Raw genomic sequence first — 230,686 nt, forward strand, 5'->3', positions numbered from 1 at the left:
TATCGAGTGTTTGCTGAAGATGGGCGTAGTCCTCCATATCCAAGTTGATGAAAATATCATAGCGGGCAGCAGCTGCCACGATTTCCTGAATATTTTTCAAGCAAAAAGCGAAATCGACGTCGAGGCCGATTTGTGTTAATTTAACAGACAGATGAGCGTTCACGCCGTAGACTTGAATGGCTTCCAGCGTCTCCAGGATGGCCTCTTTAGCTTGAATCGCTTCTTCTTTGGTCCTTACGAATTCACCCAGATTATCGATAGTGGCACCGATTCCATTGGCATTCAGTTCTTTTACCGACTGCATCATGCTGCTGATGTCAGTTCCAGCCACAACTTTGCCGGCGCCCAATTTTAATCCCCACTTTTTAGCACCGCTGTTTAACGCCTGATTTTTGGATAACGCAATGAAAAAGCTTCTTGTTACTCCCACTCCTAATTCCTCCAATACTGTTATAACACTATGTCGATAGGCCAAACTCTTAGAACAGGGAAACGCTTTGCTCAATGAAATACAATCGGTTTTCCGAAGGGAATTGCTGTATAATTCATTGTTATCTCAGAGCATATCACATATTTACTGAAAACAAAAAATATTGGGAAGGTGCAGAGTGCACCAGACTACCCTTGCCACCGTAAAGTAAAAAAAGCCGGAAGGAGGAGCTGAATTGAATCGGTTTGCCGCTAAAGGATTTATATTTACCGTTTCTATCTATGCTTTATTGCATTTTATTACGTACTTTTATGAAAATGCGGTTTTAAGTCTGCTGCTTTCTGTCTTTGGAATGCTGATATTACTGTCGGCATTGCTCTTATTGCCTTTTAAGAAAATTCAATTGCAATTATTTCTGGTCCTGATGGCTTTACTGGTGTTGTACACGACGAGCAATTCTTTTGGAACTGACATGATTCAGGCACTGCAGCAGATGCGGAGCCTGATCGGATTGCTGCTGATTGTGCCGATGATCAGTTGGGTTCTGAAAGAAGAACCTTATATAGAAGAAATTATGAGTTTCGCACATAATTTCCTGAACAAAAGCCAGAAATTCTATTTTGGGCTCATGATGATGACACAAGTCATCTCCCATTTTCTTCTGTTTGGTTCAGTCCCGATGATGTATCGTTTTATCGATACCTTTTTGAAGGGACATAAAGACGAGGCTTGGGAAAATTTCAAAGGAACCGCAATTCTTCGAGGCTTCGGGCTTTCGACCTTATGGGTCATCAGTATTCCCAGCTTTATTTTTGCAGTGGAGGCGCTGGAAGCGACTCTGTGGAAGTCGATGGCACTCGGATTCGTATTCGCCTTGGCGGGCACCACCTTGTCGGTAATCTTTTCATATTATCAGGAAAAGAAATACGGAGTGGACTATTCGTTAGTTCTGAAGCAGGAAATCGATAAGGCCATGAAGAATTCACGGAATACCGGAAAGTGGAACAAGGACGTTGCGGAATTCGTTTTCCTTTTCGTTTCTTTGTTTGGCACCATTTTCCTTGTCCATGAACTAACCGGGTTGGAATTTTTGTTGACCATTCCGTTGGTGATTTTGGGATGGACCTTGTTTTATTTTCTGTTTAAGAAAAAATCCTCTAATCTTGTAGCGGAAACCCGCTACTATTTTTCGGCGGGCATTGCTAAACAAGCTCAGCAATTCAGTATTTTAATCGCGGCCGGTTTACTGATTTATGCCTTAAATCAATCAAATGTCGGTGATTACGTCATCAGCGGCATGAACTTATTGACAGACGTTGTTCCGGTACTGAATATTCTTTTTCTGGTACCATTCATTGTTATTGTACTGGGCTTTATCGGGTTGGGCCCCTTGCCGGTCATTGTATTGGTGACAGGGGTTTTGGAAGCAATCCCATTTCCGTATCCGCCTGAACTGGTGGTGTTGGCCGTAACTTCCGGAAGCGTCATCTCCATCATCTTGTCGCCCTTCGTTATGCCGGTCATTATTTTGAGCAGCATTAATGGATTGAGCGGAATTCGGAACGGCCTTCGATTCAATTTGAAGTTCGCAATTGCTTTTTATATCATGGTCCAATTGTTCATCCAGACAGTTATTCATCTATGAAGGATTTTTGACAAACGAGTCAGAGTGAAATTGAAAGCTCATAATCGATGGCGTATAATCAAAATAACTGAAAATTGAAATGAATGAGGTGATAATGAAATTAGTGTCTATTAAAAAAACGCCATACAAAGATGACGGTTTTGATTTTCACTGTGGTTGAGGTGCATGGATTTCCCAGGACAACTTCAAAGCATCTGCTAAATAATCGGCAGCTTCTTCAGCTTTGAGATTGTCTACTTGGAATTTAGAGTGGTTTAACGAATAAATAGTTTGCCGCTCAAGAAACAGCGCTTCAATTTCTTCAAGAGAACGTTCCTTTAACAAAGGCCGGTTGTCAATGAGAATGTGGACACGGTCTTTCCACGACTCCCAAGAAATATCGAGAAATAGGACGATGCAGTTAGCCATGCAAATATCCTGAATTTCTTTTTGCAGAAAGGCACCGCCGCCGACAGAAATGATATTCAAAGGCTGTTGGCTGTACTTCACAATCAACTCTTTTTCTTTGGCGCGAAATGCCTGTTCCCCGTAAACTTCGAATATTTGTGGAATCGGCATAGCGAATTCCTTTTCGATTTCTGCATCGATGTCTACAAAACTGCGATAAAGCTTTTGAGCAAGTAATTTTCCGACAGTTGTTTTTCCAACTCCCATAAAACCGATGCACACAATGCTTTTTTCACGGATGGATAAACCGAAATTTCTCATTGGCAACCCTCTTTCTCATATTATGGACTGATCAGGTTTCATAGCTTACTTTACCTCATCTGCAACGGAAATTCACGGGAATTTGAAATTATGCAGCTTTGGTTGGGAAGTTTATTTTTAAAAGGTGCTTTTTCTTCAGGGTGTTCAGCAGTTGTATAATTTACTTTAGAAAGTCGAGGAGGAATTTGATGGCAACCAGCTACCTGCTGACAGGATCGTATTCATCAGAACAAGAACCAGGCATTAAACTATGGGAATTCGAGGACGGCACCGGTGAATTGCGGGAGTTGATAGGCGTAACGGGTATTGAACGGCCTTCCTTTATCGCTGTCCATCCCAATGGCACGAGCTTTGTTGCAACAAGTGAAGTAGGGAATGGGGAATTGGTGAGCTACTGGATCCATCCAGTTTCAAGAAAAATAGTGGAAATCAACCGGCAATCTTCCAATGGAGACCATCCGGCGCATGTCACCATCGATGAAACCGGAAGATGGCTATTGTCCGTTACATACTCAGGAGCTACTGTAAATATTCATCCGCTCCATTCTGATGGAGCAATCGGAGAGCTGGCGCATTCGGTAAAGCATGAAGGCTCTGGCCCGAATAAGGAACGGCAGGATGCAGCCCATCCGCATTCCGTCATACAGATGCCCGGGAAAAATTTATTTTTGGTATCCGATTTAGGGACGGATACCATCTCTACTTATAAAATGGATTCCAATAATGGGAAGTTAACATTTCAATACAAGACTCAGACAGAAGCGGGCGCCGGTCCCCGCCATTTATGCTTCCATCCCACTAAACCGCTGGTCTATTCATTGAATGAACTAAATTCCACCCTGATGGCCTATCGAATCAGCCAGGAAGGGCAATTGGAGTTTTTGCAACTGCTGCCATTATTGCCCGACAGCTACAAAGAGGCAAACACCAGCGCGGAAGTCGCTGTTTCCCATGATGGCCGTTTTGTCTATGCATCGAATCGAGGCCACGACAGCATTGCTTCATTTGCCATTCAAGACAACGGAACCCTGGAGAACTTGGGGTTAACCGGATCGGGAGGAGAAGGGCCGAGGCACTTTGCTGTCATTCCCGGCAACAACTGGATGGTGGTGGCCAATGAAAACTCCCATACCCTTGCAGCCCTGAAAATGGGACATTCAGGTGCTCCGTGTACAGTTGAACAGATTGTCCAAACCACTGCTCCGGTGTGTGTCAAAGTGATCAAGTAAAAGAAAACAGACAGAGAAAAATTCTCTGTCTGTTTTTTCTTACCAATCTTTCGATTCTTTTTCCATGATGCCCAATTCTTTCATCAAACGGATAAATCCACTGTCCCGATTGCCTTCGAAAGCTTCTTCTGTGCAGGAAGAATGCGGTGGATACTCCAGCTCCTGAGCTTCTGCGAGCGTCGATTCTTCCAGGAAGTTGGTGGCATCCGCCTCTTCAAAGCAGGAAGGCGCAATGTAGGTGCGGAACGAATGCTCCAGTATGACGCGGCTTTCAGGTGCCGGAACGTTTTCTCTTGGCATGAAAAAGAGCAACAGCAAAACAGCAGCGGCAAGGAGCAGCACAACCATCCAGATTTTTCTTCGCTTCATTTTTTATTCCTCCGTCAACAGGATTTCCGCATCCGCCAAAATTTCTTCAACTGGCGGATTCAATCCATCATACAATTTCATGATGACACCTTCCTGGTTCACCAAATAGAAGTACGTACCATGAATAACTTGGTCATCATTTTCAGGTTTCCGGGCTAAAGTCTGGAAATTATCCATAGCGAATTCGTCGATTTCCTGCGGGCTGTAGCCCGTCAGCAAGTTCCAACTGGATAAATCGGCCCCGTAATTTTCGGCATAGGACTTCAGTGTCTCGGGTTGATCGAAAGCTGGATCCACACTGAATGAAACAATCTGTACATCCAATCCTTCAGCTTCCAATTTTCCTTGCAAGTCAGTCATATTTGCCATCATCGGCAGGCAGACGGTGGTGCAGTTGGTGAAAACAAAATCAGCAAGCCAGACTTCGCCTTTCAGGTCGGCCGATCCAAATTCTTCGTTATTGTGATTAGTGAACGTAAAATCTTCTATTTCCCATTCAAGGGGGTCTTCAATCCCCTGGTTGCATGCAGCTAAAAACAGGGTAAGCAGCAAAGCGAGTAAAAGTCCTCTATATTTTGGCACGAATCTTAGCCTCTCTTTCAACAAACAGATATCCTCCTAAGCCTAGTGGATATTCTTCCTTCAAACAAGGGTATATGGGAAAAGAAATGTGTAAACATTTCGAACAGAAGGATCGAAAGCTATTTCAATTTAACGAAATATTTGAATAATTATCATTCTTAACAAGGGATTTACATGGCTTATGTAGAATTAAAAGAGACGCGGAACTGTAAAAATTTTGGAGGTGTGAAGATGAATGAGCTGCAAAGTCTGCTTACGCAGGAAAAGCTGGAAGCTTTCCATGCTGGCCTCATGCAAGATGCCTACCTGTACTTTGGGGCACATGCCAATGGAGAGGGGACACGGTTCGTTCTTTGGGTCCCGGATGTTTCCCATGTGGCGGTAGCCTGTACAAATCCTGAAAATATGGAGGAAGCAGTTTATCAAATGGAACAGCATCCCCAGGATGCGACAGTCTGGCAAGTACACATTTCCCATAAAATGATCGGTTATTCATATGAATATATTATTGAAATGTCGAATGGGGTGTTGTTTCGGAAATCTGATCCTTATGCTCAGGCCAGCGAACTGAGACCCAATACTAAGTCAGTAATCGCTCCGGTATCCAAACACAGCTGGTCAAAAACGGTTTTACAACGAAAAAAAATCCAAAATAAAGATCATCGTGAAAAACCAATGGCCATTTATGAATTACATATCGGAACCTGGAAGCGGACTTCACAAGGCGGGTTTCTGAATTACCGGGAATTGGCTTCGGAACTGATTCCGTATATTTTAGAAATGGGCTTTACCCATATAGAAATTCTGCCGATAACAGAGCATCCCTTGGATGAATCCTGGGGGTATCAGACAACCGGTTATTTTGCGCCAACCAGCCGATATGGAACTGCAGATGATTTGAAATACTTTATCGCCAAATGCGCTGAAAATAAAATCGGACTCATCTTGGATTGGATACCCGGCCATTTTTGTGTCGATGAGCATGCACTTGCTCTTTTCAACGGAGGTCCTTTATACGAAGAAGAACGGTTGGAACGGCGCGCCAATCCGGACTGGGGGACATTGAATTTCGATGTCCAAAAAGGAGAAGTCGTCAGTTTTCTGCTATCAAGCGCCCATTACTGGATGAATGAATTTAAATTTGATGGATTCCGAATGGATGCACTGGTGTGTCTGCTGTTTATCCCCAACAGAGAAGAACGGCCCCATAATCCCGAAGGAACTGATTTTCTCCGGAAACTGACGAATAGTTTAAAGGAATTCTATCCGGAAGCGCTGTTGATTGCAGAAGATGCCTGGCATTACCCAAAAGTGACGCATGATGTCTCAGAAGGCGGCGTCGGCTTTCATTATAAATGGAATTTCGGCTGGATGCGCGACACATTGGATTACATGGAAACGCAGCCTTCCAAACGTTCCGAAGTCCATCAAAAGATGAATTTTTCCTTGGTATATCAATACGAAGAACGTTATCTTTTGGCACTTTCCCATGATGAAGTGGTGAATGGCCAAGGCTCTTTATTGAACAAACTTCCCGGGACGCTGGATGAACGTTTTCTGCAGTTGCGGCTGTTGCTCGGTTTTTGGATTGCCCATCCGGGAAAGAAATTGCTGTTCATGGGCCAGGAGTTCGGCCACTTCGAGGAATGGGAATTTAAACCCGAATTGGATTGGCCATCACTGGAAACCGAAGAGCATAGAAAAATGGCGGAGTTTACAAAAAATCTTCTGGCTTTCTATAAAACCGAAAAAGCATTTTTTGAATTGGATGACCATCCGGATGGCTTCACCTGGATAGATGCAGATAATCATGAACAAAGCGTGGCTGCTTTTATTCGCAGAGGATATCTGCCACAGGATGAGTGCATCGTTGTCTGTAACTTCTCTGACCGCCATTATGAAAAGTTTAAATTGGGGGTTCCGGAAAGCGCAGAATATGAAGGGATTTTTTCAAGCGGATATGAGTATCAAAAAGCAGCAATTAAAGCGGCGGATATCCCATATGATGATTTGCCGTATTCAGTGGAGATGGATTTGCCTGCATTCACCATGACTGTATGGAAACAAAAAAAGATGGGAGTGGAGCAAGATGAACGATAAAGTAATCGCAATGCTGTTGGCCGGTGGACAAGGAAGCCGGTTAAAGTCCTTAACTTATACGATAGCCAAGCCCGCGCTTCCATTTGGCGGGAAATATCGGATCATCGATTTTCCGTTATCCAATTGCACGAATTCGGGAATTGAGACGGTTGGCGTGTTAACGCAATACCAACCCCACGTACTGCATCAATATATCGGCTTGGGAACACCCTGGGACTTGGACCGTCGGAGCGGCGGAGTAACCATGCTTCCGCCTTATGCAGAAATCGATGGCATTAAATGGTACGCAGGAACAGCGAGTGCCATTTACCAGAACATCAGTTTTTTAAAGTCCTGTGACCCGGCATATGTACTGATTTTATCAGGGGACCATATTTACAAAATGGACTACGAGGCTTTAATTGACTACCACAAAGAGCATCAGGCGGATGTCACGATTTCCGTGTTGGAAGTGCCGTGGGAAGAAGCCAGCCGTTTTGGAGTCGTCAACGTTGATGATGGAATGAATATTGAGGAATTTGATGAAAAACCGGAAAATCCGAAAAGCAATTTGGCTTCGATGGGGGTCTACGTCTTTAATTGGAACGTCCTGGAGGAATATTTGAAAATGGATAATGCAGATGAAGAATCGAGCCATGACTTCGGCAAAGATATCTTGCCAGCTATGCTCGATAAAAAGCAAAAGATGGTGGCTTATCCTTTTAAAGGTTATTGGAAAGATGTGGGGACGGTTGAAAGCCTTTGGGAAGCGAACATGGACTTGCTCGATTTGAATGCAGGATTGAATCTTCATGACCCGGGCTGGCGTATTTATTCTTCGAATCCGCAGCTGCCTCCACAAGTCATCAATGAAACAGGCAATGTCCAAGAATCCATGGTAAATGAAGGGTGCGTCATTTCCGGGGAAGTGTTCAAGTCCGTCATCTTTCAGAATGTGACAATTGAAGAAGGAGCCTCCGTATCGGAAAGTGTGGTCATGAGCGGGGCTACAATCTGTAAAGATGCAAAACTTAGCCGGGTCATTGTACCGCCGAAGTTAGATGTGCCTGAAGGGTTCGAACTTCTCCAGCAAAAAGAAGGAGAAGTGGTCTTGTTGACACAAGAACAGATGGATGAATGGAAGGAGCGTGTCGGAAAATGAAGTTATTGGCTGTAATTGATACGTCTGTAAAAAAAGAAGGGCTGCAGGATTTAACAATACACCGGGCCGTTTCATCCATTCCTTTTGCCGGACGTTACCGGTTAATTGACTTTCCATTATCAAATCTTGTCAATTCAGGGGTCACTACAGTTGGCGTCTTTCCATCCTATCCGTTTGCTTCTTTGCTGGACCATATTGGTGTGGGTAAGAGCTGGGATTTAGATAGAAGAAAAAACGGACTGTTTTTCCTGCCGATTACTCAGCGGGATGGAGGGTTATCCACTGTTGGAGCTTTTGCGGGTCTGGAAGAGCATATGCAGTTTTTTACAAAAAGTATTCAGCCCCATGTAATCGTCAGTAATGGTTTTGTCATCAATCAACTGGACGTTAAAGATATGCTGGACAACCACATCCAATCGGGTGCAGATATTACGGAAGCTGTGATTGATGGGGTTTCGTTAAAAAAATATATTTTATCCAAAGATCTGTTGGTTGAATTAATCCAGACCCACCGCGAAAAAAACGTTGTGAGTGTGGAAGATGTTGTGAATTTGAAGAAGAGCCCCTATACATTCAATCAATATGAATACGAAGGGTATTATGCCATCATTGATTCCGTCCAAAGTTATTTCCAGGCATCATTGGCATTGCTGGATGAAGAAAACAGAAAGCAGCTGTTTCTTCCAGACCGTCCGATCTATACCAAGGTGAAGGATGAGCCTCCAACACGGTATATTGCGGGATCCAAAGTTAGGCGGGCACTGATTGCGAACGGAAGCACGATCATGGGTGAAGTGGCGGACAGCATCATCAGCCGTGGCGTGTACATCAAGAAAAACGCACGTTTAGAAAAATGCATCATCATGCAGAAATGCGTGATTGAAGAAAATTGTAATCTGTCTTATGTTATTGCGGATAAAGATGTCTATATCGGTGAAGGGGTTGAGCTGCATGGAACCGCTGAGCAGCCAATTGTTTTGCGTAAAGGGGAGACGGTCACCAAGGAGGATTTACGATGAAAATCATTATGGCAGCAGCAGAATGCGCACCTTTCGCAAAAGCTGGTGGACTGGCGGATGTGATGGGAGCATTGCCGAAAGAACTCAGCAGATTAGGCCATGAAATCATGGTCGTCATCCCCAAATACAGTTTGATTGCCGAAGAATACACCGCAGAATTCGTTTTGAAGGAATCGGTTGAATTCAGTTTCAAGGGGCATCAAAAGACTTTTGGCGTTTTTCAATATGATCAGGCCGGAGTGGAATTTCTGTTCGTGGAAAATGATAGCTACTTCAAAAGAGATCAGATTTATGGACAGCCAGACGATGCCGAGCGCTATGCTTTTTTCAACCGGGCCGTACTGGAAATCGTTCAGCGCGAACAGCAGCCACCGGATTTAATTCATGTTCATGACTGGCATACCGCCACCATTCCATTTTTATTGAAGGAAGATCCGCGGTACGCGTCCGTCCAAGCAGCAAAGACTGTGTTGACGATCCACAATCTGCAATTTCAGGGGAAGCTCTCCAAACAGACATTCCTGGAGAATTTTGAGATGGATGAGCGCTATTTTGATGAAGGAGCAGTGTCGTGGGAAGGTGACTTCAATGCCTTAAAAACGGGGATTTCCTATGTAGACAAAGTGACGACGGTCAGCCCAACGTACCGGAATGAAATCTTGACGGAGTTTTATGGCGAGAAGCTCCATACTTTCCTACAGGAAAAAGAGCAGGACTTAATCGGTATTTTGAATGGCATCGATACCGAGGTCTACAACCCTGCAACGGACCTTGCCATTGAACGGGAGTTTGATGTCATGAACCTTGAAGAAAAGCAGGTCAACAAACGGGCAGTCCAGTTGAAGGCAGGTCTTCCGGAACGCGGAGACATACCTTTATTGACGATGATTTCCAGGCTTGCAGGACAAAAAGGAATTGATGTTCTGCAAGAGGTGCTTCCTTCTTTATTGGCGGAACAGGAAGTTCAATTTGTATTGCTAGGTTCAGGCGAAGAAAAGTACGAACAGTTTTTCAAGAAACTGGCGGCTGATTTTCCCACTAAAGTTTATGTCCATGTCGGTTTTGATGAAGCGTTCGCCCATTTGTTGTATGCCGGGGCCGACATCTTTTTGATGCCTTCTCATTTTGAACCTTGTGGCTTGAGCCAGTTGATATCGATGCGTTATGGAACTGTTCCTGTGGCCAACAAAACCGGGGGGTTGAAAGATACGGTTATTGAATACGATGAAAGCTTGAAGAGCGGAAATGGGTTCTTAAGCGACTTTCAACAGGATGAGCCCTATGATGTAGCCTTGAACCGCTGCCTATCTTTTTATCAGCAGCCAGAGCATTGGGAAGCCATCAAAAAAAATGGGATGGAAGGCGATTATTCCTGGTCGCGATCTGCGGCGGAATACGCTAAACTTTACGAAAGGCTAATCTAAAGGGGCGTGCCAATTATGTTTTCTTCCAAAGAAGAGTTTAAACAAAGCTTTGTCACTCGCATGGAACACAAGGGACTGGAAAAGACTTCGGAACTGGCCTACGAAACACTTTGGGAAATGATGCAGGAATGGATACAGGAACGGTGGAACCGGACTAGCCAATTGTACAAAGAGAATGGCGAAAAGCAGCTGTATTATTTCTCTATTGAATTTCTGATCGGACGAGTCTTAGGGCAAAACCTCATTAATGCCGATCATTACAATCTGGTCAAAGAAGGGTTGGAGGAACTCGGTTTTCAACTGTCCGAATTGGAAGAACTTGAGACGGAACCCGGACTTGGAAATGGCGGGTTGGGAAGGTTGGCTGCCTGCTTCATGGATTCCTTGGCTTCACTTGAACTGCCGGGACATGGGTATGGACTGCGCTATAAAGGCGGTTTATTTACCCAGCACTTTGTTGATGGCTACCAAACTGAGCAGCCCACTCAGTGGATACAGGAAGAAAACAATGTCGACATTCGGCGCGAGGAATTGGCAGTGGACATCCCTTATTATGGAGATCCCCAATTAGTCATGGGACTGGATGGCTTAAAAGTGAAAGTGGAGGATGCGGAATGGGTCAAGGCCGTGCCTTATGACCTTCCTGTAGTTGGGGCAAATGGAGGCACCGTCAATACACTTCGTCTATGGCAGGCGGAAGTGTCGGATCGGCCATTTCCTGGGAATAAAGATTACGCAGTCTATCAAAGCGAAACGGCTAAAATCACTGACCGGCTGTATCCCGAGGATTCTTTGGATGCTGGAAAGATTCTTCGCCTCAAACAGCAGTATTTTCTTTGCAGTGCATCGCTCCAAAACATTTTGAACTATCGCAATTTTGCTGTAGAGACACTTCCGGACAATGTCGCCATCCAAATCAATGATACCCATCCGGCACTGGCCATTCCGGAATTGATGCGTCTTCTGGTTGACGAGCATGCCTTGAGTTGGGAAGAGGCCTGGGGTATTACGACACGCACTATTTCCTATACCAATCATACAATTCTGGAAGAAGCCATGGAGAAATGGGACAGCCGATTGATTCAATCTTTGCTGCCCCGAATTTACTCCATCATCGAAGAAATTGACCGGCGCTTCAAAGAAAGCTTAGAACAGCAGACAATGGATGAAGAATCCTTCCATAAACTTTCCATCATCGAAAACGGAGTCATTAAAATGGCAGTGCTGGCGGTAGTGGGAAGCTATAAAGTGAATGGCGTGGCAAAATTGCATACGGAAATTTTGAAGAAGCGTGAAATGAAAGAGCTGAATGAGCAATTCCCCGACAAGTTCCATAACAAAACCAATGGCATTACACATCGCCGGTGGTTGCTCAAAGCGAACCGGGAGTTGTCCGGATTGATTTCGGAAACGATTGGGACGCAATGGATCAAAGAGCCTGAGCGATTGAAAGAATTACATTATTTTGCTCAAAATCATTCTTTTCTTCAAGAATTTCAAGCAATCAAAAGCTTGAAAAAAGACCATTTGATCCATCATCTCCAACGCGATCAGAATGTCATTGTGGATCCGGATTCTATTTTTGATATTCACATCAAACGATTCCATGGCTATAAACGCCAATTGATGAATATACTTCATATCCAGATGCTGTATGACCGGATCAAACGGGATTCAACTTATCGTCCCTATCCGCGCACCTTCTTTTTTGGAGGAAAAGCGGCGCCAAGTTATCATTTTGCAAAGCAAGTCATCAAGATGATCAATACAGTTGCTGCGAAAGTAAACAGTGATCCTTTGGTGAGGAAACACCTCCATATCGTTTTTGTTGAGAACTACAACGTCACGCAAGCGGAATACCTGATACCGGCAGCGGATGTCAGCGAACAAATATCGACAGCGTCTAAAGAAGCTTCGGGTACAGGGAATATGAAGCTCATGATGAACGGTGCCTTGACCATTGGTACCTTTGATGGCGCGAATGTCGAAATATTCGATCAGGTCGGCAAAGAAAATGCTTTTGTCTTCGGAATGCGTGCAGAACAGGTGATGGAATATGAAAAAGAACAATCCTACAATCCGAAAGACATCATCGAAGCCGATCCGGAAATAGCCCAATTGATGGAAGAGTTGGTTAAAGGGGAATGGACAGAAGGAAAAACGAATGTTGACTTTATTGTAGAGCAGCTGTTGGAAGACGGGGATCCGTATTTCGTATTAAAGGACATCCGCAGCTATTCCAAAGCGCATGAGCAATTATTGGAGGTTTATGCCCAACCGGAAAAATGGGCGGAAATGTGCGTCAAGAACATTGCGGCATCGGGTATTTTCTCGAGCGACCGCACCATCCAGCAGTATTCAGATGATGTTTGGCATTTAACGAAGATCCCCAGTGTGCATTAGAACATGAAAGGGTGGAACTATGGCTGATAAAGGGTTTGATAATACCGATTTAAAAGATTATAAAGCCAGTGGAGCGCTGGCTGGAAAAGTGGCGATTGTCACGGGGGCAAGCAGCGGCATCGGTCAGGCTGTGGCAATTGCTTATGCCAAAGAAGGCGCAAAAGTGGTCATCGGTTACCTTGGTGACGACGAAGGCGCTCAAAAAACAATCGAGTTGATTGAGGGCTATGGAGGAAAAGCCAAAGCGCTAAGTGGCGATTTAGGGAAGTCGGAGAATTGTGACCGGTTGGTCCAATTCACATTAGCGGAATTTGGCCAAGTGGATATTCTGGTCAATAATGCCGGGTATCAGTATCCTCAGACATCTCCGCTTGATATCACAGATGAACAAATGCTGAAGACTTTTGAAATCAAGGCGTTCGCGATGTTTTATCTGACACGGGCGGCTCTTCCTCATTTGAAGAAAGGTTCACGCATCATCAACACGGCTTCGATCAATGCTTATCGGGGACATTCGGATTTGATTGATTATGCAGGGGCCAATGGTGCGATGGTGGCGATGACACGCTCACTGGCTCGCCGGCTGGTACGCGAGGAAATTGCAGTGAATGGCATTGCCCCGGGACCGATTTGGACGCCATTGATCACCAAAACTTTTGGTGACTTAAACCCCGATGTCGGTGATGATTTTGGTGAGGACGTGCCGGCTGGACGGCCGGGACAGCCCTATGAGCTTGTGAAAGCCTATGTATTTCTGGCTGATCCCCAAAATTCCTATATGACAGGCCAATTTCTTCATATGAATGGCGGAGACTATATGTCTACTTAATTCAACGCATGCAGGGCAAGGGGAATACCTTGCCCTGCTTTTTCATTTCTGTTTGCATATGGTAAAATTCACTGGAGAAAGAGGAGTGAGTTTTTGAAAAAGATTATATGGTCTTTATTGGCAGTCGTTGTTTTGGTATTGCTGGCAGCTTGTACTGGAGTTTCTGAGAAACCAAAAGAAGAACGCAACCATTCAGAAGCAAATCAGGAAAATGAACTGGAAAAGATGGAAGAACCTACAGGCGTTGAAGACTCGTCCGAAAACAAAAAATCTGCTGAAGAAGTGGCATTGGAAGGATTGACGGTGCATTATATTGACGTGGGACAAGGCGATTCCACGCTGTTGGAATTCGATGGATTTTCGATGTTGATTGACGCAGGCAACTGGAATTCCAAAGAAGCCGTTGATTACTTAAAGCAGCAGGAAATCCAGGACATTGATATCGTCGTTGGGACACATCCTGACGCAGACCATATTGGTCAATTGGCTCAGGTAATCGGAGAATTTGAAGTCGGGGAAGTATGGATGTCCGGCAACACAAGCAGTTCCAATACGTTCCTTAATGTGCTGCAGGCCATTGAAGCGAGCGGGTCGGAATACGTGGAGCCGAGAAGCGGTGATGTTTTTGATGTAGGCCCCATGCAAATTGAAGTGCTGTATCCTGATGAAATCACCGGCGCAGCAAATGAAGAATCAGTTTCCTTGAAAATGACTTATGGGGAGATCCGGCTTGTTTTCACAGGAGATGCAGGAATTAAGCAAGAGCAGGAAATGATCGACAGCGGCATGGATCTCGATGCGGAAATCCTGCACCTGGGACATCATGGATCCAATACGTCGACAAGCTCTGCCTTTTTGGAAGCGGTGACGCCTGAAGTGGCGATTTACAGTGCAGGTGCTGATAATTCCTACGGACATCCGCATGCAGAGGTGATTGCTGCTGTGGAAAATGCAGGCGCTAGAGTTTATGGAACCGATGTCAACGGGACCATTATTGTTGAAACAGATGGCGAGTCCTATAATGTGGAAATCCAGGAGGAAGGCGTGCCGACTGAAGGAGAAAACCGCTGCATTGATTTGAATGTCGCATCTTCCGCGGAACTACAAGAAATTTCCGGAATCGGGCAAGCTTATGCCCAGGATATTATCGATCAGCGGCCTTTTGAAAGCGTCGAAGAATTGCTGGACATTAAAGGAATCGGTCAAGGAACGCTGAGTGCTATTCAGGAGCAGGGCCTGGCATGTGTAGGAGGATGATGAAATGAAAGGGATTTTGGATAGAATCGAAGGCGGCAGACATGCAGTCATATTGGTTGAAGAAGAAGGGGTCGAACTGGTCTTGCCTGCCAATCTCCTGCCTGAAGGAAGCCAAGTCAATTCCTGGTTTACCATCGATGCGGAAAATGGCCAATTGGCTGTCACGTTGGACGAGGAAACATCCAACGCCAAGAGTGTACAAGCTGAAGAGCTGATGACAAGGCTCCGGACGAAGAAAAAAGGAAGCCGTTTCAAGCGGAATTGAAAAGAAGCCCGTGGCCTGTATAGGGTTACGGGCTTCTTCGTATGTTTAGACCTGTTCAATCAATTCCAAATAATAATCGGCTACTTGCCCGGGTTTGTATAAATCAGTGATGGACGTTGAATAATTGGCGATGGATGCATCAAACTCCAATTTTTGCTCAGGAACACGAATTCGGAAATTCATTTCATAGAGCAGTACAGCGATGTCATGATATTCTTCGCTGGTCACTTTGAAATCAAAGCTGATTTTTCTTTTTTGCTGTTGGGAACTGGTATCTTCGACTGTTTCTTCTTTAAAGTTGTATGCGTTGATTTGTGTATCATTGATCCAAACGGTGGTTTCCATACTTTATTTCACCTCTGATTTTGATGGTTGAGTAAAACTTTTGATTGCTTGTACAGCCAATTGGCCCTTGACCATATCCTCCATTGGCGGATTGTAAAGCCCTGCACGGACGTTTAGGTAATGGCGGTGCATTGGATTGTCTTCTGAAAGGGCGCGGGACCCGACGATTTTCATCGCTTTGTCCACGATGCCCATGGCTGCCTGGGTAACAGCAATTTTCGTGATATTCAAAGCTTCATCCATCTCCCCCTTATTGCGGGCAAGGCCATAGCGTTCTGCTGTGCCGTATAACAGATGGCGGGCAGTTGATAGTTCAAGCTCCATTTCACCGATAGTCTGCTGAATGGCAGGCGTTTCTGCAATGGGTTTGCCGAGAGACGCAGGTGTGTAATTGGCTGCAAATTCAACCGCGTAGGCTCTTGCTGCAGCGGCAATTCCAATATAGCAGGCTGGAATATGGAGCAGCTAACCTTTGGCAGCAGCCATGCCAGCGGATTTCAGGATATAGGATTTGGGAATCCGGACATCGTTAAGGACCAATGTATGGCTTGCTGTACCCCGCATCGCCAGCATGTCCCAAGTTTCATCGATCGATACTCCTTCAGCATGGCGAGGAATGATAACAGTGATGACTTCATCATTTTCCGCAGCAGCCGTCACAAAAATATAATCGAGTGCAGGTGCCATGGAAGTATAGGTTTTTTCTCCGTTAATAATATAATGGTCTCCGTCGGACACGGCGGAAGTGCGCGGCAAAGCGCCACGGGCAGGGCTGCCGGCATTCGCTTCTGTAGCGGCAGTGTTGATGAGAGCACCTTTTGCGATTTCAGCCATCAGCCATTCTGCTGATTTTGTGTGCCAATGACGGTTTTCTGCATACTCGAGAACGATTCCAACATGCCAGCCGATGGAAAGAGCGGTCGCTCCTGAACCTTCCGCTATGGTTTCCTGTGCCAGTACATATTCGTATAATCCAAAACCCTGGCCGCCAAATTCCTTCGGCAAGGTCAAGTTATGATAATTCATTTTTTTCAGGTCTTTGATGTTTTCAAAAGGGAAGGAGCCGCGTGCATCCAGCTCCGGCTCACGCGCCTGAAAAACGGGCTGAAGGGCACGGAGTTGATCGACTAATGCTTGCTGTTCAGGTGTTTTGATAAATTGATTCATAAATAAGACTCCTTCTTCTTTTGTTATCGGGTTGCGGCGCCCAGTTGCATCGGGTGCCTCCGCATTTCTTTGTCCAGACTCCAGCGGCCAGATTCTCGGGATCATAAGTCAACCCAGCTGTGCGGCAAAGAACGCCACCCTGCTGATCTGCCTTATGCCTGTCGAATCTAGACGGCCGCTTCCGCATTTCTTTGTCCAGTTGCGGCGCCCAGCTCCTCGGGGTCTTAAGTCAGCCCAGCCCAGCGGCACAGATACGCCGCAAGACTGATCTGCCTTAAGCCTGTCGGAGCTCCATGAACGCCTCCACATTTCCTTTATTCACCGTACCATAAAAAAGCCGCCAAAGCTGTGTTGCATGCTTTGGCGGCTTGGGTGTTACGGGCGGTTCAATTTTTTATGCGGTTTTCGGATGTCGGCCACGATTAAGGCTATAACGAGGACCAGTCCAAGGTAACCGACAATCGGATAAAACAGTCTGACAAGTTCGGTGAAACCGACAAAACTTAAGATATAAGCGACAATCCCAACGATGATAACGAAAATACGGAATTTTGCTGTACCCATCACGACAAAACGCGCTGAGAATGAAAACAGCATACTGACTGCCGTATTGTAAATCATCCCGAAGAGAATAAATGACATAAAGACACCGAGAACCGGTGAAATGTCATCGGCGATTTGCAGCAATGGCATTTCTGCGCTGCCGACTACGTCCACTTTGGAGAAAATCGCCAAATGGCTCAGGATAATCAACGCTCCGAGAATAAGGCCGCCGATCAACCCGCCGCGTGCTGCGATTTTTTCGTCCTTTTCTGTTCCACCCATGACGATGGCCATTGAAGCGCCAACGGCAATATTAAATGACACATAATTGATGGCGGATCGGAACCAGTTCGGCAATGCTGAAACTTGCTCTTTCGCAATTTCATCCAGTGACGCAAAGCTGGCATCCATCGTCATCAGGCTGTAAACAGACAAGCCGATAACGGCGATAATCAGAAATGGCGTGATGCTGCCAATGATGGCAATGACTTTTTTGACGTTCAGCATAATGGTCAAAACGACCAGAACGGCCATGACTGTACTGCCCAATGGGGCCGGCAATCCAAATTGCTGGGAGAAAATAGAGCCTGCTCCTGCAATCATGACAACACCTACTCCGAACAATGTCAGAATGATGATGTAATCGATGATGGTACCGACGATTCTTCCGCTGATGCCAAAAATGGCTTCTTTATGCGATGTAGTTTTCATTCGGCTGCCGAGTCTTGTTAAACTCATCCCCAAATATGCAAACAATGCTGTGGAAAGGATGGCGGCAACAGTCCCCATATAGCCGAAGCTTGTAAAATACTGAAGAATTTCCTGTCCGGAAGCAAATCCGGCCCCCACAATGATGCCGACAAAGGCACTCCCCATTTTTAAACTTTTCATGGTGCTCCCCCTTGGTGCAAACTGTCGCGCTAGTAAGTTTTTTAAAAATTAAAAATCCCTATCTAAATATAGCAAAAATAGCATTGACACTCAATGGAAAGTAAGAACGAACTCTATAGTTCACTCTATATACCTATAAGTAGACTTGGGTAAAAATAACATAAGGGGATAACAAAAATTTAAATTGCTCTATTCGATATAATAATTCGCATAAAAAAAGCATCACCGATTGCTTCGGTGATGCTTAGGAGATGGCTTATTCTACGCTTTTGTTTGCGACAATAACCAATTTTCCTTTATCAAGTTCTTCTTCATATTGCTCTGCTTCTTGATCGGATAAACCGGCAGCTGCCAATTTAGCGCGAAGTTCATCGCCGCGTGAACTGGTCATGTTTTTCATGCTGTCCAGGAAGCCTTGTTCTTTCACGCCGACTTCTTCTGTATCCAATGCTTTAGTGATGTCTTTCGAGCGGTTTTTATCATGTGCAAAAATGTAGATGTCATCATGTGTATAACCTTGCGCTTCTAATTTCTCGATTTCCTTTTTGGCTTGTACTGCGTTTTCGACTGTCATTTTTAAAGTCAAAGTAATCCCTCCAAGTAATTTCTATCTTACTACTATGCATACCACGGTGACGGGGGGATTAAACAAGAGGATTTGTTGGCAATCAAGTATACTGTAAGAAATTAGAGATGAGGAGTGGTTTTTTTGAACATCATACCGATTGGCATTTGGGGAGGCTACCCCAATAAAAATGAGGCAACTTCGGCTTTCTTAATCGAACAGGATGGGTTCCGTTGTTTGGTCGACTGCGGCAGTGGAGTCTTGGCGGCTGTTCAAAATTACACGAAATTGAGCGACTTGGATGCAGTGATCATCAGCCATTACCATCCGGACCACGTAGCGGATATCGGCGTGCTGCAACACGCTGCGATGGTGGGCATGCAGTTGAAGGAATGGGAAACGCCTTTGCTGATTTATGCGCATGACAGAGATCAGGAGGAATTCAAGAAACTGTCATATAAAGGCGTCACAGAAGGACGGGCCATACAAGCAACGGAAGCAGTAGAGCTGGGTCCGTGGCAGGTGTCATTCTGTGAAACAATCCATCCGGTGTATTGCTTGGCCATGAAGTTCACTTCCAATGGCAAGAGTGTCGTATTTACGGCAGATACCAGCTGGAAAGAAGAATTGATCGGGTTTTCAGAAGGGGCAGATCTTCTGGTTGCCGAATCAAACCTCTATGAAAAATACCTGGGCATCATTCAAGGGCATCTCAGCGGCAGCCAGGCTGGAGAATTGGCTGAACGTGCCGGTGCCAAGAGGTTGCTGTTGACCCATTTGCCTCAATATGGAGAACTCAATGAAATCTTGGATGCGGCAAAGTCCAGTTATTCAGGTAAAGCGGAGTTCGCAGCTATAGGCGAACGCTATGAAATTTAAACAGCTGGACCTCTCTGCATGATTCAGTTGAAAGCAGGCAGATAGTTTGTATACCAGATATTTTCCTTTTATCCTTAGAGCATACGAAGGATGAAAGGAAGTTAAAAAATGTCACAACCCATAGATTTATTCCCAATTTCCGTTCTGGATTTGGTTCCAGTTCGTGAAGGCGGAACGACGAAAGATGCATTAGATGAAATGGTCGCAATCGCTCAGCATGTAGAGAAGTTAGGTTACAACCGTTTCTGGTTGTCTGAGCATCATAATACAGCTACACTTGCCAGCTCCGCTACGGCAATTTTGATTTCCAAAGTTCTTGAACATACGGAATCCATTCAAGTGGGATCCGGCGGCATCATGTTGCCAAACCATACACCACTAGTGGTCGCGGAACAATTCGGTACTTTGGAAACCATGCATCCAGGCCGTTTGAACTTGGGCCTTGGGCGCGCGCCGGGTACGGACATGCAGACAGCGCATGCGCTCCGCAGAACGACGCAGGAAACGGCATTTGCTTTTCCGCAGGACGTCGTTGAATTGCAGAATTACTTGAAGCCACTTGGAGGACAGGGGCCAGTCCAGGCGCATCCTGGAGTGGAAACGGCAGTGCCGGTTTACATCCTCGGTTCAAGCACCTCAAGTGCCCAGTTGGCTGCAAGTCTTGGTCTGCCTTATGTGTTTGCTGCACATTTTGCGCCGCAGCAGCTGGAACAGGCTCTGCAAATTTACCGCAACGGGTTCAAGCCATCTGAATACCTGGCAGAACCATACGTGATGGTCTGTGTAAACGTCGTTGCTGCCGACTCCAAGGAAGAGGCGGAGAAATTGGCGACGTCCAGTGATCAGTTCTATTTGAACGTTGTGAGAGGCAGCAAGAACTTGCTTCAGCCGCCTTTGGATACGATGGACGGCCAATGGAGTTACCGTGAAGAAATGATGGTGCGTGGCATGTCACAATACACCTTCAAAGGCGATGAACAGACAATCAGCGAACAGCTGGGGAAATTTGTAGCTCAATTGCAGGTTGACGAAGTGATTGCAGTGTCCTATATCTACGATCAGGAAAAAAGAAAACGTTCATTTGAAGTGCTAAAGCAAGCAGCAAATCGTTTCAATGTGACGACTGCCTAATATTTACTTGAACTGTTCCACGGCAGTTGCTCTTCATGATTCACTGGTTTCAGACCAGAACGAAGCTGTTCGTTTGTATGTAGACCATAGAGACTGGAGGAGAAGTAAATGAAAATAGGGATAATTGGCGCCACAGGAAAAGCGGGTAATTTAATTTTAAAAGAAGCGTTGAAAAGAGGGCATGAAGTAACGGCTATCGTCCGAAATTCACAAAAAGTCGAGAATCCGGATGTTCCGGTATTGGAGAAGGACGTTTTCAGTTTAACTACTGAAGATTTGGCGCCTTTTGATGTGGTCGTCAATGCATTTGGTGTTCCGCCTGAAAAAGCAGAACAGCATATCGAAGCTGGACGAATTTTGATCGACGCACTCAAAGAAGCCCCCGATACTCGCCTGATTGTAGTGGGAGGCGCCGGCAGTTTGTTCGTTGATGAAGCACGGACCACTCGATTGGCTGAAACCCCTGAGTTTCCTGAAGCGTTTAAATCGATTGCCAATGGGCAAGCGCAGAATTTGGCTGATTTAGAAGCATCGGAAGGAATTCAATGGACATTCTTGAGCCCTGCGGCATTCTTTGATCCGGAAGGCCGCCGCACAGGCCGTTACCAAAAAGGCGATGATGGTTTTATTGTGAACAACAAAGGAAAAAGCTATATCAGCTATGCAGATTATGCACTGGCGCTAGTAGATGAAATCGAAAGTGGCGAACATAAAAATAGCCGCTTTACGGTCGTTTCTGAAAATCCATGATTGTTTTGAAGAAAAGCCGATTTCCCTGGAAGTCGGCTTTTCTGTTAAACTTGCATCAGCTTAACTTGCCATGAAATGTTCACGTTCCTTAAGAAAACACAACCCTCAATCATGTATAATGAAATGAAACTTGAGGTTTAAAGGTGGGAATCAACACAATGGATTTTTTATATTTTCCTGAAGACAAATCAGAATACATCCCTGGAATTATTTCAGTTGTGATCATATTCATTTTATCCGTGCTGATTGTACGGTTATTGGTTAAAGCTTCGCGCAAGCAAGTGAAGCAATTAGAAGAACAAGGTTATCCGGTTGTCTACAAAGACGGTTTTGATGCAGAGAAGCCAAACGAAGACCGCATGGATCCGCAAGAAAAAGTATACAAAGTGAATAAAGAAAAAGCAGCTCGCGAGAAACCGAAGTCCTGACAACTGTCAGGGCTTTTTTTGAGCTTTTCAATAGGTGTATACTGTAAGCAAACGAGGCACTGAAGAAGTGGGGACAACGATTATGAAAAATATTTTTGGCGGTCTGCAATGGGCGGTCTTCCTGATTGCATCTTCCATTGCAGCACCGATCGCAATTGCCAGCATCTTTGGCATGGATACGGCAGATACGGCGTTATTTGTGCAACGGACCATGTTCGTGCTTGGCATCGCCTGTTTGGTGCAGGCATCCATCGGCCACCGGATGCCGATCAATGAAGGACCTGCTGGCTTATGGTGGGGAATCTTCATTGTTTATGCCGGCTTGGTCGGCATCATGTACGCCACCGTGGAAGAATCCCTGCAGGCATTGCAAAGCGGATTATTGTATAGCGGCGTCTTGTTCATTGTGTTCGCTTATACCGGTTTGGTCGATAAATTGAAGATCCTGTTTACGCCAACCATCACATTTGTTTACTTGCTGCTGTTGGTTCTCCAAATCAGCGAATCGATTTTAACGGGTTTATTGGGCATCGTCTCAGAAGGCGATCCGGTGGATGGTGTAATCCTGGTGGGGGGAATTGCGGTTATTTTGCTGACATTCTTTTTCATGGGCCACAAACGGGCTTGGGTCAGCCGCTATTCCATTCTGTTCGCGATTGCTGCAGGCTGGTTGATTTTCTGGATTCTTGGCAAAGCGCCGGAAGCGGAAGGTGCGGCGAGTGCTTTGGTTTCGTTGCCGGAAATGCTGGTCTTTGGACCTTTGCTTTGGGACAGCGGGATGTTCGTTACGGCTTTGTTCTTGACCCTTCTGCTGATCGCCAATATGATGGCGTCTGTCCGTGTGATGGAAAGCGTTTTGAAGAATTCCTTTTCGATTGAAGCGCCAGACCGCATTAAGCAAGCTTCAACAGCTTCTGGCATCAATCACATCATTGCAGGCTTGTTTTCCTCCATCGGCCCTGTGCCGATTTCGGGAGCGGCAGGATTTGTCAGCGCCACCCGGACACCAGGTCTGAAACCGTTCGTCTTCGGCGGAATCATTGTTGTGCTGATCAGCTTTTTTCCGGCGCTCATGGCCATTTTGGCTTCTTTGCCGGCACCGGTTGCTTATGCAGTCATTTTTGCAGTATTCACCAAAATGGTGGAAATGGCGTTCACTGAATTGGAAAACGAAAAGAATCGCCAGCATTCTTATAAAGTCGCGGCATTTGGGTTGATGAGCGGCGTCGGCATCATGTTCGTTCCGCCTGAAAGCATGGCGAACCTGCCTTCAGTTTTGGCTGCTACTTTATCGAACGGATTGATTACCGGTACCATCATCGCCATCTTTGTGGAACAGCTTTTGTTGTGGCGCAATAGGAAATCGTGAGATGTTTTGTACTCCAATGAAAAGCGGCGCTTAACAGAAGTATCCCAACAATTTAAAAAGCCGTACGCATTAGGCGCACGGCTTTTTAAATTTATTCTTTTTCGATCTCTTCAGTCAAACGCTCCAATTCATCCACCAGTTCGCCGATATAGGCAATGGTGTCACGCAATGGCTGTTCGGTTGTGATATCGACTCCCGCCATTTGTGCGAGCTCTACAGGTGTTTTAGTGCCCCCGGCTTTCAGGACCTCAAGCCATTCTTCGACAGCTGGTTGGCCTTCATTCAAAATCCGTTTGGACACTTGAGTCGAAATGGTCAATCCGGCACTGTATGTGTATGGATACAAGCCCATGTAATAATGCGGCTGGCGCATCCACGTCAATTCAGCGCCATCTGTGATATCGACGGCATCTCCCCAGAATTCCTCCAGCACGCCGCGCTTGATGTCATTCAAAATTCCGGCATTGACGCTTTGTCCGGCATCAATCCGCTCGTATACTTTGCGTTGATACGCTGCTTCAAGCAGATGGGTAACGAAGTTGTGGTAATAAGTTCTGGCCACAATCGAAGAAATCACCCAGCGTTTGAATTTCGGATCTCCCGAGCTTTTCAGCAGGTGGTTGGCTACCAGCATTTCATTCATCGTCGAAGGAGCCTCGATAAAGTAAAGGGATGGACGTGCATTAAGGACGTTCTGTTCGCGGTTTGCATTATAGAAATGTCCGGCATGCCCAAGTTCATGAGCCAGTACAAAAACTTCGTTCATGCGGCCGGTCCAGGAAATCAAAATATACGGATGATTGCCATACGGGCTGGAACAGAAAGCACCGGTTGATTTGCCTTTATTTTGGGCAAAGTCGATCCATCTTTCCGAATACGACCGATCGACCATTTCAATATAATCAGTCCCCATAATGGAAAGGGCATCATCGATATATTGTTTGGACTCTTCCACTGTTATTTCCGGTTCGTAGCTTGGATCCAGGGAAATCTTTAAATCGGCGAATGTCATGCGATCCAGTCCATGAGCTTTCTGCAGGAGCTTGGCGTACTTTTGCATATGCGGCGCCAGTTCCTTGGTAATCAAGTCAATTTGCCGGTTGTAGAGAGAACGGTCCACTTCCTGGTTAAAGAGAAGATAATCGAAAATGCTGTCATAGCCGCGCAGGTCTGCGGTTGTTTTTTCCATCTGCAATTGCATATCGTAAGTTTTGGCAGTCGTGTGCTGGTAATCCTTCAGTTTGTTCGAGAACGCTTCAAATGCGGCACGGCGAAGCTCTGTATTAGGCTCCGCTTCCCAGTCTCCTTCAAAGGATACATAGCTGAGCGGGTAGGTTTGGCCATTTACTTCAAAATCCTCGAAGTTCATGTCGACCATTTTAGTGGTGTTGTAAAGGCCATAAGGCGCGCTGAAAGTAGAGGAATAGGCGGCAAGGCTTTTTTCCACTTCCGGATGCAGCTGGTGGGGTTTTCGGCGCAGCAATTTCTCCAAAAACACGTGGAATTCTTCAGATTCCTGCATCGCCTGTTCCAACGTTTCTTTCGGCAGCTCGAGAAGTTCGCTGTTGATGAAAGACAGCTTGCTGCTGATTTTGGCAGCGGCTGCGCCGAATTTGCTGGACTGTAGTTGAACCTCGTTATTGGTTTGGTCTGTGCTGATCGTTAAACTGGCATAAGTGCTCAGCGGCACTAACTTTTCCAAGAAGGCCACGTAATCCGTTAAAGCCTGAATGGCAGAAGAAGCATCTACAATAGTGCCTTGTGCTTTTTTACTGAGAGCATCTGCATCTTGCTCTAAGCTTTCCAAAGCCTGATCAAATTCTTCAGAACTTGAAAATAAACTCGACAAATCCCAAGTCTCTTCAACCGGGACAGCTGAACGTGCAGGTAAACTTTTAACCATATGATCTCTCCTCTATGTATTACGGAATTCGAACTAATTATCAGTATAGAGGCTGGATAAGAAAAAGTAAAAATATTCTTCAGAATTTAATAAAAATTTTAGAAAAAAAGGTTTATATTTATGGAGAAGGTGGGTACTATAACAATACAAGGCGGAATCACCGTCGGAAGAATACGACTGGATTCGATCCAGAATCGCCTTCAGACGAGAAACTGCACAGCCTTGGCGGGAAATTTGCTTTACTGACGATATTCACTCTTGTCAGGGACCATTGTTATTCGGGTTTCTATCCGGAAAGTGTTTCAAACAGTAAGCCGTAAGTTTTTTGTGGAAGTGCAATTGAAAGCCTGACTGCAGAACCAAAAAATTCACTGAGATGTATATGTGAACCTTATTGCCCTATCGGCAAGTGACAGTCAGCGCAACTAAACTGCAATGACGAGAGTTTCGTATTCGTCAGAGATGTACAGTTTGTAGGAAGAATTTAATAAAATTTTCCGCGTGCAAAAAATCCCTCAGGATTTTCGAGGGATGGAAAAAGGAAAAGCATGATCTGATGAAAAGGATCATGCTTTTTCCTTTGTCTGATGAAAAGCGTTAATGTCTCTGGATTACATACTTCAATGAAATGAGGAAAAAAACATGGAAAAACAGTTAGTAAATGCGATACAGGATGAATATGCAGAAGAATTTGCCTGGTGTTACGGCTGCGGCCGCCTCAATAAAGAAGGGCACCAGTTCCGCACCGCATGGGACGGCGAAGAAACAGTCACTTTGTATGAACCAAAGCAAGCGCATACAGCGATTCCCGGTTTCGTATACGGTGGATTGATCGCTTCGCTGGTGGATTGCCACGGGACAGGTTCGGCTTCATTGGCACTTCACCGGAAAAATGGTTTTGAGCCGGGGAGCGGGGAAGAACCCCCGCGTTTTGTTACAGCTAGTTTGCATGTGGATTACTTGAAGCCGACGCCTCATGGAGTTGTCTTGAAGGCAGTGGGCACTGTGGAAGAGATTCATCCCAAAAAGTTTAAAGTGGCAGTGAAAGTATATGCAGATGAAGCGCTATGTGCGACAGGAGAAGTCGCAGCAGTTGTCATGCCTGCTTCTTTCGCTAAATGATGGAAGGGTCCTTTCCAGGGAAGAAGATAAAGTCTAGTTTACTGGTAAGAATATCTTGGATTATTGTATACTGATTTTATTCTAGAAGATTGAATTTTGTGAGCAGCACCATAAGGAAAAGCGTTTAAAGCGCTTCACATCTGGGAGGATACGGCATGTCTGAGAAAATTTACGTTATACATGAAAACGAAGAATGGACTAACCATCTTTTTAAACGGCTCGATGAATTGGGGCTCCCTTATGAAGATTGGTTTATTAACGAAACCTTGGTTGATTTGAATGAAACACCGCCGGAAGGCGTATTTTACAGTCGTATGAGCGCTTCTTCGCACACTAGAGGGCATCGTTTTGCGCCTGAAATGACTGAATCTGTGCTGGCTTGGCTGGAACATCATGGCCGTACGGTTTTTAACGGCAGCCGTGCCCTGCGACTTGAAGTCAGCAAAGTCAACCAATACATGGCATTGAATGCAGCGGGAATCCGGACGCCGAAAACGATTGCGGCAAACGGCAAAGAGCAGATTTTGAAAGCTGCTGAAAAAATGGCTGTCCCGTCATTCATCACCAAACATAATCGGGCGGGCAAAGGATTGGGTGTGCGTTTGTTCCATTCACTTGAAGCGTTGAAGGAATATGTTGATGGCCCTGAATTTGAACCGTCCATTGATGGAATTACCTTGATCCAGGAGTATATTCAGGCACCACAACCTTTTATCACGCGCTGTGAATTTGTCGGCGGAAAATTTGTCTACGCAGTTCAAGTGGATACTTCAGAAGGATTTGAACTATGCCCAGCAGATGCCTGCCGCATCGACGACTTGTTCTGTCCGGTAGGAGAAGAAGCTGAAGAAAAACCGAAGTTCCAAGTGATTAATGGGTTTGATGATCCGATCTTGAAAAAATACGAAGCGTTCCTGAGCAGCAACGGAATTGATGTGGCCGGTATTGAATTTATCCGCAACGCTGAAGGGGAAATCTTTACGTATGATGTCAACACCAATACGAATTACAATGCCGATGCAGAAGCAGTGGCTGGAAAATTTGGCATGCTCGAGCTTGCTGAATTTCTTGGGCGAGCATTAAAAGACATGAAACTGCCTGTCTAACAAAGAATGGCGGCTGTCGATTCATTAGAGAAAGCCGCCTCTTTTGTTTACAAAGGGCTGAGCAAGGGGAAAATTCAGTTAAGGAAAATCACAAAGGGGTGTTTGATGGTGGTGGAAGAGAGAAAAGAAGAAGAATTGGCAGAACGTCCAGAGCCTGTAGAAGCCGAAGAAGCGGAAGGCGCTGAACCGGTCGAAGATGATTCGAAGTTCGATAAAATCTACAGCAATGTAGCATCCAACCGGTATGAGAACTTGCGCACGAGCTATATTGAAAACAAAGCCAAAGAACTGCGGAAACGCAAAAAATAAAAGATCGAAGTGCGCAAGCACTCGATCTTTTATTTTTTAGGGAACTTGTCAATTTCTTCAGAAACGACAAAAGCCAGATCATCATTTCCAAACATCTGCAGGACATCGAGCAACGTTTCGTGGTCGATTTCCAGTTCTTCTGTACCTGCTTGCTCGATGGCAGCAGACAGAACGGGGCTTTGCAATTGTCCGGGATAGGCACGCTGGTATAGTTCAGCGGCGTCCAATTGATGGTTCATGCACCATTGAACAAAAAGTTGGACCATCACTTCTTCATCCTGCTGGTATTTTTTTATGATGTATTCGTCTCTATTTTCGTTGTCCATGTATAGGAACCTCCATCACTAATCGTTTTGTGATAGTAGCATACCAAACAATTCAAGTGCTTGCATGGACTTCTACCCATTTTTCCTCTAGAATGAAGCCATGGCAATGACAGTATCGGAGGGCAAATTATGAAATTACTTCAAGTAAGAAAAGGACAATTCGTCTATTACCAAAATGAATTGCACAAAGTGTATTCTGTAAAACCGTTGGCTAAAAAGTCGGTGCTGATGTTCCGCATCAAGGATATGGAGCAAGTCGCCAGCAAGGCTGAAGAAGTCACGTTCTACAAACCGAAACATATGGATTCTTTCCTATTTTTTGGTGCTAGGTACACGTTGCATGAAGACCGTCCGGCAGAAGAAGGCGGCTATATCTTAATCACTAAACCGGATCCTGATTATATGGATCATTATTCATTGAATGAATTCGAAAAAGTGGAATCTGTTGAAGGCAAGAATGTCATCACCACTCGCCAAAACACAGTGAAATCGAGAGAATTTCTCGTTATGGTGTCTGGAGAAGAACAGGGCAGCAACGATATCGTCTACTTGGATAAGTCAAAAGTTTCAGCTGAACAGCTGGAGCAGGACTCTCAGCTAGAAGAAGTGTTGCGTGAAAAGAATGCGGTCCGTCCGTCTATCGGGGATGTTTATTTGAACCTCGATAACACTGGGACAGCAATGGTAGTAGCAATTGCCGGAGAAGAAGTGACACTTGGAACCGGGGAACGCATTACGTTCCATGAATTGTATAAAGCAGATAACTGGAGTTATCTATACAATATCAACGATGGCGAATTCAGATAAAAATCAACAAAAGGCGATCCTCCAAGGATCGCCTTTTTTTTGGATTAATCTTTAAAAATAGAACCGATTTCCAAAATTTCTTCTGTGCTCAATTGGACGTCGAGTGCACTTAAGTTCGACAATACCTGATCGGCACGTTTAGCACCGGGAATCACGCCATCAATTTCGGGGCGTGCCAAATACCAGGCCAAGACGATGTGTGCTGTTTCCGTACCTTTGGCTTCTGCAATGTTCTTTAGTTTTCGTACCTTCTCCAAGTTGCGCTCAAATTCTTCTCCTTGAAGATGGGGCATGTTTGTCCGCAAATCATCAAAAGTTTTATTTTTATCGTATTTCCCCGCCAACAAGCCGGCCGCAAAAGGGAAGTAAGGAACGTAGGAAATTCCATGTTCTTTTACATAAGGGAAATAATCTTCTTCAGCCTGACGCTTCAAGAGATTGTACTCGCCTTGAAAAACATCTACGTAACCGTCTTTATTGGCATCCTTTAATTGATCCATGGAGAAATTGGAAACGCCGATCGAACGGATTTTTCCTTCTTCCTTCAAGCGCTGCAATGCACCGACTGCTTCAGCTTTCGGTGTTTGCTTATCGGGAAAATGGATATAGAACAAGTCAATATAATCAGTCTGAAGGCGCTTCAGGCTGTCTTCTACCGTCTGCTTCAAAAAAGCGGGTGAGTTATCGGTGACATGCTTATCGCCTTGGCGTCGCTGCGCTCCTTTGGTGGCAACCACCAGTTCCTGGCGAGCTCCGGATTCCTGCAGTACTTCACCTAACAATTCCTCTGAGCGGCCATAGCCGTAGGAATAAGCAGTATCAATAAAGTTCAACCCATTATCGATGCCGGCGTGAACCAGCTCTTTGCCGGTGTCTTCGTTTAAATCCGGATAAAGATTATGTCCGCCCACAGCATTGATGCCGAGGCCGATCGGATTGATGTATAAGCCTGTTTTTCCAAGTTGTGTCTTTTCAGTCATGAATAGTCCAGCTCCTTTGAATAAGTCTGTTTTTATCATAACATTCTAAAATTTGCGGGCGAAAGATAACGCTCAGAAAAGACGATCCAGTTAAAGAGGGCGGAGTGCCTGGGTGGAATCAATAAAGACGAAGGCGTCATAGCGCTGCGACATTTTTGAAGGGACGTAATTGCCGTAGGCTTCATGTTCCGGGTTATAGACGACGCCGATTGCACGGTGGCCGACCCAACGATCAAAAAGAGCGAAATTCTCCGAATGGAACAATAGGAATTTATTGAAAGCGCCGGTTCGGTGCAGAACATCTTCCCACGTATTGGGGGTGGCAGGCGGGATTGTCATTTTTTCGGCCGGATCTCCCCAGGAAGGAGCGGCAATGACCGTTCCGGAATGAGTCCCGAAGCCTACTGCATAAACATCTTCTAAGCGGTTTTGTTCACGCAGAATCTGCCCGACATTGGTCATCCCTTCCTTTCTCATATCCGTGGCACTGGCATCGCCGATGTGGGTGTTATGCTCCCAAATGATGATTTTTGCCTCTCTGCCATGATAATCCCGAATTTCGTTGATCGCTTCCACCATATGTTCATCGCGAATATTCCAGGACATTTCACCGCTTTGCATCATGGCCCGGTAATAGTCTTCCGCGTTTTTCAGGACTAAGGCATTGATCTTCAAATTCAAATCACTTTCATATTCATTCTTGTACAGGTCTTCGTTCGATCGTATAGAGGCCAGCAATTTTGTCACTTCCTCCACACATGTCTTGGAAAAGTCTGCGGCAGCCACCGCATAATTTTCGGGTTCCCGGTTAAAGGGCTCAAAGCAGGCGAATGCTTCTTTTGCCAATTCACTATCCCCGCCGGACGGATTGGTTTTTGAAAGATAATGGACCACTTCTTCCATGGATTCCCACAGGCTATATACGTCAATGCCGTAAAAACCGACTTTTTGGGAAGCTGCTTGATTGTGCTTTTTCAGCCAGCTGACAAAGTCAGCGATTTCTTCATTGGCCCACATCCAAGTCGGCCATCTGGTAAAAGCCTCAAGCGTTTCAGCCGACTTTTTTTCATTCCGCTCAAATCCTTTGATATAGCGGTTCACCTGCTGGCAGGAAGGCCAATCGCCCTCAACGGCAATCAGCGAAAAGCCTTTTTCCAAAATTAATCTTTTGGTCAAAGCTGCCCGCCATGTATAAAATTCGGATGTTCCATGTGTCGCTTCTCCCAGAAGAACAAACTTCGCGTCGCCGATCGCTTCTAAAAGAGGCGTCAACTCTTCAACTGAATGGAAGGGCTGTGCATGCATTTTGACGGCTTCCTCAAGCGATATCTTCACCTGTTCCAACCCCTTTTTACTGTTCATGTTCCCCGTGGTGAAACTCTCAAACAAAGACAAAAGAAAAAGCATCCGCTTTATGCGGATGCTCTCTTATTTAGCCAGGACGTCTTGGAATTCAGGTGTTTTTTCAATAACGCCGTTTGCAAATGGGCATTGAGGATCGATTGTTTTGTTTTCGCTGCGTGCGAACTCAACGACCTGTGAGACTAATTTTTTGCCGATTCCTTGGCCCTCCAATTTAGGGGATACCTCGGTATGGTCGACGGTCAATACGTCCCCATTTTCTACATAACTCAGGTAAGCCAGTTCTTCGGAATTCTCCACAGCCGAGAATTTATTGTTTTCATGTTTGAAATCCACTGATGTTGCCTCCTTTAGTTTGTATGATGCGTTCTTTTTTTGTATTCCCTTTCTAATATAGAATATTCAATCCCAATGAAGAAATTATATTGCGGGAAAAATAGATATACAGATTTACTCCTTGTGTAAACAGGGTATGGATTCTCATGAAGAGGTGATAAGGAATGAAAAAGTCGCAGTTAGCAGAAACAGCCATTGACCGAATTGAAAAGGTATTTGGCACACATCAAGGGCACCGAAGAGCCCATGCCAGAGGGAAAAGTTACCGAGCCCGTTTTACAGCGACAGGTTCCGCCAGTGAGTTGACAACAGCATCGCATCTGCAAAAAGGGGAAAGCAGAGCTTTTGTTCGTTTTTCGCATTTCTCTCCAGACCCGACATGGGCAGATGCAATGTCTCCAGTCAAAGGAATGGCCGTCCAATTCGAATTGGCGAACGGAGAGGCGACCAATATCGTGGGTGTCACGTCTCCCATTTTCTTTGCAAAAACACCCGAAATTTTCACAGAAATGCTGGGTGTCGCAAAATCGTTCAAGAAAGGCAAGCCCAGCATAACGGAACTGGCAGGCTTGCTGAAAGATTATCCGGAAAGTGGAGCGATGCTCAACAACATCCGCAAAATGCAGGCACCGGCCAGTTTTGCGACCGGCCAGTATAACTCGGTCCATGCTTTTTATTTTATTGATCTAAAAGGCCAGCGCCGACCTGTTAAATACTTGTGGGAACCAGAAGAAGCAGTGGAAACCCTGTCGCCGCTCGATGCCGTTAAATTGCCAGTCGGTTCTTTTGAAGCGGATATTGAGGACCGGATTGCAAAAGGCCCAGTGAATTTCCGTCTGGATGTCATTTTGGGGCAACCGGAAGATCCTACAGACGATCCGACAAAAGAATGGCCGGACGACCGGGAAAAGCTGACGATCGGTTATTTGGCGATCGTGGAAGAGGCGCCGGAAGCGGACGAGATTGTTTTTGATCCGACGCTTGTTACGGAAGGCATTGCATGTTCAGAAGACCGTATTCTAAACTTCCGCCACGACGCGTACAGAATTTCCCACCAACGAAGAATGTCCGAGCAGTAAAAAACGCACAGCCCAATTTTAAGGGCTGTGCGTTTTAAGTCATTTTCTACTTTTAGGTGCTTGCGCTTTTCTTATTGTCCAGACTCCAGCAGCCAGCCTCTCGAGTCGCTTCAGCCTTACCAGCAATGGCAAAGACCGCCATTACCGATAAGGCTTCCAGCGCTTGTCGAGGCTAAACGGCTGCTTGCGCTTTTCTTAATAAAGCTTTCCTTGCCGGTAAATCACAGTGGATAGCCTCATAACAGCATGGATGAAACAATTTTGGCGGAGGTTAAATGGATCGCCATAGTATTGCGGCAGTATCATGTCCATTGTTTCCTGCATTTTTTCGATCAATAACCGGTAAACTTCTTTTTCTGTATAGAACTGCGTTTCACGGCCTTGCAGCCATTCGAAATAAGAAACGATAACCCCGCCGGCATTTGCCAGAATGTCAGGGATGACAACAACGCCTTGCTCATTCAGGTATTCGTCGGCTTCAGCTGTCGTAGGTGCGTTTGCACCTTCTATGATAATCCGTGCCTGTACGTCTCTTACATTGTCTTCGCGGATTTGGTTTTCGAGTGCCGCCAATAGCAAGACATCTACTGGCAAGGTGACCAGGATCTCGCGTTCTTTTATTTCCGCTTTGATGCTGGCACTTTGCAACTGCTCTTCTGTTGCTGGCAAATCTCCACGGTTGGTTTTGGTAAATTCGATCAAAGCGGGAATATCCAGTCCGTCTTCGTTATACAAGGTTACGTTGCGGTCACTGACAGCAACGATTTTGTGGTCGATCAACTCACATTTATAAGCCTCTAGAGCAGCTACGGAACCAACATTCCCAAAGCCTTGGACAGCCATCTTCAATGGGCGGTCGTAGAGCTCCAAAGTCGTCTTGGCAAAAGGGTTATCACTGGTGGACAGCAGCTGTTCGTTGGCTTTCACGTAATCGTGAAGAAGGTAGCGGAATGTGAAATAAACGCCTTTTCCGGTTGCTTCCCGTCTTCCAAGCGACCCGCCGTTTACAACGCTTTTACCGGTGAAACTTCCAAGGTACGGGGTACCGTGATGGACTTTTTTGTATTCTGCCATCATCCAGTCCATTTCCCTCTCGCCAGAACCCATGTCAGGCGCGGGGATGTCTTTATCCGGACCAATAACATCTGAGAAATAGCGGACGTATTTTCTGGAAATGAGATTCAGTTCTTTTTCCGAGTATTCGCGGGGGTTAAGGACAATGCCGCCCTTGCCGCCGCCGAACGGCACTTTGTGGAGTGCGTTTTTCAAAGTCATCAGAAATGCCAGGTTGATGACTTCTTCTTCATTGACGCTTTCGTGAAAACGGATGCCGCCTTTATAAGGGCCCATTGCATCGTTGTGCTGTGCACGGAAAGCGGGAATCCGAACGACACTCCCGTCATCCAAAGGGACCCTCAGGAAGGCTTTATGTATTTTGTCAGGTGTAGAAAGAATGGCGCTCAGTGAAGCGAAAGCCTGCTTGCGGTCCGCCAAATCAGGCAGGAATGAATCGTTTTCAAGCAAAGCATCCAATGATTCCTGAATAATTTTTTTGGTTTCTGTCTGCATATCCGGAACACCTCCAAGTGTAATGTCTACTTAATCTATACCCAGTCCTTCTCTATTTAATCAATAAGAAAAGCCGTCTTCGGAAATATCCCGAAGACGGCAGTTGTTTACTTTTTGTTTTTAATCAATTGCAATTCCAGATTCAGTGCTTTAAACAGCGCAAAGACCATGAGGATCATCACGAATGAGAAAGGCAATGCCGCGATAATAATGGTGTTCTGCACAGCCGTCAAGCCTCCCACGGACAGCAGGATGGCTGCCACCATTGACTGGGCAATTCCCCAGAGGATCTTGATTTGGTTGCTTGGCACCAAAGAGCCGTGTGTTGACTGCATCCCCAATACGAAAGTAGCGGAGTCAGCAGATGTAATGAAGAATGTTGTAACGAGCAGAATGGCAATGAGCGACATGATAAAGCCGAGCGGCATCTCGTTAAACATCGCAAACAATGTCTGTTCTGTAGGGAAAGCTGTTAAATCGATCCCGCTTTTTTGAAAATTGATTGCTGTCGATCCGAAAGTAGCGTACCAGATTCCCGCAAAGGCGCTTGGTGCAAGTACTACGCCAACCAGGAATTCACGGATGGTGCGGCCTTTGGAAATGCGGGCGATAAACATACTGACAAATGGTGCCCATGAAATCCACCATGCCCAGTAGAAGATGGTCCATCCATCCAGCCAGCTGCGATTTTCTGCATCAAGTGGAGCGGATTGGAAACTCAGGCTGATTAAATTTTGGAGATACTCTCCGAAAGTTTCAGTGAACATATTCAAAATTAGTAGAGTAGGGCCTAATATTAGGACCAGTATCAACAAAATAACTGCTAAAACCATATTGGTATTAGACAGGTATTTGATTCCTTTGTTCAGTCCCGACCATGCAGAAGCGATGAACAAAATAGTCACGGCACCAATAATCAGCATTTGTACCCAATATTCTTGAGGTGCGCCGAACAGATAAGCAATGCCGCCATTAATTTGAGCAGCGCCAAAGCCGAGTGAAGTTGCTACGCCAAAGACTGTAGCAAAAACAGCGAGTACGTCAACGAGTGTTCCCAAGGGACCATTCATCTTATCGCCAAAAATCGGCTTCAATGTTGATGAAATTAATGCAGGTTCGCCTTTTCTGAATTGGAAAAAGGCTAAAGAAAGAGCGACCATTCCATACATCGTCCAGATATGGATGCCCCAGTGGTAATAAGATCGCTGCAAAGCTTCCTTAAATGCAGCGTCAGATCCGATTTCTGCCGTTGCAGGTTGAATGGCAAAATGGGATAGCGGCTCTGAAGCGCCATAGAAGACGAGGCCGATGCCCATCCCCGCAGAGAATAACATGGAGATCCAACTGAAAGTCGAAAACTCAGGGCGATCAGAATCTTTGCCAAGCCGGATTTTTCCATAGGGGCTGACGATAATGATGGCAACGAGGATTAGCAGAATGGCCATAATCATTAAATAATACCAGCCAAATGCTGTATTGATATAGTTACGGATGTTTCCCGTGGCAGTTTCAAAGATTTCAGGCGCAATAACGCCGAAAGCGACAGTTAAGATAACCAACGCAAATGTGATGTAAAAGACTTTCGAAGCTTTCTTCATAGTTCCTCCTGAAGTAATTTTTTTAACATAGTTGTTAAGGTTACATAAAAGCTTACTTATAGTCAACCTAATAAAAGAAAGGAGGGATATTAATTGTCCCATTCCTTCATTTGTTCTTCTTCTGCCACAACTCGCAGGTCATCACCGGAAATCGTCAAAACTTGATAATCAGTTGTTTCCGCATAACGCTCCGCTTCTTTCTTGATGAATTTGGGGGAACCATCAGTTTCTTCATCATAGACTATGAGGATGCCATCGGAATTGCGCAGGAAGAACTTGTTCTTTTCGATGAATTGCCAAGGTGCTTCATAAGGTTTACTGGTCAGGCTGCGGTGAAAATCAGCCTGTTCGATAATCATGCGATAATTTTCCTGCTTGGTTTCATTCCATCTTCCTTCCTGGTCGAGAAAAGGTGTAAGCACAGCGTATTTCAATTCCGGAAATTCTTCCTTCATCTCTAGCACAACTTCAGCGGCCCAGGTTTCAACACCCAGCTGTCCGCTCAAAATTATCCATTCCAATCCTTCATCTAGCAAAGCCCGAAAACGATTTTCCAATGCTTTTTTAATGAAAAAGACACCTGGATTTTTTTCGTCAAATATGCCCAGTTCATGTTGCTTATAGCCGGTGACCACCAATCGTTTCAACAATTTGTCCACTCCTCTTGAGGTTTTGCCATCTTACTCTATAGTATAGGCGGCAGAGCGTCCACTCGCATTAATTTCTCCGCATGACGGATGGATTTTTAAATCTGATTATTCAATTTAAAAAGAACGTTTATGATAAGATACAGGAAAAATAGAACGGATTTATTAGTGAACCAAAGGAGTGGATTAAATGGTAAGCCTTGCAGATGTGAAGAAAGCACAGAAAGAAATCCAAGAGACAATCCATCAAACACCGATCTTGACGTCTTCGCTTCTGGATGAACGCTGCGGAATGGAAGTCTTTTTAAAAGCGGAACATCTGCAGAAGACGGGCTCCTTTAAAATAAGGGGAGCCACGAATGCGGTAAAACAAGCAGCAGCAGCTGGAGCACGTTTCATCACAGCAGCGTCTTCCGGCAATCATGGCCAGGCTATTGCTTATATCGCCGGTCGAATGGGCATCCCTGCGATCATTATTGTGCCTGAAGATGCCAATCGCGCCAAAGTGGAAGCGATTAAAGCATACGGGGCCAAGGTTGAGTATTGCGGATTGACTTCCGCTGAACGAATACCGAGAGCCGAGCAATTGGCAGAAAGAAATAATGGGGTCTATATCCCACCTTATGATCATCCCGCGGTCATTGCCGGCCAGGGAACCGTTGCCTTGGAGATTCTTGAACAGGTGCCGGAAGCGGACACCATCGTTGTGCCGGTTGGAGGGGGCGGCTTGATCAGCGGAATTTTATCGGCAGTAAAAAATAGTAAGCCCAGCATCCGTATTATCGGAGTCGAACCTGAGACAGCCAATGATACGTTTCTCTCTCTTCAAAAAGGGGAAATCACAGCCATTTCCGGAACTTCAACCATCGCGGACGGATTGCGCACTTCACAGCCTGGTGATTTGACCTTTCCTGTTTTGAAAGAGCATCTCGACGACTTGGTCTTGGTTTCTGAAACTGAAATTAAAGAGGCATTCCGTTTCTTGTTGGAACGCACCAAACAACTAGTAGAACCTTCAGGCGCGACGGCTTTGGCTGCAGTCATGGCAGGTAAGAATGAAATGGAAATTAAAAAGGCCGTTGTCGTTTTAACAGGAGGGAACATCGACCTTCTTAAGATTTCTCATATACTAGAAAACTGAGGTTTAGATGAACGTCACGCGGGAAAAGTGCCAACAACAGGATGAAAACCAATTGATGAAAGGAGTGGGAGTCATGAGCAAAGAAAAAGAGCCACATGAAAAATTGGCGGATAAAGAACTGGATTTGAAGGCCGCTCAGGAAGTGCATTACAATGACGATTTTAAGAAAGCAGACAATGCTGCCAAGGCGGAAAATCAACAAAACGAAAGCAAGTCCGAAAAATCTGATGACAAGTGATTGAAAAGCTGATTATTACTTAAAGTAATAATCGGCTTTTTTGTATTGAATCGTTTCTTGCAAAAAGAAGTTGAAAGCGGTAACATTAATTTAAGAATTCTGAACATACTAACTAGTTAGTATGTATGTTTTATCAATAGACAGGGGGATGGAAGATGAACGTAATGGATTTATTCAAATTGGAAGGCAAAACGGCAATTGTAACAGGAGGTGGCCGTGGCCTTGGTGCCATGATGGCTGAAGCGTTTGCAGAAGCGGGAGCGAATGTCGTCGTGTGTTCACGAAAAGTGGAGGCCTGCCAGGAAACGGCGGAAAAATTGGATAAAATGGGCGCCGGAACGCTTGCGCTGGCATGTGATGTCACGAATGAAGACGATGTGAAGAATGTTGTTCAGCAAACGCTTGAAAAGTTCGGCTCTATTGATATTCTGGTCAATAATTCCGGAGCTACGTGGGGAGCGCCGGTTGTCGATATGCCGCTGGATGCCTGGCAAAAAGTGATGGATGTCAATGTAACAGGAACATTCCTCATGAGCCGTGAAGCAGGAAAGGCGATGATTGAACAAAAGAGCGGAAAGATCATCAATATTTCATCAGTTGCCGGATTAGGGGGAATCAATCCGACGCTGATGGATACGATAGGCTATAACACCAGCAAAGGTGCGGTCATCACTTTTACGAAAGATTTGGCTGCCAAATGGGGGCAGCATAACATTAACGTCAATGCGATCGCTCCTGGTTTCTTTCCGACCAAAATGTCGAAAGTGGTGATGGAAAAAGGACAGGAGGGCTTGCTTGCCCAAACGCCATTGAATCGTTTCGGCACGGAAGAGGATTTGAAAGGAGCCGCTTTATTCCTGGCATCCAAAGCTTCTGATTATATAACTGGTGATGTCGTTATCGTCGATGGCGGCATGCACGCACTGTAAATTATGGGAAAACGAATGGCGGGGTATGATCATGAAAGCGGAAATCAAACAGAAAAGCATTCTCCTGTTTGAGGAAAAGGGTTTCAGTGAAACTTCCATACAGGATATCGTCGAGGCGTTAGGTGTCACGAAAGGGACTTTCTATTATTACTTCTCAAGCAAAGAACAACTGTTGATGGATATTCATTTAGGCTATATCGACGATCTGCTGAACCGCCAGGAGAAAATCCAGCAAAAGCAAATCAGCAATCGTGAAAAACTGACGCAGCTCATCGCTTTATTGATTACCGACATCGCGAAACATGGACCAAGCGGGAAAGTGTTTTTTAGGGAAATGCGCCATCTGGGCGAAGAGAATGCCTTCCAAGTGAAGGGCAAACGTGAAAAATTTCGTAAAAACCTGGAAAAAATCATAATGGACGGTATCGTTCAAAAAGAATTCCGGCAGGGACTTGATCCTGATATCATCGCATTTGCCATTTTAGGTGTCGCTAATTGGAGCTACCAATGGTTCAATCCCTCAGGTGGGATTACAGCGGATCGGTTGGCGGACATATACAGTGATCTGATTCTTAACGGCATCGTTTGAAGATAAAGGAGGAAATGCAATGGCACATGAAATTCCGGTAAAAGTGCGGTTTAGTGAAACTGACGCCTTAGGGCATATCAGCAATATCAGCTATTTTATCTACCTGGAAGAAGCGCGGACTGAATTTTTCGCTGAACTGGGTTTTGGGCGCGACATCAAGAATTGGAAGATCATTCTTGCTTCAGCTTCCTGTGACTTTGTCAGTCAGGGCTATTACAACCAAAAGTTGGTCGTCCGGACAGAAGTCAGCAAAATCGGCAACTCAAGTTTTCAGGTGGTACACGAAATCAATGATGCAGAAAGTGGGGAACTGATTGCAAGAGGACAGGCAAGCGGTGTCCATTTCAATTTCGAAACACAAAAAAGCGAGCCTTTACCCGAAGCAAACCGCCAACAACTGGAAAAGCATTTAATCAAGGAGGCAAGCCATCATGGAAACTAAGACCACAGGATATAAAGGGGCAGCCTTCCTTTACAAACCGTCGCAAGATTTTTTCACACCGGAAGATTTCACGGATGAGCATCAATTGATTGCCAAAACAGCAAGGCTTTTTCTTGAAAAGGAAGTACGGCCAAACAATGAAGCCATCGAAAACCAGGATTTCGATTTGGTTAAGGAGCTGTTTGCTAAAGCGGGAGAGCTTGGGCTGCTTGGCCATAGCATTCCGGAAGCATACGGTGGCCTTGGACTGGATAAAATCAGCAAAGGGCTGGTCGGCGAGTCGCTGGGCTCAGCTGGAGGATACGGCGTAGCGCATTCCAATCATACATGCATTGCGACGTTGCCAATCACTTATTTTGGCACGCGAGAGCAAAAAGAGAAATATTTGCCGAAGCTGGCTTCGGGGGAATTTATCGGTGCTTATTGCCTGACGGAGCCGGGAGCAGGGTCCGACGCGCTTTCTGCCAAAACTACTGCCAAGCTCAATGAAGCCGGAACCCATTACCTATTGAACGGAACAAAGATGTTCATCACCAATGCCGCTTTTTCCGATACATTCATTGTTTACGCAAAAGTTGATGGGACAGCCTTTACGGCGTTCATCGTTGAAAAAGACCACCCAGGCCTATCGCTTGGGCAGGAAGAACAGAAGATGGGCATTAAAGGTTCTTCCACGCGATCCGTCATTTTTGAAGATTGCGAAGTGCCGGTGGAGAATTTGCTTGGGGAAATAGGCAAAGGCCATATCATTGCCTTAAATGTCTTGAATTTGGGACGCTACAACCTGGGATCTGCCTGCATGGGTGCAGCAAAATATGGATTGGAGCTAGCATTGAAATATACCAGCGAACGCCGTCAATTCGGCAAAGCGATTGCGGAATTTACGGCTACTCAAGAAAAATTGGCCAATATGGCTCTTCGCATCTACGCCTCTGAATCTCTTCAATACCGGACTGCGGGGTATTTGGAAGATGCGCTGGGTGGGCTTTATGAATCGGACGATTACGACTTTATTGCTAAACAGCTGATGGAGTATGCAGTTGAATGTGCGGTCTGCAAAGTGCATGGCTCGGAAACGCTCGACTTTGTAGCTGATGAGGCACTGCAGCTACATGGCGGTTACGGTTTTATTAAAGAATATAAAGTGGAGCAAATGTACCGTGATTCACGGATCAACCGGATCTTTGAAGGCACAAATGAAGTCAATCGGTTGCTGATTCCAGGGAATTTGTTGAAGCAGGCGGCTAAAGGTAAGCTGCCATTGCCGCAATTGACAGCATCTGCTATTGAAGAAATGAAATCTCCACAAGCCGTAACAAACTCGCCTATTTCCCGGGAAATAGAAGCCGTCCAGGCAATCCGCCGCATCTTTCTGTTTTGTACTGGCATGGCCTATGAAACATACGGAAACAGTCTCGGTGAAGAGCAGGAAGTGCTGATGGCATTGGCGGATATCGCTATTGCTTTATACGCTCTCGAATCTGCGGTGATGAGAACGGAGAAAGCAATGGCAACAGAAAGCGAACAGCAGCATGCGCTGAAAATGTTGATGATCCAGGCTTTGGCGAGCGATACACTTATGGAAGTGGAAATGGCGGCCCGTAAAATGATCCAGGCAGTTTCTGATGAAAATCAATTGGCGCGCAATACAGCCGCAGTGATAAACGAACTGAACCGTCTGCAGCACGGGGGCATGGATAAAGTGAAGCGGCAGATTGCTAAGGATTTATTAGAAGCGGAACACTATATTTGCTAGGGGGAATTATTGATGAAGGTTATTAAATTTGAAGAATACGGTGGACCTGATGTCTTGCAGTTCGTGGAAGCTGAAAAGCCGGATCCATCTGCTACAGAAGTCATTATTGAAGTGAAAGCAATCGGCGTCAATTATGCAGATACAGCGAGGCGTGAAGGGAAATATGTCGTCCCGACGGAACTGCCGTATATTCCAGGGTCGGAAGTGGCTGGCGTAATCGTCGAAGTGGGGGGAAACGTCGAAAAGTTTAAAACGGGCGATCGTGTTGTTGCGCTCATCGGTTCTGCAGGCTACGCCGAATATGCAGCTGTCGACCAAAGTGTGCTGACAGAAGTGCCGGAAGGCGTCGACTTTGATCAGGCTGTGGCGCTGCCGCTGCAGGGATTAAGTGCTTATCATATTTTAAAAACCATGGGCCGTCTGGAACCAGGGGAGACAGTATTGATTCACGCTGCTGCAGGTGGTGTCGGCGCCATCGCCGTCCAATTAGCCAAGATTTTTGGGGCTGGAAAAATTATCGCAACAGCGAGTACGGAAGAAAAACTATTTCATGCGCAGAAAATGGGTGCTACCCACCTGGTCAACTACACGGAAGAAGGATGGGTAGAAAAAGTGAAGAGCCTTACTGACGGTAAAGGCGTAGACTTGGCGCTGGAAATGGTCGGCGGTGAAGTCTTCAATAAAACGGTGAAATGCTTAGCTCCATTCGGCAGGCTTGTCATATTCGGTGCAGCCAGCGGAGAACAGGCGTCATTCAACCCTGGTCAATTGATGCGCAAAAACCAGTCAGTCATCGGCTTTTTTCTGCCACAGATTATGCGTTACCCGGAATTATTCCAGCGAAGCTTCAGTGAATTATTGACTTATATGAAGAGTGGAGAGTTGATTTTGACGATCGGCGGTACGTATCCATTGGAAGAAGCAGCGAAGGCTCATCATTCGTTGCAGGGGCGAAAAACCATCGGGAAGCTGGTTTTGAAGCCGTGACGCAGCATGTATCAAATAATGGCTTTGAAACTGCGGCGATGCTGGAAAAATTGGGAGTTGAAGCGATCCGGATTGATTTGCCTTTTCGTTTAAATCACGTCAACTGCTTCTTGGCCGAAACTGGGCAGGGGTGGACAGTCATTGATGCTGGATTAAACAATGACTATACGAGAGCTTTATGGGAACGCAAGCTGCAAGGCAAACAGGTCACTGATATATTGGTGACCCATTATCATCCGGACCATTTCGGCTATGCAGGTGGATTGCAGGAAAAGACGGGAGCAAAAGTTCGAATGACCCAGACGGATGCGGCAGCAGGAATGGCGTCGTGGGCAGATCCTTTTTTGGAAACCATTCCTGAAAACTACAGAGCGTCGGGAATTCCTGAAAGCCAGGCAGTGCAGATGGCAAAGAATACGGAAGAATTCAAGCCTTTGGTATCGCCTTTGCCGAAAATCGAACAGTATTTAGCAGAAGGGGACCTTGTGCAGATCGGCCACTATGAATACCGGGTGATCTCTACGCCAGGCCATTCCGACGGCATGATTTGCTTCTATAATGAAGAGCACCGGACATTGTTTTCAGCAGACCACATTCTGCCTAAAATAACACCCAATATTTCGTATTGGTTTCATGGAGAAAAGGATCCTCTAGCGTCATACTTAGCGTCTTTGAAAAAAGTTAGGAAATTGGATGCGGGATTCGTCATTCCGTCTCATGGAAGCCCATTTTATGATGCCAATCAGCGAATCGATGAACTGTTGAGGCACCATGACGAGCGGCTTGAAGAAACGCTGGAGGCAATCACTGCGCCGCAAACCATCTTCAAAGCATGTGAAACATTGTTCCGGCGGCCTTTGAACGTTCATGAAATGCGTTTTGCTGTGGGAGAAACACTGGCACATCTGGAACACTTGAGGCACAAAAAAGAATGTAGACGCGAAATGACAAATGGCATTTGGCTATATGAAAAAGTATAGAAGAGGGGTGCAGTCATGAAAATTCTGATTGTAGGTGCAGGAGCGATTGGTGGATACTTTGGCGGACGATTGCTCGAAAAAGGGGAAGACGTCACTTTTCTGGTGAGGGAAGGAAGAAAAGAGAAGCTGCAGCAAACTGGCTTGAATATCCAAAGCAAACACGGGGATCTGCAGCTTTCTCCTAAACTGATCACAAAAAAAGAACAAAGTGCGCCTTTTGATGTGGTGTTGCTGTCCACCAAATCCTATCAGCTGAAAAACGCGATAGAAGATGTAAAGGCGTTTGTCGACAGCAATACCATGATTCTGCCTTTGTTGAATGGGATCGCTCATTTGACTCCGTTGGTCGAAGCTTTTGGAGAAGAACGCGTCATCGGAGGCTTATGCTTTGTCGAAACGACATTAGCGGAAGATGGCACCATTGTCCAGACAAGTCCCACTCATCAATTGATCTACGGTGAACGGACAGGCGACGATACGCAACGTATACAAAGATTGGAACAGGCTTTTAGTGGAACCAAGGCGGATTTCATCAGGAGCGATAACATCGAACAGGAAATGTGGCATAAGTATTTGTTTATCACAGCCATGTCGGGCATCACTTCCATGATGGAATCGCCTATTGGGCCGATACGGGAACTTGAATCGGGACAGCGTACAATCCAGACATTGCTGGAAGAGCTTGCAGCTATTATGGAAAAGATGGAAGCTCCTATCCAACGGGAAATTGCGGATATGCAATTAAAGCGGATCAACAGCATGTCGGCAGAAATGAAATCTTCCATGCAGCGGGATATCGAAAAAATGCAGGCTACGGAAGCTGAACATCTGCAGGGCTACTTGCTCGCGCGGGCTAAAGAATTAGAAATGCAGGTTCCTGTTCTTGAAATCATCTATACGAAATTAAAGTTATATGAGCAAAAATTGACTAAAGATGCTTAAGCTCCTTGTCTATTAAAGGCAAGAAGCGTTGTATAAAATGACTTTGCCACTCAAGTTGGTTTAAGCGAAATAATTATTGTCAGAACATTTACAATATTATCGCACTCCTCTATGATTGGTGTACAAGCAATTTGGAAAGCTTGCAAAAAAATAGGAAAAGGGGTTGGAAATGTGAATGCCATTGCGTTGGCCGCTATTGGAATTTTCATATTTATTCTGGGGTACCGCTTTTATTCTAAATTTGTAGCAGAAAAGATTTTCAGGCTTGATCCGAATTATGTAACACCGGCCCATCGCTTTAAAGATGGAGTCGATTTCGTACCTACCAATAAATTTGTATTATGGGGACATCATTTTACTTCCGTTGCGGGAGCTGCTCCAATTTTAGGGCCAGCTATAGCTGTCTATTGGGGCTGGTTGCCGGCAGTATTATGGGTAGTTCTCGGAACGGTTTTTGCTGCCGGTGTCCATGATTTCGGCACACTGGTTTTGTCGGTCCGGAACAAAGGGCAATCAGTCGGGACGCTCGCGCATCGTTTGATCGGCCAGCGCGGAAAGGTTTTGTTTCTGTTCATCATTCTGATTCTGGTTTTGATGGTCAATGCTGTATTTGCCTGGGTAATCGCTAACTTGTTTATTTCTTACCCCGCCAGTGTTATACCGGTTTTCATCCAGATTCCATTAGCAATTTGGATCGGTCATGCTGTTTATAAAAAGAACAAGAAAATGCTAGTCCCATCACTTATCGCTTTGGCAGTCATGTACATAACTGCTGTAGTTGCCAGCCAAGTGAGCTTTTTGCAAATCGACCTGGTGCAATATATGGGTGGAGAAGATGGAGCAGGATTATTTGGGTTAGGTTCAATTTCAACAGCCTTCTTTATCTGGATCATCATCTTGATGGTCTACGTCTACATCGCTTCCACTTTGCCCGTCTGGAAATTGCTGCAGCCGCGTGACTTTATCAACTCGCATCAATTGATTGTCGGACTAGGCATCCTGTATTTGGGGTTACTGTTCACCAACCCGGACATAACTGCACCAATTACCAATCCGGATGCTGATATTTCCTGGTTCCCATTGTTGTTCATTACGATTGCCTGTGGTGCGATATCCGGTTTCCATGGACTTGTGTCTTCCGGTACTTCATCTAAACAGCTCGATAAAGAAACCGATGCCCGTTTTGTCGGTTATTTAGGCGCTGTGGGTGAAGGGGTCTTAGCGCTGATTTCCATCATTGCCGTTATTACCTTGTTCCCGGACAAAGAGACGTTCTTTGCGACTTACAGCAGCTTCCAGGCTTCTAACGGAGCCGGGTTAGGTGCTTTTATCGAAGGGGCCACCAATTTAGCTCAAGGCCTGCTGATTCCTGCGGAAGTGGCGTCAACCATTGTTTCCATCATCGTGGTGTCATTTGCAGCTACAACGTTGGACACGTCAGTCCGCTTAATGCGCTACATCATTTCAGAGCTGGGTGTCGAATACAAAATTCCATCTCTTGAGAAAAAGCATGTCGCGACTACTATCGCAGTTGGAGCAAGTGCTGCACTGGTCCTGCTTCCGGAAGGCCCGAATGGTTTCGGTTCAGGCGGCTACTTGTTATGGCCGTTATTCGGTACCGCCAACCAGCTGCTTGCCGGCATCAGTTTGCTGCTGATTTCCATCTGGCTCCGAAAACTTGGTCGAAATTACATGGTGACGATCATTCCGATGATCTTCCTGATGTTTATGACGCTATGGGCCATGTTCCAGCAGGTCTTCCTGCAATGGGCGTGGTATGCGGACCAGCCAAGTACGCTGCTGTTCGTATTTGGTGCGATCATCTTCGTCTTTACACTTTGGATTATCTTGACGGCAATTCAAGCGTTGCTTAAGAAAGCAGACCCTGACTTTTCAGGTGACGAATAAAGAGCGGTTTCAGTTAATGGAGAGTCTGCCTCAATGACTGGACAAAATAGGACGATGGCCAAGGGATCATGCAATTTGTGGTCCCTTCCATTTATATTAAGGAAGAGGTGCTGTTATGTTGGTGTTCGATAAACTGAAGCAGTTGATTGCTTATTATGAAGCCGTCCTTGAATTGCCGCATCGTACTGAAATTGCACGTGAACTTCGGGATGAGGACGACTTGTTTCTGTTGATGCTCTACTCGGAGATGCTTGGAATTCCCAACCCTGTTTATTACTACACATTGGAGTTGTATCCTTACATGATTGAAGAGTTTCATGACTGGCATCTGCGGATGGGGATGGATAAATCACCGTTAACCGGTATTCGTTGCTGTTAGTTTCATTAGGAATGAGGGAATGGAATGGATGTACTGTCAAAAAGCATCATTTTTGTAGGAGGAAAAGGCGGCGTTGGAAAATCGACATCAGCTGCGGCCATAGCCTGGAAGTCAGCGGAAGATGGCAATAAAACCTTATTGATTTCGACAGACCCAGCACATAATGTGGGAGATATTTTCAACCAGAAAATCGGCGGCAAAACGAAAGCGATCGCCGATAACCTGTATGCTCTTGAAATCGATCCGGAAATTGAAACGGATAATTATATCAAAACGGTGAAAGCCAATATCAAAGGTACGGTCCATTCCAGTATGATGGAAGAAGTGAACCGCCAATTGGATACCGCCAAAGCGTCCCCGGGTGCAGACGAAGCAGCCCTGTTCGATAAGTTGATCCACATCATCTTGGAAGAACGCCAAAACTTCGATAAACTGGTATTTGATACAGCTCCGACTGGCCATACGATCCGGCTGTTGACGCTGCCTGAACTGATGGGGGTCTGGATTGAAGGGCTATTGGAAAAACGGCGAAAAACCAATGAAAATTACACACAGCTATTGAATGACGGCGAACCGAGAGAAGATCCCATCTACGATGTGCTGAGAGAACGGCAGGAACGGTTTTCAAAAGCACGGGATCTTCTGCTGGATGAACAAGTAACAGGGTTTATCTTTGTATTGAATCCGGAACGGCTCCCGATATTGGAAACTAAAAAAGCGCTGGATCTTCTGCATAACTATCACCTGCATGTCAAAACACTCATCATCAATAAAATATTGCCGGAAGAAGCAGATGGTGAATTTTTATTGGAACGGAAAAAGCACGAGAAGAAATACTTGCAGTTGATCGCAGAGACATTTCCGAAACAAAAGCTGGTCCGTGTCCCGTTATTTTCGCAGGACATTGTCAACAAGACGCAGCTGGAGCTATTCAGTGAATATTTTAAGGAAGGGTGACTGGAGTGAGAGCATTCGTAATCGAATCCGGTGAACTGAAAGTGAAAGATATGGAAGAACCTAAAGCGAAACCCGGTGAAGTCGTGGTGTCTTTAAGAGCTGCCGGCATTAACCGTAGAGATTTGGGCTTGCCCAAGCGATACGGGGATAAGCCTGATGCCCTCATCATCGGCTCAGATGGAGCAGGCATAATCGAATCTGTAGGTGAAGGTGTAACCGACTTTGCTTACGGGGATGAGGTGATTATCAATCCTGCTTTGCGTTGGCATGCCAATAGCGATGCACCGCCTCCGGAATTTGATATTTTGGGCATGCCGGACCATGGAACATTTGCCGAGAAAATTGCCATATCTGCTGGGCAGGTGGAAAAGAAACCCCGTTACATGAGTTGGGAAGAAGCAAGCAGTCTGGCTTTGCCGGCCTTGACGGGCTACCGTGCCTTGTTTACAAAAGGACGATTGAAAAAAGGGGATACCTTGTTTATTCCGGGCGCCGGCAGTGGAGTCGCAACATTTTTGATTCAATTCGCCAAAAGTGTGGGGGCGCGAGTAATTGTTACGTCACGAAGCGAAGAAAAATGCCGGCATGCCAAAGACATTGGTGCTGATTTGGCCATTGCGACAGACAGCGACTGGCCGGAAGAATTAGCGGGTGAAACTGTGGATCTCGTTATCGACAGTGTAGGAGCAGCCACTTTCAACCGTTCACTCGATGTTTTGAAAAAAGGTGGCCGAATCGTCATATTCGGTGCGACGACTGAAGACAATGTCGATTTCAATTTGCGGAAATTCTTCTATGGGCAATACCAGCTGTTCGGTTCAACGATGGGAAGCCGTGAAGAACTGCGGGCCATGCTGTCGCACATGGAGTCGAATCAGCTCCGGCCTGTCATCGATAAAGTATTTCCTTTGGAACAGGCACAGGAAGCGTTTGATCATTTAGCTTCCGGCAGCCAGTTTGGAAAAGTCGTTTTGCGCATTCGTGAATAAAAATTTGAAACTTTTCAGTCAGCCAGCCGTATAGTAAGTATAAGAAAGATTTGACTGGAGGTTTATGTGATGGAAAACACAGGTTTGAAAATACTCGTCCACGCCAGTGCGTTTTTTGCTCCGTTTCTTGTCCCGGTAATTGTTTTTCTGATTTCTGCTGACAAAGAAGTGAAGAAGCTGTCTATTCAGGCATTGCTTTTTCAATTAGTCTTGGGTGTACTGATTTTTATTTCTAGCTTGTTGATCGTTTTCCTTGTCGGCATCCCGATGTTGATTGTCTTCGGGCTGATGGGCATCATCATTCCGATAATGGGGATTATCAGAGCTCTGAACAATGAACAGTTCGACTATCCGATTGTCGGAAGCTGGTACCAATAAAAAAAGCCCTTTGGGGCTTTTTTTATTGGTCTATTCAGCTTAACAATCAGTGGAGGATGAAGAATCCCCGCTGATCGAAATTTCTTCTTACATACAAAAAACAGCCACTGCTCCCTTGGATTTTTAGGGAGAAAGTGGCTGTTTTTATGCTGCTTTAACGGTCAGTGGGGGATTAAGTCCCTACTGATTAAAGTTTCTTTTTATTCGAGGATATAGGCTAGAGCTTTAATCGCCTGGTCGCAGGTTTCGACTGTGGCGTTTGCTTTTCGTGACAATTCTTTTAATGGATGATGCAGCTTCTCTGGACGGATAATGATGACCGGCTTGCCTGAAGCAAGTGCTGTGCTGGCATCCATCGCCGTATTCCATTGCTTGTACTGCTCGCCGAAAAGAGCGATGACCAAATCTGCTTTGTGCATCAGCACGCCTGTGCGCAAATTGTTGAAGCTTGAAGCGGCATGGTCTTTAGCGACGGCATCATGCTGTGGACCAAGAATGTCTTCCCCGATGTCATCTGAGCGGCCATGATTTTCCATAGGTCCGACAAAGTCGATCGGCAAATCTAAAGCGGCTGATTTTTTCTTGATTTCTTCACGCCAGGTGCTGTGGATTTCTCCGGCAAGATAAACAGTTAATCTCATCATTTCACCCTCCAAAAGCCATTTCCTCCAGTGTATCATAGTAAGATAGAAGGGTTAAATGATCTGGCGCTCTTTCTGCGTAACGGGCATCAGTGAAAGCACATTATCCATTTTAAATGTGCGTTTCTTGTGGCGAAGAAAGCAGTAGGCCTGGAATGAGTTTCCACTGACTTTTAAAATTTTGACGCGGCGTTTGCTGATGCTGCCATCATTGGCCATATACATCATATCGACAAGCTGCTGGTATTTAAATGCTTTTAGGATTTGTGCTTTCATGATTCACCCTCCCTATAATAAGAACGTTTGTTCTTATTATAGAACATGCATTCGATAAAAACAAGTAGACCGTATCGTGTATAATGGAACGAACATATATTCTTTTAACGTGAAGAAAGGAGCAATACGATGAAGTTTTTTCATACTGCCGACTGGCATTTAGGCAAGCTTGTGCAGGGAATCTATATGACAGAAGAACAGCGGTTTGTGCTGGCGCAATTTATAGATGCAATAAAAGAGGAACAGCCCGACGCGGTCATTATTGCAGGAGACTTGTATGACCGTGCAGTACCGCCGACCGATGCGGTCAATTTATTGGACGAAGTGCTGGCGAAAATCGTCTTGGAGTTGAAGACACCGGTATTGGCGGTAGCCGGAAACCACGATAGCCCAGGGAGATTGAATTTCGGCAGCCGGGTGATGAAGATGAACGGAATCCATATCGCTGGCCATGTCCATAAAGAACATCAGGCTGTTATTTTGAACGATGAGTTCGGGGAAGTCCATTTTCATTTGGTGCCCTATACGGATCCATCGATGGTTCGCTATGCATTTGAAGATGATGCGATCCGCAGCCACAACGATGCGATGAAAGCCATTACTGAGAACATAAAATCCTCATACGATCCGCAGGCCCGCCATGTTTTTGTCGGCCACGCTTTTGTGACGCCGCATGGAGAGCAGGAAGAGAACACCAGTGACTCCGAACGTCCGCTGTCGATTGGAGGGGCGGAACACATTGATGCCCATCACTTTGAAGGATTTCATTACACAGCGCTTGGCCATTTGCATAAAGCCCATTATGTGTTGAATGAGACCATCCGGTACTCGGGATCTCCTTTAAAATATTCGATTTCAGAAGAACACCATCAAAAGGGTTTTCATATTATTGAATTGGATGGGACAGGAGAAGTGTCTGTAAGTAAGCGGCTGTTTTCGCCGAGGCGCAATATGCGTACCGTCGAAGGAACGATAGAGGAAATTCTGCGCCATGAAATCAGTGATGATTTTGTTTTCGTGACTTTATTGGATGAGGCCCCTGTGCTGTTTCCAATGGAAAAAGTCCGCTCTGTTTATCCGAATGCCATGCATGTGGAGCGGAAAAAGTTTTCAGGAAGCGTGCTGCAAAGTGAAGCTGTTTCGCGCAGGAAAATGGATTCATTGTCTTTATTCCATGCTTTTTATGAAGAAGTGAAAGGCGAAAAAGCGGATGTTGAAACCACGGCCATTTTTAAGGATGTACTTCAGGAATTCCTGCATGAAGAACCGGCCGGCAAAGAAGAGGTGAAGTCATGAAACCCTTAAAACTGAAAATGACCGCATTCGGTCCTTATAAAAATACTGAAGAAATTGATTTTGCCGATTTGCAGGGAAACCAGCTGTTCGTCATTTCAGGTAGCACCGGTTCAGGAAAGACGACCATCTTTGATGGTATCTGCTTTGCCCTGTACGGTTCGGCAAGCGGATCCGACCGCAGTGAGTCGCGCATACTGAGAAGTGATTTTGCGGATGATGCCAGCCATACCTGTGTTGAAATGGAATTCGAAATACACGGCAAAGTCTACCGCATTTTGCGCCAGATGGGCCATGTGAAAAAAGGGAATAAAAGCGCAACCGGGGAACGCTATGAGTTTTTTGAGCGCATGGAAGACGGTGAAAAACCTTGTGTCGAACGGCAGATCGTTTCGGAAATCAACCGCCGCGTTGAAGAGATTATTGGCTTGACACAAAATCAATTCAGCCAAATCGTCATGCTTCCACAAGGTGAATTCCGCAAATTGCTGACGTCGGAGACCGATAATAAAGAAGAAATTCTGCGCAAAATCTTTAAGACGGAACCGTATAAGCTCATCAGCGAACGCCTCAAGCAAAAGAAAGATGCAGCAGCAAAAACGTTTGAACGTGAACAGCAGGAGTTGAATATTTACATCCAGCGAATCGCTACGTCATTGCCGCATCGCGATTCGGAGCTTTTCGAAGTGCTGGGACGTGAGCATATGAACATCAATCAAGTGCTTGCCGGTTTGGAAAAAGAGGCGGCTTATTACAGACAGAAGATCAGCCTGGACGAACAGAAGTATCAGGCCGTCTATCAACTGCATGCCGATAAAATGAGCGCTTATCATGAGTCGAAAAAGTGGAACGATCGTTTTGGTGAGCTGAAAGTGAAAAAAGATCAGCTTGACCGTCTTGAACAGCGGCAAGCGAATTATACAGAAAAAGAAAAAGACCTTCAATTGGCGGAACGCGCCAGTTATATTACGGGCATTGAGAATCTGTTCCATGATTTGCGCGCGAATGAACAAGAGAAGAAGGAATTGCTGAACAATGCAATCCGGAAACAAGTGCAGGCAGAACAGGCAAAGCTCTCCGCTGAACAGGCATTTGATGAACAACAGGAACTTCAGGGCGAGCGGGACGACCTACGCGAACAGATCCTTTATTTCGAAAAACTGTTGCCAGCTATTGAAGAGCTAAACCATAAAAAAGACAATCTGGCTCGTGTAGCGAAAGAAGCACAGCAATCGGAAATTCGCCTTAAACAGGCAGAAGAAGAATTCAACGTACTAAAAGAAGAAAAGCAGAAATTGGATGGACAAATTGCTGAACTGGAAATTTTTTTGGAAGCAGCTGATGAAACGCAGCAGGAGCTGGCCAGCGTCGCAGAAAAGCACAGAGTGGCTGCAGAATACGTTTTATTGAAACAGCAACGCCGAAAACAGGAAGCTGTCCAGGAAGCGAAGAAGAGGGATTTTGAACAGGCAAATACGGCTTATCGTGAACTGGAAGCCCAGTGGTTTGCCAATCAAGCCCATATTCTTGCAGACCAATTGCATGATGGGGAGGCCTGTCCAGTCTGTGGGAGTCTGGACCATCCAGGAACCGAATTAGAGGCAGGACAGGTGGTCTCAAAAGAACAAGTCGAATCGGCAAAATCCACTTTTGATCAAGTGGATAGGGATTACCGGAATGCGGCTGCCAAACTTTTTGCTTTGGATGAACAGCTGAAAAACAAGAGCAAGCAATTAGCGAGCTTAGAAGTGGATGCGGAACAGGCAGAAGTGCATCTGCGCCACCTTGAACAGGAAAAAGAGCGGTTAACAGAGCTGATCACAAAACAGCAGGCAAGAAAACAGGAGTTGCGGAAATGCAAAGAACAGGCGGCTGTCTGCAACCGGAAAATAGAGCAATTGGAGCAGCACAGACGTGGACTGGGAGAAGAAGTGCAGAAGCAGTCGTCTTCCTTCCACGCAGCAAAAGCGGTGTTTGAAAATGAATTAGCAGCAGTCCCTGAACATCTGCGGGAGTTGCTTGTTTTGAAACAGCAGCTGGAGCAAACTATTACAAAAAAACAGCAGCTGGAGCAGAACTGGATCCATGTCCAGGAGCAATTCCAAACGTCGAAGGAGCAATTGGCAAGCGCCCTGGTTTCCGTGAAGCATGCCAAAGCAACGGCAGAAGAAATAGTAGAAAAAAGAGAGAAAGCCCAACAGCAGTTTACGGATGCTTTGGTGAAATCTGCCTTTGACTCTGAAGAAGCTTACCAGCAGGCGAAGTTGACAGATGAAGCATTTGCCGCTTTGAAAAAAGAAATTGTGGAATTTAACCAGGCTCGCCATACACTAATCCAGCAGGTCAGTGAACTGGAAGAATTGTTAGCAGGCCAAAGCCTGAAAGACTTGAGCCAAGCTGAAGCAGAGCTGTCGGAATTGAAAGGGGCTTATGAACAGGCGCTTGTAGAACGCAACCGTTCACAGGATTTCGAAAGAGCCGGATTGGGGCTGATTGCCGACATCCATGGTGTAATTGAAAAAGCCGTAGAAGCCGAGCAGGCTTTAAACCGGATTGCGGACCTTCATGACATGATCCGGGGCCAGAATGGTTTGAAGATTTCATTTGAACGCTACTTGCAGATTGAGTATTTGGAGCAGATCATCCTGTCAGCCAATGAGCGGCTTAGAAATCTCTCCAATGGCCAGTTCCATTTGATCCGCAGCGACCGGCAGGAAGCGCGCGGCAAACAAAGCGGGTTAGGGTTGGATGTCTATGACGCTTATACGGGACAGACGCGTGATGTAAAAACCATGTCGGGTGGGGAAAAATTCAATGCTTCGCTATGTCTGGCCCTCGGGATGGCAGATGTCATTCAAAGTTTCCAAGGCAACGTCTCGATTGATACGATGTTCATTGATGAAGGATTCGGGTCACTGGATGAAGAATCACTGAATAAATCAATCGAAACCTTAATTGATCTGCAAAAATCAGGACGGATGATTGGTGTCATTTCACATGTGCAGGAATTGAAAGCGGCGATTCCGGCCATATTGGAAGTCGAAAAATCAAAAGAAGGTTACAGCCGGACGAAGTTTCTACTTAAATAAATCCAAGTTCCGGACTCTGACGTTTAGAGCCTCAATGAAAAGTGAATGATAAGAGTAATCGGCAAATTACGGATGGTGATACTGTGGACACGGTACTTTATTTCTTTTTCACTGCCGCTTATATCCTTTTGGTGATATGGGGATTCAAACAGCAGCGGACTTGGAACTTTACAGCATTTTTAACCTTAGTGCTGTTCGGTTTGATTTATGACAATGGCATTATTGCAATCGGCAAGTTCATCGGAGAAGGAACACTTCTGGAAAACTTGAGCCTGCTACGTTTTTGGAGCCATGCTTTCCTTACGCCATTATTGGTTTTGTTCTGTTGGGGGGCCATGAATCAGGCCGGTATCCAGTGGGCAAAGAAAAAAATTATCTTTTATGGATTTCTGCTGTATACAGCGGTGTTGATCGTCATTGAACTGGCTCTGGAAACCTGGGGCCTCGAAATTATTCCAGAGCAGCAGTATGGCGTATTGCGCTATGTATCCGCAGAGACTTCATCCGGACCGCCGATAATGGTTCTCCTGGTGACAGTTGTCCTGGTTCTTACAGGAATTGTGCTTTGGAAAGAAAACGGCTGGAAATGGATGTTGATAGGTGCAGCAACTATGGGGATCGGCAGTGCTGTGCCGATTGAAGTTGAAAGTTCAGCAGCCACCAACGCTTTTGAGCTGTTCTTATTATTTACGCTAGTTTGGACAAAAAACCGTGTAGAAAAAACCAATGAAAACCAAAGGGGTTCAGAAAATGAAGCATTTCAGTTTTAAAGCACGGCTTATTTACTTTGGTGCAATCGCTCTGATCAGTTTGGCTTTTTTTACTTTGCAGCTGATAGCGGTAATGGAAGGCGGCGATGGCATAGGGTCCATTATTTTGATGGTCCTGTGGGCGCTTATGGCTTTATTTGGCTTGGCAGGCATCGTTTTTGCCGTGAAAAATCGGAACCGTCAGAAAAGCTGACGGTTTTTCTTTGTCCAAAAAAGACGGAATTGCACAGGAATTCAGCAAATATTATGGGCTCTGTGATATATGGTAAAGTTGTAGAATAACGAAGCAATACGGGAGGTAACAGAATGACGAAGAAGTTGAGTCCACAGCAAGTCATCGAGTTGATTGATTCGAAAGCAGACCTGATCGTTCCGATCGCCAATGGGGAACCGATTCGGTTATTGGATATATTGGAAGAAAATGCAGCGCAATTGGATGGAGTGAAAATTCACCAGATGCTGGCTTTGCGGTCACGTTCATACATTCAAGGTGAAATAGAGCAATTGCGGCATGTGTCTTATTTCTTGAGCGGTGCTACACGGAAAGTCTATCAGCAGGCGAAGATGGAACTGGTGCCAAACAATTTCCATGAAGTGCCGCGTATGCTTCAAAAAGTTACCAAGATGTCGATGGTGCTGACAGTGGCTTCGCCGATGGATAAACATGGGTATTTCACGCTGGGAACGCAGGCTGATTACATCGCCGAATTTATTGGAAAAGTGCCATTCATTTTAGAAGTGAACGATCACATGCCCCGGACATATGGCCGCAACCAAATTCATATCAGCCAGATAGCGGGATATGTCGAGCATCATGCGCCTCTGTCAGAGGAGAAAGTTCCGGAAGTCAGCGATAAGGACCTGCTGATTGCTTCGACGATCATTCAGGACATTCAAGATGGGGATACTTTGCAGATTGGCATCGGCGCTGTTCCAAACGCTGTCATCAGCATGCTGAAAGACCATCGCCATTTAGGCATTCATACGGAAATGCTGCCGGACGGCGTAGCGAAGCTCGTAGCTGCAGGCGCTGTGGATGGTTCACGGAAATACACCAACCCTGGTAAGATTGTCGCCACTTTCGCTTTTGGTTCCAAAAATCTGTATGACTTTATCGATGACAATCCGGCTGTTGAATTCCTGCCGGTCAGCGTGGTCAATGATCCGCGCGAGATTGCTAAAGAAAAGAACATCGTCTCTATCAATGCGACAACCGAAGTGGATCTGTTCGGCCAATGTGCATCCGAGACAGTCGGCGGCAAGTACTATTCCTCCAGCGGCGGCCAAATTGACTTTGCCCGCGGTGTGCGCTTTGCTGAAAATGGCAAAGGTTATATCTGTATGGCATCAACGGCAAAAAATGATACCATATCACGGATTAATCTGCAGCTGACGCCGGGTTCTGTAGTGACTACAGGGAAAAACGACGTGGACAATATCGTTACCGAATATGGAGTAGCCCGTCTGCATGGAGTTTCCATTTCAGAACGCGTCAAGCGTCTGGCAGCCATCGCACATCCGAAATTCCGTGAAGAATTATTGTTCGACGCAAAGAAACACGGCATTTTGATTTGACTGCACTGAGAACCATTTCCTCTACAACAGGAAATGGTTTTTCTTTTGGAAACCTAAATACTTTTCTTTACAGAAAAAGAAAAGGAGTATAAACTTACCTAGGTAACTAAATGCGAGGGTGAGATTATTGAATAAATTATTATTCCACGAAATTCATCAAAAATCACGGCTATCGATCAAAGAAGTGAATGATGCTCTAAAGGAGTTCGGTCTTTACAGCTCACAATGGTCGATTCTGTTCTGTCTGAAGCAATTCGGTTCAATGACTCAAAAAGAAATCTGGAAATATTTGAATGTGGAAGCTCCTACTGTGACAAGAACGATTGTCCGTCTGGAAGAAAGCGGCTGGATAAATCGAAGAGAAGGAACTGATAAACGCGAGAAGATTGTTCAACTTTCTTCTTCTGCTGAACAAAAGGTACCGGAAATAGAAAAACGGATTCGGCGTGTGGAAGAAAATTTATTGTCAAAGCTTTCCGATGAAGAACAGGATCAGTTGATTCATCTATTGAAAAAAATAGGGTTAGAGAGTACTGAAGAAAAGGATGTAAAGAATGGCTGAAAAAAGACCAATTTGGACAAAAAGTTTTATCAATATATCAGTTAGTACCTTTTTTATTTTTGTGGTATTTTATGCATTGCTGACATTTACCCCCTTATATGTGCTGAATGATTTGGGAGGTACAGCTACAGAAGGGGGATTAGCTGTTTCCGTCTTCTTGCTGTCTGCCATTATCATGCGGTTTTTTGCCGGCATGATTCTGGAGAAATTCGGAAAGAAGAACATACTGATTTTTTCTCTATTTTTCTTTACCGTCAGTACGGTATTGTATGTATTTATCGGAAGTTTTACGGTGCTGTTGCTGCTGCGCTTTTTCCAGGGCATCTGGTTCAGTTTGCTGACAACGGTAGCCGGTGCTATTGCTGCTGATATTATTCCCCCGGAGCGGCGCGGCGAAGGTTTGGGCTATTATGGAATCGCCATGAATCTAGCGGTCGTAGCTGGCCCATTCCTCGCATTGTCTTTACAGCCGTATGTATCGTCACAGGCCATTTTCGTCATTCTTTCCGTTATTATGATCATCGGCTTCTTTTGTGCTTTAGCGGTCCAAGTGGACGAAGGTTCTTTTGTCAAAGAACAAAAACACAAATTGACAATCAGCGATTTTCTGGAGAAAAAATCGATGCCGATTGCGACCGTCGGCTTTTTCATCTCGTTCGCGTATGCCAGTATCCTGACGTTCATTTCGGTTTATGCGGAATCGCTTGGACTGATCAAGGCAGCCAGTTTTTTCTTTGTCGTTTATGCCATTGCTATGCTGCTTGTCCGGCCTTTCAGCGGAAGGATATTTGACACCATGGGCCCAGGCGTTGTTATTATCCCATCCATCATCGTCTTTGGAATAGGGCTTATCTCGTTGAGCTTTACTGCGTCTTCGTGGATGCTGTTGTTGTCAGGTGCGTTAGTGGGCCTTGGCTACGGAACCTTGCTGCCAAGCTTTCAAACTCTGGCCATACAGGCTGCAGATAAACATCGCAGCGGTTACGCTACCGGAACTTTTTTCGCTTTTTATGACAGTGGAATTGCCATTGGATCGGTTTCGCTTGGCTTGCTTGCAGGATTTGCGGGCTATTCCAATCTGTACTTGATGCTGGGGGTTTTTGTGATCCTCGTTGTTTTTTATTACAGTTGGATCATGTCTAAAGACCGCAGCTCAGCCCAGCAATAAAAAACAATCTAAAAAGGATCCGCAAAAATTTTGCGGACCCTTTTTTTATCGTCATTTAACAGTTAAAGTGACTGAGCCGAGCTCGCCGTAGCTGGCTTCGTAAAGCCCTCTCTCCAGCGTCTTCGGCAAAATGAAAGTGCCTGATGAAATGGCCATTCCTTTTTTTACTGTCAACCCGTGGCCATCCAATTCCTTGACCAGCCATTGCAGTGCATTTACGGGATGACCCAGGACTTCAGCAGAAGTGTCTCCCGCAATTTCCTTTCCATTTAAGCTTAGTTTGCCAGGCAGCCGCTCAAGCTGGCTGTAGCTGATGCTATCCAGTGGCTGGCCGACGATGATTTTCCCGGCAACTGCACTGTCTGCGACTACTTGCCCAAGGCTGATTTTTGGGAACCAGTCATCGTATCGGGAATCGGGGACTTCGATGCCAGGTGCCACTTGGGTTTTCTCCAGAAGCGCCTGAACATCGTCCGTTGCCGATAAGTCTTCCTTCGCAATAAAAATCAATTCGATCTCAATTAAAGGAGAAGACATCGAATCCAATTCAATGATGCCATCCGATAAAGCGGAAGTAGTCAGCGCACCATACAAAGGAGTTTCCGATTGGAATAGGTCCTGTGTTTCTTTGCTGGTCAGGCTGATTTTATAGCCTCTTAATTCCTCTTGCCCATTCCGGGTTTTAGTATCCGTAACCGCATGCTGGATTGCATAAGCCTGGTTCTTTTCCAAAGAGGCTGGAATTTGCTCTTTCGGAATTGTTTGCCTGTTGATGTAGGCTTCATATAAAACGGTTGCCATATCAGTTTGCTGTGAATCCAGATTTTTCATAAGAAAGCCCCTCTCAGATGGTATACCTCTTATCATATCATTCTGACAGTTTATTTTGAATGTTTCGTGTTGCTGATTTTTATTGGGCTTCTGCTCTTGGACAGCTTCCGCTTTTCTTTATTGTCCAGACTCCAGCGCCCAGCTCTTCGGGATGTAAGCCACTCTGGCTGTGCGGCTGTAAACACGCCGCTTTGCCAGACCGTCTTACCCCTGTCAGAGCTGCACGGCCGCTTCCGCTTTTCTCTATTGTCCAGACTCCAGCGTCCAGTCCCTCGAGTCGCTTCAGCTTTACCAAGACTGGCAAAGAACGCCATTCCCGGTAAAGCTTCCAGCGCTTGTCAGGACTACACGGCCGCTTCCGCTTTTCTTTTTACAATACATAAAAATAAACAGCCAAGAAGTGGCAAAGGCTTCCCAAAAGAATGAAGAGGTGGAAGATCTCATGAAATCCAAGGTGCTTGGAAGACAGAAAATTAGGTTTTATTCCATATATGATACCGCCTACTGTGTAGGAAACACCGCCAGCGACAAGCAGCAGCAGACCTGTCAGCGACAAGCTGTCAGCCAATGGCACTACTGCGAAAATGATGATCCAGCCCATGGCGATATAGATTGCGGTCGACAGCCATCTTGGCGAATGGAACCAGACCATTTTAAAGAGAATGCCGCTTATTCCCAATACGGCGACAAGGGAGAATAAGGTCCAGCCGAGCGTTCCGCCTAAAGCGATCAGACAAAATGGGGCATAAGAGCCTGCAATCAACGCGAAGATCATGGAATGATCAAGTTTTCGCAAAAAAGCGATGATGTGCGGATCTGAAATGGCTGAATGATAAATGGTGGAAGCCGTATACAATAAAATCAAACTGATGCCGAAAATAGCGACAGCTGTTACATGCAAAGCGGGTGCATTGGCATAAGCGGTTTTGATGACCATCGCTAAAAGTGCAGCGAGGGATAAAACAGCTCCAGCTAAATGGGACAATGCATTAAAAGGTTCTCGGATATAAGCAGTCATGTAAAGCAGCTCCTCGTTATATGTAGTTATTGAAACTATGTATAACGATACTCGCATTGATAAACGGAGTCAAGTTTGGAGAAAATTTGATAATGGGGTAAAATAACTAGTATGAAACACCGCAAGGGAGCGTGGAAGTACATGGGAAAAGCTGATGAAATCATCAAATCGATGGCTTTCCATAATCAGGTTCTGCCGGAAGACATTCCGAAGATCGATCTGTATATCGATCAGGTCATTCAATTATTCGAAACCAGTTTTGCCGAGTCGAAACGGTATCCAGATGAAAAAATCCTGACGAAGACCATGATTAATAATTATGCCAAAGGGAAGTTGTTCTATCCGGTCCAAAACAAAAAATACAGCCGCAACCACATTATGCTGATCAGTTTGATTTATCAGATGAAAAGCGCATTATCGATCAATGACGTCAAGCAGGTGCTGCATGGCATCAATGAAAAGGCGGCACAAAAAGAGTTGGATCTGGAGCAGTTTTACAGCAGTTACTTAAATCTTCAGCAAGGCAATGCAGAGATTTTCGAAGCAGGCTTAAAGCGCCAATCGGAAGAAGCTGCTGAACAGGTGGCGGGTGCTGATGAATCGGAGGAACTGGAGCGCGTCCTGCTCATCGCATCATTGGTTCATACCAGCAATCTTTACAGGAGAGCGGCGGAGAAACTGGTGGATGAGATGGCGAAAGGAGCGGACACGAATGGTTAAAGTTCTCATTGATGCAGATGGCTGTCCGGTGGTCACCCAAACCATCGATTTGGCTAGAGGCTACCGGCTTCCAGTCATCTTGATTTGCGACACTTCCCATGAAATGCACAGAGAAGGGGCAGAAACCATCACGGTATCAAAAGGCGCGGATGCAGTCGACTTTGTGCTGGTCAACCGGGTCAAAAAAGGCGATATTGTCGTCACCCAGGATTACGGCCTTGCCGCTATGGTGCTTGCAAAAAGAGGCATTCCAATCGATCAGAATGGCCGCGTCTATTCAGATGAAAACATCGAGCAACTGCTCCATGGCCGACATGTCGCCAAAAAAATCCGGCAAGGCGGCGGCCGGATGAAAGGGCCGAAAAAACGGCGTCCCGAAGACAATGAAAAATTCGCAGCGGCTTTAACGGTCCTGTTGAAACAAAGTAGGGAAAATGAAAAAGGACCCGGCAGTTGAATGCCGGGTCTTTCTTTGTCTATTTTGGGTTAAATGGTCCAGCGGTCATTAATGATCGCCACCAATACCCAGTCACCGTTGCTGTTCTTCTCGAATACCATGTTCAAGCTCTGCCAGTCCATTTGGTCATATTGATCAGTTCCAGGGAAGTAGTACTCGACAATGGTTGCTTCAGGGTACACTCGGTGAATAAATTCATGTGTAGTTGGCTGGATGGTGCGTCCGTAGCGTTCTTTAGCGGTATATTCCGCATCCATCAAGTATTCATCGTAATACTCAGCAGGCGTCAAATTAATCTCAAAACCGCTGCCGTCCTGATAACCCCATAAATAATCATTGGCATCATTCATGAAGTTGGGAAGTTGGGCTTTGGTGAAAGTCACTCCGCCATTGTCGATGCAACCACCACTGTAAGGGCAGAACGCCAATCCCTCTGTAGAGCTGACATAAGCTGCGACATCACCGAAATCCTCCGCTTGCAGTTCAGCCAGAATATCATTGGCTGTCATCAATAATTCCTGTTTTTCAGGAATGAAAGAAGGTTCGATGGCACGGGCGAGAAATGCAGAAAATTGAGCACGTGTTACCGGAGTGTCAGGGCGGAAAGTATTGTCCGGATAGCCGCGTGCGACTCCTTGATAAGCAAGTCTTGATACGGCATCAAAAGCAAAATGGTTTTCCCTCATGTCCCGAAAAGTATTATCCGGCGCTTCAGGGAAATAAAAAGCTCTGTCCAGCATAGTCACAGTCTGAGCTCGGGTGACAGTCCAATTTGGACGGAAATAATTATTCGGAAAACCGACAATGATCTCCTCTTCAACAGCGGAAGCGATGTAACCGGAAAACGGATGGTTTGCGGGAACATCTCTAAACCCCGTTGAACGGGATGTGTCGTCCAGATTCAAGGCACGTCCGATCATGGCGACAGCATGGGCACGGGTAACAGGATTATTCGGTCTGAAGGTTCCATCCGGATAGCCATTGATGATTCCTTCTTCGTACAAATAAGCGATTTCAAAAGCGAACGGGTGAGTGGCAAAGACGTCATCAAACAAAACAATCGCTTTGGCGGGAGATAAAAACGAACTGAACATCAGGATGGCAGCTGCAATTAAAGACAATAAAGTCTTCATATTTATCCCTCCCTATTTGATCTTATTTTACCACGAATAAAAGTATAAAGTAACAATAAAATGTTATAAAAATAAAATAATGAGTATAAAAGAGCTCTAAGAGTAGTTTTCTACCAGAAGGGGAATAAAAGATAAAATACTTGAAACTGATTTGGGAAAGGAGACGAACATGAAAAAAATCCTCATTGTTGTGACGAATGAAGCCAATGTTGGGATCAAGGGGAAAAAAACGGGGCTGTGGCTTCGGGAAATGACTGATTTTTACCATGAAATAAAAGATTATTTTGACGTGGATATCATTAGCACCGCTTCCAACCGCGTGCCGATTGACCCGCTCAGTTTGATGGAAGCGGTCGTCCATAAGCAGACGCGCCACTATTATTTAGACGATGAGCTGATGGGCAAATTGAAGAAACCGCTGACGCCAGAGCAGGTAAAGGCACATGATTATTCGGCTATTTATTTTACCGGCGGCCATGGTACGATGGTCGATTTTCCGAATAACCCAAGCTTGCAGAAACTGACTGCCTCGATCTACGAAGCAGGTGGGGTAGTGGCTGCTGTATGCCATGGACCGAGTGCTTTGTTGAACATTCCCTTATCTGATGGCCGTAATTTACTGGCGGGGCATGTCGTGACCGGCTTCTCGGATTTTGAAGAAAAAATTATGGGAATGTATCGCGATATTCCTTTTTCCCTGGAGCAAAACTTGAAAGAACAAGGAACTTTATTTCAAATCTCTCAAGTGCCGTTCACATCCTGTGTGATTGAATCAGGGCGGTTGGTGACGGGGCAAAATCCGGCTTCCGCAAGCCAGGTGGGCGAAAAAGTAAAAGAACTCCTGACAGAAGTGAACCCGGCTTAAAACACAGCCGGGTTCATTTATTTGATTTTTTTTCCGCGTAGTCCATGAACTGCAGCGGATAATTGGTCTGAATCAGGGTAAAGCCGCGGTCGATGAACCATCCCCAGCCTTTATCAGGGTCTAATAGCGAAAGAGCATCCGAGCGCCGGGCGTTTTCGGCAAAATCAAGGGCGTTGCCCCATAAATTTGTTTGGTTTTTAAGTTTGCTGACGACAGCTTCAGAAATCACCTCATCCTCCTCTGTATAAAAAATCAATTCGATTGCGATTGGCGAAATCTCATTGAGCAACAGGTCGAGTTGATGAAGATTTTGGTCATTCAGTTTATGCATGTAGCACATGTTTTGTGGTTTCGATTCAAAAAAGTCCTTCAATTGCTCAACCGGTTTGTCGCTTTTCAGCATGAAGTGATCTAAGAGGTCGTGCTTCTCTGCCAGTTCATAAAGTTCGTGCCGTAAATCCCAAGCTTTGTCGGCGTTGATCATGGCTTTTCCTTTAATCACTGGCAGAACTTCGAGAAGAGTAGGCACTTTTTCAGTTGAAATTTTCGCATTGGGGCCGCCGTTCAATTCTTTTAACGACAATTTTTTTATTTCTTTTAATGTCAGCTGATCTATTTCTCCGGTACCGTTCGTCGTCCGGTCTACAGTAGCGTCGTGCATGAGAATAATGTGTCCGTCCTTGGTCAATCGCATGTCCAATTCAATCAAATAGACTTTGCGGTCGATGCAATGTTGAATGGAAGAGAGCGAATTCTCTGGCGCGGTATTCCACAGACCACGATGGGCGACGGGAGTCAAGGGGTGCTGTTTTTCCTGTAAAGCTTGATAAAAACTCTTATAGTTGCTTAATCGCCATCCAAGTAGCTGCTGATTAACTGCCATAAGCGTCCTCCTTATCTATTCCTCTTCAGTATACAAGGTTCCGTTCCATAAGTTTATTGCAAAGCTCAATAAGGTGATTTTGGAATACTTAAGGCTACTGATTGAAATTAGGAAGAAATAAAAAAATTATAAGTACCTAGTTAAAAAATCGTATATAGGGTATACAAGAAGAAGTGAGAAAAAAACCACGTATTTTTGGAGGGATTTTGATGAAAAAGTCGACAATGAATACACTGATTGGCAGCGCGCTTGCAGCGGCCTCTGGAATTTTTGTTTATAAAGCATACCAGGAGAAAAACTCAGTGCAGGTAAGAGAAGATACAGATATGCGCAACAGCAATAAAGTGGATCAACGTGAAAGTGTTGAAGCTCTGGAAGATTCTGCTGAACAGGGCTTGTCCCAGTTAGATTCTGCCTACCGTGATGAATGGCAGGCCAATGCATTTCCGCAAACCCATAAAGAAATGCGGGAACTTGAAGAAGATAAATAAGGGCGTTACATCAAGCGAAGGCAAAGTTTCTTTTTGCTTTCGCTTTTTTGTGTGCAGAAAATACTATACCCATTGGAAAAGGAGAAGCAAGTATGTGGATTAGAAAACCATTTTTTGAATACACGACAGCGATTTTATTGGTTTCAGTGACCTTGTTTTTTCTTGGCAAGATTGATTATATTTTTGAGCCGCTTCAGATCGTCATCGCTACCATTTTTGCGCCGGTCCTGATCGGGGGCCTGCTTTATTATTTGCTGCGGCCTTTTGTAAAATGGTTGATGCGCTATGTACCTAAAATTGCTGGAATCGGAATCGTTTTTACCGTCATTATTTTAACTTTATCTATTCTGATTTACTTTTTGGGTCCATTGGTTACCAACCAGGTCGAGAGTCTCGCAGACCTGGCGCCGGGAACCGTTGAAGAAGTGACGGAGGAATCAAACAACATCCTGTCCGGTTTTCAGCTGGGCGGAGTTTCAGGTCCGGAGATAAAAGCATGGGCTTTGGATTACTTGGAGAACCTTTCAGAAGGACTGCTGAATAATGTGATGAACATTTTGACGATGTTGATGAATATTGCAATTGTCCTCATTGTTGTCCCGTTTGTGCTGTTCTTTCTATTGAAGGATGATGAAAAATTCATTCCACATTTAATAAAGTATTTACCGGAAGAACACAAGCTTGAAGGTGAAAAAGTATTGAAGGATGTCGATCAGACATTGTCTGCGTTTATAGTGGGCCAGGCGATTGTCGCTGCTGTAGTGGGAACCTTGATGTACATCGGTTATTTGATTATCGGATTGGATTACGCTTTGAGTCTGTCGATCTTCGCAATGTTCTTGATTATTGTGCCTTTCCTCGGACCGCTCATCGGCATCATTCCTGCTTTATTTGTCGCTTTGATGAGTGGAGATGCGTGGACGGCAATAAAAGTCATCCTTGTTCTGCTCGTTGTCCAGCAGCTTGAAGGCAATCTTGTAACCCCGAATATCATGGGCAATCGCCTCAACATCCATCCACTGACGATTATTTTACTGCTGATGATTGCCGGTGCATTGTATGGATTTATCGGTATTCTGATTGCGATTCCCACTTATGCTGTTTTAAAAACCTTGGTTCATAATATCCGTTTATTCAACAGGCTGCGCAAAAAGAGAGCAGTCCAACAGCCAGACGGTTAATTAGTACTGCATAACTTTATTGAATAATGGTTATTTTCTCTCAAAGGTACTAGAATTGAGAAAATTATGATATATTATTCTTTAGAATGACTGATATGCAAAAACAAGGGGGAACTAAGATGAAGAAATGGAGTCTTTTAGCACTACTATTAGCAATGCTGCTCGTACTTGCTGCCTGCGGATCCGATGAAAGTGAAGAAGGTTCAACAGGCGGGGAAGGCGGCACTGAAGGGGAAACTTATACAGTGGGGATCGATACAACTTATCCGCCTTTCGAATTTGAAGTGGATGGCGAATATACAGGAATCGATATTGATTTGATCAAAGCGATTGCTGAAAATCAGGAATTCGAAATTGAATTCAGTCCGATGGATTTCGGCGGCATTATTCCTGCCCTGCAAGCCGGCCAATTGGATGTAGCAATTGCCGGTATGAGTATTACCGATGAACGCAAAGAAGTGGTCGATTTTTCTGATCCATACTTTGATGCTGGGATTTCTCTTGTAGTGGCTGAAAGCAATACCGACATCACTGCGTTGGAAGATCTTGAAGGCAAAACAGTAGCAGTTAAGAGCGGAACGACCGGCGCTCAGTTTGCCCGCGATAACGAAGCGAAATATGGCTACACAATTGCACAATTCGAAGATAGCCCATCCATGTTCCAGGAAGTTTCAAACGGCAATGCCGATGTGCTGCTGGAAGATTATCCGGTTATCGCTTATGCAATTGCTGAAAGTGGACTTGAACTGAAAACAGTTGGGGATCGTTTAACAGGAGACCAGTATGGAATCGCTGTATTAAAAGGGGAAAATGCAGAGCTTCTTGAGAAAATCAATGCAGGTCTTCAGGAATTGCGCGACAGCGGAGAATACGATGAAATTCTAGCGAAGTATATCGCAGCAGAATAAAAATAGGTGCAGCGCGCAGAAGCGCGCTGCATTTTTTGATGCAAAGGGGATGTCTGTATGGATACAATTATGAATGCTTTTCCATATTTAATGGAAGGGCTGCAAGTTACGCTTTACATTTTTGCCATTGCCATCGTGATCGGTTTCCTGATCGGTTTAGTCGTTGCGCTATTCAGGTTGGCACCATTGAAAATCCTGAATTGGATTGCGAAAATCTTTGTCGATGCCATTCGGGGCACGCCGTTTATCGTCCAGTTGTTCTTCATCTATTTCGGTCTGAATTCCTTGGACTTTATCTCGTTGGACAATACGACGGCTGGAATAGTAACAGTAGCCATCAACGCAGGCGCTTACTTTTCTGAAATTATCCGTGCGGGTATTCAGTCGATTGACAAAGGACAAACAGAAGCGGCCCGTTCACTGGGGCTGAATTCAACGCAAAATATGCGTTATATCATTTTGCCGCAGGCCTTCAGACGAATGCTGCCGACCATCACCAACCAGGCGATTATTTCGTTGAAGGATACGTCCCTGTTATCGGTTATTGGAGTGGCCGATTTGACACAGGAAGGCCGCATCCAGGCCAGTGCCACATTTGATGCTTTTAATGTGTACTTGATCTTAGGGATTATTTACTTTGTGGTCATATATCTGCTCTCCATGCTGGCGAGCTTTGTAGAAAGGAAGTTTGTTTTGCGATGACAATGATCAGAGTGGAAAATTTGAAAAAATCATTCGGCAACCTGGAAGTCATAAAAGACATGAGCACTGTGGTAGAAGAAAAAGAAGTCATCTGTGTAATCGGCCCATCCGGTTCAGGGAAAAGTACATTTCTGCGCTGCTTGAACCGGTTGGAAGAAATTACGGGCGGACATGTCTATATAGAAGGTGTTGACATCACGGATCCTAAAATAGACATCAATAAAATTCGCCAGGACGTCGGAATGGTGTTTCAACAATTCAATTTGTTCCCTCATAAGTCGGTATTGGAAAATGTCATTCTGGCACCGATGAAAGTGAAGAAAAGCGACAGAAAAGCGAGTGAAGCGAAAGCCTATGAGCTGCTTGATAAAGTTGGTTTGCGGGAAAAAGCAAAAGCTTATCCGGGGGAACTGTCAGGCGGCCAAAAACAGCGCGTGGCAATCGCCCGGGCATTGGCGATGGATCCAAAGATCATGCTTTTTGATGAACCGACGTCTGCACTTGACCCGGAAATGGTGGGGGACGTACTCGATGTCATGAAACAGTTGGCGCGTGAAGGCATGACCATGGTCGTTGTGACGCATGAGATGGGATTTGCAGCTGAAATGGGTGACCGTGTATTGTTTATCGATGGCGGATATATCGTGGAAGAAAATGTGCCGAAAGAATTGTTTGGCAACCCGCAGCATGAGCGGACAAAAGCGTTCTTAAGCAAAGTATTGTAGAAAAATGCGCCTGCGGGCGTATTTTTTTCTGCTTTTTTGTTGGAAGAATCTTATTTTGGCGCATCGGCGCGTATTTCTGGAAAATTCCAAACACCAACCGTTCTGGCGATAGATTCAGAACGGTTGGTGTTTTTCAATTTTCTAACAGTTAACTAGTTTATCGTGCTATTTTTTTCGCTTGATCAGGATACAAATCAAAGAAAAAACCGGCCAGGATGAAATCCTGGCCGGTTAAGCTTATTGGCTTATTCTTCGTCAAAGACGTGAACTTTTGTCATTTTGTCGCCATTGCTCATTGCTTTAGCCGTTTCCAATCCTGAAGTCACTTGTCCGAAAACAGTGTGGACTCCGTCAAGGTGTGGCTGTGGTGCGTGAACGATAAAGAATTGGCTTGAGCCAGTGTCTTTACCGGCATGCGCCATTGATAAGCTTCCTGCTTGGTGCTTATGCGGGTTGCCTTCAGTTTCGCATTTGATTGTTTTGCCGCTGCCGCCAGCACCAGTACCGGTCGGGTCGCCGCCTTGGCTTACGAAGCCAGGAATTACGCGGTGGAATGTTACGTCGTTATAGAAGCCAGAGTTTGCAAGCTCTTCAAAGTTTGCAACTGTGTTAGGTGCTTCGTTCGGGAAAAGTTCGAATTCGATGATTTCGCCGTTTTCCATGTGGATGTGTCCTTTTTTAGCCATTCTAAAACATCTCCTTTATAATTGGTTCATTTTCCAGTATATCGATTTTTGGGTTGGCTGTATAATCATTTGACACATTATAGAGCTTTTAATGAACCGCCTTCTACTACAAGCGATTGGCCAGTCATGTAAGAGTTGGCTGCTGAGGCAAGAAAAACAATGATTTTCGCAAATTCTTCCGGTTCGCCATAGCGGCCAGCAGGAATGGATGATTTACTTTTCTTAGAGATTTCTTCTGCGGAAACTCCTTGCTTGTCTGCTGCGATCTGATCCAATTCCGCCACACGGTCTGTTGCGAAGCGGCCAGGCCCAACTGTGTTGACGAGGATGTTGTCGCCTGCGACTTCGCGCGCAAGGGTTTTTGCAAACCCGATCATTCCTGCACGAAGCGTATTGGACAAAATCAAGCCATCAATCACTTCTTTTGTTGAAGAAGAAGAGATATTGATGATGCGTCCAAACTGCTGTTCCTTCATATAAGGAAGAACGGCGCGAGAGGTGCGGATATAGCTCAATAAATTCTGGTCGAATGCCTTATACCAATCAGCATCTTCCACTGCGTCGAATCCGCCGGCTTTTGGCCCGCCTGTATTATTGATCAACACATCAATCCGGCCGAATTGATCAGCTGCGAATTGGACCAGTTTCTGGATGTCTTCTTCTTTGGAGATATCGCAAACGTGCGGAAATACTTGCTGGTTTCCAGAAGCCTCTTTAATTTCAGCGGCTGTTTCGTCTAGGGACTGCTGATTGCGGCTTGAGATGATCACTGTCGCGCCTTCTTTTGCAAATTCCAGCGCTGTTGCTTTGCCGAGCCCTTTGCTTGAAGCCATCACGATTACAATTTTTTCTTTGATTCCTAAATCCACTGCACTCATCCTTTCTTATGTATCCATCCTTCAGTTTACGAATAAAATACAGATAATTCAAACTTTTATTTTTTTGAATTTCCGCCATAAGTCCAATGGCGTGAATCTGGGGTAAATATGATAGGATATAGTTATTGAGTAGATTAGGAGTGTTATAAATGGAAGAACGCGAAGTTTTTGATATAACGATTATCGGCGGCGGGCCAACTGGCTTGTTTGCTTCCTTTTACGGCGGTATGCGCAAAATGAAAGTAAAGATCTTGGATAGTTTGCCGCAGCTTGGCGGACAGCTTACTGAATTGTACCCGGATAAATTCATTTACGATGTAGGTGGATTTTCAAAAGTGTTGGCAAAAGATTTGGTGGACAATCTAGTCCAGCAAGCAAAATACGGCGATCCGGAAATTTGTCTGGAAGAAACCGTAACAGCCGCAGAACGCCACGGAGATCATTTTGTCATTCAGACGGACAAAGGTCTGCATTACACAAAAGCTATTTTGTTGACTGCGGGAGTTGGGGCATTCCAGCCGCGTAAATTGGCAGTCGAAGGCTGTGAAGCTTTTGAAGGCAAAACGCTTCATTATGGAGTTAAGGACCTGACTGTTTTCAGCGATAAAAAAGTGGTCGTTTTAGGCGGCGGCGATTCAGCTGTCGACTGGTCGATGATGCTTGAAAATGTAGCATCCCATGTAACGTTGAGCCATCGCCGAGACAAAATGACAGCGCATGAGGCAAACATCGATGTCTTGATGGCATCGACAGTGGAAGTGAAAAAACCTTACGGCGTGAAAGAATTGGTTGGAGAAAATGGCCAAATCAGCGAGCTTGTGCTGGTCGATAAAGAAGGCAATGAAGAACGTCTTGACGTAGACCACGTTATTGTCAACTACGGCAACATCACCTCATTAGGTGCCATCAAGGAATGGGGACTCGAGATGGATAAAAACTCGGTCATCGTCAACTCTAAGATGGAAACCAGTATCCCAGGCATCTATGCTGCAGGCGACATTGCCACATACGAAGGCAAAGTCAAACTGATCGCTGTAGGTTTCGGCGAAGCACCGACAGCCATCAACAACGCGAAGTCTTATCTGGATCCAAAATCGAAAGTTCAACCATTACACAGTACAAGCGTTTTTAAATAAAACCAAACCCCAAAAAGATCCGGCGCATTAGAATGCGCCGGATCTTTTTGGGGTTTTATTAATGTCTTCTATTCTTTTTCGCCAATGGATCCAATGAAGCGGCTCTAAGGAAAGAAACTCCCATTAAAATGATGACCACCGAGAAGGGCAGAGCTGCAATGATCAATGAGTTTTGCAGGCCTTGTGTGCCGCCTGTATAAATAACGATGGCTGCTACGGCTGATTGAATAAGGCCCCATGTGATTTTCACTAAATTCGGGGGGTTCAACATACCGCCCGTTGTTTGCATGCCGAGCACGAATGTCGCTGAATCGGCAGAGGTGATGAAAAAGATGGCAATGACGAATAAGGTGATGATCGATAGCAACGTGCCAAGTGGATAATATTGCAAAACACCAAATGTGGCCGTCTCAAGACTGTAATCGGAAATTTTTGCAATGTTGTTCTGCTCCAGGTTCAATGCGGAAACGCCGAACACCGCGAAAAAGATGAAGCATACCAACGAAGGCACGAGGAGTACCCCGAGCATAAACTCTTTGACTGTGCGTCCCCGGGAAATACGGGCAATGAAAATACCGACGAATGGTGCCCAGGAAATCCACCATGCCCAGTAAAATACCGTCCAGCCGTCAACCCAAGCGCGGCGTTCTTCATTGATCGGCTCAAGATTAAAGCTCATGGAGAAGAAATTGGTTAAGTAGCCGCCAATCGCATCTGCAAACGAATTGAAGATATAGAGCGTCGGTCCGACAATCAATAAGAGCAAAAGAAGGACAAATGCCAAAACCATGTTTATGTTACTTAAATACTTGATGCCGCGGCCGATGCCGGACGAGGCAGAAGCAATGAAAAGAACTGTGGCAACTCCAAGGATCAGCATCTGAAAAGCGAAGTTATTCGGTGTTCCAAACAGGAAGGAAATCCCTTCATTCATTTGGGCAGATCCGAATCCAAGTGTGGATGCGACGCCGATGACTGTAGCGAAGACAGCCAGCGTATCGATCAATTTCCCCAGTGGCCCAGCCATCAGCTTTTTCCCGAATAACGGAATAAGAGTAGCGCTGATCAATCCTGGGGCATCGTTATGAAATTTAAAGTACGCCAGAACCAATGCAACGATTCCGTAAACGGCCCAAGCATGCAGACCCCAATGGAAAAAAGAAAATTGCATCGCTTCCTGGATTGCTTGATTGGACCCCAATTCAGAGCGTGGAGCGCTTATAAATGCGTGGGAGATCGGTTCAGCTGTTGTCCAGAAAACCAAGCCCATTCCCATGCCGGCACTGAACAGCATTGCAAACCAGGATGGCAGGGAGAATTCCGGTTTATCATCAGGCTTTCCCAACTTTAAATTGGAAAACCTGGAGAAAATCAAATACACACAGAAAATGAGTATCAGGAAAACGGTCAGAAGATAGTACCAACCGAATGTGCTGGAAATTGCAGCTGTCAATTCCCCTGTTTGTGATTTGAATCCTTCAGGCGAGGACAATCCCCAAACAACCAAGCCCATACATACTGATAATGCAATCCAAAAAACCGATGTTACATTCTTCAAACGAATTCCCCCTCTAAACTGTTCTTTAATTAACATTTACATATTCCCTGATTTTCATATGCTAAACTGCTTTTTCGTGCTTGAACCCTGTATGCAGGATACGGCATTGGAATTATTAGTTTTATTACAAAATGTAACAAAGCGCAATTCCCTGTCATGAAATTGTTATGTTCCATCTGCCGTTCTGTCATGTTCCTGCAATGTGGAGGTGTTATGATCGTTCAAGTTAGTGAAAAGGAGGAATTTCAATTTATGAAAAAGCAAATCGTTACACTAACTGCTATCGCAGCTTTAAGTGTGGGAGCAGCAACGTCAGCAAGTGCATCATCTTATACAGTACAATCAGGTGACACTCTGTGGGGAATTTCACAAGACAAGAATGTATCAATAGAAAGCTTAAAAGGGTGGAATAACCTTTCATCTGATTTGATCTTGCCAAGCCAGGAACTAAAAGTCGATGGACAAGCAACATCAGAAAAGAAAGCCGACAGCTCAACATATACAGTTAAATCAGGAGATACTTTGGCGGAAATCGCCAGCGCTCATGGAATTCCATTGGACAGCTTAATGAGCTGGAATGGCATTTCTGGATACATGATCTATCCAGGCGAAACTTTGACAGTTAAAGGCGGCACAGCAGCAGCAGAAAAAGCACCTGCTAAAACTGCAGCAGCGCCAGCTAAAGAAAAAGCACCAGCACCAAAAACAGCAAGCGCTCCTGCACAAAAAGCACCAGCAGCAGCTTCAGCTCAATCCGGTAAAACGATGACTGTTTCTGCGACAGCTTATACAGCTTATTGCGCAGGATGTTCAGGTACGACAGCAACTGGAATTGATTTACGTTCAAATCCAAACCAAAAAGTAATCGCAGTAGATCCTTCAGTAATTCCGCTTGGCTCTAAAGTCTGGGTCGAAGGTTACGGAGAAGCAATCGCTGGAGACACTGGCGGAGCAATCAAAGGCAATAAAATCGATGTATTCATTCCAACACAAGGCGCAGCTTTAGAATTTGGCCGCAAAAACGTAACAATTAAAGTTCTTAACTAATAGGATTTAAGCTACACAGCCGAGGTGACCATTCCCTTGGCTTTTTATGTTCAAAATCCTAAAAGAAACGATTCCTGAAATTACCCGGGAATCGTTTCTTTTTTTGAAGTCCAATGCAACTGCTTCCTTATATTTGAAATAAATTTATTTTAAATTAATGAATAAGAAATTTTTGATGGGGTATAGTATTTAATATTCCGAATATTCTTTAAAAAATAAAGGGGGACAGAAAAATGGCGAAAAGAGACAAGAATTTTTCACGGCGTGATTTTTTGAAGACCTCAGGAATCGCGACAGGAGCTTTAATCGGCGGCGGCATTATTGGAGGTCTGATAGGGGCCAACACCAACCAGCAGGACTCAGCATCCACTGCACCCGGAACTCCGCAAGGATCAACAGGATCCCCAGGTGGGGTCAGGGGGCTGACATTCTTCAAAAACAATGCGGAGTTTGAAATATTGAACCAAGCTACTGAACGAATTTTCCCAGAGGACGATTTAGGTCCCGGCGCAATTGGTTTAGGCGTAGCTTACTTTATTGACCAGCAGTTAGCGGGCAGCTATGGTGAAAATTCGAAGGAATACATGCAAGGTCCGTTTTATGAAGGGGAAACAACGCAAGGCTACCAAAGCCGGTTAAAGCGGAATGAAATGTTCCGCCAAGGAATCCAAATTATGCAACAGGAAGCCCAGAGCCGATTTAATGCCAACTTTGTTGATTTGGAAGGTGGGCAGATGGATGAAATTCTAACGGCTTTCCAGGAGGATGAAATTCAAATGAGAGGTACGACTTCGTTGTTCTTTTTCCGTCTGTTGAGGCAGGCTACTTTGGAAGGAGCCTATGCAGATCCGATATACGGCGGCAATCATAATATGGAAGGTTGGAAGATGAAAGGATTCCCGGGTCACCAAGCGGCTTATATTAATGAAATTGACAGTGAAGATTTTGTAGAAATCGAACCTCGATCACTGGGGATGGAGCATTAATTAAAAAGGGGGAACTTGCATGGTAACGACTCTAGATAGCGTAGATGTAGTGACGGTAGGTGTTGGTTGGACAGGTGGGATCATTGCGGCAGAATGTGCGAAGGAAGGCCTTAAAGTAGTTGGGTTGGAACGTGGGCGCGAACGCGGTACAGAGGATTTCAGCATTGTCCATGATGAATACCGTTATGCTGTCCGCTATGAGCTGATGCAGGATTTATCGAGGGAAACCATTACATTCCGTAATAATCGCCAGCAACGCGCTTTACCGATGCGTCAGATGGGCTCTTTTTTATTGGGAGAAGGGTTAGGGGGATCAGGCACTCACTGGAACGGGCAAAATTGGCGCTTTCTTCCCTATGATTTTCAAATCAAAACAATGACTGATGAAAAATATGGTGCCAATAAACTTCCGGCTGAATACACCCTGCAGGATTGGGGAATCACTTACGATGAACTAGAACCATATTTTGACCGTTTTGAAAAGACGGCAGGCATCTCTGGTGAGGATAATAATCCATTTTGGGGCAAACGTTCAAGTCCTTATCCGACACCGCCAATGAAGAAAACGCCGATTCTGCAGCGTTTTGAAACAGCCGCCACCAACTTGGGACTGTCGCCTTTCATGATGCCATCAGCCAATCTGTCAGAAGCTTACGAGAACCCGGACGGCCAGCAGATCAACGCATGCCAATACTGTGGGTTCTGTGAACGCTTCGGTTGTGAGTATGGAGCTAAAACTTCTCCGGAAATTACCGTTGTGCCTACTGCCAGAGAAACAGGAAATTATGAAATTAAATTTAACGCCAACGTCGTTGAAATTATGAAAGAAGGCGACCGGGTGACAGGCGTACGCTATTACGATACAGAAACTTTTGAGGAATTTATTCAGCCGGCAAATGTCGTTGTCTTAACTAGCTATATTTTAAATAACGCCAAACTATTGATGGTTTCTCAAATTGGCGAGCAATACGATCCGGAAACAGGGCAAGGAACCCTGGGCAAAAACTATGCGTATCAGATTTTGCCGGGAGCATCCGGATTCTTTGATGAACAAATGAATACCTTTATGGGAGCCGGGGCTCTTGGAATGACAGTAGATGATTTTAATGGAGATTCTTTTGATCATTCTGACCTTGACTTCATACATGGTGCCAGCTTGTCGATCACGCAAACCGGTTCCCGTCCGATTCTGCATAATCCAATTCCACCGGATACGCCTTCTTGGGGCGCAGATTTCAAACGTGCATCGATTGAAAATTATACAAGATCGTTGAGTATCGGCGGCCAGGGTGCTTCCATGCCGCACAGAGAAAACTATATGGCACTGGACGGAACTTATAAAGACATCTACGGCGTGCCATTGTTGCAGCTTACCTATAATTTCACGGATCAGGACCGGGCGCTCCATAGTTATTTGACGGAAAGAGCGGGCGAAATCATGCAGGAAATGGGGGCGAAAACTGTAGTCGGCGGCAATCCAATATCAGATTATGACATTGTTCCTTATCAGACTACCCATAATACTGGAGGAACCATCATGGGTGCCGACCCGGGCACTAGTGTCGTCAATAATTTCCTTCAGCATTGGGATGCAGAAAATTTATTTGTCGTAGGAGCTGGGAATTTTGCGCACAATGGAGGCTACAACCCGACCGGAACCGTTGGGGCATTGGCTTACCGCTGCGCAGAAGGTGTTATCCGCTATAGCCGCGAAGGCGGATCGCTTGTTTAGTAGTAGAAAAGAATTTCGCTCAGAGGAGAGTTATTCTCCTCCACTGAGTGTTAGTTGAACCATACTGACCGTTAAAGCGGGATAGAGGAGGAAAACAATATGGGTGGATTAGCTTCAATTGGTGTACCAGGACTGATCATCATTTTGGTCATCGTGTTAATTATATTCGGACCTAAAAAGTTACCCGAAATCGGTGGAGCAGTCGGCAAAACTTTTTCTGAGTTCAAACGCTCGACCAAAGGGCTCATGGATGACGATGATGAAGAAGTTGTAAGAAAAGAAACGGTCGAAGACAAGGATTTAAAAAAATCTGACAAGCTATGAAGGTGGTTAAATGGATCCGTATGGAGACAGAAACTTAACGAGTCCGTTGCGTAAAAAAAAGGTGCAGCCGGAAAAGCCTGCAGAAAAGAATGAGAAAAAAATGCCGGAGCCTCCCATCAAAAAGCCGGAACCTCCAGTGGAAGAGCCGGAAATGCAAGTGGAAACCTTAGTCGACCATCTGGGAGAACTGAGGAAACAATTGATTAAAAGCGCGATTGTGTTCCTGTTTTTTTTACTGGTCGTTTTCTCCACGTTAAACTTCTGGTTTCCTTACATTGTTAAAGGTTATGATTTGGTCATTTTAGGGCCGCTGGAAGTTATTAAATTCTATACTTCTATTTCTGCAACATTGGCTCTCGGGCTGTCCTTGCCATTTCTGATTCATTTCATTTGGCAATTTGTAAAACCTGGCCTTGAAGAAAAAGAGGCGCGCTTTCTTGGCCTGTATTCTCCGGTCATGCTGTTGCTTTTTGTGCTAGGAATTGCATTTGGCTATTTCATCGTCAACCCATTGAGTTTTCAATTTTTGATCGGTATGGGTATGGCCAATTTCGATGTCATGATTTCTGCAAACGAGTATATCCATTTTTTGATTATGACGACCGTTCCTTTAGGGCTGCTTTTTGAAATGCCGATTATTGCCTTGTTTCTATCTTCTATCGGCGTACTGACTTCGGGTTCAATGAAAAATGTCAGAAAATGGTCCTATCTTGTTCTAGCGATTGTTTCAGCATTGATTACACCACCGGATTTTTTAAGTCAGTTGTTGGTCTTGATTCCGATGGCCGGTTTATATGAAGCAAGTATCTTTATCATCAAGAAAACAGAAGACAAAAAAGCTGCAATTGAAGATACGGTTCTCTAAACAAAAAAGGCTGCAGCTATGTAGCCTTTTTTGTTATAATTAAAAGAAAATTCTGATATTTATTGGTAATCCTTTCTTAACTGCTATACACTGAAAGAGCAAGTGAATGTCAGAAAATCCGTAAGTGGAAAGTAGTTATCCATAATGAGGAGGATGAGACATGGCAGTGAAAATTACAGAAATTGAAGACTTAAAAAAAGTGGATGTTTCAAAGCTGGTAGAAGAAAGCGAAGCAGAAGGCTACCGTTTTCTGAGACGGCTTGTGGATCAGTATGAAGATGGCAGCAATACTTTCAATAAAACAGGCGAAGTGTTGTATGGGGTGTGGGACCATCATGACCAATTGGTCGCAATCGGAGGCTTGAACCGTGATCCTTACTCCGATAAAGAAGGGGTTGGCAGGCTTCGGAGGTTCTACATTTCCGCAAATGCCCGCCGACAAGGCATCGGGACAAAGTTACTGCAACAGATTTTAAAAGATGCGCAAGGCCATTTTAGTGAATTGGTTGTCCGCACAGATTCTTCTGCAGCGGATGCCTTCTACCGGGCAAACGGGTTTTCAGGAGATCTGGGATTGCCGGAAGCCACCCACGGCATTGTTTTAGAACGGGAACATCGGAAAAAGGCAGAGTAACACCCCAAGTAAACGGCTTGCCTGCGCAAGCCGTTTTGTCTTGTCCTGAATTCTTGTGGAAAACGCCCAGCGCAGCACGATATATGGTAACGTAAATAGAAACGGCAGCCTATCTTTTGGGAGAATGCAAAAGGGCTGCCACAAACGAAAACAGGCTAGGAGAGATTGGATGGAAATGTCGAACTGGAAAGGCGCAGCAGGCGTCTGTGTCAATGAGAAGAACGAAGTCTTGCTGGTATTGCAAGGTGTGCCGGGAGAAGAAAAGAAATGGACGGTGCCGGCGGGAGGAGTGGAAGGGAATGAAACGCTGGAGCAATGCTGTGTGCGTGAATTTTTCGAAGAAACCGGTTTGACTGTTCAGGTTATCGAAAAGCTGAACGTGAGAGCAGGAGAATATGAAGATTCGGCTGTGTCTTTTGAAGTCACTTACTTCAAAGTGGAAGTGACAGGGGGCAAAATCATTTTACAAGAAGGCGACGAATGGATTGCCGATGTAGCTTGGAAACCGATTTCTGAATTGGAAGAGCTGGAATTGGCATACCCCGACGATGCCACGCTGATTGGGTCATTGGCGATTCAGTAAGCGGTTAGGTGTTTATTTGGATTATAAAAAAAGTAAAACGGGTAATTACGGTAATAACAACAATCCAAGGAGGGATTCTGGATGAAGAAAGACCGTGAAAACAAGGAAGGCGAAGAACTGCTTCCGGAAGTCGAACCGCGCCGCAATATGCCACCTGAAAAAGAGATGGATCCCATGCCGGATCGGGACTTGGAGTATGAAGAAAATTCGAATGAAAAGTACAGGGACAACACTCACCAAAAAGAGTAAGCAAGCCAGTCCTGGCTTGCTTTTTATATAGCAGAGCGGTCGAAAGGGGTCATGATAATGCCGCACCATACATTCAAACATGCGGTTTGGCATGAAGAGGAAAGTGCTGAAGAATACAACTTCCGTAAATTCCTTCCGAAAAATGAAAAGATGCAGAATTGGATTGATAAATCAAAAAATCCATCCGTTAATATTCTTCATACCCATACGGTTGAGCGGGGTAAAGAGTCTATATGGGGTTCGTTGATTTACAGGCAAAGTGCGAAATCTGAAGATTCCCGTGAAGTCTTCCATTTTTACTTGTCCCGGGATGTCTTTGTAACCAGCGCAATTGACTTTGAAAAAGATGCGGATTTGGAGAAAGAAGAAATTCTACGCCAAATGGAAGAGGCCAATTCTTCGGTAGAAGTGATGATGATCATTCTCGGTGAAATGGTAGCTTCCATCCTACATAAAATCGACAGTTTTGAAGAGCGTCTCCATGATCTTCTGTGGGCAATCAAAGAAAAGAACAATAAGAAGACTTTGGAAAAGATTGAGAACGTCCGCCATGAAATTCTTTTATGGAAGCATTTGATTATGGGCTTTCAGGAAATTGAAATGGCCATTGAAGAGACATTTGGAAAAAATGTCACAGAAGAAGTGGAATACCAGAGGACTGCCGTTCGTATCGGCCGCTGTGTCATGCTCGTCAATTCATACGAAGACGAAGTCAATAATATGGTCGATATTGAAAATGTAGTGGCCAATTACCGAGGGAATGAAATAATGAAAACCTTAACGGTCCTAACGACTTTGTTTACACCGATTATGGCGTGGGGAGCTCTTTGGGGCATGAATTTCGAAAACATGCCAGAACTGAAATGGCAGTTTGGTTATGTCGGCGCTTTGCTGGTAATTTTGGCGTCCACCTTCTTCCTCTACCTCTATTTAAAGCGAAAAGGATGGATGGGGGACATCTTGCAGTCCATAGGCAAAAATGTTTCTAGAAAAGACTAGAAAAAGCAGGAGCCTCATCTAAGGCTCCTGCTTTTGTTATTTCGCTTTGTCGCTTTCAAGTTCCTGTAGGAGTTCGGTGTAACGATGGAGGTCCTGGTCTCCGTACTTTTCAACATAATTAGTGATCATTTCTTGTAAATCCTTCCGCTGTCGCTCTACAGTAACCAGCTTTTCCTTCATCGACTGGCGTCTCCACAGTTCCGCATCCTGGACATCCTCCATTTTTTCGAGCATATCGATTTCAGCAAGCAAACGCAAAGCTTCGTTTTTCTTGGCCTCGTATTTTTTCAAGGCCTTCTCTATCTTTCGGGTATCGTTATCAAAAGCCAACTTGGAATACATGGACATTTTCTGATTCCCCTTTCTGCTAGAGTGCTGTTATTGTATTGTTTCCCCGATTTTAAGGAATTTATACCTACATTTTAATTCGTTGTAATACAAAAAGAATATTCTAACAATATATTGACGGAAACTGCGGGCGATTGTATGATGTAAGAGATAAAACAAGGAGGTGGGTAAGATGAATCAAACTGGTAAGCGCATGACGGAGTGTCAGGAATATCTATACATTCTTCATGGCGTTACTTTCACTGGGGTAGCTGGACGGGAGAAGTCTGTCCTTTTTCAGCTAACTGAATGGAGTGGAATTTACCAGTAAGAGACATCTGCCTGCAAACGGATTTTAAGCAAAGGCATGCCTCTTGGCGTGCCTTTTTTGCTGTGCATGCGTCTCTTCATCAGAAAGGAAGAGAACGATGATTATTAGCCAATTTCAACAAATACTGTGCCACTTTGCGACACAGAAATTATTCAACCATATAAAAGGAGAAGTGATGGAAGGCCAACGGATTGGCCTTGTCGGCAGAAACGGGGAAGGTAAATCAACATTATTGAATATATTGGCGGGGACTTTGCAGCCGACAGAAGGAAGTGTCACGTGGAAAAAAGGCAGCCGGATTGGGTTGCTGGAGCAATCACCCGACGAACCGGATGAATTGACAGTGGAGCAGCTGATGCTGGCTGTTTCCTCAGAGCTGACCGCGATGCAAGAGCACTTGGCGAAAATGGAGAAGTTGATGGAGGATGCTTCTCCGGAAGAAATGGACCGTTTATTGGCGCGCTATGGCACGTTGCAGGATGAATTTATTCAGCGCGGCGGGTATGAGCTGGACATGAAAATCGATCAAGTCTTGAATGGATTGAAGATCAAACAGCTGAAATATGAACGCTGGGGCCATTTAAGCGGCGGTGAAAAAACCAAAATCGGCTTAGCGAAACTTTTGCTGCAACAACCAGACCTCTTGCTTTTGGATGAGCCGACGAATCATTTAGATTTGGATGCCATTGAATGGTTGGGTGCATTCATCAGCCATTATAAAGGCACGATTGTCCTCGTATCCCATGACCGTTATTTTCTGGATGAAACGGTGACGCATATATGGGAATTGGATCAAGGCGACTTGATTCAATACAGTGGGAATTATTCAAGCTATATCAAAGAGCGGGAAGCCCGGCTGTTAGTTGAGTTTCAGCAGTATCAGGATCAGCAAAAGAAAATTCAAAAGATGAAGGAAACCATCAAGCGTTTGAAAGAATGGGCGAACCGGGCCAATCCGCCGAACGCTGGCATGCACAGACAGGCTAAAAGCATGGAGAAAGCTTTAGCGCGCATTGAAATCCTATATCGGCCTGTACTGGAGAAAAAACAGATGGCGCTGGACTTCCGTATGGACAAACGAAGCGGAAAAGATGTTGTCTTGTTGGAGGAAGTTTGGAAGGGATTTGGGGAACGGATTTTATTTCATGAAATTTCCATGCATGTGCGTTATGGAGAACGTGCGGCAATTGTTGGGGCTAATGGCAGTGGGAAAACGACCTTGCTTAACATGATTATGGGGAAAGAACCAGTCGATGCCGGGGAGGTCAAGCTGGGCAGCGGTTTGTCTATTGGCTATCTGTCACAGCATACGTTGGAAATGGACAATAACAGAACCATTATCGAAGAATTTCGCGATGCTGTTGCAGTTTCCGAATATGAAGCGCGTCCCCTACTGGCTAAGTTCCTGTTTTTCGGCAATATGGTGTTCCAACCGGTTCGGCAGCTCAGCGGCGGCGAACGGATGCGGCTACGTTTGGCCCAGTTGATGCATCAGCACCACAATCTGCTGATTTTAGATGAACCTACGAATCATTTGGATCTGGAAGCTAAAGAAGTGATGGAAGAAGCCTTAAGTGAATTTCCTGGGACACTCATTGCGGTATCTCATGACCGTTACTTTTTGGATAAAATGTTTCCAGTGACTTATTGGCTGAGAAATAACGCACTTGAGCGCTTTGATGGCAACTATTCAGCTGCCCGTGAAAAAGTCATGGTGCCGACAAAATAATTTTTTGAAGGACGGTCATTCTTTATGTTGCTGTGGCATACTAGGTAAATACGAATTAGTGGAAAACAGAGGATAAGGTGGAACCGCATGCCAGCCATAGGAAAGATTCCGGAAAATATATTTTTGCTGAGTGCCTTGGACGTCATTGGGGAAACGATAATGATTGCGGACAGTTCCTATACCATCAGGTGGATGAATACTGAAGCCTGCCGGTTGATGAGTGAAGTTGCTCCTTAATATGGCATGTCAGACTGTGAAGAAATGATCGGCATGAGTATGGATTCTTTCCATACACATCCACAGCATCAGAAACAGGTGATGCAGGAACTGACATGCACCCACAGAACACGCATAACCATTCGAAATCAGGTGATGGCCGATATTGTCATCACACCGATCATGAATTCCGGAAACCAGCCGGAAGGATATGTAGTCATGCTGATGGATGTTACCATGCAGGCTGAAGAACAGAAGCGCAGTGCACAATTGATCAAGGAACTGTCGATTCCCATCTTGAATATTTGGGATAGCACGATTGCCTTGCCGTTGATCGGAGAATTCGACAGAGCCCGGACGGATCAATTGGTTGCGACGGTTTTAACGGAATGTACCGACAAAAAAATTGACTATGTCTTGATTGATTTAAGTGGCATCAAGGAATTTGAACACCAGATTCGGTATCAGATCCTAATGATGACGGAGACCTTGAACCTCATTGGAACTAAGTGCATTCTTGTAGGCATCAGCCCGAAGTTGGCCATGTCGATTGTCGAATTGGACCGCAAGACGCCGATATTCAGTTCCGCCCATGAAGGTTTGAAACATATCATTTATTTGCAGACAAAATAAAATAAGAGCTTATCCAATTAAAATGGATAAGCTCTTATTTTGTTGAATTAAGATGAAGTCATGCCGTATGGTTGCAGAGCACTTATACTTTTGTTGTTTCTGCTGGATCTATCCAGACTTGTGACCAATTCTGAATCTCATCCATAACCGGCTTTAAGGAAAATCCTTTTTCGGTCAATGCATATTCTATGCGTACAGGTGTTTCCGGATAAACGGTTCGTGAAACGAGTCCTTGGGCTTCCAGGTTTTTCAATCGTTCAGATAATAGCCGGCCACTGATGCCGATTACTTCTGTTAAATGGCTGAAGCGTTGAGGTCCTGATAGCAATTGATAAATAATTAATCCGGTCCAGCGTTGGCTGAGAAGGGAAATGGCAGTCTCGAAACGAGGGCAAATGACGGATGTATCCATACTTCTCACTCCTTTTCTTTTATAATAGCATAGATACTAGATACTTTAAAGGAATTAAGTTACTTGACATACAATGGTTTTATAAATATAATTGGTTACATAAAGTAACTAAGAGAAAAGAGGAATATAAATGAATTTTCATCAGAAGCCTGTCACTTATGTCGGTGAAGTAGGGTTAAAAGTAATGGATATTGAAAAGATGAAACGTTTCTATAAGGAAGTAATCGGTTTAGATGTTATTTCAGAAGATGGACAGAAAGTCGAGCTGGGAGCGGGCGGAAATATCTTGCTTAAGCTTGAAAAAATGGAAGGCGCAACACCGAAACAAGGCCGTTATGCAGGCCTTTACCATTTTGCAATTTTATTGCCGACAAGAGAAGATTTGGGGAAAATACTGATTCACCTTCATCAGCAGGGGATTCAGTTAGGGTCTTCAGATCACCTCGTCAGTGAAGCGTTGTATTTGTCAGATCCAGAGGGCAATGGCATTGAAATTTACCGTGATCGTGGACCGGAACAATGGAACTGGAGCAACGATGAAGTTTCTATGACAGTAGATCCAATTGATTCTCAAGGTCTGGTAGAAGAAGCTCAAAAAACACCGGAGCCCTGGAAAGGAATGCCGGATGCAACAGTGATGGGCCATATCCATCTGCATGTCTCCAACTTAATCGAAGCCAAAAACTTCTATGTCGAAGGGCTTGGTTTTGAAGTGGTGTCTCGACTGGGAGGACAGGCTTTATTCCTGGCAGATCAGAAATACCATCACCATATCGGCATGAATGTCTGGAATGGCGTGGGCATTCCGGCGTTACCAGAGAAAGAAGCTGGGTTGCATTACTATACATTGATCATGGAAGAGGAAAAGCGCAGCCAAGTGGTTGATAACCTTCGGACGATGGGAATTGAAGTTGTGGACCACAAGGACTATTGGGAAGTCAAAGACCCATCAGGCAATGCTGTCCGTTTGTGTGTTTAATCATAAAGAAAAATCCGACTCGAGCTTCGAGTCGGATTTTGTCATTCCAGGGACGCTCTTTCGCAACTGTTGTCCATCGCCATAAACGCGGTAGTCGTAAAAGCTGCTTGAGCAGGAATTTCTGCAGTTACTTGATTTCTTTCCGGTACTTCCGGAAAGTCGTTTTGTCTCGTTTCAATATATGCGTACATTCTTTCTTGGCTGATCGCTTTTTCCAAAGGGTTGCCATAGAAAGATAAGAGGATTAATCCAAATGCCCCAACAATTAAAGTGATGCCTAAAAGTGAAAGGAATCCCTTCATAGTAAATCCCGCCTTCTCATGTTTACTTACTATACAGAACGAAGCATTCTGCAGAAAAGTTCCCTATTGCTGTATATTACCGTTTGCGGGATACTGAAGGCAATAGAAAAAGTCAGAGAGATCAAGGACAGGAGGACTATCCATGATTAACTTAGAAACAGAAATCTGCCGCTTACTGAATATCGATTATCCCATTATCCAGGCTGGAATGGCCGGAGGGCCAACGACGGTCGAGCTGGTTGTTGAAGTCAGCAATGCAGGCGGCCTTGGAACGTTGGGGGCTGCCTACATGGCGCCGGACGCATTGCGGCAAGCGATAGATGAAATCCAATCGAAAACCCAAAAGCCGTTTGGGGTCAATATTTTTGCCGCGGCGGTCAACGATGATTTCAGCCGTTTGGCAGAGGTGCAAAAGGCGTTAAGCCCTTTTCGTTCGGAGCTGGAGATCAAGGAAATGCAGTCTTCTTATCAATCGCCGGATTGGAGCGAGGAGCAGTTCGCGATCTGTTTGGAAAAAGGAGTGCCGATCATCAGTACAGCTTTCGGCTGTTTGTCTGCTGTTCAGATGGAAATGGCCAAAGAACAGCAAATTAAAATCATAGTCATGGTTACAACAGTAGAGGAAGCTTTGCAGGCAGAAGTTTCAGGAGCAGATGCTGTCGTAGCACAAGGAAGTGAAGCAGGAGGGCATCGCAGCACTTTTTCACTTGAAAATCATCCAGCAGGCGCGCAAATCGGCACTATGGCATTGGTTCCGCAGATAGTAGATGCGATTAAAATTCCAGTCATTGCCGCAGGAGGCATCACCGATGGTCGGGGCCTGGTCGCTTCGTTGGTTCTCGGGGCACATGCAGTGCAAATCGGTACCCGTTTTGTCGGTTCCAAAGAATCTGGAGCACATGTTGCCTACAAGCAGGCTATATTTAATAGCAATGAGGAAAGCACCGTGGTGACCAAAAGTTTTTCCGGACGTCCAGCACGAGGCATTAAAAATCGATTTATTAAAGAATTCGAACAGAGCGAAATTGATCCACTGCCGTTCCCTTCACAAAATACCATCACCAAAGATATTCGGACGGCTGCCGCAAAAGCGCATAATCCTGAATTTATGTCTTTATGGGCAGGGCAATCGACGCGCAGTCTGATTGAAGAAATCGGTGCAGCCGAGATCGTAGAAGCAATTATAGAAGAAGCAAAAGCCATCGTAAGTTAATTTTGTCTTTTAAAAAATGATTTAAGTGAAGCTCGAGTTTCCATTTCCCTCATGATATACTGATAAAAGTGATTTTAAGATGAGGAGATTAGACGAATGGAATGGAAGAATATATACCGTGGTATTCTAATGGGAATCAGTGATTTGATTCCGGGAGTAAGCGGAGGAACGATTGCGTTTATTTTAGGGATTTATGATCGCCTATTGGAATCCATCAGTGGCTTTTTCAGCCGTGACTGGAAAAAGTATCTTGGGTTTTTAGTGCCTCTTGGCACAGGAATCGCCATCACCTTGCTTTTGTTCAGCCGTGTCATTGAATACTTGCTCGAGCAGCATTATGAAGCGACACAGTTTTTCTTCATGGGACTGATCATCGGCGTTATTCCTTATATCATGAAACAAGCGGAAGTCAAAAAGAACTTTACTGCACGCCACTTGGTTATTCTGGTAGTGATTGGAGCAGCATTGGCTGTTACTGCTTTTATTCCGACTGAGGAAAATTTAGCGCCAATTACATCCCTGACCTTGCCGGTTTTCTTTTTGCTGTTTTTCTCCGGCTGGTTGGCCAGTATGGCAATGTTGTTGCCGGGCATCAGCGGTTCGTTTATCCTGTTGCTGTTGGGTGTTTACTCGACAGCCATTAATGCACTATCCTCTTTGAACATCCCGATTGCCATGGCGATCGGAGCAGGCGTCATCGTTGGCTTTATCGTCAGCAGTAAGGCGATCCAGTATTTATTGGAACACTTTACTTACGTTACCTACGCAGCCATTATCGGATTGATCCTAGGTTCTCTGTTTGTGGTATTCCCTGGATTCTCGGCAGATTCAACTACGCTTATCACCAGCCTGATTACATTTGCGCTGGGCTTGGTATTCACTTTGCTTTTTAGTTCACCTAAAAAGACCGCCATTACAGAAGAAGTATAAATGGATGATTTGAAAAAGAGCGGCCATCATTTTGATGGCCGCTCTTTAGTATAGATGAAAATGGAGCGTGGAAGTCGCGCACTTAGGTTAGCTTCAGCAATCGGCTGCCTCTGCTTTTCTTGTTGTCCAGCTCGAGCGCCCAGATTCTAGGGTCATAAGCCAATCTGGCTATGCGGCAAAGAACGCCGCTTCGCCAGCCTGTCTTATGCCCGTCAAATCTACACGGGCGCTCTCGCTTTTCTTGCACAAAGGCTTTTTGCTTTATGGATGGTGTGTTTGCGATTAAACTGTAGGATAAGAGGTGATGTGTGTGCGGAAGCTGTTTTGGTTGATGATTCTGTTGCTGGCCGTGTTTTTTGCGCGCCCGATTTGGGAGGAACCGGTGGGTGAATATGTCGATTTAAGTTTCTTGGATTCTGTTGATCGGACAATTGAGAACATCACCGAAGATCCGAAAGTTTCTGAAGCTCTTGATGAAGCCGGAAATTTCACTTCGCGCATCGGCGCCCAATTACAGTCTTTGATTGCTTCCAACTCACTTGAATTGCCGGAAGCTGTAGCGAAGCCTGAACTGGTGGAAACGGATTCTTTGATTGCCATTCACAATGTAACGCTCGGCATGGATAAGGAGGAAGCCCAGGGAAAGGTCGGCCTTCCGCTTCGGTTGATGCAGAATGAGTATGGCACTGACTGGCATAGCTATCACCAAAATTATCAAAACTATGTGCTGCTGTCCTATGACCAAGAAGGCAAAGTGAATGGGATGTTCACCAATCAGGATTTGATTTCTTCGACGGAAGGCATTTCGATGGATTCCACAAAAACGGAAGTCCGTTCTTTGCTTGGTGCCCCACTGAAGAGCCTTCAAAAAGGAAATGTTCAATATATACTCGATACACGTGAAGAATACGATGTTTTTAAAACTGATAATACGTATACTACGGTTTTTTATGATATCCACGAAGGCGATACGGTGACAGCGGTGCAGGTGATCCGTGAAGATTTGGAGAAGGCACGCTCTGAGATATACGCTGAGCCGAATGAAGAGTTAAGGGAAGGTTATGAATTCCTGCTTTTCGAGTTAACCAACTCGGCACGGATTCAGCGTGATTTGCCCCTGTTGCAATGGGATGAACAAACAAAGGTGACGGCCCGAAAACACAGTGAGGACATGGCAGAGAACCAATACTTCAGTCACACCAACCTGAAGGGGCAGTCGCCGTTTGACCGGATGAATGAAGATGGAATTGCCTTTTATGTAGCGGGTGAGAATCTGGCATATGGCCAATACAGCAGCATCTTTGCTCATGAAGGACTCATGAATTCCATGGGCCATCGTGAAAATATTGTCAAACCGGAGTTCGGGTATTTAGGCATCGGAACTGCCTTCAATTCAGAGAACCAACCTTACTACACGGCAAATTTCTTTAACCGATAGAAAAACAGGCTGCCAATGGAAATTGGCAGCCTGTTTTTTAGCTTACATACGTACAGTTTTCAGTTTTTCTGCTTTTTTTAATTCAATACAAGCCACGCTAAGACGACAAGCGGACCGACGATAAAGCAGTAAATGGCAAAATACTTCAATTGCCCTTTTGCCATGATGTTCATAAACCATTTTAATGAAAAATAAGAAGCGACCAGAGATCCAAGGAATGCCATGATGTATGGAACGGCCATAGACCCTAGGTTATCGTCACTGATGATATCTGTGATGCTGAGAACAGCACCTCCCAAGCTAATGGGGATAAACAGCAAGAAAGAGAAGCGCAATGCGGTTTCCTGGTTAATGCCCCGTGCCATCGCCGCCACAATCGTAGCGCCGCTTCGGCTGATGCCGGGGATTAGTGCAATTGCTTGTGCGCCGCCGATGATGATGGCGTCTTTCATTGTCAGGTTGCCATCTTTTCGCTGTCCGCGCATATTGCGGATCCACCAAAGGCCAAGACCGGTTACGATCAATGTCAGACCGACTGTCAAGATGGTCGACAAGTTATCATCGATTGCATCCTGAAACAAGAGGCCGATGACCCCGGCAGGAATGGTTGCGACTACAAGATAGACCACAAACATGAAATCCCGTTTTGTTTCGGCATTTTTTACAGTGAAGTATTTCAATCCGTTGACGACAAGGCGTTTGATGTCATCGCGGTAAATGATCAAAACCGCAATAAGGGATGCGCTGTTGACCAGTAAAGCAAAGGTTGAAACGCTTCCTTCAATTTGAACATCCAAAAAGTATTGGGCAATCAACAGATGTCCGCTGGATGAGATGGGAATCGGTTCAGTTAATCCTTGGAAAAGTCCGAGAAGCAAAAATTTGATTGTAAGCCATAATTGATCCATTAAATAAAATCCTCCATTGCTTGTGTACTTATTTTATCTATCAGTGCCGCTTTTTTATCCAATAACTTCAAAACAACATAAAAAATATAATACCATATTTTCGTGGTAAACTGGGTATACTATTGAAAAGAAAGGAAGTGACGTGTTTGACGAACAAGCTTTGGTTTCAAGTGGGAGTAGGAATAATCCTAGCTTTAGTCATTATTCGTTTATTTATTGAAGTACAAGGGATTTTCGATCCTTTATTTATTATTGCAGGGACAATATTTGTTCCATTGCTGTTAGGAGGTGTCTTATTCTACTTGACGAGACCGGTCCTGAATTTCTTAATGAAGAAGAAATTCCCGAAATGGGCAGGGGTTTTGACCGTCCTTCTAGCAATTGTCTTAGTATTCTACTTGTTCTACATCATGATTGGCCCGATTGTCACTGGCCAAATCAATACATTGGTGGACAATGCACCTGAAATAATTGACAGTGTGGAAGAATATGGCCAATACATATTCGATCAGCGTGACCGTCTTCCGGGTTCAATTGAAGAGCAGTTGAATGACATGACTGGCCAAATCGGTGACCGGATCGGGGATGTTGGCGGATGGGTACTTTCCTTCATTGGCAGCTTTATATCCGGTGTGGTTACATTGGTGTTGGTTCCGTTTTTCCTGGTTTACCTTTTGGTTGACCATAAGAAATTCGTTCCATTTGTTTCCGGTTTCTTTTCAGGAGAACGAAAAAAATGGATTCGGAAAACATTGCATGACATCGACGAAACCCTTCAGGCGTATATCCAGGGGCAACTATTCGTCAGTTTCCTTGTGGGGATCATGCTGCTGATCGGTTATTTGATCATTGACCTGGATTACGCTTTATTATTGGCTTTAATTGGTATGGCGACTAACGTTATCCCGTTCTTGGGGCCCTATATTGCGGTAATTCCGGCCATCATCATTGCACTTGTACAAGACCCGATCATGGCGGTCTACGTCGCTATCATCATGCTGGTTGCACAGCAGATTGAAAGTAATTTCATCACCCCTAACGTCATGGGCAAGTCACTCGACGTCCACCCATTGACAGTCATTACCTTGATCTTGGCAGCAGGAAACATCGCTGGATTATGGGGAATCATTTTGGCGGTACCTGTATATGCTGTTATCAAGACGATTGCCAAGAACATCTATGCGAGACGCAGTGAAATTCGTGACACCGCTACACGCGAAATTGAATAAAAGAGAACCTGTGAATTCTATTCACAGGTTTTTTCTTTGGAAAAAACATCCTGCTTGACCTTGAAAGGTTTACCCCCTAAACTATAAATATTGGTTGAGGGGGTAAACTACTTTGGATGGACGAATAAAAGAAGCGGTGGATCTTTTTCAAGAAGTGATGATGTATGGAACCGAGCGGGTCATCAAATCGGTCGACCATCCTTTATGGAACGAATATTCACCTGAGCAGATTCAAATGCTGAAGTTGATCAGCAAGGAAAAGCGCGTTACTTCAGCGAGGTTAGCCGTACTGCAAGCCGTACATAAAAGTGCGATTTCCAGCCGTATCAAGAAATTGCTGCAAAAAGAAGTGATCCAAGTTGTCCAGACTGAGGACCGTCGGGAAAAAATGCTGGAGCTCACGGATAAAGGGCAGGCAATTTTGATGGAACTGGAGAAAGTGTTGACGGATTACATTGAGAAATTGATATCCGAAAATATCGCGGACGAAGAAATAGATCAATTTCTAACGATTTTCCGGAAGCTGAAAACAATTATAAAAATGGATGGAGTGTAATACATGAAGAGTGTATTGAAATTTAAATGGCCGATTGCAATCGGTTTGATTGTGTTGACGGTCGTCTTATTCCTGCTGGCGCCCAATTTAACGGAGCAGGCGGAACAAGCCGGGTCATTCCAGTTATCGGATGAAGCGTCTTCGCAAATTGCTTCAAGAATTTTGACGGATGCGGATGCTGCAGATCAAACCATCTCGCTTGTCATGCCTTTGGAAAGTGAACTAACAGATTCGATGCGGGAAACGCTCGAGCAGATGGTTGCGGACATAGAAGCATTGGGAGATCCTGTAACCAGTGTATTGAATCCCGTAGAAAGCGAAGAATTGGAAGAGCAACTGATTTCGGAGGACCGCCAAACGGTATTGATGCCGGTTACGGTTGACGGTACGGACGAAGAAGTGAATGCCGTGGCTGACACAATCAGGGAAACGATTATTCCTGAAGACATGACAGCCTATCTGACTGGAGAAGCCATCATCAACAACGACGTCAACATCAGTGCTCAGGAAGGCTTGAAGCGTACGGAAATCATAACAGTCGTTTTGATTTTCGGGTTATTGCTGGCAGTGTTCCGCTCAATCGTAACGCCGTTCATTCCACTTGTGGCAGTCGGGATTTCGTATTTATTGAGCCAATCAATCGTAGCGTTTTTCATCGATTGGTTCGGATTCCCAGTGTCAAACTATACACAGATATTCTTGGTGGCGATTCTGTTCGGGATTGGAACAGACTATTGTATCCTGTTGTTGAGCCGTTATAAAGAAGAATTATCGGCTGGACATGGTGTCGAGCAATCGATCATCAATACGTATAAAACTGCAGGGCGAACTTTGCTGATCAGTGGTATAGCCGTGTTTATCGGATTCTTTGCCATCGGCTTTGCTGAATTCCCGATTTTCAAATCAGCAGTGGCTGTAGCGGTCGGTATCTTTGTCTTATTGCTGGTCCTTTACACGATTGTGCCGTTCTTTATGTCTCTTTTGAAGGAAAAATTATTCTGGCCTTCGAAGAAAACAGCGTCCCACAGCGACAGCAAATTGTGGATCAACATGAGCAAGCTGTCGATCAATCGTCCATTGTTGTCGATGCTGGTAGTGGCAGTGATTACTGTGCCGTTGTTGTTTACGTATGACAATGACTTATCTTTTAATACGGTAGATGAAATCGGTTCGGAATACGAATCGGTGAAAGGCCTTCGCGCAATTGAAGAAGGTTTTGGAAAAGGAGATTCTCTGCCGGTTCAAGTAATCGTCAAATCAGATGATGCCTTGACGGATCGGTCGACTGTCCCTTATTTCGAAATGTTAAGTAAAGAAATTGAAAAAATTGATGGCGTTGAAACGGTTCGATCGATTACACGTCCGACAGGCGACGTAATTGATGAACTGTACGTGGATGAACAACTTGGCCTTATGGCAGATGGCTTGGGCGAGGCACGTGATGGACTGGGCGAAGTGCAAGCGGGGCTTACAGAAGTCCAGACCAACCTAAGTGCTATTGCTGATCAAGCAGGCAATGCAGGGGGGTTGAATGAAGCCGCTGCAGGGCTTGGCCAGATCAACCAACAAATAGGCCAAGTTTCACAAGGCTTGCAAGTAACTGGCAACATCCCTCAAACGGTTGGTGCATTAACACAAATCAGCGGCGGGTTGTCGGAAATTCAACAAGGCCTGGCTGGAGCAGCTGGCCAAACAGCAGAGCTTAGTGCCGGCTTAACTCAGCTGGCAGAAGGCGTAGGCGCATCGAACGACGGCCTTGCTGAAATACAAAACGGCTTAACAGAAGTTGTTGAAATGATGCAGGAAATGAGCGACAGTGAAGCTGTGCGTGACACCGGTTTATTCATTCCGGAAGGAACGCTGGAAAGCGAGGACTTTGAACAAGTTCTCGATCGTTATTCATTTGCGGACGGCACCGGAATGATGATGGAAGTGATTTTATCAGAGGATCCTTATTCTCATGAAGCGATCGGCATCACTTCTGAAATCAAAGAAACGGTTGAACGCACTGCAGCAGGAACGCCGCTTGAAGAAGCGGAAATTGCCTTCAGTGGAATTTCCAGCATCAACAGTGACTTAGAAGAAGTATCCTCCAATGACTTTACCAATACGGTGGTCATCATGCTGATCAGCTTGTTCGTTGTCCTGGCAATTCTTTTCCGTTCATTGATTATGCCATTGTATATGATCGGATCGCTTTTGCTGACGTATTATACTTCGATTTCCATTGCGGAATTGATCTTTGTAAATGGTCTTGGTTATGATGGCATCAGCTGGGCAGTGCCGTTCTTCGGCTTTGTTATGCTGGTGGCGTTGGGAGTCGATTATTCGATCTTCCTGCTTGACCGGTTCCGCGAAGAATCATTTAACGGAATCACAGTCCGCGATGCGATGCGTACATCGATGGCGAAGATGGGAACTGTCATCATTACGGCAGCGATTATTCTGGCGGGTACATTCGGTGCCATGATGCCATCTGGTGTCTTAAGCCTCGTACAGATTGCGACGATCGTTATAACAGGGCTGCTGTTGTACGGACTGATTGTGCTGCCGCTATTGATACCGGCGATTTCAGTATCCTTTGACCGGGGTGTCTGGTGGCCGTTCGGCAAGAAAAAATAATAGGACTATAGTTGATAAGAGCTGCGTTCGCGCAGCTTTTTTCTATGGATGTGGGATTGCGCCGGTCGTGGTATACTAAATGGTAATTGAAAATGCGAAACGGGTGTAACCATATATTTCTGCGAGTTTCAGTATATAGCTGACAGATTTATGTCTTGGATCTTAACTAAGGTTTTTGATGAAATAAATGAAACTACGAAACGAGGTAATGAGATTGTTAACATTTGAGCAAAAACTGGAAATCATTGAATCTTTTCCGGAATTGACGAGAAAAGACGTATCGATGAAACGCGTGAACTTCCATTATGAAGAGAGTTTGTACGACAAGAAAATCGTCGTCTATCATTTGCATCCAACGGGCAATGGTTTTGTCTATGTAGGCAACTTGCCGCAGTATGAAGTGGATAAAAAAGGCTTCGTCAATATCCGTGATTTTTCCGAAAAAGAATTGCGCAGCGTTTTAGCCGATTCGTTGGATTATTTATCTTTAGAACCGGAACCGCCGTATGACAAGACGTGGGTCAGCCGCGATAACGTGAAATTGGATTTGGTCTACGAAGAACCGTTCTGGAATGTCTATACAGGGAAAAACCTCGAAGAAAGCTTCGGAACGTTTGATGATGCTGAAAATTACTTGCTTGATCAGGGCTTTAAAGAAAAGAAATGATGAAATTTCGTCAGCTGCAAGTTCCTGAACCGTTGCCGATGGATCTATTATTGGAAGCGGACCCTTCAGAACAATTGGTGCGTGCTTATTGTGCATCCGGCTGGTGCGTGGTTGCTGAAGAAAAAAGTGAGATAGTGGGCGTATACGTCTTGTTTCCTTTGTCAGAGACTACAGTGGAAATTAAGAATATAGCGGTTGCGGAAAGCGTGCGAGGCCAGGGCTATGGGCGGCAGCTTCTTCAGCATGCTTTGGCAGAATCGGCACGGCGAGGTTTTGAGTTCGTGGAAATTGGTACCGGCAATTCAAGTCTGGGCCAGCTGGCTCTTTATCAGAAATGCGGTTTTCGCCTCCATGCAATCGATCCTGACTTTTTCAGGAGAAATTATCGGGAACCGATTTTTGAAAACGGCATTGAATGCCGTGACATGGTCAGGCTTCGGTATGCCATCAGTAAGTAACGGTTATAGGACGCCAACAAAAAAAGAGGAGCTCTGCTCTTCTTTTTTTGTGGTTAAAAGAGGTAATAAATCCGATTTTTCGGTATGCTAAAGGCAAGGAGTGAGGACATGTTTAAAAAGGTGACCTTGTACACAAACCAGTTAGAAGACATGAAGGGTTTCTATGAATATCAATTAGGTTTTCGGATTGTGGAAGAAGATGAAACCAGTTTTACCCTGTCAATTGGAGAATCTCAATTGGTTTTCCGTGAATCTGAACGAGCGGCTGTCTATCACTTTGCCCTGAATATTCCGGGCAATCAGTTTACACTCGCTAAATGGTGGGCCGGTGAGCGTGTAACTTTAAATCGCCAGGAAGGCATGGATGAAGTTTTTTATGCCAATTTCGATGCCGATGCGTTTTATTTTCAAGATCCTGCAGGGAATGTCGTGGAGTTTATCGCACGCCGCAGCGTCGACCGTATGGGCAATTTCACTGTCGATTCACTGCTCGATATCAGTGAAGTGAGCATCACCACACCGGATGTCGAGGAAGTCGGTGAAGCAATCGAAAGTATGGATATTCCGGTCCGCGGCAATAAAGGGATCGACCCGAAATCGTTGAACTTTCTTGGCAGTGGACATACGTATATCATCTTAGTGGCACCTAAACGTACGTGGTATTTTTCAAAGCAGAAAAGCGAAACACATCCGCTTTCGATAGAGTTATCCGATGGACGCCAGATTGATATTACGGAAGAAGGGCGATTTGGGCAGCAGAAGCCGGTCAATCCGATTATGGATAAGATGGATGAAATCGATTTCTCGGGTGTCGCCTACCTCCAAAAAGGAGAGACTTGGACAGCTGCAAGAGGATTTGCTAATCGTGCAGACGAAAGGCCGAATGCCATAGACACTCGCTTTGGCATTGCGTCAGGCAGTAAGCTTTTCACCGCTGTTGCGGTATGCCAATTGGTGGAGGAAGGGAAACTGAATTTCAGTGACCGGTTGTCCGAGCTGCTGCCGCAAACGTTTCCGAATTTTAACGTCACGATCCATCAATTATTGACGCATACATCCGGCATACCGGATTATTTTGATGAACAGGTCATGGATGATTTCGAAGATCTATGGAAACAGCAGCCTATGTATTTAATGCAGATGGCTTCCGATTTTATTCCCTTGTTCAAGGATCAGCCGATGATGTTCCAGCCTGGCGAGCGGTTCCATTACAACAATGCCGGGTTTATCGCACTTGGGCTCATTGTGGAGCAATTAACGGGAAGTGAGTTTACCGATGTGGTGCAGGAACGGATTTTTGGTCCTGCCAACATGCTGAATTCAGGCTATTTCCGTCTGGACCGTCTGCCAGGCCAAACGGCTTTCGGCTATATCGAAGAGGAAGGTGCATGGCGGAGTAATCATTACGCTATTCCAATCCGTGGAGGAGCTGACGGAGGCGCTTATGTCACAGCAGGTGATATGGCGAATTTCTGGTATGCGTTAATGGAAGGCCATTTAGTGGGGAAAGATATGGTGAAGGCGATGCTCGAGATCCGCGCTTCGGGAGAAGACGGCGATTACGGCTATGGCATGTGGATTCAAAGGAAAGCAGAAGGCGTTCTAAAATATCATGTGATGGGCTATGACCCAGGGGCCAGTTTCCATTCGGCATATTATCCGGCAGACGGCAGCATCCTGACGGTTTTATCAAATAAAAGCGCGGGAGCCTATGATATTGTGGAAACTATACAAGAGTTGAGAATTGAAAAGGAGTGAAAGTATGACCGGAAAGAAATTGGCGTTGGCGATCGTTTTCGGGACGCTGGCAACATGTATTTTGATTTTTGGTGTTTTCCAACTTTATTTTTGGTTGAATTAAGGGGAATGGAAAGCGGTAGTTGCTGTTTTGCGCAACTGCCGTTTTTTAATGGAGAAAGAATGAAGGGAACGGCATTGTAAAAAACGCAAAAAAATAAGCTCTTCCGAAGAAGAGCTCATTGATAAGTTGAAATTAAGCTTTTTGAACGTTAGTAGCTTGAAGACCGCGTTGGCCTTGCTCGATATCAAACGTTACTTCTTGACCTTCGTCAAGTGATTTAAAGCCTTCGCTTTGGATTGCAGAGAAATGTACGAATACATCGTCGCCGCCTTCGCGTTCGATGAAGCCGAATCCTTTTTCTGAGTTAAACCATTTCACTTTACCTTGTTCCATGTGTGTTTCCTCCTCGTATGCGTAAGCATACATTGTATTACTATCCTTGCTCAAATCTTGCAGATGGACATCTGACACTTTGTAAAAAGTTATCCGAACAAAAATAATTCTTCCTTAGAATAACATGGGTATACAGATATTGCAAGTGATTAACGAATATTCTTTTTGATACGGATAAATTCCATGTTGGATTATAATGAAAAAACCAAAAGAAACAGAAGCAGGAGGGGACGGTTTTGGAGAAAATTATGGTGCTTGGGGTATCGGCGGGTGTTGGCAAATCAAGCTTTGCGAGGAAGTTATCGGAAAAAAAGAACATTCCGGTCCATCATTTGGATTCTTACTTTTGGAAGGCGGGATGGATTGAAAGCAGTGAAAAAGAATTTAGTGAAAAACAGCAGCAGTTGGTGAAAGAGGACCGTTGGATCATCGAAGGGAACTACACCGGCACTTATGAAATACGAAGTGAAAAGGCGGACACCCTCATCTATTTAGAATTGCCTTTAGCCGTTTGCCTGTATCGGGTGGTCAAACGCCGAATTGCCAATCAAGGGAAAACCCGCCCTGATATGGCGCTTGGCTGTCCGGAAAAGCTGGATAAAGAGTTTTTGACGTTCATCATTTCTACATACAGTGCCCGCAAAGTCAAAATGAGAAAACGGATGGTGCAATTTATAGAAGAAAGTCCTCATCATAAAGTTGTTTTTCTCCGGAATCAGAAACAAATCAATGGCTATCTGGAGAAAATGGCGGAGATGCCTGCCTCTCTTTACAAGGACAATGGTTTCAATTAATAAGGTAATTGAAAAAACTTAAAGACGTTCATAGTGGGAAGTGGTATTCTGAAGTTACATAACGATACGGAGGAGAATGGCTGATGAAGTTGCTGCATGAAGGCACAATTACGAACCAAGTGCTTCATAAAAAACTTCCTTTTTCTATGGAGCGGCTGTATTTGGAAGATTTGCCTGTAATAGAACAAGTTCAACAAAAAGTGATTGAATCGCTTCCTGAAAAAGCTACACTTCAAGCTTTAAGTACTGAAGAATTCCTGTTCATCCTAAATGAACGGGGACTGTTGGTAGGAGCTTTCGTCGAAGAAGAGCTGATCGGCTTTAGGGCTTTGCTGATTCCTGAAATCGATGAAGAACACCTGGGCTGGGATATCGGCCTCCCCCCGGAAGAATTGCACAAAGTGATTTACCAGGAAATATCAGTGGTTCTGCCGGCGTATCGAGGAAATCGCCTCCAGCAGAAATTAGCGGAAGTGATAATGAAGGAACTGCCGAACCTTGAAGAAGAATTCCGTTATGTATGCTGTACGGTGGCACCAATGAATATCCCAAGCCTGAAAGATAAGTTTACGCAAGCTATGCACATTGCTGCCTTGAAAGAGAAGTATGCCGGATTAAAACGCTACATTCTGGTCAAGGACCTCAAGGTGCCGGACGTCCATTACACTGACCATATGACAGTGAAAATGGATCATCTGGAAAAACAGCAGGAATTGCTTAATGAAGGCTACGTAGGCATCGGTTTTCAGCTCGTACATGGTTTTCATGAACTTCAATTCGCTAAACCCGTTCTGTAAAAGAACGGGTTTTTTATATTTCAGACCAAATTCAAAAGAATTCTGAAACTTCTTCCTATTATATTCGTATTAATAAGTAAGATGGTAATACGTTTACTGGAATGGGAGGTTTTGGAATGTTGATTTTTGGCTTGTCCATGGAGCAGCTGTATATGTATATCCTGTTGGGAGCCGGCGCATTGACTGTATTGTATGTCTTTTTCGGAGACGTTGCAGACTTGGGAGACGCCCTGCCGGTGTTCAACCCGACAGTGATTCTGGCTTTTATCACATTTACTGCTGCGATTGGTTTTTTACTGGAGACGGCTACAACGTTTAACGAATGGGCAGTGTTGGGCATGGCGGCTATGGCTGCAGTAGTGTTGGACTTATTGCTTTATCTATTTATTTTATTGCCCTTGTCTTCCGCTGAATCTTCAATTGCCTATTCAGATGAGTCGCTTCTTGGACAAGTGGCCAATGTCATCATCCCTATCCCTGTCGATGGCTATGGAGAAGTGGTTTTGGAGACGTATGCAGGAATGATTTCAAAGCGTGCGGCGGGCTATGACAATGAAGCCATTGGCCAAGATCAAAAGGTGTTGATCATCGAAGTGAATGAAGGCACGTTGTATGTCCAGGCTTATGAGCCGTTGGACTTTACGAAAGAAATGAAAATGACAAGGGGGACTTAGGATGGAAATGGGCTGGATCGCATTAGGAATTGCTGCATTTATTATATTGGCGATTGTCGGAGTTTATATCACCAAATACAAGACGGTTGGACCGGATGAGGCATTGATCGTAACCGGAAGTTATTTGGGATCGAAGAATGTTCATACAGATGATTCAGGAAACCGCATTAAAATTATACGAGGCGGAGGGACCTTCTTGCTTCCGGTGTTCCAGCAGGCGGCTCCTTTGAGCTTATTGTCGAGCAAACTGGAAGTGACGACACCCGAAGTGTATACCGAGCAAGGTGTGCCGGTTATGGCAGATGGAACAGCAATCATCAAAATCGGCGGATCCATATCAGAAATTGCCACGGCTGCCGAGCAATTTTTAGGGAAATCAAAAGAAGACCGGGAAAACGAAGCGAAAGAAGTACTTGAAGGCCATCTTCGTTCGATACTGGGTTCCATGACAGTTGAAGAGATTTACAAGAACCGCGATAAGTTTTCACAAGAAGTGCAGCGTGTCGCTTCACACGATTTGGCGAAAATGGGATTGATCATCGTTTCGTTCACCATCAAAGATGTTCGTGATAAAAACGGGTATTTGGATTCGTTGGGTAAAGCACGAATCGCTCAAGTGAAAAGAGATGCCGATATTTCAACCGCGGAATCCGAAATGCAGACGCGCATCAAGCGGGCTGAAGCTGGAAAAGATGCGCAACGTGCTGAAATTGAACGCGCGACGGAAATTGCTGAAGCGGAAAAAGAGAACTTGTTGAAGGTTGCTGAATACCGACGCGAGCAGGATAGTGCGAAAGCCCGGGCCGATCAGGCTTATGAACTTGAAACTGCAAAAGCCAAGCAGGAAGTTATTGAGCAGGAGATGCAAATTCAAATCATTGAGCGCCAGAAGCAAATCGAATTGGAAGAAAAAGAAATTCAGCGCCGAGAACGCCAATACGATTCTGAAGTGAAGAAAAAAGCGGATGCGGACCGTTATTCGGTTGAACAGGCAGCTGAAGCAGAGAAATCGAAACAGTTGGCGGATGCGGATGCGCAGAAATACCGTGTTGAAGCGATGGCGAAAGCCGATGCAGAAAAAATTCGTTTGGATGGCCAGGCGCGTGCGGACTCACAGCGTGCACAAGGGGAGTCCGAAGCGGACATTATCCGGCTGCGTGGTTTGGCAGAAGCGGAAGCGAAACGGAAAATTGCTGAAGCATTTGAAATGTATGGCCAGGCAGCCACACTTGATATGATCGTCAAAATGCTGCCGGAATATGCAAGAGAAATCGCCAGTCCGCTTGCCAACATCGACAAGATCACCGTTGTGGATACAGGAAGTGGCGAAGGCGGAGGCGCCAATAAAGTCACTTCGTATGCAACCAATCTGATGTCGACTTTGCAAGAGACGTTGAAAGAGTCATCAGGCATCGACGTGCGGGAAATGCTGGAGAACTTAACTGGGAAAACGGATTATGCACAGACTATTGAGCAATTGCGGTATGAGTTGGCTGAAAAGGAACAACCGGCAAAAGAACTTGAAGTAAAGTAAGGAAAAAGAAGCTTCCATTCAGAGAACATTTGAATGGAAGCTTCTTTTTATATTGCTGAAAAAATGGAAAATAACTTATTTTCAGAGAAAACAGCTTGAATATTTGCTGTGTCTTATGTAAATGATAGAATAATGATACATATTCCTGTGAAACTATAGGTATTTGACATACTTTACGTAAGGAGCTTTTTTATGGAGATACCATTTGCCAGCATCCCATCTTTTCAACTAATTGCCCAGTATGGTCCTGAAAAGCCGGAAATCAGCTCCATTGCCTATAATTCGAGGCAAGTAGTCAAAGGCTGTGCTTTCTTTTGTGTGCCCGGAGAAAATACCGATGGGCACTTGTATATCGATGAAGCCATTTCAAACGGAGCCTCAACGATTATTGGTTCCAATTCTGTACTGCTTGCTGATTATGCTGAAAAGCATCCTGATCTTTCTTTTGCAGCAGTTGAAAATGTCCGTTTAGCACTCGCTTATTTATCCGATTTCTTTTATCAGTCCCCTCAAACAAATTTGCTGAAGATAGGCGTCACAGGAACGAACGGAAAAACAACGACAGCCACGTATGTCTATAATCTGTTCAACCTTCTTGGGGTCTCTTGTGGATTTATTGGAACAACCGGAATTTTAGGGGCAGCAGGAAAGATTCCGTTCCAGAAGAGTACACCTACCACCCCGATCTCATCCGACATCCATCAGATTTTCAGCAGATTTGTAACGGAGGATATCCGCGCAGTTGCTATGGAAGTCTCTTCTATTGCGCTGGATCAAAAACGGGTGGAAGGCATCCGTTTTGATGTGGCCATCCATACCAATATTTCGGAAGAGCATCTGGAATACCATAAAACCTTTGAGCATTATCTTCAATCGAAACTTTTATTATTTAAGCAGTCCAATGCCGCTGTAGTGAATATTGACGATGAAGGAATGGCCAAAGAAATTTTGTCGGTTATCGATTATCCGCATCTGACTTACAGCAACCAGCTGGATTCCAGAGCTGATTTGATATGGACAGCCTGCAAGTCCTCGGATGCCGGTTTGGATTTTGAGCTTCGCTATCAGGGCGAGAAACGGGTGATCCATGTTCCACTGTATGGTGAATACAATGCGGCCAATCTGACAGCAGCTGTCGGAGCGGCACTGTTATCGGGAGTCGTGCTTGAAGACATCCTGGCAGTTCTGCCCAAAATGTCTCAAGTCGAGGGCCGTTTTCAAATGATCCATGGCCCTGGCAACCGGAAGATCGTCTTGGATTATGCCCATACGCCGGTAGCATTGGCCGCGGTTCTTCAAGAAGTAAAAAAACTGTCGCATAATCGGTTGATTGCGCTAATAGCAGGCATCGGCATACGGGACTTTTCGAAAATGCCCAAGATGGCCAAAGCTGCTGAAGGAAAAGCCGATGTCCTTGTGGTAACGGTCGACCATCCGGGGCATAATGAACCTGCTCTTGTGATTGATGCCGTACTGGAAGGCTTCACCATTCCATATAAACAACAAGTGCTGACAGCCAATTCACGGCGGGAAGCGGTTCTGGCAGCTTTAAAGGAAAGTGGACCGGATGATCTTATTTTGCTGTCGAGCGGCTCGATCAATGGCGCGCAGATTGTCAGAGGAGAATACATTCCGCATTCGGATGAAGCGATTATAGAAGAATTTTTCAGCAGCAAAAACAGTGAATTTTAACTGCAAAGGTCGCTTTTTGGCGGCTGAATGTGGTTATATAGAAGAGAAGGATACATAGACATCAGAATTGGAGTGAATGGAATGCAGTATCGTACAGAAAAAGATACCATCGGTGAAATTCAAGTTGAAGCGGATAAAATGTGGGGCGCTCAAACACAGCGCAGCGTACAGAACTTTGAAATCGGTACGGAACGTATGCCGCATGAAGTCGTTATGGCTTTTGCTCAATTGAAAAAAGCGACAGCTAAAGCAAACCATAAACTTGGAAAATTATCAGAAGCAAAAATGAAAGCGATTGAACTTGCAGCGAATGAAGTGATCGAAGGCAAATGGAATGATCATTTCCCATTGGTCGTTTGGCAAACAGGAAGCGGCACACAATCCAATATGAACATGAACGAAGTTCTGGCACGCCGTGGAAATGAAATTTTGGCAGAACAAAATTCTGAAGAAAAACTTCATCCAAACGACGACGTGAACATGTCCCAAAGTTCAAACGATACGTATCCGACTGCAATGCACGTTGCAGGTGTATTGGCAGTGACTGAAAACCTTGTGCCGGCTGTTCAAAAGCTGAAAGCAACATTGGATGAAAAAGCACAACAATTCAATGACGTCATCAAAATCGGACGTACGCATTTACAAGATGCGACGCCTTTGACATTGGGCCAGGAAATCAGCGGCTGGAGACACATGCTTGAAAAGAGTGAACGCATGATTCGTGAAAGCGTTGAACACATGCGTGAATTGGCAATCGGCGGTACAGCAGTTGGAACAGGCATCAACGCGGATCCAACGTTCGGCCCATCAGTTGCTGAGTTCATCAGTGAAGCTGTTGGAACTACTTTCACTTCAGCAGAAAACAAATTTCATGCGCTGACAAGCCACGATGAAATGGTCTACACGCACGGAGCCATTAAAGCCTTGGCAGCAGATGCAATGAAAATTGCCAATGATGTACGCTGGTTGGCAAGCGGCCCACGCAGTGGAATCGGCGAAATCACCATTCCTGCGAATGAGCCGGGAAGTTCCATCATGCCAGGGAAAGTCAATCCGACACAAAGTGAAGCATTGACGATGGTAGCAGCTCAAGTAATGGGCAACGATGCAACAATCGGTTTTTCCGCAAGCCAAGGAAACTTCGAATTGAATGTCTTTAAACCAGTCATTGCTTATAACTTCCTGCAATCTGTTCGTTTGTTGACAGACAGCTTGATCAGTTTCAACGATCATTGTGCAGTCGGCATTGAAGCTAATCTGGACGTTATTCAAAATCACGTGAGCAATTCATTGATGCTGGTAACGGCGTTGAATCCGCATATTGGATACGAAAAAGCTGCGGCGATTGCTAAACAAGCCCATAAAGATGGCACAACATTAAAAGAATCTGCTGTGAACAGCGGCCATTTGACTGCGGATCAGTTTGACGAATGGGTAAAACCGGAGAACATGGTAGGGAAATAAAAAACAAAAAGCGGCTGGAATTTCTCCAGCCGCTTTTTAATCCGCTCTTTTAAACGCCATAAAACACTCTTCTGAAACAAAAGAAGAGTGTTTTTACGTGTATTTACTTTCCGTTCTTATATTGCATGTAGACCACTTGCGTGACCAGGAAATCCTCCATGCCGTGTTTGCCATCGGCGCCGCCAAGTCCAGATTTGCGCATGCCGGCGTGATAGCCTTGAATCGCTTCAAAATTTTCTCGATTTACGTAGGTTTCGCCGAACTTCATTTCATTGACGACTTTCATGGCTTCGTTCAGGTCGTTTGTGTAGACTGCTGAAGATAAGCCGAATTCTGTATCATTGGCTTTTTCGATGGCTTCCTCCAATGTGCTGTAAGTGGTGACAGGCAATACAGGACCGAAAATTTCATCGCGGATAATCGCCGAATCGTGCTCCACATTTGTCAAAACTGTCGGTTTATAGAAAAAGCCGGGTTGGCTATCGTCGCGTTCACCGCCGGTAGCGACCGTTGCGCCTTCACTCACTGCCTGTTTGACCATATCATGCACGGTATCAAGCCGATCCTGGCTGACAAGCGGTCCCATGTCCGCTTCTTTGTTCTTCCGCGGGTCTGCCAAAGTCTTAGATTCGAAAGCGGCCGTTAGTTTTTTCGTGAATTCTTCCGCAATGCTTTCATGGACATAGACCCGTTCGGCGTTTGTGCAGGCTTGCCCATTATTTGCCAGTCGGGAGGTTGTGATGGCTTCAGCTGCAAGATCGAGATCTGCATTTTGGGTGACGATAGCAGGAGCCTTGCCACCCAATTCCAAATTGACTTTGGTGATGTTCTTTGCGGCGGCCTCCATTACTTTGGTTCCTGCTGGGACGCTGCCGGTCATGGTGACGAGCTGTACTTTTTCATGTGAAGCCAGTGCATTGCCGATTTCAGATCCTGTTCCAGTCACGACATTGTAGACACCTGCCGGAATTTCATCCATTTCATGAATGATTTTTGTGAATTCCATGGCGGTGTTTGGCGTTTGCTGGCTTGGTTTTAAGACGATTGTACAACCGGTAACAAAAGCTGTTGCTACTTTTCTGGCCAATATGAAAACCGGGAAATTCCAAGGAACAATTCCTGCTACGACGCCGATGGGCTTTTTGTAGATGAAGATGTTTTCATTCGGCCGGTCGCTTGGCACGATTTCGCCTTCGATCCGTCGTGCCCATTCGGACATGTAATGGAAATAGTCAATGGCAAGATCGATTTCGCCGCTCGCCAATTCATAGCTTTTTCCTTGTTCTTCCTGCAGCAAATCAATGAATATATCGCGTTTTTCTGCGATTTTATCTCCCAATGCACGAACAATTTTACCGCGTTCGATATTGGGTAGGAGCTCCCAAGATTTTTGTGCCTCGAACGCGGCATTTACAGCGCGGTCGACATCCTCTTTTGTTCCATTAGGAATCTGCGAAATGGTTTCTTCTGTCGAAGGGTTGATGATGTCGATCCATTCTGTTCCGGTGGAGTCTGTATACGTTCCATTTATATATAATTGATGTTGTTGCATGAGTCTGCCTCCTTTGTGTTTAATAAGCTTTTCCCTGTGCTTTACTGTGTTAAACAGACAGGGTCTCAATAGAAGGGAAACCAGAATGCTAAAAAGAGTCAGCGGATGGAGACAAAAGGATTTCCTTCGTATGGGCAGATTAAAAAAGGCTGTTTAAAAGGGATTCAATCAAGCTGTGACGAATTAGTTACAGTAACAGCGAATCAGAAAAAAGAGGTGCATTATGCAAAAATCATTTGTTATGTCTTGGAGCGGCGGGAAAGATTCAGCGCTTGCCTATTACCGCGCCGTGTTGGAAGGGCATGTGCCGCTTGCCTTGTTTACCATGTTCGAAGAAGATGGCTCCAAATCACGGTCACATGGTTTGCCGATTGAAGTCATGGAGGCACAGGCAGAGCGGATGGGTTTGCCTTTAGTCATCGGAAAAGCCAGCTGGTCTGGTTATGAAAAGGAATTTATTAAGCAACTGAAGAAATTTAAAGCCCAAGGAATTGATATGGGAGTTTACGGCGATATCGATTTGGAAGACCATTTGAAGTGGGTGGAAAAAGTCAGTGCAGAAGCAGACATGAGTGTCGGACACCCTCTATGGCAAGAGCCGCGAAGAAAGATTGTAAAGGAATTGGTGGGCGAAGGTTTTCGGGCAGTCATTACAGTAGTCGATACAAAGCGCTTGGATGAGCGTTTTTTGGGACGTGAATTCACTGATGAATTGATAGATGAATTGGAAGCGGAAGGTGTGGATGTCTGCGGTGAAGAAGGGGAGTTCCATACGATGATTGTAGATGGCCCAATTTTCGTTGAACCGGTGCCAGTCATATTCGGTGAAAAAATCAAGGCAGGGAACTACGGTATATTGGAAGTGAAACTTCATTCAGAGGAGTGATCACGGATGATTCAAATCATGGGGATGGAAGAAAAACATATTCGGCAAATGGCGGTACTGCTGGCAAAGCGCCATGAAAGGGAGCGTAAGATCTTCAGCTTTCTGCCGACAACGTTCGAAGAAATCGATGATACCGAAGAGGTTCTGCGGCATATGCTCGAACGTCCATTCATCAATGGCATAGTGGCAGTCAGAGGGATTGATGTAATCGGTTATTTGCTTTATGAGTTTAAAGAAGATGCTAAACACGGGCGCTATGTATGGATGGACTATGAATCCATCGCTATCAGCGAACATGAAAATCCTCGTTTGTTGAGGTTGTTATATGCAGATGCTGGAGCTGAGTGGATCAAACATGGCTATTTTCATCATAGATTAATGGCGCCGCTGGGCAATGAAGCAGTTATTGACCAATGGCTGGACCAGTCTTTCAGTTTTGAACAGAAATATGGAATTTTGTCGCTTGATGATTTTGAACCGGAAAACGGCACACTTCCGAAGCTCGAGTTTCGAAAAGGAAAAAGGGAAGACGCATCATTACTGAAAAAAATGGGAATGTGGAATAGCATTCATCAGGCAGCCGCTCCTTCTTGGCAACCTATTACACGTGAAACTTTAGAGGATGTAAAGGAAAGCTACGAAGCTTTGAGTGAAGACCAGGATGCATATTTATGGATGGCTGAGCAGGGGGACCAGATTGCCGGATTCCATGTCTATTTCCGCAAGGAAGACCCGCTGAGTCTGGTGACTCCCGAAAATTGTGCCGTGCTTCCTGCAGCATCGACTAATCCGGACCTCCGAGGAACAGGAGTAGGGCGGGCGTTAGCCAATTACTGTTTCGATGAGATGAAGAAACAGGGCTATGAGTATATTTTCGCAGATTGGCATACGCCCAATCAACTAGCTTCCTATTTTTGGCCGAGAATGGGATTTCAGCCCATCATGGTCCGTATGGTAAGGAAAGTGGATCCGCGAATTTCGTGGGCACATGGCGAATAGTTGGAAGCCGGCAACAGATGACTCTAGACGAATCGACATAATAAAATCCTCTTATTGATTCATCAAGCCACTTACTAATTTTAAAAATTCGAATAAGCTAGAAGCATCAGGAAAACGATAGCGTTTCCACCTAAAATATCCGCTGTAACTACTTGGTTCGTAAAACGCAATTAAATAATTTGGTCAAGTGCTGTAGAGATTAGTGCTATCAGCAAAGCCGAAAAGTAACTTTCCATAAACATGGGAAGACTTTTCGGCTTTTTCTTTGGTCAAAAAAGAAGGGGAGAAACGTGTTGAAAGATCCAACAGATTTTCAAGAAGAAATAAGCTTTTATTTTTCAAGATCCAAAGGCACACACGAAGAAGCGGGAGAACAGTTCATCACCTTGTTTGCACGTTTAAGTGTCATCATCCCTTCACATGAGAAAGAAGCGGAAACCAGTGGACATCAAACCTTATGGGTTGATATAGACCAAGTGAAAGAACAGCAGGCTACGCTTAAAACGAGAAAAATGCCAGATTTTATACAGCAATATGAAGTGCCGGAAGCGTTGTTTTGGGAACTATACAAAATTTCTCAGCGTTGTCCTGATGAGCTGTATTATCTGACGCCATTGTCGCATCTGCACGATTACAGCAACCGCAGTTAATTGACTCCATTCCTAAGAATTAAAACAGCGCGGTCCAATAGGACACGTGCTGTTTTAATTTTCTGGAACGACTTTAAAGTCGATTTGTGCATGGATTTCATAAGGAGTGGCGGAACCAGCAGAGCTTGTGGCAGTGAAGTTCGCAAAACCATCGATTTTATAATAACCGGGCGGAAACTCTTTTTCCATAATACGCTGAACAAATTCAATATAAACTTCATCTTCTTCGGCACTATAGCCGCCGCTGCCAGTATAGTCTTCATGCAAGGGCTCCCCTTTGGTTAATCGGGTAGTCAACAATGGTTCGTTCATGGCATATTCAACGACATATTTCCTTGTCTCTTCGGAAAGGGGGAAATGGAAAGGGGAAGCGGCATGGGAAATTTCAATGTTCTCCTGTGCACCGTTATATTCCAGTTCCGCATAAACTTTTATTTCTTCGCCTTCGGTGTATTGTTCTTTTTCGCTTATCAAGCGATAAATGAAGTCACCTTAGACAGCGTCGGATTGAGCAGAATTCACAGTGAAATCACTTATATCATCTGCCGGTTGTCTTAGTGGTTCATCAACCCCGCAGGCTATCAGCACCAAAGCAGGAATAAGAATACGGATGGCCCTGAACGTTTTCATCACTCGTATGCCTCCTTTGTCTATAAGACGAAGAAGCAGGAGCATCTGTTACAAACAATAGAAAAAACAGCGGTGTTTATTCCATTTTATCTTCTGGGCGCCATCCTTGTTGCAGTTCGCGGATCGACAAGCCGAAAGTCATTTCGAGATGTGGGTAATCCTTGAAACGCTGCCAGTCACCACCCCAGTCAAATCCAAGTTTCTTGCCGATAGCCGCAACTTCGAACCAATCACTTTCTCCGTTGCCGTTGCCGTCTCTTGTAATGTCCCAAACAACCGATCCGTCATCAAAGCGCAGAGCGTAATCGATGGCCAACCCATAATTATGATAGGACTCCCCAGCTTCTGCATGCGTCACAATAGAGCCAGGCGTACTTCGCCCTTGACTATGGAGGTCTGCCTGTTCTTCAGGGGAGCGGTAACCATCGGTAATAATAATATCGATTCCAATTTCAGCAGCTTGAGCGACCAGCTGATCGCGTTTTTCTTCTACGATGGGGTGCAATCCGGAAGGCAATGGGCGCTTCTCCAATTCTTCCCGAAACGCCATTTCCTTCTCCAGCCATATAAATAAAAAACCGCCGAGAATCACTAAGAAAAAGATCGTAAAAGCGGTCTTTGCGTGTTTCAATTTCATTCACCTCTGTAGGTTCTATTGTAGCAAAAATCATGAAAAGAGTATCGCAGCAAAGAATTTGGTACGATAGAAGAAATGAAGAGAGAGGGGATACAATCAATGGTTATCGAATTGATGAAAGCGCACGCTTCTGTACGGGACTATAAAGAAAAGCAATTGTCACGGGAGGAAGTCAGCGAACTGGTTGCAGCGGCGCAACATGCAGCCACATCCCACTTTGTCCAAGCTTATTCAATCGTTTGGGTAACAGATCCTGAAAAACGCAAAAAACTGGGCGAACTGTCCCAAAATGCTAAACAAATGGAAGGCGCGGGAGCAGTCTTTCTGATGTGTGCCGATTACAACCGGCTGCAGCATGCAGGCAAGATGCAGGGACAGGAAATTGTCTTCGATTACGCGGAAAATTTGATTGTAGCTGTAACCGATGTTGGTTTGCTGGCGCAGAATCTTGCTCTTGCAGCTGAATCGAAAGGCTATGGCATCTGCTATATCGGCGGCGTCCGCAATAATATGGAAGCTATCAGCGAACTGGTCGGATTGCCTGAAGGTGTCTTCCCGGTTTACGGCTTGACCGTCGGTGTTCCGAACGAAGCGAATGGCGTCAAGCCACGTTTGCCGGTCGAAGCGATTTTGCATGAAAATGAGTACGATGAGGCGAAGTATGAAACCATCTTGCCGGAATACGACAATACGATCCAAGCCTATTATGCAAGCCGCGGATCGAATCAGAAAACCGCTACTTGGACGCAACAAATGGCAAATTTCCTAAGAAAGCCACGCCGTGAAGACATTAAAGAAGTATTGGCGAAAAAAGGCTACCATTTCAAGTAAGGCAGACAAAGTTTTTTGATAAAGAAAACCTAAGGAGGAAAAGCAATGAAGCTGGCACTATTCGGAGCTACAGGACGTGTGGGCAGCGAAATTCTTAAACGGGCTTTAGCAGACGGCCATCACGTAAAAGCTTTGGTCCGGTCTGAAAAATTAGAGGCGCACCCGAATCTGGAAATGATTATTGGGGACGTACGAAATGCAGAAGACGTTGAAAAAACGATTATTGGGACCTCAGCGATTTTCAGCGCTATTGGGACAGACCGAACAACGACCTTATCTGAAGCGGCGCCGCTGATTGTAAACGCGATGGAAAAAAACGGCATCGAACGAGTGATAACCATTGGGACGGCGGGAATTTTGGATAGTCGGTTGAGCCCAGGCCTGCTCCGTTACGAAGGTGGAGATTCCAAGCGCAAGCTGACGTTTGCTGCAGAAGAACATGAATCGGTTTATCGGTTGTTTGAAAAAACCTCTCTTCAATGGACCATTGTTTGCCCCACATACTTGCCGGATGGCGAAGCCCGCGGCAATTATCGTGCAGAAAAAGATCTGTTGCCTGAAGAAGGAAAAGAAATAACGGTTGGGGACACGGCGGAGTTTGCGTATCGCCAGCTGGAATCACTGGAATTCATTCAGAGCCGTGCAGGCTTGGCTTACTAGAAAGTTTAGACAGAAGGTGCTCCATGAAAAAATGGTTAGTGCGTATAGGATTGGGCGTTTTTGCTTTATTGGCAATTGCAATCATCAGCTTTGTTATTTATGCTCAGTTTGATAATGGACCAAGTGCTGTCTTGACTGAGAATGTAGATCTATCTGCAATTGATCGGGATGAAGAGGGCTTGATTTTTCAGCCGGAATCACCTAACGGCAAAGGAATTATCTTGTATCAGGGAGCAAAAGTGAAAAAAGAAGCTTATGCATACCTCGGGCAATCCCTAAGCGAGAAAGGCTTTGTTGTTTCGATCCCCCAATTGCCATTGAACTTTGGGATTCTGGGTTCAAGAAAAGCGGATGCTGTGATTGAAGAATATCCTGAAGTGGAGGAATGGTTTCTTGGCGGCCATTCTTTGGGCGGTGTAGCCGCTTCATTTTATGCGGAAGATTCTTCGTCAAAGCTGACAGGGCTTTATTTCCTTGGCGCATATCCAGCTGGCGACTTTTCGGCCAGCGACTTGCCTATGCTGTCGATTTATGGAGAGTTGGATGGCTTGTCTACAGTGGAAGACATTGAAGAGAGCCGGAAATTATTCCCGGATGACAGTGTCTTCGTTGAAATTGAAGGCGGCAACCATGCGCAATTCGGTTTATATGGTGAACAAAAAGGTGACGACGCAGCTGCAATAACGCCGATCGAGCAGCAAGATCAGGTAGTAGAGATATTAACCCAATGGATAAACGAAAACTGACCCATAGGTTCTGGGCCAGTTTTCGTTTTTTTATAGGTTTCGGAAGTACAGCTTTTAACCTTCGCCAGCGCGTCTTATGCCTGTCGAATCTACATGGGCGTTTCCGCTTTTCTTGTTGTCCAGACTCCGGCAGCCAGCTCCTCGAGACGCTTCAGCCTTGCCGGCAATGGCCAAGGGCGCCATTACCAGCAATGCTTCCAGCGCTTGTCGGAGCTAAGCGACTGCCTTCGCTTTTCTTTTACGCAGTGATGTCTCTTCTGCCGAATGTCCAGTAGCTGATAGCCATGAATACCAAAAAGTAAACGGCCAGTACGACGATGGACATCTGGATAGTGATATCAGAAATCATGAAATTACCGGTGAAAAATTGTGTCAGGTCGGTATGGGTAAACAAATAATATTTGACGATTTCATAGTTCTGTAATAGGAAGACGGCTTGGATGCCTGTAAACATCAGGAAGATCGATAAGCCGATTGCTAAGGAACTGGAGCGGAAAACGGTGCTCAGCATGAATGCGAACGTGCTGATCATCCAGACACTTGAAAATTTAAGTGCTGCGAGTTTGAGGGCTTCCAGCCAGAACGAAGTTTCTGACACTTCCGACCCGTTCCACACGAGGAGGGTTCCGTCGCTAATTCCAAAAAAGAGCAATCCTGCGAGTGCTGTGGAAATCAATAAAATCACGGTCAATACAACGGCGAACAGCAGAACGGTTATGTATTTGGAAGTGAGGATTTTCCAACGTTTCACCGGCCGTGTCAACAACATTTTAATGGTTCCTTGTGAAAATTCAGAAGCTACAATGCCGCCGGCCATAATGACTGCCAATAGCGTAACGAGTGACATCATCATATGGGTATCGATCACCTGTTGTTGCATACTGGCGTATTCAAATGAAGGAATGTCATTTGCCAGCCGGTGCTCAGCGATGGCAATCCGCCCTTCATAATAATCCGCCTGTGGTTCGCTGAGATCGGGCTCTTCCAGCATGACCATACTGTTGGCGATTTCTGCTTGAGCAATGTCCCGCCAGTTCTCGTTGGCGTTTTCAGTGGCTGTCGAATTCATCCATTTGGTGATGCCGATACCTGCAAATACGACCACGACCAGCAATGCAGCCATAATCCAAGTCATTTTTCGGCTCCATAGTTTCATCCATTCATTTTGTATGAGTTTGAGCAATTTCGCCGCCTCCTGTCATTTCAAGGAATTGGGATTCCAAGGTTTCACGATATGGCTGGACGGCAAAAATTCGTACGCCGGCTCCGACCAATAAGTTGATGGCTCCCGGAATATGCTCGGCGCCAGAATCGATCAGATAGCCTTTATCATGCAATACGGCGGGAAATCCAATGCCTGTCAGCACTTCACCGGCCAACTCCAGAGGTTCTGCTTGAATGTAATAGCGGGATTTCTGGAGATCATTGACGTTTTTGATATCGATTAATTCGCCGTTTTGAATAATGGCAATCCGGTCGCATAATAATTCAATTTCAGACAAAAGATGGCTGGAAACAAAAATAGCCACTCCGTTTTCCTTGGCTATTTTCTGCAGGTAAATCCGGAATTCACGAATGCCGGCCGGATCTAGGCCGTTTGTAGGTTCATCGAGAATAAGGAATTTCGGATCATGCAGAAGGGCTTGTGCCAGACCCAGGCGCTGCCGCATGCCGAGTGAATAGGAAGCTACTTTTTCATTGATGCGATTTTGCATGCCGACCTGTTTGACGACTTCATCAATCCGTTCTTTGGATATTCCTTTGTGCATCCGTGAAAAATGAAGCAAGTTCTTGTAACCGGACATGTATTTGTACATTTCAGGATTTTCCACGATGACCCCGACTTTTTGGATGCTGCCTTCGAAGTCTGCCTGCACGGATTGGCCGTCGATCCATACCTCGCCTTCAGTCGGCCGCATCAAACCGACCATCATCCGGATAGTCGTGGTTTTTCCGGCTCCATTGGGGCCGAGAAATCCAGTGATTTCGCCTTTGTGCAGGTCGAGGCTCAAATTTTTGATGATTTTTTTCTTGCCGATTGTTTTCGATAGATTCTTGATTTGGACAATCGCTTGTTCAGCCATACTCTGCCACCTACTCTCTTATATGTCATTAGTAGTAACGAACCAAGTAGGCTAAAGTTTCATTTTTTTAAAGTGAACTTCGGCAACAATGCTTATTGGACGCGGAAAAAGGGAATAACAGAACCAACAGCAAACGATGGAGGGATTGGCCATGAAAGAGTTGGAGGACAAAGAACAGGTTCTGATCGCTTATTACACGCAATATTATATGGGCGGAGGCTATAGTGACATTAAGAAATTAGATCAGCATCTGGCGCAGGAAATCGGTGAAGACCGATATGCCGAGGTGATGGACGAATTGGAAAGTGAGGGGCTGATTTTTGGCATGGAGCAAGTGGAAGCCCGTGAAAAAGCTGGAGAAGACAGCCCAATGGCCACAAATGAAGGAATGCTTTCTGTCCACTCTATATTGAACCTGCAATCAGAATCAATAGAGAACCATCAACTTGATTATCTAAAGAATCACCTAAAAACCAGCAACCTCAAATTCAGTTTAGCGCCGGTGGAAGCTTATATTTATAGAACAATTGAGGAAAAGGCGCAGCAAAAGCCCAATGAAAACTCCCCTTGAATGGACAAAAAAGCGATGGCCGGAATTCCGGCCATCGCTTTTTTGATAGATTTAGAGCTTGAATATAAAAAACACCAGAAAAATAAAAAGGATTACAAGCGTGTTGACAGTGAACGAAGTTTGCTTACTGACAGGTTCCTCAAGAGACGGAAAGCGTTCAACAATGCGCATTGCGCCATAAATCAGGGCACCCAATATCAGCAAGGTCACTACCAGGTTCATATCATAAATACGAATGTCGATAAAACGGATCAGCACGACAGAAAGAGCAAGAATCATGCCGTTCACTAAATTTTTGCGTTTCATAGATACTCCTTTAATTCGTTTTCGAGAAATGGATCGGCTGACAGCAATGAAGTAAATTGTTTGTACTTCTTAAATTGTCCAGCCCCCGGTTTTCGGCCGGTTTTATAAGCGCGGATTAAAATGTTTTTAGGCGTATGCTCCATATCAATGAATTCCATCAATTGCGTTTCGTAGCCAACGAGAGACAGCAGTTCTGCCCGGATGGAGTCCGTAGCTAAAGCGCTGAAACGCTCTTTGATCAAGCCGTGCTGCAGCATGATGCCAAGTTCTGATGCGGCGATTTGGCTGTTCAATTCGTGCTGGCAGCAAGGGACGCTCAAAATCACTTTTGCATCCCATTTGACGGCGCGCGATAAAGCCATATCGGTTGCTACATCGCAGGCATGCAATGTAACAACCATATCGACAGCGGATTCCTCATTGTAGTCATTGATGTCTCCGACCAGAAACTCAAGCTGTTCATAGCGGAGATCTTCCGCAATCTGCTGGCATTCCTCAATCACTTCTTTTTTCAGGTCAAGACCGGTAACCCGCAGGTCCAAGCCTTTTTCAATGCGCAAGTAATGATACAGCGCAAAGGTCAAATACGATTTTCCTGAACCGAAATCAAGGATCCGGACGGTGCGGTCCTGCGGCAAATAGGCAAGTGCATCATCAATAAACTCAATGAAACGATTGATTTGGCGGAATTTATCGTACTTCTGCTTTTTGACTTTTCCATCCGAGCTTTGAACGCCGAGGCGGACCAGGAATGGATAGGGAATGCCGTCTTCCAGTAAGTATTGCTTTTTGCGGTTATGAGAAAGCTCAGCTTTTTTCTCGCCGGTCTGTTCGGCTTTCCAGCTGACTTTGAATTTTTTGGAAAGCTGGATCTGCACTTTTTCATCCGTGAATTGAAACAGGGCTTGGCGAAAGTCATTGAAAAGAGATTCCAATTTACGGCATGCTTCTTCAAGGGGCAAGTTTTCGTGTTTCAGCACATGTTCATGCTGATATTCAAATTGGATTAAGTATTCGTTTTTAATTTCAACCGGCTTCAGTTTGATCCGCTTGATGTCATTGGATTTCAGTCGTGGCTGGCTGACGGTTGCTGACACCAATTGCTGCTGCAAAAGGCGTTCTGTCAATTGATCCTGCATTGTTTGTAATTCCATGGTCGATCCTTTCCGTTGCATGTAATAGTTTTAGTTTATCATGCGGTGCATAAAAAGAGCGAGCTGTCCGGTTCGTTCCGATAAAAGCACGTCCCATTAATTTGGAATTTTGTGATAATATAGATGGGTGAAAACGTTTTCAAATAGGGGGATGGAAAATGGTGACTTTGCAGAAAACAGTCGGGCAAGTCGTGAAAGAACAGGCTGCGCTGAATCCGAAGACAGAAGCTTACGTCTATCCGGAACATGGGATTCGAAAAACCTACAAGGAATTTGATGAAGAAACAGATCGCCTGGCAAAGGCATTTATTGGAATTGGGATTGAAAAAGGGGAACATGTGGCCATTTGGTCAGACAACAAGCGTGAATGGCTGCTGAGCCAATTCGCCACCGGGAAAATGGGTGGTATATTAGTGACGGTCAATACGAGCTACCAATCGAGCGAACTTGAATATTTATTGGAGCAGTCGGACGCGACAACTTTGATATTAGGGGAAGAGTTTAAAGGTACGAGTTATATAGAAATCGTCAACACGGTTTGCCCGGAGTTGGCAACGGCTGAGAAAGGCAAAATCGTCAGCAAGAAACTACCGCATTTCAAACGGGTGATTGTCATGAGCAACTCGAGTTACCCAGGAATCTACACATGGAATGAATTCGAGGCTTTTGCTGAAAAGGTCAGCGACGCTGATTACCAGGAACGTTTTCATTCGATGGATCCCGACGACGTCATCAACATTCAGTATACATCCGGCACAACCGGATTTCCGAAAGGCGTCATGCTGACGCACCTGAACGTTGTCAATAACGGCAAACTGATCGGTGATACGATGAACCTGACAGAAACCGACCGCTTGTGTATTCCTGTCCCGTTTTTCCATTGTTTTGGCTGCGTGCTTGGAACAATGGCTGCAGTGACGCATTCGACGACGATGGTCATTGCAGAACAGTTTGAACCGAAACGTGTACTGCAAATGGTGCAGGATGAAAAGTGCACAGGACTTCATGGAGTGCCGACGATGTTCATCGCCGAGTTGAACCATCCGGATTTTGCGTCTTTCGATACGTCGACGCTGCGTACAGGCATCATGGCGGGCTCTCCTTGTCCGATCGAAGTGATGAAGAAAGTCATCCATGATATGGGGGCTTCGGAAATTACTATCGCTTATGGCCAGACAGAATCATCACCGGTCATCACACAGACGCGGGCTGATGATGACATCGAAAAACGGGTGTCGACAGTCGGCAAACCGCATACGGGAGTGGAAGTGAAAATCATCGATCCGTTGACAGGGGAACAGGTAGCGACCGGAGTGCCTGGAGAACTTTGTACAAGGGGCTACCATGTTATGAAAGGCTACTATAAAAATGTAGAAGCCACAAAAGCTGCGATCGATCCGGAAGGTTGGCTTCATACGGGCGACATCGCTGTTGAAGACGAAGATGGCTATATTGCCATCACCGGACGCATCAAAGATATGGTAATCCGTGGAGGCGAGAACATTTATCCGCGTGAAATCGAAGAATTTCTTTATCAGCATCCTTCTGTACAGGATGTTCAAGTAGTGGGTGTGCCTGATCCGAAATATGGGGAAGAGCTGATGGCATGGGTGATCTTGAAAGAAGGAGAAAAGCTCGATGCAGAAGAGCTGAAAGCTTATTGCACAGGAAAAATATCCCGGCACAAAATTCCGCGCTATATTGAGTTCACCAAGGAATATCCGATGACGGCTTCAGGGAAAATACAAAAGTTCAAGTTGCGCGAGCTATCAGTCGAACAAAGCCGAAAAGCTGAAGTGTGAGAAAAGAAATAACAGAAGTTGTAAGGCATCCTTTTGGGTGCCTTTTCTATTTTGCTTATAGATCAATCCTTGTCCTAGTTTACAATTCTTCATAAAGGGGAGATAAGTAAAAAGAAGTTTGTCTCGAATATAGGATATTTGGTGTTTCGCAGAAATAGCCGCACCCTTCTTATCTGGCCATCTATCTGTCTAAAAGGAGGAGCTTGCGGATGATTTGGCTGAGCTTCATTTTTGCCATTGGGTTTGTTTTGATCCATCTGTTTTCAAAACGTTTAAAACTGTTGAAAGTGTTGCCGCGAAGCCGGTTCCTTTCCATCGCGGGTGGGATATCGGTCGCTTATGTCTTTTTGCACTTGTTGCCGGAACTCGGAGTTTTCCAAGATGAATTGCAGGGTGAACTGGAGAATGGCAGTCTGAGATTTTTGGAAAATCATATATATTTGCTTGCGATGACCGGATTGGTCATCTTTTATGCACTGGAGCATTGGGTGAAGACCTCTAAAAAGAAAAACAGACATCTTGCAGAGCCTAAAGCAGCGACCGGAGTTTTTTGGGTTCACATTATCACTTTTGCTTTGTATAATGGCGTCATTGGCTATTTGCTCGTTAGGGAAGATTATCAGGATATGGGGAGTATGGTTTTGTTTTTTTCCGCGATGGCTGTTCATTTCATGGCCAACGATAAAGGGTTGCGCGCTACCCACCCAGAGGATTACGACCGGTACGGAAGATGGTTGTTGGCTGCGGCGATTCTGATCGGCTGGGGAATTGGTGCCGTTACGGAAGTGCATGATTGGATTATGTCAGTACTGACTGCGTTATTGGCAGGCGGCATTATTTTAAATGTTTTAAAGGAAGAATTGCCAGAAGAGCGGGAGAGCAGTTTATTGGCCTTTTGTACTGGGCTGATTTCTTATTCCGTCCTATTGTTACTTTTGTAAAATAAAAATTTATTTTTATAGCAAAAAAAGAAAGATAATGGTATAATAGTCATGCTAAGATAGGTAATAAAGCATGGTATAAAAACGGCTTACCTAAGAGGGTGTTTACAGTGCTTACAGAAGAAGAATTGGCCATTTTCGAATATGAACTGATTAAGTTAATGGATGAATATCGAAAATGTGTTGATCAATCCTTAAAACTGAAAATACAGGAAGACATGACTTGGCTGAAAACGGCTATTTTTTCAACGGGCATGCATGGACAAACAATTGAAAATTAATCATTCGCACCCTGCTTGGCTGACCGCCAGCAGGTTTTTTTGTTTACATGCCAAGAGTGGAATTGTGAACAGGACTGTAACAAAAATCGCTATAAACGCAGCAGCTATGGGCGCCTGATGAGGGTTTCAACATCGGATGCCTTATAATAGAAGGAGGTAAAGTGAAGGAGAGAATGGCATGAACGATTTAAAGCAACTGGCATTTCAGCGGAAGAACAAGATGGCTTTCCTGGTAGTGGCGTCGGTTTTAAAAGGGGTTGCTACCATTGGGCAAGCCTTGTTTTTCGTGGCTATTGCAGATCGGGTCTTTCTTCAAAATGCTGCATTCGAAAGTTTGCTGCCGTTGTTTGTCGGCTTGTTGTCGGCGATCCTGCTGCGTGCAGGTGCCGGGTATGCAATTGGCCGGGCAGGCGTGAACTTGGCTGCTGATGTAAAAAGTGAATTTCGGAGTACTTTAATAAAATCGTTTGCTTCAAATCCGCTGCAATCAGCAGCTCAAGGCCAATCCGGCCAGAAAGTCAGCTTGTTGATGGATGCAGTAGACGAAGTAGATGGGTTCTTCAGCAAATACATTCCACAAATGATTCAAACTTATATTATTCCACTGTTATTATTGGCGGTTATTTTTACTCAAAACTGGACAACCGGAGTTATTATCCTGATTACGGCCCCATTTATTCCGGTTTTCATGGCTATGGTCGGAAAAGGGACGAAAAAAAAAGCGGACGAAAAAATGGAGCAACTCAGCCAGTTTTCGGGTACGTTTCTTGATGTGTTGCAAGGTTTAACGACACTCAAGTTATTCGGACAGGCTGAAAAACAACGGAACACCATCCGCAAGAGCAGTTTAAGTTTCCGAGACTCCACAATGGACGTATTGAAATCAGCGTTTCTTTCTTCTTTGATGCTGGAGTATATCTCAATGCTGAGCATCGGAATCATTGCACTTGAAATCGGTCTGCGCCTTGTCGTCTTCGACAGCATCAGTTTTTTTACGGCATTTTTCATTTTGATTTTAGTGCCGGATTTCTTTAATCTGCTGAAAGATTTCGGCAGCGCCTTTCATACAGCAAGAGGAAGCGTGTCGGCAGCAAATCAATTGTCAGCTGAACTAGAAAAAACTCATCCAAGTCTGGTTTGGGGCAGTGAGAAATTGGCGCCTGAACCACCGCATCTTTCGCTTGAGGGCTTGTCTTTTCAATATGGCGATGATGGTTTTACTTTAGCGCCAATGGATGGTGAGATTCCTCCTTATAGCCAAGTGGCGATCATCGGCAAAAGCGGATCAGGAAAAACGACGCTCATGCAGTTGTTGGCTGGGCTTTTGCCGCAAAGTGAAGGGCGTCTGATGATCAATGGAGTCCAACGGGAGAAAATGAGTGAACAATCCTGGTTTGACCAATTAAGTTATATTTCTCAAAACCCTTACCTTTTTGCAGGCACGATTCGGGAGAACATGGAGATCGGTGCCAATCGGCAAGTCAGTGATGCTGAAATTTTGGATGCAGCTGAAAAGGCAGGGATTGCTGAAATGGTCTTGGCACTTGAGCAGGGATTTGAAACGCCTATTGGTGAAGCAGGTCGTGGATTATCGGGTGGAGAAAAGCAACGGATTGCATTGGCGCGGGCTTTTCTGAAGAAGCCTTCTTTGATTTTATTCGATGAGCCAACAACCGGCCTGGATTTGCGGACCGAACAAATTCTGCAGGATTCACTAAGTGAACTGCAGAAAACATCGACGGTTATCACGGTGGCACACCGTTTGCATACCATCAGGAAAGCGGATCTGATTTTCTTCCTTGACGGCGGCAAGCTTGAAGCTGTTGGAAGCCATGATGAATTGCTGCAAACATATAGTCTATATAAAGAAATGCTATCGGCACAGCAAGGAGGCAGTGTGCGATGAATGAATTAAAGCATGTATTAAAATTGACGCTCATTGAAAAAAAGGATGTCTCGATTGCCATCTTCTTCGGGTTTTTAGCGGGGATCGCCAGTGTGGCATTGATGGGATCGAGTGGTTATTTAATTTCGAAAGCTGCGTTAACTTCTCAAATGACGACATTGGTTGTGATGGCGGCTTGTCTGAAGTTATTCGGTTTTGCTTCGGCATTGAGCCGGTACGGTGAGCGTTTGTATTCACACCGCGCCACATTTACCATGCTCAGCCATTTAAGGGTCTCATTTTTTGAACGGCTCACGCCGCTTGCACCTGGGATTTTCGGCAAATATCGGAGCGGTGACTTGTTGTCTCGCATTGTAGGAGACGTCGAAAGCCTGCAGAATTTTCTATTGCGTGTTTTTTATCCGCCAGTTGTATTAAGTATTGTTTTTTTAAGCACCATTTTTTTCAGTTCGTTCTTTTCCATAGGCATTGCTTTGGTTATGCTGATCGGCATGCTGTTGACTGTAGTAATCGTGCCTGCTTTGTTCTCTATCCGAAAACGCAAAACAGATGGGCAGGTCAGAGCGATGCGTGGAAGCCTGGCTGTAGAAGCCACCGAATTTCTGTACGGTTTCCGTGATTTGAAAATCCACCAGCAGTTAGGCAAAAAAGAACAGCTGCTGAAAAAAGATGCTGACCAGTATAATGAAGGGCAGCGAAAAGAGGGCTTGGAAGAAAATTTGGCACAGTCAATCAATTCATTGGTCGCGTTGCTGGTTTCATTCTTTGTTCTGGGTGTCGGCGCATATTTTGTTGCCGCTGGTGAACTGGAAGGCTTATATTTGGCGATGCTCGTCATGATTTCCATTGCCGCTTTTGAAAACGTGGCACCTATGGCGGCATTTCCAGCTTACTTTGAAGAAAGCAGAAAAGCAGCTGTGCGATTGGAGGAAATTGTCGCAGTTCCTGGGGCCGCACAAGGAATAGAAAAACTTCCGGATAGACCGCTTGAAATCAACTTGAAAGAAGCGTCCTTCAGTTATCCAGGAGAAACAGCGCTTGCGGTTGATGGGGTATCGCTCCAGTTGAAGCCAGGAACAAAGACTGCGGTTGTCGGGCCCAGCGGTTCAGGCAAGTCGACTTTGATGCAATTATTGCTGAATGTTTTTCCTGTCGATCAAGGCCAATTGTCCATTGGTGGAAAGCCGGTGGAAACACTCGATCAAGAAGCCATTTGGCAGGAAATGAATATCGTCCTCCAGGAAAACCATTTCTTTTTTGGCACAATCCGCAGCAATTTATCGATCGCTAATCCAGCGGCAAGCGATGAGGAGATGGAACGGACATTGGCCCAAGTCCAGTTGGAGTTGTTTCCGCTTGAGATGAAGGTCGAAGAAAAAGGACAGAATTTGTCCGGAGGCCAAAAACAGCGTTTGGCGATTGCGCGTGCTCTTCTAAAAGGGAAGTCGCTCTGGTTTCTGGACGAGCCGGTTTCTTCCGTCGACAGTGTAACAGGAAGAGCCATTTACGAAGAATTGTTCCGACAAGGCCATAATGATACCTTTGTTGTTATCAGTCATGACTTGGTGGGTCTGGAGAAGATGGATCAAATTGCCGTCATGGAAAATGGCCGGATCGTAGAAATAGGTTCTTACAACGAATTAATGAAGAAGCACTCTTATTTCTACCAGTTGAAGCAAATCGAGAATAGTGTTTTTGCATAGAAAAGCGGAAGCAATCGTCTAAGGAAGGTAACCTAAGTACGCGACTTCCTGTCGCAACGGTTACCTGATCCACATCCTGTGGACCTCCGACAGGCATAAGGCACTTTGGCTGTATGGCATTTCTTCAGCCGTATGGCCAGAGGGACTTATGACCCCGAGGGGCTGATCGCTGGAGCTGGACATAGAAAAGCGGAAGCGATCAGCAGCTCTTCCGCACATTAGAGCAAGCAAGGAAAGCCCCTTCATGCGAATATGCATAAAGGGGCTTTTAGGTTCTTGGAGACTTTTTATTTCAACATCAAATAATCGTCTTTTTTGGCATCTTCCAGCTTCATTTGTTCCAGTTCAAGGCGCATCTTCTGTGTTTCGATGACATAGTTATCGTGCTTCAGTTTTTCAAGCTCCAGCTCAGTTTGGAGCATCTTGTGCTTCAGTTTTGTTTGGGCTTGAAAATGTGAAGTGATAATGCCTGCTAATGGAATTGAAAAGACCATGATGACGGCGACGAGACCGGTCATAAGCTCCACTCCGTTCTGATTTTTCTGATTATTTACAGTATACACATATTGCTTGTAATTTTAAAGAGCTTGATTTTCTGAAATACATGACAACTGTCATATAGAAATATAGACGTTTGTGTCTTATTGTCATGTTGCTTTCACTTTATGATTAGGTTAATAAGTTATTCGGATTGAAAAAGTCCGCATAAGGAGGAAGCCGAAAACATGAGCAGAGAAAAAACAGCACAATTACGCAAGTTTGTCGCACCTTTCGAAAAGGCTGACGTCAAAGCAAGTGTAAGACAATTAGCAAATACAATTCCACCTTTCATTTTGGCATGGTTCTTAGCCTATCAGGCGCTTGATGTCTCTATCTGGTTAACAATTGCATTATCAGCAGTGGCTGCGGCATTCGTCATCCGCACATTCATCATCTTCCATGACTGCACACACGGATCATTTTTCAAAAACAAAAAAGCTAACGCAGTTGTCGGGACGATTACTGGCATCATGACACTTTTCGCATATGAAAAGTGGAAACGTGAGCACTCGATTCACCATGCTTCAAGTGGTAATCTTGATAAGCGCGGAGTCGGCGATATCTGGGTTATGACAATTGAAGAATATGTGGAAGCATCGAAATGGGAACGTTTCAAATACCGCATGTACCGCAATCCACTGGTCATGTTTGGATTCGGACCGTTATTCCTGGTCTTGATCTCAAGCCGTTTCAACCGTAAAGATGCACGTAAAAAAGAACGCAATAACACGTACTTGATCAATATCTCGCTTGTTGTCATCTATTCGCTTTTAATCTGGGCAATTGGTTGGCAGGCATTCCTGATCGTTCAAGGTACAACCATGTTTATAGCTGGAGCGTTCGGCATTTGGTTGTTCTATGTTCAACACACATTCGAAGATTCGTATTTTGAAGACGAAAACGAATGGGATTATGTAAAAGCGGCTGTAGAAGGAAGCTCTTATTACCAGCTTCCGAAAGTATTGCAATGGGTAACGGGCAACATCGGTTTCCACCATGTGCATCACTTGAGCCCGCGTGTTCCAAACTACAACTTGGAAAAAGCGCACGAATCCACTCCGCCGCTTCAACAGGCAACAACAATAAACATTAAATCCAGCTTGAAATCATTGCGCTATAAATTGTATGATGCACCAAATAAAACATTCGTTACATTTGGCGACATCAAACACTTATTAGGCCATTCGAAAACTGTTCAACAGTAATAGTTGGCAGAAAAAACCATTCTTAGCAGAATGGTTTTTTCTTTTGCTTATTTTTTGCTATGATTGACTCATATAGAAACGAACAGGAGGCTCTTATGCAAAGCTGGTATCAAATATTTCCTAAAAATCCATGGTTGAGTCTTTACGCCTGGGTCATCTTTTGTATTTTGCCTTTTTTCTTTATTTTTCGTTCTTCCTCATTGCCTGAGATCGTCATCGGCATTTTGCTGCTGCTGCTGTTCTTTATTGCGTACCGTCTTTCATTCAATTCGAAAACCGGCTTTGTCTATGTCTGGGTAAGTATAGAAATGGCTATCAATATCGCGATGATTCTGTTGTTCGGTTATGTTTATCTCGCTATTTTTGTGGCGTTTTTCATCGGCAATCTGCGTAATAAAGTCGGCTTTTTCATCATCTATGGCCTCCATATTGGCACGACGATTGCTGCTGTGGTATTCGGCTTTTTTGAACACAGTGAATTGTATGTTTCGCAGTTGCCGTTTATCGTGCTCAGCATATTGGGAGTTATTCTGCTGCCTTTCAATACCTACAACCGCAACAAACGAGAGAAGTTGGAAGGCCAACTTGAAGATGCCAATAAGCGGATCTCCCAATTGGTTATTATTGAAGAACGCGAGCGGATTGCACGTGACCTGCATGACACTTTAGGACAGAAGTTGTCACTGATCGGTTTAAAAAGTGACTTGGCAGGCAAGTTGATCTACCGGAATCCGGAGTCGGCCTTGAATGAAATCAATGACGTGCGGCAGACAGCCCGTACAGCTCTAAAGGAAGTGCGGGAGCTGGTATCCAATATGCGGGGCACGAAACTGGACGAGGAACTTCTGCGGATTCAGCAAATTTTAAAAGCGGCTGAAATCGATTTTGTGTTTTATGGTTCGCCGCAATTGACCAATACACCGCTGCTTGTTGAAAACGTTTTGAGCATGTGTTTGAAAGAAGCTGTGACAAACGTCGTGAAACACAGTAATGCTACACGGTGCAGTGTCCTGATCAAACAAAATCCTGAAGAAATTCTTGTTCAAGTACAGGATGATGGAAAAGGATTTCCGGAAGGAAACACATCTTTGCAAGGGAATGGATTGGCAGGGATGCGCGAACGTCTGGAATTTGTCAACGGATCAGTGGATATCAAAGTCATGGAAGGCACTACATTGAATATTCGGGTGCCGAACGTGATTCTTTATAGTTCAAAGGAGGCGATTAAATGATCCGAATCGTATTGGCTGAAGATCAGCGGATGATGTTGGGGGCTTTAGGTTCCTTATTGGATTTGGAAGAAGATATGGAAGTAGTGGGCAAAGCATCGAATGGAGAAGAGGCCATTGAACTTGTCGAAAAGCTGCAGCCTGATATTTGTATCATGGACATCGAGATGCCGTTGAAAAGCGGGTTGGACGCAGCAGAAATCTTGAAAGAAAAGCCGTGTAAAATCATTATTTTAACGACCTTTGCGCGCTCAGGTTATTTTGAACGTGCTCGAAAGGCAGGAGTCAGCGGCTATTTGCTGAAAGACAGCCCGAGCGAAGACCTTGCAACATCCATTCGGACAATTATGGATGGACGCCGTATTTATGCACCGGAATTGGTGGATTTGGCATACGGCGACGAAAATCCGTTAACCGAACGTGAGAGCCAGGTAATGGAGTTGATTGCCGAGGGGCGGAGTACGAAAGAAATTGCCAAAGAGTTGTTCATAACGACTGGAACAGTACGCAATTACATCTCGACGATTTTGGATAAGCTGGAAGTGGGGAACCGGATTGAAGCCATTTCCCGTTTTAAAGAAAAAGGATGGTTTAAATAAAATGCCGCTGTCAGCCGACAGCGGCATTTACTTTTCAATCATTCATAAAGTGTATCTGACAAGGAGCCGTCTTCCGTGTAGATATGGAGTTCTCCGTGATTTTTATTGACATAACGCTTGGCTTCTCCCATCAGGCTTTCTTTGGTTTCTTCAATCAAGATGGCTTTTTTGCTGTCTTTTTTCTTTAATTGCCAACCTTCGTCGTGCTTTCTGATTTCATAAATCGGCCGTTCTTCGTCGCCCTCTACGCTTTTTTTTGCCTGATCCAAAGCAATTGGAATGGCACGGCCTTCTTCGTAGCCATCACGAAGCAATGCGTTGGCAATTTCAATGGCTTTATTGCGGACGGCACTGTCTAGATTTTTGAACGAATCCGGATAATCATTTTTGCTCCACGGCATAATAATCTCCTCCTTGAGATTCTTTTCCCCACTTGGATTGGCTATAAAACCGAAAAAGGGACTTTTAATAAAAGTTAAGGATGTTACACTGTAAAACAAGGAGGGGATAGAATGACAGATACTACTTATCAAATCATTGCACTATCTATTTATCTTGCAGCCATGTTGTTTATTGGTTGGTACGCTTATCGGAAAACAGCAGATTTATCCGACTACATGCTTGGTGGAAGGGGTCTTGGACCAGCAGTTGCTGCACTTAGTGCCGGTGCCTCGGATATGTCCGGTTGGCTCTTGCTTGGCTTGCCGGGGGCGATTTACCTTAATGGACTAGTTGAAGTGTGGATTGCGATCGGATTAACCGTCGGTGCCTTTTTAAACTGGTTCTTCGTTGCACCGAGGTTGCGGATTTATTCATTTGTAACCAGTGACTCGATCACGATTCCAAGTTTTCTGGAGAATCGTCTAAAGGATAAATCACGGCTATTGAGAATTGTTTCAGGTATTATCATTTTAATCTTTTTTACATTCTACGTTTCATCCGGAATGGTCGCTTCTGGTTTGTTCTTCCAGAGTTCATTCGGTATGGACTATCATTTAGGGTTAGTCTTGGGCTCGATTGTTGTTGTAGCCTACACTTTATTCGGCGGATTCCTGGCCGTCAGCTATACGGATTTTGTTCAGGGCATCATGATGGTGCTGGCTTTGATCGCAGTACCGGCAGTAGGCATTTTTGCCACAGGCGGATTCGGCGAAACAGCTGCCAGTATCCGTGAAGTGGATCCCAATATGCTGAGCCTGGTTTCCGGTGCTTCCACAATCGGTGTCATTTCAGCAGTAGCCTGGGGACTTGGTTATTTTGGCCAGCCGCATATCATCGTCCGTTTTATGGCGATTAAAACCTTGAAGGAAGTACGCGTAGCCCGCCGTATCGGTATGGGCTGGATGATTTTCAGTCTTCTTGGAGCAGCAGCAACAGCACTTGTTGGGATTGCCTACTTCCAACAGAACCCTTCAGCGACTCTGGTGGATCCTGAATCGGTCTTTCTGGACTTGAGCCAGATTCTGTTCCATCCACTGGTTGCTGGATTTGTACTGGCTGCTGTTTTAGCAGCGATTATGAGTACAATTTCTTCCCAGCTTTTGGTGAGTTCATCAGCGTTGATTGAAGATCTGTATAAGATTGCCTTCAAGAAAGAATCATCGCCAAAAGGATATGTGAACTTAGGGCGTATCGCTGTGGCGTTGATTGCTGTTATTGCCGCCTACCTGGCATGGGAACAGAACAATACGATTCTTGGCTTGGTTGCGTATGCGTGGGCCGGATTCGGTGCCGCTTTCGGACCGATTATCCTGTTGTCTTTATTCTGGCGTAAGCTAACATCAATGGGTGCTTTAGCCGGAATGATCGTCGGTGCTGTAACGGTCATCGTATGGGATTTGATCGGTACAATTCCGGAGGATCCTGGAGCTACTGAAACAACGAATTTCATCGGCAGTGTCTATGAAATCATTCCTGGATTCTTCCTGTGTTTGCTTGTTACATGGCTTGTCAGCCTGGTCACATACAAACCAGATGCACAGATTGAGAAAGAATTCGATGAAACAGTTCGATTGATCAACGAAGACAAATAAGTTTACCAACAAAAAGGCGTACAGCTCCTTCCAAATGGAAGGGCTGTACGCCTTTTGCATGCTGAGTTATTAACTATTACGGTTGCGTTGTTCGCGGGATTCCTGTTCCATCCGCTTAAAGCGCTGCAATTCCGATTCCTTAATAGGTGGTGATTCTCTGCGGATGATTTTTGTGAAAGACCAAAGCATCAGTACCAGCAGCACCGTGAACGGCAGAGCTGAAATCAAAGATGCGGTTTGAAGAGCTTCCAATCCGCCCGCATACAGCAGGACTGCTGCAATTGCAGCCATCAGCACACCCCAGACAATCTTGAAGGCTGTTGGTGGATTCAGGCTTCCGTAACTGGTCATAGAAGCCAGAATATAGGTAGCAGAGTCAGCCGAAGTCACAAGGAAAGTGAAAATCAGCAGGATTGCGAGAATGGACATGATGGTTGTCAGCGGCAGAACATCAAATGTCTGGAACAATGCCGAGGTCAGGTCATTATCGACCGCTTCAGCGATTCCTGTGCCCTGATTCAAGTCATACCAAAGGGCAGTGCCGCCAAAGACGGCAATCCACAGACAGGCGATGGCAGGCGGGATGACAAGCACACCCATAACGAATTCACGTATTGTGCGCCCTCTGGAGACGCGTGCAACAAAGGCACCGACGAATGGAGACCAGGCAATGGCCCAGGCCCAATAGAATATCGTCCAGCCTTCTACCCAGTCGCCGTTTGCATATGGCTGAAGGCGAAGACTGTAAGAAACGAAGCTGGTGATGTAATCGCCCAATGCCAAAGTGAAAGTTTCCATGATGAAAACGGTTGGGCCTGCAATAAAGACAAAGACCATCAGGACCAGCGCCAACCCAAGGTTCAGGTTGCTTAAGTACGCAATCCCTTTTTTCAGGCCGGTAGAAGAAGACAGAGTGTAAGCGGCGAACATGACAACGATGATCCCTAGTTGGATTGGAAAGGCATTGTCGATGCCAAACACCGCATTCAGCCCGCCATTCATTTGGAGAACGCCAAGCCCAAGAGATGTAGCGATTCCCATCACGGTAGCGATAACTGCCAGCGAATCGATGGAATGTTTGACTAAAGGTTTACCGCCGAGCACCGGCTCAAGTGCCGTGGAAACCAATCCAGGTTTCTTTTTGCGGAATTGCAGAAATCCGATGACAAGACCAACGAGTGCGAATACCGACCACTGGCTGACTCCCCAATGAAAGAATGAATAGCCCATGGCAATTCGAGCCGATTCCGGTGTCTGTGCTTCGTCGCCGAAAGGTGTGGTGAAAAAATGGCTCATTGGTTCGGCTACTCCCCAGAAAACAAGGCCTGCTCCAAACCCTGCAGAAAACAACATGCCAATCCAGGTGAAGAATGGGAACTCGGGGCGATCACTGTCAGCGCCAAGGCGGATGCCGCCGTATTTGGATAAAGCGATGATGATGAGGAAGAGGGTGATGATAAAGACGGCAAGGAGATAAAACCAGCCGAAATTCAAGGTCGTAAAGTTAAATAAAGTTCCTGCTACATCTCCAAAACGGACCGGCATAACCGCTCCTAAGACGACAAGGATAAGTATGACCGTAGCAGAGACGATGAATACGGGATTTCCAAGTGATTTTCTATCCATTTGTACCTCCTAAAAGTGTTTCTATAATTTAGCCTACCGAACATAGCAGAAGAAAACCACCCTATCTGGCAAAAAAATCTAAATTATCGCTAAGTATTTGCCTTATTCTTTAGAATATTACTTTTCGCCATTTAAAGGAAACCTGCAGGAAACGGCGAACGGTATAGCATGGGTAAAAAAGATAAGCGAGGTGCTTTATGAAATTGGATCACATAGTTCATTTTATTCGACAAAACCCTCAAGAAGCTGTAGGTCAGTGGCAGCAGAAAAACTTCCATGCCGCTATTGGGGGACAACATGTAAACTGGGGGACGCATAACGCGTTGTTGTATTTGAAGGATTGCTATATTGAATGGCTGGCAGTAGAGAAAGAGGAAATCGCTTCCCGTGCAGATCACCCTCTGACAAGGCTGTTGTTGCATGACCAAGTAGGTTTTGGAACCATATGCCTTCGGACCAGCGAGATTCAGGCAGTTCACGAAGACTTAGAAGGCCGAGGGATTAAAACTTCCGGCATTTTGGATGCCGAGCGGCGGACTGAAGCGGGACAAGTGATCAAATGGAAGATGTTATTTATCGAAGAGCCCGTATCGACGAGCTTGCCTTCCCCATTTTTCATTGAATGGCAGGAATCGGACGAGCAACGCTACAGGAAGTTACGGGATAATGGAGCCGTGCAGGATATGAACGAGAAGCTTGCGATCGACCGCTGCGTGTTTGGGGTGTGGAATCCCGAGGAAACGGCAGATGCTTGGCGGAAGATTCTCGGCGGCAGTCTCGAGTTGCCGAACTGCCGAATTGAATTCAGAAAAACCGATCAGCCAAAGGAACGTCTGGAAGAAGTGCATTTTGTGGATGGTGAAAATAAGGTTGAATATGCACATGGCCGCTACTGGCTGCCGCGTCTGTAGTTTAGCTGCAGCTAATCTATGGTAAAATGGATAGATTGAATGGGAAATTTCCTTTCCTGCAAAAGGAGGACATGATTAATGGATGAACTACAAGAAAGAGCGGTCATCGTCGGTGTCCAGCTTCAAAAAGATCTTCATTTCGCATATGGAATGGAAGAACTCCACAATTTAGCGGAAGCCTGTAATGTCGAAGTGGTCGGGGAAGTTACACAAAACCTGGATCGCATCAATCCTTCGCATTACGTCGGAAGCGGCAAAGTGGAAGAAATCAAAGCTTTTTATGAAGAAGCGGATGCCAATCTCGTAATTTTTAACGATGAGTTGTCGCCATCGCAGATCCGAAATTTGGAAGAAGACTTGGAATGCAAAGTCATTGACCGGACAATGCTGATATTAGATATTTTCTCACGGCGTGCAAAAACACGTGAAGCGCAAGTGCAGGTGGAACTGGCGCAGCTTCAATACATGCTGCCGCGTTTGGTCGGCCTGCGTGCATCACTTGGCCGCCAAGGCGGGAGCAGCAGCGGTGGCGTAGCCAACCGTGGAGCTGGTGAAACAAAACTGGAACTGGATCGCCGGAAAATCGAAGACCAAATCTCGAAGCTGCACAAAGAGCTCGAGCATATTAAAGACCAGCGCGTCACGCAGCGCAAACAGCGCACCAAAAAAGGCATGCCCGTCGTGTCGTTGGTCGGTTATACGAATGCCGGAAAATCAACGGTGATGAATGGATTACTGACGAAAACAGGACAAAATGAGGAAAAGCAGGTATTTGAAAAAGACATGTTGTTTGCTACATTGGAAACGTCTGTCCGTCAGATTCGCCTGGAAGACAATAAAAGCTTCTTGCTTACAGACACAGTCGGTTTCGTCAGCAAACTTCCGCATCATTTGGTGAAAGCGTTCCGCTCGACATTGGAAGAAGCCCGCAATGCAGACCTTTTGCTGCATGTTGTCGACGTGTCTAATGAAGAGCACCGTTATATGATGGAAGTCACGAACCTAACCTTGCAGGCCGTTGGAGTTGAAAATGTGCCAACGCTGTATGTCTACAATAAATCCGATTTGGCGGGAATCCGGTACCCGGCCGTAAATGGCGACGGCTTGTGGATTGCTGCAAAAGAAGGAAAAGGTCTGGATGAATTGCTGGAAGTCATCAAAAAAAGGATTTTCGCCGATTATGTCACGTGCCGTATGGTCATTCCGTTCGATCGCGGCGACATTGTCGCTTACCTGAACGAACACGCCAGCATCTTGGAAACCGAATACGAAGAAGAAGGCACCTTGCTGAAAGTGGAACTAAGCCATGCGGATTACGACCGCTACCAGCAATTTGTCATCGGGAAATAGAACGTCAAAAAAGGGGCTGTCCCATAAGTCCCTAAAATAAAACCGCTGGAGAAAAATCATTGATTTTTCTCCAGCGGTTTTTGCATTGTATGCGGTTTTTTTGGATTTATTTTGAAAAGAAGATTAGTTTTATTCCATTAAAAGAGCTTACTATCCAAGTTGAGTGAAATACTTTCTGTTTGGATGTAAATACTTTCCGTAAACAGCTGAATACTTTCTAATAAGCTCTAAATACTTTCCATGCCTTCAAAAAGCTCAGGAATAGGATATATTCGATCTTTATAACTCCTGACGAATGGCATATTTGCCGATTTCAACATCTCGGAGGCGGTAGTAGTGGAATGAATCCCAGTGAATATCCCGCTTGCTGATCGTCATTTTGACCAATGCCTGGTATTGCAGCAATGCATCGAGATAAGCGACCGGATCACAATGGCCACAAATTCCGATGCGCCACATTTCCCGGCGGTAATTCCAGTCATTCAGGACCCAATACACCTCTCAAAATGAATCGCACAGCTTCTTTTTTGACTTGTCGTGCGATTTCTTCAGACCTTATTGCTGGAACTGGAGGCGGTGAAGATTGGCGAAAATGCCGTCGGTTTCCAGCAACTCAGTGTATCCGCCTTGTTCGGCAATGCCATCTTCCGTCACCACGATTACGCGGTCAGCATCGCGGATGGTCGCGAGGCGGTGTGCAATAATCAACGTCGTCCGGTTTTCTGCAAGTTCAGCCAATGCCTCTTGGATAACCCGTTCTGTTTGGGTATCGAGTGCCGAAGTGGCTTCATCCAAAATCAGGATCGGCGGATTTTTCAGGAACATGCGGGCGATAGCCAGACGTTGCTTTTGTCCGCCAGACAACTTCAAGCCGCGTTCCCCGATTTGTGTATCAAAACCTTGCGGCAGCTTTTGGACAAAATCTTCCAAATGAGCTTTTTTAGCAGCCGCTAAAATTTCTTCTTCGCTGGCATGGCGTTTGCCATAGGCGATGTTTTCGCGGATGGTTCCAGTAAACAGAAAAACGTCCTGTTGAACAATGCCAATTTGTGAACGCAAGGAATGCTTGGTCATGTCCCGGATATCCATGCCGTCAATGGTAATGTTTCCTTGTTGAATGTCGTAGAAGCGTGGTATCAAGGAACAGATGGTCGTTTTCCCGGCGCCTGAAGGTCCAACGAACGCAACGGTTTCACCGGCACGCAAATTCAAATCGATTCCCGATAAAACGGGTTTGTTGTTGTCGTAGCCAAAATGGACGTTGTTGAATGAAATATCTCCATTCAGTTTCTCGACAGCTACAGCGTCTTTTCGGTCGTTGATGTCAGGTGCCTGATCAATCAAATCCCGGAATCGGCTGAAACCAGCCATTCCTTTCGGATAGAGCTCAAGCAATGCGCTGATCTTATCGATCGGCTTAATCAAGACATTCAGGAACAATACGAAACTGACAAGTTCCCCGTAAGACAATTCCCCTTGGAAATTGAGCCATGCTCCATAGACCAGCACGACTAAGGTCAAGAGGCGCGTCATCATATAGATGCTCGAATGAGTAGCTGCCATAACTTTGTATGCAATCAGTTTGGCAAGGCGGAAACGGTCGTTATCGGTTTTGAAGCGTTCGATTTCAAATTCTTCATTCGTAAATGACTGGACGACACGCGCTCCTGAAACGCTGTCTTCGACTCGGCCGTTGACGTCGGCGATTTTGCTGTACATATTGCCCCAGGTCTGATTCATCTTGATGTTGCAATACGTGATAAGCCAGATGAGGAACGGAATGACAATCAGAGTAACGAGCGCCAATTTCGGGTTGATCCAGAACATGATGCCGAATGCGCCGAAAAAGGTCATGATGGCGATGAAGAAATCTTCCGGCCCGTGGTGGGCGAGTTCGCCGATATCGAATAGATCGTTGGTGACACGGCTCATGATGTGTCCGGTTTTGGTATTGTCGAAGAAACGGAAGGACTGCCGCTGAACATGGATGAACAGTTCTTCCCGCATGTCCGTTTCAATATTGATGCCCAGTTTATGCCCCAGGTAACTGACAATATACTGTAGAAATGTACTCAATAGGAAGACAATCAACAACAGGAAGCTGACGGTAGTGATCGTTCCCCAATTGCCGCTTGGCAACAGGTCGTCGATAAACCACTGGACTGCGACCGGAAAGGCAAGTTCCAGGATAGCGACAAAGACCGCGCTGGAAAAATCAATGACAAAAAGCCGTTTGTGCGGCTTATAATACTGGAAAAATTGTTTTAATCTCAATAAAATCCACCTCGTTTTTTTCTCACAATGAAAAGTATAATCGATGTAGGCGAAATAAACGAATGGAATTTGGGTAAATAAAGAATATGAAACTTTTTCCAAGATTTTTCGTAGAATAGCTAAGTCTAGCCAAAGAAGATTTTTTCTCGCTTGTTTGGTGGAGTCACACGGCACTAAAAAAACTTATAGGAGAGTGATTGTTTTGAAGAAATGGATCATGTTTATGAGTACAGCTACATTAGCGATAGGGCTTGCTGCTTGCGGAGAGACAGCAGAACCGGTATCTGGCGATGAGGCGGCGAAAGGCGAAAACAGCGAGTTGACGGCAGAAGAGGTATATACGAAATCAATGGAGGCATCTGAAGAAATTACGAGCCTTCATGCCGATATTGTAACTGACCAAGTGATGGCTATGCAGCCGGATGGCATGGTGATCAACATGAAAATGGACTCTGCAATGGACATGACCACTGAACCGTTGGCATTCCATCAAACGGCAGAAACATCCATGGTGTCAGAAGACATCGAGAACACCAATCCGATGAGCATGGAAATGTATTTTACAGACCAAGGTTTATATATGTACGAAGAAACAATGGCGACTTGGCTGAAGATGCCGGATGACAGCATCGAGGACTTGAAGGGGCTTGCTGATCAGCAGACCGCTGATCCTTCTCAACAGCTCAAAGAACTCGCAGAATTCCAGGAAGATTTTACTTTTGAACAGTCAGCGGATGAATACATCTTGACGCTTGATGCCTCCGGTGAGGAATTCCAGGAATTGATGGCTCAGCAGCTTGAGAAAACATTGGGGCAAATGGAGCTTGAAGCCCAGACGGCACTTGAAGACATGACCATCCATTCTGTAAATTATGTAATCAATGTCGATAAAGAGACCTTCTTGACGAACAGTTTGGATGTGAAGATGGACATGGATATGAATATTGAAGGAGAGTCTATGAACATCAAATCGGATATACAAGCCGATTACAGTAAATACAATGAAATCGAAGCGATTACCATTCCAGCTGAAGTGCTTGAGCAAGCGCAGGAAATTGCAGGTTGATCAATAAGCCCCAATAGGAATTATTGCCCGGCTTTATCTATATGGAAGAAAAGTCCGGCCTATACGCCGAGAATCGTTCTTTCTGAATGGTGGTGCACCCTTGCACATCATTCAGAAAGGGCGATTTTTGCATTTTAAATAGTGGGCTTAGCTGTTTATTGGGAGTTTGCCTACATAAGCCTTATTCGTGTTCTGAATGTTTGACGAACTTTTGACAAATTAGAATCATTCTCATCTAAATGAAAATAATTCTCAATTAATCATTGACTCTAATTCTCAACATGCTATACTGAAATCTGTACGGCAGTGATAATGATTATCACTATCGAATAATCAATAATGTTTTATTGAGGACAGATGAGGGACAGTAATGAAGAAACGTTATTTAATACCAACATTGATCATACTGTCGATTGTTTCCTTGTTTGTCGGAGTAAGCAGTATCAGTGTTAGTGATTTGCTTGACTTCCAATCGGAAGAGACAGAAATATTCTTGATTAGCCGTCTGCCAAGGCTGGTTGCGATTTTGCTGGCAGGTGCAGGAATGAGTATGGCAGGACTCATCATGCAGCAGTTAAGCCGCAATAAATTTGTGTCTCCGACGACGGCAGGTACATTGGATGCCACTCGGCTTGGGATTCTGGTTTCGATGCTTTTGTTCGCAAACGCATCGATGCTCGAAAAAATGACAGTGGCTTTCGCTTTTGCGCTTGCCGGTACATTCCTTTTCATGCAAATTCTAAACCGCATCAAGTTTAAAGATGCTATATTCATTCCGCTTGTCGGTTTGATGTTCGGGAACATCCTGTCTTCCATCACAACGTTTTTCGCTTATCGCGCGGACGTTATCCAAAACATGTCCGCTTGGCTGCAAGGTGATTTTTCGATGATTATGAAGGGGAGTTATGAACTTCTCTACATCAGTGTTCCTGTATTTATCATCGCCTATCTGTACGCAAACCGATTTACGGTTGCCGGCATGGGTGAAGACTTCTCCAAAAACTTGGGGATGAAATACCGGAGCGTTGTCAACATCGGATTGGTGCTCGTGGCTTTGATTACAGCGACAGTTGTGTTGACGGTAGGAATTATCCCGTTCCTAGGGTTGATTATTCCGAACATCGTTTCGATCTTCAAAGGAGATCATCTACAAAAAACATTGCCGCATACTGCGATGCTTGGAGCTATTTTCTTGCTGGTGTGCGATATCTTGGGAAGAGTGCTGATTTACCCGTATGAGATTTCCATCAGCCTGATGGTCGGCGTTATCGGAAGCTTTATTTTCCTCTTCTTGTTGTTTAGGAGGAAAGCGTATGCGTGACCTACATAAGATGCTTATACTCGTCGGCTTGGCTTTAGCGGCTTGTGGAGTTTATCTGTTTCAGGATTTGAACGGAAGTTTCGATTATGCATTGCCGAGACGCGGTGTAAAAGTATTCGCCATGGTGTTGACGGGAGTTGCCATTGCCTATGCAACGGTGGTTTTCCAAACCATCACCCATAACCGGATACTGACGCCAAGCATTATGGGCTTGGATTCACTTTATATGCTGCTTCAGACTTTGCTGATCTTTTTCCTCGGTTCAGATCATATTACAATCGTCAATAAGCAAGTGAACTTCTTGCTGTCGATTGCCGTAATGGTAATCTTCGCCTTGTTGTTCTACCGCTTGCTCTTTAAAAAGAATGATCGGCCGGTTTACTTTCTCTTGTTGGTCGGTATAATCTGCGGAACGTTTTTCGGCAGTATTACGACCTTCCTGCAGGTGCTGATCGATCCCAACGAATTCTCGATCATCCAGGACCGGATGTTTGCCAGCTTCAATAATGTCAATTCAGATTTGGTGTGGACCTCACTGGTCATCATCACTTTGCTCATTGCCTTCGCTTGGAAACAAAATTCCTCCTTGGATGTTCTGACATTGGGACGCGATACAGCAATCAATCTCGGTGTAAATTACGACGCGCTGGTAAAACAAATGCTGGTGCTGTCGGCTGTCTTAATCGCAATTGCCACGGCGCTTGTCGGACCGATTACGTTTTTCGGTTTGATTGTTGCAAACCTTTCCTACCAATTCTTTACTTCGTATAAGCATTCGGTTTTATTGACAGGGTCTATTGTCATCAGTGTAGTAGCCTTGGTCGGTGGCCAGTGGGTAGTGGAGCGGATCTTCACTTTCAATACGACATTGAGCGTCATCATCAATTTCATCGGTGGAATTTACTTCATCTACCTACTATTAAAGGAGAGTCGATCTAAATGATCCAAGTTCGTGAATTGACAAAGCTATACGGAAAAAAACAAGTTGTGGAAAATGTCTCTGTTGATATCCAGCGCGGTCAGATTACGTCCTTTATCGGGCCCAATGGTGCTGGGAAATCCACACTGCTTTCCATGGTCAGCCGTCTTTTGGATGCGGATACCGGGGAAGTCCTCATTGATTCAACCAATACAAAAAAGTTGAAATCCAATGAGTTCTCCAAACGTGTATCGATCTTAAAGCAGTCTAACTACATGAATGTCCGTTTGACGATTCGCGAGCTTGTTTCCTTTGGGCGCTTTCCTTATTCAAAAGGCCGTCTGAATGATGAAGATGAAAAAATGGTGGACCAGTCAATCGACTATATGGATTTGAAGGAAATGGAGAATTCATACCTGGATGAACTTTCAGGCGGGCAACGCCAGCGTGCGTTTATCGCGATGGTCATTGCACAGGATACCGATTACATTCTATTGGATGAACCTTTGAATAATTTGGATATGAAACACTCTGTCCAAATCATGAAAATTTTGCGCCGTTTGGTTGACGAGCTCGGCAAAACTGTGGTCATCGTCCTTCACGACATCAACTTCGCTTCTGTCTATTCCGACCGCATCGTGGCATTGAAAAATGGTCGAGTGGTGAAAGATGGGACAACAGAAGAAATTATTCAAAGTGCGGCATTAAAAGAAATCTATGACATGGATATTCCGATTCAGCAGATGAACAATTGCCGGATTTGCGTATACTTCAATTCTTAAAAAAAGAGGAGCTCGAAAAGATATGAAAAAATGGTTATTGGTCGCATTTACCCTTATGATGGTGGCTTTCCTTGCAGCTTGTGGATCCACTGAAGAATCGACAGAATCTGATACAGCAACTGCTAAGGCAGAAGAAACAGAAGAAATGACAGTTAAGCATGAACTTGGGGAGACAACTTTTGACAAGAACCCAGAAAAAGTTGTCGTATTTGATTACGGTGTCCTTGATTCAATGGACAAATTAGGCATTGAGGCTGTTGCAGGAGTTCCTCAGGAATCTTTGCCGGCATACCTTGAAAAATTTGAAGATGTTGAGAAATATGAAAACGTCGGTACGTTAAAAGAGGCGGATTTTGAAGCGATTAATGCAATGGAACCGGACTTGATCATCATCTCTGGACGTCAGGCTGATATGTACAATGAGTTCGCTGACATTGCACCGACAATTCACATGGCTGTAGATACTACTAAATACATGGAGTCATTCAAATCAAACATGAACACACTTGGCGAAATCTTCGGTAAAGAAGATCAAGTAACAGAAGAGTTAGCAGCAATTGATGCACAGATCGAAGAAGTAAAAGCGACGGTAAGTGAGTCTGATGAAAAAGCGTTAATTACTCTTGCAAACGAAGGCAAAGTAAGTGCTTACGGCGCAGCTTCACGTTTCGGTATCATCCATGATGTATTCGGCGTAAAACAAGCGGATGAAGGCATCGAAGCTTCAACTCACGGCCAAAGCATTTCATTTGAATACATTCTGGAAACAAACCCAGACATGATGTTCGTAGTTGACCGCAACGCTGCTGTCGGAAACGAAGCAAGTGCTGCTGATTCTCTTGAAAATGAATTGGTACAAAAAACAAATGCTTACAAAAACGATAAAATCATCTACTTGGATCCGGATTTCTGGTACCTGTCAGGTGGCGGACTGCAATCTGTTTCTCAGATGGTAAAAGATATTGAATCTGCATTTGAATAAAGAGTGACTTTAGTCAGCGAGGGCGTTGTGCCCTCGCTGATTTTTTTATTTTATAAGCTTAATCGATTGAAAAAAATGAAATTGGGTATATAATATTTGTATAGGTTTTATATAAGTAATATAGTAATATAGACTGGTATTAAGGGTAAGATACATTATAGAGATGGAAGTGACGAAATGTTTTTAGCGTGGAACGAAATTATAAAGAATAAACTGCGGTTTACATTGATTATTGGCGTATTGATGCTCGTTGCCTATCTGGTATTCTTTTTATCCGGATTGGCAAGTGGGCTGGCTAGCTTGAATAGGGAGGCCGTGGATAAATGGGATGCTGATGCCATCGTCTTGACTGAAGAATCGGATCAGAGTCTGACTCAATCTTCTTTTGGCAGCGATGCAGTCGATACTATTGATGCAGATGAAACAGCAGTTCTTGGGCAATTGAATGCCATCGCGCAGACTGGCGACGAAAAAGCCAATGTCTCTATTTTTGGCATCAACAGTGATGAATTCATTATGCCTGAAATAACTGAAGGGAAGGAATTCACCGGTGCCAATCAGGTGGTAGCTGGTGATGCACTGAAAGATGACGGCTTTAAACTGGGAGATACCATCAGCTTGTCTTCAACTGAGGAAAAGTTGGAAATTGTCGGATTCACAGACGAAGCACGTTTCAATGCGGCTCCTGTTCTTTATACGGACTTGGATACGTTCGAACAAGTAAAGTTTGGTGAAGCGGCGGGAAGTGAAAGTCAAATCAGCGGAGTTGCTGTACGGACTGATGATATTTCAGGGGTTACAAATGAAGAGGACCTCGCGGTGATTGAGACAGAGACATTCATTGAAAGTCTCCCTGGATATACAGCGCAAAGCCTTACGCTGAACTTTATGATCTACTTCCTGTTTGCTATCTCCTCAGTAATTGTGGCGATTTTCCTTTACGTGTTGACGGTGCAAAAAATCAGTATGTTTGGGGTCATGAAAGCACAGGGAATTCCAAGCGGTTACTTGGCTCGTTCGGTTATTGCGCAGACAGCTATCCTCGCAGCGGTCGGTGTAGTGGTTGGCCTTGGATTGACGCTTTTGACAGGCGCCTTTCTTCCGAGTGCAGTTCCTGTAGGGTTTGATATTCCAACAATGCTGATATACGGATTGGTACTGATTGTGGTAGCCATTCTAGGTGCAGTGTTCTCGGTGTTAACCATTGTGAAAATTGATCCATTAAAAGCGATTGGAGGTTAAATCATGGCAGTATTAGAATTGAATCGAGTAAAAAAGTCATTTGGAACAGGGCATAAAAAAGTAGATGCATTAAAAGAAACGAACTTTCATGCGGAACGGGGAGAATTGATTGCTGTTATTGGGCCTTCGGGTTCCGGAAAAAGTACATTTTTGACGATTGCAGGAGGGCTCTTATCTCCGACAGATGGGGATATACTGATCAACGATACAAACATCGCGACATTAAATGAAAAGCAATTGTCGAAAATCCGGTTAAAGGAAATCGGCTTTATCCTTCAAGCTTCCAATTTGGTGCCTTTTCTGACAGTGGAAAAGCAATTGAAGCTTTTGGATAAAGTCAAAAAGGACAATCTGAACAAAGGACAGTTGGAACAGCTATACAAAGATCTGGGTATTGGGGACCTCCGTGCCAAATATCCATCAGACCTTTCGGGGGGAGAGCGCCAACGGGTGGCGATCGCCAAAGCGCTATATAGCAATCCCTCCATCATATTGGCGGATGAACCGACAGCCTCTCTTGACTCTGACCGTGCTTATGAAGTAATGGAATTATTGAAAGAAGAAACGAAAAATAAAAAGACCACGACGATTGTAGTGACGCATGACATCCGTCTGATCGACTATTGCGACAAGGTCTATAAAATGGTCGATGGCGTGCTGGAACTGCAGCAGCCGTGACAGTCGAGTTCGTTTGCCGATATGGCAGACGGGCTTTTCTTATGGCTTATGGTAAACTATGGGTAATGATGAAAGAGGTGAATGCGATGAAGCGTCTATTTTATCCGCTGGCAGTAGCCGCCTTACTCGGTTTTTTTGCTATTCTTGTAAATTACTCGAATGAATCCGTAATTCGAATCGATCAATCAGCGGCGGAGCTGCTGGACGGCAGAGTGTTGCTCGATGGCATGTCCTTTATCGGTGACCCATGGATGATCATTACTGTGAGCCTGTTGCTGCTTGTCTATCTTTGGGTATTCCGGAAAAATTACAGGGGAATGTTGTTTGTCTTTTTTTCTGTAGGTCTCGGAAACGTCTTGAATCAATTGATGAAAGAATGGTTTGAACGCCCGCGCCCGGAGTCGCCGCATGATCTGGAGTCTTTTAGTTTTCCATCTAATCATGCGATGGTTGGGCTGCTCTATCTTTTTACAGTAGCGTACTTTCTCTCGGAGGCAAGTACTTCCAGAAAATCGAAGGTGATTATCTGGGCATTGGCTGTTGCATTGGCTGTAACTGTTGCGTTGTCGCGTGTGGCGGGGGGAGAACATTATTTCTCTGATGTAGCTGCAGGTTCACTACTAGGTTACGCGTGGTTTGTTGGAGTTGCGGTCTGGTATGAAATACGAGAACGACAGTTTCGCAACAAGGCAAAGGCGCAAAAAGAAGAGGAATTCCTGGATTGAGCAGGAATTCCTCTTCTTTTGTTTGGATCAAGAAATTGATTTGCGTGGAACCGGTGCATCTCCGAGTTGATTCAGACGATGAGCGAATGAATCATTGCTTGCTGTTGGTGAACCTTGCAGCACGTCCTGCATTGAATAAGCTTGTGAGCCATGCTCTGAAAAATCGAGTCCAACTTCTTCTTCTTCGGCAGTGACTCTGAGCGGCACAATGGTGCCGATTGCAAACAGTACAAGAGTGGTTGAAATTGAAGCCCATACAATTACAGCAAGCACGCCGACTGCCTGGATGCCGAGAATTTCAGCTCCGCCTCCGTAAAGCAGACCGCCGGTAGTATCAAATAAGCCGATTGCAAGCGTCCCCCAGATACCTGCAATACCGTGAACGGAAATAGCTCCGACCGGATCATCGACACGAATTTTGGAATCAAGCAAGCGAATCGCTTCGGTCATGACGACCCCGGCTATCAACCCGATAGCAAGAGCGCCGACGAGAGAAACGTTTGCTGCGCCTGCGGTGATGCCGACAAGGCCGGCAAGTGCGCCGTTCATTGTCAAGGAAGCATCGATACGGCCATAACGCAATCGTGTATATCCAGCTGTAGCGATAACTCCGGCAGAAGCTGCCAATAAGGTATTGGCAATTACTGGAGGTACTAGAGCGGGGTCGGCTGCCAAGGTGCTGCCTCCGTTAAATCCGAACCAGCCAAGCCAAAGGATGAAAACTCCCAATGCGCCGAGCGGCAAACTGTGGCCAGGAATCGTATTGATAGCCTTGCCGCTGTATTTGCCGATGCGTGGACCGATTTTCCAAGCGGCGATAAATGCGGCTACGGCTCCTGTCAGGTGGACTACTGTGGATCCGGCGAAATCGATAAAGCCGATCTGTGACAGCCAGCCGCCTCCCCACACCCAATGGCCGACAATCGGGTAAATGACAGCGGTCATGGCGATGGTCAACAAGATGTATGCAGATAAATTCATTCGTTCTGCTACAGCTCCGGAAATGATTGTTGCACAAGTGGCGGCGAAAACAGCTTGGAAGACAAAGAATCCGATATCTTCAACGCCTGATAAGGCGAATCCTTGTGTGCCGATTAATCCTAAAGACGAGGGACCGAACATAAGAGCATATCCGACGATAAAATAAAGAATGGACCCAAGTGAGACAGTAATCATATTTTTCATAAGAATGTTCAATGTGTTTTTAGATCGTGTAAACCCTGATTCCACCATGGCAAATCCTGCATGCATGAAAAATACCAACATAGCCCCGAGCATCACCCATAACATATCTACTGAACTTTGAACTGCTTCCATCCAATCTCCTCCTTATCCAATTGCGACTATGCCGCGTTCTTTTGTTCGGATGCGTATGGCTTCTTCGACTGGGAGTATGAAAATCTTGCCATCCCCGACTTGGCCGGTTGAAGCATATTCCAACAGCGCCTGAATAATATCCTCGACTTTGTCATCGTCCACTACCATTTCCAATTTCAATTTCGGGGAAAATTCCATGGTGTAGGCGTTGCCTCGGAATAACCCGACACGGCCTTCTTGCTTTCCGATTCCGGCGATTTCCGTTACACTCAAACCGTCTATTCCTTCAAGTGCCAAAGCCTGGCGAACGTCTGCAAAAACGGATGGCCGAATGATTGTCTCGATTTTTTTCATGTCTTCTCCTCCTTGATGTTAGGTTTGTTAACATCATAATTTATATTTTCTGAAAACGCAAGAGTTTTTTATTTAAATGTTAGGTAACCTTACATTAAAAACAGAGGTGAAAAGGAATGTATAGAATATCTGAAGAAATAGCTGCTTTGGGGAAACGAAGAATTGAAGGATACCCGGTAGAAGGCTTCGTTTGGGGAAGCGGACCCACAAATCCTGCTCTTATGCTTGTAGGCGAGGCGCCAGGAGAAAATGAATTGGAAACAGGCATCCCGTTTACCGGCAGAGCGGGAAAAGAGTTGATGGCTTCCCTGCAAAGTGTTGGCTTGTCGAGGGAAGACGTCTACATAACAAGCGCGGTCCGCAGCCGGCCGTATAAATGGGGGGCAAAAAAGAAGCGAAATGGAGAAATAATCGAAAGAAAATACAACCGTGCTCCGACGAAAAAGGAAATTATCGCGCATGCACCCATATTAGATGCGGAAATTCGGGATGTCGGCCCACCGCTGATCGTGACCCTGGGAAATATTGGGCTGCAGCGCCTGATCGGACCGCAAGCGAAAGTAACGGAACTGCACGGCGTCCTCATGGAAACGCCAATTTTGCGGTGGAATGAGGAAGAAGGCAGCTTTAAAGAAACTGCTGAAGTTTATCATATTTTCCCTACATTCCATCCTGCCAGTGTCTTTTATAATCCGTCTGTTAGAGCACTTAAAGATGATGATTGGCGGAGATTAAAGGATCTTCTTGGAGAGATAAGATAAATGAATAATGGGAAATCTTTCTTAGTTGAAAAATGTTGCGCAAAGGAAACTTTTGCCGTACAATAACGTTATTCACTTGAATTGGAAAGAAGGCATGTCTATGGATAGTGCAGTCTTATTTGCGTTAGGATTGACTCTTTTTGCTGGACTCGCCACAGGGATTGGCAGTTTAATCGCATTTTTTGCATCCCGTACAAATACGAAGTTTTTATCAATTTCTCTTGGTTTTTCAGCCGGAGTCATGATTTACGTTTCTATGATTGAAATTTTCTTCAAAGCAAAAGATTCTTTGACGGGTGCCCACGGTGAGACGATGGGTTATTGGTTGACGCTTGCAGGCTTTTTTGGCGGAATGATCTTTATGGCAGGGCTGGATCGCATCCTTCCTCAATTGGGGAATCCGCATGAAGTTAAAACCGTGGAGGATATGGATGACGGGCCGACCAATGACGAATACGCCAGATTGCGTAAAATGGGTATTTTTACAGCGTTGGCTATCGGAATCCACAACTTCCCTGAAGGAATCGCCACATTTATGTCAGCTATACAAGATCCGGCTCTTGGGGTGGCGATTGCCATTGCGGTAGCTATCCACAACATTCCAGAAGGAATTGCAGTTTCGGTGCCGATTTATTATGCGACTGGAAGCCGGAAAAAAGCATTTCAGTACAGTTTTCTTTCAGGCATTTCAGAGCCGGTAGGAGCGATTGCGGCCTGGTTGTTCTTGATGCCGTTTCTTAGTGACACGTTATTCGGGATAATATTTGCCGGTGTGGCGGGCATCATGGTCTTTATTTCGCTGGATGAATTATTGCCAGCCGCTAAACGATACGACGAAGCACACCTGTCCATTTATGGGTTGGTAGCGGGAATGGCAGTCATGGCTGTCAGCCTGGTACTCATCGTTTAAATGAAACTTTTTGCCTCCTGTTCTCGTAGTAAAGAGAAAAGGAGGCTTTTTCTATGGATATCAAACACATTGAAGAAACTTTTTCAGAGGTGTCGAAAACATTGGGTTGGGCAGTGGATAAACGGATTGCCTTAGCCGTAACGAATATATACTTATCACGTGGCAAAGCCTTCGATGCCGAAGTTCATGAAGCTATTGTTGGAGTAATCAAAAAGAATGAAGGGTGGACGTCGCCGTTGCGCTCTCATCTGCTCCATGTAGCCGCAGCTTTCATGGCGGCGAAAGAAGAGGACGTGGAAAGTTCGCTGAAGTTGATCAACCAAAATCAGGGAGAGTTGAATAACGCGGGCTTCTGGAAAACATCCTATACGTATTTGGCGGCCCTGCTGATGAAGAAACCGGAAGAAGCGGACCGGGCAAGAAAATTATACGAAGAGATGAAAAAACACCATAAATTCCTGACCTCCAATGAAGATATTCCTTATGCCGTTTTATTGGGGAGCAGGGAAGGGTCGCTTGAAGAGAGAGCTGAAACGATGAATATATACTACCGTGATTTGCGTGAGCAGGGCTTCAATATGGGGAATGACCTTCAGTGGCTATCCCAGATCATGACGTTCGATTCGCCTGTTTATGATCCGGAAATGGTCGGCAGGGTTTTGGCGATCCACCAATTTTTTAAAGAAGAGAAAATCAAAATTCGTGCGGCGCAGTATCCCGTTCTCGGTTTTTTGGCGGTCATGCGAGCAGATGGGAAAGCGCTCCGGGGGATTGTAGAAAATACTCGTGAATTAGAGGGAAATAAAATTTTCCGTTGGTATAAAGATGTGGCGTTTTCAACTGCTGTGCAGCAGGCGCTGAATGATACGATTGACGCGCAGGAAATTTCGGCAATGACCTTCTCTACGTCACTGGAAACCTTGATGCAGGCCCAACAGGCTGCCATGATGGTCAGCATCAATGCGGCAGTCATCTCTTCGACCAATAGTTCCTCAGGTTCGTGATCATAGGGCAATGTTCGAACCGCAGTGGCTTTGTGCAAAGGGCAGCTGACAGAGATGGTTCAGCAAGAAGCACTTGGAAGAATATTATTTTGCTTAAATGAATTTACTTTAAATTAATTGAAAAAACAGACTTTTCGGTAGAGGGTTGTCACTGATTCTCCTACGGCGTATAGTGGTGTAAAGACAGTAGTTTACACGTGTCATGACAAGGAGAATGAAGATGTCAGTTTTAGTTGGGCAAAAACCAAGTACAATTTCAAGAAACAAATTATTGTGGGTCGCAGGACTGGGTTGGCTTTTTGATGCCATGGATGTTGGAATCCTTTCCTTTGTTATTGCGGCGTTGCATGAAGACTGGGGTTTGACTTCGAGTCAGATGGGCTGGATCGGCAGCGTCAACTCCATCGGGATGGCAGTAGGTGCTTTTGTTTTCGGGATTTACGCAGACCGGGTGGGCAGGAAGAAGATATTCATCATCACCTTGCTGTTGTTTTCTATAGCTAGCGGACTTTCTGCCTTTACCACCACATTAGCGGCGTTTATGATTTTGCGGTTTTTTGTCGGGATGGGGTTGGGCGGAGAATTGCCGGTGGCATCCACTCTGGTTTCCGAAAGTGTACCAGCGAGAGAGCGCGGACGCGTAGTGGTCTTGCTCGAGAGTTTTTGGGCAGCAGGCTGGCTGGTTGCAGCAATTATTTCGTACTTCATCATTCCGTCGTTCGGCTGGCGGATTGCGCTGTTGCTGACGGCATTGCCGGCGCTCTATGCGCTTTATTTGCGTATCAACTTGCCGGATTCACCGCAGTTTTCTGCTAAAAAGAACGTTTTGCGATCCGTCTCTACTAATATCAAAGATGTCTGGTCCAAAAAATACAGACGGCCTACTTTGATGTTGTGGATTGTCTGGTTCACAGTCGTCTTTTCGTATTATGGAATGTTCCTATGGCTTCCGAGCGTGATGGTACTCAAAGGATTTACGCTGATCCAAAGCTTTCAGTATGTATTGATCATGACACTGGCGCAGTTGCCTGGCTATTTCTCAGCGGCCTGGCTGATCGAACGCATGGGCCGGAAGTTTGTGCTGGTCAGTTACCTGATCGGAACAGCTGCAAGCGCTCTGGCGTTCGGCAATGCGGATACAATTGCTTTATTGATTGTGGCTGGAGCATTTTTGTCTTTCTTCAACCTGGGTGCTTGGGGCGCGCTGTATGCCTATTCGCCGGAGCAATACCCAACGGTTATCCGTGGGACCGGAACGGGGATGGCTGCATCTTTCGGGCGTATAGGAGGTGTTCTTGGACCACTTCTAGTAGGCTCGATGCTGACAGCCGGTATTGGCGTGAATGTGATTTTTGCGATTTTCTGTGTGTCTATTTTGATTGGAGCACTGGCGGTTGCGTTTCTTGGAACCGAAACAAAGCAATTGGAATTGGAATAAAAAAGTGATAGGCGGCGCTCTCGATTTAGTTTCGGGAGCACTGCTTTTTTTTTCGGCCAAAGGAACTACTGCCTTAAGGAAAATGAAGACTTCTTTGGCAAAGAAAAAATGGATGTCAGCAGGAATTTACCAGAATATAGCTAATACCATTAAGAAGAGGAATTACGACAGAATGGACGTGGGAAAATGGAATTGATTATCTATTCGGATTCAGCTGCTTTTTCAGAAAGGGTTGCTCCCTTGTTATATCGGGACGAAGACATCCATAGTTTGTTTTTAGGGATACTCGGGCAAATCGAAGCCGAGCGGTATGAAGATTATTTTTTAGCCATTGGAGAAGAGCAGGGAGAGATTGTGGCAGCTTGCTTGATGACTCCCCCGCATGCTTTGCAGTTGGTGATCTTTCAGCCGCTGCCTGACATTGAACGAGAAGTTGCCGATCACCTGCAGAATCTGGGCGTGGAAGTCAACGGGATTGTAGGTGAACAGGAAACGAGCCGTCTTTTTGCTGAAGCCTGGACCTCTAAAAATGATGAGCAAATAAAGGTGCTGATGAACCAGGGGTTGTATCGCATCGACGCGGTCAATAAAGGGTTGCGGAAAAGTGAAGGAACATGGAGGATAGCGAGTAAAGAGTATGCGGAACTCCTGGAGGGATGGTACCGCTTATTTGAAGAGGAAACGGGGATCGGCATTTCCACTCAAGCTGAGGCTGCACATAAGATTGATGACTTTCTGGAAAGAAAGGAAGTTTATATATGGGAAGTGGATGGGGTGCCTGTTTCCTGTATGAAGAAATCGCGGCCTTCCAAAAATGGCATCACTGTCTCTTTTGTATTTACCCCAATGCAATATCGGGGCAAGGGCTATGCCCGGACGCTGGTAGCCGAAGTCACCGATGAATTGCTGATGGAATATGATTTTGTAATTCTGTACACCGACCTCACCAATACAACAGCCAATAAAATCTATAGGGAAATCGGCTACGAACAAATCGCCAATCCGGTCCATCTTGTTTTTGAAGAGCAATAAATTTATGCCGACCGCTAAAGGAATAAAATAAAGGTGAAGAGGGTATAAAAAACCTAGGCTGAAAGAAACAGAAGGGAGCGGAGGCTATGATACGATTTGAAAACGTCACTAAGCGTTTTCCGGATGGAACGGAAGCCTTGAAAGACATTTCACTCGTTCTTCCCACTCATGAGTTGACTGCCATCATCGGTCCCAGTGGATGCGGCAAAACTACGCTGATGAAAATGATCAATAAGCTGGAAAAACCGACTGGCGGCACTATTTATATTGATGAAAATCCAATTAACGGAATGGATGAAGTTCAGCTGCGGCGATCGATCGGCTATGTTATTCAACGAATCGGCTTGTTTCCCCATATGACGATTTCTGATAACGTATCTCTTGTGCCGAAATTGCTGGAATGGCCTAAAGACAAAAAAGAAGCGCGGGTTCGGGAATTGCTGCAATTGGTCGGTCTTGATCCGGAAACTTACATGGACCGCTTTCCGCTCGAATTGAGCGGTGGGCAGCAACAGCGTGTAGGTGTAATCCGTGCACTTGCGGGAGACCCCAATATTGTCCTGATGGATGAACCGTTTTCAGCGCTTGATCCCATCAGCCGGGAACAATTGCAGGACGAACTCAGAAATCTTCAACAGACCATCAATAAGACCATTGTGTTTGTTACCCATGACATGGACGAAGCGTTGAAAATTGCCGATTCCATCATCGTTATGCGTGATGGCCAAGTGGAACAGATAGGGACGCCTCAGCAATTGGTGGACGATCCGGCCAACGAATTTGTCCGTAACTTTATTGGTGTAGAACGTATCAATCAAAAGCGGGCATTCGGTGAAAAACGACTTTTTGAGTTTTTGGACTTATTTACTGCAGAATGGAGTGGCGGTGCCGAGAAGATTTCTGCGGATGCCACCATTGAAAAAGCATTTCTTCAATTGGACGACAGCCGCCATAATTACCTGGCGATTGTTGAAGGCGAGCAAATTATTGCGTATGCCACCGATCGTGATCTGTTGAAAGCGGCTTTGTTTAAAGAACAGGGGGTATCGGTATGAAGAGTTTTTTGGATACTCTCGTCAGCCGCCAAGATATGATCATCAGCGCTTTTCTGGAACATATCTATCTTTCGTTTGTAGCGGTGGCAATCGGTATCGCAATTGCCTTGCCGCTGGGAATCATTATTACGCGCTACCGCCGCTATGCTGAACCGATCATTGGGGTAACTGCCGTTTTCCAGACTATTCCAAGCCTTGCTTTGTTCGGTTTTTTAGTGCCAATTTTAGGGATCGGCTCACCTACCGCTTTAATTGCGCTGATCATCTACGCTTTGCTGCCGATTCTGCGCAATACGTATGCGGGAATTGTGGGAGTCGACGGCTCTACTATTGAAGCCGGGCGGGGAATGGGCATGACGCGGACACAGATCTTGCGGCAGATTGAGTTGCCTCTTGCTTTGCCGTTCATCATGGCTGGAATCCGGACTGCGACTGTACTCACTGTCGGAATAGCGACACTTGCTACCTTCGTTGGAGCGGGAGGTCTGGGAGATATCATCTACCGCGGCCTGCAATCGTATAATAATTCCCTGGTCTTGGCGGGTGCCCTGCCGGTTGCGTTGCTGGCCATTGGATTTGATCAGATTTTGAAATGGATTGAAAAAAGAGCAACACCAAAAGGCTTAAAGACATAGGAGGAAATTGAGGATGAAAAAAGCGGCATTAGGTATTTTAGTGGCTGGAACAACTGTCATCATTGCGGGTTGCGGTCCGGGTGGAGGGACATCGGATCCTCTAGTGATCGGCGGAAAGCCGTGGACAGAGCAATATATTTTGCCTCATATCCTTGGGCAGTACATTGAAGCGAATTCCGAGTACACAGTGGAATATGAAGACGGGCTTGGTGAAGTGGCGATTTTAACGCCTGCATTGGAGCAGGGAGACATCGACATGTACGTAGAGTATACAGGCACCGGCATGAAGGACGTCCTGAAGGAAGAATCGGTGCCTGGACAATCTTCGGAAGAAGTGTTGGAAATCGTCAGAAAAGGATATGAAGAAACGCTGGACGCGACTTGGCTGGAGCCACTTGGATTTGAAAATGGTTATACATTAGCGTTCTCAAAAGACAAAGGCTACGATGCTGAAACTTACTCGGATCTGGCTGAGATTTCGAAATCGGAAAATATGCGTTTCGGAGCACCGCATCCTTTCTACGAACGCCAGGGAGACGGCTTTGATGACTTAGTGGCAACCTATCCTTTCGAATTTTCAGCAACGGAAAGCTTTGATCCCGCGATTATGTACGAGGCCGTTAATAGTGGGGAAGTAGACGTCATTCCTGCCTTTACGACAGATAGCCGCATCGGACTCTTCGATCTCGAAACGACCGAAGACGATCAGTCGTTTTTCCCGAAATACGATGCAGTTCCTGTTGTGAGAATGGAGACGCTTGAGGAATATCCTGAACTTGAAGAGGTCCTAAGCGGACTGGCTGGACAAATCAGTGAAGAAGAAATGCTGGCTATGAACGCGCGTGTGGATGTGGATCAAGACCAAGCCAGTGATGTAGCGCGTGAGTTTCTGATTGAAAAAGGATTAATAGAAGAATAAGGACCAACAGGCGCGTGTGAAAAGCGGAATCAATAGCTTATCACCTTCGCCTTTTTCTATTTTATGGGAGCAGGAGTCAGGATTTTATAGTATTTAATTCCGTTTTCTTGTACAATTATTTTAACTTAAAATAGATTGTAAATTCTGAAAACTAAGGAGGGGGAAAATGAGAAGTGGTCTGATCATTTGTATAACAGCGATAAGTGCAGCTCTTCTTACAGCGTGTGGAGGGCAGGCGGAAAATTCGGATCCCATCGTCATTGGAGGCAAACCGTGGACTGAACAGTATATTCTGCCGCAGATTTTGGGCCAATACATTGAAGCCAACTCGGAGTATTCGGTAAGTTACGAAGAAGGGTTGGGGGAAGTGTCGATTTTGACGCCGGCGATTGAAGACGGAGATATTGACATGTACGTTGAGTATACGGGGACTGGACTAAAAGATGTTTTAAAAGAAGAGTCCGTGATTGGGGAATCTTCAGAAGAAGTGCTGGCGCGTGTGCGGTCTGGCTACGAGGAAACTTTAGGGGTGACTTGGCTGGAACCGTTGGGCTTTGAAAACAGTTATACAGTGGCTTTTTCTAAAGACAGCGGCTTTGCGGCACAGACACTTTCGGAGCTGGCGGAAATAACCCGATTGCAACCTGTAAGCTTTGGTGGGCCCCATTCCTTTTATGAGCGTGAAGGAGATGGCTATGAAGATTTAGTATCCACATACAAAATGGAGTTTTCTGGAACTGAAAGTTTTGATCCTTCTATTATGTACGAAGCGGTTGCCGAAGGGAGTGTGGACGTCATCCCTGCCTTCACGACAGACAGCCGAATCGAATTATTCGATTTGCAGACCACCGAAGATGATTTAGGATTTTTTCCAAAATACGATGCTGTACCGATTGTCCGGCAAGAAACCTTAGAAGAGTATCCTGAGCTTGAAGATTTGGTGAATGAACTTGCCGGTCAAATCAGTGAAGAAGATATGCTGCTCATGAATGCAAAGGTTGACCAAGACCAGGCGATCGCAAGCGATGTAGCGCGTGAATTTCTGATTGAAAAAGGATTGATAGACGAATGAGGGAGATTCTGCAGCTTCGGCTGCAGAATCTTTTTATTTGAAATACGCATCTTTTTGTTTTAGTTCAGCCTCTGCCTGATAGTGACAGTCACGGGGATTACTTCTTTATTTCTTCTAGCATTTGGGAATAGGTTCTTGTACAATGAATTTAATGAGTGAATAGTCATTCAATTCAGCTAAATGAAAGCGATTCCAATAAAATGGTGGGGTGAGACATGTGAGAGAAGTTGTGATTATAGAAGGGGTACGTTCTCCGGTGGGAAGAAGAAAAGGTGGATTTGCCAATACACGTCCGGATGAACTGGCAGCAATTGTGCTGGATGAACTGGTGACGCGTGCAGGAGTAGATAAAAAAGACATAGAAGATGTTATTTTGGGCTGTGTGTCGCAGGCCGGTGAACAGGGTGGGAACATCGCCCGTACGGCAGCATTGATTGCTGGTTTTCCAGATTACGTGCCGGGTGTCACCATTGACCGCCAATGTGGATCTAGCCAGCAGGCTGTCCATTTCGGGGCACAGGCGATTTTAGCAGGAGACATGGACATTGTCATCGCTGGCGGTGTAGAAAGCATGACGCGCGTTCCGATGTTCTCCAATATGCAAGGCGCCAAGCTGAGTGAAAAACTGACCAATCAATACGAAATCATTAATCAGGGGTTGTCAGCTGAACGGATTGCTGAAAAATGGAGATTCACACGCGAACAGTTGGATGCCTTCGCGGTACAGAGCCATGAACGTGCGCAACAAGCCATTCAGGCCGGGCATTACGAACGTGAAATTGTGCCGATTGAAACGCAAGGGCCGGAAGGTGAAAGCCGGACAGTGGCGGTGGATGAAGGGCCGCGTCCAGGCACAACGCAGGAAGTATTGGCCGGGTTAAAAACGGCCTTTGATGAAAATGGAGTAATTACAGCAGGCAATGCCAGCCAAATGAGTGACGGCGCTTCAGCCGTTTTATTGATGTCGGCTGAGAAAGCAAAAGAATTGGGCTTGAAGCCGAAAGCGCGGATTCTCGCGCGTGTAGTGGTGGGTTCTGACCCGACATTAATGCTGACAGGGCCGATAGCTGCGACAAAGAAAGTCCTTGAAAAAGCAGGACTGGAAATCGGCGATATGGACCGCTATGAAGTCAATGAAGCATTTGCGCCGGTGCCGCTTGCTTGGCTGCACGATATCGGAGGAGATCCTGAAAAGTTGAATGTCAACGGAGGAGCAATTGCTCTTGGCCATCCACTAGGCGCGACAGGCACCAAACTATTGGTATCGCTGCTGCATGAGTTGGAACGGGCAGAAGGGCGCTACGGCTTGCTGGCTATTTGTGAAGGAATGGGCATGGCCAATGCGACGATTATTGAAAAACTATAAATCAATTGAATGTTGAGGGGGAAGACAATGGAATTTTCACAGGTTAAGGCAGTGGTGACAGGCGGAGCTTCCGGGCTTGGAGAAGCGACGGTGCGCCGCATTGCAGAAATTGGCGGCAAAGCAGCTATATTTGATTTGAACGCAGAACGTGCACATAAGTTGATTGAAGAATTGGGCGAAGAATCGGTTGTTTACATGGAGACGGATGTGACAGACGTTGGACAGGTTGAAAGCAACATCAATGCAGCGGTTGAGCAATTCGGGGCGATCAATTTGATTGTCAACTGTGCAGGGATAGGAACTCCTGGAAAAGTGTTATCCAAAGGAACGCCGATCGCGCTGGATCAATTTGAAAAAGTCATCAAAGTGAATTTGATCGGCAGTTTTAATGTAATCCGTATTGCTGCGGCAGCTATGCAGAAGAACGAACCGAACGAGGAAGGCGAGCGCGGAGTCATCATTTCAACCGCCTCCGTTGCAGCCTATGAAGGGCAGATTGGCCAAGCGGCCTATAGCGCTTCAAAGGGTGGGGTCGTATCGATGACGTTGCCGATAGCGAGAGAACTGGCGAGAGACGGCATCCGTGTCATGGCGATTGCGCCTGGGCTGATGGAGACGCCGATGGTGGAAGGGCTGCCGGATGCAGCCATTGCTTCCTTGTCTGCAGCAGTGCCATTTCCGGCACGCCTCGGAAAACCTGCTGAATATGCACAATTGGTCGAAAGCATTGCAGCAAATCCGATGCTGAATGGCGAAACGATCCGGCTTGACGGAGCAATCCGCATGCAACCGAAATAAGGGGGACGAAAAAATGGGGAAATACCGTTTTGAAGAAGAAGAGCACGTCATGTTCCGCAAGTCGTTGCGGAAGTTTTTGGAGAAAGAGGCAATTCCAAATTACGATCAATGGGAAAAAGATCGCCTCATTCCGAAATCATTTTGGAAAAAGCTTGGAGAAATGGGCTTTTTAAGTCCTCAAGTAGAAGAGCAATACGGCGGGCTTGGCCTGGATTTTCGTTATGCGGTCGTAATTGGAGAAGAAATGGAGCGGGTGGGCGCCAGTTTGACAGGTGTTGGGCTCCATAATGACATTACGGTTCCTTACATTGAAGCCTATGGAAACGAAGAACAGAAACAGCGCTGGCTGCCAGGCTGTGTTTCTGGCGATCACATTACAGCGATTGCCATGACAGAGCCGGGAGCTGGATCTGACCTGGCTAATATATCAACCACTGCCGTTCGGGATGGCGACAATTACATAGTCAATGGCCAGAAGACCTTCATCACCAACGGCATCAATTCGACGTTGGTTTTAGTGGTGGTGAAAACCGATCCAAAAGCAGAACCGAAGCATCGCGGAATTTCGTTGCTGATGGTGGAAGAAGGAACGCCAGGCTTTACAAAAGGGCGCAAGCTCGACAAGGTCGGCCTCCATGCACAGGATACATCCGAGCTGTACTTTGAAGACTGCATAGTTCCTGCAGCAAATTTGATCGGCGAAGAAAACAAAGGCTTTACTTACCTGATGGAAAAACTGCAGCAAGAACGCCTGGTGGTTGCCATGGCAGCTCAAGTGGCTTCAGAAGATATGCTGGAAATGACCTTGGATTACGTGAAATCAAGAAAAGCCTTTGGCAAACCGATCGGCTCGTTCCAGAATTCCCAATTCAAGTTGGTGGAAATGGCGACGGAAATCGAATTGGGCCATTCGTTTTTGGAGTCGCTCATTGAAGACCATATGGCTGGCAAAGACATCGTCTCCAAAGTATCGATGGCGAAATTTTGGCTGACCGATACGGCGAAAAGGATTTCCGGAGAATGCATGCAATTGCATGGGGGATATGGATATATGGAAGAATACAAAATTGCCCGGCGCTACCGTGACATTCCGGTAGCCGCGATTTATGCGGGTTCCAATGAAATCATGAAAACCATCATCGCCAAACGGATGGGGCTCTAAATGAAGGATGCGTTGAAAGGCGTTCGCGTACTGGATGTCACTTATTATGTTCCGGGACCGTATGCCGGCATGCGGCTCGCTGAATTGGGAGCGGAAGTCATCAAAGTGGAGCCGCCTGCCGGTGACCCTGCTCGCTATATGAGCGGCGGCCATGTCCATCGGGCCAATAACCGGGGGAAGAAAATTGTCCATATCGACTTGAAATCACCTGAAGGGCGTTTAGAGATGTTGGATTTGGTGAAAAGTGCGGACGCGCTCATTGAAACATTCCGGCCGGGCGTCATGAAAAAATTAGGCTTGGATTATGACAGTTTGAAAGCGGTTAAACCGGATTTGGTTTATTGCTCTTTATCGGGGTACGGGCAAACCGGTGAAATGGCAAGCCTTGGCAGCCATGATCTGAACTATATGGCTTTATCCGGTGCCTTGGATCAATTGGCGGATGCTTCCGGAAAACCGGTCCATCCGACCAATACTTTTGCTGATTTTACTGGAGGCCTATTGGCGTCTGAACAGCTGATTGCGGCATTGTTGAAGAAATTCAGGACCGGCGAGGGACAGTATTTGGATATCGCCCTTGTAGAAGTAATGGCGGAATTTCTTGGCAACCATGATGTCTACCATGAAGCGGGCATTTCAGAAAAAGGAGTACCTGAAATCGGCGGCGCACGTGTCAGCTATGCTATTTATGAAACAAAGGATAGCCGTTATATGACGTTAGGCGCGCTGGAAGACAAATTCTGGCGGGCGTTCTGTGAGTTTGCCCAACGGCCAGAATGGCTTGAGTGGGCAGAGAAACCACTGGATAGCCCCGAACACCGAGAAATAACGGAGTTTTTCAAATCGAAAGACTGGCTGGAATGGTACCAAATATCCTTGCAGGTGGATGCCTGCCTGGCGCCTGTATTAAAAGCGCATGAACGGCATGAGCACCCGTTTTTCATCGAAAAAAATAGAGCGAAAAAGGAGTCGGATGTGACATGATGGATTCGCCATTATTATTATCAGCTTTCGTAAAAAGAGCAGAGCGTTACTTTCCGGAAAAACTGATCATTTCACGGACTGGAGAAAACAAGGTCCATCGCATTCCTTATAAGGAGTTTGCTGTGCGGACTCGAAAATTGGCTGCTGCTCTAACGAAAATGGGGATGGAGCGGGGCACGAAAGTTGGAAGTTTTGCCTGGAACCATCATCGTCACTTGGAATTGTATTTTGGCGTGCCGGGTGCCGGCGCGATTCTGCACATGATCAATATTCGCTTGTCTCCGGAACACATCGCCTATGTCATCAACCATGCGGAAGATGAAATTCTGCTGGTTGACCATGATTTATTTCCATTGATTGAAAAATTGGCGCCGATGTTGAAAACAGTTAAACATTTTGTCGTCATGAAAGATGGCAACGATTTGCCGGAAACGGCACTTGAAAACGTCTATTCCTATGAAGAGTTGTTGGCTGCTGAAGACGGCAGCTTTGAATTCCCGGAAGATCTGGATGAAAATACACCCGCTGGCATGTGCTACACGTCGGCAACGACCGGCAATCCAAAAGGCGTGGTCTATACGCATAGAGGATTGGTGCTCCACAGCTATGCGTTGGGTATGAATGATGCTATGGGCTTGTCAGAACGTGACATTGCCTTATCGATTGTGCCGATGTTCCATGCCAATGCATGGGGCTTGCCGTTTGCTTGTGTTTTGTTCGGGACGACGCAAGTATTGCCGGGGCCTGGATTTGCTCCAGGGATGCTGCTGGATTTGATTGAATCGGAAAAAGTTACGTTGACTGCCGGCGTTCCAACTATCTGGATGGGTGTCTTAAAGGAATTGGAAGCCAATCCGCGAAATATTGACACGTTGCGGATGATCATTTGCGGGGGATCAGCTTCGCCTAAAGGGTTGATCCGGGCGTTTGAAGAAAAATACCATGTTCCGTTTGTAACAGGATATGGCATGACGGAAACTTCGCCGCTTGTCAGTCTGGCCATCACCACTTCCGCTATGGCTGATCTGACGATGGATGAGCGCATCGAACGCCGCTCCATGGCCGGCTTGCCGATGCCGGGGCTGGAAGTACGGATCGTCAACGAAAATGGCGAGGCTCGGTGGGACGGTGAAACGATGGGTGAGCTGAATGTCAAAGGTGCCTGGATCGCCGATGAATACTACAAAGACGAACGGACCGCTGATGCGTTCAAGGATGGTTGGCTTTATACAGGCGACATTGCTGTGATCGAGCCGGATGGCTACATCAAGCTGACAGACCGCACGAAAGACCTGATCAAGAGCGGAGGGGAATGGATTTCCTCTGTCGATTTGGAAAATTCTTTGATGACCCATGAAGCAGTCTTTGAAGCAGCTGTGGTCGCCGTTCCTCATGAGAAATGGATGGAACGCCCACTTGCTTGTGTGGTGCTGAAAGAAGGCTACGCGGAAGACGAAGCGACGAAATCGGAATTGCTGGCCTATCTGGAGAGGCAATTTGCCAAATGGTGGGTACCGGACGATGTGGTTTTCTTGAAGGAAGTGCCGAAAACATCAGTCGGAAAATTCCTCAAAGCGGCTTTAAGAAAAGAATTGAACGGCTATTACCAGTAATTTTTATTGATTTGAGCGCAAGTGCCCGGAAAACTTTGGGCACCTGCGCTTTTTTTTATCCGTTTTGATGGAAAATAGAACTACTTTGCTGGTCTTTCTTGTATCGGTTAAAGTGGTATGGCTGCCTACGCATTTCTTTTACTTGACAGAATATACAAAACCTTTTAACATAAGGGTCAACTTGTTGTACGAGAAGCAAGTCCTTTTGAGAGAAGAGCCCAGAGAAGACGAGAATAGAAGAGTGTATAAATCGAGGATTGAGACGAGTAGGCAGGGAAATCCATTTAGAGAGTCAGCGGCTGGTGGGAGCTGATTGGGTGATCTGCGCGAATGGACTTAGGAGAGCTGGCCTGAAAGCGGAAGCGAGTAAGGGAGACGTAAGCCCTGCGTTAAAGGGAAAGGCGAAGAGCCTGTTTAAGTGAGTGCAGAAATTTCTTGCATTAATGCGTGGTGGTACCGCGGTTTCAACCCGTCCCCGCAATCAGATAGCTATCTGATTGCGGGGATTTTTGCATTTAAAAACGAGACGAGGAGAGATTAGCATGAGCAGAGTAGAGAATATGAGCGAGCAAACAATGTACGAAAAATCATTGGAAATTTTGAACGGTACTATAGATGAGCAACGGGTAAAAGCATTTTTATCAGGTTTGCATGAAAAAGGCGAAACAGCAGATGAATTGGTGGGCTTAGTCAAAGCGATGCGCGAAAAAGCGGTAGAGCTGCCAATGGTAGAAGGGGAACTGGTAGATGTTTGTGGAACCGGTGGTGACCGCTCATACAGTTTCAATATCAGTACGTTGACCGCTTTTGTGTTGGCGGGTTGTGGATTGACGGTAGCCAAGCATGGCAATCGCAGTGTTTCCAGTAAAACGGGCAGTTCGGATGTATTGGAGGCGCTTGGCATTTCCACTGAATCGGACATCGAGTCAATTCCGATGATGCTTGATCAGACGGGGATTGCGCTTTTATTCGCCCCGGCCATCCATCCGGCACTTGGGGGAATGCGCCAGATTCGTAAAGAGATCGGGACTCCGACTATTTTCAACTTGGTGGGCCCATTGGCGAATCCGCTGCCGATTACAATTCAAATGACCGGCGTCTACCGCCGCGATATGCTGGAACCGATGGCTGATGCCTTAATCCGGTTAGGGCGAAAGAAAGGTGCACTGGTTCATGGGGCTGGCGGATTGGACGAATTGTCACTTGCAGGAACCAATGAACTGATCATCTTCGACGAGAACGGCAAGCGGAAAATGACCATCCATCCAAATGAAGTCGGTTTGGAAGTTGCTTCAATTGAAGCGATTCGTGGAGGCGATCCGGAGCGCAATGCAGAAATCTTTATGGATGTACTGTCTGGAAATGACAGCCCTTATCTGGATACAGTGGCATTGAATGCAGGTACGGTTCTGTATGTCAGCGGCAAGGCTGAAACGGTGAAAGAAGGCGTTCAGCAAGCGAAGGCTTCGCTGCAAGCAGGCGAAACTGCACGGGTCTTTGACTTGCATCGCTTAGCGGCGGGGGTGTTGGTATGACGACGATACTGGATAAAATCATTGCAACCAAATATGAAGAAATAAAAACATATCAACCAATCGAACAAAGTGCGGCCGTCTTTCCTGAAAAAACGAAGCTGCTGCAGCATTTGCAAGAAAAGAATGGCGTCATTTCGGAAATCAAACGTGCTTCTCCTTCGAAAGGGGATATCCAGACAGAAGTGGATATCGTGGCACAAGCGAAAAAATACGAAAAAGCAGGGGCGGCTGCAATTTCAGTGCTGACCGATGAAACTTATTTTAAAGGATCGATCAATGATTTGCGTGAAGTGGCGCAAGCGGTGTCCATTCCTGTCTTGTGCAAAGATTTTATGGTCAGTGAAATTCAGATTGACCGGGCTCAACAAGCAGGAGGCACCATCATTCTGTTGATTGTCGCAGCATTGGAAAAGCAGCAGCTGCAACACTTGTATCAGTATGCTCTTTCTAAAGGACTCGAGGTGTTAGTGGAAGTCCACGATGAAGAGGAACTGAAGGAAGCATTGGAGCTGGATGCCAAATTAATTGGCGTCAATAACCGTAATTTGAAGACTTTCGAAGTGTCAATTGAACGGACTGCGCAATTGGCGGAGAAGTTTCCGTTTGACGGTGAGCGCGTACTCATCAGTGAAAGTGGGATGCACACAAGAGAAGATGCGAAATTTGCCTATGCGAACGGAGCTTCCGGAATTTTAGTGGGCGAAGCGTTGATGCGGTCTGAAGATCCCGGCAACTGGATCCGTCAAGCAACCAGTGAGGAGGCAGTCAAGTGACCAAAGTGAAAATCTGTGGTTTGAAAGAAGAACAGCATGTCCAAGCAGCGAAGCGGGCTGATGCAATCGGATTCGTCTTTGCCCCAAGCAAACGGCAGGTGACAATTGAGCAAGCCGCGCAATTGGCTAAGCACATTCCAGCAGATACAGATAAAATCGGTGTCTTCGTCAACGCTTCTTTAGAAGAAATTGAAGATACAATAGCTGGCGTTCCGTTGACGATGGTTCAGCTGCACGGGGATGAGCCGGACGAATTGGTCGAGGCGATTCGCGTACCCGTCATACAAGCTTTCTCGATCCGCACAAAAGAAGACGTCGACCAATTGAAAAAATCACGGGCAGATTATGTACTGGTGGATGCACCGGGTACCGATTACCGTGGAGGCAGCGGCAATGTCTTTGATTGGACTTTATTGGACGGAGCCGATATCGACTCATCCCGCCTGATTGTGGCGGGAGGCTTGAATCCCGAAAACGTCCATGCGGCAATCGGCCAAACGGCTCCTTATATGGTGGACGTTTCTAGTGGAGTTGAAACCGAGGGACGCAAAGACTCTTCGAAAATACAGGAATTCATTAAACAAGTAAAGGATGATTCGATGGAACAGACAATAGAAAAAACAGGATTTTTCGGTAAATATGGTGGGCAATTTGTGCCGGAAACCTTGATGAAAGCAGTTAAGGAATTGGAGGATGCTTACAACGAAGTAAAAGAAGATCCTGAATTCCAAAAAGAATACCATCACTATTTGTCTGAATATGTGGGACGTGAACAGCCGTTGACATTCGCGAAACGGATGACTGAAGCATTGGGCGGTCCGAAAATCTATTTGAAGCGCGAAGACTTGAACCACACCGGCGCCCACAAAGTGAATAACGCGATTGGACAGGCGCTGCTTGCTATGCGCATGGGCAAACGCAAAATTGTAGCGGAAACCGGAGCGGGGCAGCACGGTGTGGCGACTGCAACCATTTGTGCACTTTTTGATCTGGAATGCGTCATTTTCATGGGTGAAGAAGATATTAAACGCCAGCAATTGAACGTCTTCCGCATGAAATTATTGGGTGCCCGTGTTGAAAGTGTCACGAAAGGCAGTGCGACCTTAAAAGATGCCGTCAATGAAGCCTTGCGCTACTGGGTTGCCAATGTAGAAGATACTCATTATTTGATCGGTTCGGCTCTTGGGCCACACCCATTTCCGACGATGGTCCGCGATTTCCAAAGTGTCATCGGCGAAGAAACCAAACGGCAGATTCTTGATAAAGAGGGCCGACTGCCTGATGCCATCCTGGCATGTGTCGGCGGGGGCAGCAACGCCATCGGCATGTTTTATCCGTTCATTCAAGACAAAGATGTCCAGTTGATCGGTGTTGAGGCTGCAGGTGAAGGTGTGGATACAGAAAAGCATGCTGCAACGTTGACCAAAGGAACCGAAGGCGTGCTTCATGGCGCATTGATGAAATTATTGCAGGACGATGCCGGCCAGGTGCAGGAAGCGCATTCGATTTCTGCTGGGCTTGATTATCCGGGAATTGGTCCAGAACATGCGCATTTGGCAGACATAGGCCGTGTTGAATACCGCGCGATTACCGATGAAGAAGCGTTGGCTGCGGTCATCAGCATGTCCCGCCTTGAAGGGATCATTCCTGCACTTGAATCGGCTCATGCGATTGCGGAGGCCGAAAAGCAGGCGAAGGCGATGACTGCCGATCAGATTATGGTCATTTGCGTATCAGGGCGCGGCGATAAAGATATGGCTACGTACGCTGAAAAATTGGAGGGACTGTCATGAATAGACTGGAACAGCTGAAAAGTTCAGGGAATAAAGCATTTGTCGCTTATATCATGGCGGGAGATGGCGGTCTCGGCCGTTTGAAGGAACAAGTGCAGTATTTGCAGAAAGCAGGCGTGACGGCCATTGAAATCGGCATCCCTTTTTCGGATCCGGTAGCGGACGGTCCGACGATAGAAGCGGCGGGAAACCGTGCCTTGAAACAAGGGGTCACCCTTCAGAAAGTGTTGGAAGAACTGCAAAGCTGGACTTTTCAGGTTGAAATCCCGTTATTGGTCATGACCTATTTGAACCCGGTGCTGAGATTCGGTGTGGAACGTTTCGCTACTGAATGCGGCAAGGCTGGAGTCTCAGGCGTGATTATTCCGGATCTTCCTTTCGAACATAAACAGCTGGTACAGCCTTACGTGGATAAAGAAGGCATCAAGCTGATTCAGTTGGTGACTTTGACGACGACCGATGTTCGCTTGAACGATATTCTCGGCGAAGCGGAAGGTTTTGTTTATGCAGTGACGGTTAAAGGCATTACAGGGTCGCGTGATGAAATGTCCGAAGAAGTCAAAGCGTTCATGCGGAAAGTCCGGGAGAAAAGCCCGGTTCCGGTCTATGCCGGTTTCGGTATTTCGAAAAGCAGCCATGTCGACTTGCTGCGTGATGACGTGGATGGCTTTATTGTGGGAAGTGCCATTGTCGAGGCTTTCAATGACAATAGAATTGAAGAAATCGAACCGCTTATCCATGCAGTGACTGCCGCCCATTCGGTATAATACCGATAGGAGGGGATTTTATGTTTACACCACTTGCTGCTGATTTCTTTCATGCTCCCACTTTGGAACTGTCCCGCAATTTGCTTGGCCAGATTTTGGTCCATGAATTGCCGGAAGGCCTCGTGGCGGGACGCATCGTCGAAACGGAAGCCTATATGGGAGCGGAAGATCGCGCTGCCCACAGCTTCGGCAATCGGCGCACGAAACGAACAGAAATCATGTTCGGAAAACCTGGCCTTGTTTATACCTATCAAATGCATACCCATACATTGATCAATGTCGTCAGCGGGCCGGAAGATACCCCGCGGGCGATTTTGATTCGTGCAGTCGAACCGGTCGAAGGCATTGACTTGATGGCAGAACTGCGCGGAAAACATATGCCGATCAAGCAATGGACCAGCGGACCCGGAAAGCTGACCAAAGCGCTGGGCATTACAATGGATTATTACGGCCATCACTTTACAGAAAAGCCGCTTTACATTGCACAAGGAGATCCGGTCCATGCAGTCGCAGTCGGGCCGCGTGTCGGCATCGGAAATTCACTGGAAGCTGTCCATTACCCTTATCGTTTCTGGGAACAAGACAATCCGTTTGTATCGAAATTTCGTTAGTTCTGTGTTTAATTTCCTTCTTTCGTGGAATACTGAGAAAGAATGATTAAAACAGAAGGAGTGGAAGATAGTGGCTAAAATTGCAACGTTAATTACAGATATGTTCGAAGATGTAGAATATACAGATCCGTCGAAAGCATTCAATGACGCAGGTCACGAAGTTTTCACCATTGAAAAAGAAGCGGGCAAAGAAGTGACAGGCAAACAGGGTGAGGCGGTTGTTGCAATCGACAAGGGAATCGACGATGTCAGCCCGGACGATTACGATGCACTGTTCCTGCCGGGCGGATTTTCACCGGATCAGCTGCGTGCAGATGACCGTTTTGTTGAATTTACAAAAGCATTCATGGATGCGAAAAAACCGGTCTTCGCGATTTGTCATGGCCCGCAATTATTGATTACGGCCAAAGCGTTAGAAGGCCGCAAAGCAACAGGGTATAAATCGATTCAAGTTGATATGGAATATGCAGGAGCTACAGTAGTCGATGAAGAAGTGGCAGTATGCCAGGACCAATTGGTGACGAGCCGCCAACCGGATGACTTGCCGGCATTCAATCGCGAATCACTTCGTCTGCTGGAACAATTGGCTTAATAAGAAAATGGAAACCGGATCAGCAATGCTGATCCGGTTTTTTATGGATAAATGCAATTGAGATGCAATAGAGCGAGAAAAGTTATCCCGGTAGTCACATTTTCCTCTTGAATACATAAGTGTTTACTTATATAATGAAATGATTGCAGAAGGAATAAAAGAGAATGATAAGCAGGGAGTTGTATAGCACGTGGATGTTTGGTTAGCGAGTTTTATATTTATTGTGACATTGATATTTGTTATTTGGCAGCCCAGAGGCTTGTCAATCGGCTGGTCGGCAATTGCGGGGGCTGTTGTGGCGCTGTTATTTGGCGTGGTAGATTTCGGTGATGTTTGGGATGTGACCGGCATTGTCTGGAACGCGACGTTGACGTTTGTCGCCTTGATCATCATTTCATTGATTCTTGATGAAATTGGATTTTTTGAATGGGCAGCTTTACACATGGCGCGTTTTGCCAAAGGCAGCGGCTTGCGGATGTTCTTCCTCGTCATCATGTTAGGGGCGGTCGTTGCCGCTTTGTTTGCAAATGACGGTGCCGCATTGATTTTAACGCCAATTGTGCTGGCGATGGTTCGGGCTTTGAAATTCAAAGATGCCATGATTTTACCGTTTATCATGGCTTGTGGATTTATCGCCGATACGGCGTCTCTGCCTTTTGTCGTAAGCAACTTGGTCAATATCGTCTCTGCAGACTTCTTTGGCATCGGATTTACTGAATACGCCATCCGGATGGCTGTGCCGAACTTGTTCAGCATCGCTGCAAGTATGCTTGTGCTGTATCTGTATTTCCGAAAAGACATTCCAAAGCATTTTGATGACAGTGTTTTGAAAACCCCGGCTTCAGCAATAAAGGATATCAAGATTTTCCGTTTGTCATGGGTGGTGCTGGTGATTTTGCTGATCGGCTATTTCAGCAGTGAAGCTTTGAATATCCCGGTTTCCTTGATTGCCGGAGCGGTAGCCATCATTTTCCTGGCGATTGCACGGAGAAGCAAATCGGTTGAAACGATGACCGTTTTAAAAGGAGCGCCTTGGGCCATCGTCTTTTTCTCGATCGGTATGTATGTTGTCGTTTATGGCCTGAGAAATGTTGGGCTGACATCGGTGCTCGCGACGGCCATCGAATGGACAGCGAGCCATGGGTTGTATGCAGCCACCATTGGTATGGGCTTTATCGCAGCTATTCTTTCCTCGGTCATGAACAATATGCCGACAGTCATGATCGATGCACTTGCCATAGCTGAAACCGATACGACGGGAGTCGTGAGGGAAGCGTTGATTTATGCCAACATCATCGGGTCGGACCTAGGCCCGAAAATTACGCCAATCGGTTCATTGGCAACTCTATTATGGCTGCATGTGCTGAAAACAAAAGGTGTGAAAATCACATGGGGCTATTACTTCAAAATTGGAATTATCCTGACGATACCAACTTTGTTCATCACATTGACGGGCTTGTATTTGTGGCTCAACATTTTAAATTAAAACAACGAAAAAAGGAGCTTGCCGCAGGCGAGCTCCTTTTTGCTAGTCTAGAAATTTTGCTAAATAGATTTCGTTATGTGGTTTTCCGTCGATCATCATTGATTTTTGGCGGATGCCTTCAGATTCAAAACCGGCATTTTCATACAATTTGCGTGCAGGTTCATTTTCTTCGACAACGGTCACTTCCAGTCGGGTGATGCCTTTTTCCTTGGACCATTCTTCTGCTTTTTCAAGAAGCGATTTTGCGATGCCTTTGCCTTGCGCATCTTTTTGCAGGCCGAGGTCGATAAAAGCACGATGCGCAGCACGTTTTGCATCATTCCCCATCACCATTAAAAAGCCGACATGCTGGCCATTTAAAATAGCGATGATGATGGTGGAGTGTCCGCTTTGTTTCCACTCGATGATTTGCTTACGGACTTTTTGTGTGGATTGCGTCCGCTCATCTTTTGCGTACAGCATATAATCAGACTCAGATTCCACTGTCTTTTGCAAAGCGGCCAGAGAACGTGCATCTCCATGCTCTGCTGTGCGGATAAGAAGAATGTCCTGGTCCTCATCGTCTTTATTGGAACCTTTTCCATTTGAAAGATCGGCTCTTTCGAATACAACGAAACGGTCAGGTTCCACATCGCTGACAAAATAGCCGGCATCTACCCAGGCGTGAAAATGCTTGGCGGGTGGTTTTGTTTTTTTCCACCAGCTTTTATTCAGGTAGGCAGCATTGGGCAAATTCTGCCCCATAATCTGTTCAATCTCAGAAAAGGTTAATCTTATTGAGGCATTCGTCGCTCCGGAGAAATAATCGGCCAGAGGAATGTATTTCTTTTCCAGTAAAATGGTCACAGGCATCTCTTCCTTCCACCTAACTTTGAATTAGTTAGTCATATTATACCATTCGCATATGCTAAAGTACATAATGAATTTTTAAAATACAGATAATTCTATAAACTTATACTCTTTTAGGTCTATTTTTCTTTCTTTACCAGTTGGATTTATTTGAATAGCGGTCTTATGGTAGAATAAATACAGAAACTAAGAATTCCAGGAGGCTATTATTCATGTCAAATGTTTTAGTATTGGGCCACAAAAATCCGGACACTGATTCGATTTGTTCGGCCATTTCATATGCTTATTTAAAAAATGAAATGGGCATGGTTGCTGAACCGATCCGTTTAGGGGAAGTGAACAACGAAACCATTTTCGCACTGGAAACATTTAAGTTCGACCAGCCACGATTGGTGACGCAAGTTTCCAAAGAAGCATCACAAGTGATTCTGGTGGACCACAACGAACGCCAGCAAAGTGCTGAAGACATCAATGAAGTACAAGTGATCGAAGTGGTCGACCATCACCGCATCGCCAACTTCGAAACCACTGACCCGCTTTACTTCCGCGCGGAACCTGTTGGCTGCACGACGACCATCATCTTGAAGTTATTTAAAGAAAACGGTATTGAAGTGCCGCCGAATATTGCAGGCTTAATGCTGTCAGCCATTATTTCGGATTCACTGCTTTTCAAATCACCGACTTGTACGAAGCAGGATGTTGACGCTGCTGCCGAATTGGCAGAAATTGCGGGCGTTGATGCACAAAGCTACGGCCTTGATCTGTTGAAAGCCGGAGCTGATCTAAGCAATAAAACATTGGAAGACTTGATTTCATTGGATTCAAAAGAATTTGAAGCAGGCGACCGCCGTTTTGAAGTCGCTCAAGTCAATGCAATTGATGTAGAAGAAGTCATGATTCGCCAAAAAGAGCTTGAAGTGCTGATGGCAAATACCATCGCTGCTAAAGATCTTGATCTTTTTGTCTTTGCTGTTACCGATATCCTTAACAACAATTCGGTTGCCATCGTCCTTGGCGAAAGATCCGGCATCATCGAAAGCGCCTTTAAATCGAGCGTTGTTGATAATCGTGTGTTGTTGCCAGGCGTTGTTTCACGTAAAAAGCAAATCGTTCCAGTCATTACAGAAGCATTAAGCTGATTCCCAATGGGAGTCAGTTTTTTTCTTGGGGTGGTATTTTCGTTTGGTTTAAGATGAGTGCTTGTGCATTTCTTATTGTCTAGCTTCGGCGCCTTGAATCTCGGGGTCTTAAGTCATTCCGTCTGTGCGGCAAAAAGCGCCGCTTCGACGATCTGCCTTAAGCCCGTCGATTCAGGACAGGCACCTCAGCTTTTCCTTCTTGTCCAGACTCCAGCAGCCAGCTCCTCGAGTCGCTTCATCCTTTCCAGCAAAGGCTGAAGAACGCCGTTACCGGCAAGGCTTCCAGCGCTTGTCGGAGCTTAACGGCTGCTTCCGCTTTTCTTTCCACAGGCAAAAAAATTGAGCGCTTTTGTTTTCGTTGCTATAGTTAATGGCGAGGTGGATAATATGAAAATTGAAGTTTGGTCAGATTATGTGTGCCCATTCTGCTATATAGGCAAGCGAACTTTGGAGAAGGCATTGGTTCGATCAGGTTTTGAAAGCCAAGCGGAGATTTCGTTTAAGGCCTACCAATTAGACCCGAGTACACCCATTGATTCGACTGTTTCAACTTATGACAGTTTAGCAAAAAAAATGGGGCAGACGGTGGAACAGGCAAAAGAAATGACTAAGGGAGTGGCACAACATGCCCGCTCAGTTGGTTTGGAATATGATTTCGATAACATGATGGAAGCCAATACACTGGCTGCACATCGTTTGGTGAAGTGGGCTGAAACCAAAAATAAGGATGCAGAACTGACTGAACAGCTTATGCACCAGTATTTTGTGGAAGCGAAAAATGTTGGCAATCATGATATTTTATTGAGCATTACAGAATCGATTGGATTGCCGCGAGACGAAGCAAAGCAAGTGCTGGAGTCGGATCAATTCATGGCTCAAGTTCAGTTTGATATCGCGGAAGCTGGCCAAATCGGCGTACAAGGCGTACCGTTTTTTGTAGTCAACCGCAAATATGCGCTTTCCGGTGCACAGCCGTTAGATGCCTTTGTAGAAGCCTTGGAGCAGATTGCTGAAGAAGAAGGCATTCGCCCAAAACTTAAGCCGATGGGTAAAGCGAAAACCACTTATTGTACGGGAGATTCCTGCGAAGGGGTTTAAGTTTGAGGCAGAGTAATTGACTTTTACTCTGCTATTTCTTATGATAAGAAAGTGCTTTTAATTTGAGATAAATAATTTTAATATAATTACAAAAGGAGTTTTACATTAGATGACTAACGTTTTAGTAGTAAAAGCAAATAACCGCCCTGCATCTGAAGGAGTTTCAAGCAAAATGTATGAAGTATTCATGGATTCGATCGGAACAGGTTCTGATCTTGACATCAATACGTTTGACGTATTTAAAGAAGATATGCCTTATTTCGGTCAGGACTTCTTTGACGCAATGCAAAAATCAGCTCAAGCTGAAGAAATGACTGAATTGGAGCAACGTATTCTGACTGCTGCCAACAAAGCAATGGACGCATTCATGGATGCTGATGTGGTTGTCTTCGCATTCCCATTATGGAATAAAACAATTCCTGCGCCTTTGCAAACGTTCATCGACTATGTTTACCGTGCAGGCGTTACGTTCAAATATACAGCTGAAGGCCCGGTTGGCCTAGTTCCTGAGAAAAAAGTCATCATCTTGAATGCGCGCGGCGGAGTTTATTCAACACCAGAAATGGCTCCTGCTGAAATGAGCGTTAACTATATCCGTTTGATCATGGACTTCTTCGGCATCACTGACATTGAAGAAGTGATCATTGAAGGACACAACATGTACCCAGACCGCGCTGAAGAAATCATTGCGGACGGCATGAAACGCGTAGAGCAAGCTGCAAATTCATTAGTAAAAGTAAACGCATAATTTTAAAATGAAGGACTGCCCTTAACGGGTGGTCCTTTTTTTGCTTTAAAAGGCGGTTGGACAGTAAATGTGTCAAATCGGACAGTATTTCCGAAATCTGGACAGTATTTTGTCTAAATTGGACAGTATGTCCAAATAACTGGAAATTTCCACTGCTCTCCCATTATATTGATTAGGATTTTTCAATGGGGGTAGACATTTACTAAAAGCTTTCTTAAGGAGGAACGGCATGGTACAAGGTGATAACGTGAGTCGGGTTCCAGAAGAGCAGAAGTCGTATTGGAGAGAATACAAGGATATACCGAGCTATCCCGCTTTACAGGAAAATGAATCGACAGATATTGCGGTTGTAGGCGGAGGTATGGTTGGGATTATCAGCGCTTACCTATTGGCGAAAGCCGGCAAAAAAGTGACGTTGATTGAGGCTGGGAAATTAGTGGACGGGGTTACGGGTTATACGACGGCAAAAATTACGGCGCAGCATGGCCTGTTTTATTACCCGCTGGTCAAGCTGGTGGGAGAAGAACAGGCGAAGCTCTATTATGAGGCAAATATGGACGGGCTGAAGTTCATTGAAGAAACAGCGAGAGAGCTCAATATCGACTGCGATTTTTCCTATCACAATGCATTTGTTTATGCCAATACGGCAGTAGGAGCGAAATTGGTAGAAAAAGAAGCCGAAACTTATCGGCAGCTGGGCATCGAGGGAGAATTGGCGAAAGATGAAGTTGAGTTGCCATTCCAAGTAAAAGAAGCAGTGGTCATGCGCGGACAAGCGCAATTCCATCCGGTGAAATTCCTTGCTGGGCTGGTAAAGGAAATTGAGCGGCTGGGCGGCAAGATTTATGAACAGACCCGTGCTGTAAAAATTTTAAGCAAAAACGATCCCGTGATCCAAACCGAAAATCTATCGCATTTATCGTGCAATAAAGTCATTGTGGCTACCCATTACCCATTCAATGATTTTGATGGGATGTATTTCTCCCGCTTATCGATCAATCGATCATATATCATCGCAGCCAAAGTGAATGGAGATGTACCGAACGATATGTACATCAGCGGCGATATGCCTTCCCGTTCGTTGCGCTATGCACCGGGTGAAAACGGAGAGAAGCTGTTGTTGATCGGCGGCGATGGCCATGCGACTGGAAAAAGTTCCAGCGAAACGATGGAACATTACCGCAATCTCGAGAAATTCGGAGAAGAGCATTTCGGCATCCAGGAGATTCCGTACCGCTGGTCTGCACAGGACATGACAACACTCGACCAAATTCCGTATATTGGAACCATCACTGCAGGCTATGACAACATCTTGGTAGCTACAGGTTTCCATAAATGGGGGATGTCGAACGGCGCACTGGCGGGTATCCTGCTGACTGATCAAATTTTAGGCAAAGAAAATCGCTACGCACCGGTATTCAGTCCGACCCGCCCGAAAATGAAAGCTGTGGATGTTGCAAGCTTTGCGAAAGACAACGCCTCAGTTGCGAAGGAATTGGTGAAAGGCAAGCTGAAAAGAGCTTCCAAAACAGTGGATGATTTGGGCAAAGATGAAGGTTCACTTGTTAAAGTCGGCAAGAAGAAAGCAGGCGGCTACCGTGATGAATATGGCCAAGTCCATCTCGTCGATACCACTTGCACCCATATGGGCTGTGAAGTGAATTGGAATGACGCGGAACGTTCTTGGGATTGCCCATGCCACGGTTCCCGCTTCTCTTATACGGGGGATGTGCTGAACGGACCAGCCGTAAAACCTTTAAAGAAAATCGAACAGGAATACTGAAAAGCGTAAGCGCCCGTTTAGCTCTGCCGGGCATAAGACGATCTGGCGAAGCGGTGTGTTTTCAGCCGCATAGGCAGAGTGGCTTATGACCCAAAGAGCTGGGCGCTGGAGTCTAGACACTGAAAAGCGTAAGCGCTTGTACAGAGGAACGTAAGCTAAAGGCGCGACTTCCTGTCGCACCGCTTACGTGATCCGCCTCCTGCGGACCTCTGGCAGACATAAAATAATAAAATAAAAAAGCAGTGCGAGAAAATTTTCTCGCACTGCTTTTGCTTTATTCCTTAAGCTGGGTTGCCTTCTAATTCTAATGTGATTTTGATATCTTCGCCGACAAGTACCCCGCCAGTTTCAAGGGCCTGGTTCCATGTAAGGCCAAAATCTCTGCGGTTTACTTTGCCTTCTACGTTAAATGCCACAACTTCAACGCCCCATGGGTTTGTTGCTTTGCCGCCGTATTCCACTTCAAATGTAACAGGGCGAGTAACGTCTTTCATTGTAAGATCGCCAGTCAATTCGTATTCATCGCCTTTTTTGATGATGTCATTAGCTTTGAATGTAATATATGGGAATTGTTCAACATCAAAGAAATCAGCAGAGCGCAAGTGGTTATCGCGATCTGTGTTGCTTGTATCGATGCTTGCTACGTCAATTTTAAAGTCGATCAATGCGCCTTGCAAATCTTCTTCATTTGCTTCAACGGTTGCTTCGTAAGATGTGAAAGCGCCTTTTACTTTTGAAATCATCATGTGTTTTACTGAGAATCCGACTTCCGAGTGTGCTGTGTCTACTGTCCATTTTTTCATGTTAAATTCCTCCTAGATATAATGTTCTGAAATCAATATACCAGGTATAAATCTCGATGTCAATAGTTATTAATTAATAATTCTCGAATTCAAGATATTATTTTATTGGACTTTCGTACCTAAGAACGTTATATCGCTTGTCAAATCGGGCTGAAAATTGGATACTAGTAGAAGCTATAAGTTTAGAAGGGATTTGCTTTGAATGACGAAAGAACAATGGTTGACGGATTTACGCGAGTTTTTGGCGGATGATCACGTCAAGATGGATGAGCCGCTACACCTCCATACATTAACTAAAATGGGTGGGCCAGCTGATATTTTTGTGACACCGACTACTGAAGACGAAACTGCATTTGCAGTTAAATACGCATATAAAAACAATATACCTTTATTGCTTCTAGGAAACGGATCCAATATGGTTGTCCGGGACGGAGGGTTCCGTGGAATCGTTCTGACGCTGAAAAGCCTAGAGGCGATTCGTATAGATGGAACTCATGTTTATGCGCAAGGTGGAGCGAACATCAAGAAAGTCTCGAAAATCGTGGCAGCGAAACAACTGACTGGATTTGAATTTGCTTGTGGGATTCCTGGGTCCATCGGTGGCGCCATGGCGATGAATGCCGGCGCATACGGCGGGGAAATCAAGGACATCATTAAACAGGCGACAGTTCTTTCGAAAGAAGGAGAAAAATTGGTTTTGTCCAAGGAAGATTTGGCTCTTGGCTACCGGAAGAGCATCATCACTAAAAAAGGCTTTTACGTCTTGTCGGCCGAATTTGAACTCGAAGTCGGTAAACAAACGGTCATTGATGCCAAAATGAGTGAATTGACTTATCAGAGAGAAAGCAAGCAACCGCTGGAATTTCCTTCTGCAGGCAGTGTCTTTAAACGGCCGCCTGGTAATTTTGCGGGGAAATTGATTCAAGAAAGCGGTCTGCAGGGACGAGGATTCGGCGGAGCGGAAGTATCCACTAAACACGCTGGCTTTATTGTCAATAAAAACAATGCTTCCGCCAACGATTATATTCAGACGATTGAAATGGTCAAAGCGGCTGTTCAGGAAAAGTTTGGCATTGATTTGGAGCTTGAGGTGAAGATTGTAGGAGAAGATTTAACTTAATTAGACGGAAGATGCCCTTTTGCCGGGCATCTTTTTTTAATGGAAAAAGGAATTGATCCTTCGACAGTCGAATAAAACATAATACGAAAAAAGGGGGCACGACAATGGGTGGGAAAGTTAAGAATAAGAGATGGCTGAAATGGCTTTTAGGGATTTTGGGTGTACTCGTCGCAATTGCAATAGCAGCGCTTATTTTTGTAAACGTTTACATAGGGAAATCCAAGCCGCTTATTGAAGGGGAAGCGGCAGTAGCAATATTGGACAGTAATGTGACAGTTGTGCGTGACGATATCGGCGTTCCGCATATTCGAGCTGAAACCGACGCAGACCTTTACCGTGCGCAGGGCTATGTGCAGGCACAGGATCGCATGTTCCAGATGGATTTATCCCGCAGGCAAGCAAGCGGCCGTTTGGCGGAAGTGATTGGAGCGGATGCAGTCGATACCGACAAGTTTTTCCGGACATTCAGTTTACGGGATGCTGCCGAGAAATCCTGGGACGGCTATGACGCAGAAGCGAAACAGGTGCTTGAGTGGTATGCAGAAGGCGTTAACGCTTATATGGAAGAAGCTAAAGAAAGTGGGGATTTGAGTTTTGAATTTGCGCTGCTCGGTTTTGAACCAGAGGAATGGACACCTGTCGATTCTTTGACGATCGGTAAGTTCATGGCTTATGACCTTGGGGGACATTGGAACACGCTGGCCGTCCGCCATTGGGCATTAAATGAATTCCCGGAAGACAAAGCACGGGAATTATTTATCGAATACCCTGAAGATGCACCGGCTATCTTGGCGGCCAACAAACAATCGCAAGTTAAAGTGGCAGGTGAATTCGATGCTTCTGTCATTCCGCCTGAATTCAACGGCAGCAACAACTGGGTGGTATCCGGAGACAAAACGGCAAGCGGCAAGCCGTTGCTTGCGGACGATCCGCATCTTGGGCTCAGCACACCATCCATTTGGTACCAGATGCATTTGGAATCACCCGAACAAAACGTCAGCGGCGTGATTTTTTCCGGCATCCCTGGAATTATTCTGGGGCATAACGAAGAAATCGCTTGGGGTGTGACCAATGTGGGCCCGGATGTTCAGGATCTTTACATTGAAACACCGAACCCCGATGACCCGACACAATTTCAGTATGAAGGCGAATGGGAACAGGCGGAAGTAAGAGACGAACCGATTAAAGTGAAAGATGCGGAAACAGAGGCATTCGAAGTGCTGGTGACGAGACATGGGCCAGTTGTATCGAATGTCCTGTATGAAGACGAAGATCCGGGCGCAGTCTTTTCGATGCAGTGGACTGCCCTTGAACCGACGCTTGAACTGCAGGCGGTCCTTAATTTCAATAAAGCATCCAATTGGGAAGAGTTCGAATTGGCATTAGAGGACTTTCAGGCACCTGCACAGAACTTCGTTTTCGCATCCACGGATGGAACCATCGCCTATAAAGCGAATGGCCGTATTCCAATCCGCAAATCCGGGGACGGCCAGTTGCCGGTTCCAGGAGACTCAGCGGAATATGGATGGGAAGGATATGTGCCATTTGATGAATTGCCGCAGTCGGTCAATCCGGAAAACGGATTTATCGCTACAGCGAACAACGAAGTGGTTGACGATTCCTATCCTTATCACATCACCGATTTCTGGGCGCAGCCCTATCGCTATGAGCGAATTGCGGAAGTGCTGGAAGCATCAGATGAGTTGACTGCGCAGGATATGATGGACCTGCAGATGGACCAAAAGAATTTATATGCCGCAGAGTTTTTGGCAGACATGATTGCTAACGTACGCAACAGCACTGATGAATACAATGAAGTGCTGGCTTTGCTTGAAGAGTGGGATCAGGTGGACAGCAAAGATCAGGCGGCGCCATTGGTTTTCCATAAATGGATGAAGCAATTGCCTGAGACGTTATTGAGCGAACAATTCCCTGATGACGTATTTGAAATGTTGGCAGGCAAAAACCACATCACCGATGAAATGATGCGGAATGCATTTGCAGGAGATGAAGGTGCTTGGGTAACCGAATACGGCGGATTGGAAAAATGGCTGCTCGATTCGCTGGAGACGGCAGTGAGTGACATTGAAGAAGAGCAGGGAAGTGATTTGGCTGACTGGACGTGGGGTGAGCATCACCAATTGACTTTCCCGCATCCGATTGCGGGCGCTTCGTCCATTTTCGCCGCATTCCTGAACCCGGATCCAGTACCGATCGGCGGTTCCAATATCACGGTTCAGGCAGCTGCGTCCACACCGGAAGGCAATGTCAATCACGGAGCGTCTTGGCGATTTGTGGCCGATCTTGCTGATTTATCGAGTGCCTACCATATTGTTGGACCAGGATTGAGCGGACATTTGAAATCTGATTACTTCCATAACCAAGTGGACGATTGGGCTGAAGGCGATTTTCATGAGACGGAAATTACCGAAGACGTAAAAGGGTCGACATTAATTTTAAAGGCTGAATAAGTTCTAGCCGAAAATCGTTCGAAAAGGTCTGTAGATAGTCGCGAACGTTCGTAAAGTGTTTTGACACATTTACGAACGTTCTTTTGGTGGGTTTATAGAAGATGTTGAACCGTTCGTAAAAGTACACTTTTACGAACGGTTTTTTAATAGTTAATTAAAAGTGAAATTGCGTTTAGCTTATTCGGAATAAACAAATAATGGTAATGTAAAAAGAAGGGAAAATAACTTTTTAGTCTATTTTTGTAAGAGTAGAGCATGGTGTCTAAGTGAAAGATATAAATGAAGGAGGCGACTAAATGAAAAAATGGAGTTGGATTTTACTCGTGCTTAGTGTCATCCTGGTATATTGGCTTTGGCCAAAGGCAAGCATCGAAAAACCAATTGTGGTATCGGCTCAAGTAATGGAGTACACCAGCACGATGACTATTTCCTATATCACTACAAAAAAAGATGACACGCATTTAATGGAGGTCGCAGTGAACGGAAAAGGCTTTTATGCTCCATCTCGAACCGAGAATGGAGCAGAAGGAAGAAACAACCAAGTTGCCAGAAAGCTGACTACCCAAAATGGCTATCAGCTGCGGGAAGCTACAATTAAGTTAAACAAAGAGGAACTAGCTTATCTCCTACCTGATGATTCGAACCGCACTTTTTCGGCGGATTTTTCCTTCGCAGATTATTCACCCGTAAAAGCTGATGGTATTCTGCTATTGGAAGATGAAGCGGCAGAGGGAAGCTTGGAACAAGATCAGCTGCATTATACATTTACGGCATCTGAACCATTGTCTGTTTTTACAATAGGCCATTACAGTTCAGTTGCCACCGTCTCCTGGTCTCATAATGGCAGAGAAATGAAATTGCCATTAGCAATGGAAAAAGGAGATATGTTGGACATTCATTTTGACGGAACCTATCAAATGGGATCAACGGATGAACTTCTATTGGAAATTCAAACAGCAGGCGACAACTATTACACAAAACATTTAAAAGAAACCGTTCAGCTGCCAGATGGATACTTAAAACAACTTGTAAACGAGAACCGAAAGTTGTCGTATTGAGGGGAATTTGCCTATCCTGAATTGTTGGCAGTCCGATAGGGGGAGGGTCTGAAATACATAAAAGGTGCTAATTTAGAGGAATCGAATTTAACTTATGTGCAGTTAAATTACATTCAAACGTAGTTAAATATTTAAGAATATTATCTAAACAAAAATGAAATATAAGGAGTTTGTGATGAAAAAAAACATAAGTTCTATAATCGTGATTTTGGCATTGATCGGCTTATTAGTTGCAACGTTTTTTCTTCAGTATGAATTTTTATTTCTAACTCGTATTGTTTCACTTATCTTCGCAATCGTTTATTTAGTAATTGAAGTAAAGCAAGAGTATTTCTCAAAACGCAAGCCATTATTTATTCTCTTTAGTGTCATTAGCATGTTAGTTATAGCTGTAGGCATTATAGTTGATGAGACTTCAGCGACTGATGGATTCCATGCTAGAAGTTTTATGCTCCTAGTATTTGTTTTCATTCTTCTGGTCGTTAGCTATAAAGATTTATACAACAAAAACGAGGGTGGAAAGTAATTTCAGTTCAACTTTAGCTTTATAAATTCTATGATTTGAATGTAACTTATTGTGAATTAAGTTACATTCAAATGGCCAGATAAGAGAGCTCTCCTATCTGGCCTTCGTTGTTACTCTTCCTTATTTTTAAACTCTATTTTCCTCTGATTGCACTTTTTGACTAGGATGTTTGATTCTCCAAAGGAAAAATATAGTTAGTAAAACATAAAATACTGTAGCAATAAGAAAAAAGGGTTTGTTTTGAGAATAGGAAAAGGAATCACTAGTGAATAAGATTAGAAAGTATACCGTCCACATTCCGACGATTTGAAGCAGCTGGTTCATGAGATTAGATTTAAACATGTCATCGTCCCTTTCGCTAGAAAAATTTTAATAATTTATTTGATATTATATATACCATTTTTCTCCAGTGAGGTTTCGTTTTTTCTCAAAATAGAGATTTTAAAGTTTTTGAATGTAACTTATTAGCAAGTAAGTAACATTCAGTTCCCTTTGTTATCTCTACTCAGTTAAAGTTCCATAGTTGAAATAACTTCAGGTGCTATTCTCTATTTTTAGTTGTTCAGTAGATTAATTTTCTACCAGAATTTTTTCTGCAACTTCTTTATTTGCACCTGCTTTTTCGATCCGGATTTTCACCTTATCCCCACGTTCTAGATCACTTAGCTTGTCTTTAGCACCATCTATCTCAGTGTTTTCAGATAAGAAAATCTCATAAACAGGGTAATCTCCTTCACGCTCTGTCATAGGGGGCACTATGACAATGCTATTTTCCTTAATTTCTTCAATAAAGCCTTCATAGTCACTCGAATTATTTGCAGGACATCCAATCAAAAAAATTACAAGAGTGAGTGTAATGATAAGTCGATTTATCAATAGAGTCCTCCTTCAAAAAAAAGTTTTTTCTGTTACTTTATCATGAAATTTATTGATGGATGGAAAAATTTTCTACTGAGTTTGAATATAACTTAATCCTAGTTAAGTTATATTCACACCCCTTATTCTAGCGAAGTTGTAAACATAAGAAGAAAAAGTGAATTTGCTAGAAAAAATGATATATTGAAAAGACCATTCAGTACGTTTTTATAATTATAAATTAACGGACTAACGAAGTGGTTTAGTTGAAGGAAGCATATGGATTCCAAATAGAAGTGTACATCAAATAAGATATATTTAAATGCATGATTGGTTTGAACGAGATAAGACGCAAAACAATCTCCCTGTTTCATTTCAAAAGAAAGGAAATGTGAAAATGACATATAAATTACATTTTACTATCCCTACATTTACAGAGGACTTGGATACCTTTCCAATCCCTGAAAATGAAAATTATGATTATTGGGTTCCTTTAATAAGCTATTTTCTTAAGCAATCAACTATCATCGAAATCCATTGCTGGAATGACGAAAAAAATGTTATTGAGGAAACGACCTTGTTGTTCAAAGACTCTTTTAAAATAGTAAATGGAAGAGAGGTTACTGTTATTAAAGGAAGCAAAACGGATAATATATCACACCACTTGTTGTACGAGAACCTAAAAAAAAACGGTAAATTAAAATGGTTTTCGATTTTTTTTATTAAAAACAACATTCCCCTTTTTCACTCTGAGCATTGGGGAACCGAGTTTTTTGCTCCGAATCTCAGGGAAGAAAGCATAGCATACATCAAATCGATCACACCCGCAGGTACAGATTTTCATCAATACAACTAAAATAATTGCACTAAGCTGTTTCGTTCAATGAGATGCATAGCAGTTGCCAGCGAAAAGGTTAACTTTCTTAAGGGGTTTCAATGCAATAGGATTTAAAGAAAGTTAAACCCGGTTCATTAATTTCGTTACATTTAAAAATACTATTCATGTATTCACTGCCTAGTATACATATCATGAAGTCATCGGAAGAAGACCGCTGGAGAAGGAAATTTATTTCTAGAAAAAAGAAAGGCCCAAAGCGAATTTTTTTCGCTTTGGGTCTTTCTTTTTGAAGCGATTATAACTTCACTCTGTTTATTTCGCTGTTAATTCCTCTTCGGTCGCCCATTTGTGATTGGTTATTAATTCACTGCCGGTCGTAGGGATTAAATCGATCATATAGACGATTGTGTCCTTGACCGAATCAATCGTAGCCGTTGCACCATCCATTCCCTCCATATGATTGAAAAAGTTTTGAAAACTGAATTTTCTCCATCATTTCTCGATAGTTTCTTTTTATAATCAACAGTAGAATAGTGGATTTTTCCAAGCTAGAAAATCGAAGGAAGCAGTGGCCCGGACAATGGGGTTATTGATTGGCCTGTCGAAAAAGACCGATTGGAAACTGGTACAGAATTGGTGGCGGACCACTGGTTACAAGATTTTCGCGATTAATGTAAGACGGTTGAAAGCGTAAAACGAAATTGGCTGTAAGATTCCAACAACATTCTTTTAACTGGGGGAGTGGGAATGAAAATTCAGGTCATCTGCGAAGACTGTGAGAGTATTGAAGAGTTTGATTCACCTAAGAAAGATGGAGAAGTTGGCATTCACTCAATCGAACAAAGTTTCAGAGTAGGTGTGAGTTGGAAGAACGAAGTGATTGAAAATTTTCAAGACGAGTTCATCGACAAGATAGGCAAGGCAAAATCGAATAAAGAAAGAAGGCGAATTCTGGAAGATGGGATTACAGAAAATGCGTTTTCTGAGACAATCGATTTTGAACTGAGTTTTACCTGTAGGGGATGTGGAAATCGGATTATCTTGAATGACTTTCATCTGTTAGATTTGATGGGATTCTAAGTGATGCAGCCTTTCTTTACGGCTGGATCTATTAAAGAAAAGGGGAATAGCCATTACAAAGCGGACAGAATAAAATAAAAAACGTTGTGGAACATTTTCTTGATTAACATACGAGGGCTTATCGGAAGTTAGCGGCAAATACTAAATATAAATTCGAGGTTTCTATTAGCTGTGTCGAAAAAGGGCACCACGCATTTGTAATAATTAAAGCAAAGTGAAGCGCAACAATGATGCCCTCCATTAAAGCAGCCAATAAACATGATATTTTTCAATAAGTTATACTGAAGAAAAACAGATATGGGGCGCATGAGATGAAACGGATACTGGCAGTGGGATTTGGCGGAATGGCGGGCTCGCTTTTGCGGGCGGGTATTTATATAGCAGTCACGGGCGGGCTTGGGCTATGGGTTGTCAATCTGGTTGGCAGCTTTCTGATCAGCGTGGCAGCAGTCCGTTTGAGTCGCCAGTCCGCGGAATTGCGCTTATTGGTATCAACAGGACTGCTGGGTTCATTTACGACGTTTTCCGCTTTCTCCGCTGATTGGTTCCATTACCTGGAGTCATCCATCTGGTGGGGACTCGCGTTTGCCGGGAGCATGACGGCGGCTTGCGTAGCGTCGGCAGCTGCAGGGCTGTGGGTCGGCAGGAAAGGAGTGGCGTCATGATCGGCATCGCAATAGGCGGATTTTCGGGGGCGATTACACGTTACTTTTTTTACTTGCTGATCGAGAGTAAAATGTGGCAGCCAAAAACTGCAACTTGGCTGGTCAACAGCATCGGCTCATTTACGCTTGGCCTGTTTATCGGCAGCGGCAATTTATCGTCTTTCTGGATTACTGGTTTTCTCGGGGCCTTCACGACCTTTTCGACCATGGCTTTGGACATTGTCAAAGATCTGGAAGACGGCAAATGGCTGCACGCTGTCGGTTATGTTGGCGCAACTTTAGCTGGCGGCATTGGGCTGTTCAGCCTCGGCTATGTTTTAATTTGATAAATCTCTGAAACTCCTGCGGCGATTGCAGGAGTTTTTTTGTGAACGCCCACAAATTCTATCGAACGCTCATAAATCAGCAATAAAATAAAAATCCAGCCGCTTTTCAGAAATCCCGAAAAGCGGCTGGATTTATTTGACGATGATGACAGGGGACTGGACGCGTTTGGCCACTTTATGGCTGACGCTGCCCAGAACCATTTCCTGCAGCGCATTCAATCCGCGGCTGCCGATTAATACGACATCATAGCCGGTTTCATTGGCATGCTTGACGATGGTCGGTCCCGGAGCACCATGAAGTGTTTTGGTTTCAAACTCAACACCGGCTGAACGAAAGATTTCTTCAAGCGGTGCCAAGTGCTTGCGGCGTTCGAAGTGGACTTCGTCGCTGCTTTGGCCATGCAGGATTTCAGTTCGTGCTTTTTCATAATCAATAACGTACAGCAAGGTGACAAAAGCTTGTGGATTGGCTTTTGCCATCTTGACCGCTTCATGAGCGGCCCGTTTCGAATGGTCCGAACCGTCAGCTGCAACTAAAATTTTCTCGTACATGAAGCATCCCCCTTAGTGTGTACTCTTGCCTGCGTTACCGTATGTCGCCAATTTATCTACAAGTTTTTGGCTGGAAGCATTCAAACCGGTGATTTCAACGGTTTGCCCTTGGGCTTGAAGTTTATTCATCACCCGGTCGATGGCTCCTACGCCTGAATCGTCCCAGACGGTTGCATCGGAAAAGTCCAAAATGACTCCTTGGGACGGCTCCACCTGATCAAATGCAGAAACAAAGTCCTGGGAAGACGCAAAAAACAATTGTCCGTGTATGGTATATCTATTCGACGCATCGGACTCCAATCCTTCTTTGCGGACTTCCACTTTGGAAATCTTGGCAGCAAACAGGACTGCGCTTAAAATGACGCCGGCGAATACGCCTTTAGATAAATCATGTGTGTAAACGACAACAACGACAGTCAATAACATCACGACGGCATCTGATTTCGGAGCTGTCACCAAGTATTTGAAGGATCCCCAATCAAAGGTTCCGATGCATACCATCACCATGATTCCTGCCAAGACCGGCATCGGGATTTGAACAACCCAATTGCCAAGGACGATAATCAGGAACATCAGGAAAACCCCAGCGACAAACGTGGACAAACGACCACGGCCACCCGATTGGACGTTGATGCCGGACTGGCCAATCATTGCGCAGCCAGCCATGCCGCCGAAAAATCCAGTGATGATGTTGGCGATCCCTTGTCCGCGGGCTTCTTGGTTTTTATCCGATCCGGTTTCTGTAGCATCATCGAGGATCGATGCCGTCAGTAAAGACTCAAGCAAACCGATGATGGACAAAGCCAGTGCTGTCGGGAAAATAATTTGCAGCGTTTCGAAGTTGAACGGAACATTCGGGATGAAGAAACTTGGCAGGGTTTGGGAAATGGTGCCCAAACTGCCGACATTTTGCATGTCGATGCCGCTGTACATGACGACACCTGTCAACGCCAAAATGGCAATCAAAGGAGCCGGGATGGCTGTGAAGAACCGCGGCAGGATATAGACAATCGCTAACGTGATTCCCACAAACGCGTAAGTGATGGCATTGATGCCGAAAATGAACGGCACTTGTGCCATGAAAATCAGGATGGCCAGTGAATTGACAAAGCCGATCATGACAGCACGGGGGATGAATTTCATAAAGCGTGCGATTTTCAAAAAGCCGAAAATCAACTGCAGTATACCCGTCAGGATAGTGGCAGCCAACAGGTAATCCAGCCCGTGGTCACGGACCAGCAACACCATGGCCAATGCCATTGCGCCAGTCGCGGCAGAAATCATAGCGGGCCGGCCGCCGACAAAGGAAATGATGACAGCGATTGAGAACGAAGCATACAAGCCAACCATAGGGTCGACTCCGGCAATGATGGAGAAAGCGATGGCTTCCGGAATAAGCGCAAGGGCTACCACAATTCCCGACAAAATGTCTCCGCGGATATTGCCAAACCATTGCTCTTTATAAGATAAGGTATTCAAACAAGTGCACTTCCTTCTATATAAAATGAATTGATGATTCTCTTTACTATGCTTGCGTAGCATAGCAGAGAGAATGGGGTAACATGACTCCTTACTCTCAAAGAAGTCCCGGTGCACAGCAACAGCTAAAACTGTACCACCTTTTTTTCAGAGTGTAAATATGCTTCATTCAAATCAGCGTTTGACTGTAATTGCAGAGGCATATATACTGAAGTTAACAATCAAATGCTCGTTTGAATGAAAGAGGTGGCAGTATGAAAGAATTGTGTGAAGTGACCAAAGTCAATCCGGAAGTGGTGGACCATGTGCAGGAGCGTATGGCCGATTTGAGTGAAGTTGCCAACCTGTTCAAAGCGTTGGCAGATGAAACAAGGCTGAACATCGCGTATGCCTTAACGATAGAAGAAGAAATGTGCGTCTGTGACATTGCAGCAGTCATTGGTTCCTCCACAGCTACGGCTTCCCATCATTTGCGTTATTTGCGGGAGCGCGCCTTGGCGAAATCCGAGCGCAAAGGAAAACAGATTTATTATTCCTTGTCTGACGACCACGTTCGTCAATTGGTGACAATCGCTCATGAACACACGAAAGAAGGTGTGGAAAATGGTTAAAACCTATCGTCTTGAAAACTTGTCGTGCACCAGTTGTGCAGCCAAATTCGAAAAGAATGTCCGCGAATTGCCGGAAATCAGAAATGTCAATTTGAATTTTGGTGCCTCTAAATTGACGGTTGATGGAAATGTATCCATTGAAGCGCTTGAGAAAGCGGGAGCGTTTGATCATATCCGCGTCTATCCGGAAAAAGAAAAAGTAAAGCAAGTGCCATTTTACCAACGCCGCCAGACAATCGAAACAGCTTTCTCCCTGTTGTTGCTGATTGCAGGAATCATCGTTTCGTTCCAAGCGGGTGAAACACACCCTTGGTCGATTGCGCTCTTTGGCGGGTCTATGGCAATCGGCGGTTACCATATGTTCTGGACGGGGCTGAAAAACCTCAGCACATTCCAGTTTGATATGAAAACCTTGATGACGATAGCAATCATCGGTGCGGTGATCATCGGCGAATGGCGTGAAGGAGCGGTTGTCGTGTTCCTGTTCGCTGTCAGCGAAGCATTGGAGTCTTTCTCCATGAACAAAGCGCGCCAGTCGATCCGCAGCCTGATGGATCTGGCTCCGGCACGGGCATTGATTCAGCGCGACGGGGAATTAGCCGAAATGGATACGGAAGACATCCGTATTGGAGACATTCTACTTGTGAAGCCAGGACAAAAAATCGCTATGGACGGCACAGTCCTGCGCGGACAGTCCGCCGTCAACCAGGCAGCGATTACAGGAGAGTCGATTCCTGCAGTCAAAACGGTGGGAGATGAAGTTTTTGCTGGTACGATGAATGATGAAGGGGCGCTTGAAGTCACTGTCACAAAGCGTGTCGAAGATACAACCATTGCGAAGATCATCCATCTCGTCGAAGAAGCGCAGGCTGAAAAAGCACCGACACAGAAATTCATCGATCAGTTTGCCAAATATTATACACCGGCGATCATCGCCATCGCCTTTTTGGTGGCATTGGTGCCTGGCTTTATAACGGGAAACTGGGAGTTGTGGGTGTACCAAGGCTTGGCAGTTCTGGTCGTTGGATGTCCATGTGCACTGGTCGTCTCCACTCCGGTAGCTATTGTGACGGCCATCGGCAATGCTGCGCGCCAAGGTGTGCTCATTAAAGGCGGTGTTCATTTGGAAGAAACGGGCCGTATCAATGCGGTCGCTTTTGATAAAACGGGAACATTGACCAAAGGTTATCCGGAAGTGACAGATGTTCTAGTCCAAGGGACTGTCTCGAAAGAAGAGTTGTTGAAACTTGCGGCATCGGTGGAAGCCATGTCGCAGCATCCTTTGGCGAGAGCCATTACAAAAGAAGCGGCAGGTGTTTATGCTTCTGAAAACTTCAATTCCATAACAGGCAAAGGCGCTTATGCAGATGTCAATGAAGAAACTATCTCTGTCGGCAGCCTGACGTGGGCCGAAGAGAAGGGCTTACACATTCCGGAAAAAGCGCGTAAACTGCAGAAGAGCGGAAAATCCGTCACTGCTGTATTTTCAGAAACAACTTTACTGGGCATCATCGCAGTAGCGGATGCCATCCGTACAGAAAGCCCTTCTATTATTCAGAAACTGAAAGCGATGGGCATCAATCAGACCATCATGCTGACGGGGGACCATCCTGCAACAGCCAAGGCTATTGCAGCGGAAATTGGTGTAACCGATGTTCGGGCTGGGTTGATGCCTGAAGATAAACTGTCAGCGATTAAAGGCTTGCAACAACAATATGGCCGTGTAGCGATGGTCGGTGATGGCATTAACGATGCACCGGCTCTTGCTGCATCAAATATCGGCATTGCTATGGGTGGAGCAGGGACAGATGCAGCTCTGGAAACAGCGGATATCGCATTGATGGCTGACGATTTGGAGAAATTGCCTTATACGATTCGACTCAGCCGAAAGACATTGCGTATAATAAAAGAAAATATCGTCTTTGCATTGGGGCTCAAGATCCTTGCATTGCTTTTGATCATCCCAGGTTGGTTAACCTTATGGATTGCGATTTTCGCAGATATGGGTGCCACCTTATTGGTGGTTTTGAATGCATTGCGTCTTGTGAAAGTCCAGAAGTAAGGTAGGTTTGGAGGGTAACCATTGAAATTAACAGAGTGGACAATGGAAGAACAAGAACAGCTGATTCATTTTATGACAACGAATTCATGGCCATTTCACGGTCACGAACATCCGGTCCGCGCCTTGATTGAGAAGACCATCGAAGAAGGCGGATATAAATCAGATCAAGTCACGACTTTTTGGATAGAAAACGAGGAAAGCCAGCAAGTGGGCTTAGTCAAAATCTTTGACCTGCAGGATGATATCCCGCTTTTCGATTTGCGGATTGCAGATCCGTACCGCAATAAAGGTTACGGCCCGAAGGCGTTGAAAATGGTTGCTGACTTCGTCTTTTCATTGCCGGAAAAGAAAATCCGTCTGGAAGGCAATACGCGTCATGACAATTTTGCAATGCGCAAAGCTTTTGAACGGACAGGATTTGTCAAAGAAGCACATATGCGGCAAGCCTGGTTTTCTCCGCGGGAAAACCGCTATTACGATGCCGTAACTTATGGGATGACGCGCGAAGATTGGCAGGCTGGCATCACGACACCGGTCCTGTGGGATGATGCGGTGGTGGAAGCGAAAGAACCGCCTTTCAATCCGGTATTGCTCGATTTTCCGGAAGAATTCGAATCGGAACGCCTGCTGATACGGGCGCCAAGAAGAGAAGATGCACAGGCGAGCTATGAAGCGGTTGTGCATTCATTGGAAGCTTTTCGCCCCTGGTTGCCATTTGCGCAACAGGAGCCGGATCTTGCAGAAACGGAAGCGACGCTGATTGAAGCTGAGGCGAATTTCAAATTGCGCAAGGATCTGCGTCTGCATTTCTTTTTGAAAGAAACCGGGCAATTTATCGGTTCTACAGGGCTTCACCGGATTGATTGGGAAGTGCGGAAATTTGAAATCGGCTATTGGGTCGATAACCGTTATGAAGGCAAAGGCTACGTCACGGAAGCAGTTGAGCGCATTACTCGATTTGCTTTTGAGGAGTTGGAGGCCAATCGGGTTGAAATCCGTTGCGATCCGGACAATGTCCGCAGCCGCGCAGTAGCCAACCGCCTGGATTTCGAGCTGGAAGGCATCTTGCGCAATGATACGATTTCTAAAGTAGGAAATAAACTTCGGGATACATGCATCTACGCCAAAATCCGTCAATAAAGTATATGGAGTTCCCTGACACTGAAAAGCAGGAAGGAAAATCACTAACTTTTCCTTCCTGCTTTTCCTATGGGGTTGTTGAATAACAGACATAAAGAAAGGGTTGTCCCAACAGCCATTTACAATGACTGTTGAAACAACCCTGTTGTTTAATTAACGCTGTGGCTATACGCCCTTACGTCCAGTTACTAAATTGATAACTAAAACGATTGCAGCAATAATTAAAAGAATGTGTATAAGTCCGCCTGCTACATCCATTAAGAATCCGATAAGCCATACTACAATAATGACTGCTAAGATAATCCAAAGAATACGTCCCACGTTTTTCACCTGCCCTTTCGATAATAACTATTTTGCTTATAGTAATAACTACCCTGACAGTATTTAGCTTAAACCTTTCTGAAAAAACGGACTGTTTTAAGGACGGCAAGTCCAGTTGTTTCAATGATGGCGGTATAGTAAACTGAACATAGCTACGTGAGGGAGGAAAGAACTTTGCCTACTCCAAGTATGGAAGACCATATTGAAATCATTTATTCATTAATTGAGCAAAAGGGCTATGCGCGTGTTTCGGATATCGCGGAGGCCTTATCTGTGCTGCCTTCTTCTGTCACTAAAATGGTGCAGAAGCTGGATAAAGACGGCTACTTGATATACGAACGCTACAGAGGACTGGTTTTGACGCCAAGGGGCCAGAAGCTGGGCAAACGCCTATTGGAGCGGCACAGCCTGCTTGAACAATTTCTTCGGTTGATCGGTGTAGATGAAGAACGGATCTACGGGGATGTTGAAGGAATCGAGCACCATTTAAGCTGGAATTCAATCGATCGGATTGCCGATTTGGTCCAACTGTTGGAAGAAAGCCCGGATTTTATGGAAAAGCTGGAACAGCTGAATAAAGAAGAAAAAGAAAGTTAAGAGAAATAGGAGGAGCTAATTATGGCTTTACACCCAGGATTGAAAGCGACATTGCAAGTGAAAGACCGTTCAACGTCTCAGTGGATTTTATCGGATGGTTCAGGCGACGAAGTAATGATGAACGCATCAGAAATAGAAGAAGGTCAGGAAATCGGAGAAGAAATTGAAGTCTTCCTTTACCGCAACCGCCAAGGAGGCGTTTCGGCAACACCGATGATTCCTCATATTCTGCCAAGTGAATATGGCTGGGCAAAAGTATTGAAAGTTTCTCCACGTGAAGGTGCAGTAGTGGATATTGGTACGACTCGTGAAGTGTATCTGCTGCCGGCTGATCTTCCGCAAATCATGGAATTGTGGCCGAAGCAAGGCGACCATATTTTCATGACGCTTCGGACAGACCGCCATGGCGATTTATACGGACGCCTGGCAACGGAAGAAAAAGTATTGGAATTGATGCAGCCTGCACCAGAAACCGCTTTTAATCAAAACCTGCAGGCACGCGCTTACCGGTTGTTGCCAGTCGGGACCTTTATGCTATCGGTTCCTGAAATGTACCGTATTTTTATTCACGAAACAGAACGCCATGAAGAACCGCGCCTTGGGGAAGAAAAAACTGTCCGCATCATCGATGTAAAAGACGATGGCACACTTAACGGCTCGTTGCTTCCAAGAAAACAGGAACGTTTGGCAGATGACGCGGAAGAAATCATGCGTTATCTCGAAGAATCGGGCGGCAAGATGCCATTCACCGATAAATCTTCTCCGGACGAAATCCAGGAAATTTTCGGCATGAGCAAAGCGGCATTCAAGCGTGCACTCGGCAAATTGTATAAAAATCGCCAAATTATCCAGGAAGATGGCTGGACCAGGTCAACGAAGTAAAGGAACCTTTTCAAATTAATTTCGTATTAATTTGGAGAAAGGGGCAATATACTAATGAAAAAATTACTCACTGCCATAGCATTACTGTTTACGCTATCTGCTGTTTTGCCATCATACAGTTCGGCAAATGTCGGCATCAACGAAAAATTCGGTCTGCCGATCGTGGTTTACGGAGGCAATTTATCAGCAGATGAAAAAGCATCTGTTGCTGAAAGCCTGGATGTAGCTGGAGAAGTGGATGTAGAAGAAATTGAAGTGACGGGCCAGGATCTGATCAAGTACATTAAAGATGGCGATTCTCGTGCCAATATGTATTCATCTGCAAAAATCACGCGCAAAGATGAAGGTGCTGGACTGGTGATTGAAATTGTAACGCCTGACAACATTACTCAGGTAACCTCTGAAATGTACGGCAATGCCATGCTGACTGCGGGTATTGAAAATGCTACCGTGGAAGTGGCAGCACCCAAAGCGGTAACTGGCCACTCGGCACTTGTAGGGATCTATAAAGCCTATGAAGTAAATGGTGAAGAGCTCGACCCGGAACGGACAGACGTCGCAAATGACGAATTGACCGTTGCAACGGAACTTGCAGACGGCGGCGTGGACGACGCTAAAGTCAGCGAATTGTTAACTGAAATCAAAAAACAGATTGCTGAACAGAATCCAGCTTCGCGTGAAGAAGTGGAGCAGATTGTGGAGGAGCAATTGAGTAAGCTCCAAATTGAACTGAGCCCGGAAGACCGCCAATTGTTGGTGGATTTGATGGACCGCATTCGTAAGCTTGATATCGATTTTTCCAAATGGTCCACACAATTAGAAGATTTGAGTAAGACCATCGAAGACAAAATCGGCAAAGTCGTCAATGATGAAGGCTTTTGGGAAAGTGTAAAAACTTTCTTCAGAAATCTTGCTGATACTGTCCGCGGCTGGTTGAATTAATTTGAACAGGCAAGTCCCATTTATGGGGCTTGCCTGTTTTTGGTTTAAAGTGTGATAGCTTGCGCGTGTGAAAAGACAGTGATAATATGAAATTAATATCTCGAATTCAAGATAATTAGGAGGAAATTGATATGAAATTAGAAGGAATTCACCATGTTTCAGCTTTAACAGCCAACGTCGATGCCAATCATGACTTTTTTACACGGATCTTAGGAATGCGTTTAGTGAAAAAAAGCGTTAACCAAGACAATCCGTCATCCTATCATTTATTTTATGCAGATGCGGTCGGAACCCCAGGCACAGATATGACGTACTTTGATATTCCAATGGCTGGACGTACGCATCCAGGTGTTTCGAGCATCAGCAATACGGCGTTCCGCGTAAAAAATGAAGGAGCGTTGGATTATTGGCTTGCGCGTTTTGATGAATTTGAAGTTCCACACGGAAAAATTGAACAGCGTTTTAATCGTCCAACTTTGACTTTCCAGGATTTCGAAGGTTCCAGATTAATGCTGGTTGTTGATGATGGGAGTGGCATTGAGCATGGTATCCCTTGGACAAAAGCCGGTATTCCCGAAGAGTTCGCCATTGTCGGATTAGGCCATGTACGCTTGACGGTCCGAAAAAGCGATAAAACAGCTGCCGTTCTGACAGATATTATGGGGTTTGAACAAATTGGCCATTATCCGTCCACAGTAGACGGGCAAAAAGATATTTTAGTCTTTTCGACAGGAAAAGGCGGTCCCGCTGGCGAAATACACTTAGAGGAACGTTCAGACCTACCGCCCGAAAGACCGGGACGAGGCAGCGTCCACCATGTGGCGTTCCGTGTCAAAACGTACGAAGACTACAGCAAATGGAATGAATACTTGCGTTCCAATGGTTTTATGACTTCCGGAGAAGTAGACCGCTATTATTTCAAAGCGATATATTTCCGTGAGCCTAATGGCATTCTTTTTGAACTGTCAACAGATGAGCCAGGCTTTGCAACGGACGAACCGATGGACGCTTTAGGACAAACCTTGGCATTGCCTCCGTTTTTAGAGCCTAAACGTGCTCAAATCGAAGCATCTCTTCGTCCGTTGAGTATTAATCAATGAATAGGAGGAGAATGGAAATGGATTTTAAATTAATCGAATTAGGCAGTGACGAATTTGCGTATCGGCTTGAAGAAGAAGGCCAAACAAAAGCGGAAATTACGTGGACGGAACTAGCGAATGTTATGGTCATTGAACATACCTTTGTAGACGAATCAATGCGCAATCAGGGACTTGCCAAAAAACTATTAGATCGGGCGGCCGACTATGCCCGTGAAAACAGCTTTAAAATGGAGCCGGTTTGTTCTTATGCTGTAACGGCTTTTGACCGCTATAAAGAATACGATGACGTTAAAATATAAAGGACCTACACTTTGGTGAAGGTTTTCGGCTTTGCTGAATTTTTTAGGCACGCAAAAAGCAATCCTCTATCAGTTGAGTGGATTGCTTTTGCTATGTTATACATATGTAATTGATCATTCGTTACCTCCGTTTTTAAATGCTTGTCATAAAGAATACAATGGCAGTTAAAATTGAAGCTCCTCCAACACCATACATAAAATCAGCTTGACTAAAAATTAGATTTTTTTCCATTTTTTAGAACTCCTTTCAAATCTTTGTTATTAATATTCTACCCTTTTGAAACGTCATTAAACATTTTTTTGACAAAAGTCCATTGGTTCATCTACTCGGAATGCTGGACAGTCTTTACAGGTTTTATTAGTTTTTTTAAGGGAACAGAATAATTAAGTAACCAAATCCTTATTTGTACGTATACTGATAAGAGACTATAGGAAGAGGTGGAATGAATGAATCAAGAAACAGTTAACAGAGCGGGAGAAAAAGTGCTCGGGATCATCGGCATCGTCTTTAACATTTTAGCAATTGCCTTAATCGGATTTGGAATGGCGAGTTATTCGAGTGTTCAAGGTACACCGGAGTTCCAACAATATATAGAAGACGAAATTATGGCAGATCCTGCATTCTCCAATCCGGAAGAAGCACAAATGGTTATTGATATGATGTCTTCAAGCTTCAATATCGTAGGATGGGTATTAATTGCGCTGTTGGCGTTAAGTACAATTTTCGCTATTGTTGCTTTGGTCAATCTCCGTAAACGAGGAAAAGCGTCTATGGCAGGAGTCTTCTTTATTCTTGCCGGATTATTTGCCGGACTTCTATCGTTAACATCTATCTTGTTCTATATTGCCGCTATTATGTGCTTTGTCCGCAAACCGCGTATATCAAACAATCAAAACTTGCGCGATGATGACTTCAAGTACCAGGAAGATCAGCTGCGCCGCAAAGAAGAATCCGTTCGTCGAGAAGATGAATTGCGCCGCGATGACACAACCACAACACGCAATGACGACGATACACCTTATCGTCCGTTGTAAGTGAATGAGCTTTAAAAGAACGAATAGGCACCTTGGCAATAGTTGCCAAGGTGCCTATTTTGATGAGTGCACAAAAAACAGCTGCCTATAAAGCAGTGGCAGCTGTTTTCAAATTGTAAACGTATTTGGCTGTTTGCAGTGGATGGCCTTCGAATAATTCCTCGAACTCTTCCAGCAGCTCGAAGCCATTTGCTTCATAAAAGTTGCGGCCTTTACTGTTTTCGCTTTCGACATAAACAAAGAGCTGGTTGCCGTTGAGCAGATAGCTCAAACCGCTGTTCAACAATTGTTTGCCATAACCCGAACGCTGAAATTCGGGTTTCATGTAGATGGCGATCAATTCGGCATCACCATCTTCATCGACTTTCGTGAAGTTGGCGAAGCCGACGGGCTGGCCTTCATGTTCCGCAAGCAATATGATTGTTCTCTTTAAACGCATCTCCATCATCGGAGTAGAATAGGATTTATCTAAAAAGCTTTGTTGGATGGTAGAGGGAATGATTCCGGCATACGTATCATTCCAGCTAACTTTGGCAATCTCTTGAACAGATGCAATATCTGCAGATGTACCGGTACGAATCATGTAATCACCTCTAAATTCTTTTTGTAATCATATCAAAAATACAGCCCAATAGCCACTAATGTGGAATAATAGAAACAAAAGGAGGGTGCTGAATATGGACTGGAAGACCTATTATTTCGAAGAGTTGACGGCAAAAAAACTATATGAGGTACTGAAGCTGCGAGTTGATGTATTTGTAGTGGAACAAAACTGTCCATACCCCGAGCTGGACAATCTGGATCAGCAATCCATTCATTTGCTTTACACTGAAGATGGGGTCATCCAAGCTTATGCACGTCTAGTCCCAGGTGGTGTAAAGTACGACCTGCCATCCATTGGCAGAGTCATTGTCCGACAAGAAGCCAGAGGACGCGGATTGGCCAAGCAACTGCTTGAACACAGTATTGATTACATACTAACCGAGTGGAAGGCCCCGGCAATTCAACTGCAGGGGCAAGTCTATCTTCAGGAGTTTTACCAATCTTTCGGATTCCAACCGATTTCTGAAAGCTATGACGAAGACGGCATTCCGCATGTGGATATGAAATTAACGAACAGCAAAATGTAATACTTTTGACATACAATAAAGGATTAGCTTCATAAAAAAAGGGTAAATATATTGTAATAACCAAATTGATTGATGAAGGAGTGCTGTAAATGGCAAGAGGAAGAGGTCTCTTATTAGCAGGATTAGCTGCGGGAGCATATGCATATTTCAAAAACCCTGAAAACCGCGAAAAAGCCACAAAGGCTTTTAATGAAGCGAAAGTGAAGGTGAACTCTTACATGGAATCACAAAACCTGGATAAAGACGGCAACCCGATTTCAAAAACCACGGATACGCCAAGCACTACCGAAAAACGTGAAAACAAAATGGTCGCTGAAGGTGGAGCTTCCGCAAGTGTCCAGTATTACAACGAGCAGCAACAGAAAAAACAGGACAAAGAGAAGGATGACGTAAAATTATCATCAAACGATGTCGGCAGCGAAAAAGCTGAAAATACGGCATCAGCATCTCCGGAAAATAAAATAAGCACAGATAACTTATAAGAAAAAGGATGGTCCAGGACCATCCTTTTTACTGCCGATTATTCTTTCTTAACCGTCAACCCATTCAATAAGGCGATTGCCAATAAGAGAAGGCTGCTGACGATAAATCCTTGATTGGGGTTTAAAGCAAATGCTCCTGTAATGCTTGAACCAGCAACAACACCGATGGAAAAGAACGCGTAAAAATACCCATAAGCCCGTCCGCGCGATGCTTCATCCGTTGAATCAATCAACAGAGAATTGATTGAAGGAAACAGCAGAGCAAAGCCGATTCCATACGTACCCATGCTAGCGTACAATAGGGATTCAATGGATGCTGCACTCAGAAAAAGCAGCGATGCACCCATCACAGTAAAGCCGATGATTAAAGTATAGATAGGTTTTGTGACATCAAAAATGCGATTGATGGGGAGCAGAAAAACTAGAATAGCTGAAATTCCGAAAACGCTTAATAACAGACCGCTCAGCTGAGAATCCAAACCAAGCGCTTCGACTTTGAGCGGCAGCATATAGGCCAAAACCCCTTGGGAAAACATCAGAAAGAATGCGCCTGAAAAAGAGCGGATCAACCCTTTGTTTTTCAGAATATCCATGAGCGCAACAGTTTTCCTGGCCGTTTTGTTTTTGGTTATGGCTGTTTGCCGCAACAAGAAAAATGCAGCTATGCCAATCAGCAAAATCAGCATACCGGTAAGAAACATGGTTTGTGGAACGTCATTGCGGCTGGTATATACTGCGCCGTAAGCTGGACCGACGATAGCGGCGAGCCCGACGAATGCACCTGACAACGCTGCGCCTTTTCCTCGTTTAGTGCTTTCTGTCCGATTGGCTAAGTATGTGAAGGCAGCCGGAACAGTCAGTCCTGCCGCAATTCCGTGGAAAAAGCGGATAGCTAAAAGGCTGTAAGGACCTTCTATTGCTGAATAGCTGAACAATGCAAAGCTCGTAGATAATAGGCCAACAACTAAAATCTTAAAAGGTCCTTTACGATCGGAAAAAATACCGGAAATGACGTTTCCGAATGTATTGGAAAGCGAATACATGCCCACCGCCAATCCGGCGATAAAGGGACTGGCGCCTAAAGACACTGCATACGTGCTCATGATGGGCAGCTGGGCAAATAAATCAAAAAAAGCAAAGAAGATAATGAGATAAATAAAAATACGCAAGGCGGCTCCTACTTTCCTGAACAAATTGCAGTTTTCTGGAGTTGCTCACCCCAAGGCAAGGGACGAATATAACTATAGCCGTATTATACCATCGGAGGTCTGATGATGAAAAAAGCAATGTTCATATTAAATCCATCTGCAGGAAAAGAGCGTGCGTCCGAATACCGGGAGCAAGTAGAAGAAACACTTGCATCCATGGGATATGAAGTCGATACAAGAGAAACGGAAAAAGCGAAAGATGCCACGCATTTTGCAGCTGAAGCCTGTGAAAAGAAATATGATTTTGTTGTAGCCATGGGTGGGGATGGCACCATCAATGAGGCGGTATCAGGAATAGCAGAGCAAGAGCATCAACCTTTATTTTCCTTGATCCCTCTTGGTACCGTCAACGATTTTGCGCGTGCATTGGGAATTTCACTCGACCCGCCGGAAGCGATTGAAGCCCTTAAAACAGGATATGAAAAGCGCGTAGACATTGCCAAGGTTGGAGAGCATTTCTTCATGAATATCTTGGCAATTGGTGATATTGCCGAGTCCACGTATGATGTGGATCCAGAGCAGAAAACCAAATTGGGAGCATTGGCCTATTTTATTGAAGGCGTTAAAGCCATTACAGCAGATACAGAAACATACTTTGAAATTGAGCATGACCATGGAACGTGGTCGGGAGAAGCAAAACTGGTGCTGGTCGCATTGACCAATTCAGTAGGTGGCTTTGAGAAATTAGCCCCTGAAGCTTTAACGGATGACGGCCTGTTGCATCTGTATATCGTGAAAAATGCAGCTCTGCCGGCATTTCTCCGCATTGCAACTTCGGTGCTAAGAGGAAAACTGGAAGAAGATCCAGCGGTGGAAGCAGTCCATACGACCAAAGTGTCCATTAAAACGAATGAACCGATGTCCTGTAATATTGATGGTGACGAAGGGTGCACGACTCCCTTCATGATTGAGGTATTGCCGCAGCATATACGTGCACTCATTCCACCCGATGATGCCGGGGAATAAAAAAATGGAATTCACCCTTTAAAGGGGCTGAAACGATGGCGTACGGAACAGGAATACAGGACAAGTCATTTTTCTGCTGTGGCTTGTTTTGTCATTCTGTTAAAATCGAGTTTTTAAAAGTAGGAATGGAACCTTTTTAAAACGATTTCGTTTAATATAGTATAAATTTTGTATTAAAACGTTACTGAAGGCGCAAGACTGTGTTTTTTATACTAGAGCAAATTACATAAAAAATATACAATAATAGCAGCATATCTCTATTATTTTGCGCTATTTCAGTATATAGTTGAGAGATGCAGCACAAACTTGTACAAAGAAAGACGGGGAAACGATGAATCTTATCACTGCACCATCTATACAAGAAACGATTTCAAAAATATTTATGAACGAGACAGAAAACTTAAACCAGGTTGAGGGATTGGATAAGTTTTTTGAAATTGAAACGCAATTGATGTATGAAATTCACCATTTGGAAAAAGAGCGGGCAAAAGAAACATTGAGAGAATTGATTGATATGCTTTCGCTTCGTCCAGAAAAAGATATCATCCGCTCTATCCGCAATTATTTCATCATCCTATCTTCCGTTATGGCACGTAAACTTTATGAAATGCGTGTACCACCTAAGAAAGCATTTGCCTTTAACTCCGCTTGCGTAGAGTTAGTGGACAAACATATGAACGACTCTGAATTCATGTTCGTTGCAGATGAGCTGATTGAATTTTTTGTATCGATCATTTCTGAACGCAAGCAACCTTCTTTCGGGCACCAAACCGTCAACAAAGTCGTTATTTACATCAATGACGAAGTAGAACGCGATTTGTCTGTTGAAGAAATTGCTAAGCATTTTAATATTTCAACCAGCCATTTGTCACGTATTTTCAGAGAACATGCCGGCATTACGCTTGTTGAATATTTGAATGTCCGTCGTGTGGAAGAGTCGCAATACTATCTTCGCCATTCGGATAAAGGCATTTCAGACATCTCCAAGCAGTTCCACTTCTGCAACCAAAGTTACTTTACGCGGATTTTTAAAAAATACACAGCCGTCACACCAAAGCAATTCCGTGACAGCCAGCACATTCCGTATTTCCGCTATACATTGCCGAATGCCAAGTAAGGAGAAGAAATTCTCCTTTTTTTCTTGCATACGAATAGGAAGAAGACATGCCGTAATTTCGTCACAAAAATGAAAAAATCCATCGGTCTTTTACTCACGGATTGAATTTTGCAGCGCTTATCGTTATACTTCTTAGTAGTTGAAAAAGGTGAAGGTGACTAATTTGAAAAAGAAAATTACATTATTGATGATGATGGCGGTAGCTGCTGTTTTATTGAGTGGATGTGCCGCTGTTGAAAACAAAGAAGGATTCTTTTATTCCATCTTTGTGAAGCCATTTGATTTCTCATTGGATTATTTAGGGGGATTGTTCGGCGGTAGTTATGGTATGGCTATTGTTGTAATTACCATTATTATCCGTTTGGTGTTAATGCCATTCATGCTGCGTACCTATAAACGCCAGCAAGGAATGAAAGTCAAGATGGATAAGATGCGTCCTGAAATGGAAGATATCCAAAAGCGTTTGAAAGAAACGAAAGATAAAGAAGAACAGATGAAATTGCAGCAGGAAATGATGGGACTTTACAAAAAGCATGAGGTAAACCCCTTGAACATGGGTTGTTTGCCTGTTGTTATCCAAATGCCGATCATCATGGGTCTTTATTTTGCCATTCTATACTCGCCAGATGTCCGTTCACACGAATTCCTATGGTTTAACCTGGGTTCACCGGATGTTATCATGACATTGATTGCTGGTGCGGTTTACTTCTTCCAAGCCAAAGTATCTTTGTGGACGATGCCAGAACAACAGCAAAAGCAGATGAAGCTGTTTGTTTACATTTCTCCAATTATGATTATGTTCATTTCATTCACATCGATGGCAGCTTTACCGGTTTACTGGGCAGTTGGAGGAATCTTGTTGATCATCCAAACATTCATCGGCCGTAAATTCTATTCGAATCATCCGGAAAAAGCGCTTGAAGCAGTAGAAGATAAAAAATAATTTAGAAGAGGCCGGCAAATATTGCCGGTTTTCTTTTTTGGGGAGATACTTACATGAATATGAAACTTATACAGGGAATAGGCATTGCCTTATTAAGTATCACTGCCTTGACCTTCTTGATCTTTGGTTACCTGGAAGTGGCAGTATTGTTTATGACGCTGTTGTTTGTGTTGACAAACAGTTTTCGTTATCGACACATGAAAGCACAAGGAATGCACCGGGAGGCAAAATGGATGCTCGGTATGGCTATCATTTTCGGACTGCTGTTCTTTGTCGTGTTGGCAACCATTTTAATGTAGAATGAAAAACAGCGCGATCTCATTGAGATTGCGCTGTTTCTATGTATTCGTACTTTTCTTTCGAGCGTTCTTCTAATAGTGTATCCAACCGGTTCATCAACACCTGGATATCACGTTCCGATATATGATTCAATGTTTACAGCTCCTTATGTGTTTATACTTAGTTATTCGTAAAAAACATGGGGCTTAGGGGGGTGTTTAAATAAATATAAGTAAAAATAATGGCCGTTAAATTTTTAAGTGAGTCAAAACTGTTTACAGATTGTTCGAAGAGTTCTTTTCTAGAAAAAATTCGATCCATTAGAGAAGAAAAAAGCTTGGGAAAAATGCTACTTGTTACGGAAGAAATCCACCAACAAGAATGATAGAATAATAAAGAAGCTGATAGAAGGAAGGCCTAGTATGAAATCTATGGGTACAAAAAAACCAAAAGATAAAAAGTTCTATATAAAATGGATGGTGATTAGTTTGTCAGCAATAATGGCTGTTTTAGCAGCGGCGTGGTTTTACATACATGACTGGGATATGGAAAAAAGCATGACAGCTTTAGCAGAATCGATGACAAGTGAAGAACCCGCTGAAGAGATGAAGAAAGAGGAGCCTGTAGAAATACCGGCTGAACCTAAAGAAACAGAAGAACCCGCACAAGAAGAACCGGCATCAGAAGAAAAAGCAGATGCGACCATTTATCCTGAAGACAGTGTGCTGCCCGCAGAGCCCACTTTAATCAATGGTGTACTTATCGCCAATAAGCAGCATCCATTGCCTGCAACATACGCTCCTGGAGAAGTCCCGGAAGCACGTGCAGCTTTTGAAACCATGAAAGCGGCAGCTGCTAAAGATGGCCTCAACCTGAATGCATTCAGCACGTATCGCGATTTTGCACGCCAAAAGCAATTATATGAAGGCTACACAGCAAAAGACGGCCAAGAAGCGGCAGACCGCTACAGCGCGCGCCCTGGTTATTCGGAACATCAGACGGGCCTCGCATTTGATATCGGTGAAGCAGGCCAAGAACAGCACTGGGCTTCCTCGTCCTTCGGTGATACTGAAGGAGGCAAGTGGCTGAAAGCGCACGCCCACGAATACGGGTTCATCCTTCGCTATCCAGAAGGCAGTGAACACATTACAGGGTATATGCATGAAGCTTGGCATTTCCGTTACGTAGGGAAAGAAATTGCTGAAGAAATTCATCAAAAAGGAATCACGCTTGAAGAATATTTAGGTGTATAGAAAGGAAAAACGTCTCCGGTTTATCGGAGACGTTTTTCTTTGAGTAAAATATTGGGGACTCTTTATCATTTTTTAAGTCGTAACTTTCTATTGTTATAAAATAGGCGCCAGTAAACGGGCAATCGACTCTTTGGTTTTAATCATGCGGGTGCGGTCCAAATACATCATATAGGTTAATTCCGTCGAAAGCTTCATATCCCGGTGGAATAGTTCTGCAAGATCGGTGGATACTTTTTCATCGTAAATGAATGCATTCACTTCGAAATTCAATTTAAAGCTTCTGACATCGATGTTAGCAGTGCCGACGGTAGACGCTTTGTTGTCTGTAACAATCATTTTTGTATGCAGAAAGCCGTTGTCATAGATGAAGACGCGGGCTCCTGCGCGCAACATTTGGCCAGCGTAGGAATAAGTAGCCCAATAAACGAAAGGGTGATCGGGTTTGTTTGGAATCATAATCCGAACATCGATTCCTGACAAAGCCGCAATGCGGATAGCATCATAGAAACTGGCATCCGGTATAAAGTAAGGAGTTTGTATGTAGATATAATCGCGCGCCAAGTTGATGAGCTTCAAATAACCGTCCTTAATCTGTTCCCATTCTTCATCCGGTCCACTCGAAACAATCTGCATGGAAGTGTTTCCTGTTTCCTGTTTTACTGGAAAGTAAGCTTCGTCATATTCGATATCATGACGCGCAGATGCTTGGTTCCAGTCTCGGATGAAACGCGTCTGCAATGGGTAAAGGGCACTTCCAGTTATTCGCAGATGCGTATCCCGCCAATAGCCGAATTTTCGGCTAAGCCCTAAATATTCATCTCCGACATTAAAGCCGCCGAGATAACCGACGTCCCCATCAATCACCACGATTTTCCGGTGATTTCGGTAATTGAGCCGCGGATTGATAATCGGCAAGATGGAAGGGAAGAAGGTTTCGACTTCTCCGCCTGCCGCCGTGAGTTTCTTGAACAGGCGTTTGCTTATTCTTCTGGAACCCATATCATCATAAAGCAAGCGAACCTTAACGCCTTCTTTAGCTTTAAGAGTCAAAGCATCTACAATTCGGTTGCCCAGTTCGTCCAAACGGAAAATATAATATTGGATATGGATGTGATCAGTGGCATTTTCGATATCCTGAAGAAGCGAATTGAACTTTTTTCGACCATCATTAAAGATCTGCAAGTTGTTGTCTTGTGTCAACAAAGCTCCGTTGTTGCGAAGGTGGAGGTAAACCAAGTCCGTATAGTTTTTTGCATTGGGATCCTGAAATTCAAAACTGTTGTCATGCAGTTCGTTCATTTGCGTAGCGATCAAGTGTTCAATACCGACGCGTTTGCTGCCTTCCCATTTAAAAAGAGTTTTCTTGCGGAGCTGCCTTCCCAAAAGCAGGTAAATAAAGAATCCTAAAATAGGAATGAAAAATAGGACCAGCAGCCATGCCCATGTGGAAGAGGCATCCCGTCTTTCTAAGAAGACCAGAGCTGCTGCCAGAATAACGTTGAATATGAAAATCGCGGCAGTTAATACACTGAAAATAGTTACAGTCATTGTCATTCTCCTAACTTATCAATCTATGGGAGAAACCAAACCAATAAAATTAAGGGTTTCAAGCGGAATTACTCGCTTTTTCTTGGATAGTTCAAGTATAAACTACCCGGGTTATAGAGAGAAGAAACTAATGGTATAGAAAAAACTTCCTCTTGTCTGAAGGGAAAACTAAAAGATTTAAAAAAAGGTTCTCCGTCAAATGTTGGGGTGAGGTGAAAATCTCTTCACCCTAACCAACGTGAACTCCAATGTTCTTGTACTTGTGTGTCAAAAGTATTTTAGCACGGGCGCGTTCGAAATTCTGAAAACCGAACGCGTTCCGTTTGATGACTTTCGTCAGGTTATTGATGCCTTCCAGAAATCCGTTGGAATAAGGGAACGCAAAACTGTTCAAAATCTCGGTTTGCCAATTCCGGAACGTGCCGATGGCTTTCTGGAACTCCGGAATGCCGGACGCCGTCACCAGCTGATAAAATTCAAGTAAGCCTGTTCTGGTCTCGAGGAGCTCCTCGGGATCTCTTTTTTTGCTTGCCTGGAACCAGAGGCAATACGCTTCCTTCAGTTCGTAAGCTCGTTTGAGCTCATCGTCCATTTCGAGATATCGCTTCAAGTACCAACGGTCCTCTTCCGTTAACTTCGCGCTGTTTTTGTAAAAGACATAGCGCATCCGTTTGCCCTTTTTCCGATCATAGTCGTTCCAGTTTTTCTGTACGCGCCGCCGGACCCCATCCTGGGCCCAGTAGATGTACCGGCAGAAATGGAAGCGGTCGGCGATGATCACCGGTTTGCCAAGTGCTTGGCGGACCGCGGCCTTAAAGGAAGGGCTCATGTCCATGATGACGATTTTCACCGCTGCCCCGTGCTGTTGGAGGTACTGTTTGATGGTCGCTTTTTTCCGGTTGGGCAGGATATCGATCGGTTCTCTCGTTTCGCCATTGGCGATAATCAGCTGGTATTTTCCTTCCCGCGTGTCGCCTTTGTATTCATCAATGGCGATGACGTGCGGCAGTTTTGCGGTTTCCGCGACTTCCTGCAGCGCCACCCTGTCGAAACGCCGAACGATGGTCGAAGCGGAAGCGCCGTATTGCCCGGCCACTTCCTTGAATGTTTTCGCTTTGACGCTGCGCACCTGGACGGCCTGGTTCCACTCTTTGGAGAACCGCTGGTAACGCTCGATGAACGGGTTCTGTTCGGCGAACTTCTTACCGCACGCCCCACACACGTATCGTCTCTTTTTGTAGAACAGGTAGGTCAGGCGTTCAAACCACTTGAGGTGCTTGATCTTCTGGATTCGGTAATCATGGACGCGCCGGGTCTTCTCCTGGCAGCGCGGACACCGGTGTAGCTGCACCTCCAGCTCCACATGCAGGGCCACACGGTCCTCCACCTGTTCCATTTTTGTGATGATCACATCTTTTAAACCGGGAATATTCATGGTAAAATTCATGTGCACGCATCTCCTCTTTTTTTACTTGTTACTCGACATTTCAAGTATAAAAGAAGTTGGAGATTGCGTGCCTTTTTTTGGTTAAATTGTGTGAACACCCCAATATTTAGTGTAGAACCTAAAAAAACCGGCCTCCTGATAAAGCGAGGCCGGAAAAATCAACTTAAACGTTCTTCTTGTTTCAATTGTTCGACGATGCCTTCGACTTCCTGGCGGCTCATCTTTTCTTTTCCGGATTTCAATGCTTTCAACGTACTATGGGCTAAAGCTAACGGAACTTTACAGAACATGAGAATTCGTTTGTTTTTGATCGGCTTGACGTAAAGGTCTGCTTTTGCCAAATTGTCTTTAGCGTAGTTGAACATATCTTCGCGCGTCCAGCCTTCAGGAACAAACGTGACGCCCCGTTCGAAATCTTCATCGTAATTGCGCAGCATGTTGACAGCTTGCAATCCACGGCCGAAAGCAATGGCGTGGTCATCATTTGTTTCTGTTCCATCGTACCAGCGCCAGATATCCGAAAGCATCGTTCCGACAAGGCCAGCTACATAATACGTATATTCATCCAGGTCTTCTTTTGTTTTGATAACCCAGTCCTTTTCAACCCATTTGGCCATGCCCCCGGCCATGATGGCAGTGGACTCCATCACTTTTCCTCTTATTTCTTCAGGGCAGACACTGATCCAGTCAGCTAAACGCATAGTGACAGGGGGCAGGGATGCTTCATAAGGAGAAACGAGTTCCAAGTAGCGGATTTCATCAAAATCTGTAGCCAGCATTTCTTGAATGCTGCGCAGCAGGTTGATTTTCACTTGATCTTCAAGCTCCGGATGGTCTTCAATTTCATCAATCGCCCGCATACAAAGATAAGCAGAACCGACTGTTTTCTTTAAGGTAGATTCCAAAAAGCTGATTGGGATGAAAAAGGTCCGGCTTGTTTCTTTCAGCATAAGCAAGGACTCTTTCTGTAAATTCGAAACTTTGCTCATCTCAATTTCCTCCTGTTGTGGATTGACGTTTATTCTTCTTATGTACAAAAATTATCTGGTCTAAAAATGGCTTCCTACTAAATATAAACCATACAGGCGAAAAAACAAACGATTACCCATAAACGCCAACTTTTGAATAAAAAAATAGCCCCTTTGAACACATTTTTCATGCTCGTAAGGGGAAAGGTCAGTCGGTATGGAAATGGTTCCAGGCTTCCAAGATGCCTCCTGCATATTTTTCTTTGGCTCGGTAAATGAATGGATGTTCTGCTTGTGCAAGCAATTCCGGTTGAGCGTTCCCGACGATGACAGATGGAAAACCCATCGTGAGCATTTCAACGTCATTTCCGGAATCACCAGCTACCAGCAATTTGGATTCGGCTAGTTGGTATTTGTCCAGAATATATTGAAGGGCTTGTCCTTTTCCGCTTCCTGGAGGAAGAACATCGACATCGCGGCCGCCGCTGTAAACGAGTTTATGTGGAATTTCGGCTCTATTCAGTGCTGAGCGAAATGCTTCCACAATAGCGGAATCGGACGTGATATAAGAACAGCGGTTAGTTAAAGGAAGATCTTGGGGAGTCAGCCCAGGTATGCGCTTGGCGATCTCCTTTACTTTTTCAGGCTGCCACCTTTCCTTCAGCTGTTCTGCCCATTCCAAATCTGCTTCCAATGATTGGCCTGTGTAAATGCCAGTCCCGACGTCTGTAACCAGTACGTGAGGAACTGGTAAATTCTCTTCTTTTATCAAAGACAAGGCGGATTCATAATAGCGCCCAGTAATGTAAACCAGTGAAACCTTGTAGGTCTGGCTGTCGTAGAAGTCCAGCAATGCTTTTAAATTGCCTTTATCACCGACCAGCGTCCCGTCCAAATCTGTTGCTAACAAATGCGTTGCTCCGTGCACCAATGATCACCTCATACAATGAATTTATCCGATTGGAAATTGAGTCCCAATCAAAGTCTTTACGGGCTATTTGTACCGCTTGTCGGCTTAAACGTTCAGTCAAAAGAGTATTTGCTGATAAAACACCCATGGCGATCGCCAAATCGATTTCGTTTTCTGTTTCGACCAGTAAGCCGGTAACGCCGTTTTGGACAACATTCTTCAAACCGCCGACATCTGATGCAATCACCGGACTGCCGCAAGCCTGGGCTTCCGCGGCAACCATTCCAAACGATTCGTAGAAGCTTGGTACGATTGTAGCTGTAGCTGAATTGAATAGCAACGCCAACTGTTCCTGAGACTGTGGCCCGATGAATTCTACCATGTCTTCGATGCCTCTAACGGCTTCCCGTAATTTTTTATCTCTAGGCATTTTAGTTTCCAGGTCAATAGCTTCTGCATCTCCTCCTGCAATAACCAGATGTGGAGTATTAGAAGAATCATTTTTTTCCACCAACAACTGAAAAGCTTTTAACAAAGTGAAAATGCCTTTGGTTACTTCCAATCTTCCGGCAAAGACAAAGAGGGGATTGCTGTAGCCAAATTTTTTGCGCAAATGCGCCCGGTTGCCACGCACTTTAAATGCCTGGTCCACTCCGATGGGGATAACTTTGATGGGAGAAGGAGAATCAACAAATCTTTTAATCAGCTGCTTTTCGTTGTTGGTAGTGGCCAAGACCTGATCAGCATTTTTTAAAATTGCTTTTTCCGCATTGATGCGGCGCTGGTCATGGACTCCCGTTGCTTTTTCTTTTGCCCAGCCGAGTGAATGCGCAGTATGCACATAAGGCAGACCGAAGTCTTTCTTCAATTTTTTCCCGATTAGTCCTGATAACCAGTAATGGGTATGGGCAATGTCATAAGAATCAATATCTACCATGCTCTTCAACTCTTCGTAAAAAGCAGGGAGCATAGAATACATTTCGTCCTTAGAAACGAATCCTCTATGTCCAGCCTCAAGTCTAATGACGCGGCATGAATTTCCGAATTCTTCTATTTGAGGTGCTGAGGAATCGCACCAATGAGTTGCTACATCTACCTGCCAACCTTTATCTTCTAATGCAAGTGCTAGTTGTTTTACGTAATTATTTTGGCCGCCGGCTTGCTTTCCGCCTAACTTAGCCAGTGGATCGCCATGATCCGAAATAAATAATGCTTTTTTACTCATCAGAGCTCAACTCCTTTTCATCGTCCTGATGTCCCTAATAAAACAGAGACTGCTTTACTGTTATACCCGTATTAAATAAATGTTAAACATCGTATTTCGAATTTTCCTTTTTTTAAGATAACATGAAAATCAGCAAAAAACAGCAGAGGGTTAATCTCGCTGTTTTTTGCTGGAAATTGAATGGCGCTGTTTCTATAACTGACTAAATCTATGGCTCCATGGGATATTCCTTTTTTCTCTCTGTAACAGACTTTCTTTATTTTGTATGGACATACTTTCCGTAAGCAGGCACCGCTGTCTTCTGGAAGTTTTCCGCGAGTGAAACCAATCCTTTGGCGAGTGCCGCCCCTTTCATTGGTTTGCCGTGCCCAGTTGCTGCGATAGACGGTTGGAGGTCCGCCAGTTTGCAGACAGATTCCCAAGCAGCACGCCAATTTGTCGTTAAATAGACCGGGGGACCGTGAACTTCTTTTTTCTGGCGTATCACTTTGTAGAGGGAATCCTGTTTAACCGTTACAAAAGCATCTCCAGCAATCAGAACGCGACCTTGTTCCCGGAACAAGGAAACGTGTCCTTCTGAATGGCCAGGCGTATGGATCCATTGCCAGCCAGACATACCCGGCACACTGCCATCTGAAGGCAATTCATGAAGGTGGGCCGTGATATCGATGGCCTTAACGGGGAACATCTTCGACATTTTTGCGACCATGCCACCTTCCACAGACGAATCAGGCTGTGGATAGTCGGTGATGCCTTTCAAATACGAATATTCAAGCGGATGTGCGTAAACCGGTACTTTGTACTGTTCCAGAATATCAATCAGTCCGCCGACATGATCAAAATGGCCATGGGTTAAAATGATGGCTTTCAATTGATGGTCAGGCCCAAAGCGGTTCTCTGCCGCCTTGAGGATTTTTTTTGCGGAATGCGGCATGCCTGCATCGACCAATACCCATTCGTTGCTGACTTCGGGGTTGCCGATAAAGAAGACATTCGCGATTTGTACGGTATAGCAGTAAACATCAGGGGTCATTTCGATTCCCGATCCGCTTCGAATGGACGTCATAGGCAAAATGCTTTCAGTTGCTGAACTTCTTTCCATAAGACTGATTCCTCCTCTTAAAAACTTCCGTTTACTTTCTAGTATGTTAAGCTTTACCCCAAAAACTAACATTTGAATCCGTTGACGGACAAATTCATGGAATAGGTTTGAGTCTCCTTGCTTACTGGATTAGAATGAAGACACAAGTCTTTGTGAAACTGGGTGTTTAAATGAAATCATTGATTATTATTGGATCAGGAATACTAGGGGCTTCTGCTGCATATCATGCGGCTAAAGCCGGAGCACAAGTACTATTGATAGATCGGGGCGACAAAGGGCAAGCTACGGGAGCGGCGGCAGGAATTGTCTGTCCATGGATTTCGCAACGGCGAAACAAAGCGTGGTACGGACTGGCAAAGGGCGGTGCCAAATATTATCCGGAACTGATTCGTGAGCTGGAAGCTTTAGGGGAAACGGATACGGGTTATAAGCAAGTGGGAATCGTCAGTATCCATGAAGACAGCAAGCTGGATAAGATGGAGCAAAAAGCTCATGAACGGCGTGTAGATGCACCGGAAATGGGGGACATCCAGCGGTTGTCGCCGGATGAAACAAGAGAGCTCTTTCCATTTGCAACGGAAGAATATGGTTCGTTGTGGGTCAGCGGTGCCGCACGTGTCGATGGCCATGCCATTCGCGATGCGTTGATTTCAGCAGCTGTAAAACTGGGAGCGCGACGCCTGACAGGCAATGCGGAATTGCTTATCGAAGAATCACAGGTGATAGGGGTCACCATAGGCGGGGAACGTTTGCTGGTAGATCGGGTCGCTTCAACAGGAGGCGCCTGGGCAGCTGACTTGTTCAAGCCTTTGGGGTTGGATTTGGACATTGTTCCTCAGAAAGCCCAAATCCTTCATTTGCAGGCGGAAGGACAGCCGACCGGCAACTGGCCGGTTGCAATGGTTCCTTACGGCCAATACATCGTCCCTTTTGATGACGGAAGAATCGTGGCAGGAGCCACACATGAAAATGGCGCCGGTTTTAATGAGAAATTGACGGCAGGCGGCATGCACCACATTCTCGATAAAACATTGGAAGCAGCTCCAGGGCTTGCGGGGACTGAAATCGCGGGAGCGGCTACAGGCTTCCGCCCAGCAACGACAAGTGCCTTGCCCTTTATCGGACGAGTGCCGGGACAGCCCAACTTTTTTGCAGCCAATGGTCTGGGAGCTTCAGGGTTGACCGCTGGACCTTACCTGGGAGGACAACTGGCAAAGCTGATGCTGGGGGAACCTGTTGATATCGATTTGAGTCTTTATCAAGTAGAAGAAGCAATCAAGAGCTGAAAAGGGGGCGGACAGCTATGTATTGGTGCAAGATTGCCCGGACGCAAGCTGAATTCGATGAGATTGCACGCCTGAATTATGAAACCTTTGTCGAAGAAATTCCCCAACATGAGAAGGAAGCCAGTGGTATGCGCACCGATCCTTTCCATGAGCAGAACACCTACCTGATTGTATTGTCGGGGACGGACCTTGTGGGTATGATTGCGCTGCGTTCTGAGCGTCCTTTTTCTCTGGATCTGAAAATCGGGAAAGTTGAAGCATTGTTGCCGGACGTCGGCCGCATCTGTGAAATTCGCCTATTGGCAGTCCGTAAAGAACACCGCAACGGCCGTGTCTTTTTCCTTTTAGCCAGCGCATTATCCGATTTCTGCCTGGAGCTGGGCTTTGACTCGGCAGTCATTTCCGGAACGACTCGGCAATTGAAGCTGTATGGCCAATTGGGTTTTCGGCCATTTGCGGATCCGGTTGGAAAGGGTGAAGCCATCTTTATTCCAATGGTCACCACTGTAAGCCAATACAACGCTTCTGTCGCAGCAAGGCTGCAGGTGAAACGCCGGTTGTTCGTCCCTGGACCTGTCGCATTAACTGCGCAGCTGGGGGAACCTTTTCAACAACCGCCGGTTTCCCACCGGTCAGCGGCTTTCCACAACATTCGGAAGGAAGTGGACCGCTTGCTCTATGGCATGGCAGGCTCGACGCCTTATTTGCTCGCTGGAAGCGGAACCTTGGCCAATGAAGCGATGCTTTCACAAATCAAGCGGCTGGACGCTAAAGGTCTGGTTCTGGTAAACGGGGAATTTGGCAGGAGACTGGCCAATCAGGCAGAACGCCTCAACTTGGATTTTAAAGTGAAGGAAGAAGTCTGGGGCCAGGCATTTGATTTTGACATGATAGCGGAACAGCTGGGTGCGGAAGGGTATGGCTGGGTGCTGATGGTTCATGGTGAAACCTCAACCGGCCAACTGAACGATTTTCGTCGGTTGGCGAATGTCTGTAAACAGCAGAAGATCCGGCTATGTCTGGACTGTATCAGCAGTTTTGGCGCATTGCCATTTTCGTTGGAAAATGTCTGGATGGCGACCGCGGCAAGCGGCAAGGCCATCGGAACAATGAGTGGAATCGCCATCGTCTTTGCCCACCATGAGATTCAACCGGATCCCAACTTGCCGAGCTATTTGGATTTGGGACTTTATTTCGCCAATATTCCGTTTACGTTTCCTGCCAGTTTGCTGGAAAGCCTGAAGCGGGCATTAGGCGCTTACCCCTTGCGCTGGGAGCTTTTGGAGCGGCGCTTCAGGCAGCTGGAAGCAGATACAAAGGAATGGCCTGTGCTGGCTGCCGGTTACCCGACATCCCGGACTTTCCAGACAACAACCAACACTGAATTTTTGGCTCAGGATGCCCATTTATCAGGATTTGAGCTTCATTCAGCAAGTGGTTATTTGAGGGAACGTGGTCTTTTCCAGGTATCCTGCATCCAGCCGGAATTTGAAAAAGACTGGGCGCAGTTCCTGGAATTCCACGATTGTTATCAGCGTTATCATACAACAGCAAAAGCCCGCCATAGTTGATGGCGGGCTTTTGCTATGCGGTCATTTGCTCATAGACTTTCAGGATGAGCGTTTTGTGTGGCGAATCGGGCATGGGCTGGATCAGCTCTTTAGCGATTGTGACATGCTTTAGCGCCAATTCATTTTGGCCAAGCTCTGCATAAACCAGTGCCAGATAAGCGTCTTTTTCATAATGAACCGATAAATCATAAGGGTGGTGCAAGAACTCCCAAAGCTTATGTTTATTCAGCCATATCAAAGCATCTTCGAACTGTTCAAGCCCGTACAAGGCTTTTCCTTTTTCCAATGCGAATAAAAAGATGCTGTCTTCCGGATGTTTTTCCAAGTTCTTTTCAACTAAAGCCATGGCTTTTTCGTAGTCGTGAGCAAAAGAATTCAGGTAATGGATTTCAAGGGCATCCGCAACCGCGTTGATTTCTTCGTCATCGGTAAAATCAGCGAACAGGCGAAGCTTGGAAATGTAGAAATCCTTATTGACGATATCTCCGTTCAAGATAGCCTGAAACCCAGCCAAGCGATAAAGCGCATCAATTCGGTAAAACAGCTGTTGTTCTTTGGAGTAAGTGATGGCTTCTTCCATTAAACGTTTCGAGTTTTCTCCATCTCCGACAGCTGAGTAAAGAATAGACTCGTAATAATCAAAATCCAATTTCTTCAAGGGATCCAACATGCCGGTGCGTTCTTCAAAAGTGCTCCGGGATTCCTGGATGATGGTCAGGGCTTCCTTATAGCGATGTTCTGTGAAAGCCATTAATGCCCGGAAAATGTAAAGGTCAGCACTTTGATTGATCATGTGCAGGCTTTCGTAAATTTCTTCAGCCTGTGCTAAAGGGATTTGCCAATCATTCTGCTTGGTATGGTAGCTGCAACGGCTGTAGATTTCAAGGAGCCGTGCAGATTCGTAGCGAAAAGGCAGTTTGTCAATATAAGGTTTTATTTTGCCGGCAATTTTTTTGTACTTTATGATCAGCTCATTGCTGATCATTTCTTGCGTATAAAGTTGTTCAATCTCTTTTAATAAATCTCGCAATTCATGGGTCGGAATGTCTGCCAGCAATTCGTTTCGGTCCACTTCCAAGCGTTCAGCTATATAAGCAAGGCTTTCCATGGAAGGGTTTGCCTTATTGTTTTCAATCAAACTCAGCATGCCTTTTGTCAGCTGGTCGCCTGCCAGAGCCTGCAGTGTTAATCCTCTTTGTTTGCGTAAATTTCGGATGCGTTCACCCAAAGTAGCCATTAACTCACCTGTCCTTTCGATAGTTTAATTATATTAAACTTTTTATTGCAATGCTAGTTTTCTCGTGTTATATTTTGTTTAATTAAATTAAACTTTCACTGGGGAGTGGAAAAGAATGAATGAGGCAGCACGCATCAAACAAGCAAGTTATCATCTGTATACGTTTACAGCCAGCAAGTTGATTTCGACATTCGGCAGTTCTGTCTACGCATTTGGCATCAGTTTATACGTATTGGCGTTAACTGGATCAGCTGCGAGTTTCGCGATTAATTTGATCTGCAGCATTTTGCCGCGATCGCTACTGGCGCCTTTTGCAGGGTACACCGCGGATAAGTATTCGAAAAAAACCATCGTCGTTCTGTCTCAAGTGGTCAGTATGCTGTCAGTTGCAGGATTGCTCATTTACAGCCTGCTGAATGGCTTATCACTGACGGCCATTTACACAACGACTGCGCTGCTGTCCATCAGTTCTATGTTTACCGGTGTCACATTTTCTTCTTCAATCGCCAATCTGATTGACCCAGACCGAATCCAACGGGCAATGGGCTTTAACCAATCAGCGATTTCCATCGCTGCAATCGGTGGGCCGGTGGTCGGTGGCATGCTCTTTGGATTTGTTTCGATGAATGTCTTTTTAATGATCCAAGTGTCAGCTTATGCGATTGCGGTTCTGCTGGAGTCGACAATGAACTTCAAGTTGTACACCGTCCGCGCTGAACGAGCAGTAGGCGAAGCGACAAAGACCATGATGACAGAAATGAAAGAAGGATTCTCTTATTTAAAATCCAATCGCGTCATAACCGTTATTGTAACGGTTGCTATTGGCATCAATTTCTTTTTCTCCTCTATGATGATCGGTTTGCCCTTTATCGCAGTTCAGCAATTAAATGTAAAAGCCACGCATTTTGGGATGATTGAAGCGATGATCGCAGTAGGGATGCTGGCAGCTTCCATCTATTTTTCAATCAGCAAGGAAGTGAGATTTCCTTTGCTGTTTGCTAAGAGGGGAATACTGGGGATGTCCGTGTTGCTTGCGGGGATGGCAATTCCTTTAATTGTTGGCATGTCCTATGGGGTAATGGTCGTTTATTTCCTGTTGCTCATGCTGACTTTCGGTATGACAAACGTGTTTGTCAACACGCCGATTGGTGTCATGATGCAGAAAGATGTGGATGAGGAATACCGCGGTCGTGTTTTCGGCATTCTCGAATCGATGGCGATGGCTATGATGCCGCTCGGTTATCTTTTATTCGGCTTGCTGTATGATGTGGTGCCGGCAGAATATGTGGTAGGGGCAAGCAGCTTTTGCCTTATTGTGTTAACCGGATACTTGATGCGCCCGTCCGTTCTTAAGGAAGCCCATCCGGAGCTGCAAAAGAATCTTTCAAATCAGCCAGAACCTCTGTGAAAACAGAAGTTCTGGTTTTTTATTGGCAGGTTTATTTTGTAAGAATAAGGGAAAAACGTAAAACAATCTGAAATAAATAGTTGGAGGGATAAAATGGAGAAAAATAAACCTGAAAATATACCCGCGCAGGAACAGGAACGGCAACCGGGATTTGAATCGGAAATGGAGCCGAAACCTGATTTTAAAGGAAATTTGGCCGGACAGGCACAGCGGCTGCCGAATAAGACAGCTTTAATAACCGGTGGCGATAGCGGAATCGGCCGTTCAATTGCGCTTGCTTTCGCTAAAGAAGGAGCAGATGTGGCAATTGCTTATCTGGATGAACACGAGGATGCTGAAGAGACGAAGAAATTTGTCGAACAGGAAGGACGCCGTTGCCTGTTGATTTCAGGAGATTTGGGAGATGAATCCTTCTGCCAAGAAGCGGTCGGAAGAGTGGTCGATGAATTCGGAAAATTGGATATCCTGGTCAATAACGCAGCAGAACAGCATGTCCAGGAATCTTTGAAGGATATTACTGCCGAGCAGTTAGAGCGGACATTCCGCACCAATGTATTCAGTATGTTCCACCTGACAAAAGCCGCACTGGATCATCTGAAGGCTGGCGCATCCATTATCAATACGACATCCATTACAGCTTTTCGCGGAGAGCCGACGTTGATCGATTATTCCTCGACCAAAGGAGCCATCCTGGCTTTTACACGCGCGTTGTCAGGCTCACTTGTAAAAGAAGGAATCCGAGTCAATGCCGTAGCGCCGGGACCTATCTGGACCCCGCTGATTCCGGCATCTTTTGATGCAGAAACGGTAGAAGGGTTTGGCAGCGACTCGCCGATGCAGCGCCCGGGACAACCGGACGAACTGGCGCCCGGCTATGTCTACCTGGCATCCGACGACTCCTCTTACGTAACTGGCCAGGTCCTGCACATAAACGGAGGATCACCTTACTAAGGAAAAGCGGAAGCTGCCGCACAGCTCCGACAGGCGTAAGACGATCTGGCGAAGCGGCGTACTTTGCCGCATAGCCAGAGTGGCTTACGACCCGAGGAGCTGGCAGCTGGAGTCTGGACAATGAAGAAAAGCGGAAGCTGCCGCACAGCTCCGCCCACTATAAGCACCGTATAAAAAAATAGGTCTGCATCTTCTCAGATGCAGACCTATTTTTATGCGCTTCTTTTTAGAATCTATCAAAACCGAAAATATATATTATTAAATACCTATGATTATTGTCTAGAACACCTCTTTTGTGGGTAGCCCATTACTAAGGATACACAGCCGGTTAAAAAGGGGAGGTGTCGAGTATGGGGACGGAAGAGCGGAGTACGCCGTTGAAAAAGCATATTTGGAGTTTGGTGATTTTGAATTTCCTTGATGGCTTTTTGACGTATATGGGCCTTTCTTTTGGCGCCATTACAGAGGCCAACCCACTGCTGGCTTCCTTTTCTCCACTGGCTCTCCTGGTGACTAAATTCCTGTTGTCCCTGTGCCTATTCGGCTTTCTGTATACACCGTTTGTCCGCATACAATCCCGCAACTGGCGCTACACCCTCATTTTAGTCAATACACTTTACTCCCTCATACTCCTTCTTCATTTATTCTGGCTATTGATTTTATTTACCTGACAGATCAGATCCGCTAGCTATTGAACATAAAAAAAGGCGTCGCGGAAAGCGACGCCTCAGACTGAAGACAAAGTCTTTACAAAATGAATAGTGGTGCATACCCCCCAACCGGTCCGGCCACTTCGCGTTCCGTGGGCTCAGCTTCAGTCTCCTCGTCACTGCGTTCCTGCGGGGTCTTCAGCTTCCGCTGTCCCACAGGAGTCTCGGTGGCCAGCCCGATCGGGGACGTGCAGCTCCAATCAAAGAAAAGGGCTTGCTAGTCAGGATCCGCAAACCATCGTCTCAATAAACTTGATAACTCCTTCATACAAAGATCCGTAGCGCAAGGCGGCGTCTCCTGCGGAAGAACGGAGTGATGAGACCCCGCAGGAGCTTGCGACGAGGAGGCTCAGCGCTTCGTCCGCGGAAAGCGTCCGTCTGGAGCGCAGGATCCGGCATAACGATGCCCGTTCGGCTATTCATTCTAGAAATAACATAAATATTCTTTTGTCTACAAGCTCAGGCGTCGCGGAAAGCGACGCCTTTTCTTTATTGTGGTAAATAAAGCGGCTGTCCATTTAAACAGGGGCGCCGGCTTTTTCGGTCGTGCGCAAAGTTTTATTGGAAGCTTTGTAGAGAACAATCAAGAGAATGCTGGCCAGGGCGAGAGCTGCAGACAGATAATAGATACTGCCAGCTTGGATGGTCAAGAGCCAGGTGAAGGACAACGGGCCGATGATGCGGCCGAGATTGTCCATGGAATACGTCATGCCTGCAGCTGTGCCGTATTTGCCGCCCGATTCTTTTGACGTCAACGATACTAATGCTGTCCGTGCCAACGCATTTCCAGCCGTAAAGATACTGAGTGCAACACCGGCAAAGACCAGGCTGCTGGTAAAGGGAAGAATCACCAATCCAAGAGCGGTGACGACTTGTGCGCCGATGATCCATTTCGTTTCGGTGCCGTCTTTAATGCGGCGAACGACACCGCCTTGGATGGCAGCATCCACAAATCCGCTGGCCATAAACAAATAACCAAGTTGAAGCGGCGTGATTTCAATTTGATCGATTTGAAATAATTGAAAAGTCGATTCCAATCCCGCGAGCAGAAACGTCACCATGAAAGAAAACAGGAACAGATAACGGATGCGGAATTGCCAAAGCGTACTGGAGCCTTTGGGCAAAAGGGCACGCTTCACCGCTTCACCTTTGCGGACCGGTTCTTTTAAAACCAGGCTCGCATAACCCATCAGCAATAAGATCAGAACTGCGGAAGCCGTAAATGGCAAGGACAGCGACACGGCTCCCAGCAGACCGCCGATTGCAGGTCCGAAAATAAAGCCGAGGCCAATGGACATGCCAAGCAGGCCCATGTATTTATTGCGCTCTTCATTTGTTGTGATATCTGCTACATAACCGGTAACAGCTGTATACAGTGCGCCAGAGAACAGACCGCCGACAATTCGTGAAGCATAAAGCAGCACGAGGTTATCAAGAAAAAGCGAAAACAGGAAGAAGCTCAAGCTGAATCCGGCCAAGCCTAGAAGAATCAGTTTCTTGCGGCCGGTTTTATCAGATAGCTTGCCCCAAAGCGGCGCTGTGAAAAAGGAAGACAACGCATAAATAGTGATCAAGCCACCAACGTGAATTTCCGAGTATCCTTGCTGGACGATGACTTCGGGTAAAATAGGTATGATAATGCCGAATCCCAGGTAAACGAAAAACTGGACAGACATCAGAAGTAGAATAGTTTTTTTCATAATAAGGAATTCCTGCTTTCTCAAAAGAATATGCCCTCATTTTACCCTTGTTTCAACGTTAGGACAATGACATAAAAAAGAGGCCCATTTCTGGGCCTCTTAGCGCTTCATCATTATTTATTCAATTTTACCCGCTGGAGGCGCAAAGCATTCATGACAACCGATACGGAACTGAACGCCATCGCTGCACCAGCAAGCCATGGAGCCAGAAAACCGGCTGCGGCAATCGGGATGCCGATGGTGTTGTAAGCAAGGGCCCAGAATAGGTTCTGTTTAATATTCCGGACGGTCAACCGGCTCATCTGTACCGCATCGACCACTCTCAATAAATCGCCCTGCATCAAAGTAATATCAGCAGCTTCCATGGCGATGGCTGTTCCTGTGCCCATCGCCATGCCGACATCAGCGCTTGCTAACGCAGGAGCATCATTCAATCCATCGCCTGCCATGGCGACGCGGCGGCCTTGGCCTTGGAGTTTCAAAACGACATCCGCTTTTTCGGCAGGCAGGACGCCGGCAAATACTTCATCGATTCCGACTTGTTTGGCGATGGCTAAAGCTGTCCGTTCTTGGTCTCCAGTAAGCATGACCACGTGAAGTCCCATGTTCTTCATTTCCTGAATCGCTTGCTTCGCTGTTTCCTTGATGGTGTCAGCAACGGCGATCAAGCCGGCATACTGTCCATCAACTGCCATGAACATAACGGTTTTGCCATCCCGTTCCATCGCTTCAGCTTTGGTTTCATCTACTGCATGCCCGTCCATCAAACGGCGATTGCCCATGACCACTTCATGGCCACTAACCACAGCACGGATGCCGTGTCCGGGCACCGCTTTGAAAGAATCGACATTCAAGTTAGCTTCGCCAAATTCGGAAATAGCTTGAGCTACAGGGTGTTCAGATTGGCTTTCGGCACTGGCTGCCAGGTTTTTTAAGTTTTCCAGATCAAATCCATCTGCTGGGATAAAGTCCGTTACCACTGGACGGCCATTGGTGATGGTGCCTGTTTTATCCAAGACAATGGTATCGATATGCTTCGTATTTTCCAGGGATTCGGCTGTTTTAAACAAAACGCCTTGTTCAGCAGCTCGTCCGGATCCCGCCATGATTGAAGTTGGTGTTGCCAAACCAAGTGCGCAAGGGCAGGCGATGACCAGCACTGCAATGGTGCTTTCAAGGGCAGCCGCAAAATTGCCGGGTGCAACTAGGAAATACCAAACCATGAACGTGATAATGGCAATTCCCACAACAATCGGAACGAAGATGCTGGAAATCTGATCAGCGAGCCGTTGGATTGGTGCTTTGGAACCTTGCGCCTGTTCGACGACGCGGATGATGTTTGACAAGACGGTATCTTTTCCAATTTTATCGGCACGTACACGCAAAGAACCATTGGAATTAACGGTGGCCGCAAAGACGGCATCGCCTTGTTCCTTATCGACCGGCAAGCTTTCACCGGTCAACATGGATTCATCAACAGCTGAGTTGCCGGAAAGGACGGCGGCATCAACCGGGATGGATGCACCCGGTTTAATCAGCAGGATGTCTCCAGTTTTAACTTCGGAAATCGGCAAACTGATGAAATCATCGCCGCGTTCAACTAATGCATGCTGCGGCTGCAGCTTCATCAGCTTTTTAATGGCATCGGAAGAACGTCCTTTAGCTCTTGCTTCAAAAACTTTTCCTAAAATGATCAACGTGATCAGGACAGCGCTGGTTTCGAAGTACAATCCCATATTATGGCCCATATTCCAATTGGCTAAAACCAGGTAGACGCTATAGAAGTAAGCAGCGGATGTTCCGAGTGCGACCAGGACATCCATATTTGCTGATTTGTTTTTTAGAGCAAAATACGCACCTTTATAGAAAGAAGCGCCTATCCAAAATTGGACTGGTGTAGCCAACGCCCACTGCACGAGTGGATTCATGAGGATATCCGGTACATACATCCAGGATGTAAAAGAGAAATGGCTGAACATGGTCCACAGCAATGGAAAGGAGAGGGCAGCTGAAATCCAGAACAAACGGGTTTTCTTTTTTATTTCCTGTTGTTTATGGTCCGTTGCTTCATCGCTTTCCTGATTAAGGACTGCGTCATAGCCGAGCGATTGGATCCGCTTAACAAAATCTTCTGGAGTGACGGTGCCGGGATTATACAAAACATGACCGGTTTCCATTGCCAAGTTAACGTTGGCCAGTTGAACGCCCTCCATTTTATTCAATACTTTTTCAATGCGGGCAGAACAATTGGCGCACGTCATGCCTTGGATTGAAAAATCGATTTCTTCCTGTTGGACACCATAGCCCAATTGCTCCACTTTCTTCTGCATATCGGTCATCGAGGCCTGTTCATCATCGTAGACTACAGATGCTTTTTCGGTAGCAAAATTGACGCTGGCTGCTGAAACGCCGGGTAATTTTTGGAGGCCTTTCTCTACGCGGTTGGCGCAGGCAGCACAGGTCATACCGGTAATGGCCACTTCCGTTTGTTTAGTACTCATCACAATCCCACCTTTTCCATCGGCATATACCTAATGGGGGTATATTATTTTCAAAAAAATAACCGCGTTTCCGCAGTTATTCACTTAAAGTAGCTACATCGTATCCTTGATCTTCGATTGCTTCTGCAATTTGGCTAACTTCCACTGCGGAAGCGTCATAAGCGATATCTACTGAACCATTTTCCAAAGAAACTTCTACTTTATCGATTCCTGGCAATGCCATCACGCTGTCTTTTACTGAGCTGACACAATGTTGGCATGACATGCCGCTGACTTGCAAGTTGATTTGTTCTTTCAAAGTGAATTCCTCCTTGTTATTTACGCATCATTTTTTGAATCGTGACTAACAGTTCGTCCAAAACTTCTTCTTCGCCATTTTCAAGGCGATCTTTGACACAGCCTTTTAGATGGCCTTCAAGCAGCACTTTCGTGACACTGTTCAATGCTGACTGAGTAGCCGCGAGCTGCGTGATGATATCATCACAATAAACATCTTTATCTATCATACCTTTTATGCCCCGGATCTGGCCTTCCACACGATTGAGCCGAGTGGTCAAATCGCGTTTCACAGAAGGAGGATGATGGCTTTTTCGGCAAGATGCATCGAGTGCAATGGTTTCTTCGATCAATTCGCTCATCTGAAGATCCTCCCATACTTAATTTCTAATTCGATTATACCTCACAGGGGTATGTGAATCAAGAGATTTACACATCCTTATTATTTGTCATCAAAATGATAAGTTTAAAATCCTGAAATGATGGTATTATATGCATAGACACAGAAAAGTCAATAATAATACTTCTGCCTGTGAAACATGGCAGTTTGAAATACGTCTTTATAAGTACTAGAAATGACAAAGAGGTGATATGGATGGCGAAAAATGTAGATGTTCGCAGCATTGTTTCAAATTTATCGAAACTGGGAATCCAAGCAAAAATCACAAAATCTCGCGTGGAATTAATAAAAGCGATTGCCTTGCCTCAACCGATTCAAGCGCAGTCTCAACAATAATAAAACTCCGACGCACGGCGTCGGAGTTTTTTATTTTTTATTTTTATCGAACATATAGTTCTTATGATGGAACTTCATACTGAAGACAATTCCGAGCGCCAGCATATTCCCGATCAATGAACTGCCTCCGTAACTGATAAAAGGCAAAGGAATTCCTGTAATCGGCAAAAGCTGGATAGTCATTCCGATGTTTTGGAATACGTGGAACGTCACCATGGCGATGATTCCTGCGCATACATAAGTGCTGAATGTATCTTTAAACTGCAAGGTGATTTTGGTCAAATGATAGATCAACATGAAGAACAGGATAATCACTGCGCTGGCTCCGATAAATCCGAAGTCTTCCGATATAACAGTAAAGATAAAGTCCGTATGGTTTTCTGGAACATAAACTTGGCGCCCTTGGTAGCCTTTGCCGAAGACTTCTCCTGAACCGATGGCATTCATCGCAGCAATCAGGTTATATCCACCGGATTCCGCATAGGAATAGGGATCAAGCCACGTATAAATTCGTTCGAACATATAAGGTTTTAACCCAAAAGCATTGGACAGGAAGTCTTGTGCGTTGATGGTCATCCATAACAGTAATCCGCCGATGACCGCGACTCCTCCGAAACTTGGTACAATGATCTTCCAGGAGATTCCTGAAACAACGACGATAGCCAATGTAATGGCAATAAACACGAGTGCAGTACCAAGGTCGGGCTGAAGCAGGATAAAACCGAGCGGAATCCCTACACAAAGAGCGATTTTTCCGAGTAAATAAAAGTCGGATTTGATGGTTTTCAGCAGGTTTTGCTCGTGATGGGAAGAAATCATTTTTGCCAATGCCAATATATAGAAGGTTTTCATGAACTCCGCTGGCTGGATATTGACGAATGGCGTATGGAACCATGCTTTGGCGCCGTTGACCGGTTCGGCGATCTGACCGACACCGTCTGGCGATATCATCAACAGGATCAGCAGCAAGATGCCGAAGCCGTATAAATAATAAGCCATTTTCTTATATTGTTCAGGATCGAAATACATTAAAACGCCAATCATGCCCACAGAAATAATGTAAAATAAAGCTTGTCGCGGAACAAAATTCGTTAAATATTGCCCTGAAGTCTGGGCAGAAGAAATAGCCACTAAACTGACGATGAAGAAGAGGAATAAAATGAAAGCCAGCGACCAATCGATTCGGTCGGTGAAGCTTTTGTTAGTTTGCATGTATTTTCACCTGTACTTTTTATTATTATGAGTCGCACTATATTATAACGTATAAATCTGTAATATGCGCATGACAAAAGTAATGACGCAATTAGAGCAGAGATGTTTCATATTTACTCATTTTGGACGTATAATAGAAAATGGAATGGAGGTGGGGATATGGTGAAGAAACCGCTGAACGCGGATGCTTACATACAGCATTTATATATTTATTTGAACGAATCCGATCATTTTGCCTTATTCAGTGGACTTACCTTCGCCCATTTTTTGGACGCCATGAAATTGCCTAAAAACCTGTTATTGTTGAAGCACCCGTATGAAGATGCCTCTTTCAACATGCATACCCATATGGAATTTGCTACGCAAGAAGAGTTTGGGCAGCTGCGGAAAGCACGTGCAAACAAAAAAAGCGAGTTCTGCTGGGTCGATTTTAAAAACGAAAAACAATTGAACTCCCTGACGCCTCAAGAACAAGCGGAATTGCTGTATATCGGCCATAAAAAAGAACCGGTTAAATCGCCGTTCTATGCCACGCTGCAAAATGAATTTGTCTATCTGTCCAGCGAAGAAGAAGAAACCACAAAAATATACTTCCGCAATTTAGAACGCCTGAATGAGCTTGTCGGAAATTATTTTACGTATTTGATTCGGCGCGAAGAAAACGGACAAAATTTTTGGCGCCGAAAATCAAAAGACCTGATTCCTGAATTGCCTACCGACATCCTGAAATCCTTGAAAAAGAATTACAGAGAAGGCGTACTCATTTCATTGGTGGACCCCGAAAAAACAAAAAATACAATCGAGTTGCATATCCGGCCGGTCGAGGAGATTTCCTTTTTGGATGAATTCTGGTCCGACATCGAGGAATACACCAAACAAGGGATTTCGCGAAAAATCATTTATGACAGAAAACAGAAAGTGTGGCAATGATACCTGGAAACAGGTATTATTTTTTTGGGCTGACAATAAGCCCGCGGTCAGAGAAAACGTAATCTGCAAATGAAAGAAGGCAATTAGATGGCTTGGATTTACCTTATGATTGCAGGGATAACGGAAATTATTTGGGCGATCGGCTTGAAACTGGCTGATGGTTTTACCAATGTTGTTCCTTCTATTGTCACATTGATTTTTATTGTCATCAGCTTTCTGCTGTTCGCTATAGCCATGAAGACCATTCCCATCGGTACAGCTTATGCGGTTTTTACAGGCATTGGGGCTGCAGGCACGGCGGTTCTCGGCATTTGGTTATTTGATGAGAATGCAAGTTTGGAAAAGCTGTTCTTTTTAGGCTTGCTGCTGTTCGGAATCATCGGTTTAAAGGTAATGGATGGAAAAGAAGCTTCCGGTAAGGGCGTGGAATCATGATGGCTTGGTTGATTTTGATTGCCGCTGGATTATTTGAAGTGGCTTTTGTCACCACAATGAAATTATCGGATGGTTTTAAAGTGAAATTCTATACAGTCTTGACCATTTTATCTGGTGCACTCAGCTTTTATTTGCTGTCCCTCGCTTTGACGACGATTGCATTGGGGACAGGCTATGCTGTATGGACCGGCATTGGAGCGGCGGGCAGTGTCTTGGTCGGCATGCTGTTCTTTAAAGAAAGCCGGCAACCGGCGAAAATGTTTTTCCTGTCCTGCATCATTGCAGGTGTAGCCGGTCTGAAAATATTCGGCGGCTGACAGGAAAAAATTATTAGTCACCGTAGGTTCGTGATAAACTAAGCAATATGGAAAATGAAATGAGGTTTCTTTGATGAAAAAAAGAATTGGTTTATTATATGGAGGCAAATCGGCAGAGCATGAAGTTTCTCTGTCCACAGCCTTGGCAGTTACAAAAGCACTTGATTTTGATGCGTACGAAGTTTACCCAATCTACATTACGCATGACGGCGAATGGAGAAAAGGGGAACGCCTTGAAAAAATGGCGGAAACGATTGAACAGCTTCAATTGGCTGGCGATCTTTCCAAGCCGAATGACATTTCGAGCTTCCTTCCATTGCAAAGCGATAAAGCATTGGATGTCATTATTCCTTTATTGCATGGACCGAACGGGGAGGACGGCACTGTTCAAGGATTGCTGGAAGTGATGAATCTTCCTTACGTCGGAAACGGTGTCCTGGCTTCTTCGGCTGGTATGGACAAAGTAGTGATGAAGCAATTGTTCGAGCAGGCAGGTTTGAACCAGACTCCTTATGTGTACTTTATTAGAAGAGACTGGGAAACGAATCAGGATTTTTGGGTAGAGAAAGTAGAAGCGGAACTGGCTTGGCCGGTTTTCGTCAAACCTGCGAATTTGGGGTCGAGTGTCGGAATCAGCAAAGCGGATAACCGGGAAGAATTGGTTGCTGCAGTCAAAGAAGCGCTTAAGTATGACCGTAAAATCGTGGTGGAACAGGGCGTGGTTGCCCGTGAAATCGAAGTTGGCGTACTTGGAAACGACGAGCCTGAATGCTCAGTAGCCGGCGAAATCAAACCATTGAAAGCTTTCTATGATTACCAGGCAAAATACAAAGATGGCAATACGGCGATGGTCATACCAGCTGAATTGGACGAAACGGTCTATGCGAAGCTGGAAGAAGATGCTAAAAAAGCCTTTAAGATCTTAGATTGTTCAGGACTTGTCCGTGCGGACTTTTTTGTGACAGAGGCCAATGAAATCCTGATCAATGAAGTCAATACATTGCCAGGCTTCACGCCTTACAGCATGTTCCCGTTGCTATGGGAGAATACGGGGCTTCCGTATCCACAATTAATCGAACGCCTCGTTTCTTTGGCGATTGAACGGCACGAAGAAAAACAATTACTTCAAGTTAAAATAGATTGAGTGGAGAAGCCAAATGAAAAAAAAGATTGAGCAAGTAGCCAAATGGCTGGATATCAAAACGAATTTAAAAGGTCTGGACGTTACAGGGGTTTCGATCAACACAAGAACACTTAAACCGGGTGATCTGTTCATTCCTTTCCGTGGCGAACAAGTGAATGGGCATAAATACGTCCGTTCAGCCATCGAACTGGGGGCGTCTGCTTCCCTGTGGCAACGTGATGAACCAGGAGCACCGGATGATCTGCCTTTGCTTTTTGTCGATGATTGCGAAGTTGCGTTGCAGGAAATGGCCCGCGCATACCGCGACGAGCTGTCGGCGATCGTAATCGGAATCACCGGTTCAAACGGCAAGACATCGACAAAAGATTTGGTGGCAAGCGTTTTGAAACCTTATTTCAAAGTGCAAAAAACACAAGGCAACTTCAATAACGAGTTGGGTTTGCCGCTTACCATCCTGTCATTGGACGAAGACACGAAAGTCGCCGTTCTGGAAATGGGGATGAGCGGCAAAGGGCAAATAGAATTCTTATCTGAATTAGCTCGACCTGATTATGCAATCATCACCAACATCGGTGAGGCGCATTTGCAGGACTTGGGATCGCGTGAAGGCATTGCAGAAGCAAAATTCGAAATCACTGCAGGGCTTCAACAGCATGGAAAGCTTTTCTATGACGGCGATGAGCCTTTGCTGAAGCCGTTTATGGAAGACTTCCCCCAAGGCGTTTCGTTCGGATTCGATGACAATAACGAGTTGACGGTGACGGACATCAAAGCTACCGAAAATGGCAGCAGCTTTATGGTGAGCGGAATTATAGATGCAGCTTTCACAATTCCGGTTTTAGGTGAGCACCAGGTGAAAAACACCTTAGCAGCCATTTTGATCGCTCTGGAAGCTGGATTGTCAGAAGAACAAATTCGTAAATCCTTGAAGGATGCGGTATTGACGGATATGCGTATGCAGATGATCCAAGCGGACAATGGCGCCATTTTTATAAATGATGCTTATAACGCTGCACCTTCATCAATGAAAGCAGCTTTGAATTTCATTCGCGAAACGACGATGAAAGATAAAAAATGGATTGTCCTTGGCGATATGCTTGAACTTGGAGATGACGAGCAAAGCTATCACGAAGGGCTCAGTAAATACATTTCCGATAACTTAAAAGGTGTCTGTTTGTATGGCCCACGTATGAAGTGGCTTTACGATGAGTTGAAGCCTGTCTATGGAGGCAAATTGATCTGGAGCGAAAATGATTACGCACCGATTGTCGACTTTTTGAAAAAATACATCAATAATGATGCGGTCATTTTAGTGAAAGGCTCGCGTGGCATGGCTTTGGAGAATGTCATTGAACCGTTTACTGCTCAATAATGTCTGCAGCAATGCCGTTGATGGCGAATAAAAAAGCGCAGCCTGCTCCATTAGCTATGGGCAAGCAGCGAAAAGAGGGAAATGATTTGAAGACCGGCGTTCTTTGTATCCACGGTTTTACAGGAGGTCCGTTTGAAGTTGAACCATTTGCTGATTTTTTGGTTGATCAAACCGATTGGATCGTAGAAATACCGACGCTTCCAGGGCATGGTGAAAAGCTGGCATTAAAGAGCATTTCAGCTGAAAGCTGGATGATGGAAGCGGAACTTGCGTTAAAAAGATTGAAGAAAGTCGCGGATCGTATTATTGTTGTCGGATTCTCGATGGGCGGGTTGATCGCTATGTATTTGGCGATGCGCTACAAGGTGGACCGGCTGGTCCTGCTGAGTGCCGCTGCCAAATATATTAGTCCGGCGCAAATTTTTGTAGAAGTGCAGGATGCTATGAGAGATGTGCTAGCCGGAAAAATTGCGGAAAATGCATCTTTTCATCTTTACGAATACAAGCTGATGAATACGCCCATCAGTTCAGCTGTCGAATTTCTGCGTGTAGTAAAGATGGTCCAGCCCTATTACGATAAGATCAAAGTTCCGGTTTGTATTGTCCAAGGCGGCAAGGATAGTGTTGTCCCGGCTTCAGCAGCGGATTTCATCTACGATCATATCGGGTCGGCTGAAAAACACATGATCCACTCGGAAACGGGGAAGCATCTGATCTGCTACAGCGATGATTGCGACGATTGGTTTAGAGAAGTTTTGGAGTTTATGAATAAAGGCGCAGATTAAACTGATTATTAGAACCTTTGTGTATTGATTGCAAATAGAGGGGATACGTGTTATTCTTTTGAAAGCAATGGATACATTTTTGAAACACTCTTCCCTGTGAAGAGTATTTTTTTGAGCAAAACGGTTTGTTCTATAGATAGGGCATCAAACACCCGCCGATCAGACCGCTCGGCAAAGCCCGAGCTTTTCCTGTTCACACATCCCCTCTGACTTAAAACTACAGAGTATGATTTTCGACGTGAAACTTCCTCATAAAGGCTCGACCTTGTCACTAATTCATCTAAAATGTACACCATTTGTAAATAAGATGAAGACAAAAGGAGATTGAAAAAATTTGGTTAAATTTTCAGAGTTAAATATCAGCGAAACAACTTTAAAGTCCGTAAAACGTATGGGGTTTGAAGAAGCAACACCGATTCAAGAGGGCACAATCCGTCTTGGAATGGAAGGCAAGGACATCATTGGACAAGCACAAACCGGTACTGGTAAAACAACCGCTTTCGGGATTCCTTTGATTGAAAAAATCGACACTAAAGACGGTAATGTTCAAGGATTGATCATCGCACCAACACGCGAATTGGCAATCCAGGTTTCTGAAGAACTTTACAGATTGGGCCAAGATAAAAACGTGCGTATTCTTTCAGTATACGGCGGCCAAGAAATCAGCCGACAAATCCGTGCACTTAAAAACCGCCCGCAAATTATCGTTGGTACTCCAGGACGTCTATTAGACCATATCAACCGCCGTACTCTTAAATTGGATAATGTAAACACATTGATCCTTGACGAAGCAGACGAAATGTTGAACATGGGCTTTATCGAAGACATTCAAACAATCATGGCAAGTGTTCCTGATACTCGCCAAACATTGTTGTTCTCAGCGACTATGCCGGATGCAATCCGCCGTATTGCAGAGAAATTCATGAAAACTCCTGAAATCGTTAAAATCAAATCAAAAGAAATGACTGTTGAAAACATTGAGCAATTCTATGTTAAATCAGTAGAACGCGAAAAATTCGACATTCTTTCACGTCTTTTGAATGTTCAACAGCCTGAACTGGCAATCATTTTCGGACGTACAAAACGCCGTGTTGACGAATTAGCTAAAGCTTTGAACATCCGTGGATACCTTGCAGAAGGAATTCATGGCGACTTGAGCCAAGCAAAACGTATGTCAGTTTTGAAACAGTTCAAAGCAGGCAAAATCGACATCCTAGTTGCAACAGACGTAGCAGCTCGTGGACTGGATATCTCAGGCGTATCACACGTATACAACTTTGATATTCCACAAGATCCTGAAAGCTATGTTCACCGTATCGGCCGTACTGGCCGTGCAGGTAAAAAAGGAGTCGCAGTCACGTTTGTAACACCTCGTGAAATGGGCTACTTGGGCATCGTTGAACGTACAACTAAGAAAAAAATGGAAGCTTTAGTTCCTCCAACTGCTGATGAGGCTGTACTTGGCCAAAAACGCGTTGCTATGGAGCAATTGCAAGAAATGACAGAGAAAAACAATCTAGGCGATTACCGTGAATTTGCGGCTAAAATGCTGGAAAACTTTGACGCTGTTGACTTAGTTGCTGCTGCAATTAAAACAATGACTAAAGAACCGGAAGATGTTCCAGTCTCTATTTCCGAAGAACGTCCTTTGCCATCACGCGGAGGCGGCGGATATAAAGGTAAAGGCGGAAGCGGACGCAGTGGCGGAGGCGGCGGCTATAAAGGCAACCGTTCTTCATCAGCACGCCCATCTTCAAGCCGTGGAGCAAGCTCAGGCGCAAGCCGTCGCCGTGAAGGCGGAAGCGGTGGCGGACGTCCAGGACGTACAACTCGCCGCAGCGAATCTTAATACCGATTATTTCAAGGGTGTATGCAGAACAGGAAACTGTTTGGGCATGCGCCCTTTTTTGCTGTCCAAATTTCATGTACAATTGGATGAAACGTTCCATTGGGTAAACTGTATAATGAATAGGGAAACGTGATTGGAGAGAAGAAAATGGATAACCAACCAAAAAATCAAATTTCACGAAAAGGACTGACGGTATGGCGTGTCTATGGAAGCATGGAAACGGCGGTCCTCGCATTGCTTGCGGTTGGAGCAGGTGTTTTAACATATTTTTTTGAATGGCCACAATGGCTTTATGCCCTTTATGGAGGGGTGATTCTGTTATTCGGTTTTCTGTTTATTTACCTGTTTCCGAAAATCCGGTGGCAACGCTGGCGTTACGAAGTGCGGGAACAAGAAATCGAATTGCAGCATGGATTGTTTGTGGTTACCCGGACACTCGTGCCGATGGTGCGTGTCCAGCACGTGGATACGGAACAAGGTCCGATTTTGCGGAAATACGATTTAGCGGAGATTTCGATATCCACAGCGGCGACCACACATACCATCCCAGCTTTGATTACTGCCGAAGCCGATGAACTGAGAGCCAGAATTTCCGTATTAGCAAGGGTGGCGGAAGATGATGTATGAAGAACGTTATAAACTGCACCCCATTTCTGCATTCATCAATTTCGTTAAAGGCTTAAAAGAATTGATTCTCCCGTTCATCATTATTTTCGGTGTCAATATATTCAGGGACGGCGGCGTCAGTTCAATGTTCAACCAAGGTTGGCAAGGCCTGATTCCAATCATAATAGGCAGTGTCGTTCTGGTATTCCTGTTGGTCGGCGGAATCATCAAGTGGAAACGTTTTGTCTATTGGTTTGAAGATGGGGAATTGCGTATTGAATATGGCTTGTTTGTAAAGAAAAAAAGATATATTCCGTTTGATCGGATCCAAAGCTTGAACTACACGGAAGGCATATTCCACCGTCCTCTTGGCTTAGTGAAAGTGAAAGTGGAAACAGCAGGCTCCGGAAAAGTAGGTCAGGCGGAAGCGGAACTGACAGCAATTTCGAGAGAAGATGCGGATCGCATTGAAAACGAAATGGAAAAAGCTAAACGCCAGCTTCCTGAAGAAACGGCCGCAGAAATGGGGCCGCATGAACAAGTCGAGCCACTTCCGAAAAAAGAAGCAAAAGTGCTTTACCGGATGTCGATGAAAGAACTGCTGATTCTGGCAACAACGTCCGGCGGCATCGGTGTGGTAATTTCAGCAGTGGCAATCTTCTTATCGCAGTTTTCCGAATTGATTCCTTATGATGCCATTTACGAAGAAGTGATGCTGTTTCTGCGTTTTGGAGCATTGATTGTAGCGTTGACGATCTTTTTTGTCCTGTTGGTGGCATGGGTTATTTCGGTCATTATGACTATTTTTGCGAATTACCAATTTACCATTCAGCGGGATGAAGACCATATCTATATCACTAGGGGATTGCTGGAAAAGAAAAAGGTTTCTGTCCCTCTCAAGCGCGTTCAAGGCATTAAAGTGAGCCAAAATCCACTGCGTGAACTTTTCGGATATGCGACAGTAATGGTGGAGAGTGCAGGAGGGTCTATTGGCGATAAAGATGAAAAAATCCGCCTGTTTCCTTTGGTGAAAACAGAACGGATGATTCCAATATTGGCAGAGCTGTTTCCGGAGCTGGAATGGACACCCGAGCTGGTCAAGGCACCAAAACGAAGCGTCCACTTTTTCTATCGCCTCGACTTGCTTTGGTTCTCGCCGGTATTCGCAGCTTTAGGGTATTTTTTCTATCCGTATGGCCTCTTGGCGTTGATTATCGTGCCAATTGTTGTGGTTATCGGAATTTGGCAGCATCGGACGGTGGGCTATGCGCTGGCAGATAAACAATTGACGATGCAATTCAGAGGGATCAGCAAGCATCGATTCTTTATGCTGAAGAAACGCGTGCAGGTTGTGCAGGTGACGCAAAGTTATTTCCAGCGCCGCAAAGAGCTGGCTTCTATAAATTCAACGATCAAATCCGGGATGATGGGAGCGACTGCATCAACTCCCCATATGGAAAAAGCCGATGCCAGCCGCATTCTTGCCTGGTTTGAACCTTCCGGCAACAAAGAGTTGAAGCATTGAATCAACCCGAATTCTTGACATAAAAAAGCAGCCGGAATCATGATTCCGGCTGTCTTTATTTTTTTGCGCGCCAACTGACGATCCGTTTCGGATGGAAATAACTGAGGCCGATTAAAAATCCGGTGATCATTCCAGCGATATGGGCCGTGACGTTGACGTTCGGTGTCAAGAAAGTCATGACTATACTAATGACGATAATTGGGAGTATAATTTGTTTGAGCTGAGGCAATGCGCGTCCGCCGTAGTACACCAATGCGCCAAATGCGCCAAACACTCCAAAAATCGCTCCGCTTGCTCCTACATGGGCATAATCGAGCGGCTGCAAAAAGTAAGTGGCCGCTGATGCGAAGAATCCAGCTACCAGGTAAATCGTGATAAAGCGGACTTTGCCGGTCAAACGTTCCAATTCAGGTCCGAACAGGAACAATGAAAACATATTAAACAGCAGGTGCATCAATCCACCATGCAGAAACATCGGTGTAAAGAATCGCCACCATTGGCCTTCTGCAATGTAAAAATTCGAGCCAACTCCATAAAAATAAAGCAGTTCGCCAAAGACAGGTAACCACGTCAATACATAAACCAGTAAATTAAGGGCGATTAAAGTGGAAACGACCGGATACATACGCAAGTATTGCTTAAAGCTTTCTGTTCGAATAAACATTTTGTCACCTCTATTTCATATTTCTAATTATACCTGTTACCTGTTTGCGATTGAAAGGAGAAACATTTATGATTACAGGAATCGGTTTGGATATCGTGGAACTTTCACGAATCCATCGGTTGGATGCCCGGTCGCCTAAGTTTCGTGAACGTGTACTGACTGAATCTGAGCTGGCCGAATACGGGCAGTTGACAGCAGCCAGAAAAGTGGAATTTTTGGCAGGGCGCTTTGCGGCAAAAGAGGCATTCTCCAAAGCCAATGGAACTGGAATTGGCGGTGCCTGTTCTTTTCAGGATATTGAAATCAGAAAAGACGCCAAAGGTAAGCCTTCCATCTATTTTCGGAATACAGAAACCGGTATGGTTTCCATCACTCATTCAAAGGACTTTGCAGCAGCGCAGGTTCTATTGCAGACAAATTATTA

237 protein-coding genes, 1 pseudogene and 1 other annotated feature (2 of these 239 cut by a window edge) are annotated in these 230,686 nt (G+C 45.2%); of the genes and pseudogenes, 171 read left to right on the top strand and 67 right to left on the bottom strand.

Annotated features, from left to right (window positions below; genetic code table 11):
- A protein-coding gene (locus H9630_RS10090) for a proline dehydrogenase family protein (RefSeq protein WP_191715361.1) crosses the window boundary here: on the bottom strand, nt 1-430 show its 5' portion. The gene continues 479 nt to the left of window position 1, outside the view; the window shows 430 of its 909 coding nt (coding positions 1-430); it begins with the start codon at nt 428-430; the stop codon falls past the left edge of the window.
- A gap of 235 nt (nt 431-665) precedes the next feature.
- Between H9630_RS10090 and H9630_RS10095 the strand changes: the two genes are divergently transcribed.
- On the top strand, nt 666-2,075 hold the full coding sequence (locus tag H9630_RS10095; RefSeq protein ID WP_191715362.1) for a hypothetical protein: 1,410 nt from the start codon (nt 666-668) through the stop codon (nt 2,073-2,075).
- A 147-nt stretch (nt 2,076-2,222) separates the two neighbouring features.
- On the opposite strand, the gene H9630_RS10100 is transcribed toward H9630_RS10095, so the two are convergent.
- Entirely contained in the window at nt 2,223-2,783 is a 561-nt protein-coding gene (locus H9630_RS10100) for a shikimate kinase (protein WP_191715363.1), read from the bottom strand.
- A gap of 188 nt (nt 2,784-2,971) precedes the next feature.
- On the opposite strand from H9630_RS10100, the gene H9630_RS10105 reads away from it, so the two are divergent.
- Nucleotides 2,972-4,012 carry a lactonase family protein gene (locus H9630_RS10105; RefSeq protein ID WP_191715364.1) on the top strand — a complete coding sequence of 347 codons (1,041 nt, stop codon included), beginning with the start codon at nt 2,972-2,974 and terminating at the stop codon, nt 4,010-4,012.
- Nucleotides 4,013-4,051: 39 nt separating this feature from the next.
- On the opposite strand, the gene H9630_RS10110 is transcribed toward H9630_RS10105, so the two are convergent.
- Both H9630_RS10110 and H9630_RS10115 read right to left on the bottom strand, forming a co-directional pair.
- Entirely contained in the window at nt 4,052-4,381 is a 330-nt protein-coding gene (locus H9630_RS10110) for a hypothetical protein (protein WP_191715365.1), read from the bottom strand.
- A 3-nt stretch (nt 4,382-4,384) separates the two neighbouring features.
- Nucleotides 4,385-4,963, bottom strand: coding sequence for an SCO family protein (locus tag H9630_RS10115; RefSeq protein ID WP_191715366.1), 579 nt, complete (start codon nt 4,961-4,963; stop codon nt 4,385-4,387).
- A 231-nt stretch (nt 4,964-5,194) separates the two neighbouring features.
- Between H9630_RS10115 and glgB the strand changes: the two genes are divergently transcribed.
- The 8 genes from glgB (at nt 5,195) to H9630_RS10155 (ending at nt 15,401) form a co-directional block, all read left to right on the top strand.
- Nucleotides 5,195-7,063, top strand: a complete 1,869-nt coding sequence (gene glgB / locus H9630_RS10120; protein ID WP_191715367.1) for a 1,4-alpha-glucan branching protein GlgB — start codon at nt 5,195-5,197, stop codon at nt 7,061-7,063.
- Entirely contained in the window at nt 7,053-8,204 is a 1,152-nt protein-coding gene (locus H9630_RS10125; protein ID WP_191715368.1) for a glucose-1-phosphate adenylyltransferase, read from the top strand. The genes glgB and H9630_RS10125 overlap by 11 nt, the downstream gene beginning before the upstream one ends.
- Nucleotides 8,201-9,223, top strand: a complete 1,023-nt coding sequence (locus H9630_RS10130) for a GlgC family sugar phosphate nucleotidyltransferase (protein WP_191715369.1) — start codon at nt 8,201-8,203, stop codon at nt 9,221-9,223. The genes H9630_RS10125 and H9630_RS10130 overlap by 4 nt, the downstream gene beginning before the upstream one ends.
- On the top strand, nt 9,220-10,647 hold the full coding sequence (locus tag H9630_RS10135; RefSeq protein WP_191715370.1) for a glycogen synthase: 1,428 nt from the start codon (nt 9,220-9,222) through the stop codon (nt 10,645-10,647). Before H9630_RS10130 ends, H9630_RS10135 begins: the two co-directional genes overlap by 4 nt.
- 15 nt (nt 10,648-10,662) lie before the next feature.
- Entirely contained in the window at nt 10,663-13,050 is a 2,388-nt protein-coding gene (locus tag H9630_RS10140; RefSeq protein WP_191715371.1) for a glycogen/starch/alpha-glucan phosphorylase, read from the top strand.
- A 19-nt stretch (nt 13,051-13,069) separates the two neighbouring features.
- The gene (locus H9630_RS10145) at nt 13,070-13,879 is read left to right on the top strand and encodes an SDR family oxidoreductase (protein ID WP_191715372.1); all 810 of its coding nucleotides are present in this window, start codon (nt 13,070-13,072) and stop codon (nt 13,877-13,879) included.
- Nucleotides 13,880-13,972: 93 nt separating this feature from the next.
- The gene (locus tag H9630_RS10150) at nt 13,973-15,136 is read left to right on the top strand and encodes an MBL fold metallo-hydrolase (RefSeq protein ID WP_191715373.1); all 1,164 of its coding nucleotides are present in this window, start codon (nt 13,973-13,975) and stop codon (nt 15,134-15,136) included.
- Nucleotides 15,137-15,140: 4 nt separating this feature from the next.
- Nucleotides 15,141-15,401, top strand: a complete 261-nt coding sequence (locus tag H9630_RS10155; RefSeq protein WP_191715374.1) for a DUF3006 domain-containing protein — start codon at nt 15,141-15,143, stop codon at nt 15,399-15,401.
- Between the two features lie 45 nt (nt 15,402-15,446).
- Here H9630_RS10155 and H9630_RS10160 read toward each other — a convergent pair whose 3' ends face one another.
- From H9630_RS10160 to H9630_RS10175, 4 genes and pseudogenes are all read right to left on the bottom strand, one after another.
- Complete coding sequence (locus tag H9630_RS10160) at nt 15,447-15,746, bottom strand: DUF3219 family protein (protein WP_191715375.1); 300 nt, start codon at nt 15,744-15,746, stop codon at nt 15,447-15,449.
- Between the two features lie 3 nt (nt 15,747-15,749).
- Nucleotides 15,750-16,913: pseudogene (locus H9630_RS10165) on the bottom strand (acyl-CoA dehydrogenase family protein).
- A 375-nt stretch (nt 16,914-17,288) separates the two neighbouring features.
- A complete protein-coding gene (locus H9630_RS10170) occupies nt 17,289-18,347 on the bottom strand; it encodes a YkvI family membrane protein (protein WP_191715376.1) in 1,059 nt (352 codons plus the stop codon).
- 256 nt (nt 18,348-18,603) lie between these two features.
- Nucleotides 18,604-18,933: a general stress protein gene (locus H9630_RS10175; protein ID WP_191715377.1), complete on the bottom strand. Its 330-nt coding sequence runs from the start codon at nt 18,931-18,933 to the stop codon at nt 18,604-18,606.
- A gap of 123 nt (nt 18,934-19,056) precedes the next feature.
- Between H9630_RS10175 and H9630_RS10180 the strand changes: the two genes are divergently transcribed.
- The 5 genes from H9630_RS10180 (at nt 19,057) to H9630_RS10200 (ending at nt 23,469) form a co-directional block, all read left to right on the top strand.
- Nucleotides 19,057-19,791 (top strand): MBL fold metallo-hydrolase, encoded by a 735-nt coding sequence (locus H9630_RS10180; RefSeq protein WP_191715378.1) that lies wholly within the window; start codon nt 19,057-19,059, stop codon nt 19,789-19,791.
- Nucleotides 19,792-19,899: 108 nt separating this feature from the next.
- Nucleotides 19,900-20,922 carry an LLM class flavin-dependent oxidoreductase gene (locus H9630_RS10185; RefSeq protein WP_191715379.1) on the top strand — a complete coding sequence of 341 codons (1,023 nt, stop codon included), beginning with the start codon at nt 19,900-19,902 and terminating at the stop codon, nt 20,920-20,922.
- A 108-nt stretch (nt 20,923-21,030) separates the two neighbouring features.
- Nucleotides 21,031-21,672: an NAD(P)-dependent oxidoreductase gene (locus H9630_RS10190; protein WP_191715380.1), complete on the top strand. Its 642-nt coding sequence runs from the start codon at nt 21,031-21,033 to the stop codon at nt 21,670-21,672.
- A 158-nt stretch (nt 21,673-21,830) separates the two neighbouring features.
- Entirely contained in the window at nt 21,831-22,100 is a 270-nt protein-coding gene (locus tag H9630_RS10195) for a hypothetical protein (RefSeq protein ID WP_191715381.1), read from the top strand.
- An 82-nt stretch (nt 22,101-22,182) separates the two neighbouring features.
- The gene (locus H9630_RS10200) at nt 22,183-23,469 is read left to right on the top strand and encodes a purine/pyrimidine permease (RefSeq protein ID WP_191715382.1); all 1,287 of its coding nucleotides are present in this window, start codon (nt 22,183-22,185) and stop codon (nt 23,467-23,469) included.
- Between the two features lie 91 nt (nt 23,470-23,560).
- On the opposite strand, the gene pepF is transcribed toward H9630_RS10200, so the two are convergent.
- Nucleotides 23,561-25,372, bottom strand: coding sequence for an oligoendopeptidase F (gene pepF, locus H9630_RS10205; RefSeq protein WP_191715383.1), 1,812 nt, complete (start codon nt 25,370-25,372; stop codon nt 23,561-23,563).
- Between the two features lie 642 nt (nt 25,373-26,014).
- On the opposite strand from pepF, the gene H9630_RS10210 reads away from it, so the two are divergent.
- From H9630_RS10210 to H9630_RS10220, 3 genes are all read left to right on the top strand, one after another.
- Entirely contained in the window at nt 26,015-26,494 is a 480-nt protein-coding gene (locus H9630_RS10210) for a PaaI family thioesterase (RefSeq protein WP_191715384.1), read from the top strand.
- Nucleotides 26,495-26,649: 155 nt separating this feature from the next.
- Entirely contained in the window at nt 26,650-27,600 is a 951-nt protein-coding gene (locus H9630_RS10215; RefSeq protein ID WP_191715385.1) for an ATP-grasp domain-containing protein, read from the top strand.
- Nucleotides 27,601-27,705: 105 nt separating this feature from the next.
- The gene (locus H9630_RS10220; protein WP_225218483.1) at nt 27,706-27,909 is read left to right on the top strand and encodes a hypothetical protein; all 204 of its coding nucleotides are present in this window, start codon (nt 27,706-27,708) and stop codon (nt 27,907-27,909) included.
- Nucleotides 27,910-27,938: 29 nt separating this feature from the next.
- Here H9630_RS10220 and H9630_RS10225 read toward each other — a convergent pair whose 3' ends face one another.
- Nucleotides 27,939-28,235 carry a hypothetical protein gene (locus H9630_RS10225; RefSeq protein ID WP_191715386.1) on the bottom strand — a complete coding sequence of 99 codons (297 nt, stop codon included), beginning with the start codon at nt 28,233-28,235 and terminating at the stop codon, nt 27,939-27,941.
- Nucleotides 28,236-28,364: 129 nt separating this feature from the next.
- On the opposite strand from H9630_RS10225, the gene H9630_RS10230 reads away from it, so the two are divergent.
- On the top strand, nt 28,365-29,042 hold the full coding sequence (locus tag H9630_RS10230; RefSeq protein WP_191715387.1) for a hypothetical protein: 678 nt from the start codon (nt 28,365-28,367) through the stop codon (nt 29,040-29,042).
- A gap of 44 nt (nt 29,043-29,086) precedes the next feature.
- On the opposite strand, the gene H9630_RS10235 is transcribed toward H9630_RS10230, so the two are convergent.
- From H9630_RS10235 to H9630_RS10245, 3 genes are all read right to left on the bottom strand, one after another.
- Complete coding sequence (locus H9630_RS10235) at nt 29,087-30,022, bottom strand: aldo/keto reductase (protein ID WP_191715388.1); 936 nt, start codon at nt 30,020-30,022, stop codon at nt 29,087-29,089.
- Between the two features lie 90 nt (nt 30,023-30,112).
- The gene (locus H9630_RS10240) at nt 30,113-31,384 is read right to left on the bottom strand and encodes an erythromycin esterase family protein (protein ID WP_191715389.1); all 1,272 of its coding nucleotides are present in this window, start codon (nt 31,382-31,384) and stop codon (nt 30,113-30,115) included.
- A gap of 66 nt (nt 31,385-31,450) precedes the next feature.
- Nucleotides 31,451-31,720 (bottom strand): GNAT family N-acetyltransferase, encoded by a 270-nt coding sequence (locus H9630_RS10245; protein WP_191715390.1) that lies wholly within the window; start codon nt 31,718-31,720, stop codon nt 31,451-31,453.
- Nucleotides 31,721-31,884: 164 nt separating this feature from the next.
- Here H9630_RS10245 and H9630_RS10250 point away from each other — a divergent pair, with 164 nt between their 5' ends.
- Nucleotides 31,885-32,799 (top strand): catalase family peroxidase, encoded by a 915-nt coding sequence (locus tag H9630_RS10250; protein WP_191715391.1) that lies wholly within the window; start codon nt 31,885-31,887, stop codon nt 32,797-32,799.
- 195 nt (nt 32,800-32,994) lie between these two features.
- Here H9630_RS10250 and H9630_RS10255 read toward each other — a convergent pair whose 3' ends face one another.
- The 3 genes from H9630_RS10255 to H9630_RS10265 all read right to left on the bottom strand — a co-directional run bounded on the left by H9630_RS10255 (nt 32,995) and on the right by H9630_RS10265 (nt 36,616).
- The gene (locus tag H9630_RS10255) at nt 32,995-34,368 is read right to left on the bottom strand and encodes a Glu/Leu/Phe/Val family dehydrogenase (protein WP_191715392.1); all 1,374 of its coding nucleotides are present in this window, start codon (nt 34,366-34,368) and stop codon (nt 32,995-32,997) included.
- A gap of 107 nt (nt 34,369-34,475) precedes the next feature.
- Nucleotides 34,476-35,966 carry a glycine betaine uptake BCCT transporter gene (locus H9630_RS10260; RefSeq protein WP_191715393.1) on the bottom strand — a complete coding sequence of 497 codons (1,491 nt, stop codon included), beginning with the start codon at nt 35,964-35,966 and terminating at the stop codon, nt 34,476-34,478.
- An 89-nt stretch (nt 35,967-36,055) separates the two neighbouring features.
- Nucleotides 36,056-36,616, bottom strand: coding sequence for an SLOG family protein (locus H9630_RS10265; protein ID WP_191715394.1), 561 nt, complete (start codon nt 36,614-36,616; stop codon nt 36,056-36,058).
- 187 nt (nt 36,617-36,803) lie between these two features.
- Here H9630_RS10265 and H9630_RS10270 point away from each other — a divergent pair, with 187 nt between their 5' ends.
- From H9630_RS10270 to H9630_RS10335, 14 genes are all read left to right on the top strand, one after another.
- The gene (locus H9630_RS10270; protein ID WP_191715395.1) at nt 36,804-37,754 is read left to right on the top strand and encodes a threonine ammonia-lyase; all 951 of its coding nucleotides are present in this window, start codon (nt 36,804-36,806) and stop codon (nt 37,752-37,754) included.
- Nucleotides 37,755-37,827: 73 nt separating this feature from the next.
- On the top strand, nt 37,828-37,992 hold the full coding sequence (locus tag H9630_RS10275) for a YfhE family protein (RefSeq protein WP_191715396.1): 165 nt from the start codon (nt 37,828-37,830) through the stop codon (nt 37,990-37,992).
- A gap of 155 nt (nt 37,993-38,147) precedes the next feature.
- Entirely contained in the window at nt 38,148-38,921 is a 774-nt protein-coding gene (locus H9630_RS10280) for an SDR family oxidoreductase (protein ID WP_191715397.1), read from the top strand.
- Nucleotides 38,922-38,952: 31 nt separating this feature from the next.
- Nucleotides 38,953-39,510 (top strand): TetR/AcrR family transcriptional regulator, encoded by a 558-nt coding sequence (locus tag H9630_RS10285; protein ID WP_191715398.1) that lies wholly within the window; start codon nt 38,953-38,955, stop codon nt 39,508-39,510.
- 19 nt (nt 39,511-39,529) lie between these two features.
- A complete protein-coding gene (locus tag H9630_RS10290; protein WP_191715399.1) occupies nt 39,530-39,952 on the top strand; it encodes an acyl-CoA thioesterase in 423 nt (140 codons plus the stop codon).
- Complete coding sequence (locus H9630_RS10295; protein ID WP_191715400.1) at nt 39,942-41,708, top strand: acyl-CoA dehydrogenase family protein; 1,767 nt, start codon at nt 39,942-39,944, stop codon at nt 41,706-41,708. Before H9630_RS10290 ends, H9630_RS10295 begins: the two co-directional genes overlap by 11 nt.
- Nucleotides 41,709-41,720: 12 nt before the next feature.
- Entirely contained in the window at nt 41,721-42,695 is a 975-nt protein-coding gene (locus H9630_RS10300; RefSeq protein ID WP_191715401.1) for a quinone oxidoreductase family protein, read from the top strand.
- Nucleotides 42,692-43,675, top strand: a complete 984-nt coding sequence (locus tag H9630_RS10305; protein ID WP_318247992.1) for an MBL fold metallo-hydrolase — start codon at nt 42,692-42,694, stop codon at nt 43,673-43,675. The genes H9630_RS10300 and H9630_RS10305 overlap by 4 nt, the downstream gene beginning before the upstream one ends.
- 15 nt (nt 43,676-43,690) lie before the next feature.
- A complete protein-coding gene (locus tag H9630_RS10310; protein WP_191715402.1) occupies nt 43,691-44,617 on the top strand; it encodes a ketopantoate reductase family protein in 927 nt (308 codons plus the stop codon).
- 171 nt (nt 44,618-44,788) lie between these two features.
- Nucleotides 44,789-46,525, top strand: a complete 1,737-nt coding sequence (locus H9630_RS10315; protein WP_191715403.1) for a carbon starvation CstA family protein — start codon at nt 44,789-44,791, stop codon at nt 46,523-46,525.
- Nucleotides 46,526-46,640: 115 nt separating this feature from the next.
- The gene (locus tag H9630_RS10320) at nt 46,641-46,904 is read left to right on the top strand and encodes a cory-CC-star protein (protein ID WP_191715404.1); all 264 of its coding nucleotides are present in this window, start codon (nt 46,641-46,643) and stop codon (nt 46,902-46,904) included.
- Between the two features lie 24 nt (nt 46,905-46,928).
- Nucleotides 46,929-47,861, top strand: coding sequence for an ArsA family ATPase (locus tag H9630_RS10325; protein WP_191715405.1), 933 nt, complete (start codon nt 46,929-46,931; stop codon nt 47,859-47,861).
- 5 nt (nt 47,862-47,866) lie between these two features.
- On the top strand, nt 47,867-48,850 hold the full coding sequence (locus H9630_RS10330; RefSeq protein WP_191715406.1) for a zinc-binding dehydrogenase: 984 nt from the start codon (nt 47,867-47,869) through the stop codon (nt 48,848-48,850).
- A gap of 69 nt (nt 48,851-48,919) precedes the next feature.
- On the top strand, nt 48,920-49,228 hold the full coding sequence (locus tag H9630_RS10335) for a DUF4870 domain-containing protein (RefSeq protein WP_191715407.1): 309 nt from the start codon (nt 48,920-48,922) through the stop codon (nt 49,226-49,228).
- A gap of 200 nt (nt 49,229-49,428) precedes the next feature.
- Here H9630_RS10335 and H9630_RS10340 read toward each other — a convergent pair whose 3' ends face one another.
- Nucleotides 49,429-49,869 (bottom strand): YtoQ family protein, encoded by a 441-nt coding sequence (locus H9630_RS10340; protein WP_191715600.1) that lies wholly within the window; start codon nt 49,867-49,869, stop codon nt 49,429-49,431.
- Nucleotides 49,870-49,923: 54 nt separating this feature from the next.
- A complete protein-coding gene (locus tag H9630_RS10345; protein ID WP_191715408.1) occupies nt 49,924-50,145 on the bottom strand; it encodes a transcriptional regulator in 222 nt (73 codons plus the stop codon).
- 129 nt (nt 50,146-50,274) lie between these two features.
- Here H9630_RS10345 and H9630_RS10350 point away from each other — a divergent pair, with 129 nt between their 5' ends.
- From H9630_RS10350 to H9630_RS10380, 7 genes are all read left to right on the top strand, one after another.
- Nucleotides 50,275-51,441, top strand: a complete 1,167-nt coding sequence (locus H9630_RS10350; RefSeq protein WP_191715409.1) for an exonuclease SbcCD subunit D — start codon at nt 50,275-50,277, stop codon at nt 51,439-51,441.
- Nucleotides 51,438-54,527 carry an AAA family ATPase gene (locus tag H9630_RS10355; RefSeq protein ID WP_191715410.1) on the top strand — a complete coding sequence of 1,030 codons (3,090 nt, stop codon included), beginning with the start codon at nt 51,438-51,440 and terminating at the stop codon, nt 54,525-54,527. Before H9630_RS10350 ends, H9630_RS10355 begins: the two co-directional genes overlap by 4 nt.
- Nucleotides 54,528-54,610: 83 nt before the next feature.
- Nucleotides 54,611-55,297: a hypothetical protein gene (locus tag H9630_RS10360; RefSeq protein WP_191715411.1), complete on the top strand. Its 687-nt coding sequence runs from the start codon at nt 54,611-54,613 to the stop codon at nt 55,295-55,297.
- Nucleotides 55,278-55,490, top strand: coding sequence for a hypothetical protein (locus H9630_RS10365; RefSeq protein ID WP_191715412.1), 213 nt, complete (start codon nt 55,278-55,280; stop codon nt 55,488-55,490). The genes H9630_RS10360 and H9630_RS10365 overlap by 20 nt, the downstream gene beginning before the upstream one ends.
- Nucleotides 55,491-55,603: 113 nt before the next feature.
- A complete protein-coding gene (locus H9630_RS10370; RefSeq protein ID WP_191715413.1) occupies nt 55,604-56,872 on the top strand; it encodes an acetyl-CoA hydrolase/transferase family protein in 1,269 nt (422 codons plus the stop codon).
- A gap of 118 nt (nt 56,873-56,990) precedes the next feature.
- Complete coding sequence (locus H9630_RS10375; protein WP_290186165.1) at nt 56,991-57,434, top strand: MarR family winged helix-turn-helix transcriptional regulator; 444 nt, start codon at nt 56,991-56,993, stop codon at nt 57,432-57,434.
- Nucleotides 57,427-58,602 (top strand): MFS transporter, encoded by a 1,176-nt coding sequence (locus tag H9630_RS10380; RefSeq protein WP_191715415.1) that lies wholly within the window; start codon nt 57,427-57,429, stop codon nt 58,600-58,602. The genes H9630_RS10375 and H9630_RS10380 overlap by 8 nt, the downstream gene beginning before the upstream one ends.
- A gap of 51 nt (nt 58,603-58,653) precedes the next feature.
- Here H9630_RS10380 and H9630_RS10385 read toward each other — a convergent pair whose 3' ends face one another.
- A complete protein-coding gene (locus tag H9630_RS10385; protein ID WP_191715416.1) occupies nt 58,654-59,433 on the bottom strand; it encodes a 2-keto-4-pentenoate hydratase in 780 nt (259 codons plus the stop codon).
- Between the two features lie 370 nt (nt 59,434-59,803).
- On the bottom strand, nt 59,804-60,451 hold the full coding sequence (gene trhA / locus H9630_RS10390) for a PAQR family membrane homeostasis protein TrhA (RefSeq protein WP_191715417.1): 648 nt from the start codon (nt 60,449-60,451) through the stop codon (nt 59,804-59,806).
- Nucleotides 60,452-60,592: 141 nt separating this feature from the next.
- Between trhA and H9630_RS10395 the strand changes: the two genes are divergently transcribed.
- Nucleotides 60,593-61,171 carry a DUF1836 domain-containing protein gene (locus tag H9630_RS10395; protein ID WP_191715418.1) on the top strand — a complete coding sequence of 193 codons (579 nt, stop codon included), beginning with the start codon at nt 60,593-60,595 and terminating at the stop codon, nt 61,169-61,171.
- Complete coding sequence (locus H9630_RS10400) at nt 61,164-61,628, top strand: YaiI/YqxD family protein (protein WP_191715419.1); 465 nt, start codon at nt 61,164-61,166, stop codon at nt 61,626-61,628. The genes H9630_RS10395 and H9630_RS10400 overlap by 8 nt, the downstream gene beginning before the upstream one ends.
- A 29-nt stretch (nt 61,629-61,657) precedes the next feature.
- On the opposite strand, the gene H9630_RS10405 is transcribed toward H9630_RS10400, so the two are convergent.
- Entirely contained in the window at nt 61,658-62,761 is a 1,104-nt protein-coding gene (locus H9630_RS10405; protein ID WP_191715420.1) for an S-layer homology domain-containing protein, read from the bottom strand.
- A gap of 169 nt (nt 62,762-62,930) precedes the next feature.
- Here H9630_RS10405 and H9630_RS10410 point away from each other — a divergent pair, with 169 nt between their 5' ends.
- Nucleotides 62,931-63,626 carry a type 1 glutamine amidotransferase domain-containing protein gene (locus H9630_RS10410; RefSeq protein WP_191715421.1) on the top strand — a complete coding sequence of 232 codons (696 nt, stop codon included), beginning with the start codon at nt 62,931-62,933 and terminating at the stop codon, nt 63,624-63,626.
- Nucleotides 63,627-63,639: 13 nt separating this feature from the next.
- Here H9630_RS10410 and H9630_RS10415 read toward each other — a convergent pair whose 3' ends face one another.
- Nucleotides 63,640-64,509 carry a glycerophosphodiester phosphodiesterase family protein gene (locus tag H9630_RS10415; protein ID WP_191715422.1) on the bottom strand — a complete coding sequence of 290 codons (870 nt, stop codon included), beginning with the start codon at nt 64,507-64,509 and terminating at the stop codon, nt 63,640-63,642.
- Nucleotides 64,510-64,718: 209 nt separating this feature from the next.
- Between H9630_RS10415 and H9630_RS10420 the strand changes: the two genes are divergently transcribed.
- The 5 genes from H9630_RS10420 to H9630_RS10440 all read left to right on the top strand — a co-directional run bounded on the left by H9630_RS10420 (nt 64,719) and on the right by H9630_RS10440 (nt 68,516).
- A complete protein-coding gene (locus H9630_RS10420) occupies nt 64,719-65,000 on the top strand; it encodes a hypothetical protein (protein ID WP_191715423.1) in 282 nt (93 codons plus the stop codon).
- 92 nt (nt 65,001-65,092) lie between these two features.
- Complete coding sequence (locus tag H9630_RS10425) at nt 65,093-66,181, top strand: AI-2E family transporter (protein WP_191715424.1); 1,089 nt, start codon at nt 65,093-65,095, stop codon at nt 66,179-66,181.
- A 119-nt stretch (nt 66,182-66,300) separates the two neighbouring features.
- Nucleotides 66,301-67,089, top strand: coding sequence for a transporter substrate-binding domain-containing protein (locus H9630_RS10430; protein ID WP_191715425.1), 789 nt, complete (start codon nt 66,301-66,303; stop codon nt 67,087-67,089).
- A gap of 57 nt (nt 67,090-67,146) precedes the next feature.
- Nucleotides 67,147-67,791 (top strand): amino acid ABC transporter permease, encoded by a 645-nt coding sequence (locus H9630_RS10435; protein WP_191715426.1) that lies wholly within the window; start codon nt 67,147-67,149, stop codon nt 67,789-67,791.
- Nucleotides 67,788-68,516: an amino acid ABC transporter ATP-binding protein gene (locus H9630_RS10440; RefSeq protein ID WP_290186921.1), complete on the top strand. Its 729-nt coding sequence runs from the start codon at nt 67,788-67,790 to the stop codon at nt 68,514-68,516. The genes H9630_RS10435 and H9630_RS10440 overlap by 4 nt, the downstream gene beginning before the upstream one ends.
- Nucleotides 68,517-68,761: 245 nt before the next feature.
- On the opposite strand, the gene H9630_RS10445 is transcribed toward H9630_RS10440, so the two are convergent.
- Both H9630_RS10445 and H9630_RS10450 read right to left on the bottom strand, forming a co-directional pair.
- Nucleotides 68,762-69,202: a peptidylprolyl isomerase gene (locus H9630_RS10445; RefSeq protein ID WP_146558378.1), complete on the bottom strand. Its 441-nt coding sequence runs from the start codon at nt 69,200-69,202 to the stop codon at nt 68,762-68,764.
- A 77-nt stretch (nt 69,203-69,279) separates the two neighbouring features.
- Nucleotides 69,280-70,071 carry an SDR family oxidoreductase gene (locus H9630_RS10450; RefSeq protein WP_191715427.1) on the bottom strand — a complete coding sequence of 264 codons (792 nt, stop codon included), beginning with the start codon at nt 70,069-70,071 and terminating at the stop codon, nt 69,280-69,282.
- Between the two features lie 158 nt (nt 70,072-70,229).
- Here H9630_RS10450 and H9630_RS10455 point away from each other — a divergent pair, with 158 nt between their 5' ends.
- Entirely contained in the window at nt 70,230-71,216 is a 987-nt protein-coding gene (locus H9630_RS10455) for an NAD(P)/FAD-dependent oxidoreductase (protein WP_191715428.1), read from the top strand.
- A 58-nt stretch (nt 71,217-71,274) separates the two neighbouring features.
- On the opposite strand, the gene H9630_RS10460 is transcribed toward H9630_RS10455, so the two are convergent.
- Nucleotides 71,275-72,774: a BCCT family transporter gene (locus H9630_RS10460; protein ID WP_191715429.1), complete on the bottom strand. Its 1,500-nt coding sequence runs from the start codon at nt 72,772-72,774 to the stop codon at nt 71,275-71,277.
- Nucleotides 72,775-73,026: 252 nt separating this feature from the next.
- Between H9630_RS10460 and H9630_RS10465 the strand changes: the two genes are divergently transcribed.
- The 9 genes from H9630_RS10465 (at nt 73,027) to H9630_RS10505 (ending at nt 80,193) form a co-directional block, all read left to right on the top strand.
- Nucleotides 73,027-73,821, top strand: coding sequence for a LysM peptidoglycan-binding domain-containing protein (locus H9630_RS10465; RefSeq protein WP_191715430.1), 795 nt, complete (start codon nt 73,027-73,029; stop codon nt 73,819-73,821).
- 233 nt (nt 73,822-74,054) lie between these two features.
- The gene (locus H9630_RS10470; protein ID WP_191715431.1) at nt 74,055-74,807 is read left to right on the top strand and encodes a gluconate 2-dehydrogenase subunit 3 family protein; all 753 of its coding nucleotides are present in this window, start codon (nt 74,055-74,057) and stop codon (nt 74,805-74,807) included.
- Nucleotides 74,808-74,826: 19 nt separating this feature from the next.
- Entirely contained in the window at nt 74,827-76,539 is a 1,713-nt protein-coding gene (locus H9630_RS10475) for a GMC family oxidoreductase (protein WP_191715432.1), read from the top strand.
- Between the two features lie 99 nt (nt 76,540-76,638).
- Nucleotides 76,639-76,863: a twin-arginine translocase TatA/TatE family subunit gene (gene tatA / locus H9630_RS10480; protein ID WP_191715433.1), complete on the top strand. Its 225-nt coding sequence runs from the start codon at nt 76,639-76,641 to the stop codon at nt 76,861-76,863.
- Nucleotides 76,864-76,873: 10 nt separating this feature from the next.
- The gene (tatC, locus tag H9630_RS10485; RefSeq protein ID WP_191715434.1) at nt 76,874-77,728 is read left to right on the top strand and encodes a twin-arginine translocase subunit TatC; all 855 of its coding nucleotides are present in this window, start codon (nt 76,874-76,876) and stop codon (nt 77,726-77,728) included.
- 160 nt (nt 77,729-77,888) lie between these two features.
- Nucleotides 77,889-78,362, top strand: a complete 474-nt coding sequence (locus H9630_RS10490; RefSeq protein ID WP_191715435.1) for a GNAT family N-acetyltransferase — start codon at nt 77,889-77,891, stop codon at nt 78,360-78,362.
- 175 nt (nt 78,363-78,537) lie between these two features.
- Entirely contained in the window at nt 78,538-78,945 is a 408-nt protein-coding gene (locus tag H9630_RS10495; protein WP_191715602.1) for an NUDIX hydrolase, read from the top strand.
- 81 nt (nt 78,946-79,026) lie between these two features.
- Complete coding sequence (locus H9630_RS10500) at nt 79,027-79,194, top strand: hypothetical protein (RefSeq protein WP_191715436.1); 168 nt, start codon at nt 79,027-79,029, stop codon at nt 79,192-79,194.
- Nucleotides 79,195-79,251: 57 nt separating this feature from the next.
- On the top strand, nt 79,252-80,193 hold the full coding sequence (locus H9630_RS10505; RefSeq protein ID WP_191715437.1) for a magnesium transporter CorA family protein: 942 nt from the start codon (nt 79,252-79,254) through the stop codon (nt 80,191-80,193).
- A 36-nt stretch (nt 80,194-80,229) separates the two neighbouring features.
- Here H9630_RS10505 and H9630_RS10510 read toward each other — a convergent pair whose 3' ends face one another.
- Nucleotides 80,230-80,541, bottom strand: coding sequence for a hypothetical protein (locus H9630_RS10510; protein WP_191715438.1), 312 nt, complete (start codon nt 80,539-80,541; stop codon nt 80,230-80,232).
- 172 nt (nt 80,542-80,713) lie between these two features.
- Between H9630_RS10510 and H9630_RS10515 the strand changes: the two genes are divergently transcribed.
- From H9630_RS10515 to H9630_RS10525, 4 genes are all read left to right on the top strand, one after another.
- Nucleotides 80,714-80,851 carry a hypothetical protein gene (locus H9630_RS10515; protein ID WP_191715439.1) on the top strand — a complete coding sequence of 46 codons (138 nt, stop codon included), beginning with the start codon at nt 80,714-80,716 and terminating at the stop codon, nt 80,849-80,851.
- Nucleotides 80,852-80,948: 97 nt separating this feature from the next.
- Nucleotides 80,949-82,580 (top strand): ribosomal protection-like ABC-F family protein, encoded by a 1,632-nt coding sequence (gene abc-f / locus H9630_RS10520; protein ID WP_191715440.1) that lies wholly within the window; start codon nt 80,949-80,951, stop codon nt 82,578-82,580.
- An 87-nt stretch (nt 82,581-82,667) separates the two neighbouring features.
- Entirely contained in the window at nt 82,668-82,817 is a 150-nt protein-coding gene (locus tag H9630_RS18805; RefSeq protein WP_225218485.1) for a hypothetical protein, read from the top strand.
- 33 nt (nt 82,818-82,850) lie between these two features.
- Nucleotides 82,851-83,429: an STAS domain-containing protein gene (locus H9630_RS10525; protein WP_225218486.1), complete on the top strand. Its 579-nt coding sequence runs from the start codon at nt 82,851-82,853 to the stop codon at nt 83,427-83,429.
- Between the two features lie 82 nt (nt 83,430-83,511).
- Here the strand turns inward: H9630_RS10525 and H9630_RS10530 are convergent, their stop codons facing one another.
- On the bottom strand, nt 83,512-83,841 hold the full coding sequence (locus H9630_RS10530; RefSeq protein WP_191715441.1) for a winged helix-turn-helix transcriptional regulator: 330 nt from the start codon (nt 83,839-83,841) through the stop codon (nt 83,512-83,514).
- A gap of 130 nt (nt 83,842-83,971) precedes the next feature.
- On the opposite strand from H9630_RS10530, the gene H9630_RS10535 reads away from it, so the two are divergent.
- Complete coding sequence (locus H9630_RS10535) at nt 83,972-84,820, top strand: VOC family protein (RefSeq protein ID WP_191715442.1); 849 nt, start codon at nt 83,972-83,974, stop codon at nt 84,818-84,820.
- Nucleotides 84,821-84,861: 41 nt separating this feature from the next.
- Here the strand turns inward: H9630_RS10535 and H9630_RS10540 are convergent, their stop codons facing one another.
- Complete coding sequence (locus H9630_RS10540; protein WP_191715443.1) at nt 84,862-85,122, bottom strand: hypothetical protein; 261 nt, start codon at nt 85,120-85,122, stop codon at nt 84,862-84,864.
- Nucleotides 85,123-85,264: 142 nt separating this feature from the next.
- Between H9630_RS10540 and H9630_RS10545 the strand changes: the two genes are divergently transcribed.
- From H9630_RS10545 to H9630_RS10555, 3 genes are all read left to right on the top strand, one after another.
- Nucleotides 85,265-86,335 (top strand): NAD(P)H-dependent flavin oxidoreductase, encoded by a 1,071-nt coding sequence (locus H9630_RS10545; RefSeq protein WP_191715444.1) that lies wholly within the window; start codon nt 85,265-85,267, stop codon nt 86,333-86,335.
- 96 nt (nt 86,336-86,431) lie between these two features.
- A complete protein-coding gene (locus H9630_RS10550) occupies nt 86,432-87,265 on the top strand; it encodes a DUF368 domain-containing protein (RefSeq protein WP_191715445.1) in 834 nt (277 codons plus the stop codon).
- 304 nt (nt 87,266-87,569) lie between these two features.
- Nucleotides 87,570-88,703: a CAP domain-containing protein gene (locus H9630_RS10555; protein WP_225218487.1), complete on the top strand. Its 1,134-nt coding sequence runs from the start codon at nt 87,570-87,572 to the stop codon at nt 88,701-88,703.
- 77 nt (nt 88,704-88,780) lie between these two features.
- Here H9630_RS10555 and H9630_RS10560 read toward each other — a convergent pair whose 3' ends face one another.
- Nucleotides 88,781-89,611 carry an undecaprenyl-diphosphate phosphatase gene (locus H9630_RS10560; RefSeq protein WP_191715447.1) on the bottom strand — a complete coding sequence of 277 codons (831 nt, stop codon included), beginning with the start codon at nt 89,609-89,611 and terminating at the stop codon, nt 88,781-88,783.
- A gap of 146 nt (nt 89,612-89,757) precedes the next feature.
- Here H9630_RS10560 and H9630_RS10565 point away from each other — a divergent pair, with 146 nt between their 5' ends.
- The 6 genes from H9630_RS10565 (at nt 89,758) to H9630_RS10590 (ending at nt 96,901) form a co-directional block, all read left to right on the top strand.
- On the top strand, nt 89,758-90,840 hold the full coding sequence (locus tag H9630_RS10565) for an AI-2E family transporter (protein ID WP_191715448.1): 1,083 nt from the start codon (nt 89,758-89,760) through the stop codon (nt 90,838-90,840).
- Between the two features lie 112 nt (nt 90,841-90,952).
- Complete coding sequence (locus tag H9630_RS10570; protein WP_191715449.1) at nt 90,953-91,396, top strand: MarR family winged helix-turn-helix transcriptional regulator; 444 nt, start codon at nt 90,953-90,955, stop codon at nt 91,394-91,396.
- Nucleotides 91,397-91,399: 3 nt separating this feature from the next.
- A complete protein-coding gene (locus H9630_RS10575) occupies nt 91,400-94,018 on the top strand; it encodes an MMPL family transporter (RefSeq protein ID WP_191715450.1) in 2,619 nt (872 codons plus the stop codon).
- Nucleotides 94,019-94,232: 214 nt separating this feature from the next.
- Nucleotides 94,233-94,685, top strand: coding sequence for a hypothetical protein (locus H9630_RS10580; RefSeq protein WP_191715451.1), 453 nt, complete (start codon nt 94,233-94,235; stop codon nt 94,683-94,685).
- On the top strand, nt 94,685-95,143 hold the full coding sequence (locus H9630_RS10585) for a GNAT family N-acetyltransferase (RefSeq protein WP_191715603.1): 459 nt from the start codon (nt 94,685-94,687) through the stop codon (nt 95,141-95,143). The genes H9630_RS10580 and H9630_RS10585 overlap by 1 nt, the downstream gene beginning before the upstream one ends.
- 108 nt (nt 95,144-95,251) lie before the next feature.
- Nucleotides 95,252-96,901, top strand: coding sequence for a serine hydrolase (locus H9630_RS10590; protein WP_191715452.1), 1,650 nt, complete (start codon nt 95,252-95,254; stop codon nt 96,899-96,901).
- Nucleotides 96,902-97,136: 235 nt separating this feature from the next.
- Here the strand turns inward: H9630_RS10590 and H9630_RS10595 are convergent, their stop codons facing one another.
- The gene (locus tag H9630_RS10595; protein WP_006830093.1) at nt 97,137-97,337 is read right to left on the bottom strand and encodes a cold-shock protein; all 201 of its coding nucleotides are present in this window, start codon (nt 97,335-97,337) and stop codon (nt 97,137-97,139) included.
- A gap of 236 nt (nt 97,338-97,573) precedes the next feature.
- Here H9630_RS10595 and H9630_RS10600 point away from each other — a divergent pair, with 236 nt between their 5' ends.
- The 6 genes from H9630_RS10600 (at nt 97,574) to fumC (ending at nt 104,292) form a co-directional block, all read left to right on the top strand.
- Entirely contained in the window at nt 97,574-98,131 is a 558-nt protein-coding gene (locus tag H9630_RS10600) for a P-loop NTPase family protein (protein ID WP_191715453.1), read from the top strand.
- An 83-nt stretch (nt 98,132-98,214) separates the two neighbouring features.
- Nucleotides 98,215-98,928, top strand: a complete 714-nt coding sequence (locus tag H9630_RS10605; protein ID WP_191715454.1) for a hypothetical protein — start codon at nt 98,215-98,217, stop codon at nt 98,926-98,928.
- 116 nt (nt 98,929-99,044) lie between these two features.
- The gene (locus H9630_RS10610; protein WP_191715455.1) at nt 99,045-99,602 is read left to right on the top strand and encodes a hypothetical protein; all 558 of its coding nucleotides are present in this window, start codon (nt 99,045-99,047) and stop codon (nt 99,600-99,602) included.
- A 1-nt stretch (nt 99,603) separates the two neighbouring features.
- Nucleotides 99,604-101,136, top strand: coding sequence for a flotillin family protein (locus H9630_RS10615; protein WP_191715456.1), 1,533 nt, complete (start codon nt 99,604-99,606; stop codon nt 101,134-101,136).
- Nucleotides 101,137-101,328: 192 nt separating this feature from the next.
- Nucleotides 101,329-102,828: a UDP-N-acetylmuramoyl-L-alanyl-D-glutamate--2,6-diaminopimelate ligase gene (locus H9630_RS10620; protein WP_191715457.1), complete on the top strand. Its 1,500-nt coding sequence runs from the start codon at nt 101,329-101,331 to the stop codon at nt 102,826-102,828.
- Nucleotides 102,829-102,909: 81 nt separating this feature from the next.
- Nucleotides 102,910-104,292: a class II fumarate hydratase gene (fumC, locus tag H9630_RS10625; RefSeq protein ID WP_191715458.1), complete on the top strand. Its 1,383-nt coding sequence runs from the start codon at nt 102,910-102,912 to the stop codon at nt 104,290-104,292.
- A 103-nt stretch (nt 104,293-104,395) separates the two neighbouring features.
- On the opposite strand, the gene aldA is transcribed toward fumC, so the two are convergent.
- Nucleotides 104,396-105,844 carry an aldehyde dehydrogenase gene (gene aldA / locus H9630_RS10630; RefSeq protein WP_191715459.1) on the bottom strand — a complete coding sequence of 483 codons (1,449 nt, stop codon included), beginning with the start codon at nt 105,842-105,844 and terminating at the stop codon, nt 104,396-104,398.
- 223 nt (nt 105,845-106,067) lie between these two features.
- Here aldA and H9630_RS10635 point away from each other — a divergent pair, with 223 nt between their 5' ends.
- The 3 genes from H9630_RS10635 (at nt 106,068) to H9630_RS10645 (ending at nt 108,379) form a co-directional block, all read left to right on the top strand.
- Nucleotides 106,068-106,730, top strand: coding sequence for a Dph6-related ATP pyrophosphatase (locus H9630_RS10635; protein ID WP_191715460.1), 663 nt, complete (start codon nt 106,068-106,070; stop codon nt 106,728-106,730).
- 6 nt (nt 106,731-106,736) lie between these two features.
- On the top strand, nt 106,737-107,729 hold the full coding sequence (locus H9630_RS10640; RefSeq protein ID WP_191715461.1) for a GNAT family N-acetyltransferase: 993 nt from the start codon (nt 106,737-106,739) through the stop codon (nt 107,727-107,729).
- Nucleotides 107,730-108,022: 293 nt separating this feature from the next.
- Nucleotides 108,023-108,379 carry a hypothetical protein gene (locus H9630_RS10645; RefSeq protein ID WP_191715462.1) on the top strand — a complete coding sequence of 119 codons (357 nt, stop codon included), beginning with the start codon at nt 108,023-108,025 and terminating at the stop codon, nt 108,377-108,379.
- A gap of 54 nt (nt 108,380-108,433) precedes the next feature.
- Here the strand turns inward: H9630_RS10645 and H9630_RS10650 are convergent, their stop codons facing one another.
- The 3 genes from H9630_RS10650 to H9630_RS10655 all read right to left on the bottom strand — a co-directional run bounded on the left by H9630_RS10650 (nt 108,434) and on the right by H9630_RS10655 (nt 109,640).
- Nucleotides 108,434-108,853, bottom strand: a complete 420-nt coding sequence (locus H9630_RS10650; RefSeq protein WP_225218488.1) for a hypothetical protein — start codon at nt 108,851-108,853, stop codon at nt 108,434-108,436.
- An 18-nt stretch (nt 108,854-108,871) separates the two neighbouring features.
- Nucleotides 108,872-109,009: a hypothetical protein gene (locus H9630_RS18810; protein WP_225218489.1), complete on the bottom strand. Its 138-nt coding sequence runs from the start codon at nt 109,007-109,009 to the stop codon at nt 108,872-108,874.
- A 76-nt stretch (nt 109,010-109,085) separates the two neighbouring features.
- Nucleotides 109,086-109,640 carry a M15 family metallopeptidase gene (locus H9630_RS10655; protein ID WP_301610489.1) on the bottom strand — a complete coding sequence of 185 codons (555 nt, stop codon included), beginning with the start codon at nt 109,638-109,640 and terminating at the stop codon, nt 109,086-109,088.
- Between the two features lie 105 nt (nt 109,641-109,745).
- Between H9630_RS10655 and H9630_RS10660 the strand changes: the two genes are divergently transcribed.
- Genes H9630_RS10660 through H9630_RS10670 form a run of 3 tightly spaced genes read left to right on the top strand, consistent with a single transcriptional unit; the run spans nt 109,746 to nt 111,883 of the window.
- Nucleotides 109,746-110,477, top strand: a complete 732-nt coding sequence (locus H9630_RS10660; RefSeq protein WP_191715464.1) for an NADPH-dependent oxidoreductase — start codon at nt 109,746-109,748, stop codon at nt 110,475-110,477.
- A 45-nt stretch (nt 110,478-110,522) separates the two neighbouring features.
- The gene (locus H9630_RS10665; protein WP_191715465.1) at nt 110,523-111,137 is read left to right on the top strand and encodes an NAD(P)-dependent oxidoreductase; all 615 of its coding nucleotides are present in this window, start codon (nt 110,523-110,525) and stop codon (nt 111,135-111,137) included.
- A gap of 23 nt (nt 111,138-111,160) precedes the next feature.
- Complete coding sequence (locus H9630_RS10670) at nt 111,161-111,883, top strand: alpha/beta hydrolase (RefSeq protein WP_191715466.1); 723 nt, start codon at nt 111,161-111,163, stop codon at nt 111,881-111,883.
- Between the two features lie 238 nt (nt 111,884-112,121).
- On the opposite strand, the gene H9630_RS10675 is transcribed toward H9630_RS10670, so the two are convergent.
- Together H9630_RS10675 and H9630_RS10680 are read right to left on the bottom strand one after the other, a co-directional pair.
- Complete coding sequence (locus H9630_RS10675) at nt 112,122-113,066, bottom strand: ABC transporter permease subunit (RefSeq protein WP_191715467.1); 945 nt, start codon at nt 113,064-113,066, stop codon at nt 112,122-112,124.
- The gene (locus H9630_RS10680) at nt 113,044-113,967 is read right to left on the bottom strand and encodes an ABC transporter ATP-binding protein (protein WP_191715468.1); all 924 of its coding nucleotides are present in this window, start codon (nt 113,965-113,967) and stop codon (nt 113,044-113,046) included. Before H9630_RS10680 ends, H9630_RS10675 begins: the two co-directional genes overlap by 23 nt.
- A 151-nt stretch (nt 113,968-114,118) precedes the next feature.
- Between H9630_RS10680 and H9630_RS10685 the strand changes: the two genes are divergently transcribed.
- The gene (locus H9630_RS10685) at nt 114,119-114,538 is read left to right on the top strand and encodes a hypothetical protein (protein WP_191715469.1); all 420 of its coding nucleotides are present in this window, start codon (nt 114,119-114,121) and stop codon (nt 114,536-114,538) included.
- A gap of 51 nt (nt 114,539-114,589) precedes the next feature.
- Here H9630_RS10685 and H9630_RS10690 read toward each other — a convergent pair whose 3' ends face one another.
- Complete coding sequence (locus tag H9630_RS10690; protein WP_191715470.1) at nt 114,590-114,844, bottom strand: hypothetical protein; 255 nt, start codon at nt 114,842-114,844, stop codon at nt 114,590-114,592.
- A complete protein-coding gene (locus H9630_RS10695; RefSeq protein WP_191715471.1) occupies nt 114,841-115,998 on the bottom strand; it encodes a class I SAM-dependent methyltransferase in 1,158 nt (385 codons plus the stop codon). Before H9630_RS10695 ends, H9630_RS10690 begins: the two co-directional genes overlap by 4 nt.
- A 158-nt stretch (nt 115,999-116,156) precedes the next feature.
- Here H9630_RS10695 and H9630_RS10700 point away from each other — a divergent pair, with 158 nt between their 5' ends.
- From H9630_RS10700 to cydC, 5 genes are all read left to right on the top strand, one after another.
- Nucleotides 116,157-117,800 carry an AMP-binding protein gene (locus tag H9630_RS10700; RefSeq protein ID WP_191715472.1) on the top strand — a complete coding sequence of 548 codons (1,644 nt, stop codon included), beginning with the start codon at nt 116,157-116,159 and terminating at the stop codon, nt 117,798-117,800.
- Nucleotides 117,801-118,009: 209 nt separating this feature from the next.
- Complete coding sequence (locus H9630_RS10705; RefSeq protein WP_191715473.1) at nt 118,010-118,741, top strand: hypothetical protein; 732 nt, start codon at nt 118,010-118,012, stop codon at nt 118,739-118,741.
- Nucleotides 118,742-118,851: 110 nt separating this feature from the next.
- Nucleotides 118,852-119,022: a hypothetical protein gene (locus H9630_RS10710; protein ID WP_191715474.1), complete on the top strand. Its 171-nt coding sequence runs from the start codon at nt 118,852-118,854 to the stop codon at nt 119,020-119,022.
- 178 nt (nt 119,023-119,200) lie between these two features.
- On the top strand, nt 119,201-120,928 hold the full coding sequence (gene cydD / locus H9630_RS10715; RefSeq protein WP_191715475.1) for a thiol reductant ABC exporter subunit CydD: 1,728 nt from the start codon (nt 119,201-119,203) through the stop codon (nt 120,926-120,928).
- The gene (gene cydC / locus H9630_RS10720; protein WP_191715476.1) at nt 120,925-122,631 is read left to right on the top strand and encodes a thiol reductant ABC exporter subunit CydC; all 1,707 of its coding nucleotides are present in this window, start codon (nt 120,925-120,927) and stop codon (nt 122,629-122,631) included. Before cydD ends, cydC begins: the two co-directional genes overlap by 4 nt.
- Before the next feature lie 287 nt (nt 122,632-122,918).
- On the opposite strand, the gene H9630_RS10725 is transcribed toward cydC, so the two are convergent.
- A complete protein-coding gene (locus tag H9630_RS10725) occupies nt 122,919-123,149 on the bottom strand; it encodes a hypothetical protein (RefSeq protein ID WP_191715477.1) in 231 nt (76 codons plus the stop codon).
- A 207-nt stretch (nt 123,150-123,356) separates the two neighbouring features.
- On the opposite strand from H9630_RS10725, the gene H9630_RS10730 reads away from it, so the two are divergent.
- The 3 genes from H9630_RS10730 (at nt 123,357) to H9630_RS10740 (ending at nt 126,204) form a co-directional block, all read left to right on the top strand.
- Nucleotides 123,357-124,376 (top strand): fatty acid desaturase, encoded by a 1,020-nt coding sequence (locus H9630_RS10730; protein WP_191715478.1) that lies wholly within the window; start codon nt 123,357-123,359, stop codon nt 124,374-124,376.
- A gap of 95 nt (nt 124,377-124,471) precedes the next feature.
- Nucleotides 124,472-125,608, top strand: coding sequence for a sensor histidine kinase (locus H9630_RS10735; protein WP_191715479.1), 1,137 nt, complete (start codon nt 124,472-124,474; stop codon nt 125,606-125,608).
- On the top strand, nt 125,605-126,204 hold the full coding sequence (locus tag H9630_RS10740; protein ID WP_191715480.1) for a response regulator transcription factor: 600 nt from the start codon (nt 125,605-125,607) through the stop codon (nt 126,202-126,204). Before H9630_RS10735 ends, H9630_RS10740 begins: the two co-directional genes overlap by 4 nt.
- Nucleotides 126,205-126,242: 38 nt before the next feature.
- Here the strand turns inward: H9630_RS10740 and H9630_RS10745 are convergent, their stop codons facing one another.
- Nucleotides 126,243-126,605: a DUF2188 domain-containing protein gene (locus tag H9630_RS10745; RefSeq protein WP_191715481.1), complete on the bottom strand. Its 363-nt coding sequence runs from the start codon at nt 126,603-126,605 to the stop codon at nt 126,243-126,245.
- Between the two features lie 111 nt (nt 126,606-126,716).
- Between H9630_RS10745 and putP the strand changes: the two genes are divergently transcribed.
- Nucleotides 126,717-128,237 carry a sodium/proline symporter PutP gene (putP, locus tag H9630_RS10750; protein ID WP_191715482.1) on the top strand — a complete coding sequence of 507 codons (1,521 nt, stop codon included), beginning with the start codon at nt 126,717-126,719 and terminating at the stop codon, nt 128,235-128,237.
- A 69-nt stretch (nt 128,238-128,306) separates the two neighbouring features.
- On the opposite strand, the gene H9630_RS10755 is transcribed toward putP, so the two are convergent.
- The gene (locus tag H9630_RS10755) at nt 128,307-129,863 is read right to left on the bottom strand and encodes a BCCT family transporter (protein WP_191715483.1); all 1,557 of its coding nucleotides are present in this window, start codon (nt 129,861-129,863) and stop codon (nt 128,307-128,309) included.
- A 197-nt stretch (nt 129,864-130,060) separates the two neighbouring features.
- On the opposite strand from H9630_RS10755, the gene H9630_RS10760 reads away from it, so the two are divergent.
- Both H9630_RS10760 and hflX read left to right on the top strand, forming a co-directional pair.
- The gene (locus tag H9630_RS10760; RefSeq protein WP_191715484.1) at nt 130,061-130,774 is read left to right on the top strand and encodes a VOC family protein; all 714 of its coding nucleotides are present in this window, start codon (nt 130,061-130,063) and stop codon (nt 130,772-130,774) included.
- 78 nt (nt 130,775-130,852) lie between these two features.
- Nucleotides 130,853-132,124: a GTPase HflX gene (gene hflX, locus H9630_RS10765; protein ID WP_191715485.1), complete on the top strand. Its 1,272-nt coding sequence runs from the start codon at nt 130,853-130,855 to the stop codon at nt 132,122-132,124.
- Nucleotides 132,125-132,403: 279 nt separating this feature from the next.
- On the opposite strand, the gene H9630_RS10770 is transcribed toward hflX, so the two are convergent.
- A complete protein-coding gene (locus tag H9630_RS10770) occupies nt 132,404-132,622 on the bottom strand; it encodes a hypothetical protein (protein WP_225218490.1) in 219 nt (72 codons plus the stop codon).
- A 57-nt stretch (nt 132,623-132,679) separates the two neighbouring features.
- Nucleotides 132,680-134,398, bottom strand: a complete 1,719-nt coding sequence (locus tag H9630_RS10775; protein WP_191715487.1) for an ABC transporter ATP-binding protein — start codon at nt 134,396-134,398, stop codon at nt 132,680-132,682.
- 193 nt (nt 134,399-134,591) lie between these two features.
- Between H9630_RS10775 and H9630_RS10780 the strand changes: the two genes are divergently transcribed.
- The 8 genes from H9630_RS10780 to H9630_RS10815 all read left to right on the top strand — a co-directional run bounded on the left by H9630_RS10780 (nt 134,592) and on the right by H9630_RS10815 (nt 142,113).
- Nucleotides 134,592-135,464: a DUF6612 family protein gene (locus H9630_RS10780; protein ID WP_318247993.1), complete on the top strand. Its 873-nt coding sequence runs from the start codon at nt 134,592-134,594 to the stop codon at nt 135,462-135,464.
- Nucleotides 135,465-135,834: 370 nt separating this feature from the next.
- Entirely contained in the window at nt 135,835-136,785 is a 951-nt protein-coding gene (locus H9630_RS10785) for an ABC transporter permease (RefSeq protein WP_191715489.1), read from the top strand.
- Nucleotides 136,778-137,728, top strand: a complete 951-nt coding sequence (locus H9630_RS10790) for an iron chelate uptake ABC transporter family permease subunit (protein WP_191715490.1) — start codon at nt 136,778-136,780, stop codon at nt 137,726-137,728. Before H9630_RS10785 ends, H9630_RS10790 begins: the two co-directional genes overlap by 8 nt.
- A complete protein-coding gene (locus H9630_RS10795) occupies nt 137,725-138,486 on the top strand; it encodes an iron ABC transporter ATP-binding protein (RefSeq protein ID WP_191715491.1) in 762 nt (253 codons plus the stop codon). Before H9630_RS10790 ends, H9630_RS10795 begins: the two co-directional genes overlap by 4 nt.
- 22 nt (nt 138,487-138,508) lie before the next feature.
- Nucleotides 138,509-139,468, top strand: coding sequence for a siderophore ABC transporter substrate-binding protein (locus H9630_RS10800; RefSeq protein ID WP_191715492.1), 960 nt, complete (start codon nt 138,509-138,511; stop codon nt 139,466-139,468).
- A gap of 177 nt (nt 139,469-139,645) precedes the next feature.
- Nucleotides 139,646-140,710: an ABC transporter permease gene (locus H9630_RS10805; protein ID WP_191715493.1), complete on the top strand. Its 1,065-nt coding sequence runs from the start codon at nt 139,646-139,648 to the stop codon at nt 140,708-140,710.
- 3 nt (nt 140,711-140,713) lie between these two features.
- A complete protein-coding gene (locus H9630_RS10810; RefSeq protein WP_191715494.1) occupies nt 140,714-141,388 on the top strand; it encodes an ABC transporter ATP-binding protein in 675 nt (224 codons plus the stop codon).
- A gap of 41 nt (nt 141,389-141,429) precedes the next feature.
- The gene (locus H9630_RS10815) at nt 141,430-142,113 is read left to right on the top strand and encodes a phosphatase PAP2 family protein (RefSeq protein WP_191715495.1); all 684 of its coding nucleotides are present in this window, start codon (nt 141,430-141,432) and stop codon (nt 142,111-142,113) included.
- A 27-nt stretch (nt 142,114-142,140) separates the two neighbouring features.
- Here H9630_RS10815 and H9630_RS10820 read toward each other — a convergent pair whose 3' ends face one another.
- Both H9630_RS10820 and H9630_RS10825 read right to left on the bottom strand, forming a co-directional pair.
- Nucleotides 142,141-143,430, bottom strand: a complete 1,290-nt coding sequence (locus H9630_RS10820; RefSeq protein ID WP_191715496.1) for an ammonium transporter — start codon at nt 143,428-143,430, stop codon at nt 142,141-142,143.
- Between the two features lie 12 nt (nt 143,431-143,442).
- Nucleotides 143,443-143,784 carry a P-II family nitrogen regulator gene (locus H9630_RS10825; protein WP_142827327.1) on the bottom strand — a complete coding sequence of 114 codons (342 nt, stop codon included), beginning with the start codon at nt 143,782-143,784 and terminating at the stop codon, nt 143,443-143,445.
- A 116-nt stretch (nt 143,785-143,900) separates the two neighbouring features.
- On the opposite strand from H9630_RS10825, the gene H9630_RS10830 reads away from it, so the two are divergent.
- From H9630_RS10830 to H9630_RS10930, 22 genes are all read left to right on the top strand, one after another.
- Complete coding sequence (locus H9630_RS10830; RefSeq protein ID WP_191715497.1) at nt 143,901-144,545, top strand: uracil-DNA glycosylase; 645 nt, start codon at nt 143,901-143,903, stop codon at nt 144,543-144,545.
- 100 nt (nt 144,546-144,645) lie between these two features.
- Nucleotides 144,646-145,455: a zinc transporter ZupT gene (gene zupT, locus H9630_RS10835; RefSeq protein ID WP_191715498.1), complete on the top strand. Its 810-nt coding sequence runs from the start codon at nt 144,646-144,648 to the stop codon at nt 145,453-145,455.
- Nucleotides 145,456-145,508: 53 nt separating this feature from the next.
- A complete protein-coding gene (locus H9630_RS10840; protein WP_191715499.1) occupies nt 145,509-146,459 on the top strand; it encodes a DUF4003 family protein in 951 nt (316 codons plus the stop codon).
- A gap of 220 nt (nt 146,460-146,679) precedes the next feature.
- Nucleotides 146,680-147,897, top strand: a complete 1,218-nt coding sequence (locus tag H9630_RS10845; RefSeq protein ID WP_191715500.1) for an MFS transporter — start codon at nt 146,680-146,682, stop codon at nt 147,895-147,897.
- A complete protein-coding gene (locus tag H9630_RS18815) occupies nt 147,863-148,093 on the top strand; it encodes a hypothetical protein (protein ID WP_225218491.1) in 231 nt (76 codons plus the stop codon). The genes H9630_RS10845 and H9630_RS18815 overlap by 35 nt, the downstream gene beginning before the upstream one ends.
- Complete coding sequence (locus H9630_RS10850) at nt 148,084-148,929, top strand: GNAT family N-acetyltransferase (protein WP_191715501.1); 846 nt, start codon at nt 148,084-148,086, stop codon at nt 148,927-148,929. Before H9630_RS18815 ends, H9630_RS10850 begins: the two co-directional genes overlap by 10 nt.
- Before the next feature lie 86 nt (nt 148,930-149,015).
- Nucleotides 149,016-149,984, top strand: a complete 969-nt coding sequence (locus tag H9630_RS10855) for an ABC transporter ATP-binding protein (RefSeq protein WP_191715502.1) — start codon at nt 149,016-149,018, stop codon at nt 149,982-149,984.
- Nucleotides 149,981-150,619 (top strand): ABC transporter permease, encoded by a 639-nt coding sequence (locus H9630_RS10860; protein WP_191715503.1) that lies wholly within the window; start codon nt 149,981-149,983, stop codon nt 150,617-150,619. The genes H9630_RS10855 and H9630_RS10860 overlap by 4 nt, the downstream gene beginning before the upstream one ends.
- A 13-nt stretch (nt 150,620-150,632) precedes the next feature.
- Complete coding sequence (locus tag H9630_RS10865) at nt 150,633-151,538, top strand: glycine betaine ABC transporter substrate-binding protein (RefSeq protein ID WP_191715504.1); 906 nt, start codon at nt 150,633-150,635, stop codon at nt 151,536-151,538.
- Nucleotides 151,539-151,704: 166 nt separating this feature from the next.
- Nucleotides 151,705-152,610, top strand: a complete 906-nt coding sequence (locus tag H9630_RS10870; protein WP_191715505.1) for an ABC transporter substrate-binding protein — start codon at nt 151,705-151,707, stop codon at nt 152,608-152,610.
- Between the two features lie 217 nt (nt 152,611-152,827).
- The gene (locus tag H9630_RS10875) at nt 152,828-153,976 is read left to right on the top strand and encodes a thiolase family protein (RefSeq protein WP_191715506.1); all 1,149 of its coding nucleotides are present in this window, start codon (nt 152,828-152,830) and stop codon (nt 153,974-153,976) included.
- A 27-nt stretch (nt 153,977-154,003) separates the two neighbouring features.
- Entirely contained in the window at nt 154,004-154,774 is a 771-nt protein-coding gene (locus H9630_RS10880) for a 3-hydroxyacyl-CoA dehydrogenase (protein WP_191715507.1), read from the top strand.
- Nucleotides 154,775-154,787: 13 nt separating this feature from the next.
- Nucleotides 154,788-155,936: an acyl-CoA dehydrogenase family protein gene (locus tag H9630_RS10885; protein WP_191715508.1), complete on the top strand. Its 1,149-nt coding sequence runs from the start codon at nt 154,788-154,790 to the stop codon at nt 155,934-155,936.
- Nucleotides 155,937-156,920 (top strand): CaiB/BaiF CoA transferase family protein, encoded by a 984-nt coding sequence (locus H9630_RS10890; RefSeq protein ID WP_191715509.1) that lies wholly within the window; start codon nt 155,937-155,939, stop codon nt 156,918-156,920.
- The gene (locus tag H9630_RS10895; RefSeq protein WP_191715510.1) at nt 156,917-158,533 is read left to right on the top strand and encodes a long-chain fatty acid--CoA ligase; all 1,617 of its coding nucleotides are present in this window, start codon (nt 156,917-156,919) and stop codon (nt 158,531-158,533) included. The genes H9630_RS10890 and H9630_RS10895 overlap by 4 nt, the downstream gene beginning before the upstream one ends.
- Before the next feature lie 244 nt (nt 158,534-158,777).
- Nucleotides 158,778-159,013, top strand: a binding site (T-box leader).
- Nucleotides 159,014-159,075: 62 nt separating this feature from the next.
- Nucleotides 159,076-160,068, top strand: a complete 993-nt coding sequence (trpD, locus tag H9630_RS10900; RefSeq protein WP_191715511.1) for an anthranilate phosphoribosyltransferase — start codon at nt 159,076-159,078, stop codon at nt 160,066-160,068.
- A complete protein-coding gene (gene trpC / locus H9630_RS10905; protein ID WP_191715512.1) occupies nt 160,065-160,841 on the top strand; it encodes an indole-3-glycerol phosphate synthase TrpC in 777 nt (258 codons plus the stop codon). The genes trpD and trpC overlap by 4 nt, the downstream gene beginning before the upstream one ends.
- Nucleotides 160,838-162,634: a tryptophan synthase subunit beta gene (trpB, locus tag H9630_RS10910; protein ID WP_191715513.1), complete on the top strand. Its 1,797-nt coding sequence runs from the start codon at nt 160,838-160,840 to the stop codon at nt 162,632-162,634. The genes trpC and trpB overlap by 4 nt, the downstream gene beginning before the upstream one ends.
- Nucleotides 162,631-163,401 carry a tryptophan synthase subunit alpha gene (trpA, locus tag H9630_RS10915; RefSeq protein ID WP_191715514.1) on the top strand — a complete coding sequence of 257 codons (771 nt, stop codon included), beginning with the start codon at nt 162,631-162,633 and terminating at the stop codon, nt 163,399-163,401. Before trpB ends, trpA begins: the two co-directional genes overlap by 4 nt.
- A 20-nt stretch (nt 163,402-163,421) precedes the next feature.
- On the top strand, nt 163,422-164,012 hold the full coding sequence (locus H9630_RS10920; protein WP_191715515.1) for a DNA-3-methyladenine glycosylase: 591 nt from the start codon (nt 163,422-163,424) through the stop codon (nt 164,010-164,012).
- A 70-nt stretch (nt 164,013-164,082) separates the two neighbouring features.
- Nucleotides 164,083-164,604, top strand: a complete 522-nt coding sequence (locus H9630_RS10925; protein WP_318247994.1) for a type 1 glutamine amidotransferase domain-containing protein — start codon at nt 164,083-164,085, stop codon at nt 164,602-164,604.
- Nucleotides 164,605-164,794: 190 nt separating this feature from the next.
- Entirely contained in the window at nt 164,795-166,090 is a 1,296-nt protein-coding gene (locus H9630_RS10930) for an arsenic transporter (protein WP_191715516.1), read from the top strand.
- A 42-nt stretch (nt 166,091-166,132) separates the two neighbouring features.
- Here H9630_RS10930 and H9630_RS10935 read toward each other — a convergent pair whose 3' ends face one another.
- The gene (locus H9630_RS10935) at nt 166,133-166,942 is read right to left on the bottom strand and encodes a GNAT family N-acetyltransferase (protein ID WP_225218492.1); all 810 of its coding nucleotides are present in this window, start codon (nt 166,940-166,942) and stop codon (nt 166,133-166,135) included.
- Nucleotides 166,943-167,151: 209 nt separating this feature from the next.
- Here H9630_RS10935 and H9630_RS10940 point away from each other — a divergent pair, with 209 nt between their 5' ends.
- The 4 genes from H9630_RS10940 (at nt 167,152) to H9630_RS10955 (ending at nt 171,707) form a co-directional block, all read left to right on the top strand.
- Nucleotides 167,152-168,078: a manganese-dependent inorganic pyrophosphatase gene (locus H9630_RS10940; RefSeq protein WP_191715517.1), complete on the top strand. Its 927-nt coding sequence runs from the start codon at nt 167,152-167,154 to the stop codon at nt 168,076-168,078.
- 387 nt (nt 168,079-168,465) lie between these two features.
- Nucleotides 168,466-169,176, top strand: a complete 711-nt coding sequence (locus H9630_RS10945; RefSeq protein WP_191715518.1) for a DsbA family oxidoreductase — start codon at nt 168,466-168,468, stop codon at nt 169,174-169,176.
- Between the two features lie 109 nt (nt 169,177-169,285).
- Nucleotides 169,286-169,924, top strand: a complete 639-nt coding sequence (locus H9630_RS10950; RefSeq protein ID WP_191715519.1) for an FMN-dependent NADH-azoreductase — start codon at nt 169,286-169,288, stop codon at nt 169,922-169,924.
- 229 nt (nt 169,925-170,153) lie between these two features.
- Entirely contained in the window at nt 170,154-171,707 is a 1,554-nt protein-coding gene (locus H9630_RS10955) for an FAD-dependent oxidoreductase (protein ID WP_191715520.1), read from the top strand.
- 281 nt (nt 171,708-171,988) lie between these two features.
- Here the strand turns inward: H9630_RS10955 and H9630_RS10960 are convergent, their stop codons facing one another.
- Nucleotides 171,989-172,510, bottom strand: a complete 522-nt coding sequence (locus H9630_RS10960; RefSeq protein ID WP_191715521.1) for a YceI family protein — start codon at nt 172,508-172,510, stop codon at nt 171,989-171,991.
- Nucleotides 172,511-172,712: 202 nt separating this feature from the next.
- On the opposite strand from H9630_RS10960, the gene murB reads away from it, so the two are divergent.
- From murB to H9630_RS10980, 4 genes are all read left to right on the top strand, one after another.
- Nucleotides 172,713-173,630, top strand: a complete 918-nt coding sequence (gene murB, locus H9630_RS10965) for a UDP-N-acetylmuramate dehydrogenase (protein WP_191715522.1) — start codon at nt 172,713-172,715, stop codon at nt 173,628-173,630.
- Nucleotides 173,631-173,734: 104 nt separating this feature from the next.
- The gene (locus tag H9630_RS10970) at nt 173,735-176,101 is read left to right on the top strand and encodes a penicillin acylase family protein (RefSeq protein WP_191715523.1); all 2,367 of its coding nucleotides are present in this window, start codon (nt 173,735-173,737) and stop codon (nt 176,099-176,101) included.
- A gap of 296 nt (nt 176,102-176,397) precedes the next feature.
- Entirely contained in the window at nt 176,398-177,159 is a 762-nt protein-coding gene (locus H9630_RS10975; RefSeq protein ID WP_191715524.1) for a hypothetical protein, read from the top strand.
- Nucleotides 177,160-177,334: 175 nt separating this feature from the next.
- The gene (locus H9630_RS10980; RefSeq protein ID WP_191715525.1) at nt 177,335-177,685 is read left to right on the top strand and encodes a hypothetical protein; all 351 of its coding nucleotides are present in this window, start codon (nt 177,335-177,337) and stop codon (nt 177,683-177,685) included.
- 570 nt (nt 177,686-178,255) lie between these two features.
- Here H9630_RS10980 and H9630_RS10985 read toward each other — a convergent pair.
- A complete protein-coding gene (locus H9630_RS10985) occupies nt 178,256-178,561 on the bottom strand; it encodes a hypothetical protein (RefSeq protein WP_191715526.1) in 306 nt (101 codons plus the stop codon).
- Nucleotides 178,562-178,862: 301 nt separating this feature from the next.
- Here H9630_RS10985 and H9630_RS10990 point away from each other — a divergent pair, with 301 nt between their 5' ends.
- A complete protein-coding gene (locus tag H9630_RS10990) occupies nt 178,863-179,396 on the top strand; it encodes a hypothetical protein (protein ID WP_225218493.1) in 534 nt (177 codons plus the stop codon).
- A 294-nt stretch (nt 179,397-179,690) separates the two neighbouring features.
- Here the strand turns inward: H9630_RS10990 and H9630_RS10995 are convergent, their stop codons facing one another.
- A complete protein-coding gene (locus H9630_RS10995; RefSeq protein WP_191715527.1) occupies nt 179,691-179,834 on the bottom strand; it encodes a DUF1541 domain-containing protein in 144 nt (47 codons plus the stop codon).
- Nucleotides 179,835-180,125: 291 nt separating this feature from the next.
- On the opposite strand from H9630_RS10995, the gene H9630_RS11000 reads away from it, so the two are divergent.
- From H9630_RS11000 to H9630_RS11010, 3 genes are all read left to right on the top strand, one after another.
- The gene (locus H9630_RS11000) at nt 180,126-180,458 is read left to right on the top strand and encodes a hypothetical protein (protein ID WP_191715528.1); all 333 of its coding nucleotides are present in this window, start codon (nt 180,126-180,128) and stop codon (nt 180,456-180,458) included.
- 311 nt (nt 180,459-180,769) lie between these two features.
- Entirely contained in the window at nt 180,770-181,123 is a 354-nt protein-coding gene (locus tag H9630_RS11005) for a fluoride efflux transporter FluC (protein ID WP_191715529.1), read from the top strand.
- Nucleotides 181,120-181,449 (top strand): fluoride efflux transporter FluC, encoded by a 330-nt coding sequence (locus tag H9630_RS11010; RefSeq protein WP_191715530.1) that lies wholly within the window; start codon nt 181,120-181,122, stop codon nt 181,447-181,449. Before H9630_RS11005 ends, H9630_RS11010 begins: the two co-directional genes overlap by 4 nt.
- Before the next feature lie 132 nt (nt 181,450-181,581).
- Here H9630_RS11010 and H9630_RS11015 read toward each other — a convergent pair whose 3' ends face one another.
- Both H9630_RS11015 and H9630_RS11020 read right to left on the bottom strand, forming a co-directional pair.
- A complete protein-coding gene (locus H9630_RS11015) occupies nt 181,582-182,001 on the bottom strand; it encodes a universal stress protein (RefSeq protein WP_191715531.1) in 420 nt (139 codons plus the stop codon).
- 12 nt (nt 182,002-182,013) lie between these two features.
- Nucleotides 182,014-183,480, bottom strand: coding sequence for a SulP family inorganic anion transporter (locus tag H9630_RS11020; protein WP_191715532.1), 1,467 nt, complete (start codon nt 183,478-183,480; stop codon nt 182,014-182,016).
- 254 nt (nt 183,481-183,734) lie between these two features.
- Between H9630_RS11020 and H9630_RS11025 the strand changes: the two genes are divergently transcribed.
- The 3 genes from H9630_RS11025 to H9630_RS11035 are packed head-to-tail and all read left to right on the top strand — an operon-like array spanning nt 183,735 to nt 187,293.
- Complete coding sequence (locus H9630_RS11025; RefSeq protein ID WP_191715533.1) at nt 183,735-184,091, top strand: ArsR/SmtB family transcription factor; 357 nt, start codon at nt 183,735-183,737, stop codon at nt 184,089-184,091.
- The gene (locus H9630_RS11030) at nt 184,084-186,153 is read left to right on the top strand and encodes a heavy metal translocating P-type ATPase (RefSeq protein ID WP_191715534.1); all 2,070 of its coding nucleotides are present in this window, start codon (nt 184,084-184,086) and stop codon (nt 186,151-186,153) included. Before H9630_RS11025 ends, H9630_RS11030 begins: the two co-directional genes overlap by 8 nt.
- 21 nt (nt 186,154-186,174) lie before the next feature.
- Nucleotides 186,175-187,293: a GNAT family N-acetyltransferase gene (locus tag H9630_RS11035; protein WP_191715535.1), complete on the top strand. Its 1,119-nt coding sequence runs from the start codon at nt 186,175-186,177 to the stop codon at nt 187,291-187,293.
- A gap of 165 nt (nt 187,294-187,458) precedes the next feature.
- On the opposite strand, the gene H9630_RS11040 is transcribed toward H9630_RS11035, so the two are convergent.
- Nucleotides 187,459-187,614: a lmo0937 family membrane protein gene (locus H9630_RS11040; protein WP_146558271.1), complete on the bottom strand. Its 156-nt coding sequence runs from the start codon at nt 187,612-187,614 to the stop codon at nt 187,459-187,461.
- A 174-nt stretch (nt 187,615-187,788) separates the two neighbouring features.
- On the opposite strand from H9630_RS11040, the gene mntR reads away from it, so the two are divergent.
- The 6 genes from mntR to H9630_RS11070 all read left to right on the top strand — a co-directional run bounded on the left by mntR (nt 187,789) and on the right by H9630_RS11070 (nt 192,469).
- Nucleotides 187,789-188,211: a transcriptional regulator MntR gene (gene mntR / locus H9630_RS11045; protein ID WP_191715536.1), complete on the top strand. Its 423-nt coding sequence runs from the start codon at nt 187,789-187,791 to the stop codon at nt 188,209-188,211.
- Nucleotides 188,212-188,232: 21 nt separating this feature from the next.
- Nucleotides 188,233-189,093, top strand: coding sequence for a CvfB family protein (locus H9630_RS11050; RefSeq protein WP_191715537.1), 861 nt, complete (start codon nt 188,233-188,235; stop codon nt 189,091-189,093).
- A 54-nt stretch (nt 189,094-189,147) separates the two neighbouring features.
- On the top strand, nt 189,148-190,035 hold the full coding sequence (locus tag H9630_RS11055) for a DUF1002 domain-containing protein (RefSeq protein WP_191715538.1): 888 nt from the start codon (nt 189,148-189,150) through the stop codon (nt 190,033-190,035).
- A gap of 131 nt (nt 190,036-190,166) precedes the next feature.
- A complete protein-coding gene (locus H9630_RS11060) occupies nt 190,167-191,135 on the top strand; it encodes a ring-cleaving dioxygenase (RefSeq protein ID WP_191715539.1) in 969 nt (322 codons plus the stop codon).
- A 17-nt stretch (nt 191,136-191,152) separates the two neighbouring features.
- Nucleotides 191,153-191,434, top strand: coding sequence for a GNAT family N-acetyltransferase (locus tag H9630_RS11065; protein ID WP_191715540.1), 282 nt, complete (start codon nt 191,153-191,155; stop codon nt 191,432-191,434).
- A gap of 447 nt (nt 191,435-191,881) precedes the next feature.
- On the top strand, nt 191,882-192,469 hold the full coding sequence (locus H9630_RS11070; protein WP_191715541.1) for a DUF4064 domain-containing protein: 588 nt from the start codon (nt 191,882-191,884) through the stop codon (nt 192,467-192,469).
- Nucleotides 192,470-192,554: 85 nt separating this feature from the next.
- Here the strand turns inward: H9630_RS11070 and H9630_RS11075 are convergent, their stop codons facing one another.
- Nucleotides 192,555-193,052, bottom strand: a complete 498-nt coding sequence (locus H9630_RS11075; RefSeq protein ID WP_191715542.1) for a GNAT family N-acetyltransferase — start codon at nt 193,050-193,052, stop codon at nt 192,555-192,557.
- A 94-nt stretch (nt 193,053-193,146) separates the two neighbouring features.
- Here H9630_RS11075 and H9630_RS11080 point away from each other — a divergent pair, with 94 nt between their 5' ends.
- Entirely contained in the window at nt 193,147-193,599 is a 453-nt protein-coding gene (locus tag H9630_RS11080) for a GNAT family N-acetyltransferase (RefSeq protein WP_191715543.1), read from the top strand.
- Nucleotides 193,600-193,688: 89 nt separating this feature from the next.
- Nucleotides 193,689-194,081, top strand: a complete 393-nt coding sequence (locus tag H9630_RS11085) for a hypothetical protein (RefSeq protein ID WP_191715544.1) — start codon at nt 193,689-193,691, stop codon at nt 194,079-194,081.
- Between the two features lie 38 nt (nt 194,082-194,119).
- Here the strand turns inward: H9630_RS11085 and H9630_RS11090 are convergent, their stop codons facing one another.
- Nucleotides 194,120-195,250, bottom strand: coding sequence for an MFS transporter (locus H9630_RS11090; RefSeq protein ID WP_191715545.1), 1,131 nt, complete (start codon nt 195,248-195,250; stop codon nt 194,120-194,122).
- A 102-nt stretch (nt 195,251-195,352) separates the two neighbouring features.
- On the opposite strand from H9630_RS11090, the gene H9630_RS11095 reads away from it, so the two are divergent.
- From H9630_RS11095 to H9630_RS11115, 5 genes are all read left to right on the top strand, one after another.
- Nucleotides 195,353-196,255 carry a diacylglycerol/lipid kinase family protein gene (locus tag H9630_RS11095; RefSeq protein ID WP_225218495.1) on the top strand — a complete coding sequence of 301 codons (903 nt, stop codon included), beginning with the start codon at nt 195,353-195,355 and terminating at the stop codon, nt 196,253-196,255.
- 331 nt (nt 196,256-196,586) lie between these two features.
- Nucleotides 196,587-197,372 carry a helix-turn-helix domain-containing protein gene (locus tag H9630_RS11100; protein ID WP_191715546.1) on the top strand — a complete coding sequence of 262 codons (786 nt, stop codon included), beginning with the start codon at nt 196,587-196,589 and terminating at the stop codon, nt 197,370-197,372.
- Nucleotides 197,373-197,535: 163 nt separating this feature from the next.
- Nucleotides 197,536-198,315 (top strand): membrane protein insertase YidC, encoded by a 780-nt coding sequence (gene yidC / locus H9630_RS11105; RefSeq protein WP_191715547.1) that lies wholly within the window; start codon nt 197,536-197,538, stop codon nt 198,313-198,315.
- 53 nt (nt 198,316-198,368) lie between these two features.
- Entirely contained in the window at nt 198,369-198,614 is a 246-nt protein-coding gene (locus tag H9630_RS11110) for a hypothetical protein (protein WP_191715548.1), read from the top strand.
- A gap of 402 nt (nt 198,615-199,016) precedes the next feature.
- Entirely contained in the window at nt 199,017-199,847 is an 831-nt protein-coding gene (locus H9630_RS11115) for a M15 family metallopeptidase (RefSeq protein ID WP_191715549.1), read from the top strand.
- A gap of 93 nt (nt 199,848-199,940) precedes the next feature.
- Here the strand turns inward: H9630_RS11115 and cls are convergent, their stop codons facing one another.
- The 6 genes from cls to H9630_RS11145 all read right to left on the bottom strand — a co-directional run bounded on the left by cls (nt 199,941) and on the right by H9630_RS11145 (nt 207,047).
- Nucleotides 199,941-201,395, bottom strand: a complete 1,455-nt coding sequence (gene cls / locus H9630_RS11120) for a cardiolipin synthase (protein ID WP_191715550.1) — start codon at nt 201,393-201,395, stop codon at nt 199,941-199,943.
- Nucleotides 201,396-201,624: 229 nt separating this feature from the next.
- A complete protein-coding gene (locus H9630_RS11125) occupies nt 201,625-202,848 on the bottom strand; it encodes an ISL3 family transposase (protein WP_191715551.1) in 1,224 nt (407 codons plus the stop codon).
- Nucleotides 202,849-203,000: 152 nt separating this feature from the next.
- Nucleotides 203,001-203,831, bottom strand: a complete 831-nt coding sequence (locus H9630_RS11130; protein WP_191715552.1) for a squalene/phytoene synthase family protein — start codon at nt 203,829-203,831, stop codon at nt 203,001-203,003.
- Between the two features lie 187 nt (nt 203,832-204,018).
- The gene (locus H9630_RS11135) at nt 204,019-204,720 is read right to left on the bottom strand and encodes an HAD-IIB family hydrolase (RefSeq protein WP_191715553.1); all 702 of its coding nucleotides are present in this window, start codon (nt 204,718-204,720) and stop codon (nt 204,019-204,021) included.
- On the bottom strand, nt 204,683-205,945 hold the full coding sequence (locus tag H9630_RS11140) for a glycosyltransferase (protein ID WP_191715554.1): 1,263 nt from the start codon (nt 205,943-205,945) through the stop codon (nt 204,683-204,685). Before H9630_RS11140 ends, H9630_RS11135 begins: the two co-directional genes overlap by 38 nt.
- A 256-nt stretch (nt 205,946-206,201) precedes the next feature.
- Entirely contained in the window at nt 206,202-207,047 is an 846-nt protein-coding gene (locus tag H9630_RS11145; RefSeq protein ID WP_191715555.1) for an MBL fold metallo-hydrolase, read from the bottom strand.
- A 170-nt stretch (nt 207,048-207,217) separates the two neighbouring features.
- Here H9630_RS11145 and H9630_RS11150 point away from each other — a divergent pair, with 170 nt between their 5' ends.
- Both H9630_RS11150 and H9630_RS11155 read left to right on the top strand, forming a co-directional pair.
- Nucleotides 207,218-208,333 (top strand): NAD(P)/FAD-dependent oxidoreductase, encoded by a 1,116-nt coding sequence (locus H9630_RS11150; RefSeq protein ID WP_191715556.1) that lies wholly within the window; start codon nt 207,218-207,220, stop codon nt 208,331-208,333.
- Between the two features lie 17 nt (nt 208,334-208,350).
- Nucleotides 208,351-209,904 (top strand): aminotransferase class V-fold PLP-dependent enzyme, encoded by a 1,554-nt coding sequence (locus tag H9630_RS11155; RefSeq protein WP_191715557.1) that lies wholly within the window; start codon nt 208,351-208,353, stop codon nt 209,902-209,904.
- A gap of 13 nt (nt 209,905-209,917) precedes the next feature.
- On the opposite strand, the gene H9630_RS11160 is transcribed toward H9630_RS11155, so the two are convergent.
- Entirely contained in the window at nt 209,918-211,141 is a 1,224-nt protein-coding gene (locus H9630_RS11160; RefSeq protein WP_191715558.1) for a helix-turn-helix domain-containing protein, read from the bottom strand.
- Nucleotides 211,142-211,256: 115 nt separating this feature from the next.
- Here H9630_RS11160 and H9630_RS11165 point away from each other — a divergent pair, with 115 nt between their 5' ends.
- From H9630_RS11165 to H9630_RS11175, 3 genes are all read left to right on the top strand, one after another.
- A complete protein-coding gene (locus H9630_RS11165) occupies nt 211,257-212,549 on the top strand; it encodes an MFS transporter (protein WP_191715559.1) in 1,293 nt (430 codons plus the stop codon).
- A gap of 93 nt (nt 212,550-212,642) precedes the next feature.
- On the top strand, nt 212,643-213,500 hold the full coding sequence (locus H9630_RS11170) for an SDR family oxidoreductase (RefSeq protein WP_191715560.1): 858 nt from the start codon (nt 212,643-212,645) through the stop codon (nt 213,498-213,500).
- 350 nt (nt 213,501-213,850) lie between these two features.
- Entirely contained in the window at nt 213,851-214,171 is a 321-nt protein-coding gene (locus H9630_RS11175) for a DUF5658 family protein (protein WP_191715561.1), read from the top strand.
- Nucleotides 214,172-214,728: 557 nt separating this feature from the next.
- Here H9630_RS11175 and H9630_RS11180 read toward each other — a convergent pair.
- The 4 genes from H9630_RS11180 to H9630_RS11195 form a co-directional block, all read right to left on the bottom strand.
- Complete coding sequence (locus tag H9630_RS11180) at nt 214,729-215,910, bottom strand: MFS transporter (protein ID WP_191715562.1); 1,182 nt, start codon at nt 215,908-215,910, stop codon at nt 214,729-214,731.
- Between the two features lie 113 nt (nt 215,911-216,023).
- Nucleotides 216,024-218,411, bottom strand: coding sequence for a heavy metal translocating P-type ATPase (locus H9630_RS11185; protein ID WP_191715563.1), 2,388 nt, complete (start codon nt 218,409-218,411; stop codon nt 216,024-216,026).
- Between the two features lie 76 nt (nt 218,412-218,487).
- Nucleotides 218,488-218,709 carry a copper chaperone CopZ gene (gene copZ / locus H9630_RS11190; protein ID WP_191715564.1) on the bottom strand — a complete coding sequence of 74 codons (222 nt, stop codon included), beginning with the start codon at nt 218,707-218,709 and terminating at the stop codon, nt 218,488-218,490.
- 16 nt (nt 218,710-218,725) lie between these two features.
- The gene (locus H9630_RS11195) at nt 218,726-219,049 is read right to left on the bottom strand and encodes a metal-sensitive transcriptional regulator (protein WP_191715565.1); all 324 of its coding nucleotides are present in this window, start codon (nt 219,047-219,049) and stop codon (nt 218,726-218,728) included.
- A 233-nt stretch (nt 219,050-219,282) separates the two neighbouring features.
- On the opposite strand from H9630_RS11195, the gene H9630_RS11200 reads away from it, so the two are divergent.
- A complete protein-coding gene (locus tag H9630_RS11200) occupies nt 219,283-219,423 on the top strand; it encodes an Lmo0850 family protein (RefSeq protein WP_191715566.1) in 141 nt (46 codons plus the stop codon).
- 30 nt (nt 219,424-219,453) lie between these two features.
- Here the strand turns inward: H9630_RS11200 and H9630_RS11205 are convergent, their stop codons facing one another.
- Nucleotides 219,454-220,635, bottom strand: a complete 1,182-nt coding sequence (locus H9630_RS11205; protein WP_191715567.1) for an FtsW/RodA/SpoVE family cell cycle protein — start codon at nt 220,633-220,635, stop codon at nt 219,454-219,456.
- Between the two features lie 159 nt (nt 220,636-220,794).
- On the opposite strand from H9630_RS11205, the gene H9630_RS11210 reads away from it, so the two are divergent.
- From H9630_RS11210 to H9630_RS11250, 9 genes are all read left to right on the top strand, one after another.
- Nucleotides 220,795-221,565, top strand: coding sequence for a hypothetical protein (locus tag H9630_RS11210; protein WP_191715568.1), 771 nt, complete (start codon nt 220,795-220,797; stop codon nt 221,563-221,565).
- Nucleotides 221,566-221,652: 87 nt separating this feature from the next.
- On the top strand, nt 221,653-222,000 hold the full coding sequence (locus H9630_RS11215) for a DMT family transporter (RefSeq protein ID WP_191715569.1): 348 nt from the start codon (nt 221,653-221,655) through the stop codon (nt 221,998-222,000).
- Nucleotides 222,000-222,317 carry a DMT family transporter gene (locus tag H9630_RS11220; protein ID WP_191715608.1) on the top strand — a complete coding sequence of 106 codons (318 nt, stop codon included), beginning with the start codon at nt 222,000-222,002 and terminating at the stop codon, nt 222,315-222,317. Before H9630_RS11215 ends, H9630_RS11220 begins: the two co-directional genes overlap by 1 nt.
- Before the next feature lie 73 nt (nt 222,318-222,390).
- Nucleotides 222,391-223,461: a D-alanine--D-alanine ligase gene (locus H9630_RS11225; protein WP_191715570.1), complete on the top strand. Its 1,071-nt coding sequence runs from the start codon at nt 222,391-222,393 to the stop codon at nt 223,459-223,461.
- A 13-nt stretch (nt 223,462-223,474) separates the two neighbouring features.
- Nucleotides 223,475-224,833 carry a UDP-N-acetylmuramoyl-tripeptide--D-alanyl-D-alanine ligase gene (locus H9630_RS11230; protein WP_191715571.1) on the top strand — a complete coding sequence of 453 codons (1,359 nt, stop codon included), beginning with the start codon at nt 223,475-223,477 and terminating at the stop codon, nt 224,831-224,833.
- Between the two features lie 86 nt (nt 224,834-224,919).
- Entirely contained in the window at nt 224,920-225,618 is a 699-nt protein-coding gene (locus H9630_RS11235; RefSeq protein WP_191715609.1) for an alpha/beta hydrolase, read from the top strand.
- A gap of 334 nt (nt 225,619-225,952) precedes the next feature.
- Nucleotides 225,953-227,467: a DEAD/DEAH box helicase gene (locus H9630_RS11240; protein ID WP_191715572.1), complete on the top strand. Its 1,515-nt coding sequence runs from the start codon at nt 225,953-225,955 to the stop codon at nt 227,465-227,467.
- Nucleotides 227,468-227,614: 147 nt separating this feature from the next.
- Nucleotides 227,615-228,094, top strand: a complete 480-nt coding sequence (locus tag H9630_RS11245) for a PH domain-containing protein (RefSeq protein ID WP_191715573.1) — start codon at nt 227,615-227,617, stop codon at nt 228,092-228,094.
- Nucleotides 228,087-229,598, top strand: coding sequence for a PH domain-containing protein (locus H9630_RS11250; RefSeq protein ID WP_191715610.1), 1,512 nt, complete (start codon nt 228,087-228,089; stop codon nt 229,596-229,598). The genes H9630_RS11245 and H9630_RS11250 overlap by 8 nt, the downstream gene beginning before the upstream one ends.
- 55 nt (nt 229,599-229,653) lie before the next feature.
- Here H9630_RS11250 and H9630_RS11255 read toward each other — a convergent pair whose 3' ends face one another.
- Nucleotides 229,654-230,262 (bottom strand): rhomboid family intramembrane serine protease, encoded by a 609-nt coding sequence (locus H9630_RS11255; RefSeq protein ID WP_191715574.1) that lies wholly within the window; start codon nt 230,260-230,262, stop codon nt 229,654-229,656.
- Nucleotides 230,263-230,330: 68 nt separating this feature from the next.
- Between H9630_RS11255 and acpS the strand changes: the two genes are divergently transcribed.
- On the top strand, nt 230,331-230,686 hold the 5' portion of the coding sequence (gene acpS, locus H9630_RS11260) for a holo-ACP synthase (RefSeq protein WP_191715575.1). Its footprint extends 1 nt past the window's final position; the window shows 356 of its 357 coding nt (coding positions 1-356); the start codon lies at nt 230,331-230,333; the stop codon is cut by the window's right edge — 2 of its three bases fall inside, at nt 230,685-230,686.

Source organism: Planococcus wigleyi (genome assembly GCF_014836985.1).
Classification (GTDB): Bacteria; Bacillota; Bacilli; order Bacillales_A; family Planococcaceae; genus Planococcus; species Planococcus notacanthi.

Excerpts from the sequence above, each read along its gene's own strand:
- H9630_RS10990 (WP_225218493.1), top strand. The coding sequence starts at position 178,863 with ATGCATGATTGGTTTGAACGAGATAAGACGCAAAACAATCTCCCTGTT.
- H9630_RS10190 (WP_191715380.1), top strand. The coding sequence starts at position 21,031 with ATGAAAATAGGGATAATTGGCGCCACAGGAAAAGCGGGTAATTTAATT.
- H9630_RS10240 (WP_191715389.1), bottom strand. The coding sequence starts at position 31,384 with ATGAACAGTAAAAAGGGGTTGGAACAGGTGAAGATATCGCTTGAGGAA.
- H9630_RS11180 (WP_191715562.1), bottom strand. The coding sequence starts at position 215,910 with ATGAAAAAAACTATTCTACTTCTGATGTCTGTCCAGTTTTTCGTTTAC.
- H9630_RS10975 (WP_191715524.1), top strand. The coding sequence starts at position 176,398 with ATGAAAAAATGGAGTTGGATTTTACTCGTGCTTAGTGTCATCCTGGTA.
- H9630_RS10215 (WP_191715385.1), top strand. The coding sequence starts at position 26,650 with ATGTCTGAGAAAATTTACGTTATACATGAAAACGAAGAATGGACTAAC.
- H9630_RS10890 (WP_191715509.1), top strand. The coding sequence starts at position 155,937 with ATGAAGGATGCGTTGAAAGGCGTTCGCGTACTGGATGTCACTTATTAT.
- H9630_RS11095 (WP_225218495.1), top strand. The coding sequence starts at position 195,353 with ATGATGAAAAAAGCAATGTTCATATTAAATCCATCTGCAGGAAAAGAG.
- H9630_RS11165 (WP_191715559.1), top strand. The coding sequence starts at position 211,257 with ATGAATGAGGCAGCACGCATCAAACAAGCAAGTTATCATCTGTATACG.
- H9630_RS11210 (WP_191715568.1), top strand. The coding sequence starts at position 220,795 with ATGGTGAAGAAACCGCTGAACGCGGATGCTTACATACAGCATTTATAT.
- H9630_RS10210 (WP_191715384.1), top strand. The coding sequence starts at position 26,015 with ATGGAAAAACAGTTAGTAAATGCGATACAGGATGAATATGCAGAAGAA.
- H9630_RS10350 (WP_191715409.1), top strand. The coding sequence starts at position 50,275 with ATGAAGTTTTTTCATACTGCCGACTGGCATTTAGGCAAGCTTGTGCAG.
- H9630_RS10530 (WP_191715441.1), bottom strand. The coding sequence starts at position 83,841 with ATGGATACATCCGTCATTTGCCCTCGTTTCGAGACTGCCATTTCCCTT.
- H9630_RS11075 (WP_191715542.1), bottom strand. The coding sequence starts at position 193,052 with ATGATTCGTACCGGTACATCTGCAGATATTGCATCTGTTCAAGAGATT.
- H9630_RS10535 (WP_191715442.1), top strand. The coding sequence starts at position 83,972 with ATGAATTTTCATCAGAAGCCTGTCACTTATGTCGGTGAAGTAGGGTTA.
- trpC (WP_191715512.1), top strand. The coding sequence starts at position 160,065 with ATGACGACGATACTGGATAAAATCATTGCAACCAAATATGAAGAAATA.
- H9630_RS11225 (WP_191715570.1), top strand. The coding sequence starts at position 222,391 with ATGAAAAAAAGAATTGGTTTATTATATGGAGGCAAATCGGCAGAGCAT.
- H9630_RS10170 (WP_191715376.1), bottom strand. The coding sequence starts at position 18,347 with ATGAAAAGTTTAAAAATGGGGAGTGCCTTTGTCGGCATCATTGTGGGG.
- H9630_RS10830 (WP_191715497.1), top strand. The coding sequence starts at position 143,901 with ATGTATAGAATATCTGAAGAAATAGCTGCTTTGGGGAAACGAAGAATT.
- H9630_RS10980 (WP_191715525.1), top strand. The coding sequence starts at position 177,335 with ATGAAAAAAAACATAAGTTCTATAATCGTGATTTTGGCATTGATCGGC.
- H9630_RS11130 (WP_191715552.1), bottom strand. The coding sequence starts at position 203,831 with ATGAGCAAAGTTTCGAATTTACAGAAAGAGTCCTTGCTTATGCTGAAA.
- H9630_RS10425 (WP_191715424.1), top strand. The coding sequence starts at position 65,093 with ATGTGGATTAGAAAACCATTTTTTGAATACACGACAGCGATTTTATTG.
- H9630_RS10945 (WP_191715518.1), top strand. The coding sequence starts at position 168,466 with ATGAAAATTGAAGTTTGGTCAGATTATGTGTGCCCATTCTGCTATATA.
- H9630_RS10275 (WP_191715396.1), top strand. The coding sequence starts at position 37,828 with ATGAGCAAAGAAAAAGAGCCACATGAAAAATTGGCGGATAAAGAACTG.
- H9630_RS10490 (WP_191715435.1), top strand. The coding sequence starts at position 77,889 with ATGGCAGTGAAAATTACAGAAATTGAAGACTTAAAAAAAGTGGATGTT.
- H9630_RS10825 (WP_142827327.1), bottom strand. The coding sequence starts at position 143,784 with ATGAAAAAAATCGAGACAATCATTCGGCCATCCGTTTTTGCAGACGTT.
- H9630_RS11010 (WP_191715530.1), top strand. The coding sequence starts at position 181,120 with ATGATCGGCATCGCAATAGGCGGATTTTCGGGGGCGATTACACGTTAC.
- H9630_RS10340 (WP_191715600.1), bottom strand. The coding sequence starts at position 49,869 with ATGAGATTAACTGTTTATCTTGCCGGAGAAATCCACAGCACCTGGCGT.
- H9630_RS10430 (WP_191715425.1), top strand. The coding sequence starts at position 66,301 with ATGAAGAAATGGAGTCTTTTAGCACTACTATTAGCAATGCTGCTCGTA.
- aldA (WP_191715459.1), bottom strand. The coding sequence starts at position 105,844 with ATGCAACAACATCAATTATATATAAATGGAACGTATACAGACTCCACC.
- H9630_RS10505 (WP_191715437.1), top strand. The coding sequence starts at position 79,252 with ATGCCGCACCATACATTCAAACATGCGGTTTGGCATGAAGAGGAAAGT.
- glgB (WP_191715367.1), top strand. The coding sequence starts at position 5,195 with ATGAATGAGCTGCAAAGTCTGCTTACGCAGGAAAAGCTGGAAGCTTTC.
- H9630_RS10100 (WP_191715363.1), bottom strand. The coding sequence starts at position 2,783 with ATGAGAAATTTCGGTTTATCCATCCGTGAAAAAAGCATTGTGTGCATC.
- H9630_RS10700 (WP_191715472.1), top strand. The coding sequence starts at position 116,157 with ATGGTGACTTTGCAGAAAACAGTCGGGCAAGTCGTGAAAGAACAGGCT.
- H9630_RS11215 (WP_191715569.1), top strand. The coding sequence starts at position 221,653 with ATGGCTTGGATTTACCTTATGATTGCAGGGATAACGGAAATTATTTGG.
- H9630_RS10790 (WP_191715490.1), top strand. The coding sequence starts at position 136,778 with ATGCGTGACCTACATAAGATGCTTATACTCGTCGGCTTGGCTTTAGCG.
- H9630_RS10895 (WP_191715510.1), top strand. The coding sequence starts at position 156,917 with ATGATGGATTCGCCATTATTATTATCAGCTTTCGTAAAAAGAGCAGAG.
- H9630_RS11230 (WP_191715571.1), top strand. The coding sequence starts at position 223,475 with ATGAAAAAAAAGATTGAGCAAGTAGCCAAATGGCTGGATATCAAAACG.
- H9630_RS10690 (WP_191715470.1), bottom strand. The coding sequence starts at position 114,844 with ATGAAACGCAAAAATTTAGTGAACGGCATGATTCTTGCTCTTTCTGTC.
- H9630_RS10555 (WP_225218487.1), top strand. The coding sequence starts at position 87,570 with ATGTGTGTGCGGAAGCTGTTTTGGTTGATGATTCTGTTGCTGGCCGTG.
- H9630_RS11220 (WP_191715608.1), top strand. The coding sequence starts at position 222,000 with ATGGCTTGGTTGATTTTGATTGCCGCTGGATTATTTGAAGTGGCTTTT.
- H9630_RS10845 (WP_191715500.1), top strand. The coding sequence starts at position 146,680 with ATGTCAGTTTTAGTTGGGCAAAAACCAAGTACAATTTCAAGAAACAAA.
- H9630_RS11050 (WP_191715537.1), top strand. The coding sequence starts at position 188,233 with ATGGCTTTACACCCAGGATTGAAAGCGACATTGCAAGTGAAAGACCGT.
- H9630_RS10940 (WP_191715517.1), top strand. The coding sequence starts at position 167,152 with ATGTCAAATGTTTTAGTATTGGGCCACAAAAATCCGGACACTGATTCG.
- H9630_RS10135 (WP_191715370.1), top strand. The coding sequence starts at position 9,220 with ATGAAAATCATTATGGCAGCAGCAGAATGCGCACCTTTCGCAAAAGCT.
- tatA (WP_191715433.1), top strand. The coding sequence starts at position 76,639 with ATGGGTGGATTAGCTTCAATTGGTGTACCAGGACTGATCATCATTTTG.
- H9630_RS10475 (WP_191715432.1), top strand. The coding sequence starts at position 74,827 with ATGGTAACGACTCTAGATAGCGTAGATGTAGTGACGGTAGGTGTTGGT.
- H9630_RS10880 (WP_191715507.1), top strand. The coding sequence starts at position 154,004 with ATGGAATTTTCACAGGTTAAGGCAGTGGTGACAGGCGGAGCTTCCGGG.
- H9630_RS10285 (WP_191715398.1), top strand. The coding sequence starts at position 38,953 with ATGAAAGCGGAAATCAAACAGAAAAGCATTCTCCTGTTTGAGGAAAAG.
- H9630_RS11185 (WP_191715563.1), bottom strand. The coding sequence starts at position 218,411 with ATGAGTACTAAACAAACGGAAGTGGCCATTACCGGTATGACCTGTGCT.
- H9630_RS10735 (WP_191715479.1), top strand. The coding sequence starts at position 124,472 with ATGCAAAGCTGGTATCAAATATTTCCTAAAAATCCATGGTTGAGTCTT.
- H9630_RS10125 (WP_191715368.1), top strand. The coding sequence starts at position 7,053 with ATGAACGATAAAGTAATCGCAATGCTGTTGGCCGGTGGACAAGGAAGC.
- H9630_RS10870 (WP_191715505.1), top strand. The coding sequence starts at position 151,705 with ATGAGAAGTGGTCTGATCATTTGTATAACAGCGATAAGTGCAGCTCTT.
- H9630_RS10695 (WP_191715471.1), bottom strand. The coding sequence starts at position 115,998 with ATGGAATTACAAACAATGCAGGATCAATTGACAGAACGCCTTTTGCAG.
- H9630_RS11060 (WP_191715539.1), top strand. The coding sequence starts at position 190,167 with ATGAAATTAGAAGGAATTCACCATGTTTCAGCTTTAACAGCCAACGTC.
- H9630_RS10995 (WP_191715527.1), bottom strand. The coding sequence starts at position 179,834 with ATGGAGGGAATGGATGGTGCAACGGCTACGATTGATTCGGTCAAGGAC.
- H9630_RS10140 (WP_191715371.1), top strand. The coding sequence starts at position 10,663 with ATGTTTTCTTCCAAAGAAGAGTTTAAACAAAGCTTTGTCACTCGCATG.
- abc-f (WP_191715440.1), top strand. The coding sequence starts at position 80,949 with ATGATTATTAGCCAATTTCAACAAATACTGTGCCACTTTGCGACACAG.
- H9630_RS11245 (WP_191715573.1), top strand. The coding sequence starts at position 227,615 with ATGGATAACCAACCAAAAAATCAAATTTCACGAAAAGGACTGACGGTA.
- H9630_RS10110 (WP_191715365.1), bottom strand. The coding sequence starts at position 4,381 with ATGAAGCGAAGAAAAATCTGGATGGTTGTGCTGCTCCTTGCCGCTGCT.
- H9630_RS10820 (WP_191715496.1), bottom strand. The coding sequence starts at position 143,430 with ATGGAAGCAGTTCAAAGTTCAGTAGATATGTTATGGGTGATGCTCGGG.
- H9630_RS10510 (WP_191715438.1), bottom strand. The coding sequence starts at position 80,541 with ATGTCCATGTATTCCAAGTTGGCTTTTGATAACGATACCCGAAAGATA.
- H9630_RS10595 (WP_006830093.1), bottom strand. The coding sequence starts at position 97,337 with ATGGAACAAGGTAAAGTGAAATGGTTTAACTCAGAAAAAGGATTCGGC.
- H9630_RS10725 (WP_191715477.1), bottom strand. The coding sequence starts at position 123,149 with ATGACCGGTCTCGTCGCCGTCATCATGGTCTTTTCAATTCCATTAGCA.
- H9630_RS10800 (WP_191715492.1), top strand. The coding sequence starts at position 138,509 with ATGAAAAAATGGTTATTGGTCGCATTTACCCTTATGATGGTGGCTTTC.
- H9630_RS10610 (WP_191715455.1), top strand. The coding sequence starts at position 99,045 with ATGTTGATTTTTGGCTTGTCCATGGAGCAGCTGTATATGTATATCCTG.
- H9630_RS10435 (WP_191715426.1), top strand. The coding sequence starts at position 67,147 with ATGGATACAATTATGAATGCTTTTCCATATTTAATGGAAGGGCTGCAA.
- H9630_RS10745 (WP_191715481.1), bottom strand. The coding sequence starts at position 126,605 with ATGCCGTGGAGCAAAAATGATTATCCGGATTCGTTCAAAAATCTAGAC.
- H9630_RS10575 (WP_191715450.1), top strand. The coding sequence starts at position 91,400 with ATGAAGAGTGTATTGAAATTTAAATGGCCGATTGCAATCGGTTTGATT.
- H9630_RS11110 (WP_191715548.1), top strand. The coding sequence starts at position 198,369 with ATGAATATGAAACTTATACAGGGAATAGGCATTGCCTTATTAAGTATC.
- H9630_RS10185 (WP_191715379.1), top strand. The coding sequence starts at position 19,900 with ATGTCACAACCCATAGATTTATTCCCAATTTCCGTTCTGGATTTGGTT.
- H9630_RS11155 (WP_191715557.1), top strand. The coding sequence starts at position 208,351 with ATGTATTGGTGCAAGATTGCCCGGACGCAAGCTGAATTCGATGAGATT.
- H9630_RS11255 (WP_191715574.1), bottom strand. The coding sequence starts at position 230,262 with ATGTTTATTCGAACAGAAAGCTTTAAGCAATACTTGCGTATGTATCCG.
- H9630_RS10280 (WP_191715397.1), top strand. The coding sequence starts at position 38,148 with ATGAACGTAATGGATTTATTCAAATTGGAAGGCAAAACGGCAATTGTA.
- H9630_RS10440 (WP_290186921.1), top strand. The coding sequence starts at position 67,788 with ATGACAATGATCAGAGTGGAAAATTTGAAAAAATCATTCGGCAACCTG.
- H9630_RS10320 (WP_191715404.1), top strand. The coding sequence starts at position 46,641 with ATGTTGGTGTTCGATAAACTGAAGCAGTTGATTGCTTATTATGAAGCC.
- H9630_RS10660 (WP_191715464.1), top strand. The coding sequence starts at position 109,746 with ATGGTTATCGAATTGATGAAAGCGCACGCTTCTGTACGGGACTATAAA.
- H9630_RS10260 (WP_191715393.1), bottom strand. The coding sequence starts at position 35,966 with ATGAAGAAAGCTTCGAAAGTCTTTTACATCACATTTGCGTTGGTTATC.
- H9630_RS10545 (WP_191715444.1), top strand. The coding sequence starts at position 85,265 with ATGATTAACTTAGAAACAGAAATCTGCCGCTTACTGAATATCGATTAT.
- H9630_RS10355 (WP_191715410.1), top strand. The coding sequence starts at position 51,438 with ATGAAACCCTTAAAACTGAAAATGACCGCATTCGGTCCTTATAAAAAT.
- H9630_RS10300 (WP_191715401.1), top strand. The coding sequence starts at position 41,721 with ATGAAGGTTATTAAATTTGAAGAATACGGTGGACCTGATGTCTTGCAG.
- H9630_RS11115 (WP_191715549.1), top strand. The coding sequence starts at position 199,017 with ATGAAATCTATGGGTACAAAAAAACCAAAAGATAAAAAGTTCTATATA.
- H9630_RS10295 (WP_191715400.1), top strand. The coding sequence starts at position 39,942 with ATGGAAACTAAGACCACAGGATATAAAGGGGCAGCCTTCCTTTACAAA.
- H9630_RS10605 (WP_191715454.1), top strand. The coding sequence starts at position 98,215 with ATGAAGTTGCTGCATGAAGGCACAATTACGAACCAAGTGCTTCATAAA.
- H9630_RS10500 (WP_191715436.1), top strand. The coding sequence starts at position 79,027 with ATGAAGAAAGACCGTGAAAACAAGGAAGGCGAAGAACTGCTTCCGGAA.
- H9630_RS10255 (WP_191715392.1), bottom strand. The coding sequence starts at position 34,368 with ATGCAGACAGAAACCAAAAAAATTATTCAGGAATCATTGGATGCTTTG.
- H9630_RS10415 (WP_191715422.1), bottom strand. The coding sequence starts at position 64,509 with ATGGCAGTTAATCAGCAGCTACTTGGATGGCGATTAAGCAACTATAAG.
- H9630_RS11085 (WP_191715544.1), top strand. The coding sequence starts at position 193,689 with ATGGCAAGAGGAAGAGGTCTCTTATTAGCAGGATTAGCTGCGGGAGCA.
- H9630_RS10455 (WP_191715428.1), top strand. The coding sequence starts at position 70,230 with ATGGAAGAACGCGAAGTTTTTGATATAACGATTATCGGCGGCGGGCCA.
- H9630_RS11000 (WP_191715528.1), top strand. The coding sequence starts at position 180,126 with ATGAAAATTCAGGTCATCTGCGAAGACTGTGAGAGTATTGAAGAGTTT.
- cydD (WP_191715475.1), top strand. The coding sequence starts at position 119,201 with ATGAACGATTTAAAGCAACTGGCATTTCAGCGGAAGAACAAGATGGCT.
- H9630_RS11070 (WP_191715541.1), top strand. The coding sequence starts at position 191,882 with ATGAATCAAGAAACAGTTAACAGAGCGGGAGAAAAAGTGCTCGGGATC.
- H9630_RS10525 (WP_225218486.1), top strand. The coding sequence starts at position 82,851 with ATGAGTATGGATTCTTTCCATACACATCCACAGCATCAGAAACAGGTG.
- H9630_RS10370 (WP_191715413.1), top strand. The coding sequence starts at position 55,604 with ATGACGAAGAAGTTGAGTCCACAGCAAGTCATCGAGTTGATTGATTCG.
- zupT (WP_191715498.1), top strand. The coding sequence starts at position 144,646 with ATGGATAGTGCAGTCTTATTTGCGTTAGGATTGACTCTTTTTGCTGGA.
- H9630_RS11065 (WP_191715540.1), top strand. The coding sequence starts at position 191,153 with ATGGATTTTAAATTAATCGAATTAGGCAGTGACGAATTTGCGTATCGG.
- H9630_RS10495 (WP_191715602.1), top strand. The coding sequence starts at position 78,538 with ATGTCGAACTGGAAAGGCGCAGCAGGCGTCTGTGTCAATGAGAAGAAC.
- H9630_RS10385 (WP_191715416.1), bottom strand. The coding sequence starts at position 59,433 with ATGAAAAATCTGGATTCACAGCAAACTGATATGGCAACCGTTTTATAT.
- H9630_RS10685 (WP_191715469.1), top strand. The coding sequence starts at position 114,119 with ATGAAAGAGTTGGAGGACAAAGAACAGGTTCTGATCGCTTATTACACG.
- H9630_RS10730 (WP_191715478.1), top strand. The coding sequence starts at position 123,357 with ATGAGCAGAGAAAAAACAGCACAATTACGCAAGTTTGTCGCACCTTTC.
- H9630_RS11195 (WP_191715565.1), bottom strand. The coding sequence starts at position 219,049 with ATGAGCGAATTGATCGAAGAAACCATTGCACTCGATGCATCTTGCCGA.
- trpD (WP_191715511.1), top strand. The coding sequence starts at position 159,076 with ATGAGCAGAGTAGAGAATATGAGCGAGCAAACAATGTACGAAAAATCA.
- H9630_RS10230 (WP_191715387.1), top strand. The coding sequence starts at position 28,365 with ATGAAATTACTTCAAGTAAGAAAAGGACAATTCGTCTATTACCAAAAT.
- H9630_RS10960 (WP_191715521.1), bottom strand. The coding sequence starts at position 172,510 with ATGAAAAAATGGACAGTAGACACAGCACACTCGGAAGTCGGATTCTCA.
- H9630_RS10200 (WP_191715382.1), top strand. The coding sequence starts at position 22,183 with ATGAAAAATATTTTTGGCGGTCTGCAATGGGCGGTCTTCCTGATTGCA.
- H9630_RS11175 (WP_191715561.1), top strand. The coding sequence starts at position 213,851 with ATGGGGACGGAAGAGCGGAGTACGCCGTTGAAAAAGCATATTTGGAGT.
- H9630_RS10855 (WP_191715502.1), top strand. The coding sequence starts at position 149,016 with ATGATACGATTTGAAAACGTCACTAAGCGTTTTCCGGATGGAACGGAA.
- H9630_RS11145 (WP_191715555.1), bottom strand. The coding sequence starts at position 207,047 with ATGGAAAGAAGTTCAGCAACTGAAAGCATTTTGCCTATGACGTCCATT.
- H9630_RS11100 (WP_191715546.1), top strand. The coding sequence starts at position 196,587 with ATGAATCTTATCACTGCACCATCTATACAAGAAACGATTTCAAAAATA.
- H9630_RS10840 (WP_191715499.1), top strand. The coding sequence starts at position 145,509 with ATGGATATCAAACACATTGAAGAAACTTTTTCAGAGGTGTCGAAAACA.
- H9630_RS11005 (WP_191715529.1), top strand. The coding sequence starts at position 180,770 with ATGAAACGGATACTGGCAGTGGGATTTGGCGGAATGGCGGGCTCGCTT.
- H9630_RS18805 (WP_225218485.1), top strand. The coding sequence starts at position 82,668 with ATGCCAGCCATAGGAAAGATTCCGGAAAATATATTTTTGCTGAGTGCC.
- H9630_RS10395 (WP_191715418.1), top strand. The coding sequence starts at position 60,593 with ATGGGAAAAGCTGATGAAATCATCAAATCGATGGCTTTCCATAATCAG.
- H9630_RS11160 (WP_191715558.1), bottom strand. The coding sequence starts at position 211,141 with ATGGCTACTTTGGGTGAACGCATCCGAAATTTACGCAAACAAAGAGGA.
- H9630_RS10920 (WP_191715515.1), top strand. The coding sequence starts at position 163,422 with ATGTTTACACCACTTGCTGCTGATTTCTTTCATGCTCCCACTTTGGAA.
- H9630_RS10145 (WP_191715372.1), top strand. The coding sequence starts at position 13,070 with ATGGCTGATAAAGGGTTTGATAATACCGATTTAAAAGATTATAAAGCC.
- H9630_RS10130 (WP_191715369.1), top strand. The coding sequence starts at position 8,201 with ATGAAGTTATTGGCTGTAATTGATACGTCTGTAAAAAAAGAAGGGCTG.
- H9630_RS10950 (WP_191715519.1), top strand. The coding sequence starts at position 169,286 with ATGACTAACGTTTTAGTAGTAAAAGCAAATAACCGCCCTGCATCTGAA.
- H9630_RS10620 (WP_191715457.1), top strand. The coding sequence starts at position 101,329 with ATGGAGATACCATTTGCCAGCATCCCATCTTTTCAACTAATTGCCCAG.
- H9630_RS10795 (WP_191715491.1), top strand. The coding sequence starts at position 137,725 with ATGATCCAAGTTCGTGAATTGACAAAGCTATACGGAAAAAAACAAGTT.
- H9630_RS10515 (WP_191715439.1), top strand. The coding sequence starts at position 80,714 with ATGAATCAAACTGGTAAGCGCATGACGGAGTGTCAGGAATATCTATAC.
- H9630_RS11030 (WP_191715534.1), top strand. The coding sequence starts at position 184,084 with ATGGTTAAAACCTATCGTCTTGAAAACTTGTCGTGCACCAGTTGTGCA.
- putP (WP_191715482.1), top strand. The coding sequence starts at position 126,717 with ATGACAGATACTACTTATCAAATCATTGCACTATCTATTTATCTTGCA.
- H9630_RS11200 (WP_191715566.1), top strand. The coding sequence starts at position 219,283 with ATGGCGAAAAATGTAGATGTTCGCAGCATTGTTTCAAATTTATCGAAA.
- H9630_RS10885 (WP_191715508.1), top strand. The coding sequence starts at position 154,788 with ATGGGGAAATACCGTTTTGAAGAAGAAGAGCACGTCATGTTCCGCAAG.
- H9630_RS10670 (WP_191715466.1), top strand. The coding sequence starts at position 111,161 with ATGAAAAAATGGTTAGTGCGTATAGGATTGGGCGTTTTTGCTTTATTG.
- H9630_RS10935 (WP_225218492.1), bottom strand. The coding sequence starts at position 166,942 with ATGCCTGTGACCATTTTACTGGAAAAGAAATACATTCCTCTGGCCGAT.
- H9630_RS11055 (WP_191715538.1), top strand. The coding sequence starts at position 189,148 with ATGAAAAAATTACTCACTGCCATAGCATTACTGTTTACGCTATCTGCT.
- H9630_RS10540 (WP_191715443.1), bottom strand. The coding sequence starts at position 85,122 with ATGAAGGGATTCCTTTCACTTTTAGGCATCACTTTAATTGTTGGGGCA.
- cydC (WP_191715476.1), top strand. The coding sequence starts at position 120,925 with ATGAATGAATTAAAGCATGTATTAAAATTGACGCTCATTGAAAAAAAG.
- H9630_RS10755 (WP_191715483.1), bottom strand. The coding sequence starts at position 129,863 with ATGGATAGAAAATCACTTGGAAATCCCGTATTCATCGTCTCTGCTACG.
- H9630_RS10420 (WP_191715423.1), top strand. The coding sequence starts at position 64,719 with ATGAAAAAGTCGACAATGAATACACTGATTGGCAGCGCGCTTGCAGCG.
- H9630_RS10860 (WP_191715503.1), top strand. The coding sequence starts at position 149,981 with ATGAAGAGTTTTTTGGATACTCTCGTCAGCCGCCAAGATATGATCATC.
- H9630_RS10590 (WP_191715452.1), top strand. The coding sequence starts at position 95,252 with ATGTTTAAAAAGGTGACCTTGTACACAAACCAGTTAGAAGACATGAAG.
- H9630_RS10550 (WP_191715445.1), top strand. The coding sequence starts at position 86,432 with ATGGAATGGAAGAATATATACCGTGGTATTCTAATGGGAATCAGTGAT.
- H9630_RS10970 (WP_191715523.1), top strand. The coding sequence starts at position 173,735 with ATGGGTGGGAAAGTTAAGAATAAGAGATGGCTGAAATGGCTTTTAGGG.
- H9630_RS18810 (WP_225218489.1), bottom strand. The coding sequence starts at position 109,009 with ATGAAAACGTTCAGGGCCATCCGTATTCTTATTCCTGCTTTGGTGCTG.
- H9630_RS10155 (WP_191715374.1), top strand. The coding sequence starts at position 15,141 with ATGAAAGGGATTTTGGATAGAATCGAAGGCGGCAGACATGCAGTCATA.
- pepF (WP_191715383.1), bottom strand. The coding sequence starts at position 25,372 with ATGGTTAAAAGTTTACCTGCACGTTCAGCTGTCCCGGTTGAAGAGACT.
- H9630_RS11015 (WP_191715531.1), bottom strand. The coding sequence starts at position 182,001 with ATGTACGAGAAAATTTTAGTTGCAGCTGACGGTTCGGACCATTCGAAA.
- H9630_RS10470 (WP_191715431.1), top strand. The coding sequence starts at position 74,055 with ATGGCGAAAAGAGACAAGAATTTTTCACGGCGTGATTTTTTGAAGACC.
- fumC (WP_191715458.1), top strand. The coding sequence starts at position 102,910 with ATGCAGTATCGTACAGAAAAAGATACCATCGGTGAAATTCAAGTTGAA.
- H9630_RS10705 (WP_191715473.1), top strand. The coding sequence starts at position 118,010 with ATGATTTGGCTGAGCTTCATTTTTGCCATTGGGTTTGTTTTGATCCAT.
- H9630_RS10270 (WP_191715395.1), top strand. The coding sequence starts at position 36,804 with ATGGTAAGCCTTGCAGATGTGAAGAAAGCACAGAAAGAAATCCAAGAG.
- H9630_RS10290 (WP_191715399.1), top strand. The coding sequence starts at position 39,530 with ATGGCACATGAAATTCCGGTAAAAGTGCGGTTTAGTGAAACTGACGCC.
- H9630_RS10325 (WP_191715405.1), top strand. The coding sequence starts at position 46,929 with ATGGATGTACTGTCAAAAAGCATCATTTTTGTAGGAGGAAAAGGCGGC.
- H9630_RS11150 (WP_191715556.1), top strand. The coding sequence starts at position 207,218 with ATGAAATCATTGATTATTATTGGATCAGGAATACTAGGGGCTTCTGCT.
- H9630_RS10335 (WP_191715407.1), top strand. The coding sequence starts at position 48,920 with ATGGAAAACACAGGTTTGAAAATACTCGTCCACGCCAGTGCGTTTTTT.
- H9630_RS10310 (WP_191715402.1), top strand. The coding sequence starts at position 43,691 with ATGAAAATTCTGATTGTAGGTGCAGGAGCGATTGGTGGATACTTTGGC.
- H9630_RS10465 (WP_191715430.1), top strand. The coding sequence starts at position 73,027 with ATGAAAAAGCAAATCGTTACACTAACTGCTATCGCAGCTTTAAGTGTG.
- H9630_RS11080 (WP_191715543.1), top strand. The coding sequence starts at position 193,147 with ATGGACTGGAAGACCTATTATTTCGAAGAGTTGACGGCAAAAAAACTA.
- H9630_RS10615 (WP_191715456.1), top strand. The coding sequence starts at position 99,604 with ATGGAAATGGGCTGGATCGCATTAGGAATTGCTGCATTTATTATATTG.
- H9630_RS10225 (WP_191715386.1), bottom strand. The coding sequence starts at position 28,235 with ATGGACAACGAAAATAGAGACGAATACATCATAAAAAAATACCAGCAG.
- H9630_RS11250 (WP_191715610.1), top strand. The coding sequence starts at position 228,087 with ATGTATGAAGAACGTTATAAACTGCACCCCATTTCTGCATTCATCAAT.
- H9630_RS10955 (WP_191715520.1), top strand. The coding sequence starts at position 170,154 with ATGGTACAAGGTGATAACGTGAGTCGGGTTCCAGAAGAGCAGAAGTCG.
- H9630_RS10405 (WP_191715420.1), bottom strand. The coding sequence starts at position 62,761 with ATGAAGACTTTATTGTCTTTAATTGCAGCTGCCATCCTGATGTTCAGT.
- H9630_RS10220 (WP_225218483.1), top strand. The coding sequence starts at position 27,706 with ATGGTGGTGGAAGAGAGAAAAGAAGAAGAATTGGCAGAACGTCCAGAG.
- H9630_RS10410 (WP_191715421.1), top strand. The coding sequence starts at position 62,931 with ATGAAAAAAATCCTCATTGTTGTGACGAATGAAGCCAATGTTGGGATC.
- H9630_RS10740 (WP_191715480.1), top strand. The coding sequence starts at position 125,605 with ATGATCCGAATCGTATTGGCTGAAGATCAGCGGATGATGTTGGGGGCT.
- H9630_RS10635 (WP_191715460.1), top strand. The coding sequence starts at position 106,068 with ATGCAAAAATCATTTGTTATGTCTTGGAGCGGCGGGAAAGATTCAGCG.
- H9630_RS11140 (WP_191715554.1), bottom strand. The coding sequence starts at position 205,945 with ATGAGTAAAAAAGCATTATTTATTTCGGATCATGGCGATCCACTGGCT.
- H9630_RS10235 (WP_191715388.1), bottom strand. The coding sequence starts at position 30,022 with ATGACTGAAAAGACACAACTTGGAAAAACAGGCTTATACATCAATCCG.
- H9630_RS10785 (WP_191715489.1), top strand. The coding sequence starts at position 135,835 with ATGAAGAAACGTTATTTAATACCAACATTGATCATACTGTCGATTGTT.
- H9630_RS10105 (WP_191715364.1), top strand. The coding sequence starts at position 2,972 with ATGGCAACCAGCTACCTGCTGACAGGATCGTATTCATCAGAACAAGAA.
- H9630_RS10195 (WP_191715381.1), top strand. The coding sequence starts at position 21,831 with ATGGATTTTTTATATTTTCCTGAAGACAAATCAGAATACATCCCTGGA.
- cls (WP_191715550.1), bottom strand. The coding sequence starts at position 201,395 with ATGACTGTAACTATTTTCAGTGTATTAACTGCCGCGATTTTCATATTC.
- H9630_RS10560 (WP_191715447.1), bottom strand. The coding sequence starts at position 89,611 with ATGGATCAATTATGGCTTACAATCAAATTTTTGCTTCTCGGACTTTTC.
- H9630_RS10400 (WP_191715419.1), top strand. The coding sequence starts at position 61,164 with ATGGTTAAAGTTCTCATTGATGCAGATGGCTGTCCGGTGGTCACCCAA.
- murB (WP_191715522.1), top strand. The coding sequence starts at position 172,713 with ATGACGAAAGAACAATGGTTGACGGATTTACGCGAGTTTTTGGCGGAT.
- H9630_RS10380 (WP_191715415.1), top strand. The coding sequence starts at position 57,427 with ATGGCTGAAAAAAGACCAATTTGGACAAAAAGTTTTATCAATATATCA.
- trpA (WP_191715514.1), top strand. The coding sequence starts at position 162,631 with ATGAATAGACTGGAACAGCTGAAAAGTTCAGGGAATAAAGCATTTGTC.
- tatC (WP_191715434.1), top strand. The coding sequence starts at position 76,874 with ATGGATCCGTATGGAGACAGAAACTTAACGAGTCCGTTGCGTAAAAAA.
- hflX (WP_191715485.1), top strand. The coding sequence starts at position 130,853 with ATGGATGAACTACAAGAAAGAGCGGTCATCGTCGGTGTCCAGCTTCAA.
- H9630_RS10850 (WP_191715501.1), top strand. The coding sequence starts at position 148,084 with ATGGAATTGATTATCTATTCGGATTCAGCTGCTTTTTCAGAAAGGGTT.
- H9630_RS10445 (WP_146558378.1), bottom strand. The coding sequence starts at position 69,202 with ATGGCTAAAAAAGGACACATCCACATGGAAAACGGCGAAATCATCGAA.
- H9630_RS10815 (WP_191715495.1), top strand. The coding sequence starts at position 141,430 with ATGGCTTATGGTAAACTATGGGTAATGATGAAAGAGGTGAATGCGATG.
- H9630_RS10365 (WP_191715412.1), top strand. The coding sequence starts at position 55,278 with ATGAAGCATTTCAGTTTTAAAGCACGGCTTATTTACTTTGGTGCAATC.
- H9630_RS11170 (WP_191715560.1), top strand. The coding sequence starts at position 212,643 with ATGGAGAAAAATAAACCTGAAAATATACCCGCGCAGGAACAGGAACGG.
- H9630_RS10760 (WP_191715484.1), top strand. The coding sequence starts at position 130,061 with ATGAAATTGGATCACATAGTTCATTTTATTCGACAAAACCCTCAAGAA.
- H9630_RS10585 (WP_191715603.1), top strand. The coding sequence starts at position 94,685 with ATGAAATTTCGTCAGCTGCAAGTTCCTGAACCGTTGCCGATGGATCTA.
- H9630_RS10345 (WP_191715408.1), bottom strand. The coding sequence starts at position 50,145 with ATGAAAGCACAAATCCTAAAAGCATTTAAATACCAGCAGCTTGTCGAT.
- H9630_RS10665 (WP_191715465.1), top strand. The coding sequence starts at position 110,523 with ATGAAGCTGGCACTATTCGGAGCTACAGGACGTGTGGGCAGCGAAATT.
- H9630_RS10680 (WP_191715468.1), bottom strand. The coding sequence starts at position 113,967 with ATGGCTGAACAAGCGATTGTCCAAATCAAGAATCTATCGAAAACAATC.
- H9630_RS10805 (WP_191715493.1), top strand. The coding sequence starts at position 139,646 with ATGTTTTTAGCGTGGAACGAAATTATAAAGAATAAACTGCGGTTTACA.
- H9630_RS11205 (WP_191715567.1), bottom strand. The coding sequence starts at position 220,635 with ATGCAAACTAACAAAAGCTTCACCGACCGAATCGATTGGTCGCTGGCT.
- H9630_RS10865 (WP_191715504.1), top strand. The coding sequence starts at position 150,633 with ATGAAAAAAGCGGCATTAGGTATTTTAGTGGCTGGAACAACTGTCATC.
- H9630_RS10810 (WP_191715494.1), top strand. The coding sequence starts at position 140,714 with ATGGCAGTATTAGAATTGAATCGAGTAAAAAAGTCATTTGGAACAGGG.
- H9630_RS10160 (WP_191715375.1), bottom strand. The coding sequence starts at position 15,746 with ATGGAAACCACCGTTTGGATCAATGATACACAAATCAACGCATACAAC.
- H9630_RS11025 (WP_191715533.1), top strand. The coding sequence starts at position 183,735 with ATGAAAGAATTGTGTGAAGTGACCAAAGTCAATCCGGAAGTGGTGGAC.
- H9630_RS10250 (WP_191715391.1), top strand. The coding sequence starts at position 31,885 with ATGAAAAAGTCGCAGTTAGCAGAAACAGCCATTGACCGAATTGAAAAG.
- trhA (WP_191715417.1), bottom strand. The coding sequence starts at position 60,451 with ATGACTGCTTATATCCGAGAACCTTTTAATGCATTGTCCCATTTAGCT.
- H9630_RS10640 (WP_191715461.1), top strand. The coding sequence starts at position 106,737 with ATGATTCAAATCATGGGGATGGAAGAAAAACATATTCGGCAAATGGCG.